This is a genomic window from Pseudomonas sp. TZ252, from assembly GCF_056110345.1.
On the sequence record NZ_CM148566.1, the window covers coordinates 3,067,798 to 3,290,912 of the forward strand.

Genomic DNA, 223,115 nt, shown 5'->3' on the forward strand with positions numbered 1-223,115 from the left:
CGAGGGCCGCTACGGCATCGAGGACACCCGCCAGGCGGTGATCGAGGCGCGCAGCCAGGGACTGGTGCCGTTCTGCATCACCATCGACAAGGAGGCGGCGGACTACCTGCCCTACCTGTTCGGCGCCGACGGCTTCGCGCTGGTCGAGCGCGCCGGGCAGTTGCCCGAGCGCCTGCTCCAGCTCTATCGGCGCCTGCGCCGCTGAGATGCCTCAGGGAGCATCGCGCGGCAACCAGAGCATCATGCCCAGGCAGAACAGCGCCAGCCCGACGCAGAACCAGGCGAAGCGCCGCTGCCGGCGACCCTGGAGCTGGCGCTGGGAAGCGCTGGGCAGCGGCATGCCGCACTGTTCGCAGGCGCTTTCCGCGCCTTCGGTTTCATGGAGGCAATACAGGCATTGGCGCATGGGCGTTCTCGCGGGCTCGACCCCGCCAGCTTGCCGGCGGACGGGCCGTGGCGCGCTTGACCGCGATCAAGCGGCGGCGCTGTTCACTCGAAGCACTCCAGGCGTTCGCGGTCGAGGATGCTGATTTCGCGGCCGTCGAGGCGGATGATGCCCTCGTCGCCGAGGCGGTGCATGATTCGCGAGAAGGTTTCCGGCTGGATCGACAGGTGACCGGCCACCAGTTGCTTGGCCACCGGGATTTCCACCCGGCAGTTCTCCCCCGGCGCGTGGGCGGCGAGGGTCAGCAGGTAGCGCACCACGCGGTGGGTGGCGTTCTTCAGGGAAAGCGTCTCGATCTCGTCGATGCGCTGGTGCAGGCGGGTGCTGAGCTTGGCCAGCAGGGCCAGGGCCAACGGGGTGTTGTCCTGCAACTGGCGCAGGTAGGCCTTGTTGGAGAAACGGAACAGCTGGCTGGGCACCACGGCCTGGGCGGTGGCCACGTAGTTCGGGGTGTCCATGAACATCATCGCCTCGGCGAAGGTGTTGCGTTCGTTGGTCACTTCGAGAATCTTCTCCTGGCCTTCCGGGGTCAGCCGGTAGATCTTCACGCAGCCGGAAATCAGGTAGTAGAAGGCGTGCGCCGGCTCGCCCTGGCGGAACACGTAGGCGCCCTTGTCGAGGTTGACCAGGTCGCTGCTGGCGAGCAGTTCCTGGAGCTGGACGGGAGAAAGCGGTTCGAACAGGTGGTGGCTTTGCAGCAACTGCTGGTGGACGCGCTGGAATTCCATGCTGGGAAGGCTCGCGATGATGAGGGGACTGGCCACTGTAGCGGGCCCGGCGCAGATCATCTTGACGCACGGCAAGCTCCCGGCGGCTGGGTGTTGCCGTCGGTCCGGCGAGCGGAACTATTACAGCGTGTAAGCCAAGGCTTACAAACGGCGGTGGTTTTGGCTGCTTTCTCCCCCTCGCGGAGATGCGTAATCTTCAAACCGTCAGGACATTGCGCAGGAAGCGCCAAAGACAATACGGAAACTCAGGGAATCCACCATGGATGGTGGCGTAGCACGGATGTCAGGATAGAGGTCTGCAAAACCCCGCCCAAAAGGCGGGGTTTTTTATTGCCCGAGGAAAACCGCGTCGCTCAGACCACGCCTTCCAGCAGCGAGCGCAGCAGCTCGACGCTGGCGTGCTGGCGTTGCGCGTCGCGGTAGACCAGGCCGACCTTCAGCGGGATGCGCGGTTCGCTGAGCGGTTTCCACAGCAGCCGCTGGTTCGAGTGCATCTGCCGTGCCTTGCCCGGTAGAACGGTGGCGAAGCGGGTCTGCGGCAGGCTGTCGAGAATCCCGCTCATGTGGTTCAGTTCCGCCTGCACCCGCGGCCGCCGGCCGATCGCGGCGAGTTGCTCCTGCCAGATCTGGCGCGCACGGAACTCCTCGCCGAGCAGCAGCATCGGCAACTCCGCGGCCTGGGCCAGGGACACCTTCCTGAATTCCTTCAACGGGTGTTCCTCGGGGATCACCAGCTGCAATTCGTCCTCGTACAGCTCGACGCTGTGCAGGCCCGGCTGGCGCGGCGGCAGGAAACCGATGCCGATGTCCAGGTTGCCGGTGAGCAGGCGCCGCTCGATGTCGATTCCCGACAGTTCGTAGATCTGCACCCGCAGATGCGGCTGCGCGGCGTGCAGGCGTTCGACCATGTACGGCACCAGGCTGGCGTTGACCGTCTGCAGCACGCCGATCGCCAGGCTGCGCGGGGTCTGCCCGCGGAATACGCGCATCGCCTCGCGGGCCCTTTCCAATCCCTCCAGCAGCGGTACCGCATGGTTGTACAGGGTGTGGGCGGCGACGGTCGGCAGCAGGCGCTTGCCGCTGCGCTGGAACAGCGAGACGTCGAGGTTCTGCTCCAACTGGCGGATCTGCTGCGAGAGGGCCGGTTGCGACAGGGCCAGGCGTTCGGCGGCGCGGCCGACGTGGCCTTCCTCGTAGAGCGCGACGAAATAGCGGAGTTGGCGAAAATCCATAAGCTGTTCTTATCGATGAAACTGGAAAATCGAAATGGAGTGGGTCCCGCGTGAGGCACTAGTCTAGCTGCATTGGCGGTACATCGGGTGGTCGCGGAGCAATGGAGCAGATAGTCGTAAACGGTGTTTTCATAGGTAAAGTCGAAGAAACCTGGGGCGGATTGGTCAGCGCGATCGACAAGCTGCCGGTCGAGCAGGAGTTCTGGCTGGGCCACGATGGCCTGCCCGGCGACGAACAGGCCGACATCCGCCACCACGGCGGCCTCGAGCGCGCTCTCCATCACTATCCCGCCGAGCACTACCGCTACTGGCGCAAGCGCCACCCGCTGAACCGCTGGCAACTGCCGGCGTTCGGCGAGAACATCTCGACCTACGGCATCACCGAAGCCGAGGTCTGCATCGGCGACCAGTTCCATTGGGGCGATGCCCTGCTGGAAGTCAGCCAGCCGCGTTCGCCCTGCTATCGCCAGGGCCAGCGCTGGAATCTTCCCGAGCTGCCCGACGAATTGCAGAGCGGCGGCCGCTGCGGCTGGTTCTATCGGGTCCTGCGCAGCGGCATGGTGACTCCCGGGGACCAGCTGAAGCTGGTCCAGCGGCATTACCCTGAACTGACCGTCGCCCGCCTGTTGCAGTGGTATTTCGGCGATCCCCTGGAGCCTCTCGGGTTGCGCCAGATGATGGCCTGCGACGCGCTATCCCAGCGTTGGCGCAAGACAGCGGCGAAACGCCTGTCCAGCGGCGTGGTGGAAGACTGGGGGCCGCGCCTGCGCGGACCGTCGGATTACCGGGAGCATGCCTCTTGAGCGACTACCTGATCACCCTGAGCCAGTCCGGCCGGCTGTTGGCCAGCATGACGGTGAGCGCCGCGCGCTTTGCCGAGGTGCGCGAGCTGATGCGCCACCGCTTCCCCGCCGGCGACGGCTTCGAACTGCGCATCGAAACGCGCCGGGAAAGCCGCCGGCTGCTGGAACAGGGGCCGCAGGGCGTGCGCTTGCTGGCGGTGGAGTACATGACCGAGGAACTGAAAGATGGCTGATGCGCTGGATAGCCTGCGCCTGATGCGCACCCAGGAACGGCCCGAACAGGTGTTCGTCCGTGGCCAGGGCTCGTGGCTGTGGGACAGCGACGGACGCGCCTTCCTCGACTTTACCCAGGGCCTGGCGGTGAACTGCCTTGGCCACAGTCCCAGCGTGCTGGTCCAGGCCCTGGCCCGGCAGGCGCGGGAGCTGGTCAGCGCCGGCCCCGGCCTGCTCAACCGGCCGGTGCTGGCATTGGCGCAGCGCCTGTGCCTGGCGACCGGCAGCGACCAGGCCTACTTCCTCACCAGCGGCGCCGAGGCCAACGAAGCGGCCATCGCCCTGGCGCGCAAGTGGGGCCGCCTGCATCGCGGCGGCGCGCAACGGATCGTCAGCACTGTCAACAGCATCCATGGACGTACCTCGGGCACCCTGACGGCTTGTGGCAAGCCGGCGCAGCATGGCCTGGAGGGATTCGCCAGGGTGCCGTTCAACGACCTCGACGCGATGGCTGCGGCCATCGACGAAGAGACGGTGGCGGTGATGCTGGAGCCGGTGCAGGGCGATGCCGGGGTGATCCCGGCGACCCTCGACTACCTGCGTGGCATCGAGCGGCTGTGCCGACAGCGTGGCGTCCTCTTGATCCTCGACGAGGTGCAGACCGGCATCGGCCGCTGCGGCGCGCTGCTGGCGGAGGAACTGTACGGGGTACGCGCCGACATCGTTACCCTCGGCAAGGGCCTCGGCGCCGGGGTGCCGCTGTCGGCGCTGCTGGCGCGTGGCAACGCCTGCTGCTTCGAACCGGGCGACCAGCTTGGCACCCACCACGGCAACGCGTTGATGACCGCTGCCGGGCTGGCGGTACTGAATACCGTGCTTGAGCCGGGTTTCCTGGAGCAGGTGCGCGAGCAGGGCACCCACCTGCGCGATGGCCTGGCCCGTGTCGCGCGTCGCTATGGGCATGGTCCGCTGCGCGGCCAGGGACTGTTCTGGGGGCTGCCGCTGATCGGCCAGCGCGCGCCGGCGGTGGTTCGCGCGGCGTTCGGCGAAGGCCTGCTGATCAACGCGCCGCAGCCGCACTGCCTGCGTTTTTCCCCGGCGCTGACGGTGAGCCGGGCCAACGTCGACGAAATGCTGCGGCGACTGGAACGGGCCCTGGCCCGGGTCGCCAACCGACACGAGGAGGTGGCCTGATGCGCGCCCTGGTATTGCAACACGTTCCCTTCGAAGGCAGCGCGCGGATCGGCGACTGGATCGGCCGCCACTGCGAGCACGAGCACGTCTGCTACCTCTACGCCGACGCCCACCTGCCTGCGCTGGACAGCTTCGACCTGCTGGTGGTGATGGGCGGGCCGATGAGCGTCCACGACGAAGCGCAATATCCCTGGCTGGTGGCGGAGAAGCGTTTGATCCGCGCGGCGCTGGATGCCGGCAAGAAGGTCCTTGGCATCTGCCTCGGCGCGCAGCTGCTGGCCCAGGCGCTGGGGGCTGCGGTACGCCCGGGACGCCAGGCGGAGATCGGCTGGTGGCCGCTGCACAGGTACAGCCAGGCGCTGGGCTCGCCGCTGGGCGAGCGCCTGCCGGAACGGCTGATGGCGTTCCACTGGCACGGCGAGACCTTCGACCTGCCAGCCGGCAGCGTGCCGCTCTATGGTTCGGCTGCCTGCGCCAACCAGGGCTTCATCTGGAACGAGCAGGCTATCGGCCTGCAATGTCACCTGGAAAGCACCGCGGAGAGCATCGAGGCGCTGCTCGATGCCTGCCCGCAGGACCTGCAACGGGAAGGGGCGGTGCAGAGCGCCGGGAGGATCCGCCAGGGTGTCGCGCATTGCCGCGAGGTGGCGCCGGTGCTGTTCCTGTTGCTCGATTACCTGGCGCATCGGCCGGCGGAGATCGCACGCCGGGCCTGATCGCCAGAAAGATTCCTCTGTCCTCGCATGCGCCTCCGGACGTCGTTTTGGTCCTGTGGGGCGCTTTTTTTATTCTAGGCTGCGTGCTTTCCCAACCAGGGCTCCAGTAGTGCCAGGTCGCGACGCAGGCTTTCGGCGAACAGGTGCAGGCGGGTGGGGTTGTCCAGCTCGCCGGGCTGGATGCCGACGAAGGTGAAGGTTTCGTCGTGCTCTCGGGCGGCGACATTGATACTGACGGTGCCGTCGTAGTGCATCCGGCACTGGCAGTCGTAGCCTTCCAGCGCCTGGTTTAGGCTGCGCTGGATCTCGCCGAGATCGGGGTGCTTGTTCTTGCTCATCGCATCGCTCATGCAAGGGGATGGGGCTTTCTTCTCGTGCAGGGCGAGTCGGGTGGATGCGTCGACGACCTCGGGACCGAGGGGCGGCGTAGCCTCCCGGCCGGCGCGGCGTCTGGGCTTCCCGCCCGGACATTGCTTCCTGTATCGCCAGGGTAGGGGTGCCTCCGCTATCGTTTCGCGATGCAAATGCACTAGCACCGCTAGTGCAATCGTCACGCGTGCGCGGTCAGGGCGGGCGGGCATCCTTGCTGCCCCCGGAAAATCGCTCCATCCAAGAGGAACAGCATGAACGACCAGGTACTGCGTACCCAGACCGACCGCCGCCAGTTGCAGCAGATCATCGCCGGTCTTACCGAAGGGGTGATCCTGATCGAGCCGGACCAGCGCATCCTCTGGGCCAACGAGGCGGCCCTGGCGATGCACGGCGTCGATTCGCTGGAAGGCCTGGGCGCCGATACCGGCGAGTATCGCGAGCGCTTTCGCCTGCGCTACCGCAACAATCATCCGCTGCAGGAGGGCCAGTACCCGGCCGAGCGCCTGGTGGCTGGCGAGTGCTTCAGCGACGTGGTGGTGGAAGTGTTTCCCGCCGCCGACGAGGACACCCGCTGGGTGCACCGCGTGCGCGGGTTGGTGCTGACCACCCCCGAGGACAAGCCCGACTGCCTGGTGCTGATCCTCCACGACGCCACCGAGTGGGCCAGCGCCGAGCAGCGCTTCGAGAAGACCTTCAATGCCAACCCGGCGCCGGCGGTGATCTGCCGGCTCAGCGACTACCGCTACGTGAAGGTCAATGTCGGTTTCCTGGAAATGACCGGCTATACCCGCGACCAGGTGATTGGCCGTTCGGTGTACGAGCTGGACGTACTCGACCAGGCCGAGCGCCGCGAACTGGCGGTGGAGCGCCTGGGCGCCGGCGAGACCATCCCGCAGATGGAGGCGAGCCTGCGGGTGGCGGAGGGCGGACGCAAGTGCGTGGTGGTCGCCGGGCAACCGATAGAGGTCGGCGAGGAGGCCTGCATGCTCTTCACCTTCACCGATCTCGAACCGCGGAAGAAGGCCGAGGAGGCCCTGCGCAAGAGCGAGGAGCGCTTCGCCAAGGCCTTCCGCATGGCACCGGTGCCGAGCCTGGTGCTGTACGGCGACGACCTGCAGGCGCTGGACATCAACCAGGCCTTCAGCGAAACCTTCGGCTACCAGGCCGAGGAACTGCTCGGCGAGTCCACCGTCGCCTGCGGGCTGTGGCAGGACGGCGGCGCCGAGCGCCTGGGCGAGCTGCTGGCGCAGAGCGGCAGCGTGCGCAACGTCCAGCTGCGCCTGCAGCACAAGGATCGCAACGGCCTGGACTGCCTGGTCTCGGCCGAGGCGGTGAGCCTCAACGAGCAGGACTGCGTGCTGGTGGCCTTGCTGGACATCAGCGACCGGCGGCGCACCGAAATGGAGCTGGTGCACGCCATCGAGACGGTGATGCAGGACGCTTCCTGGTTCAGCCGCACCCTGATCGAAAAGCTCGCCAACGTGCGCCGCGCCAACGCGCCGGGCACCGGCGCCGAACTGGCCGACCTGACTGCGCGCGAGCGCGAGGTGTTCGACCTCATCTGCCAGGGCCTGGCGGACAAGGAGATCGCCAAGGAACTGGGCCTGGCGCCGAACACCGTGCGCAACCACGTGGCGACCATCTACGCCAAGCTCGATGTCCACAGCCGTGGCGAGGCCATCGTCTGGGCACGCGAACGCGGATTCGCGCCGGAGCCGCGCAACGGCAACGGGCGCAAATAAACGAAGAGGGTACGAATGCACCAGGGCGGCTGGTGCATTCGTACCTGTCGCCCGCTCCCGTCGGCGCCGACACTGGCGCAGCACGCCCGGCATGCCCCCGCCCGTGGTCGTGCACCTTTTCTCCGCGGCGCGAGCCGCGCCGTCCGCACGTCTGTTCCCCTCGCCAGTTTCGCTCTGGCGGGGGGCTTCCCGCCTCCTTTCGAATATTTGCCCCTCTGCCTCTGCTGGTGCGCGACGGCATCCTGCCGGCCGTTTGCGAATGCTCGGGACTGGTGTCGTGAAATTTTAAGTGTTATTTTTCATGAAAAATAACCAATATAATTTCACGGAGGTCGCGATGTTCCTGCAATCCAACGAGCATGTCGGCACTTACTACGCCGCCGTCAATCCCGAACTGATCCAGCCGCGCCAGTCCCTGGAGGGCGACCTCGACTGCGAGTTGCTGGTGGTCGGCGCCGGTTTCAGCGGCTTGCACACGGCGCTGCGGCTGGTCGAAGGCGGGCGCCAGGTATGCGTCATCGAAGCCAGCCGGATCGCCTGGGCGGCCTCCGGGCGCAACGGCGGGCAGGCGCTGCCCGGCTGGTCCAGCGACCTGCCGCCGCTGGAGGCCGACCTCGGCTACGAAGGCGCACGCCGTCTCTGGGACGGCATGCTCTGGGCGGCCGGCGAGATGCGCGAGTTGCCGCAGCGACATGGCTTCGACTGCGACTACCGGGTCGGCCACCTATGGACGGCGATCCTGCCGCGCCGGGTCGGCCTGCTCTACGACTGGCAGGCCGAGGCCAACCGTCGCTGGGGCTACGAGGGGCTACGCTTCGTGGCGAAGGACGAGTTGCCCGAATGGATCGCCAGCGAGCGCTACCTTGCCGGTCTCTACGATCCCCACGCCGCACACCTGAATCCGCTCAAGCTGGCGTTCGGCCTGGCCGCCGCCATCGAGCGCGCCGGCGGGCGTATCCACGAGCGGACCCGGGCCCTGAACTATCGCGAGGAGGGCGACGGCTACCGGGTCCGTACCGAGCACGGCGAGATCCGCTGCGCGGCGCTGGTGCTGGCCTGCAACGCCTACATCGACGGGCTGGACAGCGAGCTGTCGCAACGGATGCTGCCGGTGGGCACCTATCAGGTCGCCACTGAGCCGCTCGGCGAGGAACGGGCGAAGTCGTTGCTGCCGCGCAACTGCTGCGTGACCGACAACCAGTTCGTCCTCGACTACTTCCGCCTGACCCCGGACCACCGCCTGCTGTTCGGCGGCGGCTGCACCTACCTGGGCGGCATGCCCAGCGACATCCGCGCCGCCACCCGGCCCTATCTCGAACGGGTGTTCCCGCAGTTGCGCGGGGTGGCGCTGGAATACGCCTGGGGCGGGCATATCGACTGCAGCATGCGGCGCACCCCGGACATCGGCCGGCAGGGCAACCGCTACTGGCTGCAAGGCTACTCCGGCCACGGCGTGCTGCCGAGTCTGGCGGCGGCCAGGGCGGTCAGCGACGCGCTGCTCGGCGACGACGAGACCCTGGCGCTCTACCAGCGTCTGCGCAATCCGAAGTTTCCCGGTGGCCAGCGCTTCGCCGCGCCGCTGGAAGCCCTGGGCAAAGCGTATTACCGTTTGCGCGACCTGTTCTGAGAGGGCCCGGAGCCGAGATGAGCGAAGTAGCCGACGACCTGGCGGAGATCGCCAGCCTGGTGCGCGAATTGCGCAAGCGCAAGGGCATCACCCTGCAGGCGCTGGCCGACGGCATTCGCCGTTCGGTGGGCTTCGTCTCCCAGGTCGAGCGCGGCCTGTCGCGGCCGGCGGTGGACGACCTGGTCGCCATCAGCCAGGTGCTCGGGGTGCCGGCGACCTACTTCTTCTGCTCGCCGAAGACCCAGGCCTCGCCCTGGGTGACCCGTCCGGGCGAGCGTCGGACCCTGGCCTACGCTCGTGGCGCCAGCGACAACCTGGTGTCGCCGCGTCTTGGCGGTGCCTTCTTCATGCTCGAAACCTGCCTTGAAGCGGGTGCCGACAGCGGCGAGCGCGACCTGCTGGACAGCTCGGAGCAGGGCGGCTACGTGCTCGAAGGCGAGCTGACCCTGTGGCTGGAGGACGAGGAGCTGCGCCTGCAGGCCGGCGACGGTTTCCAGATTCCCAGCCATATGCGCAGCCGCTATGCCAACCGCAGCCAGGCGCCGGTCAGGGTGCTCTGGGTATACGCCTGACGAGGCGCGTTACCCGGTCGTTTGCCGGATAGCGGCGAAGACTTCCGGCATCGGCGAGAACCGTCGCCGACCGATGAAAAAAGCCCGAGGCACAGGCCTCGGGCTTTTCGTCACCAGCGTCCGGAGGCGCCGCCGCCGCCGCTGGAGCCGCCGCCACCGCGGAAGATGCTGCCACCGCCGCTGCCGCCTCCCCCACCGCCGCCGCGACTATTGAGGATGGCGCTGAGAATGGCCATCAGCACTTCGCCGGGAAGCAGGAACAGGGCGTAGATGAACAGGGTTGGCGCCAGTACGCCGAGACTGTCGTCCGCCGCGCGGTCGACGTTCTGCCACAGGCCCATGCTCAACAGCCAGGCCAGGCCGGCGACCGCCGCGCTGCAAAGCAGGAAGCGGCCGATGCTGCGTCGCCGCATCCACTGCAACGGCAGCAGGCGTCCGAGCAGGGCCACGGCGAGCAGGACCGCCACATAGACACCGAGGTAGACCGGATTGCCCCAGAGCTGTCCGCTCAGGCCGCTCTTCTTCTTCGGCTCCGGCGGGGCGCTGTCATACACCTCACCCTCGTCGACCGGTGCCGGCAGGGCCCGCGGCGGCGTGGCCTCGGGAACCGCCGGCAAGGCGTCGACGGGAGCGCTGGCGGTAGCGCTGTCCGGGTTCTTCTCGGCATCGATCAGTTGCACCAGGCTGTCCACGCCGGCCTGGATGCCGCCATAGAAATTGCCCTGGCGGAACTGCGGCGTGATCTGCTCGCTGATGATCCGCCCGGCCTGGACGTCGGTGATGGCCCCTTCCAGGCCGTAGCCGACCTCGATGCGCAGGGTGCGGTCGTTCTTCGCCACCAGCAGCAGGACGCCGTCGTCGACCTTCTTCTGGCCCAGCTTCCATTTCTCGAAGGTACGCACCGCGTACTCCTCGATGGAATCGTCGCCGGTGGTCGGGACCAGCAGTACAGCGAGCTGCGCGCCGCTCTTGGCTTCCAGGGCGGCGAGCTGTTGCTCCAGGTGCTGGCGCTGGTCGCCGGAAAGGGTCGCGGTGAGGTCGGTGACCCGCGCCGTCAGCGCGGGTATCGGTGGCACATCGGCCCAGGCGACCAGGCTGGCGAGCAGCAGCCCGGCGCCCAGTAGCAGCCGGCGCATGGCTTACTGCGCCGGTTGCGGGTTGCCGAAATCGACTTTCGGCGCGGTGGAGATGGCCGCTTCGTTTTCCACGCTGAAGTTCGCCTTGGGCTTGTAGCCGAACAGCTTGGCGGTGATCACGCCGGGGAACTGGCGCAGCAGCACGTTGTATTCCTGTACCGACTTGACGTAGCGGCCGCGAGCGACGGCGATGCGGTTCTCGGTGCCTTCCAGTTGGGTCAGCAGGTCCTTGAACAGGCCGTCGGCCTTCAGTTGCGGGTAGTTCTCGGTGACTACCAGCAGGCGCGAAAGCGCCGAGCTCAGTTCGCCCTGGGCCTTCTGGAAGCGCTGCACGGCCTGCTCGTCGTCCAGTTGGTCGGCGTTCAGCTGCACGCTGCCGACCTTGGCCCGGGCCTCGGTGACCTGGGTCAGGACCGACGCCTCATGGGAGGCATAGCCCTTCACCGTGCTGACCAGGTTGGGCACCAGGTCGGCGCGCCGCTGGTACTGGTTGAGCACTTCCGACCAGGCGGCTTTCACCTGTTCGTCGCCGGCCTGCATGGCGTTGTAGCCGCAGCCGCTGAGCAGCAGGGCGAGGACGGGAAGGAGGGCATTTCTGAGGAATCGAGGCATGGTGGTACTCATCCGGGTTGAGAAAGCTCGATTGTAGACCAGCCAATGGCCAGCACGTTCCTTGTGCCGGCACGGATATCGGCGCTGTCAGGCGGTGCGGCGGCCGAACGCCAGCTTGGCCGCCAGGGCCAGCAGGCAGAACACGAACAGCGCCAGCGACCAGACCGCCATGGACTGGCCGAGCAGGGTCCAGACCACTTCGCCGCACAGCCCCTCGGGCTGGAAGACCTGCGGCAGCCAGGTGTCCAGCGGTATCCATTCGGGGAAGCCCATGAACATCTTGCAACTGCCCATGCCCTGGGCAGCCAGTCTCTCTTCCGCGACCAGCGACCAGGCGTGGTAGATCCCGCCCAGGCTGGCGGCGAGCATGCCCAGCGCGGCGATGCCGCCGGCGATCCGCGAACGCGGGGCGAGGCTGCCGACGATCCCGGCGAGCACCAGGCCGAGCACGTCCAGGCGAATGAAGATGCACAGCGAGCAGGGCGCGAAGCCGCGCACGTGCTGGAGGTAGAGTACGAAAGCGAGGATCAGCAGGCCGCCGATGGCGACCGCGGGCCAGAACAAGCGGTTGTCGAGGGGCTTGAGGAGAGCGCTCAAGGCAGGGATTCCTGTGTCGTTGATAAGGGAGGCCGGGCCGGCACTGTGCGGCGCTGGCCGATGGTAGTCCATCAGGATTGTCCGAAGATTAAGCCGTTTGACGTAACGATGTCTGCTGCATGTTTCTCCGCTTTCGTAGGAGCTTTCAGGGAAAAACGCCGCAACGGGGTGAGCATCTGGAGGCTCCGCCGGGATAGACTATCCTGGTCTATACCAAAAAGGACCATCATGCTAGCCACCAGCCTGGTGCTGTGCGCCGCCGTTCTCCACGCCACCTGGAACACCCTGGTCAAGTTCAGCAGCGACCGCTTGCTGGTCGTCGCCTGCATGGACGTGGTCGGCGTGCTCTGCGCCATCCTGCTGTTGCCCTTCGTCAGCCTGCCGCCGGCCGAAGTCTGGCCCTGGCTGCTCGGCGCCACCGTCCTGCAACTGCTCTACCGGGTACTGCTGATCGAGGCCTACAAGGTCGGCGACCTGGGCCTGGTCTATCCGCTGATGCGCGGGCTGTCGCCGCTGGTGGTGCTGGGCCTGACCCTGGCGTTCGGCGGCGAGCAGCTCAGCGGCCGGCAGATCCTCGGCATCCTGTTGATCCCCTTCGGCATGCTTTGCCTGCTCTGGGGCGGCGGCGGTTCGCGCCTGCCCTGGCGGACCCTGCCGGTGGTGCTGCTGATCGGCCTGTGCATCGGCGGCTACACCTGGAGCGACGGCAACGCCTTGAAGCGCTGGCCGTTGGCGCTTGACTACCTGGTCTGGCTGACGCTGCTCTCCGGCCTGCCGTTCCCGCTGATCGCCGTCGGCGCGCGAACCCGCGCCTTCGCCCGCTTCTGGGCGCTGGAGTGGAAGCTCGGCCTGACGGTCGGGGTCTGCGTGCTGGCCAGCTACGGCCTGGTGCTGTGGGCCATGCAGCTGGGGTCGATCGCCGAAGCGGCAGCGTTGCGCGAGACCAGCGTGCTGCTGGCGGTGCTGTTCGGCATGCGCTTCCTCAACGAGCCGTTCGGACTGCCACGCCTGCTGGCGTGCGGCCTGGTGCTGGCCGGAATGCTGCTGATGAAGCTCTGAAGGAGCTGTGCCTTTACAGAACGAGCGGCGCCAGCTTGAGTTGCAGTTCCACAACTACAAGGAACTGCCATGACCATAGCTTTCTGGTGCGTGCTGATCGCGATCTTCCTGCCTTACGTCTGTACCTCCATCGCCAAGTTCGGCGGGGAGGGCTACGGCGGTCGGGCCAACGCCGACCCGCGGGCGTTCCTCGGTTCGCTCGAAGGCTTTCGCCGGCGTGCCAACAACGCCCAGTTGAACGCTTTCGAAGTGACCCCGGCGTTCGCCGCGGCGGTGATCATCGCCCATCTGGTCGGCAACGCTTCGCAGGCGACCCTGGATAGCCTGGCCATTGCCTGGATCACCAGTCGCCTGCTCTACGTCATCTGCTACCTCGCCGACTGGGGGCCGTTGCGCTCGCTGGTCTGGTTCGTCGGCATGCTGCTCATCGCCGCGTTCTTCGTGGTTTCCGCCTGAGCAGCCCGCTGCGGCCTATGGCCGCAGTGCGGGCGCGCGGCTCTGGATCAATCGGCGGTGGCGGCGGATAATCCGCCGCTTCCGTGATCGACCCTGAAAAAAGAGCCTTGCCATGAAGCTGAAGTCCCTGCTCGTCGTGCTGCTGGCCGGCGTCGCCCTGAGCGGCTGTCACCGTATGGATCCCAATTCGCCCGAGGCCAAGCGCCAGGCGATCTTCAAGGAAATGCTACGGACCAGCGAGGACATGGGCGGGATGCTCCGCGGACGCCTGCCCTTCGACGCGGAGAAGTTCCGCGTCGGATCGGCGAAGTTGCACCAACTGGCCGACCAGCCCTGGCAGTACTTCCCCAGTCCCAAGGCCGGCGAGGAGGGCGAGGACACCCGCGCCAAGGACGAGGTCTGGCAGCGCCAGCAGGAGTTCAAGGCCGCCACCCAGGTCTTCATCGACGCGATGAACCGTCTTCAGGACAACACCCGCCAGGCCACGCCGACCCCGGATGGCGTGCGCAAGGACTTCGCCGCGGTGGAAGACGCCTGCGAAGCCTGCCACAAGAAATTCCGCGCGCTCTGAGGCCGGACCGGGCGTCATACGCCCTGCCTGGAAGGCGCGAGGGGTAGGGCGCATGAGCGCTGGCGCTCATCCGCCGTTGCGGCAGCGCTGGGCGGCACCTAGTGTCCCGCTGCGGCGCGGATGGCGGATAACGCCATGGGCGTCATACGCCTTGCGTGGGAGGCGCGAGGCGTAGGGCGGTACCTGGTGTCCTACTGTGCCTGGGCCTGTTCCAGGCCTTTCTTGGCCTCTTCCAGTTCGGCGCGGGCCTCGGCCAGCTTGGCCTTGCGTTTCTCGATCTTCTCCGGATCGCCCTTGCCCATGGCCTTGCGCAAATCCTTCTCGCGTTCGCTGACCTCGCGCTCGCTGTCGATCACCTTCTGCTTGTTCTCCCTCAGCAGGCCGGCTTCGGTGCAGTGTTCCTTGACCTCGGAGAGGGCCTTTTCCAAGCCGGCCACCTGGCCTTCGTTGGCGAACGAACGGGCCGTTTCCAGCTTCGCCTCGATGGCGGCCTGCTTGGCGGCGCAACCGCTGAGCGGGGCGCCTTTGATGGTGCCCGGCTGGGCGGCGGAGAGCGGCAGGGAGACGGCGAGCAGCAGCCCGGCCAGCGGCAGTGAAGGACGAATGGACATCGGTTGGCTCCTTGATCGAACGGCCGGTGCGGTTGCCGGACGACGGCTCGGCCGAGCGTCCTGGCAGGCGGATGAGGCAGGCGGCAGCCGGCGTGACAAAGGCGCAAGTGTGCCAGCAAACGGCACGGTTGTGGTTGTCCGGGAGCAAAGTACGCCGCCCCGGGGTCTCTGGAGAAGGGCCATGGTTCGGGCATTCCGGCGCAACCCGGCCTAACGTTGTCCGAAGACGCCGAGAACGGGAGAACCGCGATGCGTACGCTGATCCGCCTGGTTCGCACGCTTATCCTGCTGCTGGTCCTGGCGCTGCTCGCCGGCGCCTGGTGGTGGCTGCAGGACGAGGCCCTGCGCACCCCCGCGCTGGCCGGCCACAGCGAGGACTCGAGCCTGAAGGTCGCGGGCCTGCGCCGGCATTACCTGCTCTACGTGCCGCCGGGCGTGACCGAGGGAGCGCCGTTGCTGGTGGTGCTGCACGGCTCACGGGGCGACGGCGCGCAGATGCGCCGCATCAGCGGCTACGGCTTCGACCGGCTGGCGGCGCAAGAAGGTTTCCTGGTGGCCTACCCGGACGGCTTCGAGGGCCACTGGAACGATTGCCGCAAGGCCGCCAGCTATTCGGCGCGGCTGCGTGACGTCGATGACGTGGCTTTCCTCCGCGCGCTGGTGGCGCGGCTGGCCCAGGAATACCGCGTCGATCCGCAGCGGGTATATGTCGCCGGCTACTCCAATGGCGGCCAGATGGCTTTCCGCCTGGCCGCCGAAGCACCGGGGTTGCCGGCGGCGATCGCAACGGTGGCGGCGAGCCTGCCGACCACGGAGAACGATGCCTGTCGGCCGGTCGAGCGGCCGACCGCGGCGTTGCTGATCAACGGCACGCGCGATCCGATCAATCCCTATCTCGGCGGCAAGGTCAGCCTGTTCGGCTTCGGCGACCGGGGCGCGGTACGCTCGACCCTGGACTCGGCACGCTGGTGGGCCGGCCTGAACGGCATCGCCGCGCCGCCGGACGTGGCGCCGCTGACCCGTCCCGGCCCGGTCTGGACCGAGCGCCAGCGCTGGCAGGAAGACGGCCATCCGCCGGTGGAGCTGCTCAGCGTGCATGGCGGCGGCCACGTGCTGGCGCAGCCGGACTATCGCTTCCCGCGGATTCTCGGCAAGAGCGACCCGGAACTGGACGCGCCAGCGGAAATCTGGCGCTTCTTCAGCCAGTTGCCGCGCTGAGGCTCAGACCTCGAAGACGAATTCCGGACGGAACCCGCCTCTCTCGTGGGGATAGCCGCCCGGATTGGCCAGCACCCGTGCCCGGCCGATGCGGTAGTCGAGGGCGTCGTGGACGTGACCGTGCAGCCAGTAGTCGGCCTGCGCCACCAGTTCGTCGAGGTTGGAAGCGAAGGCTGGCGACAGTGGGTTGCCGACGAACTGCGGCGGGATCGACAGCGCACTGGGCGCGTGGTGGCTGACCACCAGCGTCGGGCCGTCGTGGGGCCGCGCCAGCTGTTCGGCGAGCCAGTCGCGCGAGGCCTGGTGCAGGGCGATGCTCTGCTCGGGGGTGAAGTCGCCACCGAACCAGTCGATGCAGCTGAAGTCCGGCATCGATTGTAGGGCCAGCTCATGGGCGGGCGCATAGCCGTCCGCGCCATAGAGCTGGAAGTCGGTCCACAGGGTGGCGCCGAGGAAGCGCGCCGGGCCGATCCGCGCTTCGTCGTTTTCCAGGAAGTGGATCTCCAGCGCCCGGGCGATATTGCGCATCGCCTGGGTCAGGTCGGTCATTTCCGAGGAGTAGAACTCATGGTTGCCGGCGACGTAGACGATCTCGCTGTCGGCGAAGGTCTCGCGGGCCCAGTGCAGGCCTTCCAGGTGGCTGTGGATATCGCCGGCCAGCACCACCACGTCGGCCTCGACCTCTGGCAGTTGGCGTCGCCCGTCGAAATGTTCGTGGTGGAGGTCGGACAGCAGGCGGATCTTCATGGCACGGCTCGGCGGTAGGCGCGGCGGACCAGCATAGCTCCGCCCACCCCGGGGTTGAAGGCCGACAACGATTGACGCAGGTCATGGCTGTGCGGGAAAACCTCGCTGGCCTCGCTAATTCCCCCATGAAGTTAAGGGACAATTAAGACTGGACGCGCAGGGTTCATTCCAGCGATTCGCGCGTTCTGTCGGGGAGTGGTGCCAATGAAACTGTTATGGGGAGTTCTCGCCGCCGCGCTGGCGGCCTGGGGCCTGACGCTGGCCGTCGATCCGCCGGCGAGCCTGGACATCTGGGTGGTGCGCAAGCAGGCGATCCTGCTTACCGGGGTAGCGTCCTTCGCCCTGATGACGTTGATCATGCTGCTGGCGGTGCGTCCGGTCTGGCTGGAGAAGCCGCTGGACGGGCTCGACCGCATGTACCGCCTGCACAAGTGGGCGGGCATCCTGGCCATCGTCCTCGGCCTGTTGCACTACCTGCTGGAGTTGGCCGGCCCCTGGCTGGCGGGTATCGTCGGCAAACCGGTGAAAGGCCCGCGGGTGGAAACCTTCCTCGATGTCTTCCGTGGCTCGGCCAAGGAGTTGGGTGAATGGTCGGCGTGGATTCTCGGCGGGATGCTGCTGATCACTCTCTGGCAGCGCTTCCCGTATCACCTCTGGCGTTATGTGCACAAGGCGTTGGCCCTGGTCTACCTGGTACTGGCCTTCCATTCCGTGGTGCTCGCCCCGGCCAGCTACTGGAGCCAGCCGGCCGGCTGGCTGGTGGCGGCCTGCGCACTGCTCGGTTCGGCCTGCGCACTGTTGTCTCTGAGCGGGCGGATCGGTCGCACGCGTCGCCATGCGGGCGTGGTCACCGCCGTCGAGCGGCACGGCGAAAGCCTGCTCGAGGTGACCTGCCGGCTGCAGGGCGACTGGTCGCACAGGGCCGGGCAGTTCGCCTTTCTCACCTGCGACCGCCTGGAGGGTGCCCATCCGTTCACCATCGCCAGCGCCGACCGCGGCTGCGGCGAGGTGCGCTTCAGCATCAAGGCGTTGGGCGACTACACCCGGCGCCTGCAGGACAACCTGGAGGTCGGCGCCAGGGTCGAGGTGGAGGGGCCATACGGCTGCTTCGACTTCCGCCGTGGCCTGGCCGGGCGGCAGGTCTGGGTCGCCGCCGGGATCGGCGTGACGCCGTTCATCGCCTGGCTGGAGTCGCTGCAGGCCGCGCCGGAAAGCGCGCCATCGGTGGAGCTGCACTATTGCGTGCGCAATTCCCAGGAAGCGCTGTTCGCCGGGCGCTTGCGCGAGCTTTGCGAACACCTGCCCAGCGTGACCCTGCACATCCGCTATAGCGACGAGCAGGGCAAGCCGCAGGCGGCGCAACTGGGCGTGCTGAAGAGCGCCGAAGGACGCTGGCCGAGCGTCTGGTTCTGCGGTCCGCAGGGGCTGGCCGACAGCCTGCGCCGCGATCTGCGCCGGCAGGGCATGCCGCTGCGGCTGTTCCACCAGGAAGCCTTCCGCATGCGCTGAGCCTGCCGGAAACGAAAAAGCCCCGCCGAAGCGGGGCTTTTTATCGCTCGGTCGCTCAGAGGCCGGCGGCGTCGCGCAGGAGAGCGGCCTTGTCGGTCTTCTCCCAGGTGAACGCGGTGAAGGTATCGCCGTCCACGGTCAGCTCGAATGGATGACGACCGAAGTGGCCGTAGGCCGCGGTCGGCTGGTACATCGGGTGGAGCAGGTCGAGCATCTTGGTGATCGCGTACGGGCGCAGGTCGAAGTGCTCGCGGACCAGTTGCACGATCTTCTCGTCGCTGACCTTGCCGGTGCCGAAGGTGTTGATCGAGATCGAGGTCGGCTGGGCCACGCCGATGGCGTAGGAAACCTGGATCTCGCAACGCTCGGCGAGGCCGGCGGCGACGATGTTCTTCGCCACGTAGCGGCCGGCGTAGGCGGCGGAGCGGTCGACCTTGGACGGGTCCTTGCCGGAGAACGCGCCGCCGCCGTGGCGGGCCATGCCGCCGTAGGAGTCGACGATGATCTTGCGTCCGGTCAGGCCGCAGTCGCCGACCGGGCCGCCGATCACGAAGTTGCCGGTCGGGTTGATGTGGAACTGGGTGTCCTTGTGCAGCAGCTCGGCCGGCAGCACCTGCTTGATGATCAGCTCCATCACGCCGTCGCGCAGGTCGTTATAGGAGACTTCCGGGTTGTGCTGGGTGGACAGCACCACCGCATCGATGCCGACCACCTTGCCGCCTTCGTAGCGGCAGGTCACCTGGGACTTGGCGTCCGGGCGCAGCCATGGCAGCAGGCCGGACTTGCGCGCCTCGGCCTGGCGCTCGACCAGGCGGTGGGAGAAACAGATCGGCGCCGGCATCAGCACGTCGGTCTCGTTGCTGGCGTAGCCGAACATCAGGCCCTGGTCGCCGGCGCCCTGGTCTTCCGGCTTGGCCCGGTCGACGCCCTGGTTGATGTCCACCGACTGCTTGCCGATGATGTTCAGCACGCCGCAGGTGGCACCATCGAAGCCGACGTCGGAGCTGTCGTAGCCGATGTCGATGATGACCTTGCGCACCAGCTCTTCCAGGTCGACCCAGGCGGAGGTGGTGACTTCACCGGCGATGATCGCCACGCCGGTCTTGACCAGGGTTTCGCATGCCACGCGAGCGTACTTGTCCTTGGCGATGATGGCGTCCAGCACCGCGTCGGAGATCTGGTCCGCGATCTTGTCCGGATGGCCTTCGGACACGGACTCGGAGGTGAAAACGGAATATTCGCTCATCAATCGGTTCCTACATTACCGGTGGGTGAGGCGGCTTTCGGATGCATCCCTGGCGAAGTGCCGGACCTGGATCTGGAAGCCATTGCGTAAACCAATGTAAAGACTCTCGCCGGGCGTGAGCCCTGCGGCGTCGGCCCACTGGGCCAGGTCCTCCTGTTCGAAACCCAACCAGAGGTCGCCGCAGGCCTCCCTGGCCCAGCCCTGGTTGTGCCGGCACAAGTCCGTCACCAGCAGGCTGCCGCCCGGATGGACCAGGCGGGCCAACTGTTTCAGCGCCTCCGCCGGCGCGGCGAAGTGGTGCAGGACCATGTTCAGCACCACGCAATCGGCCGGTTCGGCGGCGTCCTGCAGGGCATCGGCCAATTCCAGGCGGACGTTGCCCAATCCTTCTTCCTTGCAGCGCTGGCGCGCCAGTTCCAGCATCGCCGCGCTGTTGTCCAGCGCCGTGACCTGGCGGAAACGCCTGGCGAGTTCCGGCAGGAATCCGCCGTCCCCCGGGCCGACCTCCAGCGCCGTGGCGCCGGGGGCGAAGGCCAGTGCGTCGAGCAAGGCCAACACGCTCTCACGGTATTGCGGCAGTCCTGCGATCAGGTCCTGCTGGGCCTGGAACTTGTCCGCCGCGCGGGCGAAGAAGTCCTGGCTGACCGCCGCGCGCTGGGCGTGCACGGCATCGATCCGCGCCCGCACGTCGTCGGGTAGCGCCCGTTCGTCCACTTCCTCCAGCAGCGCCGCGTGCAGCGCGCCGCCGGTGCGTTCGGCCAGGGGCAGCGAACGTCGGTAGAAGATCGCGTTGCCCTCGCGGCGCGTCGCCACCAGCCCGGCCTGGGCCAGCACCTTGAGGTGGTGGCTCATGCCCGACTGGCCGATGGCGAAGATCTGCGCCAGCTCCAGCACGCCGAACGAATCGTTGGCCAGGGCGCGCAACACATTCAGTCGCAGCGAGTCGCCAGCCGCCTTGCACAGCGCGGCGAGCGGGTCGTAGTCGTCTGGTCGTATCGAAGGCACGCGAAGGCTCATGGAGGCGCAGTCTAGTACCGGGTCCGAACCCCGGCAATGCCTGTATCAAAAATTTTTGATATTGATGACGGGTGGCCGTCGCGCAATTGCAATCCGGCTGCGCCAGGCTTCTGGCAAAACCGGTCGGCAGCGACATACTGTCCCCCTGCCGATCTGTCATTGCCCCTTGGGCCTTCGGTGGGCGAAAATGGCGCCCTTTTTTTCACTCCTGGTCTTCCGACCAGCAACCCCCGTAGGAGAATTGCGATGCCCAGCCGTCGTGAGCGAGCCAATGCCATCCGTGCACTGAGCATGGATGCCGTGCAGAAAGCCAACAGCGGCCACCCGGGCGCCCCGATGGGCATGGCCGATATCGCCGAGGTCCTCTGGCGCGACTACATGCAGCACAACCCGAGCAACCCGCAGTGGGCCAACCGCGACCGCTTCGTGCTGTCCAACGGCCACGGCTCGATGCTGATCTACTCCCTGCTGCACCTCACCGGGTACGACCTCGGCATCGAGGACCTGAAGAACTTCCGCCAGCTCAACTCGCGCACCCCGGGCCACCCGGAGTACGGCTACACCGCCGGCGTCGAGACCACCACCGGTCCGCTCGGCCAGGGCATCGCCAATGCGGTGGGCATGGCGCTGGCGGAGAAGGTCCTGGCCGCCCAGTTCAACCGCGACGGCCACGCGGTGGTCGACCACTACACCTACGCCTTCCTCGGCGACGGCTGCATGATGGAAGGCATTTCCCATGAGGTCGCCTCGCTGGCCGGCACCCTGCGCCTGAACAAGCTGATCGCCTTCTACGACGACAACGGCATTTCCATCGACGGCGAGGTCCACGGCTGGTTCACCGACGACACCCCGAAGCGCTTCGAGGCCTATGGCTGGCAAGTGATCCGCAACGTCGACGGGCATGACGCCGACGAGATCAAGACCGCCATCGATACCGCGCGCAAGAGCGACCAGCCGACCCTGATCTGCTGCAAGACCGTGATCGGTTTCGGCTCGCCGAACAAGCAGGGCAAGGAAGAGTGCCACGGCGCGCCGCTGGGCGCCGACGAGATCGCCGCGACCCGCGCCGCGCTGGGCTGGGAGCACGCTCCGTTCGAGATCCCGGCGCAGATCTACGCCGAGTGGGACGCCAAGGAATCCGGCGCCGCCCAGGAAGCCGAGTGGAACAAGCGTTTCGCCGCCTACCAGGCTGCCCATCCGGAACTGGCCGCCGAATTGCTGCGCCGCCTGAAGGGCGAGCTGCCGGCCGACTTCGCCGAGAAGGCCGCGGCCTACGTCGCCGATGTTGCCAACAAGGGTGAGACCATCGCCAGCCGCAAGGCCAGCCAGAACGCGCTGAACGCCTTCGGCCCGTTGCTGCCGGAGCTGCTCGGCGGTTCCGCCGACCTGGCCGGCTCCAACCTGACCCTGTGGAAGGGCTGCAAGGGCGTCAGCGCCGACGACGCCGCCGGCAACTACGTGTTCTACGGCGTGCGCGAATTCGGCATGAGCGCGATCATGAATGGCGTCGCCCTGCACGGCGGTTTCATTCCCTACGGTGCGACCTTCCTGATCTTCATGGAATACGCGCGCAACGCCGTGCGCATGTCCGCATTGATGAAGCAGCGCGTGCTCTACGTGTTCACCCACGACTCCATCGGCCTCGGCGAGGACGGCCCGACCCACCAGCCGATCGAACAACTGGCCAGCCTGCGCCTGACCCCGAACCTGGACACCTGGCGCCCGGCCGACGCGGTCGAGTCGGCGGTGGCCTGGAAGCATGCCATCGAGCGCGCCGACGGTCCGTCCGCGCTGATCTTCTCCCGCCAGAACCTGCCGCACCAGGCGCGCGACGTCGCCCAGGTGGCCGACATCGCCCGCGGCGGCTACGTGCTGAAGGACTGCGAAGGCGAGCCGGAACTGATCCTGATCGCCACCGGTTCGGAAGTCGGCCTGGCCGTGCAGGCCTACGACAAGCTCAGCGAGCAGGGCCGCAAGGTCCGCGTGGTATCGATGCCATGCACCAGCGTCTACGAGCAGCAGGACGAGTCCTACAAGCAGTCCGTGCTGCCGGTGGAAGTCGGCGCGCGCATCGCCATCGAGGCCGCCCATGCCGACTACTGGTACAAGTACGTCGGTCTCGACGGGCGCATCATCGGCATGACCAGCTTCGGCGAGTCGGCGCCGGCCCCGGCGCTGTTCGAGCACTTCGGCTTCACCCTGGACAACGTCCTGGCGGTGGCCGAGGAGCTGCTGGAAGACTGATGCACACGCTCTACTGGCGGGACCTCGAAAGCCCCGCCAATGGCGAATGGCTGGGCCTCGCGGTCCAGGTGGAGGGCGCCCATCGGGCGCCCTCTTTCCTTCATCTGCAATCCGGCGGCCAGGCCCGCATTCGCCTGATGCGTGGCGATCAGCCGCTGCTCTGGGCCACCCAGTTGCCGTACCACGATGGCATCTGGCTGGTGAAGAGCCTGGTCGCGGCGAGCCCGGCGCAGGCCAGCGTGCCGCCCATCGACTCGCCGACCCTGGAAGCGTTGCGCGGCCTGCGCGGCGAGGCCCGCTACAAGGCCTGGAGCCGCTATTTCGTCGAGACCCTGCGTACCAGCCCGGGCAGTTGCCTGGAGGCCGGGCGCTGGTTGCTGCGCCTGTCGCTCGCCGAGCAGGTGCCCGCCTGGCAGCCACCGCAGAGCCACGATCCGCGCGAACGGGTGCTGGAACGCTGGCGCTACCGCAGCGTCGGGCGCGACGCACTGTTGCCGGACTGGCGCTTCTACAGCCTGGAGAAGGTCCTCGACGACGACTGGGTGCAGTGGCTCGACTGGTGGGGGCGCGACAACGACGCCCTGATCGCCCTGCGCCGGGTCGAGGATGACGAGGGGCGGGTCAAGTGGTGGCGCAAGAAGGCCCGCGAAGGCGAGCTGCCGCCGGTGCTGGCGCTGCGCCTGAACTGCCTGGATGCCTGCGTGATCCTCGATGGCCACTGCCGGCTGCGCGCCGGCCTGCTGGAGAACGTCGCGCCGGAGATCCTGGTGCTCTGTGCCTACGACGAGCAGCCGATGCCGGTGGATACGGCGCAGCGCGAACGGGTGCTGCAATCGCTGGCGCAGCGGGTCGACGCGCCGGTGCGCCGTGGACGCCGGCCGCTGGATAGCGAACAGCTCAACCAGGTGCTGCTGCGCCTGTTCGACGACCGTCCCTGGCCGCGAGTGCTGACCCGTGCCCGCGCGGTGCTGAAGGAAGAACAGTGGTGCGCGGAAGTGCGCGACTGGCTGGCCGCCCGCGAGCGTCTGGACGCGCTGGAGCCGATCATCCGTCGCGTCGAGTAGCGCGCCAGCGCCGCAGCCATTCCAGGCCTGCCGAGGTGTCGCCGCGCGGACGGTACTCGCAGCCGATCCAGCCCTGGTAGTCGAGCCGGTCGAGTAGCTCGAACAGGTAGGGGTAGTTCACTTCGTTGTCGTCATCCGGCTCGTGGCGGTCGGGTACCCCGGCGATCTGGACGTGGCCGATATTGCCGATGTCGCGACGCAGGGTGGTGGCCAGGTCGCCCTCGACGATCTGGCAGTGGTAGCAGTCGAACTGTACCTGCAGGTTGTCCGCGCCGACCTCGCGGCAGATGGCCTGGGCGTCGTCCTGGCGGGTGAGGAAGAAGCCCGGCATGTCGCGGTTGTTGATCGGCTCTATGAGCACCGTCAGCCCGGCGCCGGCGGCCTCGCGGGCGGCATGGGCGAGGTTGTCGAGGTAGGTCTCGCGGTGGCGGATGCGGTCGGCGCCGGCCGGCAGCAGTCCGGCCATGACATGGATGTGGCGGTTGCCGAGGACCTGGGCATAGTCGATGGCCTGGGCGATGGCGCGGCGGAATTCGGCCTCGCGCCCCGGCAGGCTGGCCAGGCCGCGCTCGCCCTTGTCCCAGTCGCCGGGTGCGGCATTGAACAGCACCTGGCGCAGGCCGTGGTCGTCCAGCCGGGCCTTCAGTTCGGCCGCAGGGTAGGCATAGGGGAACAGGTACTCCACGCCCTCGAAGCCGTCCGCCGCGGCGGCGGCGAAGCGTTCGAGGAAGTCGTGGCGGGGGTAGAGCATGCTGAGGTTGGCGGCGAAGCGGGGCATCTGGCGCTCCTGGCGGTCGGTGGATGCGGGCGAGCCTTGCACAACGGAACGCGGTCGCGCCAGCCAGGTGTCGCATGAATCGTTTCAGCGCCTGCACGCGAGCCGTCGCCGCGGCGTACGCCGCGCCGCGCGGGTCGCGGACGGTTCCCAGGCGGGCCCATCCCCCGCATAATTGGCGCCTTTCACTGGCCCCTTGCCGGAGCTATCCCTGCCGATGTCCACCCCGCCTTTTCGCGTCGCGCTCAATGGCTATGGCCGTATCGGCCGCTGCGTCCTGCGCGCGCTGCACGAGCGCCCGGAGCAACTGGGCTTCGAGATCGTCGCGCTGAACGACCTGGCCGACCAGGCCAGCGTCGAGTACCTGACCCGCTTCGACTCCACCCATGGCCGCTTTCCCGGCGAAGTGAAGGTCGACGGCGACTGCCTGCACATCAACGGCGATTGCGTGAAGGTGCTGCGCAGCCCGACTCCGGAGGCCATCGACTGGCAGGCGCTGCGGGTCGACCTGGTGCTGGAGTGCTCCGGCCAGTACACCAATCGCGCCCAGGCCGAGCGTTTCCTCCGCGCCGGCGCGCCGCGGGTGCTGTTCTCGCAGCCGATGGCGAGCGAGGCGGACATCGACGCCACCATCGTCTATGGGGTCAACCAGCAGGACCTCAGCGGCCGCGAAACGCTGGTCTCCAACGCCTCCTGCACGACCAATTGCGGGGTGCCGCTGCTCAAGCTGCTGAACGAGGCGATCGGCCTGGAATACGTGTCGATCACCACCATCCACTCGGCGATGAACGACCAGCCGGTGATCGACGCCTACCACCATGAGGACCTGCGCCGTACCCGTTCGGCGTTCCAGTCGGTGATCCCGGTGTCCACCGGTCTGGCGCGCGGCATCGAACGCCTGTTGCCGGAACTTGCCGGGCGCATCCAGGCCAAAGCCATACGCGTGCCCACGGTGAACGTCTCGGCGCTGGACATCACCCTGCAGACTTCCCGCGACACCTCCGCCGCCGAGATCAACCGGGTGCTTCGCGAGGCCGCCGAAAGCGGCCCGCTGCGCGGACTGCTGGCTTATACCGAGCTGCCGCACGCCAGTTGCGATTTCAACCACGACCCCCATTCGGCCATCGTCGATGGCAGCCAGACCCGCGTTTCCGGGCCTCGCCTGGTCAACCTGCTGGCCTGGTTCGACAACGAATGGGGATTCGCCAACCGTATGCTCGACGTCGCCGGACACTACCTGCGCGCCGCCGTGCCTGATCAACAAGTACCCAAGGACTGATTGTCATGACCGTGTTGAAGATGACTGACCTCGACCTCAAAGGTAAGCGCGTGCTGATCCGCGAGGACCTCAACGTGCCCGTGAAGGACGGCCAGGTGCAGAGCGATGCACGGATCAAGGCCGCCCTGCCGACCCTCAAGCTGGCCCTGGAGAAGGGCGCGGCGGTGATGGTCTGCTCGCACCTGGGCCGTCCGACCGAGGGCGAGTTCTCCGCCGAGAACAGCCTGAAGCCGGTGGCCGAGTACCTGTCCAAGGCCCTGGGCCGCGAAGTGCCGCTGCTGGCCGACTACCTCGACGGCGTCGAGGTCAAGGCGGGCGACCTGGTGCTGTTCGAGAACGTGCGCTTCAACAAGGGCGAGAAGAAGAACGCCGACGAGCTGGCGCAGAAGTACGCCGCGCTGTGCGACGTGTTCGTGATGGATGCCTTCGGTACCGCCCACCGCGCCGAGGGGTCGACCCACGGCGTGGCCAGGTTCGCCAAGGTCGCCGCCGCCGGCCCGCTGCTGGCCGCCGAACTGGACGCGCTGGGCAAGGCGCTGGACAACCCGGCGCGGCCGATGGCGGCGATCGTCGCCGGCTCCAAGGTTTCCACCAAGCTCGACGTGCTGAACAGCCTGGCCGGCATCTGCGACCAGCTGATCGTCGGCGGCGGCATCGCCAACACCTTCCTCGCCGCGGCCGGACACAAGGTCGGCAAGTCACTGTACGAGGCCGACCTGGTCGAGACCGCCAAGGCCATCGCCGCCAAGGTCAAGGTGCCGCTGCCGGTGGACGTGGTGGTGGCCAAGGAATTCGCCGAGAGCGCCGTGGCGACCGTCAAGGCCATCGCCGAGGTCGCCGATGACGACATGATCCTCGACATCGGCCCGCAGACCGCCGCGCAGTTCGCCGAGCTGCTGAAGACCTCGAAGACCATCCTGTGGAACGGTCCGGTCGGGGTGTTCGAGTTCGACCAGTTCGGCGAGGGCACCCGTACCCTGGCCAATGCCATCGCCGATAGCGCGGCGTTCTCCATCGCCGGCGGCGGCGATACCCTGGCGGCGATCGACAAGTACGGCATCGCCGAGCGGATCTCCTATATTTCCACCGGTGGCGGCGCGTTCCTCGAGTTCGTCGAGGGCAAGGTCCTGCCGGCCGTGGAAATCCTGGAGCAGCGCGCCAAGGGCTGACGCAGACGGGGCAAACCATTCGCCGTCCTCGGGGGTCACACCTTTGAGGACGACGAAAAAAAGGAGGTGCCCCATGCGTTCCGTAACCTTGCCACTCCTGATGTTCTGCCTGGGCCTGGCCGCCTGTAGCGGCGATGGCGGTCGACGCCCGAGCACCTGCGAGGTGATCAGTCCGCCGGACGTGATGGTGCCGACCGAGCAGAACCGCCAGCGGGTCGAGCAGCAGAGCAGCGGCGATCCGACCGCCGGACAAAAGCCGGTGGAATGCCCGTAGTGCTTTTCTGCCAGTTTCTACGGAAAGGGCTGGGGATTCGCCAGCGTACGCAGTAGCATTGCGCCTTTCCTGTGACAGGCAAGGCCAGCCGGCCGCCGCGCGGGCCGCTTGCGGCCCGGCGAGGTGCGGCGGAGCGTTCCGCACGGATGGAGGATGGACATGAACTACTCGCGTATCGCCCTGTTCGGCGGCTTCGCCGCCGCGGCGCTGCTGGCCGGCTGCTCCGCTTCCTCCGGCAAGCCGGGCGGCAAGGACTGGACCCGCTGGACCTGCGACAGCAAGGCGGTGATCGAATGGCGCTATATCGACGGCAGCAAGAACATCGTCGACCTGCGCCTGAAGGACGAGGACGACGTGGTCCACCACCTGGAGCAGGAACCTGCGGCCGTCGGCGCTTTCTATAGCGACGGACGCCTGGGCTTCCACCTGGAGAACGACGAAGGCCTGGTGTACTGGGTCGAAACCGACGACCTCATCGGTCGCGGTTGCAAGGCGCGCTGAGTCGCGCCGGCAGGGGCGCGGCGCCGCGACCGCTCCTCGCAAGGAACTTGAACCGGGCCTGCCCCTGCGGCAGGCTTCTGAATCACTGAACGACCCCGCGATTGGGAGATACGAGAACCATGGCACTCATCAGCATGCGCCAGATGCTGGATCACGCCGCCGAATTCGGCTACGGCGTGCCGGCCTTCAACGTCAACAACCTCGAGCAGATGCGCGCCATCATGGAAGCGGCCGACAAGACCGATTCGCCCGTGATCGTCCAGGCTTCCGCCGGTGCTCGCAAATACGCCGGCGCGCCCTTCCTGCGCCACCTGATCCTCGCCGCGATCGAAGAATTCCCGCACATCCCGGTGGTCATGCACCAGGATCACGGCACCAGCCCCGACGTCTGCCAGCGTTCCATCCAGCTGGGCTTCAGCTCGGTGATGATGGACGGCTCCCTGCGTGAAGACGGCAAGACCCCTGCCGACTACGACTACAACGTCCGCGTGACCCAGCAGACCGTGGCGTTCGCCCATGCCTGCGGCGTGTCCGTGGAAGGCGAGCTGGGCTGCCTGGGTTCCCTGGAAACCGGCATGGCCGGCGAGGAAGACGGCGTCGGCGCGGAAGGCGTGCTGGACCACAGCCAGTTGCTGACCGATCCGGAAGAAGCCGCCGACTTCGTGAAGAAGACCAAGGTCGACGCCCTGGCCATCGCCATCGGCACCAGCCACGGCGCCTACAAGTTCACCAAGCCGCCGACCGGGGACACCCTGTCGATCCAGCGCATCAAGGAAATCCACGCGCGCATCCCGGACACCCACCTGGTGATGCACGGCTCTTCCTCGGTACCGCAGGACTGGCTGGCGATCATCAACGAGTACGGCGGCGAGATCAAAGAGACCTACGGCGTGCCGGTCGAGGAAATCGTCGAGGGCATCAAGTACGGCGTGCGCAAGGTGAACATCGACACCGACCTGCGCCTGGCCTCCACCGGTGCCATCCGCCGCTTCCTGGCGCAGAACCCGAGCGAGTTCGACCCGCGAAAGTACTTCTCCAAGACCGTCGAGGCCATGCGCGACATCTGCATCGCTCGCTACGAAGCCTTCGGCACCGCCGGCAACGCTTCCAAGATCAAGCCGATCTCCCTGGAAGGCATGTTCCAGCGCTACGCTCGCGGCGAGCTGGATCCGAAGGTCAACTAAGCGCCTTCGTTCGAACGGGAGCCCCGCTGGTCGGGGCTCTTGCACATCCGTCCCGGGGAAATCCGATGCGCCGCTGGCTCCTGACCCTGCCGTTCCTCCTGCTGGCCGGTTGCGCTGGCCTGCACGCGCCGTCCCGCGACGTCGAGGAGGCCGCGTCGCCGAGCGTAGCGCGCGATCCCGCCGACCCGCAGGATTGCCTGGCGCGCAGCGACTGCACCACCAAGACTTCGCGCACCCTGCTGTTCGTCTTCGACTATGCAGAGGCCGGTGGCGAACTGGTGGTGCGCGACGGGCGCCAACTGGAAACCCCGCCGGCGCCGCAACGCTCCACCTGGCCGGCGTTGCGCATCCAACTGGCCGAGCCGGTCAACGGTCGCTTCGAGTTCGAGAGCCCCTGCCTGCGCAAGAGCGGCAAGGGCTGCCGCTACAGCCAGGCTACGCTGCTGAAGGTCTACCGCAGCTACCTGGTCGGCAAGCCCTGCTCGCTGCTCAGCCCTCGCGCAGTGAAACGCTGCGTCGACCCGGCGGCGACCGCCGCGCGGCGCTGAGTCAGGGCTGCAGGTCGAACAGCGCCTTGCCGTCCATGTCGAACGGCGCCGAGAAATGCTCGTGGATCACCTTCCAGCCGTCGCCGTGCTTGCGGTAGCCGGCGCTGACCCGCATCCACGAGGAGTGCGGCTGGCCGTCCGGGCCGGTGCCGCCGCAGTGGCAGAGGTAGTGGGCGAAGGCGACCTGCGGGTCGGCATGGATCTGCAGTTCGGCGATATCGAAGGTCATCGGTCCTTTGCACATCTCGGTGCAGGCCTGCCAGTGCTTCTGGTAGGCGTCGCGCCCCTTGAATTGCAATTGCAGGATGGCGTCGAAGGCGACGATGTCCTCCGCGTAGTACGAGACGATGCGCGGAACGTCGCTGGCGCGGACGGCGGCTCGCCAGTCTTCGATCAATTGGCGGATGGCGCTGACTTCGCTGCTCATGGCTGACTCCTGGTTGTGGCGGGGGACGCCGGCGTGTGCCGGGATGCTTTTACCCTGGTCGTCGGGTGGGCCTTCGGATCGACAATAGCCTCTTCCCCGAGAGGTCCACGAAGCCCCTGACCAATGGCTGCGAGCCACGCCGCGCAAGGCTTTGAACCGTTCGTCTGGAATTCGTGGGAAAACCGCTGTGCTATACCTCGGGCTTTCCCGCCCAGGAGGTCCCTCATGTCGTCCGTACACAGCGCCGCCCAGCAAGGTTTCAGCGCCGAGGCCCAGCGTTACGCCCAGGGCCGGCCCGAGTACCCGGAAGCGCTCTCCGACTGGCTGCGCGATGCCCTTGGCCTGCGTCCGCAGACCGTCGCGGTGGACCTCGGCGCCGGCACCGGCAAGTTCACCCGCCTGCTGGCCCGTACCGGCGCGCGAGTGGTCGCGGTGGAACCGGTGGATGCGATGCGCGCCCAGCTCGCCGAAGCCTTGCCGCAGGTCCAGGCGCTGGCCGGTAGCGCCCAGTCGATTCCGCTGGCCAACGGCTTCGCCGACGCCCTGGTGTGCGCACAGGCCTTCCATTGGTTCGCCACCGTGGAGGCGCTGGAGGAAATGCGCCGCGTGCTGACGGCGGAAGGCAGGCTGGGACTGGTGTGGAACGTGCGTGACGAGTCGCTGGATTGGGTCGCCGAGATCACCCGCATCATCACCCCCTACGAAGGCGATGCGCCGCGTTTCTACAAGGGCGACTGGCGTCGGCCGTTCGAGCGCGCGCCCTTCGGACCGCTGCGCTTGTCCACCTTCGCCTACGAGCATGTCGGCCCGCCGGAGCAGGTGATCGTCTCGCGCTTCCTTTCGGTGAGCTTCATCGCCGCCTTGCCGGAGACGGAAAAGAACGCCGTGGCGGCGCAATTGCGCGAGCTGGTCGCCAGCCATCCGGCGCTCAAGGGGAGGGAGCAGGTAGCGCTGCCCTATCGCACCGAGGCCTATCTGGCCGAGGCGCGCTAGGCGTACTGCCCCGCCGCATAACCCGAGGCCCAGGCCCACTGGAAGTTGAAGCCGCCGAGGTGGCCGCTGACGTCCAGTACTTCGCCGACGAAATACAGCCCCGGCGAGCGCTGCGACTCCATGGTCTTCGACGACACTTCGTCGGTGCTCACCCCGCCCAGGGTCACTTCCGCGGTGCGGTAGCCCTCGGTGCCCGAGGGCGTGACCCGCCAGGCCGAAAGCTGCCCGGCGATACCCGCCAGTTCGGTCGGGGTGTACTGCTTCATCGGCTTGGAGACGAACCAGCGGTCGGCCAGCAGTCCGGCGAGCTTCTTGGTGAACAGCTCGGCGAGCAGGGTCTTCAGCTCGCTGTTGGGACGCTCGCGCTGTTGCTGCGCCAGCCATTCGCTGGCGTCGTGGTCCGGCAGCAGGTCGATTTCCAGGGTATCGCCCGGTTGCCAGTAGGAGGAAATCTGCAACATCGCCGGGCCGCTGAGGCCGCGATGGGTGAACAGCAGGTTCTCGCGGAACACTTGGCCGTTGCAGCTCACCCGGCAATCCACGGAGGTGCCGGAAAGCTCGGCGCACAGCTCCTTCAACTGGTCGGTGATGGTGAACGGCACCAGCCCGGCGCGGGTCGGCAGCACCTCGTGGCCGAACTGGCGCGCCACCTGGTAGCCGAAACCGCTGGCGCCGAGGGTCGGGATCGACAGGCCGCCGCTGGCGATCACCAGCGACTCGCAGCGCATCTCGCCGGCGCTGGTACGCAGGCGGTAGCCGGCGTCGTCGCGGGCGATCTCTTCGATCGAGGTGTCCAGCAGGATTTCCGCTCCGGCCTCGGCGCATTCGCGCAGCAGCATCTCGAGGATGTCGCTGGACTTGTTGTCGCAGAACAGCTGGCCGAGTTTCTTCTCGTGGTACGGCACCTGGTGCTTGGCCACCAGGCCGATGAAGTCCCACTGGGTGTAGCGGGCCAGCGCCGACTTGCAGAAGTGCGGGTTGCGCGAAAGGAAGTTGGCCGGCTCGGTGTACAGGTTGGTGAAATTGCAGCGCCCGCCGCCGGACATGAGGATCTTCTTGCCGGCCTTGTTGGCGTGGTCGAGCACCCGCACGCGGCGCCCGCGTCCGGCCGCCGTCATCGCACACATCAGCCCGGCCGCCCCGGCGCCAACGATCAGCACATCTGTACTTGCCACTGTCCCACTCCGCTCATCGGAAACGGCGCGCATCTTACCCGAAGCGGCGGTCGGCCGCCGGAGCTCCCGACGCGGTACACTGGGCGTTTTCCGCGAACCGCCGGACCCGTGCATGATCCCCCTCAAGTACCTCCAGGCCTATCCCGCATTGCTGCAGGACCAGGTCCGCCAGCTGATCGCCGAGAACCGCCTGGGCGAGTACCTCGAGCGCCGCTACCCGGGGCGTCACGATGTGCAGAGCGACAAGGCGCTGTACGCCTACACCATGAACCTCAAGCAGGAACACCTGCGCAACGCGCCGGGCCTGGACAAGGTGCTCTACGACAACAAGCTCGACGTGGTCCAGCGCGCCCTCGGCCTGCACACCGCGATCTCGCGGGTGCAGGGCGGCAAGCTCAAGGCGAAGAAGGAAATCCGCGTGGCTTCCCTGTTCAAGGACGCCGCCCCGGAGTTCCTGCGGATGATCGTCGTCCACGAACTCGCCCACCTGAAGGAAAGCGAGCACAACAAGGCGTTCTACCAGCTCTGCCAGTACATGCTGCCGGACTATCACCAGCTGGAGTTCGACCTGCGGGTGTACCTGACCTGGAAGAGTCTCTAGCGGCTGTTACAAGGATGAATTCTCGATGGGAAGCGCTTCGCAACGTTCGGTGCAGGATCTTTATGAGGACGTGGGAGATCACTACCGGATCTTTATCCGGGCGCCATTCTTTCAATTGCTGAAACACAGGGACTACTGGGTTCCCCTGCTGTATTTCTTCTTCGTGTTGATCACGATGTTCTGGGACTTGTATTGCCACTCCGGACAGTACCTCTACGAAGTCAGGAGTCTGCTGCCTTTCTATCTGTTCCCCTTTCTGATCGCTGCGCTACGGATAGGCGATATCGTCGTCGATACGCGCTGTCGCAATGTGGAGAGCCTGGGAGGCTTCGAGCGCTCCGCCGAGAGCAGTCGCTACGTCCAGCTTTCCCTCTACGAACGGCAATGGTTCCGGCTGCGGTACCAGGCCTATGGCAGTAACCTCCGCTGCCTGGCGGGCGATCTGGTGGAGAACTGGCGCCTCTGGAAGGAGGTGAATTCGAAGGCCGCGAAGGATATCGACGGCGCAGTGATGCTGCGATTCTTTCTGCCTCCCCGGGACCTTGCTCGTCTGGTCACGCTGTTGGCTGCGCTCATTGCGGTCATCGCCACGCTCATCATTACCCTGGGGGCTGACAGGCAGGGCTATTTCGAGTTTGTCGACAACCTGCCCGCCTATCTGAAACTGTATTGGGGCGTCGTTTTCATCGTTGCCTTCAGCGGTCCATACATGATCTTCCTGGGGATGCAGGCGCGCCTGGTACTGCGCGCAATGATCGACGCATTGTCCATTTCCCAACCAAGCGACAAGCTGTTCTATCAATTCATCCAGCGGCTCATCTGGGCGGACGGAGTGAAACCGGCGAATCCCAGTGCCAACAGCAGGGTGCTACGGGCGGTCGACTCCATGGTCGATTTCTTCTACGAGGAGTGGAGAAGCGCCATCGGCAAGCTTGTGCTGTGGCTCGTTGCCCTGCTTGCGCTGCTTCTTTGCACGCTTTTGCATTGCCTGCTCCGAGTCTTTTGCTCGGCGAGAACGTTGGGAGAGGCGCTGATGCGGATTCTCTTGGCTGTTCTGGGGAGCGTTTGCCGGATAGTCGCGGCGATCCAGCGCTTGAATCTTGCCGTGCCCTTCCACTGGACCTTCTTCGTGCTGACGGGAACGGGAGCCTTGTTCGCAACCCTCTGCGGGCAGCCCTGACTCAGACTGTCCGGCGCAAGCGCGCCACCGTCTCCGGCAGTTCGCGCATGTGCTCGACGATGGCGATGGCGCCCAGCTCGCGCAGTACCTGGGCGTGCCCGGCGGGAATGTGCCCGGCGCCGACGAAGCCGATCACCCGCATCCCCGCGGCGAGGGCGGCGCGGGTGCCGGTGCTGCTGTCTTCCACCACCAGGCAACGCTCGGGGGCGACGCCGAGCAGGCTGGCGGCGTGCAGGTAGACGTCGGGTGCGGGCTTGGGCAGGGCGACCATATCGGCGCTGGCCAGGCGTTCGCCGATCAGTTCGCTGAGCCCGGCGCGCGCCAGCGAGCGCTCCAGGCTGTGGCGGCGGCTGTTGGAGGCCACCGCGACGGGCAGGTCCAGGGCCAGCAGCGCCTCGCGTGCGCCGGGAATGGGTTGGACCTGGGCGACCATCTCCTCGCTGCGCTGGCGCACCTCGCGGTTGAAGCTGTCGGGGATGCGCAGGCCGAAGTGCTTCTCGACGCGATCGAGGATGTCGCGGCTGGTCAGGCCGAAGGTGCCTTCCAGCAGGCGCTGCAGCTCCTCCAGCGGCGCGTAGGCGCTGAGCGCCTCGTACATCACGCGCTCGGCGATGACCTCGCTGTCGACCAGGACGCCGTCGCAGTCGGAAATCAGTGCGTCGATGGGGTGGGGCATGGGCTACCTCGCTGCGGGCGTTGGCGCAGGGCGCCGGAGTGGGAGCGAGGCATTCTAACCCCGGTCAGGGGCGGGAAGGGAAACAGGGAGAGGGAGAACGCCGGGCCGTGCGGCCCGGCGGGAAGGAATCAGGCGATGCCCTTCGGGTTCTGGCCGTACTGGTTCTGGCCGGCGTCGCTGTCCTTGGCCAGCAGGTAGATCAGGTACAGGCCGACGATCGGGATCAGCGCGATCAGCATCCACCAGCCGCTCTTGTTGATGTCGTGCAGACGCCGGGCGGTGACGCCCAGGGCCGGCAGCAGCACGGCGAGCGAGTAGAGATTGGCGATCGGCAGGAGCTTTTCACTGATCAGGCCGAGCACGACGCTCAGCGCGACGGAGATGATGATGTTCACCAGGGTGAACATCCAGTATTCCTTGCGACGGGCACGCCCGTTGAAGTCGAAGTAGTGTTCCTTCACGCATTTCAGAAACCATTCCATGTTTGCCTCCTGGGCGTACTGGTAAAGCGGGAGAGTGGGTGCCGCGACAAGTACCCCCGCGCCTCCTTGCCGGGAAAGCACAGTGTAGCCGTACTGTCAGTGAATTCGTACAGGATGTTGCGAAAATCATTCACATTGCATAGCAGCGGATCGCCGAAATGTGCGCCGGTAGCGCTTTCAGCGAGCGGGGTCGGCCTGGCGGCGGAAACGGCCGGGCGATTCGCCGAAGGCCTGGCGGAAATTGCGGGAAAACGCTGCCTCCGACTGGTAGCCGGTCTCGGCGGCGATATCCAGCAGGCTCTTCTGCGTTTGCCGCAGCAGGCCGCGAGCCTTCTCCATGCGGATGCGGGTCAGCAGGTTCCACGGCGAGGTCCCGCCGAGGGCGGAGAAGGCGCGGACGAAACTGGCCCGCGACATCGCCGCCTGCTGGGCAAGCTGTTCCAGGGTCCAGGCATGCTCCGGGCGTTCCAGCATGGCCCGCAGGGCTCGTCCCAGGCGGGCGTCGCCCAGCAGGCCGAACAGGCCGTCGCCCAGCGGTTGGCGGTCCAGGTAGGCGCGCAGGGCCAGGGCGAACAGCGCGGTGGCCAGCGCGTCGATGATCGAGCGGGCGCCGCTGCGGGTGCTCTCGGCTTCCTCGCGCATCAACCCGATCAGCGCGCGCAGGGGCTGCTGGGTCGACTCGTCCATATGCACCAGCAGGCGCTCGGGGAGCGCGCCGAACAGGCTGGCGCCGGCGTGATAGCGGTAGCTGCCGCAAAGCATGTCGAGGGCCTCGCCGGGGCCGTTCAACTGGTACAGCGGGATGCTGCCGCGGTGCTCTACGGTGGGTTCGCAGGGTTGCGCCGGGCTGTCGCTGCGCAGGAGGTGCGGGGTGCCGCGTGGCAACAGAATCAGGTCGCCGGGATGCAGGTCGAGGCGACCGCCATCGAGGAATTCGCAATAGCAGGTGCCGGCCATGACGATATGGAAGGTCGCCTCGCCGGGCACCGCTTGCGGGTGCTCCAGCGCCCAGCTGCCCTGTAGCTGGCAGCGCTGGTCGAGGCGGCCCTGCAGGTTGGCGAGCTGGATGAGCCGGTCGAGTGGGTCCATGGGATGAGCCGATCAGGTCGAAAGTAGAGACGCATGGGCAGGCGGCGCGGTCCAGACTGGTCGAGACTGGTAACCCGACGCGCCACTCCCGGCGCGAAAGCAACGGAGAATATCACCATGCTGAACAACTGGACCGAGTTCGTCCCCGCCGTGAAAAAAGCCTTCGGTGCCCTGGGCAAGCAACACCCGAAGATGCTCGCCGCCTATGGCGCGCTGGAGGAAGCCAGCGCCGAGGGCGCCCTGGATGCCAAGACCCGCGAACTGATCTCCATCGCCGTGGCCATTACCACCCGTTGCGACGGTTGCATCGGCGTGCACACCGAGGCCGCGCTGAAGGCCGGCGCCAGCGAGGCGGAAATCGCCCAGACCCTGGCTACCGCCATCTCCCTGAATGCCGGCGCCGCCTATGTCTATTCGCTGCGCGCGCTGGAAGCCTACGACCAGTTCAAAAAGTGAGGCCGTACAGGCGCTGCAGGTAGAACAGCAACCCCAGCCAGGCCACCAGGGCCAGCCAGCCCAGCCCCAGCAGGCCCTTGCGCAGCAGCGTCGAGGGCCTGCCGTGGAGCAGGTCGACCAGGCTCAGCACGCCGCCGAGCAGCAGCAGGCCGAGCAGCGCCTGGGTGTACTGGGCGAAACTCGGCGACAACGCCTCGTCGCCGTGGGCGGCATAGTTGTACAGGTTCCAGGCGCAGATCAGCGTCGCCGGCAGCAGCGCCAGCAGCGCGCCGAGCCAGCGCCCGCGGACATGCAGGAGGAAGCCCGCGAGCAGGCCGACCAGCCCGGTACCCAGCGGTAGCAGCGCCAGGCCCTGGCTGAGGTAGACCAGGTCGACGCCGTCGGTGAGCGCCATCGGGGTGATGAAACGGTAGCTGCCGCTGGCGCAGAGCAGCACCGAAAGCAGCAACAGGGCGTAGCCCGGCAGGTACGGCCAGAAGGCGGGACGCGGGGGCAGGTCGGACATGGATGTTCCTTGCGGGTTGTCCGCTCGCATGAGCGTAGGCTCAAGCGTACCGCTGCGCGTGACAGGCGGCGAGTACCGTTGCGGTTGAACCCTCCGCGAATGGCGGGAGTCAGTCATAGGGTGACGCGAAAAAACGCCGGCTCGCGCGCCGGACACCGTATCGACCCTGGACCAAGGAGTTCCGTTCATGGACCTGATCCGCATCCTCATCGCCATCCTCCTGCCGCCGCTGGGCGTGTTCCTGCAAGTCGGCTTCGGCGGCGCCTTCTGGCTGAACATCCTGCTCACCCTGCTCGGCTACATCCCGGGCATCGTCCACGCGGTGTACATCATCGCCAAGCGTTGAGGCCCCTGCTCAGGCGTAGTTCCATGGTTCCTTCGCGGTGAAGTCCCGCCACGGGTCTTCGCCGTGGAAGGGGCCGACGTAGAGCACCTCGCCGCCCCGGACGATCCATTCCATACCGTGTTCGCGGTCCCATTCGCAGTTCAGCGACAGGTGGATCACCGCTTCGTCGCCCTGTTCCGGGTCGGGCACGATCAGCTCGCCCGGCTCGATCCGTTCCAGCACCGCGCGCGCCGGCGCGACTTCCTCCGCAGACTCGCCCAGCCGCTCCAGGCGCGCGGCGCGGTAGCGCAGGCTGGCGGCACAAAGCCGCTCGACCACGGCGTCATCCAGTTCGTCGAGGGCTCGGGCGCAGCGCCAGGCGTAGGCGTCGTCGGCCTCGTTCTCGATGAACAGGCTGATGTAGCGCCGGTACAGGCGCCAATACACTTCGCCCATGTTCGCATCGTCCAGGTTGCGGATCAGTTCCATGCGTGGTCTCCCTGTTCAGCAGCGTTCGGTGAGGGCGATGCCACGGCCGTCGCCGAAGCCATCGTGTACGTGCAGCCACAGCGGGATCGGCCAGGCCCAGCCGCCGGCCTTCCACCAGCACTCGGCGAACCAGGCTTGCAGCGTATCGGCGAGCAGGTCGACGCCGCCGAAGCCGTCGGCGAAATAGGCTTCGTCGAAATCCGGGGCATGTCCCAGGCCGAGCGCCAGGTCCAGCGCCTTGCCGGGAAACAGGCGCGGGTCGCTGGCGTCCACCCGGTTGCTGGCGCCATTCAGGTACAACCACGCTTCCGCTGCGTCGCGTCCGTCCTCGCCGAGGAACAGTTGGATCTCGCCGTCGCGCAGTCCTTCCTCCAGGGGTTGCCGGAGCAGCTCGCGCAGGCGCTGGATCACGCCCGGCGCGGCGCGTTGCAGGTCGCGGCGGTAGCGCTCGCGGAATTGTTCGGGGCTGAGGCCGAAAGGAATCATGGGCGTTTCTCCGTCATTCGGGCAGGCAGGGCCCGGCTTCCAGCCAGGCCTCCAGGCTGGGTGCCAGGGGTTCGAAGCAGTCCGGCGTCATCGCGCCATGGTCGACCAGGAACAGCGCCTGCCGGTGATCGTCCAGGGCCATCACCACGGCGCGGCCGCCGCTGTCGTCGCCTATGGCCAGGTAGCCGGGGCAGTAGAGAGAGGTTTCGAAGGCCCGGTTGCGTTCCAGCAACTCGTCGGCGGCGTAGAGCAGCAGGCCCGGCTCGACGAGGCGGCCGCCGTGCTGCTCCAGAGCGGCGACGAAGGCAGCCGGCAGCGGTCGTCCGAGCCAGGCCTCTAGGGCATCCAATTCAGGCTTCATCGGGCTCGTCCAGGGCGAACAATGCATGGTGGCGGGCATGGGCCAGCAGGCGTTCGCCCAGCGCGTCGGCCAGGGCGTAGAAGCGCGTGTCCAGCGCATCCAGGGCCGCTTCGCAGTCGCGGTCGGGTTCATCGGCCCAGGTCGGCATGCGCAATTGGCGTTCGGCCTGGGAGACTGGCACCGGACCGTCGCCGAACAGCAGGGCGGCGGCTCGCTCCAGCAGGGCCAGGGCGTCCTCCGCCTCCAATTCGCGAAGACCCGCGCGCGCCGCCTGGTACTGGTCGCCGGAGGAGTTGCCGAAGTACTGGTCGAAGCCGCCGTTGTGCACTTCGCCGCTGAGCACGCTCACTGCGTAGTAGCTCCGTTCGGCCGGCGACAGCCCGGCGAATCCCTCGCGGCCATCGTAGACGCGATTCACCAGCGCGCTCCAGTACAGCGCCTGCGGACTCGCCAGGTAGCGCCGTCGCTCCGCGTGGAAGCGCTTGCCATCCTCGATGTTCTGCCGGTAGCCGCCCTTGCAGGGCATGCACAGTCCGTCGTTCCTCGCCGCCGTGGTTGGGAGGATGAGATGGCCGCAGGCGCGGCAGGGAAGGCGGTCGGTCATGAGCGGTCCTTGCTGGTGGAAGGGGCTCATTATTGCGCAGGATCGTTCAGCTTGAACGACAGTTTGGCTTGCCAGCCTGGCACGGCATTGCCCGCTGGCATGGCCGACCCTCTCTCCCTTCGGGGAGAGGGGCATGAGGACCGGCGCGGAGCGAGAAGCATCACCCCGCGCCAGCCCCCTCAGCTACGACTCACGGAAACGGCCACGCCGGCGACCCCTGGCTCATGTCCAGAAGCTTCACCGTGCTGTATTCGTTGGTCCGGTTGTTGGCATAGAAGAACGCCGGCTGCTCGGCGAAACCGTAGGCCGCCACCTGCGCCTGCGCGGCTGCCGAGGTACGGATGCCCCATAGCGCGAAGGTTGGCCGCTGGTCGCGCTGGGTCAGCCAGGACAGGCCGAGCAACAGGTTGTCGTTGCCGTCCGTGCTGCTGGCATCGCCGCTGTTTCCCGGGCGCTGGGCGTAGGTGCCGTAGCCGAGAGCGGCCTTGTTGGCGTCCCAGTCGGACTTGTCCACCTGGCGCTGGTGCAGGTAGAGCAGGGTCCAGATGTCCCAACCCTGCAGCGGATCGTTCTTCAGGTCGGCCCAGTAGTGCACCCACTGGGTATAGAAGGCCATCCGCTCGCCGTTCAGCGCGTAGGTGCCCGGGTCTTCCCACAGGCGCTTGTATACGCCTGCCAGCGGATCGGCCTCGGCGCGTCCGGCGACGATCAGGTTGTAGGCGTTGCGGTAGTTGACCCGCGTATCGTCGAGGTTCTGCCCGAACTCGCGGAGCACGCGCCAGTCCTTGTGCAACGGGAATATCTGGTTGGAGATTTCGCCCGAGCGCCCGCCGTAGACCTTCAGTCGATTCACTTGCAGGTTGTGGCCCAGCTCATGGCTTTCGCCCCAGCCACGCGGGTTCAGGCCCCAGGTCTGGTCGTAGGGGTTGCCGCTGCAACCGCCGCCGCACTGGGCGTACTGGTCGACGTTGATGTGCTGGGTGCCGGGCAGCTTGTGCAGGGTCTCGCTGTCGCAGTCCCAGCCGCGCACCGCGCATTCCTGCTGGATTGCCGGAGTCTTCGCCTGGTTGGGAATGGCGAAGCCGGCCAGGGTGTAGGCGTCGTCGATGAACACCTCGTTCAACTCACGGATGAAGCGCTGGACGTCGCCGCCATAGTCCTTGTCGATCGAGCCACGGACCTTCTCCACCTTGGCGTGGACCTCCACCGAGCCGCTGCGGATCTCCAGCCAGTCGGCCTTGTCGGCGTCCAGCGCCTGGATGAAGTCGGCAATCGCCTGGCTACTGTCCTCGCCCGGCTGAATGTCGAGGAACGGCTGGCTGGCCGCGCCGGTTACCTTGACGGTTACCGTCTGTCCCGGCGTGGCGCCGCTGTAGACCAGTTGCAACAGGCCGCCGTAGGGCGATACCAGCGCCACCGACTGGTTTGCCTGGAGCTTGATGTCCGGGCTCTTGAGGAAGCGCGGGCGGTCATACTGGCGGGTATTCCACAGCCGCGTCGAGCCGATGCGCTGGGTGTTCAGGCCGACCGCCAGGCTGGCCTGGCCAGCGTCTTCGATGCGAATGCTCAGGCGCTTGCCCGGCGCCGCCATGCGGCCGATGGCGGTGAAGCCCTGGGCCGACGGCAAGGTGAGGGTCAGGGTTTCCTCCGAGCCCGATACCGGCATCGACTGTTGGCGCTGGCCGGCGTAGCTGCCCAGTTCCTTCTGCGCCGCGCCGGCCTCGCGCACGTAGCCGACGATGGCGTCGGCGACGAAGGTTTCCTGGAAGCGCGCCGTGTCGGCGGCCTTGTCCATCGGGTAGCGGATGTTCTGCCGCACCGCGTCGGCCCACAGCAGCCAGAGCCGCAGCGAGGTGGTGCCGGGCAGGGCGAAGAGGTTCTGCGCCTTCTGGTTGTAGGCGTCGAGGGCGCCTTTCAATACATCGACGCGCTTGCTGAAGTCGCTCAGTCCCGGCACGTCGTCGCAGGTGGTGCGACCGACGTAGGAGGTGCATTTCGACCAGTCGTAGTCCGTGCGCCAGCTACCGTCGACGATCTGCTGCACCAGCGCCGGGTCCTGGCCATAGGCGCCGCCCAGCTCGACCGAACGCGTCCGGGTGCGGCTGGATGGCACCGTGTCCTTGTCCCAGTAGTTACCGCCGTAGGGGCCTTCCTGCAGGCCCAGGCCGGCGAGGATCTGCTGGCCGGTGTTGCTCTGGTTCCAGCCATTGGTGTGCACGAAGAGGATCGGCAGCCCGGCCTGTAGCCGTGCGCGCACCGTGGCGCTCAGGCTAGCGGCGCTGGCGCCGTTGCCCAGTACCAGCAATTTGCTGGTGCTGGCGCAACTGGCGTCGGTCAGCGCGTTGCAGGCGGCGTCCGCCGGTTGCAGGCCGGCGCTCTTCAGGCCGTTGAGGGCGGCGGTCTTGTCCACCCCGACCACGCTGACCTTGAAGTCCTTCGCAGTGGCCGCGCCCGGGTCGCCGTTCACCAGCCACTGCACCGCCCGCTTCAGCAGCGGCGCGTGGGCGGCATTGGCCCCGCTCAACTGGGTGAGCACGTTGGTGCCATAGGCCAGCCCGCGGCCGCCGGCCTCCAGGCTCAGGCTGGCGAGCACGCGGCCCTTGTCGCCGATGAGGAAGGGCAGGGTATTGTCCGGGTTGGCCGGCAGGACCCACATGCTGGCGGCGCCAGGATCATAGGCTTGGCTGAGGTTCTGGTAGAGACCGTCGAGCAACTGGGTGCGGGTCTGGCGGATGCGCTCGACCTGCTGCTGCAGGCGCAGGGCGACCAGGTGGCTGTCGGTCAGTTGCGAGGAATCCCCGCTGACCAGTGCCGCATCGAGGATTTCTTCCTGGGTGGCCGCCTGGGCGGACAGCGCGCCCGCCAGGCAGAAACCGGCCAGCAACGCTCGGTGGCGAGGGATGGGTGAGCGACTCATGTTCTCTCCTTGCAGTGAGGGAAATGCAGTGGTGGACAGGCTCACAACTGGCGCTATCGGCCCGTGGAGGGCGGCATATTGTTATGGGTGCGCCGGGTATCGCGTCGAACAGGGAATGGGCCTCGGACAATGCCGGAAATACGCATGGGCGATCCGCTGCATCGAACGAGTCAAGGCGAGAGGAGCATGTTGGGAAAGGCGGAAAAACTATCTGTTCTGGTTGTTTTTGAACTGCGTCTGATTATTTTGTTTTTATTTTTACCGATTGTTCGAAGCGCTCTGGAATAGGCGCTCCAGCGTTTCCTGTGACGAAACGATCCAGACTTTGGTTAGGGTCTTGGAAAATACCGAGGATGTATTTCCAGAGCTGTCGATCGAGTTGGAAGTTGCAGTTTCATGAAGGTTTAGGTACTTCGAAGTTACCGCGTTGGCGATGGAATCGATATCGTCCGGTAGTGCCTTCGGAAGTGCCTGATAAGTGCCTTCCCACGCTCAGGCGGCGAACAGAGCCGCCACGTCCATCGGATTCCGCTCCGCCAGCGCCAGTTCGCCTTCGCCGAAACTTGCGCTGCTGCCGCCGACACCCTGCGATTGATCGCGCAGTGGGGGGGCGTTTCATACCAAAGCCTGTGACCTGCAGCACGGCTCGCCGGTGCAACGGTAGAGACCTATCGGCAGGTGCTGGAAACCTGCCGCCAACACAGCTGCGAATTGCGCTTGGCACCGGCCTACGACATCGTCAACACCACGGCTTATATCCCGCAAGATGTACTGGCGCTGGATGTCGTAGGCAACAAGCCCCTCTTTGCCTCGCGACAGGGGCTGCTGGAGTTCGCCCAGGTCTGCGATGTAGCTCGGCCAACAGAAGTGATCCGCAAGCAGTTGCAAGCACGGAGCGGCTGTTGGCCCGCTCAACTGAGCTGTGCGAGCAGGCCCCGCATGTGTTCGCGGCAATCAGGCAATGTGCCGTTCCGTTTATGCAGACGTTTGGCTAGCGCACTCGGAAAGATCAGCGAGCTGACCACGCTCGAAAACGCGGTAAGGGGAGATGGCCAGCCGCTGGAAGGCACTCGGGGCGGGGCAGACCAAAAAGCTTGAAGCCGCGCAATGCGCGGCTTTGAAGGTGGTGGGCCCACACGGACTCGAACCGTGGACCAAAGGATTATGAGTTGCCTCGAAACGCTGCAGGCCCAGCAAAACCGTGAGCAGCTCAACGCAAGTAAAATAAGCTGAAGGCAGCGTCGTTACTGGGCTTGAGCGAAGTTGTGAGAAATCTGTAAAAGCTGGGCACTGTACCGACAGTGTACTGTTTTTTGTACCTCAGAAACCTCAAAGCAAGCTAATCATTATTTTCAGGATGAAGGATGCTGCCTGCATCTATAGCTCCGTAACCAGAGGTGACGCGAGTGAAGGTTGCTGAACACAAGCAGCCAAATAATATTTATATTATTCCATATTTCTTTTCTCGATTCTCGAACGCAGTGTGGCCGCCCTCCAGAATACGACATACCATCGCTTTTATTCCATCGCCATTCTTGACGTCTCCATCTTCGAGAGCGCCACAAGAGTATGATATTAGCTCGCCATCGTTATTTGCGACTAAAATTTGCTCTGCGTCTGAGTTAACTACCAAGTTTGCGTTATGAGTGACAATTATAACTTGTCGATATTTTTTTATCGATTTGAAGAGTGGGACGAGTTCTGAAACAATAAATTCATTGTCTAAGTCATCCTCGGGTTGATCGAAAACAAAGGGGCTGCCGAATGGATCCGTTGCTAATTTCAGGCAAACATAAAATGTTCCCCGCTGCCCGACTGAAAGTTTGTTTACTGGTCTACCTTTGTAGGTAAATTCCGCATTAACATAGAGGTAATTCTTAATTGATCTTGGGCTAAACAGATAGTTCATTAGCTCATATCGTCCTCCTTGGTTGAAATATTCATCCTTCCAGAAGAAATCTTCTATGCTACTTGGCTCTCCATTTAGCAAGATGATTTTTTGGCCGGTTAGCAATTTGAATAATGAATGTCTATCTGAAACATTGAAAGTTTCTTCAAGTTTTTGTCTAGTGGTCTTTTCTGCAGAGGATCTAAATTTTCCTTTATTGATGCACTGTTCTAAGCCTGAGTAAAATCTTTCGTCATCAAACAATATTTCTCCCGATATATTTATGCTTTTAAGTATGTCTTGAACGATTTTATTTTGCTCCTCACTCCACTCTGGGTTGGTCTGTTGCAGCGCACCAAAGGCTGAGTCAATAGACATCCTATTCTGCTCGACGTATATATCGTAAGTCGCTGAAAGTTCAGCGCGCTTTTTAATCAGCGTGTGGTATCGCTCAGTGCGGTCATTTATTTCAGTTAGCTTTTGCTTGGCTTGGTCTATCGAGTATTGATATTCGTTTACTTTTGAAAGTAGAGATGAGATGTCTTGGTTTATTCCTTGTTTAGCAAACTCAGCCTTTATTTCGTCGTTTGAACTCTTAAGCCTTTCGGAAGCTTGGTTCGCCGATTCAATATTTTCAGCTAGTCCGAGTAAGGCGTTTCCTGCATCTATCTGAATGATTTTAATGTTAGCGTCAGCAAGGCTATTGTAGTCGGAGATTCGCTCGTTGATTTGTTTTAGTGTGCGCTCTATGAGTGCTTTTAGTTCATTTGACGTGGTTATAAAGTTTGCTTTCGAGTTTATCTGGCTCGTGTTTTCTTGGTACCTTGCTATTAATGATTTGTTTTGGTCGCTGGTCAAGGTGCTTATTAGTTGCGTATTCCTGTCTATGATTGTTTTTTGATATTCTGGCGTATTTATAGGCTGCCCGTTTTGGTCAGTTGTAAGCCAAAAGTCTATAAAATCTCTATAGGCACCAAGATTTTCTGATAGCTCTTGAGTGGTTACACTATCAAACTCTTCCTCTCGGATGCCGAGCATTCTTTTGATTTCATGGCTAAGTGAGTTAGGGTTTTTGCTGAAATTATGAATGTCTCCTTGTGATACATGTAGGTAGGAGTAGGCGTCACTTGTTAGATCATCGAACTCTATTTCTTTTCCGAAAGCACCGCCTTGATTTAGGGTTATTGATAAATTCTCTACGGATATTTGACGAACTCTTTCAGTGCTGGCTTGGTTGGTTAGTCTCGACAGCATTGAGTCTAGGAATACGCTTTTTCCTGTGCCTCGCCCTCCGATGATGGCAACTAAATTTGGATTTAGTGGGATGCTCTGCTCTTGAAATCGGAGTTCTTCGCCTTTAAATATCTTTCCTGAGACGGATATTCTACTAAAGTACGGCTTTACGAATGTTTTTTCAGTGAAGTTGTCAGTCTGTTGTACTCTGTCACTTGGTTCAAAAACTGTCTGCTTTAACCCCTGGAAACTCGGGCTGGCTTTGACCCATGTATATTTAGTCCCCACAGATTCAATGTTGTGTGCATCCGAACAAACAAAGACCGGTTTTGCAGTTGCGCCGTCATATCTTTCTTCTCTCAGGAAGAAGTTTCTATCTCTATCTCTACCTAAGACAATTTGGCCTACCTTGTCGATTTCTTTCGCGATTGCGACTGAACGGCCCTCATTTCTCTCAGGTTGGAAACCACCGTAACCACACGGGCATATTGCTACTAAGAAATCTTGGCCAAGACGCAAGCTTCCTTCAAGGTGGTTGAGCAGTGATTTAGTGTCTACCACTACTTCGGATATTTTTACATCATGTTCTCTGAAAGATTCCTCTGAGCACCATATGCTCTTTCCGCTGTCAGTCGTATTGGTTATTACAAATTTGGAAAGCAATGCATTTATTTCTTTTGTTGTTACGTGTTCTGAAAATATAACATGGATGTTTATCCACTCTCCCTCCTTGTTGGGTTGGCTTATTCTGAATTCCAAGTTGCCAAGAACTTCGGTTTTGCAGTCTAATTGCCTCAGAGCGTTCCTAACGAGCTCAAGCTCATTTTCTTTGAAGAAAAAATAATTAGTCACACCGACTAGCGATAGCTCACTTTCCGCTATTTTTCTTGCGTAATCATCAATTGTTGAAGCTTTAAATTGATTGTTCAGGTTTGTAAGTGGGCTGTGTAAGTGAATGTCCCATTTTCCCCATACCGATCCACGCATTTTCATTATCCTTGTGTTCGCTTAAATCTTTTATTAGATAAATTTTCTTGGCTAGTCAATATTCCCGTTTATAAAGCTTGGGCAATAGGGCATAGACCACGATTTCCTGTTTCACATGCATTTCAAAGCCCCTGCATCGCCCGGCATTTGGGAAGCGCCGAGCAACCCCAGAACTGCGCCGCTTGAGGTTCTGTACATGCTCGCGGTGCGTAGCGAGGGTTGGCGCGCAGCGGCTGGCTTGCAGCGCGTGCAGCATGCCGTTCACTTCCGCCTCACTGAATACCGGCTGCCGGAATGACTGGATATAGCGAATAAAGCAGATGCCTTTGGTGACGTTGGCCGTCACTTCAGTCTTGAAGGTGCTGCCGCCGACAAAGGTGATGACCAAGTGCAGATGCTCGGGGCTGACGCCCAGGGTGGCTTCCAGAGCTTTGAGGTGCTTGTAGTTCTGCCGTAGCGGGTTCTGGAATTTGAAGATGCGTTTGTAGAGCTTCGGCGTCCACTGGGCCTGTTTCTCGCTGCCGAAGATCCAGCCGGTCATGTTCTTCGTTTCCAGCACGAAGATGCCGTAGGGCGAGAGAAATACGTGGTCGATCTGCGTGGTGCCGTCTGGCGTGTTCAGGGTAACGTTGTGCAGGCGCCGGTAGATTTGCTTGTCCAGCTGCCAGTGGGCGAACAGGCGCACCAGCAGTTCACCGATCTGCCCCTTGGCCCAGGGAGATTTGAGCAGGCCGATCAGCAGGGCCGCCGGGATAAACCAGGTCAGCATGCCCCAGGCCTGGGCGACTATCGGGCTGTAATCCATTTTCTTCCTTGAGCAGAGCTGCTTGATGGCTGGGCGAGCAGATGTGCCGAAATCCAGTTGCCTGGCACTGATTCGGATAATGGCTAATTGATTTCAATGGCTCAAGGGGGGCGCGACCATTGTCCTATGGCGCGATGACGCATCAAGGACTGATGAGCCCGGTGCAGGCGCTCAGCGTGCTATCTGGTAACGGGTGCTACGCCCTCTGCCGGGCAGTCGCTCGATGCAGCCCTTTTCCAGCAGGTCGCTCAGGTGGCGGGTCGCGGTGGCTTTGGAAACCTTGGCCACAGCTTGGTATTGAGCGGCACTGATTCCGTCCTCGAAACCCCTTTCGCCGCCATCGAGCAGGCGGTTAAGCACTTTGACTTGCTCCGCCGATAGGGTTTGGCTGCGGTGTGCCTGCCAGAAGCGCGCCTTGACCAGCACGCGGTCGATACGAGCAAGAGCCTGCTCCAGGCTGTTGAGCAACGTCGCGAGAAACCATTGCAGCCAGTTGGTGATATCCAGCGTGCTTTTCTGACTTGCTTCGAGAATGCGGTAGTAACCGGCGCGGTCGTCGAGGATGCTCGCAGACATGGCGTAGAAGCGAATGGCTTGCTGCTCACCCTGAGCCAATGCCAGATCGGTGATAGCGCGGGTGAGGCGACCGTTGCCGTCGTCGAAGGGGTGCAGGGTCACGAACCAGAAATGTGCGATGCCGGCGCGCAGAAAGGGATCGAGGCTGGCATCGCGGCGGCTGCTCTCGAACCAGGCGAGAAAGTCCGCCAGTTGCGCTTCCAGCCCCGCGCGGGGAGGGGCTTCGAAATGGACTGTCGGGCGGTCGATGCGACCGGAAACCACCTGCATGGGCTCTTCGCCACGCAGTGCACCGATGTGTAGCGGTCGAGTCAGCAGTTGCTCATCAGTGGGGAATAGCCAACGGTGCCAGGTGAACAGTCGCTGTTCGTCTAGCGGCTCTTGATGTGCGTGGGTGGCATCGAGCAGCAGTTCCGCCAGGCCTTCGGAGCGAGAGGTGGTTCGACCTTCTTCGTGCAATCCCAGTCGCCGTGCCAGTGATGAGCGCACCGAACCGACATTCAGTTGCTCTCCCTCAATGGCTGAAGAGGTGACGATGTTCTGCAGCATGGCATCCAGGCTGCTCTGCACTTCGGTGTCACTCCCCACGGCACCGAGCATTCCTAACAAACGACCCTGAGCCTGGCTACAGGAGCGCAGCAGTGGTGCAAGCGCTTCGGCTTGCCAGTTGAACTGCGGCCAGTCGGGCTGCTGCCAGATCCAGAGTGGGTCGTTCATAAGGGATATTCATGAGCCGATTAGAGAGCCTATTCGGCTCATTTTGTGAGCCGATAATGGCAACTATTCGGCTCACTGTCTAATTCTCAAGCTGGGTTGATAGCTTGATGAGCATGCCTGTTCAGGGTGACTGAGTCAGCTAAAGCGCCTGTTTCAGCACGTCAAAAACCTTGTGGACAGAGGTCGGCCGTACCCCTTGGGCATCGATAAAATTTGATGCAGGGACATGTAGCTCTCGGGCTACAAAATGGGGGCAGGTCACATGCGCTCGGAGCCGCAGTGCTGGATGTACACGCCGCGTACCATCTCGTCTTCGGTGCGGCGTGCCCAGTCTTCGGCGTCGCGCTTGGTGCGGAAGGTTTTTTCGTTGGTCGGCCAATCCGTTTTGCGGCCCACGGGAAGGGGGGACGACTGTTGCCATCAGATAAGGACTCCAAAGGCAAACTGGCTAACCAGTACTGTACCGACTTTGTACCTTTTGGCCATGGAGTCGTTTATCAGGCCACTACCCTAGAAAGCGCAAAGCCGCGCAGTGCGCGGCTTTGAAGGTGGTGGGCCCACACGGACTCGAACCGTGGACCAAAGGATTATGAGTCCTCTGCTCTAACCGACTGAGCTATAGGCCCCCAGAAGGTCGGCGGATTATACCGGCGCTTCTCGGGGAGCGCCAATCGGCTGGCGCGGTTTGAGGAATTTGCTGGCGAACAGCTCGGCGGGCAGCGGCGGGCTGAGGACGAAGCCCTGGATCTGCTCGCAGCCTTCGTGGGTGAGGAAGCTCTGCTGGCCTTCGGTTTCCACGCCTTCGGCGATCACCGTGAGCTGCATGCTGCGGCCGAGGGCGATGATGGCGCGGGTGATGGCGGCATCGTGGGGATCGTCGGGGAGGCCGCGGATGAACGACTTGTCGATCTTCAGGATGTCCAGCGGCAGGCGCTTGAGGTAGCTGAGCGAGGAGTAGCCGGTGCCGAAGTCGTCGATCGCCAGCTGTACGCCGAGGCGCTTGAGGCCGTGGAGGACGGCGAGGGCCTCCTCGGTCTGGTTCATGATGAAGCTCTCGGTGATTTCCAGTTGCAGCCGCGACGGTTCCAGGCCGGACTGCTCCAGCAGTTGCTCGAGGCGTTCGATCAGTTGCGGCTGGCCGAGCTGGGCGCCGGCGAGGTTGACCGACAGCGGGCCGAACGGCGCGTGCAGCTTTTGCCATTCGCCCATCTGCTGGCAGGCGTGTTCCAGCACCCAGTCGCCGAGGGGCAGGATCAGGCCGCAATCCTCGGCGAGGGGGATGAAGCGCTCCGGGGAAATTTCCCCGAACAGCGGATGGTACCAGCGCACCAGTGCCTCGGCGCCGACCAGCAAGCCGCTCTCCAGGCTCAGCTTGGGTTGGTAGTAGAGCTGCAACTCGTCGCGCTCGAGGGCGCGGCGCAGTTCGGTTTCCAGCGCCATGCGCTCGGTGGCCAGGTAGGTCAGTTCGCGGGTGTAGTACTCGATGCGGCTGCGGCCCCGCGACTTGGCGCGGTACATGGCGGCGTCGGCGTTCTTCACCAGGGTCGGGGCGTCGTCGCCGTCCTTGGGGAACAGGGCGATGCCGACGCTGGCGCTGACGAAGAATTCATGACCGTCGGCCTGGAACGGCGCGGTGAAGGCATTCAGCAGCTTGCGCGCGACGTGCTCGGCGTCGCTTTCCTGGTGCAGGCCGGGGAGCAGGATGATGAATTCGTCGCCTCCCAGGCGGGCCACGGTATCGACGTCGCGCAACTGGTCGCGCAGGCGTTCGGCGATGGCCTTGAGCAGCAGGTCGCCGATGGGATGGCCGAGGCTGTCGTTGATGTGCTTGAAGCGGTCCAGGTCGATGAACAGCACGGCGCCGGGACGGCTCTCTTCGCGGGCCTCGTCGAGGGCGTGATTGAGCCGGCTCTCGAACAGCAGGCGATTGGGCAGGCCGGTGAGCGGATCGTGGTGGGCCTGGTAGTCGAGCCGGGCCTGGGCGTATTTGAGGGTGGAGATATCGGCGAAGACGCCGACGAAGTGGGTGATCTCGCCCTGCGGATTGTGTACCGCGCTGATGGTCAGCCATTCGGGGTACAGCTCGCCGGTCTTGCGTCGGTTCCAGATCTCGCCCTGCCAGTGCCCGTCGCGCTCCAGCTGGTTCCACATGGCGAGGTAGAAGCTGGAGTCGTGTTGTCCGGAGGAGAGCAGGCTGGGCGAGCGTCCCAGCGCCTCCTGCTCGCTGTAGCCGGTGATCTCGCTGAAGGCGCGGTTGACCGCGGTGATGCGTTGGCGGGTATCGGTGATCATCACGCCTTCGGCGGTGCTTTCGAAGACGGTGGCGGCCTGCTGCAGCTTCTCCTGCATGAGCTGGCGCTCGGTGATATCGCGGGCGATGGTCAGCACGCAGTCCTCGCCATCGATGCTGATCCGGTGGGCGGACATCTCGCACTGGCGGATGCCACCGTTGCGGTCCCGTACAGGGGCGGTGAAGCCCTGGGTCAGGGTGTGGTGGCGTACCAGCGAGATCAGGCGCTTGCGGTCCTCGGTGTCGACCCACAGGCCGAGTTCGAGCGTGGAGCGGGAGATGACCTCGTCGCGGCGGTAGCCGGTGAGACGGGTGAAGCCTTCGTTCACGTCGATCAGCGTGCCGTCTTCGAGGCTGCTGATCAGCAGACCGTCGGGGTAGGCATGGAAGGCGTTGGCGAACTTCTCCTCGGAGATCCGCAGCAGTTCCTGGGTCTCCACCAGGTGGGTGATGTCGCGGATCACCACCACCAGCGCCGGGGTCTGGTCGAGGGCCACGTGCTGGGCGCTGAGCAGCGCGCTGAAGGTACTGCCATTGCGGCGCCGCAGGGGCACCTCGAGGTTGGTCAGGTTGCCGTGGCCGAGCTTTTCCAGGACCTGCGGGCCCAGGCCGGGGAGTGCCCAGATGCCCAGTTCGGTGGCGGTCTTGCCGATGGCGTCGTCGGCGGCGATGCCGATCTGCTGCTCGAAGGTGTTGTTCACCGCGAGGAAGCGGCCGTCGGCGCCATTGGCCAGTACCACCATGTCCGGACAGTGGTGGAACACCGAAGCGAACTTCTGTTCGGACAGGCGCATGGCCTGCTCGGTGAGCTTGGCCTCGGTGATGTCGATCATCAGACCGCGCAGGAGCAGGTCCCGGCCTTGCGCGATCGGGGTGACCAGATCGCGAATCCAGACCACCCGGCCGTCGGCGGCGAGCATCCGGTAGTCGAAGCTGTGGTCGCGTCCGGCCTGGCTTTCGCTCATGCAGTAGTGGATGGCGTACTCGGCGTCCATGGGGTGCAGGGTCCGCTGCCAGAAGCCCGGCTGCAGCCATTCGCCGAGGGGATAGCCGAGCAGGCGTTCGGCGTGGGGCGAGACGTAGGTGAAGCGGTTCTCCTCGAGGCGCATTTCCCAGGCAATGGCATTCAGGCTTTCCACCAGTCCCCGGTAGTGCTGTTCGCTGTCGCGCAGTTCGCGCTCCAATTGCCGCCGGCGACTCACCTCGCGGCGCAGGCGGCGGTTCATGGCCAGCAGTATGGCGACCGAGACCAGGATCAGCAGGACGATGGGAAGGCCGTAGGTCGCCATCTCGCGCCAGGCCGGACGTCGGTCGAGCAGGCCGCCGACCCAGGGGGCCTGGAGTCGCTCGATCTCCTCGGCGCTGAGGTCGGCGAGGACCTTGTCGACGATCCCGGCGAGGATCGGTTGTCCGCGCGGCACGGCCATCGCCAGTTGGTAGCGGTATGGCGTCTCGCCGCTGATCTCCAGGCCGTTGAGCTTGAGCTGGCGGAGGTTCCATACGCTGGAGGCGAAGTCGCCGACGAAGGCGTCGGCCTGGCCGGTGGCCAGCGCCTGCAGGGCTGCCGCTACCGAAGGCAGCGGCAGCAGGGTGAGGTCGGGATGCTGGGCGATCAGCAGTTCGTGAGGAGCATAGTGGTCGACCACCGCGACCTTGAGTCCGTAGAGCTCGTCGATGCGCTTCGGCATCGGGCCGTTCTTGCGTGCCAGGATGATGATCGGGAAATCCAGGTAGGGCCGGGTGAAGCTCAGGTACTCCTGGCGCTCCGGGGTAGCCATGATGCCGGGCAGCAGGTCTAGCCGACCGTCCTTGGCCTGCTCCAGGACCTGCGTCCAGGTCTTCGGTTCGACAGGCGTCAGGCTGACGCCCAGGCGTTCCTGCAGCAGGCCGACGTAGCCGGCGGCGAGTCCCTGGTAGCGGCCCTGTTCGTCGCGGAACTCGAATGGCGGCCAGGAGGTGTCCACGCCCAGGCGGATGCTCGGGTGCTCGGCCAGCCAGGCCCGTTCCTCGGGCGTGAGCGTGAGGGCGCCGGCCAGCCCCGGCCAGCAGCAGGCCAGACACAGGAGAAGCACGGCCTGCAGACGCTGCATGAGGCGGTCTCGCGGTGGACGGGAATATAAGCGGAAGTGTAGACGCCGGGCGGCGGGGCAAGCGGCAAAGAAAAACCCCCGGTTTTTCAGGCCGGGGGTTCGTTCGTCACTCGTCGAGGAAGGAGCGCAGGTGCTCGCTTCGCGACGGATGGCGCAGCTTGCGCAACGCCTTGGCTTCGATCTGGCGGATCCGCTCGCGGGTCACATCGAACTGCTTGCCGACTTCCTCGAGGGTGTGGTCGGTGTTCATGTCGATGCCGAAGCGCATGCGCAGCACCTTGGCTTCCCGGGCAGTGAGGCCGGCGAGGACTTCGCGGGTGGATTCCTTGAGGCTCTCGCTGGTCGCCATCTCGATCGGCGACTGCATGGTGGAGTCCTCGATGAAATCGCCCAGGTGCGAATCTTCGTCGTCACCGATTGGGGTTTCCATGGAGATCGGCTCTTTGGCGATCTTCAGTACCTTGCGGATCTTGTCCTCAGGCATGTCCATGCGCTCGCCAAGCTCTTCCGGGGTGGGCTCGCGACCCATTTCCTGGAGCATCTGGCGGGAGATGCGGTTGAGCTTGTTGATCGTCTCGATCATGTGCACCGGGATGCGGATGGTGCGTGCCTGGTCGGCGATCGAACGGGTGATCGCCTGGCGAATCCACCAGGTGGCGTAGGTGGAGAACTTGTAGCCGCGACGGTATTCGAACTTGTCCACCGCCTTCATCAGGCCGATGTTGCCTTCCTGGATCAGGTCGAGGAATTGCAGGCCGCGGTTGGTGTACTTCTTGGCGATGGAAATCACCAGGCGCAGGTTGGCCTCGACCATTTCCTTCTTCGCCCGGCGAGCCTTGGCTTCGCCGATCGACATCGCGCGGTTGATTTCCTTGATCTCGGCGACGGTCAGCTCGACCTCGCTTTCCAGGGCCGCCAGCTTCTGCTGGTTGCGCAGGATGTCGTCGCGCAGGCGCTCGATGGCCTCGGCGTACTTCGGCTTGCTCTTCAGGACGCTGTCGACCCACTTCTCGTCGGTCTCGTGGTTCGGGAACAGGCGCAGGAAGTCGGCACGCGGCATGCGCGCGTCACGCACGCAGAGCTGCATGATGGCGCGTTCCTGGGCGCGCACGCCTTCCAGGGCGGAGCGCACGCGGGCGACCAGGGCGTCGAACTGCTTGGGCACCAGCTTGATCGGCATGAACAGCTCGGCCAGGCCGGTGAGTTCGGCGGTGGCCTGCTTGCTGCCGCGACCGTGCTTCTTCAGGGCCTTCTTGGCCTTGTCGAGCTGCTCGGAGACCGCGGTGAAACGCAGGCGGGCTTCTTCCGGATCCGGACCGCCGTCGCCTTCGTCGTCGCTGTCGCTGCTGTCGTCGCTTTCTTCTTCCTCGTCGTCCTTCTCTTTCGAGTCGGCGGAATCGTCCTTCAGGTTGACCGGCTCCACCTCTTCGGCGGGCAGGCTGCCGTCATCGGGATCGATATAGCCGCTGAGGACGTCGGAGAGGCGACCGCCTTCGGCGACGATGCGATTGTAGTCGGCCAGGATGCTGTCCACCGTGCCCGGGAACTGGGCGATGGCGCTCATCACTTCGCGGATGCCTTCCTCGATGCGCTTGGCGATTTCGATCTCGCCTTCGCGGGTCAGCAGTTCCACGGTACCCATTTCACGCATGTACATGCGCACCGGGTCGGTGGTGCGACCGATGTCGCTTTCCACCGCGGCCAGGGCCGCTGCGGCTTCTTCCGCTGCGGCTTCGTCGGTATCCGCCTCGGCCAGCAACAGGGCATCCGCATCCGGGGCTGTCTCGAATACGTTGATCCCCATGTCGTTGATCATGCGGATGATGTCTTCCACCTGTTCCGGATCGGAAATATCCTCCGGCAGGTGGTCGTTGACCTCCGCGTAAGTCAGGTATCCCTGCTCACGGCCTCGGGCGATCAACTCTTTCAGACGAGATTGCTGTTGCGCTTTTCCGGACATAACACCCTATCCACTGAAGGTCTTGGCGGGCAAAAAATAAGCAGAGGATTATACCTGATGCCTGGGCTGAGGCGCCAGTTCAGCTCTGGGAAGGCGATGAAGCGGCAACACTGTAGTGCTCTCTGAGCAAGGCTTTCTCTTCATCGGTCAGTTCACTGTAGCTCTTCTGCATGACGCTGCGTAAACGCTCCTCCCGCTCGCCGAAACGCTGGCTCTCGGAGAGTTTAGTAATGGTGTCGAAGAACTGCTTTTCAAGGTTCTCCTGGACGATCAGCCACTCCTTCTCGCCCAGGGCCTGCAGCAGGCGGCCCTGGGGCGTGCCGTGCCAGCGCGCGATGAGTTGCATCGAGCTCTGCCGCGGGTTCTTCTGCAGGGCTTCCAGCAGGGACACCAGCAACTGGGCGTAGGTATCCTGCTCCCTGGCGAGGGTGCCCGCATCGTCGACCTTCAAGGCCAACTGCGGATGATGCAGCAAGGTGCGCAGGGCGTTGAGGGTGGTGGACTCCACGCTTACCGGCGTTCGTTGCGGAGCCTTGAAGTCGCCGCGGCCGCCTTTGTCCCACTTCTTCTTGCCATCCCACTTCTTGCCGTCCCAGGGCTTCTTGTCCTTGTTCCAGCTCTTGCGCGGTTGCGCCTCGCCATAGCCTGGCGCAGCGTCGAACGGCGCATGGGAGGGCTCGTTCTCGTAGTAGGCGCTGGCGGCGAAATAGTCGTCGCCGTCCAAGGTGCCGCTCGCTCCGTGATCCATGGACGACGGCGGCGGGCTGTGGTGCGCCAGTTGTCCGATGTTTTCGCCGGACAGGCCGGTGATTTCCGACAGACGTTGCCGCATCAGCAGGCGCAGGTTGTTCCCGGGAATCTTCTCCAGCAGCGGCGCGGCGAGGGTCGCCAGGTGGGCCTTGCCTTCCAGGGTGGCGGGGTCGGCCTCCAGCATCAGTTGCTGGAAGAAGTACTCCGCCAGCGGCTGGGCCTGCTGGGTGATGCGTGCGCGGAAGGCATCCTCGCCCTCGGCGCGTACCAGGCTGTCCGGGTCCTCGCCCTCGGGGAGGAACAGGAAGCGCACGCGCTTGCCGTCCTGCAGGTTCGGCAGCACCGACTCCAGGGCGCGCCAGGCCGCCTTGCGGCCGGCCTGGTCGCCGTCGAAACAGAACAGGATGCTCGGTACCAGGCGGAACAGGCGCTTGATGTGTTCCTCGCTGGTCGCCGTGCCGAGGGTCGCCACCGCGTTGTGGATGCCTTGCTGGGCCAGGGCGATGACATCCATGTAGCCCTCGACCACCATGATCTCGTCGAGGTCGCGATTCTTCTGCCGGGCCTCGTAGAGTCCGTAGAGTTCCTGGCCCTTGTGGAAGACCGGAGTCTCCGGGGAGTTCAGGTACTTCGGCTTGTCGTCGCCGAGCACCCGGCCGCCGAAGGCGATGATCCGCCCGCGGCTGTCGCGGATCGGGAACATCACGCGATCGCGGAAGCGGTCGTAGCGCTTGCCGGTGTCGCTGTTCTCCACCAGCAGGCCGGCGTCGAGCATGGCCTTGAGTTGCAGGTTGTCGCCACCCAGGTGCTTGAGCAGGTTGTCCCAGCCGGGCGGGGCGAAACCGAGGCCGAAGTCGCGGGCGATCTCGCCGGTCAGGCCGCGGCCCTTCAGGTAGTTCACCGCGGCTTTGCGCGCGGGGTGGCTTTTCAGCGCCTGCTTGTAGAACTCGGCGGCGGCGCTGAGCAGCGGGTAGAGCGGCGAGTCGGTCGGCTGGCGCGGCGTGTGCCCGCGTCCGCCGCGTTCCTCGCGCGGCACGTCCATGCCGGCGCGCTTGGCCAGTTCCTCGACCGCCTGGGGGAACTCCAGCTGGTCGTGGTCCATGACGAAGCCGAGCGCGTTGCCGCCGGCGCCGCAGCCGAAGCAGTAGTAGAACTGCTTGTCCGGGCTGACGGTGAACGAGGGAGTCTTTTCCTTGTGGAACGGGCAGCAGGCGCTGTAGTTCTTGCCGGTTTTCTTCAGTTGGATGCGTGAACTCACCACCTCGACGATGTCGGTGCGGTTCAGCAGGTCATCGATGAAGCTTTGCGGTATCAGGCCGGCCATGGTGTTCTCGAAAACGACGGCGCGTGGGCGCAGAGCGGCAGCATAGCAATTATCGCCGGGCCGATCAGGCCGGCGCGGTGTTTCAGGAGGAGAGGCGCGCCTTCAGGCGCTGGCTGACCTGTGCCATGTCGACGCGACCCTGGACCTGCGGTCGCAGCAGGTTCATCGCCTTGCCCATGTCCTGCGGACCCTGGGCGCCGCTGTCGACGATGCTGCGCTCGATCAGGGCGTCGATCTCATGGTCGTCCAGGGGCTTGGGCATGAAGTCCTGGAGCACGAGGATCTCGGCAGCCTCGACCTCGGCGAGGTCCTGGCGGCCGGCGTCGCTGAACTGGCGCTGGGCGTCGCGGCGCTGCTTGATCATCCGGTCGAGGATCAGCAGGGCTCGGGCGTCATCCACCTCGATGCGTTCGTCGACTTCGACGCGCTTGATGTCCGCGAGGGCCAGGCGCAACGTGGTCAGCCGCGGCTTGTCCTGGGCGCGCATGGCGACCTTGACGGCGTCGAGGAGGCGGGATTTGATTTCGCTCATGGCGGAAAGCCGAAAGCCCGGCCGGGGCCGGGCTGAGGCACGATCACTGACGCGTGGGCGTCGAGTGGATCAGTACAGGCGCTCGCGACGGCGCTGTTCGCGCTGTACTTTCTTCGCGTGGCGCTTCACTGCGGCAGCGGCCTTGCGCTTGCGCTCGGCAGTGGGCTTCTCGTAGAACTCGCGGCTGCGAACTTCAGCCAGTACACCTGCTTTTTCGCAGGAGCGCTTGAAACGACGCAGGGCTACGTCGAAGGGTTCGTTCTCTTTTACTTTGACGGCTGGCATCCAGGTCGTACCTTCACTGATTACCGGGGGTTGAACGTACTCCGGCAAGGTGGCGCGGATACGTCGGTTTTCAAGGGTTGCGGATATTAACGGTTCGGCCGGAGGAATGCAAAGCCTCCGATCGAAAAACACTGGTCTGGCGCAAAGCCGCCGATTATCATGCGCGGCTTCGTATTTGCCAAGCTCTAAGGCTCAAGCCCATGCGCGTGCTGGGACTGGAAACGTCCTGCGACGAAACCGGCGTCGCCCTTTACGACAGCGAACGCGGCCTGCTGGCCGACGCGCTGTTCAGTCAGATCGACCTCCATCGCGTCTACGGCGGCGTCGTGCCCGAGCTGGCCTCGCGCGACCACGTCAAGCGCATGCTGCCGCTGATCCGCCAGGTGCTCGACGAGTCCGGCTGCACGCCGGCGGATATCGACGCGATCGCCTATACCGCCGGCCCCGGCCTGGTCGGCGCCCTGCTGGTGGGGGCTTCCTGTGCCCAGGCGATGGCCTTCGCCTGGGGCGTGCCGGCGGTCGGCGTGCACCACATGGAAGGGCACCTGCTGGCGCCGATGCTGGAAGAGCAGCCACCGCAGTTCCCGTTCGTCGCCTTGCTGGTTTCCGGCGGTCACACCCAGTTGGTGCGGGTGGACGGCATCGGTCGCTACCAGTTGCTTGGCGAATCGGTGGACGATGCCGCCGGCGAAGCCTTCGACAAGACCGCCAAGCTGATCGGCCTGGGCTATCCCGGCGGTCCGGAAATCGCCCGCCTGGCGGAGCTCGGCACTCCTGGCCGCTTCGTGTTCCCGCGGCCGATGACCGATCGCCCCGGCCTGGACTTCAGCTTCAGCGGGCTCAAGACCTTTACCCTGAACACCTGGCAGCGTTGCGTCGAGGCCGGCGACGACAGCGAGCAGACCCGCTGCGACATCGCCCTGGCGTTCCAGACCGCGGTGGTCGAGACCCTGCTGATCAAGTGCCGTCGCGCCTTGAAGCAGACCGGCCTGAAGAACCTGGTGATCGCCGGCGGCGTCAGCGCCAACCAGGCGCTGCGCAGCGGCCTGGAAAAGATGCTCGGCGAAATGAAGGGGCAGGTGTTCTACGCCCGCCCGCGCTTCTGCACCGACAATGGCGCGATGATCGCCTACGCCGGCTGCCAGCGCCTGCTCGCCGGCCAGCATGACGGCCCGGCGATCAGCGTCCAGCCGCGCTGGCCGATGGAGTCGCTGCCGGCGGTCTGAGTGGCCGCCAGGTCGCAGTCAGGCAGGTGTCGATGACGCAGCTGGGCCAGACTGCATGAAGTTTTTTCCTTTTATGGATTAGAAATGCCGTTCGCGGCCGGCGAACAGATCGCGTAAGTTGGCGCGGTGCCGCCAGACGATCAGGCCGGTCAGCACGGTCATCGGCAGCAGCGCTCCGGGCTGCTGCCAGGCCAGCAACGGCAGGGTCAGCGGGGTGGCCACCAGCGAGGCGAGCGAGCTGGTGCGCGACAGCTTGAAGGTCAGCAGCCAGGCCGCCGCGGCCAGCAGTACGGCCGGCGGATAGAGGCCGAGGAGCATGCCCGCGGCGGTGGCGACACCCTTGCCGCCGCGGAAGTTGAAGTACAGCGGGTACAGGTGGCCGATCACGGCGGCGATGCCGACCCAGGCCTCCTCCATCACGCCGAGCCCCAGCCAGCGGGCGACCAGCACCGGCAGCAGGCCTTTGCCGACGTCGCCGAGCAGGGTCAGGATGGCGAGTTTCTTCCCGGCGACGCGCAGCATGTTGGTCGCGCCGGGGTTGCCGGAACCGCTGGCGCGCGGGTCCTGGGTGCCGAACCAGCGGCTGAGCAGGACGGCGAAGGAGAGGGAACCGAGCAGGTAGGCGAGGATCGCCAGTAGCCAGACCATGGATTCCACCGAGGACGAGGATGTCCTCGATTCTAACGGGGCGGCGCACGCTTGTCGTGGCATCCCTTGGAGCGGGTAGCGAAGTGGACAGAGTTTTTATCGAAGGCTTGGAGGTCGATACCGTCATCGGCGTGTACGACTGGGAGCGCGGCATCCGTCAGTGCCTGCGCCTGGACCTGACCCTGGGCTGGGACAACCGTCCGGCCGCCGCGGGCGACGATCTCGCCCTGGCGCTGGACTATGCCGCGTTGTCCGAGCGGGTGCAGGAGTTCGCCCGGGAATCGCATTTCCAGTTGGTGGAAACCTTCGCCGAGCGCCTCGCCGAGGTACTGATGGGCGAGCGCGGCATTCCCTGGCTGCGCATCCGCGTGACCAAGCCCGGCGCGGTGCCGGCGGCCCGTGGCGTTGGCGTGGAGATCGAACGCGGATGTCGCTGATCCCGGTCTACCTCGGCCTCGGCAGCAATGTCGAGCGTGAGCGCCATCTGCATGCCGGCCTCGATGCGCTGGCCGCTTTCCTTCATGACCTGCGTTGTTCGCCGGTATTCGAGAGCGAGCCGGTGGGTATCAAGAGCGGGCCGTTCTTCAACCTGGTGGTGTCTGCCCGCACCGATCTGCCGCTGGCCGAACTGAGCCTGCGACTCAAGCACATCGAGGCCGACAATGGCCGCTATGCGCCAGAGCGCAAGGGACTGCCGCTGGATATCGACGTGCTGTTCTACGGCGACCTGGTGGGCGATTTCGATGGCCTGGTGCTGCCGCGCGCCGAAGTGCTGAAGAACGCTTTCGTGCTCTGGCCCTTGTCCGAGCTGGCGCCGAACCTGGAGCATCCGGTCGCCCGCCAGCCGCTGGGCGATCTCTGGCGCGAGACGAGGATCCAGCAGAAGCTCTGGCCGGCGCCATTCGAATGGCGTGGCCAGGCGTTGACTCCCGAAGCGCTGCTTCAGGCCTTTCCGCGTTCTTCCTTGTAGGCCTTGAGTGCGGCGAGGCGCGCACGCTTCAGCGCCTCGCCCAGTTCCGCGCCCTTCAAGCCCTTTTCCACCAGCGGCTTCACGCTGACTGCCCGCGCTGCCTGCGCCGCGCCGAGCAGGTAGGCGGCCTGCGGATAGTCCCGCTGTTCCAGGCCGAGGCGGCCGCGTGCGTCCATCTCGCTGGCGGCGACGAACTCCTCGAAACGCTGCGGGCGGCGATACACGTCGAAGCTCTGCAACAGCTCCAGCAGTGTATTCGGGCGCAGCTCCAGCGCCCGATGGGCGTGGGTGTGGTACTCGCCCACCAGGCGCGCCAGTTCCTGGCACTCGCGCGGCACCCTGAAGCGCTGGTTCACCGCATCGATCAACGGCACGCCGCGAGCCTCGTGGGCGATATGGCGGGGCCAGTCCGCTTCGCTGGTGAGCCCCTTGCCCAGGTCGTGCAGGAGGCAGGCCCAGCGTACGCTGAGCGGCTGCCGGTGGCGGGCGCATTGCTGCAATACCGACAGGACATGGACGCCGGTATCGATTTCCGGATGGTGGGCCGCCGGCTGCGGTACGCCGAATAGCGCCTCGACTTCCGGGATCAGTTCGGCCAGGGCGCCGCAGTCGTGCAAGACCTGGATGAAGACCTCGGGGTTGGGTTCCATCAGGGCTCGGGAAATTTCCTTCCAACTGCGCTCCGGGGTCAGCGCCTGCAACTCGCCGGATTCCGCCAGTTGGCGCATCAGGGCGAGGGTTTCGGCGGCGACCCGGAAGCCCAGGCCGGCGTAGCGGGCGGCGAAGCGCGCTACGCGCAGGACCCGCAGGGGATCCTCGGCGAACGCCGGGGAAACGTGGCGCAGCAGGCGCGCCTCGAGGTCGGCCTGGCCGCCGTAGGGGTCTATTACCCGGCCCTGTTCGTCCTCGGCCATGGCGTTGATGGTCAGGTCACGGCGAGTCAGGTCTTCCTCCAGGGTCACCTCGGGGCTGGCATGGAAGGTGAAGCCGCCGTAGCCGCGCCCGCTCTTTCGCTCGGTGCGCGCCAGGGCGTATTCCTCGCCGCTCTGCGGATGAAGGAAGACCGGGAAGTCGGCGCCCACCGGGCGGTAGCCGCGGGCGAGCATCTCGTCGCTGCTGGCACCGACCACCACCCAGTCGATATCGGTGACCGGACGGCCGAGAAGGCGATCGCGCACGGCGCCGCCGACCTTGTAAATCTGCATGGGAATCCTCCGCGTGATAGGCGGAAGTCTACCCCAGGGTGTCCTAGCGGGCGCGTGGAAGCTGCCGGAGCAGGGCGCTGACCGCCAGTTCGAGCTGTTCCGGATTGGCCCTGGCGGGGCTGAGGCCGGTGCTTACCATACCTTCCCAGAGAACGCGCTCCTCCAGGTCGACCAGGCGCACGCGCAATGTCCCGGTTTCGTCGCGCAGACGGTGGATCGCCAGATAAGGCCCCATGCCGGAGGTGGGCGGAAGGTCGGGGCGGAATTCCAGCGGTGCGTCGCGCAGCGCCAGCCAGTAGTAGACGCGGAATTGCGGGGTGGCGCTCTCGTGGTAGCCGTGGGCCGCCAGTCCCTGGCGCAGCTCTGCGTTTATCAGCGGATAGCGGTTGCGGTAGGGAAGGGCGTCGACCGCCTGTTCCGGCGGCATCAACTGGAAACCTTGCAGGCCGGGCAGTCCGGCGCTGGCCGGATGGGTCACCCGGGCGCTGGGGATGTGGCTGGCGCAGGTGGCCAGGACGAGGCAGAGCAGGACGATGGCGAACAGGCGCATGGCGGCTCCCGTGGACGGCCGGCTTCTTGTTCTGCTGTGGGCGGCCCGACCGTGCCGGCATGCTGGCCGGCGGTCGGGGCGGACGTCAACCGATCAAATGGGCGGGATGATCAGGTCCAAACGCGGGTAGCCTTCCTCGCCCTCGCTGGCGCCCTTGGGCGGCATGTGGTGGGTCTGCACGAGCTGGTCGCCCTGTAGGGTCTCCAGGTGGATATCGAAGCCCCACAAGCGATGCAGGTGCTTGAGCACGTCGGCGGTGGAATCGCTCAGCGGCTGGCGGTCGAACTGCTGGTGGCGCAGGGTCAGCGAGCGGTCGCCGCGACGGTCGACGTTCCAGATCTGGATGTTCGGCTCGCGGTTGCCGAGGTTGTACTGCGCCGCCAGGGTCTCGCGGATGGTGCGGTAGCCGGCTTCGTCGTGGATCGCCGCGACCAGCAGGTCGTCCTTCTGGTCGTCGTCGAGAATGCTGAACAGCTTCAGGTCGCGAATCACCTTGGGCGAGAGGAACTGCAGGATGAAGCTTTCGTCCTTGAAGCTCTTCATGGCGAACTTCAGCGTGGCCAGCCAGTCGCTGCCGGCGATATCCGGGAACCAGCGGCGGTCCTCGTCGGTAGGTTCCTCGCAGATGCGGCGGATGTCGCGGTACATGGCGAAGCCCAGGGCGTAGGGGTTGATGCCGCTGTAATAGGGGCTGTCGAAGGACGGCTGGTAGACCACGCTGGTGTGGTATTGCAGGAACTCCATCATGAAGCCGTCGTTGACCAGGCCTTCGTCGTAGAGGTCGTTGAGCAGCGTGTAGTGCCAGAAGGTCGCCCAGCCTTCGTTCATCACCTGGGTCTGGCGTTGCGGGTAGAAATACTGGGCGATCTTGCGCACGATGCGGATCACCTCGCGCTGCCAGGGCTCCAGAAGCGGCGCGTTCTTCTCGATGAAGTAGAGGATGTTCTCCTGCGGCTCGCTCGGATAGCGCGCCATGGATTGTTCCTTGTCCTTGCCGCCGACGCGCGGGATGGTCCGCCAGAGGTCATTGACCTGGCGCTGGATCAGTTCCTCGCGCTCCTTCTGCCGCTGCCGCTCCTCTTCCGCGGAAATCGGGTAAGGACGCTTGTAGCGGTCGACACCGTAGTTCATCAGGGCGTGGCAGGAGTCGAGCAGGTCTTCCACCGCGTCGATCCCGTAGCGCTCCTCGCACTGCATGATGTACTGCTTGGCGAACACCAGGTAATCGATGATTGAACTGGCATCGGTCCAGGTGCGGAACAGGTAGTTGCCCTTGAAGAAACTGTTGTGCCCGTAGCAGGCGTGGGCGATCACCAGCGCCTGCATGCACTGGGTGTTTTCCTCCATCAGGTAGGCGATGCAGGGATCGGAGTTGATCACGATCTCGTAGGCCAGGCCCATCTGGCCACGCTTGTAGTTCTTTTCCGTACTGAGGAAGTGCTTGCCGTAGGACCAGTGGTTATAGCCGATCGGCATGCCCACCGAGGCGTAGGCGTCCATCATCTGCTCGGCGGTGATCACCTCGATCTGGTTCGGATAGGTATCCAGGGCATAGCGCTCGGCGATCCTGCTGATTTCCCGGTCGTACTGCTGGATCAGCTCGAAGGTCCATTCCGAGCCGGTGGCGATGGGCTGGCGCTTGCTCATGCGACGAGCCTCCTCTGGAACAGCTCGCGGAACACCGGGTAGATGTCCGATGCCGAGACGATCTGCTGCTGGGCGAAGCTGTCTTCGAAGGCTTCGCGCACGCGCTCGTACTCGAACCACAGGGCCTGGTGTTCGCGCGGGGTGATCTCGACGTAGGTGTAGTACTGGACGAACGGCATGATCTGCTTGAGGAGGATGTCCCGGCACACCGGCGAGTCGTCGTTCCAGTTGTCGCCGTCCGAGGCCTGGGCGGCGTAGATGTTCCACTCATGGGTCGGATAACGCTCGGCCATGATCTCCTGCATCATCTTCAGCGCGCTGGAGACGATGGTGCCGCCGGTCTCGCGGGAGTAGAAGAACTCCTCCTCGTCGACCTCGCGGGCGCTGGTGTGGTGGCGGATGAACACCACTTCGATCTTCTCGTAGTTCCGCTTGAGGAACAGGTAGAGCAGGATGAAGAAGCGCTTGGCGATGTCCTTGGTCGCCTGGGTCATCGAGCCGGAGACGTCCATCAGGCAGAACATCACCGCCTTGGAGGTGGGGTTGGGCTGCTTGACCAGCAGGTTGTACTTGAGATCGAAGGTATCGAGGAACGGCACCCGGTCGATGCGCGCGCGGAGCTTGGCGATTTCCAGCTCGAGTTCCTGGATATCGCCGAGGTTGTCCGGCTCTTCGCGCTTGATCCGCTCCAGTTCCTTCAGCGCCGCGCGCAGCTTGGCCCGGCTGCCGCCGGACAGCGCGATGCGCCGCGCATGGGCCGAGCGCAGGGTGCGGACGATGTTGATGCGCGACGGGTTGCCGTCGTTGCTGATGCCGGCGCGGACGGTCTTGAAGGTGTCGGTGCCGGTGATGTGGCGCTTGACCAGGTTGGGCAGCTCCAGGTCCTCGAACATGAAGTCGAGGAATTCCTCCTGGGTGATCTGGAAGACGAAGTCGTCCATGCCTTCGCCGCTGTTGCTGGCCTTGCCGCCGCCGCGGCCGCCGCCGCCGCCGGATGGGCGGGCGATGTGCTCGCCGGCGGTGAATTCCTTGTTGCCGGGGTGGACGACGGTCTGCCGCCCGCCGCGGCCATGGTGCAGCACCGGTTCGTCGATATCGCGCCCGGGAATGCTGATCTGCTCGCCGTGCTCCATGTCGGTAATGGAACGCCGGCTGACGGCCTCCTCGACGGCCTTCTTGATGTGTTCACGGTAGCGCCTCAGGAAGCGCTGGCGGTTCACCGTGCTCTTGTTCTTGCCGTTCAGACGCCGGTCGATGACGTAGCTCATGAATGCTCCTCAGGGCCTGTGGCGCCCCGCCGGAGCGGAGGCGCCGAGGTCCGAATGCGACGGCGACCGGTACGGTCGCAGCGACCGTACCGATGGCAGACTACTGCGACTTGCGAACCCGCAGGTACCATTCCGACAGCAGGCGGACCTGCTTCTCGGTGTAGCCGCGCTCGACCATGCGTTTGACGAAGTCGTTGTGCTTCTGCTGGTCCTCCTTGCTGGCCTTGGCGTTGAAGCTGATGACCGGAAGCAGGTCCTCGGTGTTGGAGAACATCTTCTTCTCGATCACTACGCGCAGCTTCTCGTAGGACAGCCAGCTCGGGTTCTTGCCGTTGTTGCCGGCGCGGGCGCGCAGCACGAAGTTGACGATCTCGTTGCGGAAGTCCTTCGGGTTGCTGATGCCGGCGGGTTTCTCGATCTTCTCCAGTTCCTCGTTGAGGGCGGCGCGGTTGAGGATCTCGCCGGTTTCCGGGTCGCGGTATTCCTGGTCCTGGATCCAGAAGTCGGCGTACAGCACATAGCGGTCGAAGATGTTCTGACCGTATTCGCTGTAGGACTCCAGGTAGGCGGTCTGGATTTCCTTGCCGATGAACTCGACGTAGCGCGGCGCCAGGTATTCCTTGATGAAGCGCAGGTAGCGCTCGCGGGTTTCCGGCTGGAACTGTTCCTGCTCGATCTGCTGTTCGAGGACGTAGAGCAGGTGCACCGGGTTGGCCGCTACCTCGTGCGGGTCGAAGTTGAATACCTTGGAGAGGATCTTGAAGGCGAAGCGGGTGGAAAGCCCGGCCATGCCTTCGTCGACCCCGGCCGAGTCGCGGTATTCCTGGATCGACTTGGCCTTGGGATCGGTATCTTTCAGGTTTTCGCCGTCATATACCCGCATCTTCGAGTAGATATTCGAGTTTTCCGGCTCTTTCAGCCTCGACAGCACGGAGAACTGCGAGAGCATCTTCAGGGTGTCCGGCGCGCAGTGGGCATGCGCCAGCGAGCTGTTGACCAGCAACTTGTCGTAGATCTTGATCTCGTCCGCCACGCGCAGGCAGTACGGCACCTTGACGATGTAGATGCGGTCGATGAAGGCCTCGTTGTTCTTGTTGTTGCGGAAACTGTGCCATTCCGATTCGTTGGAGTGAGCCAGGATGATGCCGCTGTAGGGCAGGGCGCCGAGGCCTTCGGTGCTGTTGTAGTTGCCTTCCTGGGTCGCGGTCAGCAGCGGGTGCAGGACCTTGATCGGGGCCTTGAACATCTCGACGAATTCCATCAGGCCCTGGTTGGCCCGGCAGAGGGCGCCCGAATAGCTGTAGGCGTCCGCGTCGTTCTGCGGGTATTCCTCCAGCTTGCGGATGTCGACCTTGCCGACCAGCGCGGATATGTCCTGGTTGTTCTCGTCGCCGGGTTCGGTCTTGGCGATGGCGATCTGGTTGAGGATCGAGGGGTACAGCTTGACCACGCGGAACTGGCTGATGTCGCCGCCGAACTCGTTGAGGCGCTTGGTTGCCCAGGGCGACATGATCGAGCGCAGGTAGCGCCTCGGGATGCCGTAGTCCTCCTCGAGGATGGCGCCGTCTTCGTCGGGGTTGAACAAGCCCAGCGGCGACTCGAAGACCGGTGAGCCCTTGATCGCGTAGAAGGGCACCTTCTCCATCAGTTGCTTGAGTTTTTCCGCCAGGGAGGATTTACCGCCGCCGACCGGGCCGAGCAGGTAAAGGATCTGCTTCTTCTCCTCCAGGCCCTGGGCCGCGTGGCGGAAGAACGCGACGATCTGGTCGATGCATTCCTCCATGCCGTGGAAGTCGGCGAACGCCGGGTAGCGGCGAATCACCTTGTTGGAGAAGATCCGCGACAGCCTGGAGTCCACCGAGGTGTCCAGCAATTCCGGCTCGCCGATCGCCATCAGCAGGCGCTCGGCGGCAGAGGCATAGGCTGTCTTGTCTTGCTTGCAGAGGTCGAGATATTCCTGGAGGGAATATTCCTCTTGGCGGGTCGCTTCGAAGCGTTCCTGGAAGTGACTGAAAATGCTCATGACGTCTCCTCGCTCGATGCAGTGAGCCGGCGCGGGATCGGTCGTGCGGGTGCGGGGGGGCCGCCAGCCAGGCCGGCGAGAATCCCCCAGACTCCGTCGCTGCACGGTGCTTCCCTTTCCGCCAGCGCTCCTAACGGTCACAGCCGATGGCCCGGAAGCCGGTGTGCCGGCTCTCCCCTGTTTTGGATGGCCTGAGGAAAAGAATAGTTCGTTCTGGACGGAGTAAAGGAAGAAAGGCGAGAGAAGTTACAGTTTTTTTGGCGGGGTAGCGGCGCGGCCTACTCCGCTTCGCCGCTGCTGGTATCCGCGGGATAGACGCTGCGCCATAGCTCGAAGCCGCCGTCGAGGCTGTAGACGTCGCTGAAGCCCTGCTGGATGAAATAGGCGGCGGCGCTCTGGCTGGAGTTACCGTGGTAGCAGACCACCACCAGCGGAGCGTCGAGGTCGGCGGCGGCGATGAAGTCCGCCACCGAGTGGTTGTCGATGTGCCGCGAGCCGCTGATGTGGCCGACAGCGAAGCTCTGCGGGTCGCGGATGTCGACCACCTGGGCGCCGTTTTCGCGGAGCTGGCGGGCCTGTTCGGGGGCGATGCGCTGGAAGGTGTCGCTCATGTCGGGGTACCTGTGTACAGGGCGTCCACCGGACGCCGGGGATTCATGCGGGCGTGGCGGCGGGTCTGGCCGGCGCGCGCTGTTCGGCGCAATCGCAGCTCAGGCGTTCGCCGCTGTCGACGTTCAGCAGGGTCATCCGCGCGCCCCAGACGCAGCCGGTGTCCAGGGCGAACAGGCCGGGCTCGTCGCAGTGGCCTTCGAGGGCCGCCCAGTGGCCGAAGATGATCTTCTCGCCGCGGGTCTTGCGCGAAGGGAAGCTGAACCAGGGGGCGTAGCCGGGCGGCGCGGTGTCGAGGCCTTCCTTGCTCTTCAGGTCGAGCTTGCCATCTTCGGTGCAGAAACGCATGCGGGTGAAGTAGTTGGTGATCACCCTCAGGCGGTCGATGCCATGCAGCTTCTTGTCCCACTTGGCCGGTTCGTTGCCGTACATGCCGTCGAGGAACAGCGGCAGGCGCTGGTCGTCGCGCAATGCTTGCTCCACCTCGGCTGCGCGCAGGCGGGCTTTTTCCAGGCTCCACTGCGGGGGGATGCCGGCATGCACCAGGGCGACCTTGCGTTGTTCGTCGTAGTGCAGCAGCGGCAGGCGACGCAGCCAGTCGAGCAGTGGCTCGCGGTCCGGCGCCTCGAGGATTTCCCGCAGCGTGTCGGACTTCTTCAGGCGCTCGGACTTGTGCGCCACCGCCAGCAGGTGCAGGTCGTGGTTGCCCAGGACGCTGACCACCGACTCGCGCATGGCATAGAGGAAGCGCAGCGTCTCCAGGGACTGCGGGCCGCGGTTGACCAGGTCGCCGACCAGCCACAGGCGGTCCTTGGCCGGGTCGAAGGCGACGCGCTCCAGCAGGCATTTCAGGGGATCCAGGCAACCCTGCAGGTCGCCTACCGCGTAGACCGCCATCAGTGCAGCGCTCCCGGTACGGCCAGGCGAAACACCGGGATCGCGGCGTCGAAGGCGATTCCGTCGCTGCCGAGCATCTGGTAGCTGCCGCGCATGCTGCCGACCCGGGTCGCCAGCACCGTGCCGCTGGTGTAGGTGTGTTGCGCGCCGGGGGCGATCAGCGGTTGCTCGCCGACCACGCCGGCGCCGCGAACTTCCTGGGTACGGCCGTCGCCGTCGGTGATGATCCAGTGGCGCGACAGCAGTTGGGCCGGAACCTCGCCCTGGTTCTCGATGGTCACCGTGTAGGCGAAGGCGAAACGGTTCTGCTCCGGGGCGGACTGTTCCGGAAGGTAGCGGGTGTCGACCCTGACGTTGACCTGGTGCTGGGTATCGCTCATACGGCTTGCCTGATTCCTGACGAGTGTCTCACCAGACTAACGATTGCCTGGCAGCTCGGCCAGCCGGTTGGCCAGGCGGACGAATGCGGTCAGGTCGAGTTGTTCGGGACGGAGGGTCGGATCGACCTCTGCGGCCTCGATGTCCTCGACGCTCAGGAGAGGCTTGAGGGTATTGCGCAGGGTCTTGCGGCGCTGGTTGAAGGCCTCGCGGACCACCCGCTCGAGCAGTTTCGGATCGCGTGCCGGATGGGGCGGCTCGGCGAAGGGGGTGAGACGGACGATGGCCGAGTCGACCTTGGGCGGCGGGTTGAACGCGCCGGGGCCGACGTTGAACAGGTGCTCCACCCGACAGTGATACTGGACCATGATCGAGAGCCGGCCCCAGTCTCCGCCGCCCGGCGTGGCCGCCAGGCGCTCCACCACTTCCTTCTGCAGCATGAAGTGCATGTCCTCGATCACCGGCGCGTGCTCCAGCAGATGGAAGATCAGTGGCGTGGAGATGTTGTAGGGCAGGTTGCCAACCACTCGCAGCTTCTCGCCGCTCTCCACCAGCGAGGCGAAATCGAACTTGAGGGCGTCGCCCTGGTGCAGGCTGAAGCGCGACTCGAGGCCGAATTTCAGCTTCAACAGGGGGATCAGGTCCTGGTCGAGCTCGATCACGTCCAGGCGTGCGCCGCTGCCCAGCAGTCCCTCGGTCAGGGCACCCTGGCCCGGGCCGATCTCCAGCAGGCGCTGACCCTCGCGGGCATGGATGGCACGGAGGATGCGGTGAATCACCCCGGCATCGTGCAGGAAGTTCTGGCCGAAGCGCTTGCGCGCGCGGTGTTGGTAAAGCTCGGACATTGGAAACGGTTCCAGGCTGCGGGCCCCAGGCCAAGGCGGGAGGCGCGGATGCGAAAGGGGGCCATTTTAACAGCGAAGCGTCGGGCCGGCAGGGCTAAACGATGGCCGACCGCCGTCAGCAGCGGCTGGCCGCCATCTGGTAGGCGGTTTCCAGGGCGACCTGCAGGCTGCCGCTATCGATGCGGCCGCTGCCGGCCAGGTCGAGCGCGGTACCGTGGTCGACAGAGGTGCGGATGATCGGCAGGCCGAGGGTCACGTTCACGGCGGCACCGAAGCCCTTGTACTTGAGCACGGGGAGACCCTGGTCGTGGTACATCGCCAGCACCGCGTCGCAATGCTCCAGGTGCTTGGGAGTGAACAGGGTGTCGGCCGGCAGCGGGCCGACCAGGTCGAGGCCTTCGCCACGCAGGCGCTCGAGGCAGGGTTCGATCACCTCGATCTCTTCCCGGCCCAGGTGACCGCCTTCGCCGGCGTGCGGGTTGAGTCCGCAGACCAGGATGCGCGGATGGGCGATGCCGAACTTGTCGCGCAGGTCGGCGTGGAGGATGCGCGCGACCCGGGATAGGCGCTCGTCGCTAATGGCGTCGGCGACCTCGCGCAGCGGCAGGTGGGTGGTCGCCAGGGCCACGCGCAGGCCACGAGTGGCCAGCATCATCACCACCTGGGCGGTGTGGGTGAGGTCGGCGAGGAATTCGGTATGGCCGGAAAAGGGGATGCCGGCTTCGTTGATCACGCCCTTGTGCACCGGTGCGGTGATCATCCCGGCGAAGTGCCCGTCGAGGCAGCCCTGAGCGGCGCGGGTCAGGGTTTCCAGGACGTAGGCGGCGTTGGCGCGGTCCAATTGCCCGGGGCGGACCGGGGCGGCCAGGGGCGTATCCCATATGTACAGTTGGCCGGCCTTGGCCGGTCGCTCTGGCCAGGCGGCCGGGGAAACGTCCTTAAGGTCGATCGCCAGGCCCAGTTGGCCGGCGCGCTCTTGCAGGAGCGTGCGGCTGGCGATGGCGATCAGGGGGTGGGGCTGGGCGGAGCGGGCGAGCAGCAGGCACAGATCGGGTCCGATACCTGCCGGCTCGCCTGGAGTGAGCGCGAAGCGCAGGCTCACTGCTTGATTTCCACGTAGGCCTCGTCGCGGATCTGCCGCAGCCAGGCTTGCAGTTCCTCGTCGTACTTGCGGTTGCGCAGTACGCTTACTGCCTGCTGCTCGCGGAACTTCTCGCTGCTGTCGGTGGCGCGACGGCCGAGGACCTGCAGGATGTGCCAGCCGAACTGCGAGCGGAACGGCTTGGACAGCTCGCCCTGCGGGGTATCGTTCATCACCTGGCGGAACTCGGGCACCAGGGCTTCTGGGTCGATCCAGTTCAGGTCGCCGCCGTTGAGGGCGGAACCCGGATCTTCGGAGAAGCTCTTCGCCAGTTCGCCGAAGTCTTCCCCGGACTGGATGCGCTCGTACAGCTTCTGCGCCAGCTTCTCGGTCTCCGCTTCGCTGCGGATTTCGCTGGGCTTGAGCAGGATATGGCGGACATGCACTTCGTCACGGACCATCTTGCTGCCGCCGCGCTTCTCTTCCAGCTTGAGGATGATGAAGCCGCCGGGGGTGCGGACAGGCTCGGTGACGTCGCCGACGGCCAGGGAGCCGATCATGCTGTCGAACGGCTGCGGCAGCTGGGCGGCCTTGCGCCAGCCGATCTCGCCGCCTTCCAGGGCGTTGTCGCCGGCCGAGCGGGAAATCGCCAGTTGGCCGAAGTCGGCGCCCTGCTTGAGCTGCTGGTAGAGCTCCTGGGCCTGCCTTGCGGCGGCCTGGATCACGTCCGAGGACGCGGCTTCCGGCACCGGGATCAGGATATTGGCCAGGCGGTACTCTTCGGAAAGCTGGATCTTGCCCATGTCCGAGGCAAGGAAGTTCTTCACCTCCTGCTCGCTGACCTGGATGCGCTCGGCGACCCGGCGCTGGCGCACACGGCTGATCACCATCTCGCGACGGACCTGCTCGCGTGCGTCGGCGTAGGACAGGCCGTCGCGGGTGAGGGCGGCCTGGAACTGCTCCAGGCTCATGCCGTTGCGCTGGGCGATGGTGCCCATCGCCTGGTTCAGCTCCTCGTCGGAGATACGGATGCCGGAGCGGTCGCCGATCTGCTGCTGGATGTTCTCGATGATCAGGCGTTCCAGCACCTGCTGGGTCAGCACGTGCTCGGGCGGCAGCGGCGCACCGCGCTTGAGCAGCGTCTGGTGCACTTCACGCAGGCGCTGGTCGAGCTGGCTCTGCATGATCACATCGTTGTCGACGATGGCGACGACCCGGTCCAGTGGTACCACTTCGGCATGCGCGAAGGAGCAAAGGAGTGCTGCGCCCAATGCAAGGGGGCGCAGCCGGTTACATAGCTTGATCTTCACGTTGACGATAACCTTGGATGCCTTTGTCGAGGAACATTTCAGCCTTGTTGCCCACGATGCCGCCGAGCCCCTTCAGGACGATCTGCAGGAAGATACCGCGGTCGGCCTTCTCGGTCTGGACGAGGAACGCGTCGTCGTCCACGTCCAGCCAGTAACGGTTTATCAGGCGCAGTTTCCAGCAGCAGCTGTCGTATTCGAAGCCGCCGAAGGCCTCGAGGGTGCGGTTCTTGTTGTAGTCGTACTGCCAGCGGGCGAGTACCGACCACTGCGGCACCAGCGGCCAGATGACCGAGAAATCATGCTGCTTGATTATGTCGTCTTCGCGGCCGTATTCGAATCGACCTGTCGAGGTGTTGAAGCGGCGGGCATCCGCGCGATATCGGTAGCCAGCATTGACGACCTTGTTGGGATTCACCTCGGGCTGATAATGGAAGATGGCGCTGCCGGACTCGGTCTTGCTGGTATTCGGGTTCCAGTTGAAGTCCGAAGTAACATTCCAGTCACGATTAAAGCGATACAGGCCGGCCAAGGCATACGGAGAACGCCAGCTGTCATAGTCGGGGTCCTTGAGGCCGGGATTGAGCTGCAGGTCCTTCTCGGTCAAACCTGGCAGTTGCACGCGACGATCACGGAAATAATAAATCTGTCCCGCACTCACTACGGCCCGTTCAAAGCCATTAGGCTCAATGAAACGAGAAGTTACGCCCAAGGAAAGCTGGTTGGCGTCGCCTATCCGGTCACGTCCAGAGAAACGATTTTCGCGCCACAGTGAGTCATAGCTGAAGGATGGCTCGCTGGTGTCGAAGACCGGAATCTTCTCCTGGTCTTTATAAGGTACGTACAGGTACATCGCTCGAGGTTCCAAGGTCTGGCGGAACTGTGTACCTGCAAAGCTAGTGTCTCTATCGAAATACAGGCCGCTATCCACCTTGACTAATGGGAGGGTGCGGTCTTGGCTGCTGTCGAAGGTTTCCTTATAGGTGCCTAGGGTTCTCTTCCCCTCGCTATCCAAGTCCAAGTCATACTTGGTGTACAGGAGCTTCAACGTTGGGGTCAGATAACCCCAGCTGCGGTTCATGGGGAGGCTCATGCCTGGTTCGAGATGCGCCCGATCTCCATTGGCACGAGCTAACCCTTGCAAGTAAGCGTCCGGACGTTTGCCCTGAATGCTGCCATCGTCATTGAGATAGGTGTTTTCGTCCAAGTCACGGTCGAAGCGTACAAATTCAGTACTGTAATTGAACTTCAATCCGCCCGGCTCATATGGCAAGAAACCATCGAAGGTTACCTGGGGAAGTCTGTTGTAGGGCGTGACATCGGTAGTGGTCGCCAACTGGTACTTCTGCAGGTTCAATCGACCAGTGAATGTGTCGCCGCGATAGGTTAGGCTGCCTTTCTGGTTGACATAGGTAGTGCTGCCTACCTGCAAGTCGGAACTCAGATCCTGGAAATAGTAAGGGTCGCTAATCCGCGTGTAGTCGACCTCGGCCAGCCAGCGCGAATCGAGGCCGGTGGTGTTCTTGAGGCCGTACAGCCAGCGGTCCTTGCTGTAGTCCGGGAAGTTCTCGCGGTGGTCGTCCTTGTCGTTCAGGTAGGCGGCCGTCACCATCCCTTCGCTGCTGTGGGTCAGGTAGCGGAACTCGCCTTCCAGCATCATGCCGCGCTTGGCCATGTAGCGCGGGTACAACGTGGCGTCGTAGTTCGGCGCCAGGTTGAAGTAGTACGGGGTGACCAGGGTGAAGCCGGTGTCGCTGGTGCTGCTGAAGCTCGGCGGCAGGAAGCCGGACTGGCGGCGGTCGTCGATCGGGAAATAGATGTACGGGGTGTAGAACACCGGGAAATCTTTGACCCGCAGGGTCGCGTTGGTCGCGGTGCCGAAGCCGGTGGCCGGGTTCAGCTTGACGTTGTTGCCCTTCAGGGTCCAGGCGTTGCTGCTCGGTTCGCAGCGGGTGTAGGTGCCATCCTTGAGCATGATGATGGCGTTCTCGCTGCGCTTGGCGTAGAGCGCGCTGCCGCGGGCATGGGCCTTGTGGATCACGTACTCGGCGTTGTCGACCTGGGCCTCGCCGTTGTCCAGCTGGACCTGGGCGTGGTCGCCGACCACCAGCATGCCCTTGTCGCGCAGCTTGACGTTGCCGACCAGTTCGCCGCGGTTTTCCAGCTGGTGCAGGTTGGCCTCGTCGCCTTCCACCTGCATGCTGCCCTGGCGCAGGACCACGTCACCGGCGAGGGTGGCGATCTGTTTTTCCTGCTCGTAGCGCGAAGCCTTGGCGGATACGTAGGTCGGGCTCTCGTCGCTGGGCGCGCCGTCATCCATGCCCGGACGCACCGGCTCGATGTAGGAGCCGCCGCAATAGGGGCCGATTTCCGCCAACTGGGCGGCGGTCAGTTTTTCCCGAGGAATCCAGTCGAGGTGCGAGTAGTCCGCACTGCGGGATTTCAGCGCGCGACCGCCGGACTCGGTGACCAGGCGCTGGGTCGGCTCTGCCTCGACGGTTTCGCCTCCGCTGCCGGACACGCTGCTGCCCGCCGCGGCGGTGCTGACCGAGGTCGCGGTATGCGCCGGGCGCGGTGGCAGGTTGGCATTGGCGTTCTGCAGCGGGGAGCAATCCCAGCCGCCGGTGGCCGATACCTTGCAGTCGAACTGATCGGCGGCCTGTACAGTCAATGCTGCGACCGGCTGCAGAGCCAGCAGGCTGCCGGTGACCAGCAGGGGAAACTTTCTTCGAAACACGAGGGATTTCACTGCCATCTTGTTAATCCGGGCTTCCTGCGCGCCATCGGCCCGGTGGGCCGCACGCCTCTCGATGGGCTGAAAAAGATGCTGGATAATAAAGCATGACCTGCGCAACGGCTAGGGCCGTGGAGAACCCCGTAAATGTCTGATGATGCCCGTTTCCAGCAGCTGAATCGCTGGTTGGACTCTTGTTTGCCCGAGTTGTTCGTTGCCGAAGGTTGGGGGGAAGTGCCCCCCGCCGAACTGATCCCGGCCAGTAGCGACGCCAGCTTCCGTCGTTATTTCCGCTGGCAGGGAGGGGACCGCAGCCTGGTGGTGATGGACGCGCCGCCGCCCCAGGAAGACTGCCGACCGTTCGTCAAGGTCGCCGGACTGCTCGCCGGAGCCGGCGTGCATGTGCCGAGGATTCTCGCCCAGGATCTGGAGAACGGTTTCCTGCTGCTCAGTGACCTGGGCCGGCAGACCTACCTCGACGTGCTTCATCCCGGGAATGCCGACGAGCTGTTCGAACCGGCCCTGGATGCGCTGATCGCCTTCCAGAAGGTCGATGTCGCCGGTGTCCTGCCTGCCTACGACGAAGCGGTGCTGCGCCGCGAGCTGCAGCTGTTCCCCGACTGGTACCTGGCCCGCCACCTCGGCGTGGAGCTGGAGGGCGAGACGCTGGCCCGCTGGCAGCGGATCTGCGACCTGCTGGTACGCAGCGCGCTGGAGCAACCGCGGGTGTTCGTCCATCGCGACTATATGCCGCGCAATCTGATGCTCAGCGAGCCCAACCCGGGCGTCCTCGACTTCCAGGACGCCCTGCACGGCCCGGTCACCTACGATGTCACCTGCCTGTACAAGGACGCCTTCGTCAGTTGGCCGGAGCCGCGCGTGCATGCCGCGCTGAACCGTTACTGGAAGAAGGCGACCTGGGCCGGCATCCCGCTGCCGCCAAGCTTCGAGGACTTCCTCCGTGCCAGCGACCTGATGGGCGTGCAGCGCCACCTGAAGGTGATTGGCATCTTCGCCCGTATCTGTCACCGCGACGGCAAGCCGCGCTACCTGGGTGACGTGCCGCGCTTCTTCCGTTATCTGGAAACCGCCGTGGCGCGCCGTCCCGAGCTGGCCGAACTGGGCGAGCTGCTGGCCTCGCTGCCGCAGGGAGCCGAGGCATGAAGGCGATGATCCTCGCCGCCGGGCGTGGCGAGCGCATGCGGCCGACCACCCTGCACACGCCCAAGCCGCTGATCGAGGCCGCCGGCGTGCCATTGATCGAGCGTCAGTTGCTGGCGCTGCGCCAGGCCGGAGTCGACGACTGGGTGATCAACCATGCCTGGCTTGGCGAGCAGATCGAGGCCTATCTCGGCGACGGTTCGCGCCTGGGCGGGCGGATCGCCTATTCCCCCGAGGGAGAACCGCTGGAAACCGGCGGCGGAATCTTCCGCGCCCTGCCGTTGCTCGGCGAGCAGCCGTTCCTGTTGCTCAACGGCGATGTCTGGAGCGACTTCGACTACTCTCGGCTGCATCTTGCCGACGGCGACCTGGCGCATCTGGTGCTGGTCGACAACCCGGCGCACCATCCCGCCGGCGATTTCCACCTGGATGCCGGCGGACGGGTGGGCGAGACCCGCGAAGCGGGCGGCAACCTGACCTACAGCGGGATCGCCGTACTGCATCCCGCGCTGTTCGAGGGCTGCCATCCGGGCGCCTTCAAGCTGGCGCCGCTATTGCGCAAGGCCATCGCCGCGGGGCGGGTCAGCGGCGAACACCATCGTGGGCAGTGGGTCGACGTCGGTACCCACGAGCGCCTGGCGGAAGTCGAGCGATTGCTGGCGGAGCACGCCTGAGATGCTCTGGCCCGCTACGCTGATCGGAGCCGGAGCCGGCTGGGCCCTGGCCAGCATCCCCGGCGCCCTGCTCGGCGGCCTGCTGGGGCAACTGCTGGACCGCAGGTTGCGCCTGGAGTCCTGGCGCGGCCTGCTGGCGCGCTTGCGCGGGCGGGCGGTGAACGATGAGGACGACCTGCTGTTCCAGTTGCTCGGCTATCTGGCCAAGAGCGGCGGGCGGGTGGAGGAGATGCATATCCGCCAGGCGCGCGAGGAGATGGCGTTGCGCAAGCTCGATAGGCGAGCCCAGCGGCGTGCCATCGCGTCCTTCGGCAAGGGCAAGGCCGGCATCGCCCATCTGCAGGCGGAGGTCGCGCGTCTGAAGGGCGAACGTGCGGAGGCAGTATTGCTCGCCTGCTGGCGGATGGCCTGGGCTGGCGGCGTGCTCAGCCAGTCGGCGCGACAACTGGTGTTGCAATGGGGGCGCTGGCTGGGTTGGTCGGCGGAGCGAACGGAACGCTTGTCGGCGCGGGTCATGCCGAAGCGGACGCGAGCTGTCGCCCGGGATAGCTACCGTGAGGCCCTGCTGCTGCTCGGCGTGGAGGCCGGAAGCGAGCCGGCGCTGATCAAACGCGCCTATCGCAAGCTGATCAGCCAGCACCATCCGGACAAACTGGCGGGAGCCGGCGCCAGCGTCGAGCGCGTGCGTGCGGCTACCGAGAAAACCCGTGAATTGCAGGCGGCCTACGCCCTGGTCCGAGAGCGTGAGGGGTTCCGCTGATCACTCCGCAGGTTTCTGCGCATCGGCCTGCAGGTGAAGACTGAGCCAGCCGCGGATTCGTCGGTACAGTTGCTCCTGCTCCGCCTTGGGGTCGGCCGGTAGCGCCTGCATCGCGATTTGTACGTAGGCTGGGTGTTTCTGCCGCTTGCCGGCCTGCATGCGCAGCCTGGCCGCCTCGCGGTCGGCGCGGGCGTCGCGGTAATAGAAGTCGCCGGTCGCCAGTTTCAGCTTCGGCACCATATCTTCCAGCGCCGGGCGAAAATCGCGCGGTACCTCCGCGGCAACCAGCAGCAGGTTGTGGATTTCCGCAGGCTCCTTCTCCGCCAGGTAGCGTGCCGCCCAATAGGCGCCCGTGCCATGACCGAGCAGGACGACGCTTTTCGGTTCGTGCTGCAGGGCCAGGTCGATGCTCGCCTGCAGGCGCGCCATGACCCGTTCGGCGTGCGCCTTGCGCTGCTCGACCGGATCGATGGCTGGGGGAGGGGCCTGGTCCTCGCTCTGCGCCGGTTCGCCGCTGCCGGCTTCGGCGGTGCTTTCCGGCGCCGGCGCGTTGCCGCTTTCGCCTTTCACGTCAGGCTTGCTTGCGCTGTCCGCGGCGCTGGCGTCCTTGTCGGCGCTGGCGCTGGCGGCGGATTCCGCAGGGCGGGTAACCGGCGCGGTGCTCTGCGGGTCGGGCAGGGCCAGGCTCAGGGTCTGCCAGCCGGCATCCGGCAGTTTGCGCCTTAGCGGGCCGATGGCTTGCGGCCAGTCCGGACTTTCGCCATCACCGGGAACCAGGATCACCACACCTTCGGCCTCGGCGGTGTTGGCCGGCAACCAGAGGGTGAGGAAGCTTTCGTCGCCGGCCTTGAGGATCTGCTGGCCGTCCTCCGGCAACTGGCGCTCCAGCCCCTTGGCCTCGTCCTGGCTGCGCTCGCTGACCGCCGGGCGTTCCACGGGGGCCGGCGGCTGGTCCTTGGCGGCCTCCTCTTCGGCTTGAACGAAAGCCGGCGGCAGGAAAGCGGCGGCCAATAGCAGCGGCAGCAGGGCGGAGGGCTTCGGCAGTAGAGAGAAGGCCGGCATTGGAAATTCCCGATAGACAATCCAGAAGGCAGCCTAAACCCAGAGCACTTCTTTGTCAGGCCGAGCCTTCGCATGGTTCGCCGGTCGCGCTCGCGGTAAGGTATGCCCGCTTTTCCTTCCGTTGCGGTGTATTCCGTGGAGTGTCGCCGGCATGTTGCGTCGTTGCTGTCTGCTCTTCTTCTGTCTGCTGTTGAGCCTGCCCGTGCGAGCGGAGGAGTCGGTCGCCTTGCCGCTGACGGCGGAGCTACGGACCTGGCTGGCGGAGCATCGGGAATTGCGCGTCGGGGTGGTCACCGAAGCGCCCTATGCCCAGTACGACCGCCGCCTGCAACAGTATTCCGGGGCCAACGTGGAGTTGATGGGCTGGCTGGCCACGGCAATGCAGGTGACCTTGCGGTGGCAGGGCTATCCCGACCAGGCGGCGCTCGACGATGCCCTGCGCGCTGGGCGCGTGGATATCGCTCCCGGCCTCAGCCAGACCCCAGCCGGGCTGCGCTTGTGGCTGTTCTCCGATCCCTACCTGCGGGTTTCCCGGCTGGTGGTGGGGAAGCGCGATGGCAGCGGCAGCGTCGAATTGGAGCAACTGGAGCGCGATACCCGGGTTGCCGTGCGGGCCGGCAGTTCGGTAGCCGACTACCTCAGCAGCACCTATAGCGGCCTGCAATGGGTGTCGGCCGATTCCGAACGCGAGGTGCTGCGCGCCGTGCTCGCCGGACAGGCACGCTACGCGGTGATCGACGAAGCGCAACTCAGCCGCCTGACCCGCGAGCCGGAGTTCGCCGAGCTAGCGGTGGTTGGCGACATCGGCTATCCGCAACTGCTACGGGTGGCGACCCGCCGTGATTGGCCGGAACTGGCGATGGTGGTCGACCAGGCGTTGCGTTCGCTGCCGCGCAAGTCCCTGGACCAGTTGCACGAGCGCTGGTTGCAACCCAAGTATCCGCGCCTCGGCGAGTCGCCGGGGTTCTGGCAGAACCTGTCGATTCTCCTCGGCCTGCTGCTGGCCGGCGCGCTGGCGGCGGTGTTCCTCCAGCGGCGCCAGCAGCAGGCGCTGGAAGCCCGGCTGTACGGCGCCCGCCGCGACCTGGAGCTGCGCCAGGCGGCCGAGGAGGCGCTGCGCCTGACCCAGTTCTCCATCGACAACAGCACCCTGGGCATCCTCTGGGTCAACTGGGACAGCCGCGTACGCTACGCCAACCGCGCCGCCGAACAGATGCTCGGCCATGCCGACGGTCAACTCGTGGATCGTCCGCTGGCCGACTTCGAGCCCGGCCTGGACATGGACCGCTGGTTGAACCTGTGGCGTCGTGCGCGCAACAGCGAGGAAGGCCCGCTCAGCTTCGAGACCCGTTGCCTGCGCGCCGACGGCAGTTGGCTGCCGGCCGACGTCTCGCTTAGCTTCCTGCGCTTCGGCACGTCCGAGTACCTGGTGGTGTTCCTCAGCGACGTCACCGAGCGCCGCCGTGCCCGCGAGGCATTGCAGGAAAGCGAGGCGCGGATGAAGGGCATCGCCTCCAACGTGCCGGGCATGGTCTTCCGCCTGGAACGGCCGCGGGCCGGCGCGTTTTCCGACTTCGCCTATATCAGCGAGGGCAGCGAGGCGCTGGTCGGCTACAGCGCCCGCGAACTGATCGAAAGCGGCCGCGGCATTCGTGGCCTGGTCCATCCCGACGACCGCGAGCGCTACTGGTCGAGCCAGATGGCTGCCCTCGACGAGAATCGCGACTGGCATTGGCAGGGCCGCATCCTCACTCGCCAGGGCGAATTGCGCTGGGCCGACATCAAGGCTTCGGCGCGCTGTTTCGAGGATGGTCGTGCGGTCTGGGACGGGGTGGTCTGGGACATCACCGCGAACAAGCAGATCGAACTCGAACTCGGCGAGTCGCGCGCCCAGCTCCGCGAGCTGTCGGCGCACCTGGAGTCGGTGCGGGAGGAGGAGAAGGCGCGTATCGCCCGCGAGGTCCATGATGAGCTGGGCCAGGTGCTGACGGTGCTGAAGCTGGAAACCTCGATGTGCGAGCTGGCCTATGCCGATGCCCAGGAGGGCCTGCGCGAACGCCTGGGCAATATGAAAAAGCTGATCGCCCAGTTGTTCCAGCTGGTGCGCGACGTGGCTACCGCACTGCGCCCGCCGATCCTCGACGCCGGAATCGGCTCGGCGGTGGAGTGGCAGGCGCGGCGCTTCGAGGCGCGCACGCAGATTCCCTGCCTGGTGGAGGTGCCGGAGAACTCGCCGCAGTTGGTCGACGCCAAGGCTATCGGCCTGTTCCGCATCCTCCAGGAGGCGTTGACCAATGTCATGCGGCATGCCGAGGCGCATACTGTGCAACTGCGTCTGCTGCGCGAGGGCGACGAGCTGTGCCTGAGCGTCAGCGACGACGGTCGCGGGTTCGATGTTGCCACGGTGGGGCGTGGCAGTTCCTTCGGCCTGGTCGGCATGCGCGAGCGGGTGCTGATGATGGGCGGTACGCTGGACATCGACAGTGCCCCCGGCGAGGGCACCACGCTCAGCGTGAGGATTCCGCTGGGCGTCGCGGGCCCGTGACAAGAACAACCGCCGGCAAGGCGGAACAGCGTGAGGCAGCAAAGAGTGGTGATCCGAGTCCTGGTCGCTGAAGACCACACGATCGTCAGGGAAGGCATCAAGCAACTGATTGGCATGGCCAAGGACCTGCAGGTGGTCGGCGAGGCCACCAATGGCGAGCAGTTGCTGGAAACCCTGCGCGGAACGCCTTGCGAGGTGGTCCTGCTGGATATCTCCATGCCCGGCGTCAATGGCCTCGAGGCGATTCCGCGGATTCGCGCGCTGAACGAGCCGCCGGCGATCCTGGTGCTGTCGATGCACGACGAGGCGCAGATGGCCGCCCGCGCCCTGAAGATAGGTGCTGCCGGCTATGCCACCAAGGACAGCGATCCGGCATTGCTGCTCACCGCGATCCGCAGGGTCGCCGGCGGCGGACGCTACATCGACCCGGACCTTGCCGATCGGATGGTCTTCGAGGTCGGCCTGACCGATTCGCGTCCGCCCCATGCGCTGCTCTCCGAGCGCGAGTTCTCGGTGTTCGAGCGGCTGGTGCAGGGCGCCAACGTCAACGAGATCGCCCAGCAACTGGCGGTCAGCAACAAGACCATCAGTACCCACAAGGCACGCCTGATGCAGAAGCTCAACGCGCATTCGGTAGCCGACCTGGTGCGCTACGCGATGGAGCACCGCCTGCTCTGACAGGGGCGTTCGCCCAGGTTTTGCTCGCGGCTTGTGCGCCAGGTCCGGTTTTCGCGATCTGCTGTCTACCTGGCTTCCGCGCGGCAGGGAATGATGCTTGCCGGCCAACACGATAAGGAGAAGAAACGATGTTGCCAGCCATGAGGACGGGCCTGTTGTGCGCCCTTCTCGGAGTTACCGCGCCCGCCTGGGCGGAATACGTGACCGTGATTTCCTTCGGCGGCGCCAACAAGGAAGCCCAGGAAACCGCGTTCTACAAACCCTTCAAGAGCGCCACCGGCAATCGCGTGGTGCATGGCTCCTACAATGGCGACCTGGCCAAGCTCAAGCGCATGGTGGAGATCAGCCACGTCTCCTGGGACGTGGTGGAAGTCGAGGCGCCGGAGCTGGCGCGCGGTTGCGAGGAAGGTCTGTTCGAGAAGCTGGACATGGCGAAGGTCGGCGATCCCGCGGATTTCGTTCCCGGCGCGGTGCAGCCCTGCGGAGTCGGCATCTTCGTCTGGACCACGCTGCTTGCCTACAACCCCGGCAAGGTTGCGGGCAGCCCGCAGGGCTGGGCGGATTTCTGGGACGTGAAGAAGTTTCCCGGCAAGCGCGGCCTGCGCTGGGGCGCCAAGTACAGCCTGGAGTTCGCCCTGATGGCCGATGGCGTGGCGCCGAAGGACGTCTACCAGACGCTGGCGACGCCCGCCGGCGTCGAGCGGGCATTCCGCAAGCTCGACGAGCTGAAGCCCTATATCCATTGGTGGAAGTCCGGGCAGGACCCTGTGCGCGACCTGGCCGATGGCACGGTGGTGATGAGTTCGGCCTACAACGGGCGGATCGCCGCGGCGCAGGCCGAGAAGCAGCGCCTGGCAATGGTCTGGAGCGGCGGCGTCTACGATTTCGACTTCTGGGCGCTGCCGGTCGGGGTTTGGAAGAAGCAGTTGGCCGAGGAGTTCATCCGTTTCGCCAGCCAGCCGGAGCAGCAGAAGGCTTTCGCCGAGAACATCGCCTACGGCCCGGCCAACCGCAAGGCGGTAGGCCTGCTCGATCCGCAAGTGGCTGCCAACCTGCCGACCGCGCCGCAGAACATGCAGAACGCGGTGGGTATGAACGTGGCCTTCTGGGCGGAGCACGGCGAGGCCCTGGAGCAGCGTTTCCAGAACTGGGCCAAGCGCTGAGGAGGCCGTTGCGCGCCAGCCGGAGAGCGCTGGCGCGCAAACCTTTGCTCTTCTCGAAAGCTCCTTCCCAGAGCGGTCTGGCCCATTCCGGGGGGCATCTTTTTTGTAGGGCGATTCCTACAAAGAGCTTTCCTTTCCCCTGATAGAAAACTCTCTTGCCGGCCGATTTGCGTCCTGCGCCGGGTTCTCTAGGCTGTTCGCACAGCATCCATAAAACGAACAAAGGTGCGGTTATGGCCGAGACTCAAGGCGGCGATGTGCTGGTCAGCTTCCGTGGCGTGCAGAAAAGCTACGACGGCGAGACCCTCATCGTGAAGGATCTCAACCTGGACATTCGCAAGGGCGAATTCCTCACCCTGCTCGGCCCCTCCGGGTCCGGCAAGACCACCAGCCTGATGATGCTGGCCGGTTTCGAAACCCCCACCGCCGGCGAAATCCTCCTGGCCGGTCGCTCGATCAACAATGTCCCTCCGCACAAGCGCGACATCGGCATGGTGTTCCAGAACTATGCGCTGTTCCCGCACATGACCGTGGCCGAGAACCTGGCCTTTCCCCTCAGCGTCCGTGGCATGAGCAAGACCGACGTGAAGGAAAGGGTCAAGCGCGCGTTGTCGATGGTCCAGCTCGACGCCTTCGCCGGGCGTTATCCGGCGCAGCTTTCCGGTGGCCAGCAGCAGCGCGTGGCGCTGGCCCGCGCGCTGGTCTTCGAGCCGCAACTGGTGCTGATGGACGAGCCCCTGGGAGCGCTGGACAAGCAACTTCGCGAGCACATGCAGATGGAAATCAAGCATCTGCACCAGCGCCTCGGCGTCACCGTAGTCTACGTCACCCACGACCAGGGCGAGGCGCTGACCATGTCCGACCGGGTGGCGGTGTTCCACCAGGGCGAAATCCAGCAGATCGAGCCGCCGCGCAATCTCTACGAGCAGCCGCGCAACACCTTCGTGGCCAACTTCATCGGCGAGAACAACCGTCTATCCGGGCAGCTTCTCAGTTGCGACGGCGAGCGCTGCGTGGTCGGGCTGCCGCGCGGCGAGAAGGTCGAGGCGCTGGCGGTCAACGTCGGCCAGCCGGGCGAGCCGGTGACCTTGTCGATCCGCCCCGAGCGGGTGCGCCTGAACGGTGCCAGCGAGTCTTGCGTCAACCGTTTCTCCGGCCGCGTGGCCGAGTTCGTCTACCTGGGCGACCACGTGCGTGTGCGCCTGGAGGTTTGCGGCCGCGACGACTTCTTCGTCAAGCAGCCGATCGCCGAGCTGGACCCGACGCTGAGCGTCGGTGATGTGGTTCCGCTGGGCTGGCAGGTCGAGCATGTGAGGGCGCTCGACCCTCTGCCGGCGGCGTGAGCGCCGGCAGTCCCGAACCGTACCGAAGCAACCCTGCACTGTGGAGAGAACAATAATGTCGAAATCCCTGAAAGCGGCCAGCCTGAAGTTCGCCACCCTGGCGGCCGGCCTGGCCTGCGCGGCCCAGGCCATGGCGGTGGACCTGACCGTGGTGTCCTTCGGCGGGGCCAACAAGAGCGCCCAGATCAAGGCGTTCTACGAGCCCTACCAGAAAGCCACCGGCAACAGGATCGTCGCCGGCGAATACAACGGCGAGATGGCCAAGGTCAAGGCCATGGTCGATACCAACAGCGTGTCCTGGGACCTGGTGGAAGTGGAGTCGCCGGAGCTGTCGCGCGGCTGCGACGAAGGCCTGTTCGAGGAACTCGATCCGGCGCAGTTCGGCAAGACCGAGGACTTCGTGCCCGGCGCCATCCAACCGTGCGGCGTGGGTTTCTTCGTCTGGTCCACGGTGCTCGCCTACAACGCCGACAAGCTGAAAAGCGCGCCGACCAGTTGGGCGGACTTCTGGGACATCAAGAAATTCCCCGGCAAGCGCGGCCTGCGCAAGGGCGCCAAGTACACCCTCGAATTCGCCCTGATGGCCGATGGCGTGGCGCCGAAGGACGTCTACGGCGTGCTCGCCACCAAGGAAGGCCAGGATCGTGCCTTCAAGAAGCTCGACGAGATCAAGTCGAGCATCCAGTGGTGGGAGGCGGGCGCCCAGCCGCCGCAGTACCTGGCTTCCGGCGATGTGGTGATGAGTTCTGCCTACAACGGTCGGATCGCCGCGGTGCAGAAGGAAAGCAACCTGAAGGTGGTATGGAACGGCGGCATCTACGATTTCGACGCCTGGGCCATCCCGAAGGGGGCGAAGAAACGGGAAGAGACCCTGAAGTTCATCGCCTTCTCGGTGCAGCCCCAGCAGCAGAAGACTTACTCGGAAAACATCGCCTACGGTCCGGCCAACAAGCAGGCGGTGCCGCTGCTGGACAAGGCCCTGCTGAAGGACATGCCGACCACTCCGGAAAACATCCAGAACCAGGTGGCAATGGACGTGACCTTCTGGGCCGACTACGGCGAACAACTGGAACAGCGCTTCAACGCCTGGGCGGCCAGGTAATCCTCGCCTGACCCTCCAGTGAGGGCCGGAGGGGCCGCCGCGCGGCGGCTCCTCCTACCGTTCCACACTTTCCAGGGTCGTTCCCGACGGCCCGCTTTTTTTCCGGAGTTCGCTATGGCCACAGCTGTGCCCATGTCCCAGGCCACCGGCAGCACCCTCAAGCAACGCCTGGCGCGCGCCGAGCGGATGAACCGCCTGAAGTCCCAGGCGCTGATCCTGCCCCTGCTGGCCTTCCTGGTCCTGACCTTCCTGGTGCCGATCGCCGCGCTGCTCTACAAGAGCGTGTCCAACCCGGAAGTGGTTCGCTCGTTGCCGCTGACGGTAGAGGCCATCTCCGCCTGGGACGGCAAGTCGCTGCCGGCCGACGCCGTCTACAAGGCGCTCAGCCAGGATCTCGCCGAGGCTCGTCGCAACCAGACCATCGGAGATCTCTCCAAGCGCCTGAACATGGAACTGGCCGGTTATCGCAGCCTGATGGCGAAGACCGCGCGCAAGCTGCCGTTCAAGGAGGAGCCCGCTTCCTACAAGGACGCCATGGAGCAGCTCGACGAGCGCTGGGGCGACCCCGCCTACTGGCAGGTGATCCGCCGCAACGCCAGCAGCTATACGCCCTATTACCTGCTCGCAGCCCTCGACCACCGGATCGACGATCTCGGCGAAGTGGCGCGCGCCACCCCGGACCAGGCCATCTACCTGGACATCTTCGCCCGCACCTTCTGGATGGGTGCGGTGATCACCGTCATCTGCCTGCTGCTGGCCTACCCGCTGGCCTACCTGCTGGCCAACCTGCCGACGCGCAAGAGCAACCTGCTGATGATCCTGGTCCTGCTGCCGTTCTGGACCTCGATCCTGGTACGTGTCGCTGCTTGGATCGTCCTGCTGCAATCGGGTGGCCTGATCAACGGCGCGCTGCTCAAGCTTGGCCTGATCGACCAGCCGCTGCAACTGGTGTTCAACCGCACCGGCGTATACATCGCGATGGTGCACATCATGCTGCCGTTCATGATCCTGCCGATCTACAGCGTGATGAAAGGCATTTCGCCGAGCTACATGCGCGCCGCGATTTCCCTCGGCTGCCACCCGTTCGCCAGCTTCTGGCGGGTGTATTTCCCACAGACCGTCGCGGGCGTCGGCGCCGGTTGCCTGCTGGTGTTCATCCTGTCCATCGGCTACTACATCACCCCGGCGCTGCTGGGCAGCCCGAACGACCAGATGGTCAGCTACTTCGTCGCCTTCTATACCAACAGCACCATCAACTGGGGCATGGCCACCGCCCTCGGCGGCCTGCTCCTGCTCGCTACCCTGGTGCTCTACGTCGTCTACAGCTGGCTGGTGGGCGCCAGCCGCCTGCGCCTGGGATAGAGGGCCTTCCGAGAAGGCCAACCGATTCCCCTCTGCCTTCGGAAAAAAGGTTGCCCGGAGGGCGGGGAGAGGGGGATCCGCACGAAACACATTGGAGAGCGAGTCATGCTGAGTCCCTACATGTCCCCGGTCGAGCGCCTGTGGTTCTACTCCCTGCGCATCCTCTGCGGCCTGGTACTGCTGTTCCTGGTACTGCCGGTGCTGGTCATCGTGCCGCTGTCGTTCAACTCCGGCACCTTCCTGGTCTACCCGCTGCAAGGGTTCTCCCTGCGCTGGTACGCCGACTTCTTCCAGTCCGCCGAGTGGATGCGCTCGTTGACCAACAGCATGATCGTCGCTCCGGCGGCGACCCTGCTGGCAATGGTCTTCGGCACTCTGGCAGCGATCGGCCTGACCCGCGGCGAGTTCCGCGGCAAGGCACTGGTGATGAGCCTGATGATTTCGCCGATGGTGGTGCCGGTGGTGATCATCGGCGTGGCCAGCTACCTGTTCTTTGCTCCGCTGGGGCTCGGCAACAGCTACCTGTCGCTGATCGTGGTGCATGCGGTGCTCGGCGTGCCGTTCGTGATCATCACCGTCTCCGCGACCCTGCAGGGGTTCAACTACAATCTGGTGCGCGCCGCCGCCAGCCTCGGCGCGCCGCCGCTGACCACCTTCTTCCGGGTGACCCTGCCGCTGATCGCTCCGGGAGTGATTTCCGGCGCGCTGTTCGCCTTCGCCACCTCGTTCGACGAAGTGGTAGTGACCCTCTTCCTCGCCGGTCCCGAGCAGGCCACCCTGCCGCGGCAGATGTTCAGCGGCATTCGCGAGAACCTGAGCCCCACCATTGCCGCCGCGGCGACCTTGCTGATCGGTTTCTCCGTACTGCTGTTGCTGACCCTGGAATGGCTGCGCGGGCGCAGCGAGAAGATGCGTACCGCACAACCCGGCGGCTGAGGCGCAGGGCGCGCCCGGCTTGGTCCGGGCGTCGGCTGCTGCGGCGAAAAGTCGTCATTTTCACCGCCAAAAACCGATAACGGCTACAATGCGCGCCTTCCGTGATCCCCTTTGAGGTGCGCCATGCAACCCTTCGCCATCGCTCCGTCGATCCTTTCCGCCGATTTCGCCCGCCTGGGCGAGGACGTGGACAAGGTGCTCGCCGCCGGTGCCGACATCGTTCACTTCGACGTGATGGACAACCACTACGTGCCGAACCTGACCATCGGCCCGATGGTCTGCTCGGCGCTGCGCAAGTACGGCGTGAGCGCGCCGATCGACGTGCACCTGATGGTATCCCCGGTGGATCGCATCATCGGCGACTTCATCGAAGCTGGCGCCACCTACATCACCTTCCATCCGGAAGCTTCCCAGCACATCGACCGTTCCCTGCAACTGATCCGCGACGGCGGTTGCAAGGCGGGCCTGGTGTTTAACCCGGCCACTCCGCTGGAGGTGCTGAAGTACGTGATGGACAAGGTCGACATGGTCCTGCTGATGAGCGTCAACCCCGGCTTCGGCGGGCAGAAATTCATCCCCGGTACCCTCGACAAGTTGCGCGAGGCACGCGCCCTGATCGATGCCTCCGGTCGCGAGATCCGCCTGGAGATCGATGGCGGCGTCAACGTCAAGAACATCCGTGAGATCGCCGCGGCGGGCGCCGATACCTTCGTCGCCGGCTCGGCCATCTTCAACGCCCCGGACTACGCCGAGGTCATCCGCGCCATGCATGCCGAACTGGCCCAGGCGCACCAGTAATGAGCGCTGCGGAGCCGTTCTTCGCCACGCGCCTGCCGCGTCTGGTGATGTTCGACCTGGATGGCACGCTGGTCGATTCCGTTCCCGACCTCACCGCCGCGGTCGACAGCATGCTCGCCAGCCTCGGGCGGCCGCCGGCGGGCATCGAGAAGGTCCGCCAGTGGATCGGTAACGGCGCACGCGTCCTGGTGCGTCGCGCCCTGGCCGGAAGCATCGAGCACGACGGCATCGGTGAGGAGGAAACCGAAGCCGCGCTGGCGTTGTTCATGGAGGCCTATGCCGACAGTCATGCGCTCACCGAGGTCTACCCCGGCGTCGTCGACACCCTCAAGTGGCTCAAGCGCAACGGCGTGGAAATGGCGCTGATCACCAACAAGCCTGAGCGCTTCGTCGCTCCGCTGCTGGATGAGATGAAGCTGGGTCGCTATTTTCGCTGGATCATCGGCGGCGACACCCTGCCGCAGCAGAAGCCCGACCCGGCGGCGCTGCTGTTCGTGATGAAGATGGCCGGCATCGAGCCCGAAGATGCGTTGTTCGTCGGTGACTCGCGCAACGACGTGCTCGCCGCCAAAGCTGCCGGCGTGCGCTGCGCGGCGCTGACCTATGGCTACAACCACGGCCGGCCGATCGCCGAGGAAGCGCCCACCCTGGTCATCGACAACCTGCGCGACCTGCTGCCTTGCGCCGACCAGGCCGCTGAGATAGTGTTGCCGGACGACTCCCTTTCCCCCTCCGACCAGCGAGATCAAGCCGTGGCGGTCAGCAAACTCTGGATGAAGGTCATCAAGGCCCTGGCGCGTTGGCGCTGGCGCGCCTGACATCATCCTCCGCCGGATAGCCGGCGCGCGTTTGCACCCTGTTGACCGTTCTCTCCTCCGATGAGGCTGATCATGAATCGCGAAGAATTCCTGCGGCTGGCCGCCGATGGCTACAACCGCATCCCGCTGTCCTTCGAGACCCTTGCCGACTTCGACACGCCGCTGTCGATCTACCTGAAGCTGGCCGACGCGCCGAACTCCTACCTGCTGGAGTCGGTGCAGGGCGGCGAGAAATGGGGGCGCTATTCGATCATCGGCCTGCCGTGCCGCACGGTGCTGCGGGTCTACGACCATCAAGTGCGGATCAGCATCGATGGCATGGAAACCGAGCGCTTCGATTGCGCCGACCCGCTGGCTTTCGTCGAGGAGTTCAAGGCGCGCTACCAGGTGCCCACCGTGCCCGGCTTGCCACGTTTCGATGGAGGCCTGGTCGGCTACTTCGGTTACGACTGCGTGCGCTACGTGGAAAAACGCCTGGCCACCTGTCCGAACCCGGACCCGCTGGGCAACCCGGATATCCTGTTGATGGTGTCCGATGCCGTAGTGGTATTCGACAACCTGGCCGGGAAGATCCACGCCATCGTCCTCGCCGATCCCTCCGAGGAAAATGCCTACGAGCGCGGCCAGGCACGTCTGGAGGAGCTGCTGGAGCGTCTACGCCAGCCGGTCACCCCGCGTCGCGGCCTCGACCTCGAGGCGGCCCAGGGTCGTGAGCCGGCGTTTCGTGCCAGCTTCACCCGCGAGGACTATGAAAACGCGGTAGGAAGGATCAAGGACTACATCCTGGCCGGCGACTGCATGCAGGTGGTGCCGTCGCAGCGCATGTCCATCGAATTCAAGGCGGCGCCCATCGACCTGTACCGCGCGCTGCGCTGTTTCAATCCGACGCCCTACATGTACTTCTTCAACTTCGGCGACTTCCATGTCGTGGGCAGCTCGCCGGAGGTGCTGGTACGGGTCGAGGATGGCCTGGTGACGGTGCGCCCGATCGCCGGTACCCGTCCGCGCGGGATCAACGAAGAGGCCGACCTGGCGCTGGAGCAGGATCTGCTGTCGGACGCCAAGGAGATCGCCGAGCACCTGATGCTGATCGACCTGGGGCGCAACGACGTGGGGCGGGTGTCCGACATCGGCGCGGTGAAGGTCACCGAAAAAATGGTGATCGAACGTTACTCCAACGTCATGCACATCGTGTCCAACGTCACCGGGCAATTGCGCGAGGGGCTCAGCGCGATGGACGCGCTGCGGGCGATCCTGCCGGCGGGTACGCTGTCCGGCGCGCCGAAGATCCGCGCCATGGAGATCATCGACGAGCTGGAGCCGGTCAAGCGTGGAGTCTACGGCGGCGCGGTCGGCTACCTGGCATGGAACGGCAACATGGACACCGCCATTGCCATCCGCACCGCGGTGATCAAGAACGGTGAACTCCACGTGCAGGCCGGCGGCGGTATCGTTGCCGACTCGGTGCCGGCGCTGGAGTGGGAAGAAACCATCAACAAGCGCCGGGCGATGTTCCGCGCCGTGGCGCTGGCCGAGCAGAGCGTCGAGTAAGACGGCGCGAGGCGGAAGAAAAGAAGGCGGATGGCGTTTGCGCCATCCGCCTTTTTTATGCCCGGCTGGACCCTCGCATTGGCTTCGCCCTACGCGGAACCGCTTTCGTAGGGCGAATATCGCGACGCGATATCCGCCAGGCGGAGCATGGTGTCGCTCCCTACGATGCTGGCAACGGCGGGCCGCTCAGGATGCGATGCTGTCAGCGCCCGGCTGTGCTCGACGGGCGCTTCCGGCTTGGTTCGCGCGCTGGTCGACGTAGGCGGCGAGGTGATCGAGGGCCACGAACTGCATGGCCTTGTGGCTATCGTCGAGGGTCGTCACCGGCAGGGCGATCCGCCCGCATGCCAGGGCCTTGCTGAAGTTTTCCTTGTTCAGGTTGCGAAACCAGCGTTCGCGAACCTGCTCCAGCGGCACCAGGACATCGCCGAAGATGCGGTAGACCAATTCCACGGTTTCCTGGCGTGGAATCGGAGTGCTAGGGGCGATGGATGGCTGCATGGTATTCCCTCCTGCGGCTACACGTCGTTGAGGGGAATATAGCTCAGGTTGTTTTTTTGTTCAATAGCTGAAGTTGTAGAGCGGGCGAGCGCCAGGCGCTCACCGCACCAGGGACGGGCCGCGCCGGTGGCGTACGGTGGACCACCAGAAGACCCAACCGATCATGCTGATCTGGCGGCTGCGCATGTCCTCCGGCGAGTACTCCTCGTCCGGATATTCCTCGCGGTTGAAGCTGCGCAGGCGAATGCCGCCGCCGGGCAGGCGGTAGACGAACTTCACCCGCAGCATGCCGTCATGTTCGAGGGCGTAGATCTCGCCATCGGTGATATGGGTGGTGGCGGTGTCCACGCCGATGGTGGAGCCATCCATGATCAGCGGTTCCATGCTGTTGCCGGTGAGTTGGGCGCAGATCGCCGCCGACGGATCGACGCCTGAGGCACGCAGCGTGGCATAGGAAAAACGCAGCTTGCGCCCCTCTATCTCGCGTACCGCAGTGCGTCCGGCGCCGGCGGACATCTCCACTTCCTTGTACAGCGGCAGTTCCACTTCGTCTTCGTCCAGCGGTGTGTCGCTGTCCCACGGATGCAGCGGTTCCAGCACCAATGGGCTGCCATCGGCCACGGACACGGCACTGCGCGCGGCTGGAGCGCCTTCGCCGGTCTGCAGCCAGACCGGCGAGACGCCCAGGGCCGCCGCGATCTCGATCAGCTTGCGGGTGCTCTGGGCCTTGCCCGAGGTCAGCTTGTGAATGGTGTTCTGCGAAACCCCTGCCGCTTCGGCGAGGGTTTCCTGCTTCAGGTTGCGCATCGCCATGGCCTGCTTGAGGCGAGCGGCGAAGCTGTCGGGCGGGATCTGGGTGCTCTTGTCCATGCTCGGCAATCTACAGACCGATGGATTTTCTGTAAAGAGCCTAGGTGTTGACGATAAATAGCTTTGGTTGTAATTTCTCTTCCGTCAGAAAGCGGAAGGAGTGAGTTCCACAACTTCCCACCCGCCTTTCAGAGATTTCACATGGGTGCAGGGACGCACCCGGTTGTCGGCGACCGACGATGCAGGTGCCGACTGCTTGGGTGCCGGGGCCATGGGAAAGCGCTCCGGCACCTGGAGGGCCGGAGCGCCGTCCATGCAGACGCTCCGTCCCGCTCATTCATTCTGTCGCCGACCTGCTTCAGGTACGGCGGCGTCGTACAGGGAGTCATTGCCATGTCGCGAGATACGCACTCGCCATTTCCGCGCAGAGGAACGCAGGTCGCCGAACCGGCGCCGCGCATCTGTCATGTTCCATCCATTCGGCCGTCGGGCGTCGGGCACGCCAGGGAGGCTTTCCATGGCTGACCTTGCCGATCACGCCAACGAACTGGTCCTGGCTCGCCTCGACGGCCTCCTGGCGGCGCGCCCGGCGCTGGCCATCCGCGAGTCCGCGGAAGACTGCGAGGACTGCGGCGAGCCCATTCCCCAGGCGCGCCGCCGGGCGGCACCGGGCTGCAGTCGCTGCATCGACTGCCAGGACCGCCACGAGCGCCGTTGAACCGACCTCATGCCGAGCCCTCGCGGGCAGTGAAAGGAGACACGACCGTGATCAAAGCCATCGATGAAATGCTCAAGCTCTGGGCCGAGGAAATGCACGCGCCAGGCAGCAACGGAGGCGGCTACGCCGGCGGCAACCTGATCGCCATGCTGATCGCCAGCAAGGGCGAGGTGGTCCGCGGCCACCGTGGCAGCCGGGTGATCCTCGACCGTGTGGCGGAGGTCGATCGCCTGGTAAATCGCCTACCCGAGGAACTGAAGAACGTGGTGGTGGAGCACTATCTCAATCGCGACAGCTTCCCCGAGCAGAAGTACCGCCACTGCGGTTGCAGCCGCAACACCTTCTATCTGCGCCTGCATGTGGCGCACCAGGGTATCCAGGACGGCCTGCTGCGGCGGGCGGCCTGAGTTCCTGGACCGGATACCGTGTCCCCCCTGGAATTTTCCAACCGGCCTTCGGGCCGGTTTTTTTATGCCTGTCGCCCATGGAGGCGGCGAGTCCCATGCACAGCAGCGGACCCTGCACGGTAGAGGCGGATTCGGGCTGGCGTAGCCATCCTTTTCGTCAGTCGATGCCGGGCTTTCCATATCGGAAGTGGGTATTCGCTTGCCCGGATGCCTGGCGAAGGTTCCCAGGGCGGTATATCACCCTCATATCGTGGTGCGTCTCCCTCCTATTGCAGTGGATTGTCGAGAAGGCATTGCCGGGCTGGGAATCGGGCGGTAAAAAGTAGTCATTCTTGTAAAGGTGCGTCCCCAGGGAGGCACTCGTGAAGCACCGGAACCCGGCCCTGGCGCCGGGTTTTTTATTGCCCGGGAAAACGTTCGTGCGGACGTGCCCGGCGCTGCCTGCCAAGGAGGGACCCATGGGCAACGAACCGCAGACACTGACGGAAATGCCGCTCTGGGTACTGATCCTGCTCGCCGCGCTGGGCGGCGTCAGCGGCGAGATGTGGCGTGCCGACAAGGCCGGTCTCGGCGGCTGGGCCTTGTTGCGGCGCCTGGCGCTGCGCTCCGGCGCGTCGATCGTCTGCGGCGTGGCGGTGATGCTGCTGGCGTTGGCTTGCGGCGCCGCGCTGCTGTTCGCCGCGGCGCTGGGCAGCCTGACCGCCGCGGCCGGCGCGGAGATCGCAGTCGGTCTCTACGAACGCTGGGCCGCCCGGCGCCTGGGGGTTTGCGAGCTGCCCGAGGAACAGTCGGACGACCGTGGCCCGCATTGAAACTGATCGAAGGAGTCAACCATGCCTGAACAGGCTGTTACGCTCGAGGCTCTGTACGCGGCCATCGAGCAGGTACTGCGTGAGCGTCTGCCGGAGGCGCAGTTGATCGGCTTCTGGCCAGGCGTGCCGGAAAATACCCCGGCGGTTTCCCTGGAGATAGCCGAGCTGCTGCCCGAGCGCGATCCCGGTACCGGCGAGAGTGCCCTGCTGTGCCGCCTGCAGGCGCGGATAATGGTGCCACCTGGTGCCGATCGCCAGGCGGTATCCATTGCTTGCGGAATCGTTCGGACATTGCGCGAGCAGACCTGGAACCTGTCTCTGGAACCGGCGCGCTTCGTACGCTCGGCCGTCGACGGCAGTCGCGAGGAGCTGAAGAGCCTGCGTGTCTGGCTGGTCGAGTGGACGCAGTCGCTGCGTCTCGGAGACCCGGAGTGGGCCTGGGAGGACCAGCCGCCGGGCAGCCTGATGCTGGGCTTCGACCCGCAGACCGGCCCCGGCCATGAGCCGGACTACTTCGCTCCGGAGGCGTTGGCATGAGCTATGTCAGTGCGGAGCATGACCGCATGCTCGCCGCGATGATCCTGCCCTGCGTGGTGGTCGCCGTGGACCTGGCAGCGGCGCGGGTACGGGTGCGCTCCGGCGACTGGACCAGCGGCTGGCTGCGTTGGCACTCCCTGGCAGCCGGCAAGGTTCGCCACTGGCGTGCGCCGAGCATAGGCGAACAGGGGGTACTGCTCAGTCCGTCGGGCGGAGTGTCAATGGGTACCTTTATTCCCGGTCTGTACGGCGATGCGGGCACGGCGCCGGACAACAGCGCCAGCAGTGAGACCTGGCGTTTCGACGACGGCGCCTCGTTGAGTTACGACTGGGCTGCGCATCGCTACCGCGTCGAGCTGCCCAGCGGCACCGTGGAAGTGAGGGTCGGCGCCAGCGAGGTGCGGGTCAGCGACGGGGCGGTCAGTCTCAAGGCGCCGAAGATCAGCCTGGAAGGACCGGTGGAGATCGCCGGGACACTGACGGTCAGCGGAGACATCCTCGGCGGCGGCTCGATCATCGACACCGCCGGCAACAGCAACCACCACACCCATTGAACATACGACGGTGCTGCCGAAGGGCGGTCCGTCGAACATTCAACCGGCCCGCGCGAGCGGGCCTTTTCGTTTGCGGAGTTCGCCATGGGCAACACTCACAGCCATTCGGAGCCAGGCGCGGCCTGTCTCTGCCGGAGCGGGAGGACGGGGCGATGATCGGGATGGATCGCCGTAGCGGGCTGCCCCTGTCCGGCCTGGCTCATCTTAAACAGTCCGTCGAGGACATCCTGACCACCCCGTTGGGCAGCAGGCGCATGCGCCCCGAGTACGGCAGCAAGCTGCGGCGGATGGTCGACATGCCGGTGAGCGAAGGCTGGAAAAGCGCCGTGCAGGCCGAGGTAGCCCGTTCCCTGGGGCGCTGGGAACCGCGCATCGCATTGTCTGCCGTGCGAGTCGTCGCGGTCGTCGATGGCCGCGTGGATCTGCTCCTGAGCGGCGTGTTCGAGGGCGAGAACATCAATATGGAGGTCTCGGCGTGATCATCGATCTTTCCCAGTTGCCGGAGCCAGAGGTTATCGAAAACCTCGATTTCGAGACGATTTACCAAGAGCTGTTGGGCGACTTCCGTGAAGCCATGGCTGGAGAATGGACAGCGGAGGTGGAGTCGGATCCGGTTCTCAAGCTTCTGCAACTGGCGGCCTATCGAGAACTGCTGCTGCGGGCGCGGATCAACGATGCGGCGCGGGCGGTGATGCTGGCATACGCCAGCGGTGCCGATCTCGACCAGATCGGTGCCGGCTTCAATGTGCAGCGTTTGCTGATCAGGCCCGCTCAGCCCGAGGCGGTACCGCCGGTGGAGGCGCAATACGAGAGCGACAAGTCGCTGCGCAATCGCATCCAGCTCGCGTTCGAGCAGCTGTCCGTCGCAGGACCGCGGAACGCCTATATAGCCCATGCGCTGGGCGCGGATGGAAGGGTGGCGGATGCCTCTGCGACCAGTCCGGCGCCCTGCGAAGTGCTGATCAGCGTGCTCGGGGTGGAAGGCAACGGGCAGGCACCGGAAGCGGTGTTGCAGGCAGTGCGCCTGGCGCTGAACGCGGAGGACGTGCGTCCTGTTGCGGATCGGGTAACGGTGCGCTCGGCAGGAATCGTTCCCTATCAGGTCAAGGCGCAGCTCTACCTGTTTCCCGGCCCCGAGGCCGAGCTGATCCGTGCCGCCGCCGAGGCTTCGCTGCGCGACTACATTTCCGCCCAGCGCCGCCTGGGCCGCGACATCCGGCGTTCGGCCCTGTTCGCCACCCTGCATGTCGAAGGCGTGCAGCGCGTCGAACTGCAGGAGCCTGCGGCCGACGTGGTCCTGGATGAAACCCAGGCGGCCTATTGCACGGGGTACGCGATCACCTTGGGAGGCGTCGATGAGTAGCCGACTGCTGCCGCCAAACAGGAGTTCTCTGGAACGCTCTCTGGGTGATGTATTGCCTGCCGAACTGCCGGTGCCGCTTCGTGAGCTTAACGATCCGGCACGCTGTGAGGCGGCCTTGCTGCCCTACCTGGCCTGGACGCGCTCGGTGGACCGCTGGGACCCGGACTGGAGCGACGAGGCCAAGCGCAATGCGGTAGCGACGTCCTTCGTCCTGCACCAGCGCAAAGGCACGCTGACCGCGTTGCGCCAAGTGGTCGAGCCGATCGGTGCGCTGAGCGAGGTCACCGAATGGTGGCAGCGAAGCCCGACCGGCGTGCCGGGGACCTTCGAGATCACCGTGGACGTCAGCGACCGTGGCATCGACGAAGGCACCGTACTGGAGCTGGAGCGCTTGCTCGATGACGTCCGCCCGGTGAGCCGACACCTGACCCGCCTGGACCTGCGCATCACCCCGGTAATCCGGTCCCGTCACGGACTGGCCGTGACCGACGGCGACACCCTGGAAATCTTCCCCTGGAAACAGTGACATGACGACCAATACTCCGAAATACGGTGGCCTGCTCACCGACATAGGTGCCGCTGCGCTGGCTGCGGCCAGTGCAGCAGGCAAGAAATGGCAGCCGACTCATATGCTGATCGGCGATGCCGGCGGTGCGCCGGGCGACACGCCGGATCCATTGCCTTCGGCGGCGCAGAAGAGCCTGATCAACCAACGCCATCGGACTCAGCTGAATCGGCTGTTCGTTTCCGACAAGAACGCCAATACCTTGGTTGCCGAGGTGGTGCTGCCAGTTGAGGTAGGTGGCTTCTGGATCCGCGAGATCGGCCTGCAGGATGCCGACGGCAAGTTCGTCGCGGTATCCAACTGCCCGCCCAGCTACAAGGCTGCAATGGAAAGTGGCAGTGCGCGGACCCAGACCATTCGGGTGAACATCGCGCTCTCCGGCCTGGAGAATGTCCAGCTGCTGATCGACAACGGCATCATCTACGCCACTCAGGACTGGGTGAAGGAAAAGGTCGCTGCCGATTTCAAGGGCCGCAAGATTCTGGCTGGCAATGGCCTGGTCGGTGGGGGCGATCTTTCTGTCGACCGCAGCATTGGCCTAGCGCCTTCCGGCGTGACGGCGGGCAGCTATCGCTCGGTCACGGTGAACGCCAACGGGGTGGTCACCCAGGGCAGCAATCCGAGCACCCTGGCCGGCTATGCGATCGGAGATGCCTATACCAAGGCCGATACCGACGGAAAACTGGCGCAGAAAGCGAACAAGGCCACCACCCTGGCCGGCTATGGCATCACCGATGCGCTGCGAGTCGATGGCAACGCCGTGTCATCCAGCAGGCTGGCCGCACCGCGTAGCCTGGCAGCCAGTGGCGATGCCTCCTGGTCGGTGACCTTCGACGGCAGTGCCAATGTTTCTGCGCCGCTGAGTCTTTCCGCTACCGGTGTGGCAGCGGGCAGCTATCCGAAGGTGACCGTGGATACGAAGGGAAGGGTGACTGCTGGAATGGCGCTGGCGGCGACGGACATTCCCGGGCTGGATGCTTCGAAGTTGGTCAGCGGGGTGCTGGCCGAGCAGCGTTTGCCGGTATTCGCGCGCGGGTTGGCTACTGCTGTCTCGACCACTAGCGATCCGAACACCGCGACCGTGCCGTTGATGCTGACCAATCATGCGAACGGACCTGTTGCCGGACGGTACTTCTACATCCAGTCGATGTTCTATCCGGATCAGAACGGCAATGCTTCGCAGATTGCAACGAGCTACAACGCTACATCCGAGATGTATGTACGGGTGTCCTACGCGGCCAACCCTAGCGCCCGGGACTGGCTGCCCTGGAAGCGCTGCGACATAGGTGGTTCGTTCAGCAAGGAGGCGGACGGGGCCTTGGGCGGTGCGGTCAATCTCAACTCGCTGATCACGTCGGGATGGTGGTACCAGACGGCCAATGCACAGGCCGAAAGTGGGGCGAACTACCCGGTCCCCCGGGCCGGCTTGCTTCAAGTGCATAATGCAGGCACCAATTTCATCTACCAGACATACCAGGTTTATGACGGTGAAGGGTTCTATTTTCGTTGCCGCTACACCAACACCTGGTATCCATGGCGGCGTGTATGGCATGGAGCGGACTTCAATCCGAACGACTATCTGCTGAAAAGTGGCTTTACGTGGGCCGCCCTGCCAGGAAAGCCAGCGACCTTTCCGCCTACTGGCCACAACCACGACGCCGCCCAGATCACGTCGGGCATCCTGCCTCTGGCGCGCGGCGGTCTTGGTTCGAATACGGCAGCGGGGGCGCGCAACAATATCGGGGCTGGGGTTCCCGCGACGGCGAACCGATCGCTGAATGGCTGGTGGAAGGATAACGATACAGGACTCATCGTGCAGTGGATGACAGTGAGTGTCGGCGATCATCCGGGTGGAATCGTCAACCGCTCGCTGACCTTTCCGATCGCGTTTCCCACTACCTGCCTGCACGTGGTGCCGAGCGTCAAGGAACTGGGGCGGCCGGCGACGTCGGCATCGACCGTCACCCTCGCAGATGTCAGCGTCAGCACCACGGGGTGTGTGATCGTCGCTACCGAGTATCACGGTGCGGTCCAGAACTATGCGATCAGGCTTGTGGCCATTGGCTGTTGAGGTGACCCATGATTTTTTTCCATGCCGCCACTGGCGGTTTCTATTCGAAGGATGTCCACGGCGACCGCATGCCCATCGACGCGCGGATGTATCCCCTCGAGGAAGCTGAATACCTGGCGCTGTTGGTAGCCCAGAGCGAGGGCAAGCAGATCGTCGCCGACGCCGCCGGCCGTCCGTTCTGTATCGACCCGCCGGCCCCGGCAGAAGAGGTCCTGGCCCACCGTGAGCGCATCTGGCGCGATCGCCAGTTGACGCTTACTGATGGCCCCATCGCCCGTCACCGGGATGAGCTCGACCTGGGCAAGATTACGACCCTGAACCAGGCGCAACTGCTCGAACTCACGCTGTACCGCGCCAGCCTTCGAGACTGGCCGGCATCCGCGGCGTTTCCTGATTTAGGCGCAAGACCCGAGCCGCCGCTGTGGCTCGAACCGCTCATCACCCCCTGAACCCCGCCTCGTGCGGGGTTTTTCATTAATGGAGATCTACCTATGAGTTTCTTCCACGGCGTTACGGTAACCAACGTCGATATCGGTGCGCGCACCATCGCGCTGCCGGCCAGCTCCGTCATTGGCCTCTGCGATGTGTTCACGCCGGGGGCGCAGGCAAGCGCCAAGCCCAACGTTCCGGTGCTGCTCACCAGCAAGAAGGACGCCGCCGCGGCGTTCGGCATCGGCTCGTCTATCTACCTGGCCTGCGAGGCCATCTATAACCGTGCCCAGGCCGTGATCGTGGCGGTGGGCGTGGAAGCCGCGGAGACTCCCGAGGCCCAGGCCAGCGCCGTCATAGGTGGTGTCAGCGCCGCCGGCGAGCGCACCGGACTTCAGGCTCTGCTAGACGGCAAGAGCCGCTTCAATGCTCAGCCGCGTCTACTAGTTGCGCCGGGTCATTCGGCCCAGCAAGCGGTGGCCACCGCCATGGACGGGCTGGCCGAGAAACTGCGGGCCATCGCCATTCTCGATGGTCCCAATAGCACCGACGAGGCGGCCGTCGCCTACGCCAAGAACTTCGGCAGCAAGCGCCTGTTCATGGTCGACCCGGGCGTGCAGGTTTGGGACAGCGCCACCAATGCCGCACGCAAGGCCCCGGCTTCGGCCTACGCCGCCGGCCTGTTCGCCTGGACCGACGCCGAGTACGGCTTCTGGTCCTCGCCGTCGAACAAGGAGATCAAGGGCATCACCGGCACCAGCCGTCCGGTGGAGTTCCTCGACGGTGATGAGACCTGTCGCGCCAACCTGCTCAACAACGCCAATATCGCCACGATCATTCGCGACGATGGCTATCGCCTGTGGGGCAATCGCACCTTGTCCAGCGACAGCAAGTGGGCTTTCGTCACCCGCGTTCGGACCATGGACCTGGTGATGGATGCGATCCTCGCCGGGCACAAGTGGGCGGTGGACCGCGGCATCACCAAGACCTACGTGAAGGATGTCACCGAGGGCCTGCGCGCCTTCATGCGCGATCTGAAGAACCAGGGCGCGGTGATCAACTTCGAGGTCTATGCCGACCCGGACCTGAACAGCGCCAGCCAGCTGGCCCAGGGCAAGGTGTACTGGAACATCCGCTTCACCGATGTGCCGCCTGCCGAGAACCCCAATTTCCGTGTCGAGGTGACCGATCAGTGGCTCACCGAAGTTCTGGATGTCGCCTAAGGAGCGCCCGTGATGATTCCGCAAACCCTGACCAATACCAACCTGTTCATCGACGGCGTGAGCTTCGCCGGTGACGTGCCATCCCTGACCCTGCCCAAGCTGGCTGTGAAGACCGAGCAATACCGTGCCGGCGGCATGGATGCGCCGGTATCCATCGACATGGGCCTGGAGGCGATGGAGGCCAAGTTCTCCACCAACGGTGCCCGCCGAGAAGCACTGAATTTCTTCGGCCTGGCCGACCAGAGCGCTTTCAATGGCGTGTTCCGCGGCTCCTTCAAGGGCCAGAAGGGCGCCAGCGTGCCAGTGGTGGCTACCCTGCGCGGCCTGCTCAAGGAGGTCGACCCGGGCGACTGGAAGGCCGGCGAGAAAGCCGAGTTCAAGTACGCCGTTGCGGTCAGCTACTACAAGCTGGAAGTCGATGGCCGCGAGGTCTACGAGATCGATCCGGTCAACGGTGTCCGCGCGATCAACGGTGTCGACCAGTTGGCCGGCATGCGCAACGACCTCGGCCTGTAAGAGGAGCTCCGGACATGACCCAAGAGAATCGACTGCCGGGCTGGCTGACGCTGGATGCTGACGCCGCCCTCGTTCGTCTCTCGCGTCCGGCACAGTGCAACGGGGTCAGCGTCGACACGCTGACCCTGCGTGCACCCACCGTGCGTGATATCCGCCTGGCCGGCAAGGTGGCCGGCGACGATGCCGAGGAGCGCGAACTGCAACTGTTCGCCTCGCTGGCGCAGGTCAGCCGCCAGGACCTGGAGGGGCTGAAGCTGAGCGACTACCAGCGGCTGCAAGGAGCCTACTTTCGCCTGGTGCAAGACGACACGGACGACACCTTCGCGTATGCGTCAACTGGCGAGGCGCCTGGCCATTGAGCTGGGCTTCCAGGCCAGCGAACTGGAGCGCATGACCCTGGGCGACCTGCTCTGGTGGCTCGCCGAGGGCGAGGAGTGAGCGACGGCGTCGTCCGCCAGGCGAGCGGCGCCCGCGCTACTTCAGTAGGTCCGCGGAGGCGGACATCGATAACAGACGAGACGAACCGTCATGAGTAAAGACATGGACCTGGTGGTCTCCATCGGCGGCATCGCCGACCCCTCCTTGGGCAAGGCATTCGAGACCGTCAAGGCACGGCTCGACAGTCTCCAGGAACGTTCCCGCCAGGCGTCCAGCCTGAGAGATGTGCTGGGAGACGCCATACGCCTGGAGCGAGAACTCGCCGATATGCGCAAGGTCGGGGACCGCGGCGTTGCTGAGCATGCCCGGCAGCTTGGCGAACGCCAGGAGCAACTGAAGCGACTCGGCATCGAGGCCAGGGCCGCGGGCGATGCCTACGCTCGACTGGGCGAGATGCAGCGTGGCCTGGATATGCAGGTCCGCGGCCTGCAACGGCTGGAGCAGGCCAGCCAGGCAATGCCATTGGCTAGCGCATTTTCCGGACTGGTCGTGGAAGCCAGCAAGACGGCTGCCGGTTATCAAGCGCGGTTGCGCGACCTGGCGATCCGCAACGGCCTGGACGTCGGCCGGGAGCCAGCCTTGGCATCCCTGATCCAGGACAGTGCCAGCCAGAGCGGCCTGGGACGCACGGCGACGCTGGACATGCTGGAGCACTTGAACGCCACCGGCATGGGGTTCGCCGCCGCGCAAATGAATCTGGGACTGGCGGGCCGCTTCGGCTTTGGCCAAGGGATTGCTTCAGCCGAGGCTGCGGGGCTGGTTCGAGCGTTGCAACTGGCCCAGGGTTCGGACTCGCCAGAGCAATTGTCCGCCTCCCTCGACCGCCTGGTCGTCCTGGGTAAAGGCAGAGTCGGCAGTGAGGCCCTGGCGCGTCGCCTGCCTGCCTTGTTGTCAGCGCTGGGCAATGCGGGAGAGGCCACGGCCGGCGATGTCGGTGCACTGGGGGCCTTGCTGGAGATTCAGGCAAAGAACACCACGCCAGACAAAGCGGACGTGCGGATGAAGGCCTGGCTGGAGTTCGTCGGCAGCGGCAGCTTGAAACGCGCTTATGGCCAGGACTACGACCGGGACCTGGAAGCGCTGCGCAAGGACGGAGCGAGTCTGCTGGAGGCCAACCTGGAGCTGGCTGCGCGCTATCGGGATAAGGGCGGCAAGCTCAGCGCCGGTGAGGCGTCGCCGGCGCTTGAAGCCTATCGAGCGTCGCGCGGCGAGTTCCAGGGCTTGCTCGAATCCCAGCAGTCTTCCGTAGGCTCTTCGGAGCGCGATGCGCAGCGTCGCAAGGGGATGTCCCAGGAGCTGTGGAAGGCTTCCAGCGACAGTTGGGAGAGGGCGCAGACCGCTTTGGGCAGCGCCCTGAATCCATATCTGGACAACCTGGCCAAGGGGAGCGCGGTACTCGGCGAGTCGACTGCGGAACTGCTCGAAGCCTATCCGCGGACGACGGCCGGTCTTACCGCCGCCGCAGGTGCGGTGTTATCCGGGTATCTCGCCTACAAGGGAGGGCGCGGCGCTATCGACGTGTTGCGTGGCGGTCGGCTCGGTCGGCGAGGGAGCGCTGCCGTCGGCGACCTGATCGAACGGGGTGCAGGCCGGGTATCGGGTGGTAGCGAAATACAGCGCGTGTTCGTTACCAACTGGCCGGTGCCGGGAGGCGACTCTACGCTGGAGTCCGCGAGGAGGCCAGCACAACGAAAGCGCGGTCAAACACCACGCAGGAAGAGAGGCAAGGGCGGTGGGCTGAAGGCCCGCTCCCTTCCATCCCTTGGCTTCTCGGCTGGAGGAGGCTTGGGGGCGATGGCAGGAAAGCTGCCGCGCCTGTCGCGTTTGCCCATACGCAACGCGCCGCTGCAAGTGGCCTCGTCGTTGATCGATGTTGCTGAGGTCTACTCCAGCGACCTGTCGGAGAGCGAAAAGACCATCGCCTATGGCGAGGCCGGTGGCTCCCTGGCTGGTTCCCTGGCTGGCGCCGCTCTGGGAGCGAGCATCGGCTCGGTGGTGCCGGTGGTCGGTACGCTGATCGGTGGATTGGTTGGCGGCGCTATCGGCGCCTGGGGCGGTAGCGAACTGGGGGGGCGTCTGGGACGCAGTCTGGCTGGCGATCCGCCGGCGGCCTCGGACAACAAGCCGGCGGTGCCCGTACCACAGGCCGAACCCGTCGCGGCTGTGCCCAACTGGACCTTCGCGCCGCAGATAAACCTGACGGTGCAAGGCAACGTACACGAGCCGCAGCGTCTGGCCGACGAGTTGCTGCCCTACCTGCAACGCATGCTTGTCGACTTCGCCGACGAGCGGCAGCGGCGCAGCCTCTACGATCCGGCGATGGTCTAAGGAGTCCCCATGGCATATCTGGAACAATTGCAGGCCGGCCTGAGGTACCTGGGTCGCGCCGGCGAGTCCGGACGCAAGAGTCTGGACAAGGTGGTCGCTCCGGTGAACGGCGCGATCAGCGAGATCCGCGGCGCAGCCGCGGAGCTGGAGAACCTGCCCGGCGTATCGCCGGAAATGGCTGCCCGGCTGCAGCGTGCCATGCGCGGCATCGGCCAGGCGCAGGGCAAGGTGAACCGCGTGGTCTCCACCTATGACCGGGCGAGCCGGGCGTTGCTTGGTATCGACGAACGCCTGGATGCGCTGAAGGTCCAGGTGAACAGTGCCGCGCAGGCGGTCGGCAAGGTCGCTGGCGACATCAGTCCGACGCTGGCGGGGGTGCTGCCGTCGTGGCTGCTGGCACCCTCGGCGACGCCCCCGAGCGAGGCCGCAGCGCCCTTGCCGCACCTGCTGGTACTGCAGCCGCTGACCGCCAATGCCCAACCGTTCTACTTCAACCTGAATACTGCCGCCTTCGACGCCCTGCAGCGCAACAGTGCCTACAACTGGAGCGGGCAGGTGCGCCTGGGTCGGCGGCCGGCGCTGCAGAGCGTCGGCATGGGCGAGGAGAGCATCCTGCTCAAGGGTGCGGTATTCCCGCTGCGTCGACAGGTAGGTAACCAGGAAAAGGTCGTCGGTCTGGAGCAGCTCGAAGCGCTGCGCCGGTTGGCGGAGCGGCGTGAGCCGCTGATCCTGAGCAGCGGCTACGGCGAGGTGCAGATGGGCCTCTGGTGTCTGGTGCGGATCAGCGAGAACCAGAGCGCCCTGCTGGGCAACGGCGCTCCCCGCAAACAAACCTTCGACCTGGAGTTCAAGCGCTATGGCGACGACCTGCCGAACCGCTGACGGCGACATGCTGGACAGCCTCTGCTACCACGTCTATGGCCATCTGTTGGGCTGCGTCGAGGCGACCCTCGACGCCAATCCCGGGCTGGCCGATGAGCAGCAGCCATTCCGCGCCGGCTTGCTGATCAGTTTCCCTGACATGCCGGTGGTCAATGTCGAACAGGTGCGCCTGTGGGATTGATCGACCGCTCACCCGCAACCCCGCCTTGGCGGGGTTTTTCTTTTCTGGAGAAACCAGGTGCAACCGAGTTTCCGTATCGTTGCCGACGGCACCGACGTCACCCAGCGGCTGAATGACCGCCTGCTCAAGCTGACCCTGCTGGACAAGCCGGGCATGGAGTCCGACAGCCTGACCTTGAGGCTCGACGATCGCGATGGACAGGTGGCCTTACCCAGGCGCGGTGCGGTGCTGGAGGTTCATCTCGGCTATGCCGGCGAGCCACTGATGCGCATGGGACGCTTTACCGTGGACACCTTGCAGTGGGCTGGTCCGCCGGACTGCCTGACCGTCACTGCCAAGGCCGGCGACATGCGCGGCAGTGGCAAGACGATACGCAGCGGCGGTTGGGAGGGCACTACCCTGGCTCAGGTCTGCCGCGATGTTGGCGCACGCAACGGCTGGCGCGTGGAGTGTCCGTTGCAGGTGGCGATCGCCCGGGTCGACCAGGTCAATGAGTCCGACTACCACTTCGTCACCCGTCTGGCGCGCCAGTACGACTGCACCGCCAAGCTGGCCGAGGGCATGCTCATGGTGCTGCCGCGACAGAGCGGGCAGAGCGCCACGGGGCGTCGGATCGAACCTTTGGTGTTGGGACGTGCTGACGTCGGTAGCTTCGACGTTACCTTCGACGACCGCAGCCTGATGAGAACGGTGAAGACCCGCTACCAATTGCCCGGCAGCGGCGAGGTCAAGAGCGTCGAGTTGAAGAACCCGAAGGCACCGGCTACGGCTATGGGCGAGCATGTCGACCGGCACCTCTATACCAGCCGTGGAGAGGCCGAGCAGGCGGCGAAGGCTCGCCTGGCGAGCTTCAGCCGCTCCAGCGCCAGTGTGCGCCTGGAACTGCCAGGGCGTGGCGACCTGTTCGCCGAGCGCAGCCTGCTGCTCCAAGGCTTCAAGGCGGGAATCGACGGCGAGTTCCTGATCGACTCGGTGGAGCACACCTACAGCTCCAGCGGATGGACCACTGTCGTGCAATGCAACGGCGGCCGAGGCGGCAAGGGGTGACGCCTGAAACCCATCGGAGTGCAGGAGGATCGATGAAACTGACCGAGCAGCAATTGCTGCGCATTTTTCCCAACGCCCGCCTCGTCGCGGGCGTTTTCGTTGTGGCGTTGCAACGGGCCATGGACGAGAGGGAGATCGACACACCGGCGCGGCGTGCCGCGTTTCTCGCCCAGGTCGGCCACGAAAGCAGCCAGTTGACCCGGCTGGTGGAGAACCTCAATTACAGCGCCCAAGGCTTGGCGGCGACCTGGCCGGGTCGCTATCTCGGCCCCGACGGGCAGCCCAACGCGTTGGCCTTGCGGCTGGCGCGCAATCCGCAGGCGATTGCCGACAACACCTACGCCACGCGCAACGGCAATGGCGACGAAGCGTCCGGCGATGGCTGGCGCTTCCGCGGGCGTGGCTTGCTACAGATCACCGGGCGTGCCAACTACCGGTTGGTCGGCGAGGCCCTCGGCGAGCCGCTGGAAGCCGAGCCCTGGCGCCTGGAGCAGCCCGTGCCGGCGGCCCGCAGCGCCGCCTGGTGGTGGGCCGGTCACGGGCTCAACGAGTTGGCCGACCGCGGCGAGTTCGCTGCCATCACCCGCCGCATCAACGGCGGCCTGAATGGCCAGGCGGAGCGCCTGGCGTTGTGGCAGCGGGCCAGGACGGTGCTGTCATGAGCCGGCTCGCTCTGCTCCTGCCGGCCGTGTTGCTGGTCCTGCTGGCCGGCGCCTTGCTCGGCGGCGGCCTGGTTGCCCGCCACTATCGTCCGCAACTGGAGGAGGCCCTGGGCCAACTCACTGCCAGCCGCGTCGCCAGCGGCCAGCTCGAGGCTTTGCTCGATGAGCAGCAGCGCGCGCTGGCGGCGGTGCGGGCGAGCGCCGAGAGGCGCGCGAAGGACGTCGAGCAGGCACTCGGCGAGGCCAGGGCACAGGCCGCGGAGCAGTATGCCGCGGCCGTGCGTCTGCTCCAGGAACCCGACATTGGCACGGACTGCCAGGCGGCAGGTGCGGCGATCGACCGGGAGCTGGGACTATGACTCGTCTCCTGCTGGGGCTTTGTCTGCTTTTCGCGGGCTGCGCAGCCTCACCGACGACACCTCGCCCCGTGCGCGTCGAGGTTCCCCTGGCAGTGCCCTGCCGTGTACCTGACGTGCGCCCGCCGAGCTGGGCCGGCGCCACGCTGAAGGCCGGCGATTCGCTGCAGGCCAAGGTTCGCGCATTGCTCGCCGAGCGCCGCCAGCGGCAGGGCTACGAACTCGAATTGCAGGCGGCATTGCGTGCCTGCCGCTAAACCTTTCGGCCGATCCTCTCGGATCGGCCTTCCTTCCGACATCCCGCTGTTGCACCCATCCTCCCCACTGGGCTATGTTCCCCAACATGGCTCCGTGAGACCGCTATCGTGATCCACCTCAGCAGCATCATCACCTCCCTCATCAAGGCATTCGCCCGTTGGCGCTGGCGCGCCTGACTTCTTTTTCGCCGGCCTGGCCGGTCACGTCTCCCTGCGTCCCCCGTTTTCCACAGGCATAATGCCGACGATCCACTCCCCCTTCCTCCGCGAGCGCGCCGGGAACCGGGTGTGGCGAAAGCCGGGTGATGCGATTCGCATAAGAATGAAATCAAGAGGTTACAGCCAGCATGCTGCTGATGATCGATAACTACGACTCCTTCACCTACAACCTGGTGCAGTACTTCGGCGAGCTCAAGGCCGAGGTCAAGGTGGTGCGCAACGACGAACTGAGCGTGGAACAGATCGAGGCCCTGGCGCCCGAGCGCATCGTCCTTTCCCCCGGTCCCTGCACCCCCAACGAGGCCGGCGTCTCGCTGGCCGTTATCGAGCGCTTCGCCGGCAAGCTGCCATTGCTCGGTGTCTGTCTTGGCCACCAGAGCATCGGCCAGGCCTTCGGCGGCGAAGTGGTGCGGGCGCGGCAGGTGATGCACGGCAAGACCAGCCCGATCCACCACAAGGACCTCGGCGTATTCGCCGGCCTGGCCAATCCCCTGACGGTGACGCGCTACCACTCGCTGGTGGTGAAGCGAGAGAGCCTGCCGGAGTGCCTGGAGATCACCGCCTGGACCCAACATGCCGACGGATCGCTCGACGAGATCATGGGTGTACGCCACAAGACCCTGAATGTCGAGGGCGTGCAGTTCCATCCCGAGTCCATCCTCACCGAGCAGGGCCACGAGTTGCTGGCCAACTTCCTCCGCCAGCAGGGCGGCGTGCGTGGGGAGGGCAACTGAGATGGATATCAAGGGAGCCCTCAATCGCATCGTCAACCAGCTCGACCTGACCACCGAGGAAATGCAGGCGGTCATGCGCCAGATCATGACCGGGCAGTGCACCGACGCGCAGATCGGCGCCTTCCTGATGGGCATGCGGATGAAGAGCGAAACCATCGACGAGATCGTCGGCGCGGTGGCGGTGATGCGCGAACTGGCCGACGGTGTGCAGTTGCCTACGCTGAAGCATGTGGTCGACGTGGTCGGCACCGGCGGCGATGGCGCGAACATCTTCAACGTATCCTCGGCGGCGTCCTTCGTGGTCGCCGCCGCTGGCGGCAAGGTCGCCAAGCACGGTAACCGCGCGGTCTCCGGCAAGAGCGGCAGCGCCGACTTGCTGGAAGCCGCCGGCATCTACCTGGAACTGACCTCCGAACAGGTGGCGCGTTGCATCGACACCGTCGGCGTCGGGTTCATGTTCGCCCAGGTCCACCACAAGGCGATGAAGTACGCCGCCGGTCCGCGCCGCGAGCTGGGCTTGCGGACTCTGTTCAACATGCTTGGCCCACTGACCAACCCGGCGGGAGTCAGGCACCAGGTGGTCGGGGTGTTCACCCAGGAACTGTGCAAGCCGCTGGCTGAAGTGCTCAAGCGTCTCGGCAGCGAGCATGTGCTGGTGGTGCATTCGCGCGACGGGCTGGACGAGTTCAGTCTGGCCGCGGCGACCCACATTGCCGAGTTGAAGGACGGCGAGGTACGCGAGTACGAAGTGCGTCCCGAGGACTTCGGGATCAAGAGCCAGACCCTGATGGGGCTGGAGGTCGACAGTCCGCAGGCCTCGCTGGAACTGATCCGCGACGCTTTGGGGCGGCGCAAGACCGAGGCTGGGCAGAAGGCCGCCGAGCTGATCGTGATGAATGCCGGCCCGGCACTGTACGCTGCCGATCTGGCGACCAGCCTGCACGAGGGCATTCAACTGGCCCACGATGCCCTGCACACCGGGCTGGCACGGGAGAAGATGGACGAACTGGTGGCCTTCACCGCCGTTTACAGAGAGGAGAACGCACAGTGAGTGTGCCGACGGTTCTGCAGAAGATCCTCGCCCGCAAGGCCGAGGAGGTCGCCGAGCGCCGTGCGCGCGTCAACCTGGCCGAGGTCGAGCGGCTGGCGCGTAGCGCCGATGCGCCGCGCGGCTTCGCCAATGCCCTGCTGGAGCGGGCCAAGCGCAAGGAGCCGGCAGTGATCGCCGAGATCAAGAAGGCATCGCCGAGCAAGGGCGTGCTGCGCGAACACTTCGTCCCGGCGGAGATAGCCCGCAGCTACGAGGCGGGTGGCGCGGCGTGCCTGTCGGTGCTCACCGACGTGGACTTCTTCCAGGGCGCCGATGCCTATCTGAAGGAAGCGCGGGCCGCCTGTGCGCTGCCGGTGATCCGCAAGGACTTCATGATCGATCCGTACCAGATCGTCGAGGCGCGGGCGATCGGTGCCGACTGCATCCTGCTGATCGTCTCGGCGCTGGACGACGTGCTGATGGCCGAACTGGCGGCGACTGCCAAGTCGGTCGGTCTCGACGTACTGGTCGAAGTGCATGACGGCACCGAGCTGGAACGTGCACTGAAGACCCTGGACACGCCGTTGGTGGGCATCAACAACCGCAACCTGCACACCTTCGAGGTGAGCCTGGAAACCACCCTCGACCTGTTGCCGGAAATTCCCCGCGACCGCCTGGTGGTCACCGAGAGCGGTATTCTCAACCGGGCCGACGTGGAGCTGATGGAAGTCAGCGAGGTCTATGCCTTCCTGGTTGGCGAGGCGTTCATGCGGGCCGACGATCCTGGCCTGGAGTTGAAGCGCCTGTTCTTCCAGGAGCGTGGCGGCGTGGTGCTGGGCGCCGATCCTGACTGATCCGCGCTGTCGAATCCCATGAAAAAGGCCGGTTGCGACCGGCCTTTTTCATGGGTGCTGTTCAGCGGGTGCCGAAGACCACCATGGTCTTTCCTTTCACATGCACCAGGCCCTGCTCCTCCAGGCTCTTCAGCACGCGTCCGACCATTTCCCGCGAGCAGCCGACGATCCGGCCGATCTCCTGGCGGGTGATCTTGATCTGCATGCCGTCCGGGTGGGTCATGGCGTCCGGTTGCTGGCACAGGTCCAGCAAGGTGCGGGCGACGCGTCCGGTGACGTCGAGGAAGGCCAGGTCGCCCACCTTGCGGGTGGTCTTGCGCAGGCGGTCGGCCATCTGGCTGCCGAGGGTGTAGAGGATCTCCGAGTCCTGCTGCGACAGTTCGCGGAACTTCGCATAGCTGATCTCGGCGACTTCGCATTCCACCTTGGCGCGAACCCAGGCGCTGCGTTCCTGTTCGCTGCCTTCCTTTTCGAACAATCCCAGCTCGCCGAAGAAATCACCGCTGTTGAGGTAGCCGATGATCATTTCGCGGCCGTCGTCGTCCTCGATGAGGATGGTGACCGAACCCTTGATGATGAAGAACAGCGTTTCGCAGCGATCGCCGGCATAGATGATGGTGCTCTTTGCGGTGTAGCGGCGGCGGTGACAGTGTGCGAGCAGCTTGTCTAGGTGTTTGAGTTTGGGTGTGTGGGTAATAGCTACCATGCCCGAGTCCCGAAAGAATAAAGAATATGCCTGACGTACAAGGCGATGTTTTTTTGAGTTCTTATGGAGAGACCTGCCAGGGCCCGGGAGCTCAGCGGAGAGCTCCCCCCAACCGGGCAGATCAGGAAGTGTGCCAGTAAACCGCGTCCAGCTTAACAGACGGGCCATGAAGGTCGATGTGATTTTGCGACGCAGCTATCAGGACTGTGATCCCGTACTGTCCTTGGGCCCTGTGCTAAGCTGGCGCCCTTTGCCGGCGGGAGTCTGAACGATGAAAGCGCGTATCCAGTGGGCGGGCGAGGCGATGTTCCTCGGCGAGTCCGGTAGCGGCCACGTGGTGGTCATGGACGGTCCGCCGGACCATGGCGGACGCAACCTCGGGGTGCGCCCTATGGAGATGGTCCTGATCGGCCTCGGCGGCTGCACCAACTTCGATGTGGTCAGCATCCTGAAGAAGGCGCGCCAGCCGGTGGAGAGCTGCGAAGCCTTCCTCGAGGCCGAAAGGGCCGACGAGGAGCCCAAGGTGTTCACGAAGATCCACGTGCACTTCGTGGTCAAGGGCCGCGGTCTCAAGGAGGCCCAGGTCAAGCGCGCGGTGGAGCTGTCGGCGGAGAAATACTGCTCGGCGTCGATCATGCTCGGTCGCGGCGGGGTGGAGATCACCCACGACTACGAGATCGTCGAACTCGGCTGAGACGACATCCGGTCATCATAAAAGGGGCGCAAACTCTGGCGGAGGCTTGATTGGCTCTGCATAATGCGCCCCTTTTTTCGTGCCGCGCGATTCCGTCGGGCGGCCGTTCAGTTCGGAAGATTCTTCCGCTCTGATAGACGTTTCCCGAGCCATCCCGGTCGGGTGACCAATGGCGCCAGCCGGCGCCCGTGCAACTCAACAAACCACAATCGCCATCGCGAAGAGGTGTTAACCGTCCTACGCAGGTGCGTCGTTCGCATCTGACGGGCATGCCCCAACCCTGCGGCAGAGCCGCAAGCAACCGAGAGAGTTCCCCACGGTGAAAAGCAAACTCAAGCTCCACGGGTTCAACAACCTGACGAAGACCTTGAGCTTCAACATCTACGACATCTGCTACGCCGAGACGCCCGAAGACCTCCAGGCCTACGTGCAGTACATCGACGAAGAGTATGACGCGGAGCGTCTGACGCAGATTCTTACCGATGTTGTCGACATCATCGGCGCCAATATCCTGAACATCGCGCGTCAGGACTACGACCCCCAGGGCGCCAGCGTGACCATCCTGATCTCCGAGCAGCCGGTCACTCCGACCGACAGCCAGATCGAAGAGTCCCCGGGCCCGCTGCCGGACACCATTCTGGCGCACCTGGACAAGAGCCACATCACCGTGCATACCTACCCGGAAATCCATCCGGTGGACGGCATCGCGACCTTCCGCGTGGACATCGACGTTTCCACCTGCGGAGTGATCTCCCCGCTGAAGGCCCTGAACTACCTGATCCACCAGTTCGACTCGGACATCGTCACGGTCGACTATCGGGTCCGCGGCTTCACCCGCGACATCGAGGGGCGCAAGCATTTCATCGACCACGAGATCAACTCGATCCAGAACTATCTCTCCGACGACACGCGCGAGGCCTACCAGATGACCGACGTGAACGTGTACCAGGAGAACCTGTTCCACACCAAGATGCTGCTCAAGGACTTCGAACTGGAGAACTACCTGTTCGGCGACGCTACCCGGACGCTCTCGGCGGAACAGCGTGAGCAGGTCACGGAACGGCTCAAGCACGAAATGCTGGAGATCTTCTACGCGCGCAACATGCCGCGCTGATCGCACACGAGAAAGAAAAAGCCCGCTTCGAGCGGGCTTTTTCATGCGTGCGATTCAGATGCGGTAGGTGCTCTTGGTCATCACCTTCGCCAGCAGGCTCATGCCCAGCTTCACCGGTGCCGGGAAGCGCAGGCCGCCGGCGGCCAGGGCGTTGCTCGAATGCTGTTCCTCGTCGATACGCATCTGCTCGAGGATGGCACGGGATTTCCGATCCTCCTGGGGAATCTGCGCCAGGTGTTCGTCCAGATGCTTGCACACCTGGTCTTCGGTGGCGGCGACGAAGCCCAGGCTGACCCGGTCGCTGACCAGCCCGGCGGCGGCACCGACGCCGAAGGACAGGCCGTAGAAGATCGGATTGAGGACGCTGGGACGGCTGCCCAACTGGCGGATGCGTTGCTCGCACCAGGCCAGGTGGTCGATCTCCTCCTCGGCGGCTTCCTCCATCGCCTCGCGGACCTCGGGCAGCTTGGCGGTCAGCGACTGGCCCTGGTACAGCGCCTGGGCGCAGACCTCGCCGGTGTGGTTGATGCGCATCAGGCCGGCGATATGGCGGGTGTCTTCCTCGCTCAGTTCGCCATCGGGTTCCACGATGGCCGGCGACGGTCGCGCCGGCTGGCCGCTGAACGGCAGCAGGGTGCGCAGGGCGGAGTCGGCCTGCAGCAGGAAACGGTCGATGGGCGAATAGTGGCGGTCGGCGGACATGGCGCACCTCCGGAAACGAAAGATCGCACCAGTTTACCGGAAGTGCGCTGATAGCAGGATGTTGCGGACGGGCTGCGATGTCGCAGCGCCAGCAGGGACTCAGCCCGGCGGCCAGTGCATCTGGCGTTGACCCAGCACGTGCATGTGGATGTGGTGCACGGTCTGCCCGCCAAGGTCGTTGCAGTTCATCACCACACGGAAGCCTTCCTCGCAGCCCTGCTCCCGGGCCAGGCGCTGGGCGGTGAAGAGGATATGGCCTGCCAGCGGCCGGTCTGCCTCGGTCAGGTGCTCGAGGGTGGGAATGTGCCTTTTCGGGATGACCAGGAGGTGCACCGGCGCCTGCGGGCCGATATCGTGAAACGCGACAACTTCCTCGTCTTCGTAGAACTTGCGCGCGGGAACTTCCCCCGCCACGATCTTGCAGAACAGACAGTCCATGGGCGATTCCTCCGGCCTCGGGTGCTTTCCCGAGTGTAGCGGTGCCCGTCGCGACCGCCCAAGCGTGAAGGAGCCGCAGTGAAGAACGACATACACGACCTCGGCCTGGTCCTGGATTCCCGGGTCAAGCTGATCCTGATCGAGTCCTGGGACGAGCCGAAGGTGATGGAAACCCTCACCGGCCTGGCGGTCAGGCGCGGCCTTGGCCTGTATGCCTGGTCGGTGACCGAGGGCGTGCAGCGCCTGGGCTTCGGCGGCGAGCCGCTGGGCGGGGAGGAGAGCCGCGACCCGGTCGCGGCGTTGCGCTTGATCAAGCACGATCAGCAGGCGAATCTCTACGTGCTCTGCGACCTGCATCCTTTCCTTGGCGACAGCCCGACCCTGGTGCGCCTGCTCAAGGAAATCGCCATGGCCGAAGGCAATCATCGACCGACCGTGGTGCTGGTGTCCCATGCGCTGAAGCTGCCGGCCGAAGTGCAGCGCTTCGCCGCGCGGTTCTCGCTGTCCCTGCCCAGCGAGGACGAACTGCTCGGCATCGTCCGCGAGGAAGCGACGCGCTGGAGCGAGCGCAACCGTGGTGCCCGCGTGCGCACCGACAACCGCACCCTGCAGCAGGTGGTGAAGAACCTGCGCGGACTCAGCCATGCCGAGGCGCGACTGCTGGCGCGCAACGTGATCTGCAACGATGGGGCGATCACCCAGGAGGACCTGCCCGAGCTGAACCGCACCAAGTTCCAGCTACTCGACCTGGAGGGCGTGCTGAGCTTCGAGTACGACACCGCGCGCTTCGCCGAGGTCGGCGGGCTTGCCGCGCTCAAGCGCTGGCTCGGCGAGCGTCAGTCGGCGTTCCTCGCCGGCACGCCTGGCGACCAGCCGAAGGGCATGATGCTGGTCGGCGTACAGGGCGCCGGCAAGAGCCTGGCGGCCAAGGCGGTGGCCGGCCTCTGGGGCTTGCCGTTGCTGCGTCTGGATTTCGCCTGTCTCTACAACAAGTACTTCGGCGAAACCGAGCGCAACCTGCGCGAGGCGCTGCGCCTGGCCGAACAGATGGCGCCCTGCGTGCTGTGGATGGATGAAGTGGAGAAGGGCATTTCTGGTGGCGACCAGGACAACGGCGTCAGTCAGCGCGTGCTGGGTACCCTGCTGACCTGGATGGCCGAGCGCGAGGCGCCGGTCTTCATGGTCGCCACCGCGAACGCTATCGACCGCCTGCCGCCCGAACTGATCCGCAAGGGACGCTTCGACGAATTGTTCTTCGTCGACCTGCCGACGCCGGAGGTTCGCGCCGAGATCTTCCGCATCCACCTGCAACGCCGCGAGCTGGAGCCGGCACAGTTCGACCTCCATCTGCTGGCGGCTGCCAGCGAGGGTTTCAGCGGGGCGGAGATCGAGCAGGCGGTGGTGGCGGCACTGTACGCCGGGCAGGCGCGACAGCAGGCGGTGGATCAGGATCTGTTGCTCAGGGAACTGGCGCGAACCTCGCCGCTGTCGGTGCTGATGGCGGAAAAGCTCGCCGCGCTGCGGACCTGGGCCAAGGGGCGGGCGGTACCGGCAGACTGAGCCAACGGCGAACCTTGCCGCCCTGCGAGGAGAGGCCGGTCAACCCCGTGGGGCGGAGGGTACCGCCGAGGCGTTGATCCGCGCGGCGAGTCGGCGCACCAGCCAGCGTGGCGCCAGGCGTGGGCTCAGCGCCAGCAGGCGATTGCGCCAACCGGGGACGATCAGGGCGCGGTTCTTGTCCAGCCCGCGCAGGGCCAGCAGCGCGACTTCCTCCGGGGTCATCATCAGCTTGCTCCGGTCGAGCCTGCCGAGCCGCATCCCGGCTTCCCGGAAGAATGCCGTGCGGGTTGGCCCAGGGCACAGCACCGAGACCTTGACGCCGCGCTCTTTCAGTTCTTCCCGCAAGCCTTCCGAGAAGTGCAGGACGTAGGCCTTGCTGGCGTAGTAGTTGCTCATCCAGGCGCCGGGCTGGAAGGCGGCCACCGAGGCGATATTGAGTATCTGGCCCCCGCCCTGTGCCGCCATGCGGGCGCCGAGGGAGTGGCAAAGGCGGGCCAGGGCCAGGATGTTGAGTTCGATCAGCTCCTGTTCCCGCGCCCATTCCTGGTCGATGAAGGGGCCGGAGGTACCGATCCCGGCATTGTTAACCAGCAGGTCGATCTGTCGTTCGCCCTGTTCCAGTTCGTGCAACAACCCTGACAGTTGCAGCGGCTCGGAAAGATCGCAGGTGCGGAACAGCACTTCCACGCCGAAACGCTGCGCCAGCTCATAGGCGATGCTCTCCAGCGCGTCGCGCTGGCGCGCCACCAGGATCAGGGCGCGACCGCGCCGGGCCAGGGCTTCGGCTAGGGCCAGGCCGATACCGCTGGAAGCGCCGGTGATCAGGGCATAACGGGGCATTCGAGACTTCTCCGAAACGGACGGGGAATTGGACCCCGCCCGTCGCGAGGGGTTGCGTGGCTACTGTTGGTCGTCGTCTTCCATGGCCTCTGCCGCCGCCGTGGCGGCTTCATCGGCTTCGGCCGCCGCTGCGGCGGCCTGCTCGTCGGTGGTGTACGGGTCGGCTGGAGCGCTGGCGCCGCCGTCATAGTTCGCTCGCTCCAGGTAACCCTGGTAGGACGGCAGGGCGATGGCGGCGATGATACCGACTATCGGCAGCAGGATGATCAGACTGGCCAGGACTTTCACCCCGGTGCTGTTCGCCGGCGGCGGCGGACCGTAGCGGTTGGCGCCGGTGCTGCCGGGCAGGACCAGCATCAGGATGCCGAACACGCTGCCGACGAAGGGGACGAAGTTGAGCAGCCAGAGCCAGCCCGACCAGCCGAGGTCATGCAGGCGCTGCACGCCGATCATCACGGCGATGACGATGAAGGCGATCGAGGCCAGGGCGGTGACGGCCACGCCGACGGTTTCGCCGAGCAGGAAGCCCAGGCCCATGATGACCAGGAAGCACAGCGTCATCGCCATCGACCAGCCGAGATAGCGCAGGCGTCCGATCCGGCCGTTGGTGGTGAACACGTTCAGCTCGCCGAACTCGGGGAGGGCGTCGCCGACCTGGGCGCTGGGCGGTGTGTAGGGAGACGCGCCCGCAGCCGCGGTGGTCGCAGGCGCGGCGTTTTCGCCGAGCTGCGCCTGGCGTGCCAGGTACTTCTCGATGATGACGCCGCAGGCCGAACATTCCGCTCCGCTGGGCTGTTCATGGCCGCATTTCGGGCAGGTCATGGGAGGCAGGTCTTGCGCCGGGGTTTCCTCCGCGACCTGGGGGTTGTGATCGGGCGTTTCCACCAGGCTCAGGCTGGCCGCCAGGTCGACTTCCTTGTAGGCATTGGCGCCGGCCTGGCGCAAGGCGGTCAGGTAACGCTCCGCCTCGGCCTCTGGAAGTTCGCGTTTCAGCACCACCGGGCGACCGCCGAAGAGGGCGTCGATCTTGCCCGGTTCGCTCTTGAACAGGCGGGCGAGATTGTCCTTCACGGTTTCGAGCGATGCGTCGGGCATCAGCTCGCCGGAGAAGACGATCTTGAAGCGTTGGTCGGTCATGCAGGCATCCTTGTCAGCTGGGGTGAGAGAAATGCAGCCGACAGCCTAATCGGCGGCCTTGGCGCCCACAAGCGCGAGATGAGAACTCCCGCACAAGCCGGGGCGCCGTGACCCGGCGGTTTCAGCGCGGCCAGCGGTTGGCCAGGCGATCCATGTTCCGCAGGGCGGCGCGATATTCCCGGTCGAGGCGGGCGACCAACTCGTCGACGCCGGGCAAGTCGTCTATGTTGCCCGCGCCCTGGCCGGCGGACCACACGGTCTTCCAGGCCTTGGCCTCGTCGTTCACCGGCTTGAGTTTCTCGCCGTAGTTCATGTCTGCCTTGTCGGTCAGGCGCTTCAGATCGTAACCGGCGGCCTCCAGGCTTTGCCGCATGAAGCTGGCCGGTACGCCGGACACCGCCGGGGTGTGCACGATGTCGGCGGCGCGTGCCTCCAGGATCATCTGCTTGTAGGCGTCGGAGGCATTGCTCTCGCGGGTGGCGATGAAGCGAGTGCCGAGATAGGCCAGGTCGGCGCCGAGCATCTGTGCGGCGAGAATCTCGTGGCCGTGGTTGATGCAGCCGGCCAACAGCAGGGTCTTGTCGAAGAACTGGCGGATTTCCGCGACCAGCGCGAAAGGGCTCCAGGTCCCGGCGTGCCCGCCCGCGCCGGCCGCTACCGCGATCAGGCCGTCAACCCCGGCCTCGGCGGCTTTTTCGGCGTGGCGGCGGGTGGTGACGTCGTGGAACACCAGGCCGCCGTAGCTATGCACAGCGTCTACCACTTCGCGCACTGCGCCGAGGCTGGTGATGACGATCGGTACGCGGTGCTCGACGCAGATCCGCAGGTCGGCCTGCAACCGCGGATTGGTGTTGTGGACGATCAGGTTCACCGCATAGGGCGCGGGATTGTCCAGCGCCTGCAGGCCGGCCCCGATTTCCTCCAGCCATCCCTCGAAGCCGCTGCTCTCGCGCTGGTTGAGCGCCGGGAAGCTGCCGACGATGCCGCTGCGGCAGCAGGCCAGCACTAACTGCGGGTTGGATACCAGGAACATCGGCGCGGCCACCATCGGCAGTCGCAGGCGTTGGTCGAGCAGGGCGGGCAAGGACATGGACAGGACTCCTGGGTCAGAAAGGTTTGAGCACCACCAGTAGGACGATCAGCAGCAGGAACAGTACAGGCACTTCGTTGAACCAGCGGTAGAACACATGGCTGCGCCCCGGCTCGCCGCGGGCGAAGCGCTTGAGCATGGCGCCGCAGGCGTGGTGGTAGCCGATCAGCAGGACCACCAGGGTCAGCTTGGCGTGCAGCCAGCCTTGGCTCAGCCAGCCGGGGGTGAGATAGAGCATCCAGAGGCCAAGGACCAGGGTGGCGAGCATCGAGGGCATCATGATCCCTCGGTAGAGCTTGCGCTCCATGACGCAGAAGCGTTCCCGGCTGGTCTGGTCCTCGCTCATGGCGTGGTAGACGAAAAGGCGCGGCAGGTAGAACAGGCCGGCGAACCAGCAGACCACGGCGATGATATGGAAGGCTTTGAGCCACAGGTACATCAGGACATCCTCTTGATCACGGTGCCCCGATAGTAGAGGGATGGCTGGAACGCGTCACCCTGGCGGCTTGCCGCTGTCTGATTTGCCGGCAGATATGGCCGCATAACAGGTAGGAACATTCGGATAGGGCCTCGCAGCAATTTCTGCCCGACGACCCCGGGGGCTAGACTGCCGACCGAAGGGCCGAACCGGTCGCAAAGCCGGACGCCCAGCGCTGTTCATGCCGGCGCTCGGCTCTTATCATTGGCCTCTTTTGGCTAGCTTGCCTCAGCGCGCGGAGTGATGGACAGATGATCAAGGTCGGCATCGTTGGCGGTACGGGTTATACGGGCGTGGAACTGCTGCGCCTGCTGGCGCAGCATCCGCAGGCCCGGGTGGAAGTGATCACTTCACGTTCCGAGGCGGGGGTGAAGGTCGCCGACATGTACCCGAACCTGCGAGGTCATTATGATGACCTGCAGTTCAGCGTGCCGGACGCGCAGCGCCTCGGCGCCTGCGACGTGGTGTTCTTCGCCACGCCGCACGGCGTGGCGCACGCGCTGGCTGGCGAACTGCTGGACGCGGGGACCCGGGTCATCGATCTGTCCGCTGACTTCCGCCTGGCGGACGCCGAGGAGTGGGCGCGCTGGTACGGACAGCCGCATGGCGCTCCGGCGCTGCTCGACGAGGCTGTCTACGGCCTGCCGGAAGTGAACCGCGAGAAGATCCGCCAAGCCCGCCTGATCGCCGTGCCGGGTTGCTACCCGACCGCGACCCAGCTGGGCCTGATCCCGCTGCTGGAGGCCGGCCTGGCCGACGCCTCGCGGCTGATCGCCGATTGCAAGTCCGGGGTCAGCGGCGCCGGTCGGGGCGCCAAGGTTGGCTCGCTGTTCTGCGAGGCGGGCGAAAGCATGATGGCCTACGCGGTCAAAGGGCATCGGCATCTCCCGGAAATCAGCCAGGGCCTGCGTCGGGCCTCCGGCGGCGAGGTCGGGTTGACGTTCGTACCGCACCTGACGCCAATGATCCGCGGTATCCATGCAACCCTTTATGCCCATGTCGCGGATCGCTCGGTCGACCTCCAGGCGTTGTTCGAGAAGCGCTACGCCGACGAACCCTTCGTCGACGTGATGCCGGCCGGCAGCCATCCGGAGACCCGCAGCGTGCGTGGCGCCAATGTCTGCCGAATCGCCGTGCATCGCCCCCAGGGCGGCGACCTGGTGGTGGTGCTGTCGGTGATCGACAACCTGGTCAAGGGCGCCTCGGGTCAGGCGCTCCAGAACATGAACATCCTGTTCGGGCTGGACGAGCGCCTGGGCCTCTCGCATGCGGCCCTGCTCCCCTGATGTCCGGCTGGGAACTCCAGTTCCGTGATCCACGGCGGGCCTGGCTGGTCCGCCTCGGGGTGGGTGCGCTGCTGCTGGCGGTTCCGCTGGCGTTTCTCGGCGGTCGCTGGTCGACCGGGGCGGACGCCGCTCGCAGCGAGGCCGATGCGCAACGCCAGGAAACCCTGATCGGCGAGCAGAAGGCCGAGCTGGAGCGCCTGCGTACCGAAATCGAGGTGTTGCGCAGCGGAGAACGTCTCAGCCAGCAGGCCACCGAACAGAGCCGGCAGACCATCAAGCTGCTTGAGGACCAGGTGTTCAAGCAGCAACAGGACATCGCGTTCTACAAGGGGGTCGTCGCGCCGGCCAGCAAGGCGGATGCGCTGGAAATCCGTGCCTTTGAGGTGCAGGGCACGGACGACCCGCAGCGCTTCCGCTATAAGGTGATGCTCAGCCGCCTGGGCAGGGACGACCGCAAGCTGGATGGGCGGCTGAAAGTCCGCATCAGCGGCAAGCTGGCGCGCAAGGACGCTACCTACGACCTCGAACAGCTCTCGCCGGAACTGGGCAAGACAGGGCTGTCGATTTCCCTCCGGCATTTCCAGTCGATCCCAGAAGGGGGGCGTTTCGCCGAGCTGGAGCTGCCGAAGAACTTCATCCCGAAGCTGATCGACGTACGTGCGGAGCTGAATGGCCAGTCCAAACCGCTACAGCGCCGTTTCGATTGGCCGAAGCAGTGAGTGAGCATTATGTGGAGCAAGAACAAAGGCCGGGCCGACGTCCAGCGTTTCACCGGGCAGACTAGCCTGATCGCCAGCGGCGCCGAACTGGTCGGTGACATGAACCTCAAGGGCGCGGTGCAGATCGACGGCACCGTCCGCGGAGCGTTGCAGGCGCACGAAGGGCTGGTGCGGGTCAGCGCCGGCGGTCGAGTCGATGGCGAAATCCGGGCCCCCCATGTGATCATCGACGGTCAGGTGGATGGCGACATCCATGCCATCGAACGCCTGGAGCTGGGGGCCCAGGCCCGGGTGAAGGGCAATCTTCACTATGGGCTGATCGAAACCGCCATGGGGGCCCAGATCGAGGGCCGCCTGTGCCCGATGACCGAGGCCAGTCCGCGCCCGCTGGAACTGCCTGCCAGCGTGGAAACTGTGGATTAGTTGACCATTTTTCTGGGACAAGAGGATAATGGGCGTAATGTTGTAACGCACGGCCTCAAGCCGGGAGATTCGGAAACATGAGCATCGAGACCTTCACCCCTACGCCCCTGCTCTTTACCCCAGGCGCAGCCAACAAGGTGAAGACGTTGATTGACGAAGAGGGCAATCCTCGCCTGAAACTGCGTGTATTCGTCACCGGCGGCGGTTGCTCGGGCTTCCAGTATGGCTTCACCTTCGACGAAGATATCGCCGATGACGATACCGTGATCGAGCGCGATGGCGTGGGCCTGGTGGTGGACCCGATGAGCTTCCAGTACCTGGCGGGCTCGGAAGTCGACTACCAGGAAGGCCTGGAAGGTTCGAGGTTCGTCATCAAGAACCCGAACGCCGCCACGACTTGCGGTTGCGGACAGTCGTTCTCGATCTGACGTCGATGGGGTCGCTACGAAAACGCCGCGCATATAAGCGCGGCGTTTTCGTTTCAGGCGGGATACAGCGCGCCCAGAGTCCTGGGACCGAGCGCACCGGTCACATCAGGGCAGTTGCCGGGCAGGCGCTCGAGAAACCGATGGGCTAGCCAGGCGAATGCCATGCCCTCCATCCAGGCAGGGGGAATGCCGTATTCGTCGGTACTGGCCACCCGAGCTTCGGGCATCAGCATGGCCAGGCGCTTCATCAGCGCCGTATTGAAGGCGCCGCCGCCGCATACCAGCACCTCTTCGCAGTCCGGCTGGGCGTCCAGCAGCGATTCGCTGATGCTGCGCGCGCTCAGCTCCAGCAGGGTTGCCTGGATATCCGCTGCCGGCAAGGCAGGGTGACGAGCCAGGTGCTCCTGCAGCCAGGGCAGGTTGAAGCGCTCGCGCCCGGTGCTCTTGGGGCCACGCGCGGCGAAGAATTCATCCGCCAGCAGGCTTGCCAGCAGTGCGTGGTTCATCTGGCCGCTGGCGGCCCACGCACCGTCCCGGTCGAAATGTTCGCCGCGCTGGTGATGAATCCAGGCGTCCATCAGCACGTTGCCCGGGCCGCAGTCGAAGCCGCGTACCGGCTTTCCGGGACTGAGCAGCGAAACGTTGCTGAAGCCACCGATGTTCAGGACCGCCCTGGAGGCGTCATCATCGCCAAACAGCGCCTGATGGAAGGCCGGTACCAGCGGGGCGCCCTGGCCGCCGGCTGCGACGTCGCGGCGGCGGAAGTCGGCGACGACATCGATGCCGGTCAGCTCCGCCAGCAGGGCGGGGTTGCCGATCTGCACCGTGAAGTGGCGAGCGGGTTCATGCCGGATGGTTTGACCGTGACTGCCGATGGCACGGACTTCGTCGGGGCTCATCTGCTGCTGGAGCAGCAGTTCGCGCACGCCCTGTGCTGCAAGGGCGACCCAGCGTTGCTCGACTTCGGCGGCGCGGGCGATTTCATCGGGACCGGGGACGCACAGGGCGAGGATGTCTTCGCGCAGCCCGGCCGGCATGGGTAGGTAATGGGAAGCGAGCAAGGTGGTGCGATCACCTTGCTCGATCAGGACGATGTCCATGCCGTCCAGGCTGGTTCCGGACATCAACCCCAGGTAGCGCGGCACGATCAGCGCTGCTTGTTCAGGGCCAGGAGGGTTTTCTTCTCCTGATCCATGCGCGCGATCATCGGCTGGGTCTGCGCCATGAAGCGCTTGCGATCTGCGCCACCGAGCGGGTCCGCCATGGGCAGCTTGGCACTCAGCGGATCGACGTGACGGCCATTGATCTGGAACTCGTAGTGCAGGTGCGGGCCGGTGGCCAGGCCCGTCATGCCTACGTAACCGATGATCTGGCCCTGCTTCACGCTGGTACCGGCGCGGATACCCTTGGCGAAGCGGCTCATGTGTCCGTAGATGGTCCGATAGCGCTGGCCGTGCTGGATCACCACGGCGTTGCCGTAGCCCCCCTTGCGTCCGGCTTCGAGGATCTTGCCGTCTCCGGTGGCCTTGATCGGTGTGCCGATGGGGGCAGCGTAGTCGACGCCCTTGTGCGCGCGGATCTTGTTCAGGATCGGGTGGCGGCGGCCCAGGGAGAAGCGCGAGCTGATGCGGGCGAAATCCACCGGCGTACGGATGAATGCCTTGCGCATGCTGGAGCCGTCGGCGCGGTAGTAGCTGGTATTGCCCTGCTTGTTGGTGTAACGCACGGCGGTGTAGGTCTTGCCGCGGTTGACGAAGCGGGCGGCGAGGATATTGCCGGTCGCCACTTGCTTGCCGTTGACCTTGTGCTGTTCGTAGATCACGTCGAACTCGTCGCCCTCACGCAGATCGAGGGCGAAGTCGATGTCGTAGCCGAAGATATTCGACAGCGACGTGATCAGGTTATAGGGCAGGCCGGCGTTACGACCGGCAACGAACAGCGAGCTGGTGATGCGGCCATGGGCATAGGCGGTATGCAGGTCTATCTGGGCCTTCTCGCGTTTGAAGGAGTAGCCCTTGTCGGTCTTGTCCAGGCCGATGGTCTCGAGTTCGCTCTGCTTGACTCGCAGCGCCTGCAGCTCTCCTTTGGGGTCGAGCTTGAGCTTGACCTCCTGGCCGACCTTCAGATGGGTGAAGCGCTTGGCATCCTTGCTGCTGGTCAGCATGTCGTGCATGGCCGAGGTGGAAAGGCCTGCCTTGGTGAATACGGTCGACAGCGTATCGCCACTGGCGACGGTGATGGTCTTCCACTCGGGATCGACGGGCTTGGTGTCGGCATCGGCTACAGATGCGCCCGGCTTGTCCGAGTCTTGCTCGGCGGTGTTGTCGTCGGAGGCGCCTTCTACCTGAGCGAAAGGCGTGCCTTCGTCGCTGGAATTGGTGACCGATTGCGGCAGGAGGTCGTCTTTCTCCTGAAGGAGGCGATCGGTGTTGCTTTCAAGCTCCAGATTGAGCGTGGTCCTCTTGGCCTCGACTTCGCTCGAGGGGAACACCAGTAGTGCCAAACTGAGGAGCGCTGCAACACCGCTGGCGGCCAACAAGTGGCTTTTCGGGTAATACGGCGGCGCTTTCTGATCGGATTGCGTCATGGCGTGATTGGTGTTTTTGGATTGTGAATAAATAACTGCCTAAAATATAACCAAAATCTCCTTGAATCAAGCCAAAAGTCGCGTCTGGCCTGGCTCCGTCCCCCTGACGGTCGGCAAAATTTGTTTTTAGTCTGCGATCTTGTATGGTTGGTTCCCTTTCGATTTTGGCAATTGGGCAGAACCTGTAAATGAAGTCGGTTGAAGAGCAACTGGCGCTGATCCAGCGCGGTGCAGACGAGATCCTGGTAGAGGCGGAACTGGTGGCCAAGCTGAAGCGTGGCCAGCCCTTGCGGATCAAGGCCGGCTTCGACCCGACCGCTCCCGATCTGCATCTTGGCCATACCGTGCTTATTAATAAGCTGCGCCAGTTCCAGGACCTGGGGCATCAGGTGATCTTCCTCATCGGCGACTTCACTGGGATGATTGGTGACCCCAGTGGGAAAAGTGTTACCCGTCCTCCCCTGACGCGCGAGCAGGTTCTGGAGAATGCGGAGACGTACAAGTCCCAGGTCTTCAAGATCCTCGACCCGGCCAAGACCGAAGTAGCCTTCAATTCCACCTGGATGGACCAATTGACCCCGGCTGACTTCATTCGTCTTGCCTCTCAGTACACCGTTGCGCGGATGCTGGAGCGTGATGACTTTAGCAAGCGCTATGCCAGCAATCAGCCCATCGCTATCCATGAGTTCCTCTATCCGCTGGTCCAGGGCTATGACTCCGTCGCGCTGAAGGCGGACGTCGAGTTGGGTGGCACCGACCAGAAGTTCAACCTGCTGATGGGGCGCGAGCTGCAGCGTGCCTATGGCCAGGAGGCCCAGGTGATCCTGACCATGCCGTTGCTGGAAGGGCTGGATGGCGTGAAGAAGATGTCCAAGTCGCTGGGCAACTATATTGGTATCCAGGAAGCGCCGGGTGTCATGTACAGCAAGCTGGTCTCCATTCCTGACACGCTGATGTGGCGTTACTTCGAACTGCTCAGCTTCCGTTCCTTGGATGAGATCGATAGCTTCCGCAAGGACGTCGAGGCGGGCGCCAACCCGCGTGACATCAAGATCAAGCTGGCCGAGGAGATCGTCGCCCGCTTCCATGGCGAGGAGGCGGCGGCGAGCGCACACAAGTCGGCCGGCAATCGCCTGAAGGATGGCGAGCTGCCGGAAGACCTGCCGGAGATCGAGCTGTCGTCCCCCGAGGATATGCCCGTTGCCTCTGTTCTCAATAAGGCGGGGTTGGTGAAGAATGCGGCTGCGGCTCGCGATCTCCTGGGTGCCGGCAGCGTCAAGGTGGATGGGCAGGTCGTCGACCGCACCTTCATGCTGGCGCTGGGTGAGACCCGTGTGTTCCAGGCAGGGAAGAAGGCTTTCGCGCGCATCACGCTGAAGGCTGAATAATTCTTTCAAATAAGTGTTGACGCCAGTTTCTATCTCCCTATAATGCGCACCACTCCCGGCGACGACGAAGAGTAAATGCTTGTAAATCAAGGATTTATGGATTCTCTCCCAGGGGTGGTGAAGCGCTTAGGCAGGTTGTTCGCCGCAGCGGTTCGGTCCCGAAAGGGGCTCGAAACGAAGCTTCGCCGAGGTGCTTGACAGCGAATTTGAACGCTGTAGAATGCGCCTCCCGCTGATCGGAAGATGGTTTGAAGGTCGGCGCAAGCGGTTGAGTAGAAAAGAAAATTTTCGAAAATAACGCTTGACGGAACGAGAGGTTGCTGTAGAATGCGCGGCCTCGGTTGAGACGAAAGCCTTGACCAACTGCTCTTTAACAAGTCGAATCAAGCAATTCGTGTGGGTGCTTGTGATGTAAGACTGGTGATCGCAAGATTATCAGCAACGCAAGTAACACTCGTGAATTCGAGAGTTTTATCTCTTTTTAAGAGAATGCGATTGCTGAGCCAAGTTTAGGGTTTTCTCAAAACCCAAGCAGTATTGAACTGAAGAGTTTGATCATGGCTCAGATTGAACGCTGGCGGCAGGCCTAACACATGCAAGTCGAGCGGATGAAGGGAGCTTGCTCCTGGATTCAGCGGCGGACGGGTGAGTAATGCCTAGGAATCTGCCTGGTAGTGGGGGATAACGTCCGGAAACGGGCGCTAATACCGCATACGTCCTGAGGGAGAAAGTGGGGGATCTTCGGACCTCACGCTATCAGATGAGCCTAGGTCGGATTAGCTAGTTGGTGGGGTAAAGGCCTACCAAGGCGACGATCCGTAACTGGTCTGAGAGGATGATCAGTCACACTGGAACTGAGACACGGTCCAGACTCCTACGGGAGGCAGCAGTGGGGAATATTGGACAATGGGCGAAAGCCTGATCCAGCCATGCCGCGTGTGTGAAGAAGGTCTTCGGATTGTAAAGCACTTTAAGTTGGGAGGAAGGGCAGTAAGTTAATACCTTGCTGTTTTGACGTTACCAACAGAATAAGCACCGGCTAACTTCGTGCCAGCAGCCGCGGTAATACGAAGGGTGCAAGCGTTAATCGGAATTACTGGGCGTAAAGCGCGCGTAGGTGGTTCAGCAAGTTGGATGTGAAATCCCCGGGCTCAACCTGGGAACTGCATCCAAAACTACTGAGCTAGAGTACGGTAGAGGGTGGTGGAATTTCCTGTGTAGCGGTGAAATGCGTAGATATAGGAAGGAACACCAGTGGCGAAGGCGACCACCTGGACTGATACTGACACTGAGGTGCGAAAGCGTGGGGAGCAAACAGGATTAGATACCCTGGTAGTCCACGCCGTAAACGATGTCGACTAGCCGTTGGGATCCTTGAGATCTTAGTGGCGCAGCTAACGCGATAAGTCGACCGCCTGGGGAGTACGGCCGCAAGGTTAAAACTCAAATGAATTGACGGGGGCCCGCACAAGCGGTGGAGCATGTGGTTTAATTCGAAGCAACGCGAAGAACCTTACCTGGCCTTGACATGCTGAGAACTTTCCAGAGATGGATTGGTGCCTTCGGGAACTCAGACACAGGTGCTGCATGGCTGTCGTCAGCTCGTGTCGTGAGATGTTGGGTTAAGTCCCGTAACGAGCGCAACCCTTGTCCTTAGTTACCAGCACCTCGGGTGGGCACTCTAAGGAGACTGCCGGTGACAAACCGGAGGAAGGTGGGGATGACGTCAAGTCATCATGGCCCTTACGGCCAGGGCTACACACGTGCTACAATGGTCGGTACAAAGGGTTGCCAAGCCGCGAGGTGGAGCTAATCCCATAAAACCGATCGTAGTCCGGATCGCAGTCTGCAACTCGACTGCGTGAAGTCGGAATCGCTAGTAATCGTGAATCAGAATGTCACGGTGAATACGTTCCCGGGCCTTGTACACACCGCCCGTCACACCATGGGAGTGGGTTGCTCCAGAAGTAGCTAGTCTAACCGCAAGGGGGACGGTTACCACGGAGTGATTCATGACTGGGGTGAAGTCGTAACAAGGTAGCCGTAGGGGAACCTGCGGCTGGATCACCTCCTTAATCGAAGATCTCAGCTTCTTCATAAGCTCCCACACGAATTGCTTGATTCACTGGTTAGACGATTGGGTCTGTAGCTCAGTTGGTTAGAGCGCACCCCTGATAAGGGTGAGGTCGGCAGTTCGAATCTGCCCAGACCCACCAATTGTTGGTGTGCTGCGTGATCCGATACGGGGCCATAGCTCAGCTGGGAGAGCGCCTGCTTTGCACGCAGGAGGTCAGGAGTTCGATCCTCCTTGGCTCCACCATCTAAAACAATCGTCGAAAGCTCAGAAATGAATGTTCGTGAATGAACATTGATTTCTGGTCTTTGCACCAGAACTGTTCTTTAAAAATTCGGGTATGTGATAGAAGTAAGACTGAATGATCTCTTTCACTGGTGATCATTCAAGTCAAGGTAAAATTTGCGAGTTCAAGCGCGAATTTTCGGCGAATGTCGTCTTCACAGTATAACCAGATTGCTTGGGGTTATATGGTCAAGTGAAGAAGCGCATACGGTGGATGCCTTGGCAGTCAGAGGCGATGAAAGACGTGGTAGCCTGCGAAAAGCTTCGGGGAGTCGGCAAACAGACTTTGATCCGGAGATCTCTGAATGGGGGAACCCACCTAGGATAACCTAGGTATCTTGTACTGAATCCATAGGTGCAAGAGGCGAACCAGGGGAACTGAAACATCTAAGTACCCTGAGGAAAAGAAATCAACCGAGATTCCCTTAGTAGTGGCGAGCGAACGGGGATTAGCCCTTAAGCTTCATTGATTTTAGCGGAACGCTCTGGAAAGTGCGGCCATAGTGGGTGATAGCCCCGTACGCGAAAGGATCTTTGAAGTGAAATCGAGTAGGACGGAGCACGAGAAACTTTGTCTGAACATGGGGGGACCATCCTCCAAGGCTAAATACTACTGACTGACCGATAGTGAACCAGTACCGTGAGGGAAAGGCGAAAAGAACCCCGGAGAGGGGAGTGAAATAGAACCTGAAACCGTATGCGTACAAGCAGTGGGAGCCTACTTGTTAGGTGACTGCGTACCTTTTGTATAATGGGTCAGCGACTTATATTCAGTGGCAAGCTTAACCGTATAGGGTAGGCGTAGCGAAAGCGAGTCTTAATAGGGCGTTTAGTCGCTGGGTATAGACCCGAAACCGGGCGATCTATCCATGAGCAGGTTGAAGGTTAGGTAACACTGACTGGAGGACCGAACCCACTCCCGTTGAAAAGGTAGGGGATGACTTGTGGATCGGAGTGAAAGGCTAATCAAGCTCGGAGATAGCTGGTTCTCCTCGAAAGCTATTTAGGTAGCGCCTCATGTATCACTCTGGGGGGTAGAGCACTGTTTCGGCTAGGGGGTCATCCCGACTTACCAAACCGATGCAAACTCCGAATACCCAGAAGTGCCGAGCATGGGAGACACACGGCGGGTGCTAACGTCCGTCGTGAAAAGGGAAACAACCCAGACCGCCAGCTAAGGTCCCAAAGTTGTGGTTAAGTGGTAAACGATGTGGGAAGGCTTAGACAGCTAGGAGGTTGGCTTAGAAGCAGCCATCCTTTAAAGAAAGCGTAATAGCTCACTAGTCGAGTCGGCCTGCGCGGAAGATGTAACGGGGCTCAAACCACACACCGAAGCTGCGGGTGTCACGTAAGTGACGCGGTAGAGGAGCGTTCTGTAAGCCTGTGAAGGTGAGTTGAGAAGCTTGCTGGAGGTATCAGAAGTGCGAATGCTGACATGAGTAACGACAATGGGTGTGAAAAACACCCACGCCGAAAGACCAAGGGTTCCTGCGCAACGTTAATCGACGCAGGGTTAGTCGGTTCCTAAGGCGAGGCTGAAAAGCGTAGTCGATGGGAAACAGGTTAATATTCCTGTACTTCTGGTTACTGCGATGGAGGGACGGAGAAGGCTAGGCCAGCTTGGCGTTGGTTGTCCAAGTTTAAGGTGGTAGGCTGAAATCTTAGGTAAATCCGGGGTTTCAAGGCCGAGAGCTGATGACGAGTCGTCTTTTAGATGACGAAGTGGTTGATGCCATGCTTCCAAGAAAAGCTTCTAAGCTTCAGGTAACCAGGAACCGTACCCCAAACCGACACAGGTGGTCGGGTAGAGAATACCAAGGCGCTTGAGAGAACTCGGGTGAAGGAACTAGGCAAAATGGCACCGTAACTTCGGGAGAAGGTGCGCCGGCTAGGGTGAAGGATTTACTCCGTAAGCTCTGGCTGGTCGAAGATACCAGGCCGCTGCGACTGTTTATTAAAAACACAGCACTCTGCAAACACGAAAGTGGACGTATAGGGTGTGACGCCTGCCCGGTGCCGGAAGGTTAATTGATGGGGTTAGCGCAAGCGAAGCTCTTGATCGAAGCCCCGGTAAACGGCGGCCGTAACTATAACGGTCCTAAGGTAGCGAAATTCCTTGTCGGGTAAGTTCCGACCTGCACGAATGGCGTAACGATGGCGGCGCTGTCTCCACCCGAGACTCAGTGAAATTGAAATCGCTGTGAAGATGCAGTGTATCCGCGGCTAGACGGAAAGACCCCGTGAACCTTTACTGTAGCTTTGCACTGGACTTTGAGCCTGCTTGTGTAGGATAGGTGGGAGGCTTTGAAGCGTGGACGCCAGTTCGCGTGGAGCCATCCTTGAAATACCACCCTGGCATGCTTGAGGTTCTAACTCTGGTCCGTGATCCGGATCGAGGACAGTGTATGGTGGGCAGTTTGACTGGGGCGGTCTCCTCCTAAAGAGTAACGGAGGAGTACGAAGGTGCGCTCAGACCGGTCGGAAATCGGTCGCAGAGTATAAAGGCAAAAGCGCGCTTGACTGCGAGACAGACACGTCGAGCAGGTACGAAAGTAGGTCTTAGTGATCCGGTGGTTCTGTATGGAAGGGCCATCGCTCAACGGATAAAAGGTACTCCGGGGATAACAGGCTGATACCGCCCAAGAGTTCATATCGACGGCGGTGTTTGGCACCTCGATGTCGGCTCATCACATCCTGGGGCTGAAGCCGGTCCCAAGGGTATGGCTGTTCGCCATTTAAAGTGGTACGCGAGCTGGGTTTAGAACGTCGTGAGACAGTTCGGTCCCTATCTGCCGTGGACGTTTGAGATTTGAGAGGGGCTGCTCCTAGTACGAGAGGACCGGAGTGGACGAACCTCTGGTGTTCCGGTTGTCACGCCAGTGGCATTGCCGGGTAGCTATGTTCGGAAAAGATAACCGCTGAAAGCATCTAAGCGGGAAACTTGCCTCAAGATGAGATCTCACTGGGAACTTGATTCCCCTGAAGGGCCGTCGAAGACTACGACGTTGATAGGCTGGGTGTGTAAGCGTTGTGAGGCGTTGAGCTAACCAGTACTAATTGCCCGTGAGGCTTGACCATATAACACCCAAACAATCTGATGATTGTGTGTTGTAAGGTGAAGTCGACGAACCGAAAGTTCGCATGAACCGCAAAACACCTTGAAATCACATACCTGAATCCGGATAGACGTAAGCCCAAGCGAACGGATATCCAACCGAATTGCTTGACGATCATAGAGCGTTGGAACCACCTGATCCCTTCCCGAACTCAGAAGTGAAACGACGCATCGCCGATGGTAGTGTGGGGTCTCCCCATGTGAGAGTAGGTCATCGTCAAGCTCCTATCCCAAAACCCCTGGTCAGCGATGACCAGGGGTTTTGCTTTTGCGCGCGGAAAAGTCTGCGAAAATCCGGGGAAAAGGCAGCTATACGGCAGGGCTTTTCGTAGGCAAAGCGCAAGTGCCTCTATATGATGCGTGCCTGGCTAGTGTGGGGCGTCTATGCAGACCTTGCTGAAACTACTTCAAGACGGGCGATTCCACTCCGGTGAGGAGTTGGGGGCAGTACTGGGCATCAGTCGCAGTGCAGTCTGGAAACGCTTGCAGCACCTGGAGGCTGAACATGGCCTGCAGTTCCACAAGGTGCGTGGCCGGGGTTACCGTCTGGCGAGTCCCCTCAGTCTCCTGGATCCGCGGAAGATCGACAGCCTCTGGCCTGTCGAGATCATGCCCACCGTCGATTCGACCAATAGCGAGGCCATGCGCAGGCTCGCGGCTGGAGCCTCGACGCCTTTCGTTATCGTCGCCGAGCAGCAGACTGCCGGGCGTGGACGTCGCGGCCGAGCCTGGGTCAGTCCCTATGGAGAGAACCTCTATTATTCTCTGGCCATTACTGTCAGGGGGGGCGCTCGGGAGCTCGAAGGGTTGAGCCTGGTTGTCGGTCTCGCGGTGCTCCGGGCCCTGGAGTCTTTGGGCGTCCGGGACGCCGGGTTGAAGTGGCCGAACGACCTTCTGCAGGGAGGCAAGAAGATCGCCGGAATTCTCCTGGAGCTGAGTGGCGACCCCGCGGATCTGTGTCATGTCGTTATCGGCATAGGGATCAACGTCAACATGAAGACCGCCACTGATATCGGCCAGCCTTGGACCTCCCTGCGCGAAGCGCTGGGGGAGCTGGTGGATCGTTCGCGGCTGCTTTCTGCTCTCAATCGGCAGTTGGCCGATTATCTCGATAGGCATTCGCGCGAAGGCTTTGCTGCAAGTCGCGAGGAGTGGGAGTCCTGCAATCTCTGGCAGGGTGCCCAGGTCATTCTCTCGACTGCTCTGAGTTCCATCGAGGGTCGTGTGCTGGGTGTCGATAGCCGAGGAGCGCTGCGTCTCGAGGTGGATGGCGTGGAGCAGGGGTTCAGTGGAGGGGAGCTTAGTTTGAGGTTGCGTCAATGATTCTTGAGCTCGACTGTGGAAACTCGCTGATCAAGTGGCGGGTCATCGAGGGGGCGGCGCGGTCGATCGCCGGTGGCCTTGCGGAGTCCGATGATGCCCTGGTCGAACAGTTAACGTCGCAGCAAGCGCTGCCAGTGCGAGCCTGTCGCCTGGTGAGCGTTCGCAGCGAGCAGGAAACCTCGCAACTGGTCGCACGGTTGGAGCAGCTGTTCCCGGTTTCGGCGCTGGTTGCATCATCCGGCAAGCAGTTGGCGGGTGTGCGCAACGGCTATCTCGATTACCAGCGCCTGGGGCTCGACCGCTGGCTGGCCCTCGTCGCGGCTCATCATCTGGCTAAGAAGGCCTGCCTGGTCATCGATCTGGGGACCGCGGTCACCTCTGACCTGGTCGCGGCGGATGGAGTGCATCTGGGGGGCTACATATGCCCGGGCATGACCCTGATGAGAAGCCAGTTGCGCACCCATACCCGACGTATCCGCTACGACGATGCAGAGGCCCGTCGGGCGCTTGCCAGTCTCCAGCCAGGGCAGGCCACGGCCGAGGCGGTTGAGCGGGGTTGTCTGCTCATGCTCAGGGGGTTCGTTCGTGAGCAGTACGCCATGGCGTGCGAGCTGCTCGGTCCGGATTGTGAAATATTCCTGACGGGTGGGGATGCCGAACTGGTTCGCGACGAACTGGCTGGCGCCCGGATCATGCCGGACCTGGTTTTCGTAGGGCTGGCACTGGCTTGCCCGATTGAGTGAGAGGATCTATGCGCTGGTTCTTCCTGTTTCTCCTGGCCCTGAACGTCTTCTACTACGTCTGGCACCAGCAGCAATCCCCGCTACGGGCCAAGGAAATCGCACCGCTGGAACTCTATAAGGATGGGCAGAAGAACATTCTGCTGCTGGCCGAGAGCAACCTTGCTTCCAGGGCGCGCTCGGGGTCGCAGGTGCCGGCGCCGAGTGTGCCTCCGGCTGCCGAAGAGTCGATCGCATCCGAGTCGGCCTGTCTCTATCTTGGCGGAGGCGGTGAGGAGGTGGATGCCCGAAGGTTGCAGCAGCGCCTGCTGGGCCTGGATATCGAGGCGGAGGTCGAGGCCCGTGGGGAGATGAGCGTCGATTACTGGGTCTATCTTCCTCCGCTAGCCTCGCGGGAGGCTGCGCTTCGTCAGTTGAAGGAGCTTCAGGCGCGCAATATCGACAGCTACCTGATTGGCGAGGGAGTGCTGGCCAATGGCATTTCTTTGGGGATGTTTTCCGCGCGGGATTCGGCTGAAAGTGCGCAGGTGCGTCTCAAGACGGCAGGTTACGAGGCGGAGCTGAAGGAGTTGCCCCGCGGGCAGCGTGATTTCTGGGTAAGGGTGGCTCCCGGCAGCCGGCGCCTGGTGGATGAGCAACTGCTCCAGGAGCTGGCTCGGGACTTCAAGGGATTGCAGCATCAAATAATGTCGTGCAAAGGTGTTGCATCCCCCTGATGGTTTGCATAGAATGGCGCCCGCTTCGCAGGGGGAAGGCTGAAAGACTCCTACCATGAAGTTGCTGTTGAAACCTAAGTTCAGGTTTTTTAAGAGAAAACTCTTGACAGCAAGGTGGCAGACGTAGAGAATGCCGCCCACCAGTTTGGAGGGATTCCCGAGTGGCCAAAGGGATCAGACTGTAAATCTGACGTCATAGACTTCGAAGGTTCGAATCCTTCTCCCTCCACCAGTTTAAAAGCGTGAGCTTCGGGCTCCGCGGGTATAGTTCAGTGGTAGAACCTCAGCCTTCCAAGCTGATGATGCGGGTTCGATTCCCGCTACCCGCTCCAGTCAAGTTGCTTGTGTTTCGCTCATGTAGCTCAGTTGGTAGAGCACACCCTTGGTAAGGGTGAGGTCAGCGGTTCAAATCCGCTCATGAGCTCCATTTATCCAGGGGCAGATATGAAAATATCTGCCCTTGTTCTAATGGTAGCGTGATCCGCTCAATTCCTTGAAGGGGATGGTCTCCATGGCTAAAGAAAAATTTGAACGGAACAAGCCGCACGTCAACGTCGGCACCATCGGTCACGTTGACCATGGCAAGACCACTCTGACCGCTGCACTGACCAAGGTCTGCTCCGACACCTGGGGTGGTTCCGCTCGTGCTTTCGATCAGATCGACAACGCGCCGGAAGAAAAGGCCCGCGGTATCACCATCAACACCTCGCACGTTGAATACGATTCCGCTGTTCGTCACTACGCCCACGTTGACTGCCCCGGTCACGCCGACTACGTGAAGAACATGATCACCGGTGCTGCCCAGATGGACGGCGCGATCCTGGTTTGCTCGGCTGCCGACGGCCCCATGCCGCAGACCCGCGAGCACATCCTGCTGTCCCGCCAGGTAGGCGTTCCCTACATCGTCGTGTTCCTGAACAAGGCCGACATGGTCGACGACGCCGAGCTGCTGGAACTGGTCGAGATGGAAGTTCGCGATCTGCTGAACACCTACGACTTCCCGGGCGACGACACTCCGATCATCATCGGTTCCGCGCTGATGGCGCTGGAAGGCAAGGATGACAACGGCATCGGCGTAAGCGCCGTGCAGAAGCTGGTAGAGACCCTGGACTCCTACATTCCGGAGCCGGTTCGTGCCATCGACCAGCCGTTCCTGATGCCGATCGAAGACGTGTTCTCGATCTCCGGCCGCGGTACCGTGGTAACCGGTCGTGTAGAGCGCGGCATCATCAAGGTCCAGGAAGAAGTGGAAATCGTCGGCATCAAGGCGACCACCAAGACCACCTGCACCGGCGTTGAAATGTTCCGCAAGCTGCTCGACGAAGGTCGTGCTGGTGAGAACGTTGGTATCCTGCTGCGCGGCACCAAGCGTGAAGACGTAGAGCGTGGCCAGGTTCTGGCCAAGCCGGGCACCATCAAGCCGCACACCAAGTTCGAGTGCGAAGTGTACGTGCTGTCCAAGGAAGAAGGTGGTCGTCACACCCCGTTCTTCAAGGGCTACCGTCCGCAGTTCTACTTCCGTACCACTGACGTGACCGGTAACTGCGAGCTGCCGGAAGGCGTAGAGATGGTAATGCCGGGCGACAACATCAAGATGGTTGTCACCCTGATCGCTCCGATCGCCATGGAAGATGGCCTGCGCTTCGCGATCCGCGAAGGCGGCCGTACCGTTGGCGCCGGCGTGGTTGCCAAGATCATCGAATAATATCGGTTGATCTTCCCCTCTCAGGCCGGCATAATGGTCGGCCTGATTTTGCTTCAGGCCAGTAGCTCAATTGGCAGAGCGGCGGTCTCCAAAACCGCAGGTTGGGGGTTCGATTCCCTCCTGGCCTGCCAGATTTCCCAAGTAAATCTGGCTTTTCTTCACGAGATTCCTAACAGATGAATGCCAAGGCAGAAGCCAAAGAATCACGTTTTGATCTCTTGAAATGGCTCTTGGTTGCCGTTCTGGTTGTGGTTGCCGTTGTGGGCAATCAGTACTTTTCGGCTCAACCAATCCTGTATCGCGTTCTCGGTATTCTCGTTCTGGCGGTGATCGCTGCCTTCCTGGCTCTGCAAACGGCCAAGGGGCAGGCCTTCTTTAGTCTTGCTAAGGAAGCGCGCGTCGAGATTCGCAAGGTCGTATGGCCGAGTCGTCAAGAAACAACTCAGACCACGCTGATCGTGGTCGCGGTAGTGCTGGTAATGGCGCTGCTGCTGTGGGGGCTCGATTCCCTGCTGGGTTGGTTGGTTTCCATGATTGTAGGTTAAGGGTGCGCCGTGGCTAAGCGTTGGTACGTTGTGCATGCATACTCGGGCTACGAGAAGCATGTCATGCGCTCGCTGATCGAGCGTGTCAAGCTTGCTGGCATGGAAGAAGAGTTCGGCGAGATTCTGGTTCCCACCGAAGAAGTGGTGGAGATGCGGAACGGCCAGAAGCGCAAGAGCGAGCGCAAATTCTTCCCTGGCTATGTGCTGGTTCAGATGGAAATGAACGAAGGTACCTGGCACCTGGTGAAGGATACCCCGCGTGTCATGGGCTTCATCGGCGGAACTGCCGACAAGCCGGCTCCGATCACCGATCGTGAGGCTGATGCAATCCTGCGTCGCGTGGCGGATAGCGGCGACAAGCCCAAGCCGAAGACCCTGTTCGAGCCGGGCGAGACCGTTCGTGTCATCGATGGTCCTTTCGCCGACTTCAATGGTGTCGTCGAAGAAGTTAACTACGAGAAGAGCCGGATCCAAGTGGCCGTGCTCATCTTTGGCCGCTCTACCCCGGTGGAGCTGGAGTTCAGTCAGGTCGAAAAGGTCTAGCTGAAAACGCATCCCTCACCCCGCAGTCCAAGGCTGCGGGGTTTTGTCGTCACTGGGATAAACGCGAAAGCAACCGGGGAGCCTTCAGGCGCTTGTACCCGAATTTGGAGTAGCAAATGGCTAAGAAAATCCAGGCTTATATCAAGCTGCAAGTAAAGGCCGGTCAGGCCAACCCGTCGCCGCCGGTCGGCCCTGCCCTGGGTCAGCACGGCGTGAACATCATGGAATTCTGCAAGGCGTTCAACGCCAAGACCCAAGGCCAAGAGCCGGGCCTGCCGACTCCTGTGATCATCACCGTTTACAGTGACCGTAGCTTCACCTTCGAAACCAAGAGCACCCCGGCTGCCGTCCTGCTGAAAAAAGCAGCTGGCATCACCAGCGGCTCCGCTCGTCCGAACTCCCAGAAAGTCGGCACCGTTACCCGTGCCCAGCTGGAAGAGATCGCCAAGACCAAGCAGGCTGACCTGACCGCTGCTGATCTGGACGCTGCTGTACGTACCATCGCTGGCTCCGCGCGCAGCATGGGCCTGAACGTGGAGGGTGTGTAATGGCTAAGCTGACCAAGCGCCAGAAGGCGATTGCCGAGAAAGTAGTTGCCGGCAAGCAGTACAGCTTCGAAGAGGCCGCCAAGCTGCTGGCCGAGCTGTCCACCATCAAGTTCAAGGAGTCCGTGGACGTTGCCGTGAACCTTGGCGTCGATCCGCGTAAATCCGACCAGGTCGTTCGTGGCGCCACCGTCCTGCCGAACGGCACCGGCAAGAGCGTCCGCGTTGCCGTCTTCACCCAGGGTCCGGCTGCCGAAGCCGCTCTGGCTGCCGGCGCCGACAAGGTGGGCATGGACGAACTGGCTGCCGAAATGAAAGGCGGCGACCTGAACTACGACGTCGTCATCGCTTCCCCGGATGCCATGCGTGTCGTCGGCCAGCTGGGCCAGATCCTCGGCCCGCGTGGTCTGATGCCGAACCCGAAAGTCGGCACCGTGACTCCGGACGTCGCTACCGCCGTGAAGAATGCCAAGGCTGGTCAGGTACGTTTCCGTACCGACAAGAACGGCATCATCCACAGCTCCGTCGGTAAGGTCGATTTCGAGCCGGCCAAGCTGCAGCAGAACGTTGAAGCGCTGCTGGCTGACCTGAAGCGCCTGAAGCCGTCCTCGTCGAAAGGCGTGTACGTCAAGCGCGTGACCCTGAGCACCACCATGGGTCCGGGCCTGCAGATCGACCTGGCTTCCCTGGAAGCCTAAGTGAAATCGTGCAGCGGGTTCTGCCCGCTGCACAGGTATTGGGGTCCCTGCCTGGCGGGGGCTATCCAAGACCGTAGGTGGCGCAAGCCTTAAACCACAAGCCTACGCAGATGGTGCTCCCGATTCGGTTACCGAATCAGACACCAAAACGACGTCCGGCCCCGGCTGGACGAAACGGTAACATCCAGGAGTAAACCCGTGGCAATTAAACTCGAAGACAAGAAGGCCATCGTCGCTGAAGTCAACGAGGCTGCCAAAGCTGCCCTGTCCGCTGTCGTGGCCGATGCCCGTGGCGTGACCGTAGGCGCCATGACCGGACTCCGTAAAGAGGCCCGCGAAGCTGGTGTGTACGTGAAAGTCGTACGTAACACCCTGCTCAAGCGCGCCGTTGAAGGCACCCAGTTCGACGTGCTCAACGACGTGTTCAAAGGCCCGACCCTGATCGCTTTCTCCAACGAACATCCGGGCGCTGCCGCTCGTATCTTCCGTGAGTTCGCCAAGGGTCAGGACAAGTTCGAGATCAAGGCGGCTGCCTTCGAGGGTCAGTTCCTCGCAGCCAATCAGATCGACGTACTGGCAAGCCTGCCGACCTACGACGAAGCCGTATCGCAGCTGATGAGCGTGATTCAGGGCGCTACCAGCAAGCTGGCTCGTACTCTGGCGGCCATTCGCGACCAGAAAGAAGCTGCTGCCGCCTAAGTCGGCTCGCAAGCGCTTTCAATCTTATTTGTTTAATACGATGGCCGCAGGCCGTCCCCCAATACAGGAATTAGAGTCATGGCTCTGACCAACGAAGACATCATCAACGCCGTATCCGAAATGTCCGTCATGCAAGTGGTCGAACTGATCAAGGCGATGGAAGAGAAGTTCGGCGTTACCGCTGCTGCCGCTACCGTTGCCGCTGCTGGCCCGGCTGCTGCCGCTGCCGAAGAGCAGACCGAGTTCACCATCGTCCTGGCCGAAGCTGGCGACAAGAAAGTGAACGTGATCAAGGTCGTTCGCGAACTGACCGGTCTGGGTCTGAAAGAAGCCAAGGCCGTCGTAGACGGCGCTCCGGGCGTGGTGAAGGAAGGCGCTTCGAAAGAAGAAGCCGAAGCCGCCAAGAAAGCCCTGGAAGAAGCAGGCGCCAAAGTCGAGCTCAAGTAAGCGACGACCTTGCGTCTACAGCCCGAGCGTCAAGCGAAAGGCTGATGGCTGGTGGCTTTTGCCACCGGCCTTTTTCCGTTCTGGGTGGACTCGCCTCGGGCGTTCCACCCAAGACGTGAAAGTGCCCCGAGTGGGCAATGCAGGCCAAGGGGTCTGCAAGATTTTCCGGCTGCTCCCGTCGGAGACGCCAAACAAGCAGGTGACCAAGCTGGGGAACGCTGATGGCTTACTCATACACTGAGAAAAAACGTATCCGCAAGGACTTTAGCAAGTTGCCGGACGTCATGGATGTGCCGTATTTGCTGGCCATCCAGCTGGATTCCTATCGCGAATTCCTGCAGGCTGGCGCAACCAAGGAGCAGTTCCGCGATATCGGTCTGCACGCGGCCTTCAAGTCCGTTTTCCCGATTATCAGCTATTCCGGCAATGCTGCCCTGGAATACGTCGGCTACCGTCTGGGTGAGCCGGCATTCGATGTCAAGGAGTGCGTGCTGCGCGGCGTGACCTTCGCCGTACCGCTGCGCGTGAAAGTTCGCCTGATCATCTTCGACCGCGAATCGTCGAACAAGGCGATCAAGGACATCAAGGAACAAGAAGTCTACATGGGGGAAATCCCCCTGATGACCGAGAACGGTACCTTCATCATCAACGGTACCGAGCGTGTCATCGTCTCCCAGCTGCACCGTTCCCCGGGCGTGTTCTTCGACCACGACCGTGGCAAGACCCACAGCTCCGGCAAGCTGCTGTACTCCGCGCGGATCATTCCTTACCGCGGTTCCTGGCTGGACTTCGAGTTCGATCCGAAGGACTGTGTGTTCGTCCGTATCGACCGTCGCCGCAAGCTGCCGGCATCGGTACTGCTGCGCGCGCTCGGCTACAGCACCGAAGAGATCCTCAACGCCTTCTACGCGACCAACGTCTTCCACATCAAGGGCGAAACCCTGAACCTGGAGCTGGTCCCGCAGCGCCTGCGCGGTGAAGTCGCGAGCATCGACATCAAGGATGGCAGCGGCAAGGTGATCGTGGAGCAGGGGCGTCGTATCACTGCCCGCCACATCAACCAGCTGGAAAAGGCTGGCGTGAGCCAGCTGGAAGTGCCGTTCGACTACCTGATCGGCCGTACCATCGCCAAGGCGATCGTGCATCCGGCTACCGGCGAGATCATCGCCGAGTGCAACACCGAGCTGACCCTCGACCTCCTGGCCAAGGTGGCCAAGGCCCAGGTCGTGCGCATCGAGACCCTGTACACCAACGACATCGACTGCGGTCCGTTCATCTCCGACACCCTGAAGATCGACAACACCAGCAACCAGCTGGAAGCCCTGGTCGAGATCTACCGGATGATGCGTCCGGGCGAGCCGCCGACCAAGGAAGCTGCCGAGACCCTGTTCGGCAACCTGTTCTTCAGCGCCGAGCGTTACGACCTGTCGGCCGTAGGCCGGATGAAGTTCAACCGCCGTATCGGTCGTACCGAGATCGAAGGTCCGGGCGTCCTGAGCAAGGAAGACATCATCGATGTGCTCAAGACCCTCGTCGACATCCGTAACGGCAAGGGCATCGTCGATGACATCGACCACCTGGGCAACCGTCGCGTCCGTTGCGTCGGCGAAATGGCCGAGAACCAGTTCCGCGTGGGCCTGGTGCGTGTCGAGCGCGCGGTCAAGGAACGCCTGTCCATGGCCGAAAGCGAAGGCCTGATGCCGCAGGACCTGATCAACGCCAAGCCGGTGGCTGCCGCGATCAAGGAGTTCTTCGGTTCGAGCCAGCTGTCGCAGTTCATGGACCAGAACAACCCGCTTTCCGAGATCACCCACAAGCGCCGCGTCTCCGCGCTCGGCCCGGGCGGTCTGACCCGTGAGCGTGCGGGCTTCGAGGTTCGTGACGTACACCCGACCCACTACGGCCGCGTGTGCCCGATCGAAACCCCTGAAGGTCCGAACATCGGTCTGATCAACTCCCTGGCGACCTACGCCCGCACCAACAAGTACGGCTTCCTCGAGAGCCCGTACCGCGTGGTCAAGGACAGCCTGGTAACCGACGAGATCGTGTTCCTGTCGGCGATCGAAGAAGCCGACCACGTCATCGCCCAGGCTTCGGCGACCCTCAACGAGAAGGGTCAACTGGTGGACGAGCTGGTGGCCGTGCGTCACCTGAACGAATTCACCGTGAAGGCGCCGGAAGACGTGACCCTGATGGACGTGTCGCCGAAGCAGGTCGTTTCCGTCGCTGCCTCGCTGATTCCGTTCCTCGAGCACGATGACGCCAACCGCGCACTCATGGGCTCGAACATGCAGCGTCAGGCCGTGCCGACCCTGCGTGCCGACAAGCCGCTGGTGGGTACCGGCATGGAGCGCAACGTGGCGCGCGACTCCGGCGTCTGCGTCGTGGCTCGCCGTGGCGGTGTGATCGACTCGGTCGATGCCAGCCGTGTCGTGGTTCGCGTGGCGGATGACGAAGTCGAGACCGGCGAAGCGGGTGTCGACATCTACAACCTGACCAAGTACACCCGTTCCAACCAGAACACCTGCATCAACCAGCGTCCGCTGGTGAGCAAGGGTGACGTGGTCGCGCGCGGCGACATCCTGGCCGACGGTCCGTCCACCGACATGGGCGAACTGGCCCTGGGCCAGAACATGCGCGTAGCGTTCATGCCCTGGAACGGCTTCAACTTCGAAGACTCCATCTGCCTGTCCGAGCGCGTGGTCCAGGAAGATCGTTTCACCACGATCCACATCCAGGAACTGACCTGCGTCGCTCGTGACACCAAGCTCGGCCCAGAGGAAATCACCGCGGACATCCCGAACGTGGGCGAGGCCGCGCTGAACAAGCTGGACGAAGCCGGTATCGTCTACGTCGGCGCCGAAGTGCAGGCCGGCGACATCCTGGTCGGCAAGGTCACTCCGAAAGGCGAGACCCAGTTGACTCCGGAAGAGAAGCTGCTGCGCGCGATCTTCGGTGAGAAGGCGTCCGACGTGAAGGACACCTCCCTGCGTGTGCCGACCGGCACCAAGGGTACCGTCATCGACGTTCAGGTCTTCACCCGCGACGGCGTCGAGCGCGATTCCCGCGCGCTGTCCATCGAGAAGATGCAACTCGACCAGATCCGCAAGGACCTGAACGAAGAGTTCCGCATCGTCGAAGGCGCGACCTTCGAGCGTCTGCGTGCCGCCCTGGTCGGTGCCAAGGCTGAAGGTGGCCCGGCGCTGAAGAAGGGCACGGAGATCACCGACGACTACCTCGACGGTCTCGAGCGCGGCCAGTGGTTCAAGCTGCGCATGGCCGACGACGCCCTGAACGAACAGCTGGAGAAGGCCCAGGCCTACATCAGCGATCGTCGCCAGCTCCTGGACGACAAGTTCGAGGACAAGAAGCGCAAGCTGCAGCAGGGCGACGACCTGGCTCCGGGCGTGCTGAAGATCGTCAAGGTCTACCTGGCGATCAAGCGTCGCATCCAGCCGGGCGACAAGATGGCCGGCCGTCACGGTAACAAGGGTGTGGTCTCGGTGATCATGCCGGTGGAAGACATGCCGCACGATGCCAACGGCACCCCGGTCGACATCGTCCTCAACCCGCTGGGCGTACCGTCGCGTATGAACGTCGGTCAGATCCTCGAAACCCACCTGGGCCTCGCGGCCAAGGGGCTGGGCGAGAAGATCAACCGCATGCTCGAAGAGCAGCGCAAGGTCGCCGAACTGCGTAAGTTCCTGCACGAGATCTACAACGAGATCGGCGGTCGCGAGGAAAACCTCGACGAGCTGGGCGACAACGAGATCCTCGCGCTGGCCAAGAACCTGCGCGGTGGCGTACCGATGGCGACCCCGGTGTTCGATGGCGCCAAGGAACGCGAGATCAAGGCCATGCTGAAGCTGGCCGACCTGCCGGAAAGCGGCCAGATGCGTCTGTTCGACGGCCGTACCGGCAACCAGTTCGAGCGTCCGACCACCGTCGGCTACATGTACATGCTCAAGCTGAACCACCTGGTGGACGACAAGATGCACGCCCGTTCCACCGGCTCGTACAGCCTGGTTACCCAGCAGCCGCTGGGTGGTAAGGCACAGTTCGGTGGTCAGCGCTTCGGTGAGATGGAGGTGTGGGCGCTGGAAGCCTATGGCGCGGCGTACACCCTGCAGGAAATGCTGACGGTCAAGTCGGACGACGTGAACGGCCGGACCAAGATGTACAAGAACATCGTGGACGGCGATCACCGCATGGAGGCCGGCATGCCCGAGTCCTTCAACGTTCTGATCAAAGAGATCCGTTCGCTCGGCATCGACATCGAACTGGAAACCGAATAACACGTGACGCTAGACGGTGCGGCTGGTCAAGGCCGGTCGCACCGGGTCCGTGAGGAGGAAAGGCCTTGAAAGACTTGCTTAATCTGTTGAAAAACCAGGGTCAAATCGAAGAGTTCGATGCCATCCGTATTGGCCTGGCTTCGCCCGAGATGATTCGTTCCTGGTCTTTCGGCGAAGTTAAAAAGCCGGAAACCATCAACTACCGTACCTTCAAGCCGGAGCGCGACGGCCTGTTCTGCGCCAAGATCTTCGGCCCGGTGAAGGACTACGAGTGCCTGTGCGGCAAGTACAAGCGCCTCAAGCACCGCGGTGTGATCTGCGAGAAGTGCGGCGTGGAAGTCGCCCTGGCCAAGGTGCGCCGCGAGCGCATGGGCCACATCGAGCTGGCTTCGCCGGTTGCCCACATCTGGTTCCTGAAGTCGCTGCCGTCCCGTATCGGCCTGCTGCTGGACATGACCCTGCGCGATATCGAGCGCGTGCTCTATTTCGAGAGCTACGTGGTGATCGATCCGGGCATGACCACCCTGGAAAAGGGCCAGCTGCTGAACGACGAGCAATACTTCGAGGCCCTCGAAGAGTTCGGTGACGATTTCGATGCTCGCATGGGCGCCGAAGCCGTTCACGAACTGCTCAACGCCATCGATCTGGAGCACGAGATCGGCCGCCTGCGCGAAGAGATTCCGCAGACCAACTCGGAAACCAAGATCAAGAAGCTGTCCAAGCGCCTGAAGCTGATGGAAGCCTTCCAGGGCTCCGGCAACAAGCCTGAGTGGATGGTCCTGACCGTCCTGCCGGTGCTGCCGCCGGACCTGCGTCCGCTGGTTCCGCTGGATGGCGGTCGCTTCGCGACTTCCGACCTGAACGACCTGTATCGTCGGGTGATCAACCGTAACAACCGTCTGAAGCGCCTGCTCGACCTGGCCGCTCCGGACATCATCGTGCGCAACGAAAAGCGCATGCTGCAGGAAGCCGTCGACGCCCTGCTCGACAACGGCCGTCGCGGTCGCGCCATCACCGGCTCGAACAAGCGTCCGCTGAAGTCGCTGGCCGACATGATCAAGGGCAAGCAAGGTCGCTTCCGTCAGAACCTGCTCGGCAAGCGCGTGGACTACTCCGGTCGTTCCGTGATCACCGTGGGCCCGACCCTGCGCCTGCACCAGTGCGGTCTGCCGAAGAAGATGGCCCTGGAGCTGTTCAAGCCGTTCATCTTCGGCAAGCTGGAAGGTCGTGGTATGGCCACCACCATCAAGGCCGCCAAGAAAATGGTCGAGCGCGAGCTGCCCGAGGTCTGGGACGTTCTCGCCGAAGTCATCCGCGAGCATCCGGTTCTCCTGAACCGTGCGCCGACCCTGCACCGTCTGGGCATCCAGGCGTTCGAGCCGGTCCTCATCGAAGGCAAGGCGATCCAGCTGCACCCGCTGGTCTGCGCCGCGTACAACGCCGACTTCGACGGTGACCAGATGGCCGTCCACGTTCCGCTGACCCTCGAGGCCCAGCTGGAAGCGCGCGCGCTGATGATGTCCACCAACAACATCCTGTCGCCCGCCAACGGCGAGCCGATCATCGTTCCGTCGCAGGACGTGGTAATGGGTCTGTACTACATGACCCGTGAAGCGATCAACGCGAAGGGCGAGGGCATGGCCTTCGCCGACCTGCAGGAAGTCGACCGCGCCTACCGCAGCGGCCAGGCGTCCCTGCACGCTCGCGTGAAAGTGCGCATCAACGAAAAGATCAAGGGTGAAGACGGCCAACTGACCGCCAATACCCGTATCGTCGACACCACCGTCGGCCGCGCGCTGCTGTTCCAGGTCGTTCCGGCCGGCCTGCCGTTCGACGTGGTCAACCAGTCGATGAAGAAGAAGGCGATCTCCAAGCTGATCAACCACTGCTATCGCGTGGTGGGTCTGAAGGACACCGTCATCTTCGCCGACCAGCTGATGTACACCGGTTTCGCCTACTCGACCATTTCCGGCGTGTCCATCGGCGTCAACGACTTCGTCATCCCGGACGAGAAGGCGCGGATCATCAACGCCGCCACCGACGAAGTGAAGGAGATCGAGAGCCAGTACGCCTCCGGCCTGGTAACCCAGGGCGAGAAGTACAACAAGGTGATCGACCTGTGGTCGAAGGCCAACGACGAAGTGTCCAAGGCGATGATGGCCAACCTCTCGAAAGAGAAGGTCGTCGATCGCGAGGGCAAGGAAGTCGACCAGGAGTCCTTCAACTCCATGTACATGATGGCTGACTCGGGTGCGCGGGGCTCCGCGGCCCAGATCCGTCAGCTGGCAGGTATGCGTGGCCTGATGGCCAAGCCGGACGGCTCGATCATCGAGACCCCGATCACCGCGAACTTCCGTGAAGGCCTGAACGTACTCCAGTACTTCATCTCCACCCACGGTGCTCGTAAGGGTCTGGCGGATACCGCGCTGAAGACCGCGAACTCCGGTTACCTGACCCGTCGTCTGGTCGACGTGGCCCAGGATCTGGTAGTGACCGAGATCGATTGCGGTACCGAGCACGGCCTGCTGATGTCGCCGCACATCGAAGGCGGCGACGTGGTCGAACCGCTCGGCGAGCGCGTGCTCGGCCGTGTGATCGCGCGCGACGTGTTCAAGCCGGGCAGCGACGAGGTCATCGTGCCGGCCGGCACCCTGATCGACGAGAAGTGGGTGGACTTCCTCGAAGTGATGAGCGTCGACGAAGTGGTGGTGCGTTCCCCGATCACCTGCGAAACCCGTCATGGCATCTGCGCCATGTGCTACGGCCGCGACCTGGCCCGTGGCCATCGCGTCAACATCGGCGAGGCGGTCGGTGTCATCGCTGCCCAGTCCATCGGTGAGCCGGGCACCCAGCTGACCATGCGTACCTTCCACATCGGTGGTGCGGCCAGCCGGACCTCCGCGGCCGACAACGTCCAGGTGAAGAACGGCGGCACCATCCGCCTGCACAACCTGAAGCATGTGGTTCGTGCCGACGGCGCGCTGGTCGCGGTTTCCCGTTCCGGCGAACTGGCGGTTGCCGACGACTTCGGTCGCGAGCGCGAGCGCTACAAGCTGCCGTACGGTGCGGTGATCTCGGTCAAGGAAGGTGACAAGGTCGACCCGGGCGCTATCGTCGCCAAGTGGGACCCGCACACCCACCCGATCGTCACCGAGGTGGACGGTACCGTGGCCTTCGTGGGCATGGAAGAGGGCATCACCGTCAAGCGTCAGACCGACGAACTGACCGGCCTGACCAACATCGAAGTGATGGATCCGAAGGACCGTCCGGCTGCCGGCAAGGACATCCGTCCGGCCGTGAAGCTGATTGATGCCGCGGGCAAGGACCTGCTGCTGCCGGGTACCGACGTACCGGCGCAGTACTTCCTGCCGGCCAACGCCCTGGTCAACCTGACCGACGGCGCCAAGGTGAGCATCGGTGACGTTGTCGCGCGTATCCCGCAGGAAACCTCGAAGACCCGTGACATCACCGGTGGTCTGCCGCGCGTTGCCGACCTGTTCGAGGCTCGTCGTCCGAAAGAGCCTTCGATCCTGGCGGAAATCAGCGGCACCATCTCCTTCGGCAAGGAGACCAAGGGCAAGCGCCGCCTGGTCATCACGCCGAACGATGGCAGCGATCCGTACGAGGAGCTGATTCCGAAGTGGCGTCACCTGAACGTGTTCGAAGGCGAACAGGTGAACCGCGGCGAAGTCATCTCCGACGGTCCGAGCAACCCGCACGACATCCTGCGCCTCCTGGGCGTGAGCTCGCTGGCGAAGTACATCGTCAACGAGATTCAGGACGTCTACCGTCTGCAGGGCGTGAAGATCAACGACAAGCACATCGAGACCATCCTGCGTCAGATGCTGCGCAAGGTCGAAGTCAGCGAGTCCGGCGACTCCAGCTTCATCAAAGGCGACCAGGTGGAACTCACCCAGGTGCTGGAAGAGAACGAACAGCTCGGTACCGAGGACAAGTTCCCGGCCAAGTACGAGCGGGTTCTGCTGGGTATCACCAAGGCCTCCCTGTCGACCGAGTCGTTCATTTCCGCGGCCTCGTTCCAGGAGACCACCCGCGTCCTCACCGAGGCGGCGGTCACCGGCAAGCGCGACTTCCTGCGTGGTCTGAAAGAGAACGTGGTCGTGGGTCGCCTGATCCCGGCCGGTACCGGTCTGGCTTACCACAGCGAGCGCAAGCGTCAGCGCGACCTCGGCAAGCCGCAGCGTGTGAGTGCCAGCGAGGCGGAAGCCGCACTGACCGAAGCGCTGAACTCGAGCGGTAACTAAGCATCAACGACAAGCCCCGGCTATCCCGATAGCCGGGGCTTTGTCTTGACGGTGTACAAGAACCTCTTTACTATTTTGTACCCCGAAAATTGGCAGGGCGCATGCTCTGTCATTTCGTTTGTGTGTCGTAAGACAATCAGTGGAGCTATAGATGGCAACTATCAACCAGCTGGTGCGTAAGCCGCGCAAGCGCATGGTCGACAAGAGCGACGTGCCTGCGCTGCAGAACTGCCCGCAACGTCGTGGCGTATGCACCCGCGTATACACCACCACGCCGAAAAAGCCGAACTCGGCACTGCGTAAGGTATGCCGTGTACGTCTGACCAACGGTTTCGAGGTTTCCTCGTACATCGGTGGTGAAGGTCACAACCTGCAAGAGCACAGCGTAGTGCTGATCCGTGGCGGTCGTGTAAAGGACCTTCCGGGTGTGCGTTACCACACCGTGCGCGGTTCGCTGGACACCTCGGGTGTCAAAGACCGTAAGCAGGGTCGTTCGAAGTACGGCGCCAAGCGTCCGAAGTAATAGCGTTTTTATATTTATCTGAGTCGATAAGAGTAAGGTCGGGCGTAACTTGACTGTTATGGTCCCGGGCTAACCTGAAGACCGTTTGAGGGCTTATCAATGCCAAGACGTCGTGTAGCGGCCAAGCGTGAAGTGCTGGCTGATCCGAAATACGGAAGCCAGATCCTGGCCAAGTTCATGAACCACGTGATGGAAAGCGGCAAGAAAGCCGTTGCCGAGCGTATCGTTTACGGTGCGCTGGACAAGGTGAAGGAACGCGGCAAGGCCGATCCCCTGGAAACCTTCGAAAAAGCTCTCGATGCCATCGCTCCGCTGGTCGAAGTGAAGTCCCGCCGCGTAGGTGGTGCGACTTACCAGGTTCCGGTCGAAGTCCGTCCGTCCCGTCGTAATGCCCTGGCCATGCGTTGGCTGGTGGACTTCGCCCGCAAGCGTGGCGAGAAGTCCATGGCTCTGCGCCTGGCTGGCGAGCTGCTGGATGCCGCTGAAGGCAAGGGCGCAGCAGTCAAGAAGCGTGAAGACGTGCACCGTATGGCAGAGGCCAACAAGGCCTTCTCGCACTACCGGTTCTAATCGCGCTGCCCAACCCCCGAGGACCTTATTGTGGCCCGTACTACACCCATCAACCGCTACCGTAATATCGGTATCTGTGCCCACGTTGACGCGGGCAAGACCACCACCACGGAGCGGGTTCTGTTCTATACCGGCGTCAACCACAAGCTGGGCGAAGTGCATGACGGCGCTGCGACCACCGACTGGATGGTGCAGGAGCAGGAGCGCGGTATCACCATTACCTCCGCTGCCGTTACCACCTTCTGGAAGGGCTCGCGCGGTCAGTACGACAACTATCGCGTAAACGTCATCGACACCCCCGGCCACGTAGACTTCACCATCGAGGTGGAGCGTTCCCTGCGTGTACTGGACGGCGCTGTCGTGGTGTTCTGTGGCACCTCCGGCGTAGAGCCGCAGTCGGAAACCGTATGGCGTCAGGCCAACAAGTACGGCGTACCGCGCATCGTCTACGTCAACAAGATGGACCGCCAGGGCGCGAACTTCCTGCGCGTCGTCGAGCAGATCAAGAAGCGCCTGGGTCATACCCCGGTTCCGGTCCAGCTCGCCATCGGCGCTGAAGAGAACTTCGTCGGTCAGGTCGACCTGATCAAGATGAAGGCCATCTACTGGAACGATGACGACAAGGGCATGACCTACCGCGAGGAAGAAATTCCTGCGGAGCTCAAGGACCTGGCCGAAGAGTGGCGTTCCAGCATGGTCGAGGCTGCGGCCGAAGCCAACGAAGAGCTGATGAACAAGTACCTCGAAGAGGGTGAGCTCTCCGAAGCCGAGATCAAGGAAGGCCTGCGTCTGCGCACCCTGGCGTGCGAGATCGTTCCGGCCGTCTGCGGTTCCTCGTTCAAGAACAAGGGCGTTCCGCTGGTTCTCGATGCCGTCATCGACTACCTCCCGGCTCCGACCGAGATCCCTGCGATCAAGGGCGTCAGCCCGGACGACGAGACCGTCGAAGACGAGCGTCATGCCGACGACAACGAACCGTTCTCGTCCCTGGCGTTCAAGATCGCTACCGACCCGTTCGTCGGTACCCTGACCTTCGCCCGCGTTTACTCCGGCGTCCTGAGTTCCGGCGACTCCGTCCTGAACTCGGTGAAAGGCAAGAAAGAGCGCGTCGGTCGGATGGTGCAGATGCACGCCAACCAGCGTGAAGAGATCAAGGAAGTGCGCGCAGGCGACATCGCTGCCCTGATCGGCATGAAGGACGTCACCACCGGTGACACCCTGTGCTCGATCGAGAAGCCGATCATCCTCGAGCGCATGGACTTCCCCGAGCCGGTAATCTCGGTCGCTGTAGAGCCGAAGACCAAGGCTGACCAGGAGAAGATGGGTATCGCCCTCGGCAAGCTGGCCCAGGAAGACCCGTCGTTCCGTGTCAAGACCGACGAAGAGTCCGGTCAGACCATCATCTCCGGTATGGGCGAGCTGCACCTGGACATCATCGTCGACCGCATGAAGCGCGAGTTCGGCGTCGAGGCCAACATCGGCAAGCCGCAGGTTGCCTACCGTGAGACCATCACCAAGGACAACGTGGAGATCGAAGGCAAGTTCGTTCGCCAGTCCGGTGGTCGCGGTCAGTTCGGTCATTGCTGGATCCGTTTCTCGGCCGCGGACGTGGACGAGAAGGGCAACATCACCGAAGGCCTGGTGTTCGAGAACGAAGTCGTGGGCGGTGTGGTTCCGAAGGAATACATCCCGGCGATCCAGAAGGGTATCGAAGAGCAGATGAAGAACGGCGTCGTTGCCGGCTATCCGCTCATCGGCCTGAAGGCTACCGTTTTCGATGGTTCCTACCATGACGTCGACTCCAACGAGATGGCGTTCAAGATCGCTGCTTCCATGGCGACCAAGCAGCTGGCCCAGAAGGGCGGCGGCAAGGTGCTCGAGCCGATCATGAAGGTAGAGGTGGTGACTCCTGAGGACTACATGGGTGACGTGATGGGCGACCTGAACCGTCGTCGTGGTCTGATTCAGGGGATGGAGGACACGGTTTCCGGTAAGGTTATTCGTGCCGAGGTTCCGCTGGGTGAGATGTTCGGTTATGCGACCGACGTGCGTTCCATGTCCCAGGGTCGCGCGAGCTACTCCATGGAATTCTCCAAATACGCCGAAGCTCCGTCGAACATCGTCGAAGCGCTGGTTAAAAAACAAGGTTGATTCAGCCCTTTAAGTAAGAGGTTTACTGTCGTGGCTAAGGAAAAATTCGAACGTAACAAACCGCACGTCAACGTCGGCACCATCGGTCACGTTGACCATGGCAAGACCACTCTGACCGCTGCACTGACCAAGGTCTGCTCCGACACCTGGGGTGGTTCCGCTCGTGCTTTCGATCAGATCGACAACGCGCCGGAAGAAAAGGCCCGCGGTATCACCATCAACACCTCGCACGTTGAATACGATTCCGCTGTTCGTCACTACGCCCACGTTGACTGCCCCGGTCACGCCGACTACGTGAAGAACATGATCACCGGTGCTGCCCAGATGGACGGCGCGATCCTGGTTTGCTCGGCTGCCGACGGCCCCATGCCGCAGACCCGCGAGCACATCCTGCTGTCCCGCCAGGTAGGCGTTCCCTACATCGTCGTGTTCCTGAACAAGGCCGACATGGTCGACGACGCCGAGCTGCTGGAACTGGTCGAGATGGAAGTTCGCGATCTGCTGAACACCTACGACTTCCCGGGCGACGACACTCCGATCATCATCGGTTCCGCGCTGATGGCGCTGGAAGGCAAGGATGACAACGGCATCGGCGTAAGCGCCGTGCAGAAGCTGGTAGAGACCCTGGACTCCTACATTCCGGAGCCGGTTCGTGCCATCGACCAGCCGTTCCTGATGCCGATCGAAGACGTGTTCTCGATCTCCGGCCGCGGTACCGTGGTAACCGGTCGTGTAGAGCGCGGCATCATCAAGGTCCAGGAAGAAGTGGAAATCGTCGGCATCAAGGCGACCACCAAGACCACCTGCACCGGCGTTGAAATGTTCCGCAAGCTGCTCGACGAAGGTCGTGCTGGTGAGAACGTTGGTATCCTGCTGCGCGGCACCAAGCGTGAAGACGTAGAGCGTGGCCAGGTTCTGGCCAAGCCGGGCACCATCAAGCCGCACACCAAGTTCGAGTGCGAAGTGTACGTGCTGTCCAAGGAAGAAGGTGGTCGTCACACCCCGTTCTTCAAGGGCTACCGTCCGCAGTTCTACTTCCGTACCACTGACGTGACCGGTAACTGCGAGCTGCCGGAAGGCGTAGAGATGGTAATGCCGGGCGACAACATCAAGATGGTTGTCACCCTGATCGCTCCGATCGCCATGGAAGATGGCCTGCGCTTCGCGATCCGCGAAGGCGGCCGTACCGTTGGCGCCGGCGTGGTTGCCAAGATCATCGAGTAATCGCTGATCCTGTCATCAGAAAAGGGGCCCTCCGGGGCCCCTTTTTTCGTTCGTTGGTTAAATATTGACACCCTGTGGGGGCATCCGTACAATTGCGCCTCCTTTTAACGGGCGTAGTCCGTCCGTTGGGAATGGTAAATTGGAGTCTGAGGTCAAATGCAAAACCAACAAATCCGGATTCGGTTGAAGGCTTTTGACCATCGCCTGATCGATCAATCAACCCAGGAAATCGTGGAAACCGCGAAACGTACTGGTGCTCAGGTGCGTGGTCCAATCCCTCTGCCGACCCGCAAGGAACGTTTCACCGTGCTGATCTCTCCGCACGTCAACAAAGATGCGCGTGATCAGTACGAAATTCGTACACATAAGCGTGTACTGGACATCGTCCAGCCGACGGATAAAACCGTCGATGCGCTGATGAAGCTCGATCTTGCTGCAGGCGTTGAAGTACAGATCAGCCTCGGCTAATGCCTTCGGCATTGGTCGTGTAACGCTCTGAAATGGGCGGCCATAGCGGGTGAAAGCCCCGTACACTCAAGAGGTTTACAACATGACAATTGGTGTTGTCGGTCGTAAATGCGGCATGACCCGCATTTTCACCGAGGAAGGTGTCTCTATTCCGGTTACGGTCATCGAGGTCGAGCCGAATCGCGTCACCCAGTTCAAGACTGAAGAAACCGATGGCTACCGTGCAGTGCAAGTCACCGCCGGCGAGCGTCGTGCTTCTCGCGTTACCAAAGCGCAAGCTGGTCACTTTGCCAAGGCGAATGTCGCCGCCGGTCGCGGCGTGTGGGAATTCCGTCTGGGTGAAGAGCAGTATGCCGCTGGTGACCAGATCACTGTCGATCTGTTCCAGGCAGGCCAGATGGTAGACGTTACCGGCGAGTCCAAGGGTAAGGGCTTCGCGGGCACCATCAAGCGCTGGAACTTCCGTGGTCAGGATAACACCCACGGTAACTCCGTTTCCCACCGCGTCCCGGGTTCCATCGGCCAGTGCCAGACTCCTGGTCGAGTGTTCAAGGGCAAGAAAATGTCCGGTCATCTGGGTGCGGAGCGGGTAACCGTTCAATCCCTGGAGATCGTGCGCGTCGATGCTGAACGCAATCTGCTGCTGGTCAAGGGTGCCGTTCCCGGCGCTACCGGCGGTGATGTGATCGTGCGTCCGGCAGCCAAGGCTCGCGGTTAAGGGGGAAGCTGAGATGCAATTGAATGTGAACGGCGCTCAGGCTATCGAAGTCTCCGAGCGTACCTTTGGTGGCGAATTCAACGAGACCCTGGTGCACCAGGCAGTCGTGGCCTACATGGCTGGCGGCCGTCAGGGCAGCAAGGCGCAGAAGACTCGCTCCGAAGTCTCTGGTGGTGGCAAGAAGCCGTGGCGTCAGAAGGGCACCGGTCGTGCTCGCGCTGGCACCATCCGTAGCCCCATCTGGCGTGGGGGCGGCACCACTTTCGCCGCTAAACCGCGTAGCCACGAACAGAAGCTGAACAAGAAGATGTACCGCGCAGCACTGCGCTCCATCCTTGCCGAGCTCGTTCGTCTGGACCGTCTGGTCGTCGTTGCCGACTTCGCTGTCGATGCACCGAAAACCAAGGGCCTGGTTGCCAAGCTGGACACCCTGGGTCTGAAAGACGTGCTGATCGTGACCGATGGTGTCGACGAGAACCTGTACCTCGCTGCGCGCAACCTGGCGCACGTCGATGTACGTGATGTCCAAGGTTCCGACCCCGTCAGCCTGATCGCCTACGACAAGGTGCTGGTCACCGTGTCCGCCGTGAAGAAGTTCGAGGAGCTGCTGGGATGAACCAGGAACGCGTATTCAAAGTGCTGCTTGGTCCGCACATCTCCGAGAAAGCCACGGGTCTCGCGGACGGCAAGAGCCAATTCGTTTTCAAGGTTGCCACCGATGCAACCAAGCTGGAAATCAAGAAGGCCGTAGAAAGCCTGTTCAGCGTGAAGGTACAGCGCGTCACTACCCTGAACGTCAAGGGTAAGACCAAGCGCACCGCTCGCGGTCTGGGCAAGCGTAACGACTGGAAAAAAGCGTACATCGCTCTCCAGCCGGGCCAAGATCTCGATTTCGCCACCAGCGCTGAGTAAAGGGGTGCATCATGGCAATCGTTAAGTGCAAACCGACTTCCGCTGGTCGTCGCTTTGTCGTCAAGGTGGTGAATCAGGAGCTGCACAAAGGCGCTCCCTACGCACCGCTGCTGGAAAAGAAATCCAAGTCTGGCGGCCGTAACAACAACGGTCGTATCACCACCCGTCATATCGGTGGTGGTCACAAGCAGCACTACCGTCTGGTCGACTTCCGTCGCAACAAGGATGGCATCCCTGCCATCGTTGAGCGCGTCGAATACGATCCGAACCGCACTGCACACATCGCTCTGCTGAAGTATGCAGACGGCGAGCGTCGCTACATCATCGCCCCCAAGGGCGTTGCTGCAGGTGACCAGCTGATCTCCGGTATCGGTGCGCCGATCAAGGCAGGCAACAGCATGCCTCTGCGCAACATCCCGGTGGGTAGCACTGTTCATGGTATCGAGCTGAAGCCGGGTAAAGGCGCTCAGATCGCTCGCTCCGCTGGCGCTTCCGCCCAGCTGGTCGCGCGTGAAGGTGCGTACGTAACCCTGCGTCTGCGCTCCGGTGAAATGCGTAAAGTCCTGGCTGAGTGCCGTGCGACCCTGGGCGAAGTCTCGAACTCCGAGCACAGCCTGCGTTCGCTGGGTAAAGCCGGTGCTACGCGCTGGCGTGGTGTTCGCCCGACCGTTCGCGGCGTGGCGATGAACCCGGTCGACCACCCGCATGGTGGTGGTGAAGGCCGTACCTCTGCTGGTCGTCATCCGGTATCGCCGTGGGGTCTTCAGACCAAGGGTAAGAAGACTCGCTCGAACAAGCGTACCGATAACATGATCGTCCGCCGCCGCAAGTAAATAGAGGGATACCACAGTGCCACGTTCACTGAAAAAAGGTCCGTTTATCGATCTTCACCTGTTGAAGAAGGTCGAAGTCGCGGTGGAAAAGAACGACCGCAAGCCGATCAAGACCTGGTCGCGTCGTTCGATGATTCTGCCGCATATGGTTGGTCTGACCATCGCCGTGCACAACGGCCGTCAACACGTACCGGTTCTCGTCAACGAGGACATGGTCGGCCACAAACTGGGCGAGTTCGCCGCTACCCGCACCTACCGCGGGCATGCTGCGGACAAGAAAGCCAAGCGTTAAGGGGTAAGGAAGATGGAAGTAGCCGCTAAGCTGTCGGGCGCTCGTATCTCCGCCCAGAAAGCCCGCTTGGTCGCCGACCAGATCCGCGGGAAGAAGGTGGGCGAAGCGCTCAACCTCCTGGCTTTCAGCAGTAAGAAAGCCGCCGAGATCATGAAGAAAGTGCTGGAGTCGGCCGTTGCCAACGCTGAGCACAACGAAGGCGCCGATGTGGATGACCTGAAGGTCTCCACCGTCTTCGTCAACGAAGGTCGTTCGCTCAAGCGCATCATGCCGCGTGCCAAAGGCCGTGCTGATCGCATCGTGAAGCGGTCTTGCCATATCACGGTCAAGGTTGCGGACAAGTAACGGAGTCGACAGATGGGTCAGAAAGTACATCCCAATGGCATTCGCCTGGGTATCGTCAAGGAGCACACCTCCGTTTGGTACGCAGACCGCAAGAACTATGCGGATTACCTGTTTGCCGACCTGAAGGTGCGTGAGTACCTCCAAGACAAACTAAAAAGCGCGTCCGTAAGCCGTATCGATATTCATCGTCCGGCTCAAACCGCACGCATCACCATCCACACCGCTCGTCCCGGCATCGTGATCGGCAAGAAAGGTGAAGATGTTGAGAAACTGCGCCAGGACCTGACCAAGCAAATGGGTGTGCCCGTGCACATCAACATCGAGGAAATCCGCAAGCCGGAACTCGATGCCATGCTGGTTGCGCAGAGCGTAGCCCAGCAGCTGGAGCGTCGCGTAATGTTCCGTCGCGCCATGAAGCGCGCCGTACAGAACGCCATGCGCATTGGTGCCAAGGGCATCAAGATTCAGGTCAGCGGTCGTCTGGGTGGGGCTGAAATCGCCCGTACCGAATGGTATCGCGAAGGTCGTGTGCCCCTGCACACCCTGCGCGCCGATATCGACTATGCCACCTACGAAGCGCACACCACTTACGGTGTGATCGGTGTCAAGGTTTGGATCTTCAAGGGCGAGGTCATCGGTGGCCGCCAGGAAGAGCTGAAGCCGGTAGCACCCGCTCCTCGTAAAAAAGCTGCTAGGTAAGGAGTACGCAAATGCTGCAACCCAAGCGTACGAAGTTCCGCAAACAAATGACCGGCCACAACCGTGGTCTGGCTCATCGTGGTAGTAAGGTCAGCTTCGGTGAGTACGCACTGAAGGCCACTAGCCGTGGCCGCCTTACTGCTCGTCAGATCGAGTCCGCGCGTCGTGCGCTGACCCGTCACGTGAAGCGTGGCGGCAAGATCTGGATCCGCGTATTCCCTGACAAGCCTGTCACCAAGAAGCCCCTCGAAGTTCGTATGGGTAAAGGTAAGGGTGGGGTCGAGTACTGGGTAGCCCAGATCCAGCCGGGCAAGGTCCTGTACGAGATCGAGGGTGTTTCCGAAGAGCTGGCGCGTGAGGCTTTCGCCCTGGCTGCTGCAAAGCTGCCCCTCGCCACCTCCTTTGTTAAGCGGACGGTGATGTGATGAAAGCGAATGAACTTCGTGAAAAATCCGTTGAGCAGCTGAACGAGCAACTGCTCGGCCTGCTGCGCGACCAGTTCAATCTGCGCATGCAGAAAGCAACTGGCCAGTTGGGGCAGTCTCACCTGCTCTCGCAGGTTAAGCGCGACATCGCTCGCGTTAAAACTGTGCTCAATCAGCAAGCAGGTAAGTGATCATGGCTGAAGCTCAGAAAACCGTCCGTACGCTGACCGGCCGCGTCGTCAGCGACAAAATGGACAAGACCGTCACCGTACTGATCGAGCGTCGCGTCAAGCACCCGATTTACGGCAAATACGTCAAGCGTTCGACCAAACTGCACGCACACGACGAATCCAATCAGTGCCGCATTGGTGACCTGGTCACCATTCGCGAAACCCGTCCGCTGGCCAAGACCAAGGCCTGGACCCTGGTTGATATCGTTGAACGCGCGGTGGAAGTCTAAGGACTAGGGGTCGGAGAAATTATATGATTCAGACTCAATCCATGCTCGATGTCGCTGACAACAGCGGCGCGCGTCGTGTGATGTGCATCAAGGTGCTCGGCGGTTCCCACCGCCGTTACGCCGGCATCGGCGACATCATCAAGGTCACCGTCAAGGAAGCGATTCCGCGCGGCAAAGTGAAGAAGGGCCAGGTCATGACTGCCGTGGTCGTTCGCACCAAGCACGGCGTACGTCGTACCGACGGTTCCATCATCCGCTTCGACGGCAACGCCGCCGTCCTGCTGAACAACAAGCAGGAGCCGATCGGCACCCGTATCTTTGGGCCAGTGACTCGTGAACTCCGTACCGAGAAGTTCATGAAGATCGTCTCGCTCGCCCCCGAAGTGCTGTAAGGAGTAGCCGTCATGCAAAAGATTCGTCGTGACGACGAAGTAATCGTCATTGCCGGCAAGGACAAGGGCAAGCGTGGCAAGGTGCTGAAGGTTCTCGCTGACGACCGTCTGGTCGTCGGCGGGGTGAACCTGATCAAGCGCCACACCAAGCCCAATCCGATGCTCGGCCAACAGGGCGGTATCGTCGAGAAGGAGGCGCCTCTGCACGTCTCCAACGTCGCCATCTTCAATACTGAAACCAGCAAGGCTGACCGCGTTGGCTTCAAGGTAGAAGACGGTAAGAAAATTCGTGTCTTCAAGTCGACCCAGAAACCGGTTCAGGCTTGAGGCTGCTAGGTAGATCACCATGGCACGATTGAAAGAAATTTATCGGAAGGAAATCGCGCCCAAGCTGAAAGAAGAGCTTCAGCTGGCGAACGTGATGGAAGTTCCGCGCGTTACCAAAATCACCCTGAACATGGGTCTTGGCGAGGCGGTCGGTGACAAGAAGATCATCGAGAACGCCGTAGCCGATCTGGAAAAGATCACTGGTCAGAAGCCGGTCGTGACTTACGCTCGTAAGTCCATCGCAGGCTTCAAGATCCGTGAAGGCTGGCCGATCGGCGTCAAGGTCACCCTGCGTAGCGACCGGATGTACGAGTTCCTGGATCGTCTGCTGTCCATCTCCCTGCCGCGCGTGCGTGACTTCCGCGGCCTGAATGCCAAGTCCTTCGATGGTCGCGGCAACTACAGCATGGGCGTGAAAGAGCAGATCATCTTCCCGGAAATCGATTACGACAAGATCGATGCGCTGCGTGGCCTGGACATCACCCTGACCACCACCGCTCGTACGGATGACGAAGGTCGCGCCCTGCTGCGTGCTTTCAAATTCCCGTTCCGTAACTGATTGGAGTAGGAACATGGCTAAAGAGAGCATGAAGAACCGCGAGCTGAAGCGTCAGCTGACGGTAGCCAAGTACGCCAAGAAGCGTGCCGAGCTGAAAGCGATCATCGCTAATCCGAACTCCTCTGCGGAAGAGCGTTGGAATGCCCAGGTCGCCCTGCAGAAGCAACCGCGTGACGCCAGCGCCAGCCGCCTGCGTAACCGTTGCCGCCTGACCGGTCGTCCGCACGGCTTCTACCGCAAGTTCGGCCTGAGCCGTAACAAGCTGCGCGAAGCCGCCATGCGCGGCGACGTACCGGGTCTGGTGAAAGCCAGCTGGTAATCGCAGCGAACGGTGTCGCCAGTCGGCACCGTTGATCGCGACATCGAATCAAGCCCCTCATGGGGCTTGATTCGTTTTGGCGTGATCTCTAGAATACCCGGCTCCCCTGAGCCTGGGTTTGTTTCGCCTGGCGTTTATGGGCGAATTGAAGTTGAAGGCTTATTCTTTTGTATCAGGAGCGTTAAGCCCATGAGTATGCAGGACCCGTTAGCAGACATGCTAACTCGCATCCGTAATGCCCAGATGGCTGAAAAGACCGTCGTAAGCATGCCGTCCTCGAAACTGAAAGCGGCGGTAGCCAAAGTCCTGAAGGACGAAGGCTATATTGCGGATTTCCAGATCAGCTCGGAAGTAAAACCCCAGCTGTCCATCGAACTGAAGTACTTCGAAGGCAAGCCTGTCATCGAAGAGGTCAAGCGCATCAGCCGTCCTGGCCTGCGTCAGTACAAATCCGTTGAGCAACTGCCGAAAGTTCGTGGCGGCCTCGGTGTGTCGATCGTCTCCACCAACAAAGGTGTGATGACCGATCGTGCTGCCCGTGCTGCTGGTGTTGGCGGCGAAGTGCTCTGCACTGTGTTCTAAGGGGAATCAGCATGTCTCGCGTTGCTAAGAACCCCGTCAAGCTGCCTGCCGGCGTTGAAATCAAACTGGCTGGTCAGCAACTGTCCATCAAGGGCGCCAAAGGTGCTCTGGAGCTCAAGGTCCATCCTTCGGTCGAAGTGATCCAGGACAGCGGTGAGCTGCGTTTTGCTGCGCGTAACGGCGACCAGCAGACTCGCGCCATGGCTGGTACCACCCGTGCTCTGGTGAACAACATGGTAGTCGGCGTCAGCCAGGGCTTCGAGCGCAAGCTCCAGCTGGTCGGCGTTGGTTACAAAGCGCAGGCCAAGGGCCAAGTGCTGTCCCTGTCCCTCGGCTTCTCCCATCCGGTTGATTACGAACTGCCGGCCGGCATCGTCGCTGAGACCCCCAGCCAGACCGATATCTTGATCAAGGGTATCGACAAGCAGCTGGTCGGTCAGGTTGCTGCCGAAATTCGCGACTTCCGTCCGCCGGAGCCTTACAAAGGCAAGGGCGTGCGTTACGCCGACGAAGTCGTCCGTCGTAAAGAAGCCAAGAAGAAGTAGGGCATAGCAAATGAGCGTCAAGAAAGAAACCCGTCTGCGTCGCGCTCGCAAGGCACGCCTGAAGATGCGCGAGCTGGAAACCGTACGCCTCTGCGTGTACCGCTCTTCCCAGCACATTTACGCCCAGGTCATTGCGGCCGACGGCGGCAAGGTCCTGGCCAGCGCCTCGACCCTGGACAAAGACCTGCGCGAAGGTGCCACCGGCAACATCGATGCAGCCAAGAAAGTTGGTCAACTGGTCGCCGAGCGCGCCAAAGCGGCCGGCGTCACCCAGGTGGCGTTCGATCGTTCTGGCTTCAAGTACCACGGCCGTGTGAAAGCGCTGGCTGATGCCGCTCGTGAAGGCGGACTGGAGTTCTAAGTTATGGCAAACAACGAGCAAAAGCGCGACGAAGGCTACATCGAGAAGCTGGTTCAGGTTAACCGCGTCGCCAAAACCGTAAAAGGTGGCCGTATCTTCGCTTTCACCGCACTGACCGTGGTGGGTGATGGCAAGGGTCGCGTTGGTTTCGGTCGTGGCAAGGCGCGTGAAGTGCCGGCCGCCATCCAGAAAGCAATGGAAGCCGCTCGCCGCAACATGATCCAAGTCGATCTGAACGGCACCACCCTGCAGTATCCGACCAAGTCCGCCCATGGCGCCTCCAAGGTGTACATGCAGCCGGCTTCGGAAGGTACCGGCATCATCGCCGGCGGCGCCATGCGTGCCGTTCTGGAAGTGGCTGGTGTGCAGAACGTCCTGGCCAAGTGCTATGGCTCCACCAATCCGGTGAACGTGGTTTATGCCACCTTCAAGGGCCTGAAGAACATGCAGGCTCCGGAAGCAGTAGCGGCCAAGCGTGGCAAGAGCGTCGAGGAGATTCTCTAACCATGGCAACTGTCAAAGTCACTCTGGTCAAGAGCCTGAACGGCCGTCTGGCCAACCACAAGGCTTGCGTCAAGGGTCTCGGCCTGCGTCGCATCAATCATACCGTCGAAGTTCAGGACACTCCTGAGAACCGCGGCATGATCAACAAGGCCTACTACCTGCTGCGTGTGGAGGGTTAATCCATGCAACTGAACGATCTGCGTTCCGCGCCGGGTGCCCGTCGCGAAAAGCACCGTCCGGGCCGTGGCATCGGTAGCGGTCTGGGCAAGACCGGTGGCCGTGGTCACAAAGGTCTGACCTCCCGCTCCGGTGGTAAGGTCGCTCCGGGCTTCGAGGGTGGTCAACAGCCTCTGCACCGTCGCCTGCCGAAGTTCGGCTTCGTTTCCCTGAAGGCCATGGATCGTGCTGAAGTACGCACCTCCGAGCTGGCCAAGGTCGAAGGCGACGTCGTCAGCCTGCAGACCCTGAAGGATGCCAACCTGATCAACCAGCACGTACAGCGCGTCAAAGTCATGCTGTCCGGCGAAGTTGGTCGTGCGGTCACCCTGAAAGGTATCGCCGCCACCAAGGGTGCGCGTGCGGCTATCGAAGCAGCTGGCGGTAAATTCGAGGACTAAATGGCTAAGCAAGGTGCTCTCTCTGCGCTAAGCAACGGCGGTCTGTCCGAGCTCTGGGCACGTCTGCGTTTCCTGTTCCTGGCGATCATCGTCTATCGGATCGGCGCGCACATCCCAGTTCCGGGCATCAACCCCGATCGCTTGGCGGCACTGTTCCGGCAGAACGAGGGGACCATTCTTAGCCTCTTCAACATGTTTTCCGGCGGCGCGCTGGAGCGCATGAGTATCTTTGCACTGGGGATCATGCCGTACATCTCGGCATCGATCATCATGCAGCTCATGACCGCTATCAGCCCGCAGCTGGAGCAGTTGAAGAAAGAGGGTGAGTCTGGGCGTCGCAAGATCAGCCAGTACACCCGCTACGGTACTGTAGTCCTGGCACTGGTCCAGGCCATCGGCATGTCCGTTGGCCTGGGCAGCCAGGGCGTAGCCTTCTCCAACGACTTCGGCTTCTACTTCGTGGCTGTCACCACCTTCGTGGCTGGTGCCATGTTCATGATGTGGCTGGGCGAGCAGATCACCGAGCGCGGTGTCGGCAACGGCATCTCGATGTTGATCTTCGCTGGTATCGTTGCAGGCCTGCCGCGCGCCATCGGTCAGTCTTTCGAGTCTGCCCGTCAAGGTGACATCAACATCTTCGCCCTGATCGGCGTCGGCCTGCTGGCCGTGGCGATCATCGCGTTCGTGGTGTTCATCGAGCGTGGCCAGCGTCGCATCGCGGTGCATTACGCCAAGCGCCAGCAAGGCCGCAAGGTGTTTGCAGCGCAGACCAGCCATCTGCCGTTGAAGGTGAACATGGCGGGTGTGATTCCCGCGATTTTCGCCAGCAGTATCCTGCTGTTCCCGGCGTCCCTGGGCTCCTGGTTCGGTCAGTCGGAAGGCTTGGGTTGGTTGCAGGACGTCGCGCAAGCGATCGCTCCGGGGCAGCCGCTGAACATCTTGCTGTTCACTGCAGGGATCGTTTTCTTCTGCTTCTTCTATACAGCGCTGATGTTCAACCCGAAGGACGTGGCGGAGAACCTCAAGAAGTCCGGTGCATTTATTCCGGGCATCCGTCCGGGCGAACAGTCCGCTCGCTACATCGATGGCGTGCTGACCCGTTTGACCATGTTCGGTGCTCTGTACATGACGGCTGTCTGCCTGCTGCCCCAGTTCCTGGTGGTTGCGGCGCACGTGCCGTTCTATCTTGGCGGGACCTCGCTGTTGATCGTGGTCGTGGTTGTCATGGACTTTATGGCCCAGGTGCAATCTCACCTCGTTTCTCACCAGTATGAATCCCTGATGAAGAAAGCCAACCTGAAGGGCTACGGCAGCGGCATGCTGCGCTGATAGACCCGTAAGGTTCGAGGAGTTGGTGATGAAAGTTCGTGCATCGGTCAAGAAGCTGTGCCGTAACTGCAAAATCATCCGTCGCGATGGCATCGTGCGGGTGATCTGCAGCGCGGAACCGCGTCACAAGCAGCGCCAAGGCTGATTGTGATCCACGCGTGATAACCCGGCAGCTAGTGTGCTGCCGGGTTGATTATTTGCTATTACAGCGCTAATATCCGCGCCCTTTCTTGGCTTCCTGGGCGCAGGGTAGCTGTCAATTGGAGTTTTTCTGAATGGCCCGTATTGCAGGCGTCAACATTCCGGATAACAAGCACACTGTTATCTCGCTGACCTACATCTATGGTGTTGGTCGCACTACTGCTCAGAGCATCTGCGCAGCCACCGGCGTAAACCCGGCTGCCAAGATCAAGGACCTGAGCGACGAGCAGATCGATCAGCTGCGTAACGAAGTCGCGAAGATCACCACCGAAGGTGACCTGCGTCGCGAAATCAACATGAACATCAAGCGTCTGATGGACCTCGGTTGCTACCGCGGTCTGCGTCATCGTCGCGGTCTGCCGGTTCGCGGTCAGCGTACCAAGACCAACGCGCGTACCCGCAAGGGCCCGCGTAAGCCGATCCGCAAGTAATCGCGTAGGAATCTAGTCATGGCAAAACCTGCTGCTCGTCCCCGTAAGAAAGTCAAAAAGACAGTGGTCGATGGGATCGCCCACATCCACGCGTCTTTCAACAACACCATCGTGACCATCACCGACCGTCAGGGCAACGCACTGTCCTGGGCGACCTCCGGTGGTTCCGGTTTCCGCGGCTCGCGTAAGAGCACCCCGTTCGCTGCCCAGGTAGCGGCCGAGCGTGCCGGCCAGGCTGCCCTGGAATACGGTCTGAAGAACCTGGACGTCAACGTCAAGGGCCCGGGCCCGGGCCGCGAGTCCGCCGTTCGCGCTCTGAATGCTTGCGGCTACAAGATCGCCAGCATCACCGACGTAACCCCGATCCCGCATAACGGCTGCCGTCCGCCGAAAAAGCGTCGCGTGTAATAGGAGACAGTGAGAAATGGCTCGTTACATTGGTCCCAAGTGCAAACTGTCTCGCCGTGAAGGCACCGACCTGTTCCTGAAGAGCGGCGCCCGCGCCCTCGACTCGAAGTGCAAGGCTGAAAACGTTCCTGGCCAGCATGGCCAGCGTCGTGGCCGTCTGTCCGACTACGGTCTGCAGCTGCGTGAAAAGCAGAAAGTACGTCGCATCTACGGCGTGCTGGAGCGTCAGTTCCGCGGTTACTACCAGGAAGCTTCCCGTCGCAAGGGTTCTACCGGTGAGAACCTGCTGCAACTGCTCGAGTGCCGCCTGGACAACGTCGTATACCGCATGGGCTTCGGTTCCACTCGTTCGGAATCCCGCCAGCTGGTATCCCACAAGGCCATCACCGTCAACGGTCAGACCGTCAACATCCCTTCCTACCAAGTGAAGGCCGGTGACGTCGTAGCTGTTCGCGAAAAATCGAAGAACCAGCTGCGTATCGCTCAGGCTCTGGAACTCTGTGGCCAGCGCGGTCGCGTCGAGTGGGTCGAAGTCGACCTCGACAAGAAGGCTGGTACCTTCAAGAGTGCTCCGGCTCGCAGCGACCTGTCCGCTGATATCAACGAAAACCTGATTGTCGAGCTCTACTCCAAGTAAGGGCTAGAAAATAGGTGCATCCATGCAGAGTTCGGTAAATGAGTTCCTGACCCCCCGCCATATCGATGTGCAGGTGGTCAGTCAAACCCGCGCCAAGATCACGCTCGAGCCTCTCGAGCGTGGTTTTGGTCACACCCTGGGCAACGCGCTGCGTCGCATCCTGTTGTCCTCCATGCCTGGCTGCGCAGTGGTCGAGGCCGAGATCGACGGCGTACTCCACGAGTACTCGGCGATCGAAGGTGTGCAGGAAGATGTAATCGAGATCCTGCTGAACCTGAAAGGTCTGGCCATCAAGCTGCACGGTCGTGATGAAGTGACGCTGACCCTGGCTAAGAAGGGCTCGGGTGTTGTGACTGCTGCCGATATTCAGCTGGATCACGATGTTGAGATCATCAACGGTGACCACGTTATCGCCAACCTGGCAGACAACGGCGCGCTGAACATGAAGCTGAAGGTAGCTCGTGGCCGTGGCTACGAGCCTGCCGACGCACGTCAGAGCGATGAAGACGAAAGCCGCAGCATCGGCCGTCTGCAGCTCGACGCATCGTTCAGCCCGGTCCGTCGTGTCTCCTACGTGGTGGAAAACGCCCGTGTCGAGCAGCGCACCAACCTGGACAAACTGGTCCTGGACCTGGAAACCAACGGCACCCTGGATCCCGAAGAGGCTATCCGTCGCGCCGCTACCATCCTGCAACAGCAGCTGGCAGCGTTCGTGGACCTCAAGGGCGACAGCGAACCCGTCGTTGAAGAGCAGGAAGACGAGATCGATCCGATCCTCCTGCGCCCGGTCGATGACCTGGAACTGACCGTACGTTCGGCCAACTGCCTGAAGGCGGAAAACATCTACTACATCGGTGACCTGATCCAGCGCACCGAAGTGGAGCTGTTGAAAACGCCGAACCTGGGCAAGAAGTCCCTGACCGAAATCAAGGACGTTCTGGCTTCCCGTGGTCTGTCCCTCGGTATGCGCCTCGATAACTGGCCGCCGGCAAGTCTTAAGAAAGACGACAAGGCCACTGCCTGATCGTCGTAACTACCGAACGTAAAGTTTGGAAAGGAATTGAACCATGCGCCATCGTAAAAGTGGTCGTCACCTGAGCCGCACCAGCGCGCACCGCAAGGCTATGTTCCAGAACATGGCGGTGTCGCTGTTCGAACACGAACTGATCAAAACCACCCTGCCCAAGGCCAAGGAACTGCGTCGCGTTGCCGAGCCGCTGATCACCCTGGCCAAGGAAGACAGCGTCGCCAACCGTCGCCTGGCTTTCGACCGTACCCGTTCGAAAGCTGCCGTTGGCAAGCTGTTCAACGACCTGGGCAAGCGCTACGCCAACCGTCCGGGCGGCTACCTGCGCATCCTGAAGTGCGGTTTCCGCGCTGGCGACAACGCCCCCATGGCGTACGTCGAGCTGGTTGATCGTCCTGTCGGCGGTGAAGTCGTAGAAGCTGCCGAATAAGGCATCTGCTGCACAAGAAACCGGGCCCAGGCCCGGTTTTTTTATTACCTGCCTTAAAGTTTTTATCTATCGGCTCGCTGTCTTTAATAAATTGGATTGTGGGAGGGCTGTCATTCATCCTTAACCTGCTTTTACGAAAAGCTACGTTCGGATAAGCGAGATCAATGCAAAGGGCGCTTGGTTCAGCCGACAGGTTGTCCTCCGCCAATCCCTGGTCCACGCTGATGATTTCCGTGTAGCCGCTTCGCTTCATAGCACGTTAGCCGTTGAGGAGAGAGTAAATGGAAGAGAAGACCCGCCTGACCACTGCCGCTGGCGCACCGGTGGTCGATAACCAGAACGTGCAGACCGCCGGTCCGCGTGGCCCGATGTTGCTGCAGGACGTGTGGTTCCTCGAGAAGCTCGCCCACTTCGATCGCGAAGTGATCCCCGAGCGACGCATGCATGCGAAAGGCTCCGCGGCCTACGGCACCTTCACCGTCACCCATGACATCACCCCCTACACCCGGGCGAAGATCTTCTCCCAGGTCGGCAAGAAGACCGATATGTTCCTGCGCTTCTCCACCGTCGCCGGTGAGCGTGGCGCGGCGGATGCCGAGCGAGACATCCGCGGCTTCTCCATGCGTTTCTACACCGAGCAGGGCAACTGGGACCTGGTCGGCAACAACACCCCGGTGTTCTATCTGCGCGACCCGCTCAAGTTCCCCGATCTCAACCACGTGGTGAAGCGTGACCCGCGCACCAACCTGCGCAATGCGACCTTCAAGTGGGACTTTTTCTCTCACCTCCCCGAGTCGCTGCATCAGTTGACCATCGACTTCAGCGACCGCGGTCTGCCGAAGAGCTATCGGCACATCCATGGTTTCGGCAGCCATACCTTCAGCTTCATCAATGCGAACAACGAGCGCTTCTGGGTCAAGTTCCACTTCAAGACCCAACAGGGCATCGAGAACCTGACCAACGCCGAGGCTGCCGAAGTGATCGCCCAGGACCGCGAGAGTTCGCAGCGCGACTTGTACGAGAGCATCGAGAAAGGCGACTTCCCGCGCTGGAAGATGTACGTGCAGATCATGCCCGAGAAGGAAGCGGCCACCTATCGCTACAACCCGTTCGACCTGACCAAGGTCTGGCCCCACGGTGACTACCCGTTGATCGAAGTGGGCTTCTTCGAGCTGAACCGTAACCCGGACAACTACTTCGCCGAGGTCGAGCAGGCCGCTTTCACGCCGGCCAACGTGGTGCCCGGTATCGGTTTCTCGCCGGACAAGATGCTCCAGGGCCGTCTGTTCTCCTACGGCGACGCCCATCGCTATCGCCTGGGCGTCAACCACCACCAGATCCCGGTGAACGCCGCGCGTTGCCCGCACCAGGTCTACCACCGCGATGGCGGCATGCGGGTGGACGGCAACAACGCCCATCAGCGCGTCACCTACGAGCCGAACAGCTTCAACCAGTGGCAGGAGCAGCCTGACTTCTCCGAGCCGCCGCTGAGCCTGGAGGGCGCGGCGGACCACTGGAACCACCGGGTGGACGACGACTACTACAGCCAGCCCGCCGCGCTGTTCCATCTGTTCACCGACGAGCAGAAGCAGCGGCTGTTCGCCAACATCGCCGAAGACATCCGCGATGTACCGGAACAGATCCAGCGTCGCCAGATCGGCCTGTTCCTCAAGGTCGATCCGGCCTACGGCAAAGGCGTCGCCGACGCCCTCGGCCTGAAGCTGGACTGATGGCCTGATGAGGCCCCCGGCCCCCTTCCTAGGAAGGGGGCTTTTTTATCTGCATTGGCTTGACCCGGATCAGGCGGAGCCGGGAGCATATGCGGCTAGATTCCTAGTTTTCTCCAGGGAGAGCCCCCCGATGCAAGGCCATCCGGAAGTCATCGATTACCTCAACACGCTGCTGACCGGCGAGCTGGCCGCGCGCGACCAGTACTTCATCCACTCGCGCATGTACGAGGACTGGGGCTTCAGCAAGCTCTACGAGCGCCTCAACCACGAGATGGAGGAGGAGACCCAGCACGCCGACGCCCTGCTGCGCCGTATCCTCCTGCTCGAAGGTACGCCGCGCATGCGTCCCGACGATATCCACCCGGGCACCACGGTGCCGGAGATGCTCGAGGCCGACCTCAAGCTCGAGCGCCATGTCCGCGCCGCGCTGGCCAAGGGCATCGCCCTCTGCGAGCAGCATAAGGACTTCGTCAGCCGCGACATCCTCAAGGCCCAGTTGGCCGACACCGAGGAAGACCACGCCTACTGGTTGGAGCAACAGCTTGGCCTGATCGCCAGGATGGGCCTGGAGAACTACCTGCAGTCGCAGATCTGACCCTACCCGCGGATACGAAAAAGCCCCTGCGCCTCACGGCCGCAGGGGCTTTTTCATGAGCGCCCGGCAATCAGGCGCGATCGCGTTCCAGCAACGGCTTGAGGAAGTGGCCGGTGTGCGACTGGGACATCTCGGCCACCTGCTCTGGCGTGCCGTTGGCGATGATCTGGCCACCCTTGGAGCCGCCCTCGGGGCCGAGGTCGACCAGCCAGTCGGCGGTCTTGATCACGTCCAGGTTGTGCTCGATCACCACCACGGTGTTGCCGTGGTCGCGCAGGCGGTGGAGCACGTCGAGCAGTTGCTGGATGTCGGCGAAATGCAGGCCGGTGGTCGGTTCGTCGAGGATGTACAGGGTCTTGCCGGTATCGCGCTTGGACAGCTCGCGGGACAGCTTGACCCGCTGCGCCTCGCCGCCCGAGAGGGTGGTCGCGCTCTGGCCCAGCTTGATGTAGGACAGGCCGACGTCCATCAGCGTCTGCAGCTTGCGCGCCAGGGCGGGGACGGCGTCGAAGAACTCGCGGGCTTCCTCGATGGTCATCTCCAGCACCTCGTGGATGCTCTTGCCCTTGTAGCGGATCTCCAGGGTCTCGCGGTTGTAGCGCTTGCCCTTGCAGACATCGCAGGGAACGTAGATATCCGGCAGGAAGTGCATCTCCACCTTGATCACGCCGTCGCCCTGGCAGGCCTCGCAACGGCCGCCCTTGACGTTGAACGAGAAGCGGCCGGGACCGTAGCCGCGCGAGCGGGCCTCCGGCACGCCGGAAAACAGTTCGCGGATCGGCGTGAACAGGCCGGTATAGGTCGCCGGGTTGGAGCGCGGGGTACGACCGATCGGGCTCTGGTCGATGTCGACCACCTTGTCCAGGTGCTGCAGGCCGTCGAACGAGTCGTACGGCGCCACTTCCAGGGTAGTCGCGCCGTTCAGCGCGGTGGCGGTGATCGGGAACAGGGTGTTGTTGATCAGCGTCGACTTGCCGGAGCCCGAGACCCCGGTGATGCAGGTGAACAGGCCGACCGGGATTTCCAGGTTGACGTTCTGCAGGTTGTTGCCGCGGGCGCCTTTCAGCTTCAGCAGCTTCTTCTTGTCGCGCGGGGTGCGCTTGGCCGGAACCGCGATTTTCTTGCGCCCGGAAAGGTACTTGCCGGTCAGCGAGTCGGGGTGGTTCATCACCTGGTCGGGCGTACCTTCCGCCACTACCTGGCCGCCGTGCACGCCGGCGCCCGGACCGATGTCGACGACGTAGTCGGCGAGTCGGATCGCGTCCTCGTCGTGCTCGACCACGATCACCGTGTTGCCGAGGTTGCGCAGGTGGGTGAGGGTGCCGAGCAGGCGCTCGTTGTCGCGTTGGTGCAGGCCGATCGAGGGTTCGTCGAGGATGTACATCACTCCCACCAGGCCGGCGCCGATCTGGCTGGCCAGGCGGATGCGCTGGGCTTCGCCGCCGGACAGGGTGTCGGCGCTGCGGTCGAGGGTCAGGTAGTCGAGGCCGACGTTGACCAGGAATTGCAGGCGGTCGCGGATTTCCTTGAGGATCTTCGCCGCGATCTCGCCACGGCGGCCGGTCAGGCTCAGTCCGGCGGCATACTCGCAGGCTTCGCCGACCGGCATCGCGGTGATCGCCGGCAGCGTCCGGTCGCCGACCCACACATGCCGCGCCTCGCGGCGCAGGCGGGTACCGTGGCAATCCGGGCAGGGCTGGGTGCTGAGGAACTTGGCCAGCTCCTCGCGGACCGTGGCCGACTCGGTCTCGCGGTAGCGCCGCTCAAGGTTCGGCAGGATGCCTTCGAAGGGGTGCGAACGCTTGACGATGTCGCCGCGGTCGTTGAGATAGCGGAAGTCGACGTTTTCCCGGCCGGAGCCGTAGAGCACCACCTTCTGGTGTTCGGCGCCGAGTTCGTCGAAGGGTTCTTCCAGGCTGAAGCCGTAATGCTGGGCCAGCGAACCGAGCATCTGGAAGTAATAGACGTTGCGCCGGTCCCAGCCGCGGATCGCGCCCTCGGCCAGGGTCAACTCGCCGTTGACCACCCGGCGCGCGTCGAAGAATTGCTTCACGCCGAGGCCGTCGCAGGTCGGACAGGCGCCGGCCGGGTTGTTGAAGGAGAACAGCTTGGGTTCCAGCTCGCTGATAGAGTGGCCGCAGACCGGGCAGGCGAAGCGCGCCGAGAAGATGATCTCCTCGACATCCTCGTCCTCGTCCATCGGTGCTACCAGGGCGATACCGTCGGCCAGGGACAGGGCGGTCTCGAACGACTCGGCCAGGCGTTGCTGGAGGTCCGCGCGAACCTTGAAGCGGTCCACCACCACATCGATGCTGTGCTTCTTCTGCTTATCCAGCTTCGGCACTTCGTCGAGTTCGTAGAGCTTGCCGTCGACCCGGGCGCGGACGAAGCCCTGCGCGCGCATCTCGTCGAACACCGCCAGGTGCTCGCCCTTGCGCTCGCGGATCACCGGCGCCAGCAGCATCAGCTTGCTGCCTTCCGGCAGGGCCAGGACCTGGTCGACCATCTGGCTGACGGTCTGCGCCTCCAGCGGGATGTCGTGGTCCGGGCAGCGCGGGGTACCGACGCGGGCATAAAGCAGGCGCAGGTAGTCGTAGATCTCGGTGATCGTACCCACGGTGGAGCGTGGGTTGTGGGAAGTGGACTTCTGTTCGATGGAAATCGCCGGCGACAGCCCTTCGATGGTGTCCACGTCCGGCTTCTCCATCATCGACAGGAACTGCCGGGCGTAGGCCGAGAGGGATTCCACGTAGCGCCGCTGGCCTTCCGCATAGAGCGTGTCGAAAGCCAGGGAAGACTTGCCGGAACCGGAAAGACCGGTGATCACGATCAGTTTGTCGCGTGGCAGTGTGAGGTCGACGTTCTTCAGGTTGTGGGTACGCGCCCCACGAATCAGGATCTTATCCACAGCGGCCTCGCATGGCGGGCGAAAACCGCTGATTATACGGCTGGCCGCTAGCGCGCGGCAAAGTGGCGCGCCTGTGCCGCGAGGGGGCGGACTGGTAGAATGCGCGGCATTTTTCCGGCGCGGGCATTGCCCCGGCCGCCCAGGAGCGGGCGGCGGCGCCATCGGCAGGGGCATGAGGCCTTGCCCTGCAGCGGTTTCTTCCATGAGGGTGTTATGCACGACTCACATACTGAGCGGATGAGCGGTACCGAAACGCGAGCGGCCGTCGGGCTGTCACTGGTATTCGCCTTCCGCATGCTCGGCATGTTCATGGTCCTGCCGGTGCTGGCCACCTACGGCCAGGACCTGGCCGGCGCGACCCCGGCGCTGATCGGCCTGGCCATCGGCGCCTATGGCCTGACCCAGGCGATCCTGCAGATTCCCTTCGGGACCATTTCCGACCGCATCGGCCGGCGCCCGGTGATCGTCGTCGGGCTGCTGATCTTCGCCGCCGGCGCGGCCCTCGCGGCCAATGCCGACTCCATCTGGGGGGTGATCGCCGGCCGCGTCCTGCAGGGCGCCGGGGCGATCTCGGCGGCGGTGATGGCGCTGCTCTCCGACCTCACCCGCGAGCAGCACCGGACCAAGGCGATGGCGATGATCGGCATGAGCATCGGCGTCTCCTTCGCCGTGGCCATGGTGCTCGGCCCGGTGCTGACCCATCTGTTCGGCCTGCATGGGCTGTTCTGGTTCACCGCCGGGATGGCGCTGGTCGGCCTGCTGCTGATCCTGTTCTTCGTCCCGCAGCCGGACCACATGACCCAGCACCGCGAATCCAGCGTGGCGCGCCAGGCCCTGCTGCCGACCCTGAAGCACGGCGACCTGCTGCGCCTGGACGCCGGCATCCTGATCCTCCACGCCATCCTCATGGCCAGCTTCGTCGCCTTGCCGCTGGCACTGGTGCACGAGGGGGGCCTGCCCAAGGAGCAGCACTGGTGGGTCTACCTGACCGCGCTGCTGGTCGGTTTCTTCGGCATGGTGCCGTTCATCATCTACGCCGAGAAGAAGCGTCGCATGAAGCGCGTGCTGACCGGCGCGGTGGCGACCCTGCTGGCCTGCGAACTGTTCTTCCTGGTCTTCGGTCACAGCCTGGCCATGCTGGTGGTCGGCACGGTGGTGTTCTTCACTGCCTTCAACCTGCTCGAAGCCTCGCTGCCGTCGCTGGTCAGCAAGGTCTCGCCGGCCGGCGGCAAGGGCACGGCGATGGGGGTGTATTCCACCAGCCAGTTCCTCGGCGCGGCGCTGGGCGGCATCCTCGGCGGCTGGATGTTCCAGCACGGCGGGCTGAGCATGGTGTTCATCGGATGCGCGGTGCTCGCTGCCCTCTGGCTGGCGATTGCTGTTACCATGCGCGAACCGCCTTATGTGACCAGCATTCGCCTGCCGCTCGCGCCCGCCGCGCTGCAGGACGCGGTGCTGGTCCAGCGATTCAGGGCGTTGCCCGGTGTGGCAGACGCCGTGGTGGTGGCCGAGGAGGCCGCCGCCTATGTCAAAGTGGATACCCAACAAGTGGATCGCACCGCCCTCGAGCGCCTGGCCCAGGCCGCGCCGGGCGGATGCTGAACCTTAGGAGAACGTCATGGCCCGTGGGGTTAACAAAGTCATTCTAGTTGGTAACGTCGGTGGTGACCCGGAAACCCGCTACATGCCCAACGGCAATGCGGTGACCAACATCACCCTCGCCACCAGCGAGAGCTGGAAGGACAAGCAGACCGGCCAGCAACAGGAGCGCACCGAATGGCACCGCGTGGTGTTCTTCGGCCGCCTGGCGGAGATCGCCGGCGAGTACCTGCGCAAGGGTTCCCAGGTCTACGTCGAAGGCAGCCTGCGCACCCGCAAGTGGCAGGGCCAGGATGGTCAGGATCGCTACACCACCGAGATCGTGGTCGACATCAACGGCAACATGCAGTTGCTCGGCGGCCGCCCCTCCGGCGACGATTCGCAGCGCGCCCCGCGCGAGCCCATGCAGCGCCCGCAGCAGGCCCCGCAGCAGCAGTCGCGTCCGGCCCCGCAGCAGCAACCGGCGCCGCAACCGGCCCAGGACTACGACAGCTTCGACGACGACATTCCGTTCTAAGCGACGCCCTTGCGGCGCGGCCCGTCCGCGCCACGGGCAGACCTTCGAAGACCCCCTGCCGCCCTCGGGCCGCAGGGGGTCTTCGTTTTCAGGCGACGCCGCGCTGCAAGGGCACTTCGTCCAGGCCGCCTATGGCGGATAGAGCTTCCCGCATGGCACTGAGCTTAAGGCAGGTTTCGCGATACTCGTGGGCCGGTTCCGAATCGCCTACCAGACCGCAGCCGGCGAACAGGTAGCCCCGGCCCGGCGTGAGCAGGGCCGAGCGCAGCGCCACCAGGAAATCGCCGTTGCCTTCGCCGTCGAGCCAGCCCAGCGGCGCGGCGTACCAGCCGCGGTCCATCCCTTCGTGCTGGCGGATGTAGTCCAGCGCCGCGCTGCGTGGGTAGCCGCCCACCGCGGGGGTCGGATGCAGCGCCTGCAGCAGCCGCAGGATGCCGCCTGCGTCAGCGAGGCGGGCGCGGATCGGCGTGTTCAGGTGCTGGACTCGCGCCAGTCGTTTCAGGCCGGGCGCATCGGGGATTTCCAGTACCTCGCTGAAGGGTTCCAGGGCCGTACGGATCGCCTCCACCACCAACTGGTGTTCGTGCCTGTCCTTGGCGCTGTCCAGCAGGGCCTGTCCGAGCCGCGCATCTTCCTGGGCATCGCCGCCGCGGGCGATGGTCCCGGCCAGGGCATGGGTGAGTGCCTCGCCGGCGCGAATGCGGACCAGGCGTTCCGGGGAGGCGCCGAGGAAGCAGGCGTTGCCGCGGCGACAGGCGAACAGCTGGGCGTCGGCATGTTGCAGACGCAGGTGTTCGATGACCTGCCACGGCTCGATGTCGCCGAGAGGCCGGGCCTGGGTGCGGGCCAGCACGACCTTGCCGAAGCGTCCCTGGCGGACACTGCTTACCGCGTCGCTCACCTTGGCTTCCCATTGCCTGCGCTCCTGCGCCGAAGCGTCGCCCTGCGCGCCAGCGGTCGGCCCCGAGGGCCGGCGTCTGGCCGGCTGCCTCAGGCGCAGTAGCGCCGAGCAGTGGTAGGCGGCCAGGGCCAGGGCATCTTCGCCGGGCTTGGCCAGGTGTTGGCAGAGTACCCGGTAGCGTTCGCCCTCGCGCAGCACGGTGATGCCGGCGAGCATCAGGCTGGCATCGGCGAAGGCTTGCCAGTGTTCCTCGCGCGGGCCGCGCGGATCGAAGCGGAATCCGCCGCACAGGCGCGGCGCCAGCGGGCCCTCGACCACGGCGTCGGCGCAGAGCAATTGCCAGTTTTCCTCGATCCGGGCGAAGCGCTGTTCGCCGTGGCCTTGCAGCTCCAGGGCGCTGCCCCAGGCGAAGAACGCCAGCTCGGGCTGTTCCCAGTACAGGCAGGGCGTTTGCCGGTCGTCCCAGGCACCGAATACCTGCAGCGGGTCCAATGGGTCGATCTCGAACGATGCCGCCACCAGCACCGGACGATCGAGCGCCTGCGCCTGGCCGATGGCGCGCTCGAAGGTGCCGCGCAAGGCGTGCAGGCACTGGCTCAGGGGCGCCAGCCGGCTCATGCGGCACCCCGTGTCTGGCGCCAGTACTTGATCTGCTCGGCGATGTACCAGTGGATGATCTGCGCGAACAGTCCCTCGACGAAGGGCGCGTCGAGTCCGTTTTCCTCGGCCCAGCGGGCGCGCTCGGGGAGCATCGCGGCGACCCGCTCGGGCGCCGGAATCGCCGCCTCGCTGGCCTTGAAGCGCGACGCCGCCTTGACGTAGTCCATGCGGCGGCCGAGGGCCTGGACGATATCCAGGTCGATCCGGTCGATGGCCTCGCGGATGTCCGCCAGGCCGGTGCAGTCTTCGGGAGTTTTCATCATGCAACCTCTCGGGAAAGGGCGTCGGGATGTGCGAGGCGGCGCAGCAGGTGCTCGATCACCGCGTCGCGCCCCTCGCTCAGGTAGAAGTGGCCGCCAGGAAAGCGCCGCAGCCTGGCGGGAGTCCGGCTGGCGTCGCTCCAGGCCTGCGCCTCGGCGGCGCTGACTTCCTCGTCGTGCTCGCCGAGGAGGACGTCGAGGGCGCAGGCCAGGGCGATGGGCTGCGCCCGTCGGTAGGTCTCGATCGCCTGGTAGTCGGCGCGCAGGATCGGCAGGAACAGCGCGCGCAGGTCGGCGTCCTCGAGTAGCTCGCTGGCGCCACCCTGGCGGCGGACGTCCTCCAGCAGCGCCGCCTCGTCGCCGCGGTGCAACGCGCCGCCGCGTTGCCGGTGCGGTGCCGGATGGGCGGAGACGAACAGGTGGCGCAGCGGCGCGCCGGCGCTTTCCAGGCGCAGGGCGGTTTCGTAGGCCAGCGCCGCGCCGAGACTGTGGCCGAACAGCGCCAGGGGCGCGTCGGCGAAATCGCGCAGGGCGAGGGCGGCGCCGTCGGCGAGGTCCTCCAGGCGGGTGGCCGGCGCCTCGTTGAAGCGGTCCTCGCGACCCGGGTACTGCAGGGCAAGCAGGTCGATGTCTGGCGGCAGGCGTTCGCTCCAGCTACGGAAGAAGCTGGCGCTGCCGCCTGCATGGGGGAAGCAGGCCAGGCGCAGGTGCGGCATCGGCGTCAGGCGGAACGGCCGGACCCAGGCGGCGCTCATGCGCGGGCCTCCAGCTCGCGGCGCAGGCGCTCGCGCAGGTCCTTCTTGCTGATCTTGCCGATGCCGGTCTGGGGGAAGGCCGGGACCAGCTCGATGCGGTCCGGCACCTTGAACGCGGCCAGCCCGCAGGCGTGCAGGTATTGCTTCAGCTTCAGCGCCGAGGGCGCCGGCTGGCGCGGGATGACGAAGGCGCAGGTGCGCTCGCCGAGCAGGCTGTCGGGCATCGCCACGACGGTGGCGTCGTGCACCTGCGGATGGGCTATCAGCAGGTTCTCCACCTCTTCCGCGGCGATCTTCTCGCCGCCGCGGTTGATCTGGTCCTTGTCGCGGCCCTCCACCACCAGGTAGCCGTCCTTGTCGCGGCTGACCCGGTCGCCGGTGCGGTAGAAGCCGTCCGCGCTGAAGGCCTTGGCGTTGTGTTCGGGCAGGCGGTAGTAGCCGCGGATGGTGTAGGGACCGCGCACGGTCAGTTCGCCCACCTCGCCGGGGCCGACCTCGCGGCCCTCGGCGTCGACCACCCGCACTTCGTCGTCCGGCGACAGCGGCCGACCCTGGGTATGCAGCACGCGTTCGGGCGGATCGTCCAGGCGGGTGTAGCAGATCAGCCCCTCGGCCATTCCCAGCACCTGTTGCAACTGGCAGCCGAGCACCGGTTCGACGCGTTGCGCGGCACTGCTGCCGAGCCTGGAGCCGCCGACCTGGAGCAGACGCAGGCTGGATAGATCGGCGCGGCGGCTTTCCTGGGCATCCAGCCAGAGCATCGCCAGCGGCGGTACCAGGGCGGTGTGGGTGACCCGTTCACGGGCGATCAGGGCGAAGCAATGCTCGGGATCGGCGCGCTGGCTGACCACCACGCGGCCGCCGGCCAGCAGCGTGCCGATCACTCCGGGGCAGCAGAGAGTGAAGTTGTGCGCCATCGGCAAGCCGGTGAGGTACACCGTGTGCTCGTCGAAGCCGCAGACCTCGGCGCTGGCGCGGACGTTGTAGAGATACTCGCGATGACGCCGGGGAATCAGCTTCGGCGTGCCGGTGGTGCCGCCGGACAACTGGAAGCAGGCGATATCCTCGGCGCGGGCGGCGCAGTCTTCCAGCGCGTCGGCCTGGTACAGCGGTGCCAGCGCTTGCAGCGGCGCCTCGGCCTCGCCGTGGATCAGCGCCATCTGGCAGGCGCCGCTGGCGAGCAGCTCACGGGCCATCGGCCGTGGGTCGAAGCCGTCGATCCGTTCGGCGCCGATGTAGGCCTTGGCCTCGGCGAAGCGACAGAAACCGCTGATCTCATGCTGGCGATGGGCGGGGAGGGCGAGCACCGGGCGTACGCCGAGCTGGAACAGGGCGAAGCAGGTCTCGACGAAGGCGATGCCGTTGGGCAGGTGCAGCACTACCGTGTCGCCATGTGCGAGGCCGGCCTGGCGCAGTCCGGCTGCCAGGCGGCGGCAGCGCTGGAGCAGGTCGGCATAGCTGAGCCGCTGGTCGTCGTCGCAGAGCGCGATCCGCCGCGGATGGCGCGCGGCGCTGGCGGCCAGGGCTTCGGCGAAGTTCTGGTCCTGCCAGTGGCCGGCGTCGAGATAGCGGCGGACGAAGGCGGCGGGCCAGTCGGGGGCGTCGTCGACGGCCGATGGGGTGACGGGCGAGGAAGTCATGCGATCTCCGTGGATGCGGTCGATTGCCATTGCTGGGAAATGAGATTTATTATCATTGGCGGGCGGCAGGGACCGCGCAAGCCCGCGCCTTTCGATTGCGGGGCTTTTTCATTCGCTGCAGGGGCGGAGTGCAGGGCGCTTTGTCCATCTCCGCTAAAAAGTCCCCCTGCCCCCACGTATCCAGGAAGGCGTCGCCGCGTCGGCAGCGCCCGGGCTACAGGAAAACCTGATGACCATCACCATCATTGCTCCGCCACAGGCCGATGCCGCCGCGCCGGCACCGGGCAACCGGCCCGGCGTCGCGCACATCGATCCGAACATGAAGCTGGTGACCGGAACCTTCTGTTCGGCCAGCGAGGACTGGTTCGAGGAACCGCTGGAGCGCGGCCTGCGCCTGATCCTCGTGCAGAGCGGCCAGTTGCGCTGCCGGATTCCCGGCCAGCCCGAGCACCTCATCGAGGGGCCGAGCCTGTGCACCATCGCCAACGATGGCGACTTCACCTCGGCGCAGATCTACGGCACCGACAAGCCGTTGCGCTACACCATCGTCCAGCTCGGCGTCGAAGCCCTGGACAGCCGCCTCGGCTGGCTGCCCGAGCAACTGATACGCCGCCCCGGCGGCGATCCGCGAATCATGAGCTGCCCGGCGCCGCGGGCGATGCAGGCGTTGGCCTCGCAGATCGCCACCTGCCAGATGCTCGGTCCGACCCGCGATCTCTACCTCGGCGGCAAGGCCCTGGAGTTGGCCGCGCTCAGCGCACAGTTCCTTTCCGGCGAGGGGCGCCCCGTCGAGGAGCCGCGCATCACCTGCTCGGAGGTCGAGCGCATCCACGCCGCCCGCGACCTGCTGGTCGGCGCCTTGCAGGAGCCGCCGTCGCTGGACACGCTGGCCAGCCGCGTGGGCATGAACCCGCGCAAGCTGACCGCCGGCTTTCGCAAGGTGTTCGGCGCCAGCGTATTCGGCTACCTGCAGGAATACCGCCTGCGCGAGGCGCACCGGATGCTCTGCGACGAAGAGGCGAACGTCTCCACGGTGGCCTACCGGGTGGGCTACAGCCCGGCGCATTTCTCCATCGCTTTCCGCAAGCGCTACGGCATCTCCCCCAGCGAGATCCGCTGAGTCTCCGCGACGACCCCCGACCCGGCCACGGGAGGGGTGTCGCCGCTGCGGGATGACGCTGCATCTAACGAAACAGTCCGGCTGTCTAAAGCATTGCCGGCCAGGCCTCTCAAGCAAGTGAGATAAGGTCGCATTTGATAATCGTTGCCAGGAACTGGCAACCGACCTCAGATGCTTGCCCTAGGGAGCCCCCATGGATCTGCCCCCCGATTCCCGTACCGCCCTGCGCGACTGGCTGACCGAGCAGCTCGCCGACCTGCTCGGTGAACCGCTTGCCGACGTGCGCGCCCTGGCGGACGACGACGACCTGCTGGGCTGCGGCCTCGACTCGATCCGCCTGATGTACCTGCAGGAACGCCTGCGCGCGCGTGGCTCGACGCTGGACTTCGCCCAGTTGGCGCAGCGCCCCTGCCTGGGGGCCTGGCTCGACCTGCTGGCCTGCGCGGACCGGCTGTCCGCCCCGGCAACGGTCGCGCTGCCGACGGCGCAGGATCGCGATCAGCCGTTCGAGCTGTCTTCCGTGCAGCAGGCCTACTGGCTGGGACGTGGCGCCGGCGAGGTGCTGGGCAACGTCAGCTGCCATGCCTTCCTGGAATTCCGCACGCGGGATGTCGACCCGCAGCGCCTGGCCGCGGCGGCGGAGTGCGTGCGTCAACGCCACCCGATGTTGCGGGCGCGCTTCCTCGACGGTCGCCAGCAGATCCTTCCGACGCCGCCGCTGTCCTGCTTCGACCTGCAGGACTGGCGCACCTTGCAGGTGGACGAGGCCGAGCGCGACTGGCAGGCGCTGCGCGACTGGCGCGCCCATGAATGCCTGGCGGTGGAGCGCGGCCAGGTGTTCCTGCTCGGGCTGGTGCGCATGCCGGGCGGCGAGGATCGCCTCTGGCTGAGTCTCGACCTGCTTGCCGCCGATGTCGAAAGCCTGCGCCTGCTGCTGGCCGAACTGGGCGTCGCCTACCTGGCGCCGGAGCGCCTGGCGGAGCCGCCGGCGCTGCATTTCGCCGACTACCTGGCGCGCCGTGCGGCGCAACGCGCCGAGGCCGCGGCGCGGGCCCGCGACTACTGGCTGGAACGCCTGCCGCGCTTGCCGGACGCGCCGGCCCTGCCGTTGGCCTGCGCGCCGGAAAGCATCCGCCAGCCGCGCACCCGGCGCCTGGCATTCCAGCTTTCCGCCGGCGAGAGCCGGCGCCTGGAGCGTCTTGCCGCGCAGCATGGCGTGACCTTGTCCAGCGTGTTCGGCTGCACCTTCGCGCTGGTCCTGGCGCGCTGGAGCGAAAGCGCGGAATTTCTCCTCAACGTGCCGTTGTTCGATCGGCATGCCGACGACCCGCGTATCGGCGAAGTGATCGCCGACTTCACCACCCTCTTGCTGCTGGAGTGCCGGATGCAGGCCGGGGTGTCCTTCGCCGAGGCGGTGAAGAGCTTCCAGCGCAACCTCCACGGAGCCATCGACCACGCCGCATTCCCCGCCCTGGAGGTGCTCCGCGAGGCGCGCCGGCGGGGCCAGCCGCGCTCGGCGCCGGTGGTGTTCGCCAGCAACCTGGGCGAGGAGGGCTTCGTCCCGGCGGCCTTCCGCGACGCTTTCGGCGATCTCCACGACATGCTCTCGCAGACCCCGCAGGTCTGGCTCGACCACCAGCTCTACCGGGTGGGCGACGGTATCCTGCTGGCCTGGGACAGCGTCGTCGGCCTGTTCCCCGAAGGTCTGCCGGAAACCATGTTCGAAGCCTACGTGGGGCTGCTCCAGCGTCTCTGCGACAGCGCCTGGGAGCAGCCCGCCGATCTGCCGTTGCCCTGGGCGCAGCAGGCGCGTCGGGCCCTGCTCAACGGCCAGCCGGCATGCGCCACGGCGCGCACCCTGCATCGCGACTTCTTCCTTCGCGCCGCCGAGGCGCCGGATGCCGACGCGCTGCTCTATCGCGACCAACGTGTCACCCGCGGCGAACTGGCCGAGCGTGCGCTGCGCATCGCCGGCGGCCTGCGCGAAGCCGGGGTGCGCCCTGGCGACGCGGTCGAGGTCAGCCTGCCGCGCGGACCGCAGCAGGTCGCGGCGGTATTCGGCGTGCTCGCCGCAGGCGCCTGCTACGTGCCGCTGGACATCGACCAGCCGCCCGCACGGCGGCGCCTGATCGAAGAGGCCGCCGGGGTATGCCTGGCGATCACCGAGGAGGACGATCCGCAGGCCTTGCCGCCGCGCCTGGATGTCCAGCGCCTGCTGCGCGGCCCGGCGCTGGCCGCCCCCGTGCCGCTGGCGCCGCAGGCGAGTGCCTATGTGATCTACACCTCGGGCTCCACCGGGGTGCCCAAGGGCGTCGAGGTCAGCCACGCGGCGGCGATCAATACCATCGACGCGCTGCTCGACCTGCTGCGGGTGAACGCATCGGATCGCTTGCTGGCGGTCTCCGCGCTGGACTTCGATCTGTCGGTCTTCGACCTGTTCGGCGGCCTCGGCGCCGGTGCCAGCCTGGTCCTGCCGGCCCAGGAACAGGCGCGCGATGCCGCTGCCTGGGCGGAGGCTATCCAGCGGCATGCGGTGAGCCTGTGGAACTCGGCGCCGGCCTTGCTGGAGATGGCCCTCAGCCTGCCGGCGAGCCAGGCCGACTATCGCAGTCTGCGGGCGGTGCTGCTGTCCGGCGACTGGGTGGCTCTGGACCTGCCCGGCCGCCTGCGCCCACGTTGTGCCGAAGGCTGCCGCCTGCATGTGCTGGGTGGCGCTACCGAAGCGGGCATCTGGTCGAACCTGCAGAGCGTCGATACGGTGCCGCCGCACTGGCGTTCGATTCCCTACGGCCGGCCATTGCCGGGACAGGCCTACCGGGTGGTCGACACCCACGGGCGCGACGTGCCGGACCTGGTGGTCGGTGAGCTGTGGATCGGCGGCGCCAGCCTGGCCCGCAGCTATCGCAACGATCCCGAACTCAGCGCCCGGCGCTTCGTCCACGATGCCCAGGGCCGCTGGTATCGCACCGGCGATCGCGGTCGCTACTGGGGCGACGGTACCCTGGAATTCCTCGGTCGGGTCGACCAGCAGGTGAAAGTGCGCGGCCAGCGCATCGAGTTGGGCGAGGTGGAGGCCGCGCTGTGCGCCCAGGCTGGCGTGGAGAGCGCCTGCGCGGCGGTGCTCGGCGGTGGCGTGGCGAGCCTCGGCGCGGTGCTGGTACCGCGCCTGGCGCCACGGGCCGAAGGCTCCATGGAACTACCGGCCGCACAGCCCTTCGCCGGCCTGGCAGAGGCCGAGGCGGTACTCACCCGGGAAATCCTCGGCGCGCTGCTGGAGGCGCCGCTGGAGCTAGACGACGGTTTGCGCCGGCGCTGGCTGGACTGGCTAGCGGACTCCGCCGCCAGCGCGCTGCCGTCGCTCGACGAGGCGTTGCGCCGGCTCGGCTGGCAGGCCGCGGGGCTGACCGCGATGGGCAACGCTCTGCGCGGCCTGCTCGCCGGCGAACAGGCGCCGGCCGCGCTGCTCCTCGATCCCTGGCTGGCGCCGCAGGCGGTGGCCGCGCGCCTGCCGGACGGCCGCGAGGCCCTGGCGCGCCTGCTCGAAGCGCTGCCGACGCCGGCTGCCGGCGAACGCCTGCGGGTGGCGGTGCTGGATACCCGCGCCGGGCTCTGGCTCGACCAGGGCATGGCCTCGCTGTTGCGCCCGGGGCTGGAACTGACCCTCTTCGAACGCAGCCGCGTCCTCCTCGACGCCGCCGCCACCCGCTTGCCGGAACGGATCGTGGTGCAGGCGCTGGACGACGGCCTGCTACCTGCCGAGCACCTCGGTCGCTACGACCGGGTGATCAGCTTCGCCGCGCTGCACGCCTACGAGGCCAGCCGCGAAGGCCTGGCGCTGGCGGCGGCGCTGCTGCGCCCGCAGGGCCGCCTGTTGCTGGTGGACCTGCTATGCGAGTCGCCACTGGCGCTGCTCGGTGCGGCCTTGCTCGACGACCGGCCGCTGCGCCTGGCGGAGTTGCCGAGCCTGTTGGCCGATCTCGCCGCTGCGGGACTGGCGCCGCGTTGCCTGTGGCGCAGCGAACGGCTCGCCCTGGTCGAGGCGCTGGCGCCGGGACTCGGGCTCGACGCCGCCGCGCTCCAGGCCGGCCTGGAGCAACGCCTGCCCCAGGCGATGCGGCCCGAACGCCTGTGGTGCCTGCCAAGCCTGCCGTTGAACGGCAATGGCAAGGTCGATCGTCGCCGCCTGGCCGAGAGCATGACCCGCGCACTCGGCGAGTGTCGTCACGAGCCCTCGGCGGAGGAGCCGCTGGAAGCCCATGAGCAAGCGCTGGCCGAGTGCTGGGAAGCGGTTCTCAAACGCCCGGTGCGTCGTCGCGAGGCGAGCTTCTTCAGCCTCGGCGGCGACAGCCTGCTGGCGACCCGCCTGCTGGCCGGCATACGTGAGCGTTTCGGCGTACGCCTGGGCATGGCCGACTTCTATCGCCAGCCGACCCTGGCCGGTCTTGCCCGCCACTTGCAGGCGCAGACCGTCGAAATCGAGGAAACCCAACTGGAAGAGGGCGTGCTATGAGCCTCGGCGAACTGCTGGAAACCTGCCGCAGCCGGCGCATCGAACTCTGGAGCGAGGCGGGCCGCCTGCGCTATCGCGCCCCCCAGGGCGCCCTCGACGCCGGCCTCGCCGAGCGCCTGCGGGCCGAGCGCGAGGCCCTGCTGGAACACCTGGAAGGCGGCCCTGGCTGGCGCGCCGAACCCGACCTGGCCCACCAGCGCTTCCCATTGACCCCGGTGCAGGCCGCCTACGTGCTGGGCCGCCAGGCGGCCTTCGACTACGGCGGTAACGCCTGCCAGCTGTACGCCGAGTACGACTGGCCGGTCGACACCGACCCGGCGCGCCTGGAGGCGGCCTGGAACGCCATGGTCGAGCGCCACCCGATGCTGCGCGCGGTGATCGAGGACAACGCCTGGCAGCGCGTGCTGCCCGAGGTGCCCTGGCAGCGGCTGACCGTGCATGCCTGCGCGGGGCTCGACGAGGCCGCTTTCCAGGCGCACCTGGAGCGGGTCCGCGAACGCCTCGACCACGCCTGCGCGGCGCTCGACCAGTGGCCGGTCCTGCGCCCCGAGCTGAGTATCGGCCAGGATGCCTGCGTGCTGCACTGCTCGGTGGATTTCACCCTGGTCGACTACGCCAGCCTGCAATTGCTGCTTGGCGAATGGCGCCGCCGCTATCTCGATCCGCAATGGACGGCGGAACCGCTGGAGGCGACCTTCCGCGACTATGTCGGCGTCGAGCAGCGCCGACGCCAGTCGCCGGCCTGGCAGCGCGACCGCGACTGGTGGCTGGCGCGCCTCGACGCGCTGCCGGGGCGTCCCGACCTGCCGCTGCGGGCGCAGCCGGACACCCGGTCCACGCGCTTCCGGCACTTCCACGCGCGCCTCGACGAGGCCGCCTGGCAGGCGCTCGGCGCGCGCGCCGGCGAACACGGCCTGAGCGCTGCCGGCGTGGCCCTGGCAGCCTTCGCCGAGACCATCGGTCGCTGGAGCCAGGCACCGGCGTTCTGTCTCAACCTGACGGTACTCAACCGGCCGCCGCTGCATCCGCAGCTGGCGCAGGTGCTCGGTGACTTCACCGCGCTCAGCCTGCTGGCGGTGGACAGCCGCCACGGCGACAGTTTCGTCGAGCGTGCCCGCCGCATCGGCGAGCAGATGTTCGACGACCTCGACCACCCGACCTTCAGCGGCGTCGACCTGCTGCGCGAACTGGCGCGCCGGCGCGGTCGCGGCGCCGACCTGATGCCGGTGGTGTTCACCAGTGGCATCGGCAGCGTGCAGCGCCTGCTCGGCGATGGCGAGGCGCCGCGCGCGCCACGCTACATGATCAGCCAGACCCCGCAGGTCTGGCTGGACTGCCAGGTCACCGACCAGTTCGGCGGCCTGGAGATCGGCTGGGACATACGCCTCGGGTTGTTCCCCGAGGGCCAGGCGGAAGCCATGTTCGACGACTTCGTCGGGCTGCTCCGGCGCCTGGCGCAGAGCCCGCGCGCCTGGACCGACGGTGATGCCACGGAACCCGTCGAGGCGCCGCCGCAGGCGTTGCCCGGTAGTGCCCGGAGCATCGCCGCCGGTTTCGCCGAGCGTGCCCTGCTGTCCCCCGACGCCACGGTGATCCACGATGCCGCCGGCAGCTACAGCTATCGCCAGGTTGCCCAGCACGCCAGCGCCCTGCGCCGCGTCCTGGAAGCGCACGGCGCGGGCCGTGGCCGGCGGGTCGCGGTGATGCTGCCGAAAAGCGCCGCGCAATTGGTCGCGGTGATCGGCATCCTCCAGGCCGGTGCCGCCTATGTGCCGGTGGACATCCGCCAGCCGCCGCTGCGGCGCCAGGCGATCCTCGCCAGCGCCGAAGTGGTCGCGCTGGTCTGCCTGGAAAGCGATGTCCCGGACGTCGGCTGCGCCTGCGTGGCCATCGACCGGCTGGCCGCCGACAGCGCCTGGCCGCCACCGCACGCGGCGGAGGTGGCGGCGGACGACCTCGCCTACGTGATCTACACCTCCGGCTCCACCGGCACGCCCAAGGGCGTGATGCTCAGCCATGCAGCGGTGAGCAACACGCTGCTCGACATCAACCAGCGCTACGGCGTCGACGCCAACGACCGCGTCCTCGGCCTCGCCGAGCTGAGCTTCGACCTCTCGGTCTACGACTTCTTCGGCGCCACCGCGGCGGGGGCCCAGGTGGTCCTGCCGGACCCGGCGCGCGGCAGCGATCCTTCGCATTGGGCGGAACTGCTGGAACGCCACGCCATCACCCTGTGGAACTCGGTGCCGGCCCAGGGCCAGATGCTCATCGATTACCTGGAGAGCGAGCCGCAACGCCACCTGCCGGGACCGCGCTGCGTGCTCTGGTCCGGTGACTGGATTCCGGTCAGCCTGCCGACCCGCTGGTGGCGGCGCTGGCCGGACAGCGCGCTGTTCAGCCTGGGCGGCGCCACCGAGGCGGCGATCTGGTCGATCGAGCAGCCGATCCGCCCGCAGCACACCGAGCTGGCCAGCATCCCTTATGGCCGTGCCCTGCGTGGGCAGAGCGTGGAAGTCCTGGATGCCCGCGGGCGGCGCTGCCCGCCGGGCGTGCGCGGCGAGATCCATATCGGCGGGGTGGGCCTGGCGCTCGGCTACGCCGGCGATCCGCAGCGCACCGCCGAACGCTTCGTCCGTCATCCCGATGGCCGTCGCCTGTATCGCACCGGCGACCTCGGCCGCTACCTGGCCGACGGTAGCATCGAGTTCCTCGGTCGCGAGGACGACCAGGTGAAGATTCGCGGCCACCGCATCGAACTGGCCGAGCTGGACGCCGCGCTGTGCGCCCATCCGCAGGTCAACCTGGCGGCCACCGTGGTGCTCGGCGAGACCCACGAGCGCAGCCTGGCCAGCTTCGTCACCCTGCATGCGCTGGCGGAGGCTGGCGAGGATCCGCGTACGGCGCTCGACGCGGTGCGCCAGCGGGCGGCCCAGGCCTTGCGCCGCGACTGGGGCAGCGAGGAGGGCATCGCCGCGGCGGTGGCCGCACTCGACCGTGCCTGCCTCGCCTCGTTGGCCGCCTGGCTGGCCGGCAGCGGTCTGTTCGCCAGTGCGACGCCGCTGGACTTCGCCACCCTGTGCCAGCGCCTGGGTATCGCCGAGGCGCGCCAGCGCCTGCTGCGCCACTGGTTGCGCCAACTGGAGGAGGGCGGCTACCTGCGCGCCGAGGGCGAGGGCTGGCTGGGCTGCGCCGAGCGTCCCGCGCAGAGTCCGGAGGACGCCTGGACGGCGTTCGCCGGCTGCGCGCCGGCGGCGCTCTGGCCGGCCGAGCTGGTCGCCTACCTGCGTGACAGCGCGCAATCCCTCGGCGAGCAACTGGCCGGGCGGATCAGCCCGGCGGCGCTGATGTTCCCGCAGGGCTCGGCGCGCATCGCCGAGGCCATGTACAGCCAGGGCCTGCATGCCCAGGCGCTGCACGAGGCCATGGCCGAGGCCATCGCCGCCATCGTCGAGCGCCAGCCGCAACGGCGCTGGCGCCTGCTGGAGCTTGGCGCCGGCACCGCCGCCGCCAGCCGTGCGGTGATCGCCCGGTTGGCGCCGCTGGTGCAGCGAGGGGCGGAGGTGGACTACCTGTTCACCGACGTTTCCAGCTACTTCCTCGCCGCCGCCCGCGAGCGCTTCGCCGACCAGCCGTGGGTACGCTTCGGCCGCTTCGACATGAACGGCGATCTTCTCGACCAGGGCGTGGCGCCGCACTCGGTGGATATCCTGCTCAGCTCCGGGGCCTTGAACAACGCGCTGGACACCCCGGCGCTGCTGGCCGGCCTGCGCGAGTTGCTGAGCGCCGACGCCTGGCTGGTGATCCAGGAACTGACGCGCGAGCACAACGAGATCAGCGTCAGCCAGAGCCTGATGATGGAAAACCCGTGCGACCTCCGCGACGAGCGCCGCCAACTGTTCGTCCACACCGGGCAATGGCTGGAGTGGCTGGCGGCACAGGGTGGCGACCTGGCTTGTGGGGTGGTGCCGCCGGGCAGCGCTCTCGACCTGCTTGGCTACGATGTCCTGCTGGCTCGCTGCAAGACCGACCGCGCCCGCCTGGAGCCGGCCGAGCTGCTGGCCTTCGTCGAAGCGCGGGTGCCGCGCTACATGCTCCCGGCGCAGTTGCGCGTGCTCGAACGCCTGCCGGTCACCGGCAACGGCAAGATCGACCGCAAGGCCCTGACCGGCTTTGCCCGCCAGCCCCAGGCGGACCTTCGGCATGGCGTCGCGCAGGCACCGGCCGACGAACTGGAGAATGCGCTGCTGGCACTCTGGCGGGAGGTGCTGGACAACCCGTCGCTGGGCGTCGAGCAAGACTTCTTCGGGGCTGGCGGCGACTCGCTGTTGATCGCCCAGTTGATCGCCCGTTTGCGCGAACGACTGGAAAGCGCCCGCCGGCATCCGTTCGATCGCCTGCTACGCTGGGCGCTCAGCCAGCCGACGCCGCGCGGCCTGGCCGAACGCCTGCGCAGCGCGCCGGAAGAGGGCCGTGGGCCAGCCCTGGCCGCGGCGCGCGGCGTCGCCCCGGCGCCGGCCGGCATGTCGCGCGCACCGCTCGCCGAGGGCGCGGTGGCGCTCGACCCGCTGGTGCGCCTGGTGCCCGGCGAGGGCGTGCCGAGGGTGCTGGTCCACGAAGGCCTCGGCACGCTGCTGCCGTACCGCCCGCTGCTTCGCGCCCTGGGTGAGGGGCGGCCGTTGCTGGGCCTGGCCGTGCATGACAGCGACGCCTACCTGGCGATCCCCGCCGAGCATCTCAACGCCTGCCTCGGCCGCCGCTACGCTGAGGCGCTCCATGGCGCCGGGCTGCGTGAGGTTGACCTGCTCGGCTACTGCTCCGGCGGGCTGGTCGCCCTGGAGACCGCCAAGTCCCTGGTCCAGCGCGGGGTGCGCGTGCGCCAGCTGGATATCGTCTCCAGCTACCGGATTCCCTACCGGGTGGACGACGAGCGCCTACTGTTGTTCAGCTTCGCCGCGACCCTCGGCCTGGATACCGCGGCGCTCGGCTTCCCCGCGCCGGAACGTCTCGGCCTGGCGGTGCAGGCGGCGCTCGCGCAGACACCGGAGCGCCTGGGCGCCGAGGCGTTGGCGGGGCTACCGGGCCTGGCCGATCTCGTCGCCCTGCGCGGCCGCGTGCTACAGGCGGCCAGCGGTAGCGCCGACGCCGTCAGCGTCGAACGCGACACCCTCTACCGACTGTTCTGTCACTCGGTGCGTGCCAGCCAGGCCGCGGCGCCGGAGCCCTACGTCGGCGCGCTGCGGCTGTTCGTGCCGGACGCCGGCAACCCATTGGTGCCGCGCTACACCGAGGCCCTGGAGACCCAATGGCGGGCCGCCGCGCTCGGCGCGTGCGGCATCCACGAGGTGCCCGGCGGGCACTTCGACTGCCTGGGCGAAGCCCTGGCGCAATCCTTGTCGAAACCCATGCCAGAGGAGGCGAGCCGATGAGCGACGTCCGTTCCGTGGTGGTCGCCGGTTCCCGGTTCGGCCAGTTCTATGCCGCCGGCGTCGCCGCCGATCCGCGCTTCGTCCTGCGCGGCATCCTTGGCCAGGGCAGCCGGCGTTCGCGGGCGTTGGCCGAGCGCCTCGGGGTGGAGACCTGGTGCGAGGTCGAGGCGTTGCCGGACGATGTCCGCCTGGCCTGCGTCGCGGTCGGCGGCGCGGCACGCGGCGAGCAGGGCCCGGCGCTGGCCGAGGCGCTGATGGCGCGTGGCATCGACGTGCTGATCGAGCATCCGTTGCTGCCGCGCGAATGGCAGGACCTGCTGCGCAGCGCCGAGCGCCTGGGCCGGCGCTGCCTGCTCAACACCTTCTATCCGCAGTTGCCGGCGGTGGCGCGTTTCATCGAGCTGGGCCGCCAGTTGCATCGCCGGCGCGGCATCCGCCACCTGGACGCGGCCTGCGGGGTGCAGGTCGGTTTCGCCACCCTGGACATCCTCGCCGCGTTGCTGGAGGGCGTTGGCCCCTGGTCGCTGGAGTCGCCCTCGAACGACCTGTCGGCGATGCGCGGGCTGTCCCTGGTGTTGGCGGAAGTGCCGTTGAGCCTGCTCGTGCTCAACGAACTGGCGGCCGCCGACGACGGGCGCATGACCTTGTTGCAGCGCGTCAGCCTGACCACCGATCGCGGCACGCTGAGCCTGCTCAGCCCCCATGGCCCGTTGTTGTGGACGCCTGCGGTGGCGGTACCGGCAGAGGATGACGACGGCCTGTTCGCGCTGTTCGACGAGATAGCCGGCGAACCGCTGCCCAGCGCCCAGCTCTGGTATGCCGAACCGTGCAGCTGGGCCCAGGTGCACCAGCGCCTGTGGCCGGCGGCGGCGGCCGAGGCGCTGGCGCTGCTCGCCGACGGCGACGAGGTGCGTCGGCGCAACCAACGCAGCCTGGAGGTCGCCGCCCTGTGGCAGCGGATCGGCGAGTGCCTTGGCTTCCCTGAGGCGCCGCCGGCGTCGCTGGCGCCGGCGAGCCTGGAACAGGTGCTGGAGCAAGCCTCGTGACCCCGGTGCTGTGGCGCCTGCTGCGCACCTATCGCTGGCGGCTGGCGGCGGCCATGGGGTTGCAGGCCCTGGCCGGGCTCTGCTCGCTGTTGCCCTGGATGCTTCTCGCCTGGCTCGCCGAGCCGCTGGCGCGCGGCCAGGCGCAGCCGGCCCTGCTGGCCCTGGTGCTGCTGGCGGTGCTGGCCTGGCTGGGCTGCCAGGCGCTGGCCGCGCACCTGGCCCACCGGGTCGACGCGGACCTCTGCAACGACCTGCGCCTGCGCCTGCTGGCGCACCTGCAACGGCTGCCGCTGGACTGGTTCGGTCGCCAGGGCCCGGACGGCGTGGCGCGCCTCGTGGAGCAGGACGTGCGGGCCCTGCACCAACTGATCGCGCACGCTCCCAACGATCTCAGCAACCTGTTGGTGGTGCCGCTCGTCGCGTTGCTCTGGCTGGCCTGGCTGCACCCCTGGCTGCTGCTGTTCTGCCTGCTGCCGCTGGTGCTGGCCGCCGCCGGCTTCCTGCTGCTGCGCTCGGCGCGCTACCGCGACCTGGTGCTGCGGCGCAATGCCGCGCTGGAAAGGCTCTCGGCGGACTATGGCGAATTCGCCCACAACCTGCTGCTGGCCCGACAGTACCCCGGGGCCGGCATACAACAGGGCGCCGAGTCGTCGGCGGCGGCCTTCGGCGAAGCGTTCGGCGCCTGGGTGAAGCGGGTCGGCCACCTCGCCGCGCTGGTCTACGTGCAGTTGTCGACGCCCTGGCTGCTGGCCTGGGTCCTGCTCGGCGCGCTGGCCCTGGATGCCCTCGGCGTGCCGCTGGCGCTCGGCCAGGCCTGTGCCTTCCTGCTCCTGCTGCGGGCCCTGGCCGCCCCGGTACAGGCGCTCGGCCACGGCGGCGACGCGCTGCTGGGCGCGCGCGCCGCCGCCGAGCGCCTGCAGCAGGTGTTCGACCAGGCGCCGCTGGCCGAGGGCCGCTCGACCCGCGAGCCGGTCGATGGCGCGGTGGCGCTGCACGGCCTGGGCCATGCCTATGAAGGCGTGGAGGTCCTGGCCGATATCGATCTGGAGCTGGAGGATGGCAGCCTGGTGGCCCTGGTCGGTCCCTCGGGCTCCGGCAAGAGCACCCTGCTGCACCTGCTGGCGCGCTACATGGACGCGCAGCGCGGCGAACTGGAGATTGGCGGCCTGGCACTGAAGGACATGCCCGATGCCGTGCGCCACCGGCATATCGCGCTGGTCGGCCAGCAGGCGGCGGCGCTGGAGATATCCCTGGCCGACAACATCGCCCTGTTCCGCCCCGATGCCGATCTCCAGGAGATTCGCCAGGCGGCCCGTGACGCCTGCCTCGACGAGCGCATCATGGCCCTGCCGCGTGGCTACGACAGCGTGCCGGGACGCGACCTGCAACTGTCCGGCGGCGAACTGCAACGACTGGCCCTGGCCCGTGCGCTGCTATCGCCGGCGCGCCTGTTGCTGCTCGACGAGCCAACCTCGGCGCTGGATCCGCAGACCGCCCGGCAGGTCCTGCGCAACCTGCGCGAGCGTGGCGGCGGCCGGACCCGGGTGATCGTCGCCCATCGTCTGGCCGAAGTCAGCGATGCCGACCTGATCCTGGTGCTGGTCGCTGGCCGTCTGGTCGAGCGCGGCGAGCACGCGGCGCTGTTGGCGGCGGACGGCGCCTATGCGCGCTTGTGGCGTGAACAGAACGGCGCGGAGGTGGCGGCATGACCCTGTTCGAACGAATGCGTGCGCTGCCCGAAGACTGCCGTGCCGCGTTGCGCCGGGCGAGCGCCTGGGCGGTCCTGGCGGCGCTGCTGGACGCCGCTTGCGGCGTATTGCTGGTGCCGCTGGTCGAGGCCTGGTTCGCCGAAGGCGCGTTGCCCTGGCGCTGGGTCGCCGCGTTGCTCGGGTTGAGCCTGGCGCAGGCGCTGTTGCAGTACCTGGCCCTGCGTCGCGGTTTCGCCGCCGGCGGCTCGCTGGCGGCTGGACTGGTGCGCAGCCTGGTGGCGCGCTTGCCGCGCCTGGCGCTGCCGGCGCTGCGCCGGGTCGCGCCGGCCGAAGGCCTGCTGCGCGGTCCGGTGATGCAGGCGATGGGCATTCCGGCGCACCTGCTGGGGCCGCTGATCGCCGCATTGGTGACGCCGCTCGGGGTGATCCTCGGGCTGTTCCTGATCGACCCGTCCATCGCCCTCGGCCTGCTCGTTGCCGGTGCCGTCCTCGCTGCGCTGTTGCGCTGGAGCGGGCGGCGCAATCTGGCGGCGGAGGATGCCCGGCTGGCCGCCGAGCGCGACGCTGCACGGCAGTTGCAGGCGTTCGCCGAACGCCAGCCGCTGCTGCGCGCGGCGCAGCGCGAAAGCGTCGCCCGCCAGGGGCTGGAAGAGGCCTTGCGCAGTCTCCACCGCAGCACCCTGGATCTGTTGCGGCGCAGCCTGCCCAGCGGCCTCGGCTTCGCCCTGGCGGTGCAGGCGGCGTTCGCCTTCGCCCTGCTCGGCGGCGCCTGGGCGGTGGAGCGGCAATGGCTGGACGGCGCGCGGCTGGTGGCCGTGCTGGTGCTGCTGGTGCGCTTCATCGAGCCGCTGGCCCAGCTCACCCATCTCGACCAGGCGTTGCGCGGCGCCTGGCAGGCGCTGGATACCCTGCTGCGGGTTTTCGCCCTGGCTCCGCTGCGCAGCCCCGAGCCGGGCGAGCGGCCGCACGACGCCAGCCTGGCGGCCGAGGCCGTGGAATTGCGTCTGGAAGATGGCCGCGCCTTGCTCGAGGACATTTCCCTGAGGCTGGAGCCGGGTTCGCTGAACGTCCTCGTCGGACCCTCCGGGGCCGGCAAGAGCAGCCTGCTGGCGCTGCTCGGGCGACTCTACGACGCCGACGCCGGGTGTGTCCTGCTGGGTGGCGTGGATATCCGCCGGTTGAGCGAAACGACCCTCGCCGCCAGTCGCAACCTGGTGTTCCAGGACAACCGCCTGTTCCGCGGCAGCGTTGCCTGGAACCTGCGCATGGCGCGAGCGGACGCCGATCTCGAAGCGCTGCGCGAGGCGGCGCGGGCGGTTGGCCTGCTGGAAGAGATCGAGGCCTGGCCGCAGGGCTGGGACAGCGATGTCGGCCCCGGCGGCGCGCTGCTGTCCGGCGGCCAGCGGCAACGCCTGTGCCTGGCTCGCGGGCTGCTCTCGGCAGCGCCGTTGCTGCTGCTCGACGAGCCCACCGCCAGCCTCGATGCAGCCAGCGAGGCGCAGGTGCTGCGCAGCCTGCTCGGGTTGCGCGGCCGGCGCACCCTGCTGGTAGTGACCCACCGCCCGGCGCTGGCGCGTCAGGCCGACCAGGTACTGCTGCTGGAGAAGGGGCGGCTGCGCCTGAGTGGACGTCACGCCGATCTGCTCGTCCGGGACGACTGGTATGCCGGCTTCGTCGGGCTGGCGGGCGAGGAAAGTTCCGCGACGGCCGTGGATCGATAGAGAAAGACCGGCAATCGAAAAAGCCCCGGAGATGATTTCTTCATAATGATAAGCATTATCAAATCGTATATCCCCCGAGGCTGTTCGAACGATGAAAACGGAGACGAAGGTGATCAAGGGACGCCAGGGCATCGCCCGCAATCGGCACACCCCGTTGTGCCTGGGCCTGCTGCTGGCGCTGAGTCCGCTGGCCGCGGCCGTGGCCGACGCGCGCAAGGACGGCGAGACGGAACTGCCGGACATGGTGATCAGCGGAGAAAGCACGTCCGCCACCCAGCCGCCGGGGGTGACTACCCTGGGCAAGGTGCCGCTCAAGCCGCGCGAGCTGCCGCAGTCCGCCAGTGTCATCGACCATGAGCGCCTCGAACAGCAGAACCTGTTCAGCCTCGACGAAGCCATGCAGCAGGCCACCGGGGTCACCGTGCAGCCGTTCCAGCTGCTGACCACCGCCTACTACGTGCGCGGCTTCAAGGTCGACTCCTTCGAGCTGGACGGGTTGCCGGCACTGCTCGGCAATACCGCCAGTTCGCCGCAGGACATGGCGATCTACGAGCGGGTCGAGATCCTCCGCGGCTCCAACGGACTGCTGCATGGCACCGGCAACCCGGCGGCCACCGTCAACCTGGTGCGCAAGCGGCCGCAGCGCGAGTTCGCCGCCAGCACCACCCTCAGCGCCGGGCGCTGGGACCGCTACCGCGCCGAGGTCGACGTCGGCGGCCCGCTGAGCGCCAGCGGCAACGTGCGCGGCCGAGCGGTGGCCGCCTACGAGGACCGCGACTACTTCTACGACGTGGCCGACCAGGGTACCCGCCTGCTCTACGGGGTGACCGAGTTCGACCTGAGCCCCGACACCCTGCTCACCGTCGGTGCGCAATACCAGCACATCGACTCGATCACCAACATGGCCGGGGTACCGATGGCCAAGGATGGGTCCAATCTCGGACTGTCCCGCGACACCTACCTCGATGTCGACTGGGACCGCTTCAAGTGGGACACCTACCGCGCCTTCGGCTCCCTCGAACAGCAACTGGGCGGCGGCTGGAAAGGCAAGGTCAGCGCCGAATACCAGGAAGCCGATTCGCGCCTGCGTTACGCCGGCTCCTTCGGCGCCATCGACCCGCAGACCGGCGACGGTGGCCAGCTGATGGGCGCCGCCTACAAGTTCAAGAGCATCCAGCGCAGCCTCGACGCCAACCTCAATGGGCCGGTGCGACTGTTCGGCCTGACCCACGAACTGCTCGGTGGGGTCACCTACGCCCAGGGCGAGACCCGCCAGGACACCGCACGCTTCCTCAACCTGCCGAACACCCCGGTCAATGTCTACCGCTGGGACCCGCACGGCGTGCCGCGCCCGCAGATCGGCCAGTACACTTCGCCGGGCACCACCACCACCACCCAGAAAGGCCTCTATGCCCTGGGCCGGATCAAGCTCGCCGAGCCGCTGACCCTGGTGGTCGGCGGCCGCGAAAGCTGGTGGGACCAGGACACCCCGGCCACCCGCTTCAAGCCCGGTCGCCAGTTCACGCCCTACGGCGGGCTGATCTGGGACTTCGCCAGGGACTGGTCGTGGTATGTCAGCTACGCCGAGGTCTACCAGCCGCAGGCGGATCGCCAGACCTGGAACAGCGAGCCGCTGAGCCCGGTGGAAGGCAAGACCTACGAAACCGGGATCAAGGGCGAACTGGCCGACGGCCGCCTGAACCTGTCGCTGGCGGCGTTCCGCATCGACCTGGAGAACAATCCGCAGGAAGACCCGGACCATCCGGGGCCGCCCAACAATCCGTTCTACATCAGCGGCGGCAAGGTGCGCAGCCAGGGCTTCGAGCTGGAAGGCACCGGCTACCTGACGCCCTACTGGAGTCTCTCGGCCGGCTACACCTACACCAGCACCGAGTACCTCAAGGACAGCCAGAACGACTCGGGGACGCGCTACTCCACCTTCACCCCGAGGCACCTGCTGCGCCTGTGGAGCAACTACGACCTGCCCTGGCAGGACCGGCGCTGGAGCGTCGGCGGCGGACTCCAGGCGCAGAGCGACTACAGCGTCGACTACCGCGGCGTGAGCATGCGCCAGGGCGGCTACGCACTGGTCAACATGCGCCTGGGCTACAAGATCGACGAGCACTGGACGGCGGCGGTCAACGTCAACAACCTGTTCGACCGGACCTACTACCAGAGCCTGTCCAACCCCAACTGGAACAACCGCTACGGCGAACCGCGCAGCTTCAACGTCAGCCTGCGGGGCGCGTTCTGATGCCGCGCCAGTCGGGCTTCGGCTGGGCCTGGCGGGTTCCGCTGGCGCTCGCCGGCAGCCTGGCGGCGGCGACCGCCAGCGGCTATCTGTTGACTCGCGGGCTGCCCCTGGACGACCCGCTCGAGCGTCTCTACGCCGGGCTCTTCGGCGCGCTCGGGGTGGGCTTGTTGCTGCTTGTCGGCGGGTTGCTGGCGCGTGGTCCGGGCAACTTCGCCTGGCGCCTGGGCGGTAGCCTGCTGGTACTGGGCCTGGCGTTGTGGCTGCTGGCGGGGCGCGGTTGAAGTGGCGGCGCGTCCTCTCCTGCTCTCGCTGCACGGTGGCGCCGGCGCGCTGTTCGGCGTGCTGCTGTTCGTGGTGCTGTTCAGTGGCGCCTGGAGTCTTGGCCACGACGACCTGCGCGAGTGGCTGCGGGCCCCGGCGCAGGCGGGAGGAGAAGCCCTTGCGCTGGAGCGCCTGCTCGAACGGGCGGGCGAGGAAGGCGTCGACATCCGCGATGCGACCCTGCTGCTGCCCGCTCCCGGCCATGCCGCCTTCAGCGTCTGCGATGCGCGCCTGGACTGCCGGCTGGACCTCGACCCGGCCAGCGGCCGGGTGCTGCCACCGATGCCGGCGCTGGACCTCCTGCTGAACCTGCACAAGAGCCTGTTCGTCGGCTTCCCCGGGCGGGTGCTGGTCAGCCTGTTCGGCGTATCGCTGTTGCTGCTGTGCCTGGCCGGCGTGCTGCTGCACAGCCGCCGCTGGCGCGACCTGCGGCGTTGGCGGCGGGATCGCGGGCTGCGCCTGGCGCTGTTCGACCTGCATGGCCTGATCGGCATCTGGGGACTGCCCTGGCTGCTGTTGTTCGGTTTCACCGGCGCGCTCAGCGGGCTGGGCGCTCTCGGGACCCTGCTGCTGGCGCCGGTGGCCTACCCGCAGGAACCGAACCGGGTGTTCGTCGAGTTGATGGGACCGCCGCCGCCCGCCGCCGAGGGGCGGCCATTGGCGTCCCGCATCGATCTCGACCGCCTGCTTGCCGGCGATGCCGTGCGGGCGCCCGGCTTCGTCGCCCAGCGCTTGAGCCTCAGCCATGCCGGGGATGTCGCCGGCAGCGTGGAGATCGCCGGTATCCAGCGTGGCCTGCCGAGTACCGCGAACTTCGAGCGGCACCGCTATCGGCTGGCCGACGGCGCCCTGCTCGGCGAGCGCAGCTCGGCGCAGCGCGGGTTCTGGCTGCGCGCCTTCATCGCCGTGCAGCCGTTGCATTTCGCCCAGTACCAGTGGCTCGGGCCGGGCTGGTCCGCCGCGTTGCGCGGCCTGCACCTGGCGATGGGCCTCGGCGCCTGCCTGCTCTGCGCCAGCGGCCTGTACCTGTGGCTGCAACGACGCGCCTCGGCGCCGGACGCCCGCGTACGGCTCTTGCAGCGCCTGAGCCAGGGTTTCTGTGCCGGCCTGGTGGCGGCGGCCGCGTTGCTCCTGCTGGGGCTGCAACTCGCGCCCTCGGAGCTACTCGCCGGACCCTGGCCGGGGCGGCTGTTCCTTGTCCTGTGGGCCGCCGCTGGCCTGGCGGCGTTGCTGCTGCCGGGCGACTGGCCGCTGGCGCGCGGATTGCTCGGCGTCGCCGGGCTGGCCTGCCTGGCGGCCGCCGTCGCGCACCTGGCGCCCTGGCTCATGCGCGGCCGGCTGCCGGCCCTGGGCCCCGACCTCACCCTGATCCTCTGCGGCGCGCTGCTCATCCGGCACGCCTGGATGCAGGCGCGCGCCGCCACGCCACCCGCCCACCCCCGTGTCACCGGAGACCACCATGCTTGAGCTGTACCGCCACCGCCGCCTGGTCATCACCCTGGCGTTGCTCTACCTGTCCCAGGGCATTCCCATCGGCCTGGCCATGGACGCCCTGCCCACCCTCCTGCGCCAGGATGGCGCGCCATTGCAGGCGCTGGCCTTCCTGCCCCTGGTGGGGCTGCCCTGGGTGGTCAAGTTCCTCTGGGCACCCTGGGTCGACAATCACTGGTCGCGCCGTCTCGGCCGGCGGCGTAGCTGGATCCTGCCGATGCAATGCATGGTCCTCGCCTGCCTGCTCGGCCTGGCGACGCTCGGCCTCGGCGTGGCCAGTGCCGGTTGGGCGGTCGGCCTGCTGGCGCTGGCTTCGCTGGCCAGCGCGACCCAGGACATCGCCACCGACGGCATGGCGGCGGAGCACTTCAGCGGCGAGCTGCTGGCCAAGGTCAACGCGGTACAGATCGCCGGGGTGATGATCGGCTTCTTCGGCGGCGGCGCCGGCAGCCTGATCCTCGCCGGGCATTTCGGCCAGCGCACGGCGTTCCTGGTCATGGCCTGCGTGCCGCTGGCAAGCCTGTGCTGCGTGCTCGCCCTGGGGCGCGGCGACCCCCACGAACTCCCCCCGGCACCGGCCGCCAAGGCCAGCCTGCTGCGCTTCCTGCGTCGGCCGCTGGCGCCTTCGCTGCTGGCGCTGGCGCTGCTGTCGGCGATGACCGCGGTATCCGGCTTCGGCCTGTCCAAGCTGTACCTCAGCGATGCCGGCTGGGCCTTGCAGGACATCGGCCGGCTGGGCATGAGCGGTGGCCTGGTCACGGTATTCCTCGGCTGCGGCGGCGGCGCCTGGCTGGTCAGGCGGATCGGCCTGTGGCGCGGTTTCGCCCTTGGCGTGGTGCTCGCCGGTTGTTCGGCGCTGCTCTGGTATCTGCAGGCCGGTCGCTGGTTGGCACTGAGCGAAGGATTGGCGTGGACCTGCGTGCTGATCGGCTCGCTGGCTACCGGCATCACCTCGGTGGCGATCCTCACCGCGGCGATGCGCTTCGCCGGCCAGGGCGGCCAGGCCGGCACCGATGTCACCGCGGTGCAGAGCACCCGAGACCTCGGCGAGATGCTGGCGTCTTCGTTCCTGGTCAGCCTCACCGCGCAGATCGGCTATGCCGGCGGTTTCCTCACCGGCAGCGCCCTGGCGGTGCTGGCCCTGTTGCTCGCCCTGCGCCTGCAGGCCGGCGAGGGGCGCGGGGAGTGGAAGGGGCGGGCGGAAGAGGCCTGAAGCGCTGCCGATAGGCGCGCAGCGCCCGGCACCCGCACGGATGCCTCCTCTCCCGCGGACGGGAGGGGCGGGAGAGAGCAGGCGCGGTGGCCTGCCCGGTGTTGCTAGCGTGGCCGTTCCACCTGGTTGCGGTAGCTGCCGGTGATCGCTTCCAGCGCCGCGCTCTTCTCGGTCTTCGGTCGCGAAGCGGCGGCCCATTCCTCTTTTTCCCGTTCTCGGTTGGCCAGGATGATCTTGTTGGCGGTCGGCCGCCGCGCTTCTTCGTATTCGCGCAGGGCTGCGGCCACGTCGGCGTTGCGCGCCAGCGCGGCGGCCAGCTCGATGCCGTCGAGGATTGCTTGCGAAGCGCCGTTGGCGCCCATCGGATACATCAGGTGGGCGGCGTCGCCGAGCAGGGTGATGCGTCCCCGGCCCCAGTGCGGCAGCGGATCGCGGTCTACCATCGGGTACTGCAGGATCAACTGGTTGCGGGTCAGCAGGTCGCGGATGTCGAACCAGCCCAGGTCCCAGTCGGCGAAGAACGGCAGCACGTCCTCCAGGCGCCCGTCGCGGTTCCAGTCGGCCTCGTTGTCGAGCTGGCCGACGGCGGCGCTTGGCACCATGCACACCCAGTTCACCAGCGACTTGCCTTCGGCCGCGTGACGCGCCGAGATCGGATAGGCGACCAGGCGCGACCAGTGCTCGTCGTTGGCGACGATCATGGTCTTGCCGTCGAGGAAGCGGTCGAACTCGGTGACGCCGCGCCACATGGTGATCCCACCGTGGGACAGCGGCCCCTGGTCGGGATGCAGGTGCGCGCGGACCGCCGAATGGATGCCGTCGGCGCCGACCAGCACATCGGCACCGAGCGCCTGGGGCTTGCCGTGTCCGTCGCGGGCGCCGATCAGCACGCGGCCGTCGCGCTCCTCGATACGCTCCACGCCGAGACCGGTGCGTACCGCCTGTTGGCCGAGGCGCTCGCGCACCGCGGCGAGCAGGATCATCTGCAGTTCGCCGCGATGGATCGAGTACTGCGGATAGGCGTTGCCGGCTTCCACCCCGCGCGGCTCGGACCATACCGTGGCGCCGCTCTGGTCGATGTAGCGCAGCTCGTGGGTGGGGATGGCGGTGGCCGCCAGCGCCGGGCCGAGGCCCAGTTCGGCAAGGGCCTCGACCGCCGCCGGCTGGATATTGATGCCGACGCCAAGGGGGCGTATCTCGCTGCTGCTTTCCAGCAGCGTGACCTTGCCGATGCCGGCCTGGTGCAGGGCCAGGGCGCAACTGAGGCCGCCGATGCCGGCGCCGGCGATGAGGATATCGATGGGTTCGCTCATGGGTGCTTCCTTTTCTCGAGTGTTCGAATCGATGGGGGTTCGGCTGGGATGGATGACCGTTTACCGCGATGAAACGTCGGCGCAGCGGCGGATAACGCCGGTGGCGTTATTCGCCCTACGGCCCGACTCCGGGGCCGTGGGACGCATATCCGCCGTGAAACGCCGGCGCAGCGGTGTCGTCACGGTTGCAGGTAGCGGTGCTTCCAGCCTCCTTCGTCGCGGTCGTAGCGCAGGCGCTCGTGCAGCCGCTCGGTGCCGTTGCCCCAGAACTCCACCGACTCCAGGCACAGTTCGAACAGGCAGTAGCCCGGCGGGCGCGGCAGCGGGCCGTCGGTTTCCGCCAGGCGCCTGGCTTCGGCGCGCAGGGCGTGGATGTCGGCGAGGGTTTCGCTCTGCCGCGAGGCGATCGACATCGGGTGGGTCTGGTACGGGCGGCTCAGCCACTGGGCGTCGGCGCGCTCGTCGGGCAGGCGTTCGGCGCGGCCGTTGAGGATGATCTGCTGGCTGCTCTCGCGCCAGTACAGCACCCCCGAGGCCCAGGGGTTCTGCGCCAGCTCGCGGCCCTTCTGGCTATCGGCGTGGGTGGCGAACACCACCCCGCGCTCGCCCAGCTCGGCGATCACCACGATCCGCGTCGACGGCCGGCCCTGCCCGTCGACCGTGGCCAGGGCCAGTGCCCGCGGCTCGCGCACGCCATAGCGGCGGGCGCGTTCCAGCCAGTTGCGCAGCACCTCCATGGGGTTCGCCGGCGGCGCCTCGAACTCCGGGAAAGGGGCTTCGATGGTCCCGGTGAGGGACTCGGAAATGTTCGCGTTGACGCCCATCACGGCGTTCCTCCGTTCTGCCCGTTCACAGGTAGGCCCGGCCTTCGGCGAAGGCCGCGCCGTTGCCCGACACTTCCACCGCCGAGACCCGCTCGCCGGCGCCCTCGGCGCGGGCGTACATGCGCGACGGCCGGCCGATCTCGACGCCCTGGAGGATCTCGATCTGCTGCCCGTAGGGAATCTGCCGGTGGCGCGCCAGGTGGATCGCCAGCGGCCCGGCGGCGGAACCGGTGGCGGCGTCCTCGACCACGCCGTAGGCCGGCGAGAACATGCGGCTGCGCCAGTGCCGCCCGGCGCCGGCGAAGCAGTTCACCGCCAGGTCCGGGAAGTCGCACAGCGCGCGGTGGTCGGGGTGCAGCGCGGACAGCGCGGCGACGCTCTCCAGGCCGACGAACACGTGGCGCGGGCCGTTGCGGTAGACCTCGATGGGAAAGGTCGAGCCCTTCAGGCCGAGGGCGGCGAGCAGCTCGGCCGGGCGGCTGAAGTGCTCCCAGGTGGGGATCGGCTGCTGCATGCTGCAGGCCACCACCTTGCCGTCCTGGCGCTCCAGGGCGAAGGGCACGGTGCCCATCCTGGTCTCCAGGAACAGCCTGTCCTTGTCGGTCTCGGCGCCCAGGGCGATGGCGGTGCCCAGCAGCGGGTGGCCGGCGAACGGCAGTTCGTTGACCGGGGTGAAGATGCGGATGCGCGCGTCGCCGTCCTGTTGCGGGCGGAGCACGAAGGTGCTCTCCGACAGGTTCATCTCCCGCGCCATGCGCTGCATGCGCTCGCCGCTGAGGTCGTCGCAGTCGAAGAACACCGCCACCGGGTTGCCTTGCAGCGGTTCGCTGGCGAAGGCGTCTATCACGACATATCTGTGCATGGGCTCTCCTGGCTCAGGGCCGCCGCTCGACCAGCGCGTGACGCAGCAGGTCGGCGATGATGCGCGGACCCTCGCGGGTCAGCACCGATTCGGGGTGGAATTGCATGGAGGCGAAGCGCGGCCCGCGCAGGGCATGGACCTCGCCGGTCTCGCGGTCGCGGCTGATCTCGATCGGGCCGACCTCGGGAATCTCGATGCGGTCCTGCAGGGCGCGCGCGGCGAAGGTGTTGTAGAAGCCGACGCGCTCGGCGGCGCCGAACAGGTCGATCTGTTTCTGCACGCCCTGGTTGGGCTCCTGCCGGCGTTGCAGGTCCAGGCCCAGGCACAGGCTCAGCACCTGGTGGCTCAGGCACACGGCGAGGAACGGCCGGCGCTCGCTGAGCAGCGAACGGATGGCCAGGTGCAGGTGGCCGATCTTCGGCTGGCCGATCTCGGTGGGGTTGCCCGGGCCGGGGCCCATGATCACCAGGTCGTAGCCGTCGAACGAGTACGGCTCCTGGAAGCCGCGCACGGTCACCGTCAGGCCCAGCGACTTGAGCTGCTTGGCGATCATCGAGGTGAAGGTGTCCTCGGCATCGACGATCAGCACCTCGCGTCCGGACAGGTCGGCCTGCAACTGCTGGCGCTCGCTGGCGCCGCGCAGCCAGAAGTCGGCGATCGGCGCGTTGCGGCTGGCCAGCGCCGCCACCACGTGCGGGTGCGAGCCCAGGCGCTGCGGCGCCTGGCTCTTCAGCGCGGCGATCAGCCCAGAAGCCTTGGCCCGGCTTTCCGCCGCCTCGCCCAGGGGATCGGAGTGACGCACGATGGTCGAGCCGACGCCGATGCGCAGGCGGCCGTCGCCCTCGATCTCGGCGGTGCGGATCAGGATCGCCGAGTCCAGCGTGCGCCCGCCCTGGCCGTCACCGCCGATCAGCGCCGCCACCCCGCTGTAGTAGCCGCGACCCTGCGGCTCGTAGCGGCGGATCACCCGGCAGGCGCTTTCCAGCGGGCTGCCGGTGACGGTCGGGGCGAACAGCGTCTCGCGCAGCACCTCGCGCACGTCGCGGCTGGTCTGGCCCTCGATGAAGTACTCGGTGTGCGCCAGGTGCGCCATCTCCTTGAGGTAGGGACCGAGCACCCGGCCGCCGTCCTCGCAGATCCGCGCCATCATCTTCAGCTCCTCGTCCACCACCATGTACAGCTCGTCGGCTTCCTTGCGGTTGTCGAGGAATTCCATGACCTCGGCCAGGTTCGGCCCGGCCGGCGGGTAGCGGTAGGTGCCGCTGATCGGGTTCATCACCGCCAGGCCGTCGCGCACGCTGATGTGTCGCTCGGGCGAGGCGCCGACCAGGGTGCGTTCGCCGGTGTGGACGATGAAGGTCCAGTAGGCGCCCTTCTCGCGCAGCAGCAACTGGCGGAAGAAGCTCAGCGCGCTGGCCGTGGCGTAGCCGTCGATGCGCGCCTGGAAGCGCCGCTTGATCACGAAGTTGGCACCTTCGCCGCGACCGATCTCGTCGGCGATGACCCGCCCGACCACTTCGGCGTAGGCCTCGTCGTCGAGGTCGAAACCTTCCTCGCTCAGTTCCAGCGCCTGGTTCGGCAGCAGCGCCAGGGCCTGCTCCAGCGGCAGCAGTTCCTGCTCCAGGACCTTCAGCGCCAGCAGCGGCGTGCCGTCGTCGAGCGCCTCGAAGCCGCGCTCGGCGATCTGCCGGTAGGGAATCAGCGCCAGCAGGTCATGGCGCGGCAGGCCCGGGCCGGGCTCGTCCAGCGGCAGGTCGGCCAGGCCGTGCAGTTCGAGCGCCTCGCCGCGGATCACGTCGAGCAGGCCCGGGCCATTGCTTTCCGGGCGGTAGAGCAAGGCGAACGGCGCCGGCCGTTCGAGCAGGCGCTGCAACAGCGATGTGGGCAGGGCGTTCATTCCAGCACCTCGTCGGTGGTGACCACCATCGCGCAGCGGCTGGCGGCGTATTCCAGGGCCATGCGGTGGTGCGCCTCGCTGAAGTCGGCGATGGCGTCGGCCACCAGGAACGGCTGGATGTCGTTGGAGTAGGCGTCGACCGTGGAGATCAGCACCCCGACGTGGGCGTATACGCCGCACAGCACCAACTGGTCGCGGCCGGCGGCGCGCATCCGCTGGAGCAGGTCGGAGTGGAAGAAGGCGCTGTAGCGCCACTTGGTCAGCAGCCAGTCGTCCGGCCCCGGCGCCAGCTCCTCGACCACCTCGCGGTCGGCCGGACTGGCGCGCATGCCCGGCCCCCAGAAGTCCTTGAGCAGGCCGCGCTGCTCCTCGGTCATGCTGCCCGGCTGGGCGGTGTAGGCGATCTGCACGCCCTGCTCGACGCACCAGCGGCGCAGCCGCGCGGCGTTGGCCACCAGCCCGGCGCGCAGGCTCTCGGGCAGCGGGCGCAGGAAGTAGCGCTGCATGTCGTGCACCAGCAGCACCGCGCGCCGCGGCTCCAGGCTCCAGCGCGCCAGGTTGGCCGGCAACTGCTGGGCAGTCGGCAAGGGATAGGCGGTGATTTCGGGAATGCCGCTCATGCCACGGTCTCCAGGGGGAAGGTTGCGCTCGGGATCGCTTCTGCGCCGGACCAGGCCATCACCGCGCTGAGTGCCTGCCAGGGGTTCAGCCGCGGATCGCAGAGGCTGGTGTAGTGCCGGCTGACCTGGTGCAGGCCGCTGGAATCGGCGACGCACTCGGTGACGTCGTCCGGGGTGGTCTCCAGGTGCAGCCCGGCGGCCACGCCGCCGGAGCCGGACACCGCCAGGCGGAACGCCGCCACCTCCTCGGCGATGCTGCGCACCAGGCGGGTCTTGTTGCCGCAGGGCGCGACGATGGTGTTGCCGTGCATCGGGTCGCTCAGCCAGATCACCGGGTGCCCGGCCGCGCGCACCGCCTCCACCAGCGGCGGCAGGCGCTCGCCGACCTTCTGCGCGCCCATCCGCGCGATCAGCGTCAGGCGCCCCGGCTCGCGGCGCGGGTCGAGGCGCTCGCAGAGCGCCAGCAACTGGTCGCGGCCGATCTCCGGGCCGACCTTGCAGGCCACCGGGTTGAGCACCTCGGCCAGCAGCGCCACATGGGCGCCGTCGACCTGGCGGGTGCGCTCGCCGATCCACGGCCAGTGGGTCGAACCGAGGTAGACCCGGCGCTGCTCGTCCTCGCGCAGCATCGACAGCTCGTAGTCGAGCAGCAGCATCTCGTGGCTGGTCCAGACCGGCGAGGCATTCGCCTCCTGCACGGACGCGGCGTCCCAGCCCAGGTGGCGCATGATGTTGCGCGCCGCCGCATAGCCCTTGAGGATCCGCTGCGGATCGGCCCGGCGCTGCTCGGCATGGGCCTCGCGGCCGTTGACCATGTCGCCGCGATAGACCGGCAGGGTCTGCTCGCCGACCTGCTCGTGCGGCTTGGAACGCGGCTTGGCGTACTGCCCGGCGATGCGCCCGACGCGGATCACCGGCCGCCGGCCGGCCAGGCGCAGGGCGCCGGCCAGCAGTTCCAGCACGGCGGCCTTGCGCGCCACGTTCTCGGCATGGTGGTCGTCCATGTCCTCGGCGCAGTCGCCGCACTGCACCACCAGCGCCTCGCCGCGGGCGACCCGCGCCAGGGTCGCGCGCAGGGCCAGGATGTCGCCGGCGCGGATCAGCGCCGGACTGCCGCGCAGGTACGCCTGCACGTCGCGCAGGCGCGACGGATCGCCCCATTCGGGTTGCTGCAGCGCTTCGCAGCGCCGTACGCGTTGCAATAGATCGTCCATGGTGGGTCCCCCTTCGGCAGGAGATATCGTTTCGATCAAGTGGGAATGCCTTCGCGTTTTATTTCCGGGACCGGAATGCTCAAGGCGCGCAATTGCTGGAAGACGTTCATGAATTCGCGGTTGCGCTTGATCTTGCCGTCTTCAAGTTCGAAGGAATGCAGGAAGTGGTTTTCGTAATAACCTTCGGGATATCCGGGGAAAAGAATCTTGCCGTGACCGTCGCATTCGACCCAGAAATGATTGGGGTCGTCGGTTCCGAATATATTTATGTTGTACCACTCCCAATCGGGAAAGCACTTCAATGACCAGACGGCATGTTCCGCAAGTTTGTCTTTGCCACGAATGACGATGGGCGAGCCGGTATCGGTGGTCCATAAACCGCCACAGCCGTCCTCGACGAAAAGTTCATGGCGGCGCAGGCGATCCTGGCCTTTGGTATTCATGTACTTCTCGACGGTGGCGCGATTCTTTTCGCGAAGTTCGTTGGCATCGGTGAAACCGATTGGATTTGTCGTATCAGGCATCGTCAATGCTCCTTGGCGGTAGATGTCATTCAAGTGGGAATACCGTCACGTTTTATTTGCGGAACGGCTATTCCCAATGCACGCAGTTTCTGTATCGGGTTCATGAACTCGCGATTACGTTTTATCCGGCCGTTCTCGAGTTCGAAGGAATGGATGTAGTGGTTCTCGCAATAGCCCTGCGGATACCCCGGGACCAGCGCCTTGCCGCGCCCGTCGCACTCGACCCAGAAGTGGTTCGGATCCTCGGTCTCGAAGATCCGCACGTTGTGCCACTCCCAGTCGGGGAAGCAGCGCTCGAGCCACTCGGCGAGCCGCCTGAGGCTCTCATGGCCCCGGAAAACCAGGGGTTCGCCGCTTTCCGTGGTCCAGTTGCCGGCGCAGCCGTCCTCGACGAACAGGCTGTGCTGCTGTAACCGTTCGGCCCCCTTCATTGCCATGTAGCGCTCCACCGTGGCGCGATTCAGGCGCCGCAGACGCTCGATGTCGAGGGGTGTTTCCCTGTACCGCTGACCGTTCATGCGCCGCCTCCGAGAGGGCTCTCCAGGTATGCCGGAGAAACTTTTCCCTCGCGGCATCGGTTATTCGCTGGCGCGCAGGAGTTCGTCGCTCGGTAAGGGAGCGATATTCGCTGGGCGCATTGTTTATACGTAGGGTGAAATTTCGCGTTACATATGTTCGCCTGTCGTTTCCAATTTTCGAAAGGCAATAGGAGTTTCATCCCGGGTTTCTTTTGGAAACCTGTCGGTAATGGATTCGCAATGCTTTCGTTAAGGTGCGACAGACGAGGTCGCGAAGACTTTCAGCGTCATTCCGTGAAGTGTTTCAAATAGCCAGCATCCCTGGTCGCTGATGTGGATTGCATAAAACACAGAACGCTCGTACCGGCTCAACTACAAGATCTGGTAGGTGCCAGACAGGGTATGCGGGATTGCTAAGCTGATGCTTCCTGCAATGCCGGAGGTTGTAGCCAAGTTGTAATTTTATTCTTTCGGTACGCAGGAAAAGGCTCTGGAACAGGCAGTTGGAAAGTTCCAGGGTTGTTTCCGCAACGAGATCCAGGGAGCGCTGATCCGGGGGATGAGCGCATTTTTTCTCAAAGTTCCGAATGAACCGGGGTGTTCTGCGGTATTTCTCGCCGAGCGGGCAAGAAGTGCGAAATAGAGCGCTTGGGTACTTCTCGGGTTACGGAAATGTGTAACGAGAGAGAATAAAAGATGAATAATTCGAATCTTGCTGCTGCGCGTAATTTGATACAAGTTGTTACCGGGGAATGGAAGTCCCGTTGCGTCTACGTCGCTACGCGCCTCGGGCTGGCCGATCTGATCGAGAGCGGGATCGACAGCGACGAGACGCTGGCCGCCGCGGTCGCTTCCGATGCCGAGCGCATCCATCGACTGATGCGCCTGCTGGTGGCCTTCGAGATCTTCCAGGGCGATACCCGCGACGGCTACGCCAATACCCCCACCAGCCACCTGCTGAGGGATGTCGAGGGCTCCTTCCGCGACATGGTGCTGTTCTACGGCGAGGAGTTCCACGCCGCCTGGACGCCCGCCTGCGAGGCGCTGCTCAGCGGTACCCCAGGCTTCGAGCTGGCGTTCGGCGAAGACTTCTACAGCTACCTGAAGCGCTGCCCGGATGCCGGCCGGCGCTTCCTGCTGGCGATGAAGGCGAGCAACCTGGCCTTCCACGAGATCCCCAGGCTCCTGGATTTCCGCGGGCGTAGCTTCGTCGACGTCGGTGGCGGTTCCGGCGAATTGACCAAGGCCATCCTGCAGGCCGAGCCCAGCGCCCGGGGCGTGATGCTCGACCGCGAGGGTTCCCTCGGCGTGGCCCGCGACAACCTTTCCAGCCTGTTGGCAGGGGAGCGCGTCAGCCTGGTGGGCGGCGACATGCTGCAAGAGGTGCCGTCCAACGGCGATATCTACCTGCTGTCGCGGATCATCGGCGATCTGGACGAAGCCGCCAGCCTGCGGTTGCTCGGCAATTGCCGCGAGGCGATGGCCGGCGACGGCCGGGTGGTGGTGATCGAGCGGACCATCTCGGCCAGCGAGCCGTCGCCGATGTCGGTGCTCTGGGACGTGCACCTGTTCATGGCCTGCGCTGGCCGTCACCGCACCACCGAGGAGGTGGTCGACCTGCTCGGGCGCGGCGGCTTCGCGGTGGAGCGGATCGTCGACCTGCCGATGGAAACCCGCATGATCGTCGCTGCCAGGGCCTGAATCGGAACTTTCAACGGTTGGCCCCGGCGGTTTCGCCGGCGGCCAGTTGGCCGGCGCCCGGCGCCAGGTCGCCGCTGCCCCAGCCGAGCGCCTTGTAGAGCGCGATGACGTTGACGAACGAGGCGGTCTCCGCCTGCGCCAGTTCCTCGCGGATCTGGTACAGCGCGCGCTGGTTCTCCAGCACCGCCAGGTAGCTGCCGGCGCCGGCGCGGTAGCGTTCGTTGGCGATCTCCAGGGCGTTCGCGCCATGGGTCGCGGACTGGAACAGGGCGACCAGCCGACGCTGGTGTTCGGCCAGTTGGTTGAGCGCGTTGCCGACGTCCTCCTGGGCCAGCAGCAGGGAGCGCTGGTAGCGCGCCAGCGCGGCGTCGGACTGCGCCTCGACGGCGCGCAGGCGGGCCCGCACGTTGCCCAGGCGGAACGCCGGCCAACTGACGCTGGGCGCCAGTTCGAAGGCGCGCGAGGCGCTGCCGAGGTCGCCGCTGCGCAGGGCGAAGAAACCGATGAAGCCGCCCAGGTCGAGGCGCGGATAGAGTTCGGCGGTGGCCGCGCCGACGTCTTCGGTGCTCGCTGCCAGTTGCCGCTCGGCGCTGACTACGTCGGGGCGCTGGAGGATCAGGCGGTCGACGTCGCCCAGCGGCAGGTTCTTCGCCAATGGCGCGGCGGCGCCGCCGTCGAGGATCGGCGCGCCGCTGCCGGGTGCCTCGCCGCGCAGCACGTCGAGGCGATAGCGGGCGCTCTCCAGCGCGGTCGTCAGTGGCGGAATCGCCGCTTCGCTGCGCAGCAGGTTGGCCTGGGCGTTCTCCACGTCCTCCGGCAGGCCGCTGCCCAGTTGCAGGCTGCTGCGGGTCAGCTCCAGGGTGTCGCGCCAACTGCGCACCTGGGCGCGCGCCACGTCCAGCCGGCGCTGGTAGCCCTGGATCTCGAAGTAGGCGCGGGCGGTGTCGGCGGCGATGCTCAGGCGTACCAGCCGGAGGTCGGCGTCGGCCGCTTCGGCGCGGGCCAAGGCGGCGTCGGAAAGTCGGCCGAGGCGGCCGAACAGGTCGATTTCCCACTGCGCGTCGAAGCCGGCGCGGTAGCTCTCCGCCAGGCGCCGGCGCGGCTCGCCGTCGTAGTCCAGCTGTTGTTCGATGCTGCGGCTGTAGCCGGCCTGGCTGGTGACCTGCGGCAACTGGTCGAGCCAGCGGTCGTCGAACAGCGCGCGGGCGCTGCGCAGGTTGGCGCGGGCCTCGCGGATGTCGTGGTTGCGCGCCAGCGCCTGGTCGACCAGGCGCACCAGTTGCGGATCGTCGAAGAAACTCCACCAGGGCGCTTCCCGCCGCTCGCCGGAGAACTCGCCGAGGTGCTCGCTGGCGACGCGTGGCGGCGGCGACTGCGGACGCTGGTAGTCGGGGCCGACGCTGCAGGCGGCCAGGCCGGTGCCGACCGCCAGGGCCAGCGCCAGGCGCGAAAGGTTCGGGTAGGAGCGCTTCATGCCTTGTTCACCAGCAGATCGGCCTCGGCCAGTTGCCGGCTGCGCGGGCTCTTGTCGACTTCCGCGTGGTTGCGCGCCAGCAGGGTATAGACGGTGGGCAGCACGAACAGGGTGAAGAGGGTGCCGACCAGCATCCCGGAGACGATCACCACGCCCAGGCCGAAGCGGCTGGCGGCGCCGGCGCCGCTGGCGAAGAGCAGCGGCACCAGGCCGAAGACCATTGCCGCGGTGGTCATCAGCACCGGCCGCAGGCGGATCTGCGCGGCGCGCAGGATCGCCGCGCGGCGGTCGAGGCGCTCGTGGAGTTGCAGTTCGTTGGCGAACTCGACCATGAGGATGCCGTGCTTGCTGATCAGGCCGATCAGGGTGACCAGGCCGATCTGCGTATAGATGTTCATCGTCGCGTAGCCCAGCGCCAGCGGCAGCAGCGCGCCGCAGATCGACAGCGGCACGGTGATCAGGATGATCAGCGGGTCGGCCAGGCTCTCGTACTGCGCGGCGAGCACCAGGTAGATCACCACCAGGGCGGCGAGGAAGGCGAACACCAGGGTGTTGCCTTCCTGGGTGTATTGCCGCGAGTCGGATTGCCAGTCGTGGCTGAAGCCGGCCGGCAGGCCGCGCGCCACGTCGTCGAGGAAGGCCACCGCCTGGCCCATGGAGACGCCGGGCGCGGGGATCGCCTGGAGGGTCGCGGCGTTCTGCTGGTCGAACTGGATCAGCTTGTTCGGTTCGACCTGAAGCGCCACCCGGACCACCGTCGACAGCGGCACCAGGTTGCCGTCCTGGGTGCGCACGAACTGTCGTGCCAGCGCTTGCGGAGTGAAACGCTGGTCGCGCAGGCTCTGTGGGATCACGTCGTAGGAGCGGCCCTCCATGCCGAAGCGGTTGACGTAGTTCTCGCCCACCAGCACCGCCAGCGACTCGCCGACGTCCTGCATGCGGATGCCCAGGCTGTTGGCCTTGGCGCGGTCGATGCGGACCTGGACCACCGGGTTGTTGTAGTCGAGGTCGCTGTCGACCACCACGAACAGCCCGCTCTGTCGGGCCTTCTGCTTGATCTCTTCCATGGTCCGGTAGAGCACCGGGTAGTCCTGCGGGCTGCGCAGCACCATCTGCACCGGCAGGCCGCCGGTGGAGCCGGGCAGGGCGGCCAACTGGAAGGCGAAGATGCTGCTGCCCTCGACATCGCCGACCTTGCCTTGCAGCTCGGACTGGATCGCCGAGGCGTCGCGCTCGCGTTTTTCCCAGGCCGCCAGGTTGATCCCGCCGAAGCTCGCCGCCGGTCCGTCGGTGCCGTTGATGATCCAGGTGCTGACGGTTTCCGGGATGCTGGTGTAGACCTGGTCGAGCTTGCGCGCGAACAGTTCGACATAGTCGAGGTTGGCGTGCTGCGGCGCCTTGATCGCGGTGAGCACCGCGGCCTGGTCCTCGGTCGGCGCCAGTTCGCGCTTGGGCATCGAATACAGCAGCGGCAGGCTGATGCACACCAGCAATGCCAGGCCGCCGGTCAGCCAGCGGTGGCCCAGGGAGAACTCCAGGACCTGCCCGTAGCGCCGCGTCAGGCCGCCGAAGAACCACTCGGCGGCGCGGCCCATGCGCCCCTCGTTCTGGTGCGCCTGGAGCAGCAGCGAACTCATCACCGGCGACAGGGTCAGCGCCACCACCCCGGACACGATCACCGCGCCCGCCAGGGTCAGGGCGAACTCGCGGAACAGCGCGCCGGTGAGGCCGCCCATCAGGCCGATGGGGGTGTACACGGCGGCCAGGGTGATGGTCATGGCGATCACCGGGCCGGCCACTTCGCGGGCGCCGATCAGCGCCGCCGCCACCGGCGACTTGCCTTCCTCGATGTGGCGGTGGACGTTCTCCACCACCACGATGGCGTCGTCCACCACCAGCCCGATGGCCAGCACCATCGCCAGCAGGGTCAGCAGGTTGACGCTGAAGCCGAAGGCCAGCATCAGCGCGGCGGCGCCGAGCATCGACAGGGGAATGGTCGCCACCGGGATCAGCACGCTGCGCAGCGAGCCGAGGCAGAGGTAGATCACCAGCACCACGATCAGCAGCGCTTCCACCAGGGTCCGCACCACCTCGTCGATGGAGGCCTGGATGAAGCGCGAAGTCTCGTAGGCGAGGTCGACGCGGACATCCGGCGGCAGGGTCTTCTGGATCTCCGGCAGCAGCTTGCGGATGCCGTCGACGATCACCAGCGGGTTGCCGGTGGGCGTCGGGAACAACCCCAGGTGCACCGCCGGGTCGCCGTCCATCAGTGCGCTGGTCTCGGTGGCCGCGGCGCCCAGTTCGACGGTACCGACGTCGCGCAGGCGCACCAGGCCGTTGCCATCGTTGCGGATGACCATCTCGCGGAAGTCGTCGACGTTGGTCAGGTCGGTGTTGACCCGCACGTTGGACAGCACGTACTGCCCCTTCACCATCCCCGGCGCCGCCTGGTAGTTGTTGCGGCGGATCGCCTCGGCCACGTCGGAGGCGGTCAGGCCGCGCCCGGCGAGGCGGTCGGCGTCGAGCCAGAGGCGCATGGCCAGGCGCTGGCCGCCAAAGGTCTGGACCTTGGCCACGCCGTCGATGGAAGAGAACATCGGCTCGACCACCCGCGACAGGTAGTCGGTCAACGCCGGGATCGGCAGGGTCTTGCTGGAAAAGCCGACGTAGGCTACCGCGGTGGTCTCGCCGGAAGAGCGTTCGATCACCGAGTCGTAGGCACGCTCGGGCAGCTTGTAGCGCACCGAGTTGACCTTGGCCATGGTCTCGGTCATCGCCTGGGTCGAATCGCGGTTGAGCAGCATGCGGATGGTCACCACGCTACGCCCCTGCACCGAGGTCGAGGAAAGGTAGTCGATGCCCTCCACCGACGACACCGCCTGGGCGATCGGCTGGGTGACGAAGCCTTGCATGAGATCGGCGGAGGCGCCGGGGTACTCGGTGGTGACGGTGATGGTCGAGCTTTCCAGCAGCGGGTACTGGCGGATCGGCAGCTTGCCCAGGGAGAACAGGCCGAGCAGCAGGATCAGCGTGCTGACCACCAGCGCCAGCACCGGCCGGCGGACGAACAGGTCGGTAAAGGTCATCGCGGGGTTCCTTCAGCGGCCTGCGACCGGCACGGGGGGCGCGGCGCTGCTCAGGGTGTCTTCCTTGACCGGTTCCACGGCCATCCCGTCGCTCAGGTTGATCTGTCCGGAAGTCACTACCCGGTCGCCCTCGGCGAGGCCCTGGAGGATTTCCACGCGACCGTCCCAGCGCTCGCCGATCCGCACCGAGACGCGCTTGGCGCTGAGCGGCCGGTCGCCGTCCTGGTGGGCGACGAACACGGTGTCGCCGTAGGCGGTGTAGGTGACTGCGGTTTCCGGCACGCTCAGCGACGGCGCGTCGGCTTTGCGCGAGACCCGGATGCTGGCGAACATGCCGGCGGCGAGCAGGCCTTCGGGGTTGTCCAGCAAGGCCTGGACCTGCACCGTGCGCGACTTGCCGATCAGCGGGTCGATGGCGCTGATGCGCGCCGGGAAGCTGCGCCCCGGATAGGCGTCGACCAGGACCTCGAGGGGCTGGCCGAGCTTCAGCTCGGGACTGGTGCTTTCGTCCAGGGAGAAATTGCTTTTCAGGGTCCGCGCATCCACCAGGCTGGCCACCGGCTCGGCGACGCCGAGGTACTGGCCGAGGTGCACGCGGCGGATGCCGAGCTGGCCGGAGAAGGGCGCGCGGATCGCCTTCTGGTCGATCAGCGCCTGGGTCTGGCGCACCGCGCCGAGCGCCATGTCGCGGGCGGCGACGGCGTTGTCCAGCTGTTCCTGCGAGGCGACGTTGCGCTCTACCAGCTTGCGCGCACGGGCATGGAGGATCTCGGCATTGCGCAACTGCGCCTTGAGACGGATCAGCTCGGCCTGTTCCACCGCGTCGTTGAGTTGCACCAGCAACTGCCCTTGCTGCACCTGCTGGCCCGATTCGAAGGCGATGCGGGTGATCCGTCCTGCCGCTTCGGCGGCCACCTGGACCTGGCGACCGGCCTCCAGCTCGCCGACGCCATCGAAGACGCGCGGCACCACCCGCCGCTCCACCGAGGCGAGGGCGACCTTCACCGGCGGGTAGCCGGCGAAACCGCCGGCGTCTTTCTTCGCCGAGCCGGTGGCGTAGACGGCGATGCCGATAACCGCCGCGCAGATGAGCGCGGCACTGGCGATCAGGACGGGTTTCTGCATGATCGCCTCAGGCCTTCTGGTAGGTGGCGGCCACGGAGACGTCCTGGCGCAGCCGCTGACGTTGCGCGCTGGCGATGGCCGTGGCGATCAGGCCGCCGATCACCGCGATGTGTTCGAGGGCGAAGAACATCGCCAGCTTGGCTTCGACGCCGGTCTTGCTCCAGAAGGTGTGGACGATGAGGATGGTCAGCAGCAGGAACACCGCCAGCGCCCCGGCGCCGAGCCATAGCTTGCGGTCCAGCAGGACCAGCGCGGAGCCGGCCAGCAGGGTCACGGCGGTGGCGATGTTGAACAGCCAGGCCGGCTCCAGGCCGGCGGCGCGCATTTCCTCCAGGCTGGCCTGATAGTCGAACAGCTTCGCCAGTCCCGAGGCGACGAACATCAGGGCCAGGCAGATCCGGGCGGTCAGCCAGAGCCAGTTGCTTTCGAGCGAGTTATCGATGAAGCGCTGCATGGGTCGTTCCTTGTGCTGGTCGCCATCCGGCGCCGCGAAGCGGCCGTGGAGGCGGTTCGTGGTCCTGGGGAAACGGGGCGGTATGACCGCAGCGGGGACTATAAAACCTCAAGTTAAGTTGAGGTCAAGGGCGTCTGTGATTAGCGCTATAGGCCTTGCTGGGCGTGGGTTTAAGGTGGATTCGTTGGTGTCGCGGGACGGTGGGATGAGGGGCTGACGATTGGTCGCGGGGACTATTGGGGGAGGGGCTGGGTGTAGCTTGCGGGCAACCCGTCGCGACGGTTCCCCCTGGAGCGAGACGCCTTCGCGGCATCACTGTCGCTCGACCCGCTGCGCGACGATTCGACCTCCTGCCGGGGCGAGTTAGCTACCCCATCGTCTGGAGGGCAAGCATGGCAAACCTCTACGTGGCGGATCCTGGTTCCGTAGGGCGAATAACCGCTTGCGGTTATCCGCCGGTTCTCCGGGACAGCGGCGGATAACGCCCCTGGCGTTATTCGCCCTACAGGACTTGCCGTATGTGGGCGGAAGCTCCATGCCTGTGGGCCTTGGAGCCAGGGCGGGCTTCGGGTCTGGCTCCGTAGTGCGGATGACCGCTTAGCGCCGATCCGCCGGCCCAGCGGCGTATCGGCGGATGGCCGAGCGCAAGGTCACGGCACCGCCACGAAGCGCAGATCGCTCGGCGACCCCACCTCGACGCTTTGCAGCGTCTTGCCCACCTGGCCGCTCTGCGGATCGCGGGCGAACACCCGCAACTGGTCGCTGTTCTGGTTGGCCACGAGGACGAAGCGCCCGCCGGGCGAGAAGGCGAATTCGCGCGGCTCGGTGCCTTCCACCGAGCGCCGTTCGACGAAACGCAACTGGCCGCTGGCCGGGTCGACGGCGAAGGTCACCAGTTGGTTGTCGTCGCCGCGATTGAGCACGCCGAGGAAGCGGCCGTCGGCGGACAGGTGCAGGGCGCCGGCGCCGACTTTGCCCTGGAAGCCGGCAGGCGCCAGGTCGTGGGTCTGCAACTGACGCAGGCGGCCATTGCCCTCATGGGCGAACACCATCACCTGGCCGCTCAGTTCCAGGGTCAGGTAGGCGAAACGCCCGTCGGCGCTGAAGATCAGATGGCGCGGGCCGCTGCCGGGCGGGGTCGGGACGAATGCCGGATCGGCCGCCTGCAGCGGACGTTCGGCCTGTTCCGGGGCGTAGCGGTAGACGAATACCTTGTCGGCGCCGAGGTCGGGGGCGAACAGGTACTGGCCGTCGGGCGAGGACACCACCGAGTGCACATGACCGGAAACCTGGCGCGGATGCACCTTGCTGGCCTGGTGCGACTCCACCTGCACCACCGGCGCCAGCGAGCCGTCCGCGCGCACCGGCAGTACCGCCACCGAACCTTCCGGCTGTACCGAGTAGTTGGCGACGAACAGGTAGCGACCGTCGTGGCTGAGGCTGCTGTAGGTCGGATGATCGCCGAGGGTCTGGACCTGGCTGATCTGTTGCAGGCGGCCGCTGATCGGATCGAAACGGTAGGACGTGGCGCGACCGACGGTATCGCCCTTGCCGCCCCGTCCGTTCTCGTTGACCACGAACAGAGTGCGTTGGTCCGGGGCGAAGGTCAGGTACGAGGGGTTGCTGGTATGGGCCACGCGCAGCGGGCCTTTCACCGAGCCGTCGGCGCCGTCGAAGCGGTATACCTGGATGCCTTCGCTGGAGCCTTCGGTATAGGTCCCCACCAGCAGGTTGTAGAGGCTGGCGGCCTGGGCCTGGGGCGCCACGCCGGTGAGCGGCGCGAGGGCCAGCAGGCAGAGGGCCAGCAGGCAGAGGGTGGGCAGTCTTCTCATGGGCAACTCCTTGGCTCGCTATTGTTCTGATGGCTCGGGGTTGGACCGGAGCCAGGCCGTTGGGTTCGCCCTGGCCGCTCAGTCGCCGGCCTGGCCCAGCACGCCGCGCCAGCGTTCGAAGGCGGCGGTCGCGTAGCCTTCGCGCCAGACCAGCCAGGTGTCTACTTCGGCAAGGGGCAGGCTGCGCAGCGGCGGCGTGCCGAGCAGTTGCAGCACCGAGCGCGGCAGCACGCCGACACAGGCGCCGGCGGCGACGCAGGCGAGGATCGCATGGTAGGAGCCGACTTCCTGCACCGTCAGCGGCGTGCCCAGGCTGTCCTCGGCCAGTTGCCGGTAGGTGCAGCCACGGGCGAAGCCGGCCAGGGTGCGCAGGCGCACCTCGGCGACGTCGTGGACCGGCGGGTGTTCGGCCGGCAGGATCATCAGCAGTTCCTCGCGGAACAGCGGCTCGCCGCGCAGGCCGCTGCCATCGAGTTCGCCGGCCCAGCCCGGGCCGGCGGCCACCAGCGCGCAGTCCAGGCGCCGCGCCCGCACCCCATCGAACAACGCGCGACTGGTGCCGGTGGAGACTTCCAGGGCGACCCGCGGACAGGCCTTGTGATAGCTCGCCAGCAGCGCCGGCAGGCGGCTGGCCGCGGTGCTTTCCATGCTGCCCAGGCGCAGGCGCCCGCCGGGCTCGGCGGGATGCATCGACTGACGCGCCTCGTCGGCGAGAGCCAGCAACTGCTCGGCGTAGGCGAGGAATTCGCTGCCGCGTTCGGTCAGGCTCATGCGCTTGCCGTCGCGCAGGAACAGTTCGACGCCCAGGTCCTCCTCGAGCTGGCGGATCCGCGTGGTGACGTTCGACTGCGCTCGCTGCAACTGCTGAGCGGCGCGGGTGACGCTGGCCTCGTGGGCGACCGCGCGGAAGATTTCGAGGGAGGAAAGGTCCATCGATCTATCTCTTTATGAGAATGAATTGTTAAAAATATTCTTTTATGAAGATATATTGGTCAAGCGTCGGCCGACGCGGTGTCGTCCGACCGGGAGAGGGAATCGCCATGACTGACCGCTTCACGCGCCTGCTCGGCATCCAGCAGCCGATCATCCAGGCACCCATGCTCGGCGTCTCCACGCCGGCGCTGGCCGCCGCCGTATCCAACGCCGGCGGGCTCGGTTCGATCGCCATCACCGGTAGCGCCGCCGAGAAGGGCCGGGCGCTGATCCGCGAGGTGCGCGGGCTGACCGACAAGCCGTTCAACGTCAACCTGTTCTGCCACCGCCCGGGGCAGGCCGACCCGGCCCGCGAGCGCGCCTGGCTGGACTACCTGAAGCCGCTGTTCGCCGAGTTCGGCGCCGAGCCGCCGGCGCGCCTGAACAACATCTACCTGAGCTTCCTCGAAGACCCGACTCTGCTGCCGATGCTGCTGGAAGAGCGGCCGGCGGCGGTCAGCTTCCATTTCGGCGCGCCGCCCCGCGACCAGGTTCGCGCGTTGCAGGCGGCGGGCATCCGCGTACTGGTCAGTGCCACCACGCCGGAGGAAGCGGCTCTGGTGGAGGCCGCCGGCGCCGATGCGGTGGTCGCCCAGGGCATCGAGGCCGGTGGCCATCGCGGGGTGTTCGAGCCGGAGCGCGGCGACGCCGCCATCGGCACCCTGGCGCTGGTCCGCCTGCTGGCGGCGCGCGGTTCGCTACCGGTGGTGGCTGCCGGCGGGATCATGGACGGACGGGGCATCCGCGCCGCCCTGGAGCTGGGCGCGAGCGCCGTGCAGATGGGCACCGCCTTCGTCCTCTGTCCGGAGTCCTCGGCCAACGCCGCCTACCGCGAGGCGCTGAAGGGGCCGCGCGCGGCGCGCACCGCGCTGACCGTGACCATGTCCGGGCGCAGCGCCCGCGGCCTGCCCAACCGGATGTTCTTCGATGCCGCCGCGCCTGGAGTGCCGCCCTTGCCGGACTATCCGTTCGTCTACGACGCGACCAAAGCGTTGCAGACCGCCGCTCTGGCTCGCGGCAACCATGATTTCGCCGCCCAGTGGGCCGGCCAGGGCGCGGCGCTGGCGCGGGAGCTGCCGGCCGCCGAACTGCTGCGCACGCTGGTCGAGGAACTGCGCGGCTGAGGGAGGCCGTTCGCTGCGCGCGACGATGACTGTCTCTGTTCAGTTACCCCTGTGTTGTGCTTTTCTGCCTCCAGCACTGGAACGACAGGTGGAACATGGGACAGGACAAGTTGAAGGTCGCCGTTCTCTTCGGCGGCAGCAGTGAGGAACGGGACGTCTCCATCGCCAGCGGCGCGCAGGTGATCCAGGCGTTGCGCAGCGCCGGCCACCAGGTGCTGGCGGTGGATACCGCCAGCGGCCTGCTCGGCGCGGAGGAAGAGCGCCACCTGCTGGCGAGCAAGGTCAAGGAGGTCCCGCCGGACTCCGACTCGCTGGCGATCATCCGCAGCGGCAAGCAGAGCCTGCTGAGCGCCGGCGAACTGGCTGGGGTCGACGTGTTCTTCCTCGCCCTGCACGGCGGCACCGGCGAGGACGGCACCCTGCAGGCGCTGCTGGATGCCGGTGGTTTCGCCTATACCGGCAGCGGCCACCTGGCCAGCGCCATGGCGATGGACAAGGACGTGGCCAAGCGCCTGTTCCTCGCCGCCGGGGTGGAGACCGCCAGTTGGCTGATGGCGCCGGCCTCGGAAGAGGCGGTGCGCGAGCAACTGGGCTTCCCCCTGGTGGTCAAGCCGAACAGCCAGGGCTCCACCGTGGGGCTGTCCATCGTGCATTCCCAGGCCGAATTGCAGCCGGCCATCGAGCTGGCCGGGCGCTATGGCGACGAGGTGATGCTGGAGCGCTTCGTCGCCGGCCGCGAGGTCACCGTCGGGGTGCTCGACGACCAGGCGCTGCCGGTGGGCGAGATTCTCCTCGGCGGCCAGGAGGTCTTCGACTACGAGCACAAGTACCAGGCCGGCGCGGTGCGCGAGGTGTTTCCCGCCGACCTGCCGCCGGCGATCGCCGCCGAGGCCCAGCGTCTGGCGCTGAAGGTACACCGGGCGCTGAAGCTGAGCGGCTACAGCCGCACCGACTTCCGCCTCGACGAACAGGGCCGGCTCTGGTGCCTGGAGGTCAATACCCTGCCGGGCATGACCGCCACCAGCCTGCTGCCGCAGGCCGCGGCGGCGGCCGGGATCGGTTTCGCCGAACTCTGCGAGCGGATCTGCCGGCTCGGCATCGAGCGCTGCAAGGGCGCGCGCAAGGCGCGTTCCTGATTCCCGCGGCCCGCCGCCGGGGCGGGCCGCGCCTTTCGCTCAGGCCTCGAGGTTCTCGACCCGCTCGAGGGTGTCGTAGAGGCTGTAGCGCTCCTGTTCGTCGCGTCGCACCCGGCCCATGGCGACGCACGGATCATGGGTGAAGACCAGTCGGCCGTTGCGGGCGATGAGGCTGTCCAGCAGGCGTTCCTTTTCCTCGATCAGGCCTTCCGGGAAGCGGTCGTAGCCCATGGTCAGCGGTAGGTGTACCCAGGGTGCGCCGGGGATCAGGTCGCCGCTGAATACCACCGGGCCGTCGGGCATGGCGATCTCCGGGAGCATCTGGCCCGGGGTATGGCCTTCGCTGAAATGGAAACGCCAGCCCTCGCCTAGATGCGCCGAGCGCTCGCCGTCGTCGAGCAGCTCCAGGCGTCCGCTGGCCTGCAGCAGGTCGAGCAGTTCCGGCACGAACGAGGCTCGGTCGCGCGGGTGCGGCTGGCGCGCGCGCTGCCAGTGGCGGCGGCCGCTGACGAAATGCGCGTTGGGGAACAGCAGGCGCGCCGGCTGGCCTTCTTCCCAGGCGGCGAGCAGGCCGCCGGCGTGGTCGAAGTGCAGGTGGGTGAGCAGCACCACGTCGATGTCGGCGTCGTCCAGGCCGACCGCGGCGAGGCTGTCGAGCAGTACGTGGCGCTCTTCCTGGACGCCGTAGCGCTGGCGCAGGGCGGGCGGGAAGAACGCGCCGATGCCGGTCTCCACCAGTACGTTGCGCTCGCCGTCGCGCACCAGCAGGGCACGGCAGCCGAGGTCGATGCGGTTCTCCGCATCGGGCTGCATCCAGCGTGACCAGAGCGCGCGCGGGGCATTGCCGAACATGGCGCCGCCGTCGAGTTTCTGGCTGTTGCCGAGGAGGGTGGTGAGGGTTCGCATGGATATGTCCTTGTTCCTGGTCTAGCGAATAACCGGCGGTTGCGTCGTTTTTCAAGAATGCCTGGCCGGCTTCCCGGGCGTCGTAGGGCGAATAACCGCTTCGCGGTTATCCGCCGTTATCGCGGGCTGTCGGCGGACAGCGCGTTGCATGCTGTCCCGGAAAAAACACGCGGCCCACGGGCCGCGCGACGGAAGCTTCAGAACTGTTCCGCCTCCAGGCCGTACAGGCTTTCGCTGCCGGCTTCGACGGCGGCGGCGAGGGAGTGCACGCGGGGCAGGATGCGGGCGAAGTAGAAGCGCGCGGTGGCCAGCTTGCCGTCGTGGAACGCCGGGTCGACCTCGCGCTGGCGCAGCGCGGCGGCGGCCATGCGCGCCCAGAGGTAGGCGTAGGCGGTATAGCCGAACAGATGCAGGTATTCCACCGAGGCTGCGCCGATCTCGCGCGGGTCGTTGCCGGCGCGGGCGACGATGCCCTGGGTGAGGTTGTCCAGCAGGTCCAGGGCGGTCAGCAGCGGGGTGACGAACTCCGCCAGTTCGGCGTTGGCGCCGGCGGCGAAGGCTCGCACCTCGCGGCTGAAGATGGAGAGGAACAGCCCGCCGTTGGCGACCACCTTGCGGCCCATCAGGTCGAGCGCCTGGATGCCGTTGGTGCCTTCGTAGATCTGCGCGATGCGTACGTCGCGCACCAGTTGCTCCTGGCCCCATTCGCGGATGTAGCCGTGGCCGCCGAACACCTGCTGGCCGAGCACGCAGCTCTCCAGGCCGGTATCGGTGAAGAAGGCCTTGGCCACCGGGGTCAACAGGGCCACCAGGGCTTCGGCCTGGCTGCGTTCTTCCTGGTCCTCGGCGTACTTGGCCAGGTCGAGCTGCTGCCCGACATAGGTGGAAAAGGCGCGGCCGCCCTCGGTCAGCGCCTTCATGGTGAGCAGCATGCGGCGCACGTCGGGGTGCACGATGATCGGGTCGGCGGCCTTGTCCCTGGCCACCGGGCCGGTCGGCGCGCGGCTTTGCAGGCGCTCGCGGGCGTAGGCGACGGCGCTCTGGTAGGACATCTCGGCGCAGCCGATGCCCTGGATGCCGATGGACAGGCGCTCGTAGTTCATCATGGTGAACATCGCCGCCAGGCCCTTGTTGACTTCGCCGACCAGCCAGCCGCTGGCGCCGTCGAAGTTCATCACGCAGGTGGCCGAGGCCTTGATCCCCATCTTGTGCTCGATGGAGCCGCAGTGCACCGCGTTGCGTGCGCCGAGCGCGCCGTCGTCGCCGACCAGGAACTTCGGCACCAGGAACAGCGAGATGCCGCGCGAACCGGCCGGCGCGTCGGGCAGCTTGGCCAGCACCAGGTGGATGATGTTCTCGGTGAGGTCCTGCTCGCCGCCGGTGATGAAGATCTTCGTCCCGCTGATCCTGTATGAACCGTCGGCCTGCGGCTCGGCCTTGGTGCGGATGATGCCCAGGTCGGTGCCGGCGTGCGGTTCGGTCAGGCACATGGAGCCGGCCCAGGTGCCGGCGTACATGTTCGGCAGGTACCTGTTCTTCAGCTCCTCGCTGCCGTGTGCATCGAGGGCCAGGCAGGCGCCGGCGGAAAGGGTCGAGTAGAGGCTGAAGCTGGCGTTGGCCGCGTACATCATCTCCTCGAACTGCACTGCCAGCATCTTCGGCATGCCCATGCCGCCATGGGCCGGATTGCCGGTGAGGCCGACCCAACCGCCCTCGGCGTAGGTCGCGTAGGCCTCGCGGAAGCCGGCCGGGGTGCGCACGGCGCCGTCCTGCCACTGCGCGCCTTCTTCGTCGCCACTGCGGTTGAGCGGCGCGAGCAGGCCGCCGGTGACCTTGGCCGCTTCCTCGAGGATGGCGTCGGCGGTGTCGGCGTCGATCCGCTCGGCCAGTCGCGGCAGGCGCTGCCACAGGGCGGGGGCGTCGAACACGTCGTTGAGCAGGAAGCGCATGTCGCGCAGCGGGGCGTTGTATTCAGGCATTGCACACCTCGTCGGTGAACGGCCGGCGGGACGGCCGCAGGTACAGGGTTGCCCGTGCGCATCCTGCCTACGGCCGCCGTGGCACGGCCGCTGCACGGGCAATTCGGCTGGCGGCGCTCAGAGGGCGGCGGCCCACTCGCGCAGCACGTATTTCTGGATCTTGCCGGTGGAGGTCTTCGGCAGTTCCGAGAACACCACGGTACGCGGAATCTTGAACGCGGCCAGGTGTTCGCGACAGAACGCGACGATCTCGCTCTCGGCGAGCCCCTGATGATCGCTCTTCAGGGTAATGAACGCACAGGGCGTTTCCCCCCACTTTTCGTCGGGCCGCGCCACCACCGCCGCCTCCAGCACCGCCGGGTGGCGGTAGAGCACGCCCTCCAGTTCGATGGTGGAGATGTTTTCGCCGCCGGAGATGATGATGTCCTTGAGCCGGTCGCGGATCTCGATGTAGCCGTCCGGATGGCAGACCGCCAGGTCGCCGGTATGGAACCAGCCGCCGGCGAAGGCTTCCTCGGTGGCGCTGGGATTCTTCAGGTAGCCCTTCATCACGGTATTGCCGCGCATGAATATCTCGCCGATGGACTGGCCGTCGCGCGGCACCGGCTCAAGGGTCTTCGGGTCGGCCACCATCACCCCTTCGAGGGTCGGGTAGCGCACGCCCTGGCGCGACTTGATCGCGGCGCGTCGCTCCAGCGGCAGGTCGTCCCACTCGCCGTGCCAGGCGCAGACCGTGACCGGGCCGTAGACCTCGGTGAGGCCGTAGACATGGGTGACGCGGATGCCCATCTCTTCCACCGCGCCG

General features: G+C 64.9%; 212 protein-coding genes, 8 tRNA genes, 3 rRNA genes and 3 pseudogenes (2 of these 226 only partly in view). 145 read left to right on the plus strand and 81 right to left on the minus strand.

All coding sequences use genetic code 11. From position 1 onward, the window contains the following. Positions 1-205: the end of a nitric oxide reductase activation protein NorD gene (locus tag ACYAF3_RS14110; RefSeq protein WP_116349910.1), read on the plus strand. The gene continues 1,634 nt to the left of window position 1, outside the view; 205 of the gene's 1,839 nt are visible here — the last part of the coding sequence; the start codon falls outside the window, past its left edge; its stop codon occupies positions 203-205. A 6-nt stretch (positions 206-211) separates the two neighbouring features. Here ACYAF3_RS14110 and ACYAF3_RS14115 read toward each other — a convergent pair whose 3' ends face one another. The 3 genes from ACYAF3_RS14115 to ACYAF3_RS14125 all read right to left on the minus strand — a co-directional run bounded on the left by ACYAF3_RS14115 (position 212) and on the right by ACYAF3_RS14125 (position 2,405). Further along, positions 212-406 (minus strand): hypothetical protein, encoded by a 195-nt coding sequence (locus ACYAF3_RS14115; RefSeq protein WP_003101553.1) that lies wholly within the window; start codon positions 404-406, stop codon positions 212-214. A gap of 83 nt (positions 407-489) precedes the next feature. Beyond that, positions 490-1,173: a transcriptional regulator Dnr gene (gene dnr / locus ACYAF3_RS14120; protein WP_003084891.1), complete on the minus strand. Its 684-nt coding sequence runs from the start codon at positions 1,171-1,173 to the stop codon at positions 490-492. A gap of 353 nt (positions 1,174-1,526) precedes the next feature. Continuing rightward, positions 1,527-2,405 carry a LysR family transcriptional regulator gene (locus tag ACYAF3_RS14125; protein ID WP_003084893.1) on the minus strand — a complete coding sequence of 293 codons (879 nt, stop codon included), beginning with the start codon at positions 2,403-2,405 and terminating at the stop codon, positions 1,527-1,529. A gap of 101 nt (positions 2,406-2,506) precedes the next feature. Here ACYAF3_RS14125 and ACYAF3_RS14130 point away from each other — a divergent pair, with 101 nt between their 5' ends. From ACYAF3_RS14130 to ACYAF3_RS14145, 4 genes are read left to right on the plus strand one after another with little or no spacing between them, the layout of a single operon-like run. Beyond that, complete coding sequence (locus tag ACYAF3_RS14130) at positions 2,507-3,208, plus strand: MOSC domain-containing protein (RefSeq protein WP_003160865.1); 702 nt, start codon at positions 2,507-2,509, stop codon at positions 3,206-3,208. After that, positions 3,205-3,441 carry a hypothetical protein gene (locus ACYAF3_RS14135; RefSeq protein ID WP_034077079.1) on the plus strand — a complete coding sequence of 79 codons (237 nt, stop codon included), beginning with the start codon at positions 3,205-3,207 and terminating at the stop codon, positions 3,439-3,441. Before ACYAF3_RS14130 ends, ACYAF3_RS14135 begins: the two co-directional genes overlap by 4 nt. After that, positions 3,434-4,615: an aspartate aminotransferase family protein gene (locus ACYAF3_RS14140; RefSeq protein ID WP_003101564.1), complete on the plus strand. Its 1,182-nt coding sequence runs from the start codon at positions 3,434-3,436 to the stop codon at positions 4,613-4,615. Before ACYAF3_RS14135 ends, ACYAF3_RS14140 begins: the two co-directional genes overlap by 8 nt. Further along, positions 4,615-5,331 carry a type 1 glutamine amidotransferase gene (locus ACYAF3_RS14145; protein ID WP_003084901.1) on the plus strand — a complete coding sequence of 239 codons (717 nt, stop codon included), beginning with the start codon at positions 4,615-4,617 and terminating at the stop codon, positions 5,329-5,331. The genes ACYAF3_RS14140 and ACYAF3_RS14145 overlap by 1 nt, the downstream gene beginning before the upstream one ends. Before the next feature lie 74 nt (positions 5,332-5,405). On the opposite strand, the gene ACYAF3_RS14150 is transcribed toward ACYAF3_RS14145, so the two are convergent. Then, positions 5,406-5,669, minus strand: coding sequence for a hypothetical protein (locus tag ACYAF3_RS14150; protein WP_003084903.1), 264 nt, complete (start codon positions 5,667-5,669; stop codon positions 5,406-5,408). A 285-nt stretch (positions 5,670-5,954) separates the two neighbouring features. Between ACYAF3_RS14150 and ACYAF3_RS14155 the strand changes: the two genes are divergently transcribed. From ACYAF3_RS14155 to ACYAF3_RS14165, 3 genes are all read left to right on the plus strand, one after another. Continuing rightward, positions 5,955-7,445, plus strand: coding sequence for a helix-turn-helix transcriptional regulator (locus tag ACYAF3_RS14155; RefSeq protein WP_003101568.1), 1,491 nt, complete (start codon positions 5,955-5,957; stop codon positions 7,443-7,445). 337 nt (positions 7,446-7,782) lie between these two features. Continuing rightward, a complete protein-coding gene (locus ACYAF3_RS14160) occupies positions 7,783-9,072 on the plus strand; it encodes an NAD(P)/FAD-dependent oxidoreductase (protein WP_031756023.1) in 1,290 nt (429 codons plus the stop codon). Between the two features lie 17 nt (positions 9,073-9,089). Then, a complete protein-coding gene (locus ACYAF3_RS14165) occupies positions 9,090-9,644 on the plus strand; it encodes a helix-turn-helix domain-containing protein (protein WP_003084911.1) in 555 nt (184 codons plus the stop codon). A 110-nt stretch (positions 9,645-9,754) separates the two neighbouring features. Here the strand turns inward: ACYAF3_RS14165 and ACYAF3_RS14170 are convergent, their stop codons facing one another. From ACYAF3_RS14170 to ACYAF3_RS14180, 3 genes are all read right to left on the minus strand, one after another. After that, the gene (locus tag ACYAF3_RS14170; RefSeq protein ID WP_003121802.1) at positions 9,755-10,780 is read right to left on the minus strand and encodes a TPM domain-containing protein; all 1,026 of its coding nucleotides are present in this window, start codon (positions 10,778-10,780) and stop codon (positions 9,755-9,757) included. Positions 10,781-10,783: 3 nt separating this feature from the next. Further along, entirely contained in the window at positions 10,784-11,392 is a 609-nt protein-coding gene (locus ACYAF3_RS14175; protein ID WP_003084923.1) for a LemA family protein, read from the minus strand. Positions 11,393-11,479: 87 nt separating this feature from the next. Continuing rightward, positions 11,480-11,989, minus strand: coding sequence for a disulfide bond formation protein B (locus tag ACYAF3_RS14180; protein ID WP_003084926.1), 510 nt, complete (start codon positions 11,987-11,989; stop codon positions 11,480-11,482). Positions 11,990-12,217: 228 nt separating this feature from the next. On the opposite strand from ACYAF3_RS14180, the gene ACYAF3_RS14185 reads away from it, so the two are divergent. From ACYAF3_RS14185 to ACYAF3_RS14195, 3 genes are all read left to right on the plus strand, one after another. Then, complete coding sequence (locus tag ACYAF3_RS14185) at positions 12,218-13,048, plus strand: DMT family transporter (protein WP_023518308.1); 831 nt, start codon at positions 12,218-12,220, stop codon at positions 13,046-13,048. 69 nt (positions 13,049-13,117) lie between these two features. Then, positions 13,118-13,504, plus strand: a complete 387-nt coding sequence (locus tag ACYAF3_RS14190) for an MAPEG family protein (RefSeq protein WP_003101585.1) — start codon at positions 13,118-13,120, stop codon at positions 13,502-13,504. Positions 13,505-13,616: 112 nt separating this feature from the next. Then, the gene (locus ACYAF3_RS14195; protein ID WP_009875756.1) at positions 13,617-14,075 is read left to right on the plus strand and encodes a c-type cytochrome; all 459 of its coding nucleotides are present in this window, start codon (positions 13,617-13,619) and stop codon (positions 14,073-14,075) included. A gap of 191 nt (positions 14,076-14,266) precedes the next feature. Here the strand turns inward: ACYAF3_RS14195 and ACYAF3_RS14200 are convergent, their stop codons facing one another. Beyond that, complete coding sequence (locus ACYAF3_RS14200; RefSeq protein WP_015649728.1) at positions 14,267-14,686, minus strand: DUF1090 domain-containing protein; 420 nt, start codon at positions 14,684-14,686, stop codon at positions 14,267-14,269. A gap of 249 nt (positions 14,687-14,935) precedes the next feature. Between ACYAF3_RS14200 and ACYAF3_RS14205 the strand changes: the two genes are divergently transcribed. Next, the gene (locus ACYAF3_RS14205; RefSeq protein WP_003129152.1) at positions 14,936-15,904 is read left to right on the plus strand and encodes a CE1 family esterase; all 969 of its coding nucleotides are present in this window, start codon (positions 14,936-14,938) and stop codon (positions 15,902-15,904) included. Positions 15,905-15,907: 3 nt separating this feature from the next. On the opposite strand, the gene ACYAF3_RS14210 is transcribed toward ACYAF3_RS14205, so the two are convergent. Next, positions 15,908-16,651: a metallophosphoesterase gene (locus ACYAF3_RS14210; RefSeq protein WP_003101593.1), complete on the minus strand. Its 744-nt coding sequence runs from the start codon at positions 16,649-16,651 to the stop codon at positions 15,908-15,910. Between the two features lie 204 nt (positions 16,652-16,855). On the opposite strand from ACYAF3_RS14210, the gene ACYAF3_RS14215 reads away from it, so the two are divergent. Continuing rightward, entirely contained in the window at positions 16,856-18,160 is a 1,305-nt protein-coding gene (locus ACYAF3_RS14215) for a ferredoxin reductase family protein (RefSeq protein ID WP_025270843.1), read from the plus strand. Between the two features lie 55 nt (positions 18,161-18,215). Here ACYAF3_RS14215 and metK read toward each other — a convergent pair whose 3' ends face one another. Both metK and ACYAF3_RS14225 read right to left on the minus strand, forming a co-directional pair. Beyond that, the gene (gene metK, locus ACYAF3_RS14220; protein ID WP_003084948.1) at positions 18,216-19,406 is read right to left on the minus strand and encodes a methionine adenosyltransferase; all 1,191 of its coding nucleotides are present in this window, start codon (positions 19,404-19,406) and stop codon (positions 18,216-18,218) included. Positions 19,407-19,421: 15 nt separating this feature from the next. Continuing rightward, the gene (locus tag ACYAF3_RS14225) at positions 19,422-20,423 is read right to left on the minus strand and encodes an ArsR/SmtB family transcription factor (protein ID WP_003113231.1); all 1,002 of its coding nucleotides are present in this window, start codon (positions 20,421-20,423) and stop codon (positions 19,422-19,424) included. Positions 20,424-20,669: 246 nt separating this feature from the next. On the opposite strand from ACYAF3_RS14225, the gene tkt reads away from it, so the two are divergent. Together tkt and ACYAF3_RS14235 are read left to right on the plus strand one after the other, a co-directional pair. Further along, positions 20,670-22,667, plus strand: a complete 1,998-nt coding sequence (tkt, locus tag ACYAF3_RS14230; protein WP_003101598.1) for a transketolase — start codon at positions 20,670-20,672, stop codon at positions 22,665-22,667. Beyond that, positions 22,667-23,731 (plus strand): hypothetical protein, encoded by a 1,065-nt coding sequence (locus ACYAF3_RS14235; protein ID WP_003101600.1) that lies wholly within the window; start codon positions 22,667-22,669, stop codon positions 23,729-23,731. Before tkt ends, ACYAF3_RS14235 begins: the two co-directional genes overlap by 1 nt. Here ACYAF3_RS14235 and otnI read toward each other — a convergent pair. Continuing rightward, positions 23,712-24,509, minus strand: a complete 798-nt coding sequence (gene otnI / locus ACYAF3_RS14240) for a 2-oxo-tetronate isomerase (protein ID WP_003101602.1) — start codon at positions 24,507-24,509, stop codon at positions 23,712-23,714. The genes ACYAF3_RS14235 and otnI overlap by 20 nt on opposite strands. 214 nt (positions 24,510-24,723) lie before the next feature. Between otnI and epd the strand changes: the two genes are divergently transcribed. From epd to ACYAF3_RS14270, 6 genes are all read left to right on the plus strand, one after another. Further along, positions 24,724-25,785, plus strand: coding sequence for an erythrose-4-phosphate dehydrogenase (gene epd / locus ACYAF3_RS14245; protein WP_003084958.1), 1,062 nt, complete (start codon positions 24,724-24,726; stop codon positions 25,783-25,785). A 5-nt stretch (positions 25,786-25,790) separates the two neighbouring features. Continuing rightward, complete coding sequence (locus tag ACYAF3_RS14250) at positions 25,791-26,954, plus strand: phosphoglycerate kinase (protein ID WP_003101603.1); 1,164 nt, start codon at positions 25,791-25,793, stop codon at positions 26,952-26,954. Positions 26,955-27,027: 73 nt separating this feature from the next. Beyond that, positions 27,028-27,228: a hypothetical protein gene (locus ACYAF3_RS14255; RefSeq protein WP_003084961.1), complete on the plus strand. Its 201-nt coding sequence runs from the start codon at positions 27,028-27,030 to the stop codon at positions 27,226-27,228. A 159-nt stretch (positions 27,229-27,387) separates the two neighbouring features. Continuing rightward, positions 27,388-27,729: an MliC family protein gene (locus tag ACYAF3_RS14260; RefSeq protein ID WP_003113229.1), complete on the plus strand. Its 342-nt coding sequence runs from the start codon at positions 27,388-27,390 to the stop codon at positions 27,727-27,729. A gap of 119 nt (positions 27,730-27,848) precedes the next feature. After that, on the plus strand, positions 27,849-28,913 hold the full coding sequence (gene fba, locus ACYAF3_RS14265) for a class II fructose-bisphosphate aldolase (protein ID WP_003084964.1): 1,065 nt from the start codon (positions 27,849-27,851) through the stop codon (positions 28,911-28,913). A gap of 65 nt (positions 28,914-28,978) precedes the next feature. Continuing rightward, positions 28,979-29,461 (plus strand): hypothetical protein, encoded by a 483-nt coding sequence (locus ACYAF3_RS14270; RefSeq protein ID WP_003101605.1) that lies wholly within the window; start codon positions 28,979-28,981, stop codon positions 29,459-29,461. 1 nt (position 29,462) lies between these two features. Here the strand turns inward: ACYAF3_RS14270 and ACYAF3_RS14275 are convergent, their stop codons facing one another. Then, the gene (locus ACYAF3_RS14275; RefSeq protein WP_003101606.1) at positions 29,463-29,888 is read right to left on the minus strand and encodes a YybH family protein; all 426 of its coding nucleotides are present in this window, start codon (positions 29,886-29,888) and stop codon (positions 29,463-29,465) included. A gap of 225 nt (positions 29,889-30,113) precedes the next feature. Here ACYAF3_RS14275 and ACYAF3_RS14280 point away from each other — a divergent pair, with 225 nt between their 5' ends. Further along, positions 30,114-30,881, plus strand: a complete 768-nt coding sequence (locus ACYAF3_RS14280) for a class I SAM-dependent methyltransferase (protein ID WP_003101607.1) — start codon at positions 30,114-30,116, stop codon at positions 30,879-30,881. Here the strand turns inward: ACYAF3_RS14280 and ACYAF3_RS14285 are convergent. Further along, entirely contained in the window at positions 30,878-32,056 is a 1,179-nt protein-coding gene (locus ACYAF3_RS14285; RefSeq protein WP_003084970.1) for a BaiN/RdsA family NAD(P)/FAD-dependent oxidoreductase, read from the minus strand. The genes ACYAF3_RS14280 and ACYAF3_RS14285 overlap by 4 nt on opposite strands. A gap of 112 nt (positions 32,057-32,168) precedes the next feature. On the opposite strand from ACYAF3_RS14285, the gene ACYAF3_RS14290 reads away from it, so the two are divergent. Together ACYAF3_RS14290 and ACYAF3_RS14295 are read left to right on the plus strand one after the other, a co-directional pair. Further along, complete coding sequence (locus ACYAF3_RS14290) at positions 32,169-32,657, plus strand: M48 metallopeptidase family protein (protein ID WP_003101609.1); 489 nt, start codon at positions 32,169-32,171, stop codon at positions 32,655-32,657. Between the two features lie 25 nt (positions 32,658-32,682). Next, positions 32,683-33,837, plus strand: coding sequence for a hypothetical protein (locus ACYAF3_RS14295; RefSeq protein WP_003121810.1), 1,155 nt, complete (start codon positions 32,683-32,685; stop codon positions 33,835-33,837). A 1-nt stretch (position 33,838) separates the two neighbouring features. On the opposite strand, the gene ACYAF3_RS14300 is transcribed toward ACYAF3_RS14295, so the two are convergent. From ACYAF3_RS14300 to ACYAF3_RS14310, 3 genes are all read right to left on the minus strand, one after another. Beyond that, entirely contained in the window at positions 33,839-34,513 is a 675-nt protein-coding gene (locus tag ACYAF3_RS14300; RefSeq protein ID WP_016252915.1) for an HAD family hydrolase, read from the minus strand. Positions 34,514-34,641: 128 nt separating this feature from the next. Beyond that, a complete protein-coding gene (locus ACYAF3_RS14305; RefSeq protein WP_003084974.1) occupies positions 34,642-34,995 on the minus strand; it encodes a DUF805 domain-containing protein in 354 nt (117 codons plus the stop codon). Between the two features lie 177 nt (positions 34,996-35,172). Next, positions 35,173-36,084, minus strand: a complete 912-nt coding sequence (locus ACYAF3_RS14310; protein WP_003117946.1) for an AraC family transcriptional regulator — start codon at positions 36,082-36,084, stop codon at positions 35,173-35,175. 117 nt (positions 36,085-36,201) lie between these two features. On the opposite strand from ACYAF3_RS14310, the gene ACYAF3_RS14315 reads away from it, so the two are divergent. Next, positions 36,202-36,540: a carboxymuconolactone decarboxylase family protein gene (locus ACYAF3_RS14315; RefSeq protein ID WP_003084980.1), complete on the plus strand. Its 339-nt coding sequence runs from the start codon at positions 36,202-36,204 to the stop codon at positions 36,538-36,540. On the opposite strand, the gene ACYAF3_RS14320 is transcribed toward ACYAF3_RS14315, so the two are convergent. Further along, positions 36,530-37,045, minus strand: coding sequence for a hypothetical protein (locus ACYAF3_RS14320; protein WP_023089504.1), 516 nt, complete (start codon positions 37,043-37,045; stop codon positions 36,530-36,532). The two genes, ACYAF3_RS14315 and ACYAF3_RS14320, sit on opposite strands and share 11 nt — an antisense overlap. Before the next feature lie 187 nt (positions 37,046-37,232). On the opposite strand from ACYAF3_RS14320, the gene ACYAF3_RS14325 reads away from it, so the two are divergent. Continuing rightward, positions 37,233-37,391, plus strand: coding sequence for a YqaE/Pmp3 family membrane protein (locus ACYAF3_RS14325; protein WP_003084988.1), 159 nt, complete (start codon positions 37,233-37,235; stop codon positions 37,389-37,391). A 9-nt stretch (positions 37,392-37,400) separates the two neighbouring features. On the opposite strand, the gene ACYAF3_RS14330 is transcribed toward ACYAF3_RS14325, so the two are convergent. The 5 genes from ACYAF3_RS14330 to impA all read right to left on the minus strand — a co-directional run bounded on the left by ACYAF3_RS14330 (position 37,401) and on the right by impA (position 42,272). Further along, positions 37,401-37,859, minus strand: coding sequence for a DUF6985 domain-containing protein (locus ACYAF3_RS14330; protein ID WP_023089503.1), 459 nt, complete (start codon positions 37,857-37,859; stop codon positions 37,401-37,403). A gap of 15 nt (positions 37,860-37,874) precedes the next feature. Then, positions 37,875-38,345 (minus strand): hypothetical protein, encoded by a 471-nt coding sequence (locus tag ACYAF3_RS14335; protein WP_003099612.1) that lies wholly within the window; start codon positions 38,343-38,345, stop codon positions 37,875-37,877. A 13-nt stretch (positions 38,346-38,358) separates the two neighbouring features. Continuing rightward, the gene (locus ACYAF3_RS14340) at positions 38,359-38,706 is read right to left on the minus strand and encodes an SMI1/KNR4 family protein (RefSeq protein ID WP_003113222.1); all 348 of its coding nucleotides are present in this window, start codon (positions 38,704-38,706) and stop codon (positions 38,359-38,361) included. Next, positions 38,696-39,310, minus strand: coding sequence for a DMP19 family protein (locus ACYAF3_RS14345; protein ID WP_003118887.1), 615 nt, complete (start codon positions 39,308-39,310; stop codon positions 38,696-38,698). Before ACYAF3_RS14345 ends, ACYAF3_RS14340 begins: the two co-directional genes overlap by 11 nt. A gap of 190 nt (positions 39,311-39,500) precedes the next feature. Next, positions 39,501-42,272: an ImpA family metalloprotease gene (gene impA, locus ACYAF3_RS14350; protein WP_033938804.1), complete on the minus strand. Its 2,772-nt coding sequence runs from the start codon at positions 42,270-42,272 to the stop codon at positions 39,501-39,503. 99 nt (positions 42,273-42,371) lie between these two features. Here impA and ACYAF3_RS14355 point away from each other — a divergent pair, with 99 nt between their 5' ends. After that, positions 42,372-42,515: a hypothetical protein gene (locus tag ACYAF3_RS14355; protein WP_153274318.1), complete on the plus strand. Its 144-nt coding sequence runs from the start codon at positions 42,372-42,374 to the stop codon at positions 42,513-42,515. A 420-nt stretch (positions 42,516-42,935) separates the two neighbouring features. Continuing rightward, positions 42,936-43,222, plus strand: a pseudogene (locus ACYAF3_RS14360) (type II toxin-antitoxin system HipA family toxin); the annotation flags it as partial. Positions 43,223-43,351: 129 nt separating this feature from the next. On the opposite strand, the gene ACYAF3_RS14365 reads toward ACYAF3_RS14360, so the two are convergent. The 11 genes and pseudogenes from ACYAF3_RS14365 to rpsU all read right to left on the minus strand — a co-directional run bounded on the left by ACYAF3_RS14365 (position 43,352) and on the right by rpsU (position 57,664). After that, positions 43,352-43,419, minus strand: a tRNA-OTHER gene (locus ACYAF3_RS14365). 249 nt (positions 43,420-43,668) lie between these two features. Beyond that, positions 43,669-46,335, minus strand: a complete 2,667-nt coding sequence (locus ACYAF3_RS14370) for a TrlF family AAA-like ATPase (protein ID WP_073658340.1) — start codon at positions 46,333-46,335, stop codon at positions 43,669-43,671. A gap of 122 nt (positions 46,336-46,457) precedes the next feature. After that, positions 46,458-47,140 (minus strand): annotated as a pseudogene (locus ACYAF3_RS14375) (nuclease-related domain-containing protein). A gap of 171 nt (positions 47,141-47,311) precedes the next feature. Beyond that, on the minus strand, positions 47,312-48,433 hold the full coding sequence (locus tag ACYAF3_RS14380; RefSeq protein WP_031685238.1) for a Fic family protein: 1,122 nt from the start codon (positions 48,431-48,433) through the stop codon (positions 47,312-47,314). A gap of 261 nt (positions 48,434-48,694) precedes the next feature. Further along, positions 48,695-48,829, minus strand: a pseudogene (locus tag ACYAF3_RS14385) (integrase); the annotation flags it as partial. A 153-nt stretch (positions 48,830-48,982) separates the two neighbouring features. Next, positions 48,983-49,059: transfer RNA gene (locus ACYAF3_RS14390), tRNA-Ile, on the minus strand. Between the two features lie 16 nt (positions 49,060-49,075). Further along, positions 49,076-52,813, minus strand: a complete 3,738-nt coding sequence (locus tag ACYAF3_RS14395; RefSeq protein WP_059303223.1) for a bifunctional diguanylate cyclase/phosphodiesterase — start codon at positions 52,811-52,813, stop codon at positions 49,076-49,078. 106 nt (positions 52,814-52,919) lie between these two features. Continuing rightward, entirely contained in the window at positions 52,920-54,773 is a 1,854-nt protein-coding gene (gene rpoD, locus ACYAF3_RS14400; protein ID WP_003085035.1) for an RNA polymerase sigma factor RpoD, read from the minus strand. Positions 54,774-54,852: 79 nt separating this feature from the next. Beyond that, the gene (dnaG, locus tag ACYAF3_RS14405) at positions 54,853-56,847 is read right to left on the minus strand and encodes a DNA primase (RefSeq protein ID WP_003160849.1); all 1,995 of its coding nucleotides are present in this window, start codon (positions 56,845-56,847) and stop codon (positions 54,853-54,855) included. A gap of 82 nt (positions 56,848-56,929) precedes the next feature. Then, positions 56,930-57,379, minus strand: coding sequence for a GatB/YqeY domain-containing protein (locus ACYAF3_RS14410; RefSeq protein WP_003085042.1), 450 nt, complete (start codon positions 57,377-57,379; stop codon positions 56,930-56,932). Positions 57,380-57,448: 69 nt separating this feature from the next. Next, on the minus strand, positions 57,449-57,664 hold the full coding sequence (gene rpsU / locus ACYAF3_RS14415; RefSeq protein ID WP_003085057.1) for a 30S ribosomal protein S21: 216 nt from the start codon (positions 57,662-57,664) through the stop codon (positions 57,449-57,451). A 200-nt stretch (positions 57,665-57,864) separates the two neighbouring features. Here rpsU and tsaD point away from each other — a divergent pair, with 200 nt between their 5' ends. Further along, positions 57,865-58,890 carry a tRNA (adenosine(37)-N6)-threonylcarbamoyltransferase complex transferase subunit TsaD gene (gene tsaD / locus ACYAF3_RS14420; RefSeq protein WP_009875776.1) on the plus strand — a complete coding sequence of 342 codons (1,026 nt, stop codon included), beginning with the start codon at positions 57,865-57,867 and terminating at the stop codon, positions 58,888-58,890. A 78-nt stretch (positions 58,891-58,968) separates the two neighbouring features. On the opposite strand, the gene plsY is transcribed toward tsaD, so the two are convergent. Beyond that, positions 58,969-59,538 carry a glycerol-3-phosphate 1-O-acyltransferase PlsY gene (plsY, locus tag ACYAF3_RS14425; RefSeq protein ID WP_003085061.1) on the minus strand — a complete coding sequence of 190 codons (570 nt, stop codon included), beginning with the start codon at positions 59,536-59,538 and terminating at the stop codon, positions 58,969-58,971. Positions 59,539-59,621: 83 nt separating this feature from the next. Between plsY and folB the strand changes: the two genes are divergently transcribed. After that, positions 59,622-59,975, plus strand: coding sequence for a dihydroneopterin aldolase (gene folB / locus ACYAF3_RS14430; RefSeq protein WP_003099587.1), 354 nt, complete (start codon positions 59,622-59,624; stop codon positions 59,973-59,975). Further along, complete coding sequence (gene folK / locus ACYAF3_RS14435) at positions 59,966-60,508, plus strand: 2-amino-4-hydroxy-6-hydroxymethyldihydropteridine diphosphokinase (RefSeq protein WP_003099585.1); 543 nt, start codon at positions 59,966-59,968, stop codon at positions 60,506-60,508. The genes folB and folK overlap by 10 nt, the downstream gene beginning before the upstream one ends. Here the strand turns inward: folK and ACYAF3_RS14440 are convergent. From ACYAF3_RS14440 to lptD, 12 genes are all read right to left on the minus strand, one after another. Beyond that, complete coding sequence (locus ACYAF3_RS14440; RefSeq protein WP_003113214.1) at positions 60,481-61,713, minus strand: multifunctional CCA addition/repair protein; 1,233 nt, start codon at positions 61,711-61,713, stop codon at positions 60,481-60,483. The two genes, folK and ACYAF3_RS14440, sit on opposite strands and share 28 nt — an antisense overlap. A gap of 43 nt (positions 61,714-61,756) precedes the next feature. After that, the gene (locus ACYAF3_RS14445; protein WP_023088786.1) at positions 61,757-62,263 is read right to left on the minus strand and encodes a DUF4136 domain-containing protein; all 507 of its coding nucleotides are present in this window, start codon (positions 62,261-62,263) and stop codon (positions 61,757-61,759) included. 93 nt (positions 62,264-62,356) lie between these two features. Continuing rightward, complete coding sequence (locus tag ACYAF3_RS14450; RefSeq protein ID WP_003099581.1) at positions 62,357-63,910, minus strand: SpoVR family protein; 1,554 nt, start codon at positions 63,908-63,910, stop codon at positions 62,357-62,359. Further along, positions 63,907-65,178 (minus strand): YeaH/YhbH family protein, encoded by a 1,272-nt coding sequence (locus ACYAF3_RS14455; RefSeq protein WP_003099579.1) that lies wholly within the window; start codon positions 65,176-65,178, stop codon positions 63,907-63,909. The genes ACYAF3_RS14450 and ACYAF3_RS14455 overlap by 4 nt, the downstream gene beginning before the upstream one ends. 100 nt (positions 65,179-65,278) lie before the next feature. Beyond that, a complete protein-coding gene (locus ACYAF3_RS14460; protein WP_003085078.1) occupies positions 65,279-67,201 on the minus strand; it encodes a PrkA family serine protein kinase in 1,923 nt (640 codons plus the stop codon). Between the two features lie 278 nt (positions 67,202-67,479). Further along, a complete protein-coding gene (gene glpE / locus ACYAF3_RS14465) occupies positions 67,480-67,812 on the minus strand; it encodes a thiosulfate sulfurtransferase GlpE (RefSeq protein WP_003099577.1) in 333 nt (110 codons plus the stop codon). A gap of 43 nt (positions 67,813-67,855) precedes the next feature. Continuing rightward, positions 67,856-68,707, minus strand: a complete 852-nt coding sequence (locus ACYAF3_RS14470; protein ID WP_003113213.1) for a symmetrical bis(5'-nucleosyl)-tetraphosphatase — start codon at positions 68,705-68,707, stop codon at positions 67,856-67,858. Then, a complete protein-coding gene (apaG, locus tag ACYAF3_RS14475) occupies positions 68,707-69,087 on the minus strand; it encodes a Co2+/Mg2+ efflux protein ApaG (RefSeq protein WP_003085085.1) in 381 nt (126 codons plus the stop codon). The genes ACYAF3_RS14470 and apaG overlap by 1 nt, the downstream gene beginning before the upstream one ends. 36 nt (positions 69,088-69,123) lie before the next feature. Continuing rightward, positions 69,124-69,930, minus strand: coding sequence for a 16S rRNA (adenine(1518)-N(6)/adenine(1519)-N(6))-dimethyltransferase RsmA (gene rsmA / locus ACYAF3_RS14480; RefSeq protein WP_023114717.1), 807 nt, complete (start codon positions 69,928-69,930; stop codon positions 69,124-69,126). Between the two features lie 115 nt (positions 69,931-70,045). After that, positions 70,046-71,032: a 4-hydroxythreonine-4-phosphate dehydrogenase PdxA gene (gene pdxA, locus ACYAF3_RS14485; protein WP_033936327.1), complete on the minus strand. Its 987-nt coding sequence runs from the start codon at positions 71,030-71,032 to the stop codon at positions 70,046-70,048. Then, on the minus strand, positions 71,029-72,321 hold the full coding sequence (locus ACYAF3_RS14490) for a peptidylprolyl isomerase (protein WP_003109024.1): 1,293 nt from the start codon (positions 72,319-72,321) through the stop codon (positions 71,029-71,031). Before ACYAF3_RS14490 ends, pdxA begins: the two co-directional genes overlap by 4 nt. Next, positions 72,302-75,073, minus strand: a complete 2,772-nt coding sequence (lptD, locus tag ACYAF3_RS14495; RefSeq protein ID WP_031685245.1) for an LPS-assembly protein LptD — start codon at positions 75,071-75,073, stop codon at positions 72,302-72,304. The genes ACYAF3_RS14490 and lptD overlap by 20 nt, the downstream gene beginning before the upstream one ends. A 126-nt stretch (positions 75,074-75,199) precedes the next feature. On the opposite strand from lptD, the gene ACYAF3_RS14500 reads away from it, so the two are divergent. Genes ACYAF3_RS14500 through ACYAF3_RS14510 form a run of 3 tightly spaced genes read left to right on the plus strand, consistent with a single transcriptional unit; the run spans position 75,200 to position 77,647 of the window. Beyond that, positions 75,200-76,216, plus strand: a complete 1,017-nt coding sequence (locus ACYAF3_RS14500) for an aminoglycoside phosphotransferase family protein (protein WP_010793494.1) — start codon at positions 75,200-75,202, stop codon at positions 76,214-76,216. Then, positions 76,213-76,887: an N-acetylmuramate alpha-1-phosphate uridylyltransferase MurU gene (gene murU / locus ACYAF3_RS14505; RefSeq protein ID WP_033936328.1), complete on the plus strand. Its 675-nt coding sequence runs from the start codon at positions 76,213-76,215 to the stop codon at positions 76,885-76,887. Before ACYAF3_RS14500 ends, murU begins: the two co-directional genes overlap by 4 nt. Position 76,888: 1 nt before the next feature. Further along, positions 76,889-77,647: a DnaJ domain-containing protein gene (locus tag ACYAF3_RS14510; protein ID WP_003099547.1), complete on the plus strand. Its 759-nt coding sequence runs from the start codon at positions 76,889-76,891 to the stop codon at positions 77,645-77,647. Here ACYAF3_RS14510 and ACYAF3_RS14515 read toward each other — a convergent pair whose 3' ends face one another. Next, the gene (locus ACYAF3_RS14515) at positions 77,648-78,709 is read right to left on the minus strand and encodes an alpha/beta hydrolase family protein (protein WP_003137371.1); all 1,062 of its coding nucleotides are present in this window, start codon (positions 78,707-78,709) and stop codon (positions 77,648-77,650) included. A gap of 151 nt (positions 78,710-78,860) precedes the next feature. Between ACYAF3_RS14515 and ACYAF3_RS14520 the strand changes: the two genes are divergently transcribed. The 10 genes from ACYAF3_RS14520 to trpE all read left to right on the plus strand — a co-directional run bounded on the left by ACYAF3_RS14520 (position 78,861) and on the right by trpE (position 91,005). After that, positions 78,861-81,254 carry a PAS domain-containing sensor histidine kinase gene (locus tag ACYAF3_RS14520; RefSeq protein WP_023098434.1) on the plus strand — a complete coding sequence of 798 codons (2,394 nt, stop codon included), beginning with the start codon at positions 78,861-78,863 and terminating at the stop codon, positions 81,252-81,254. A 45-nt stretch (positions 81,255-81,299) separates the two neighbouring features. Beyond that, positions 81,300-81,932: a response regulator gene (locus tag ACYAF3_RS14525; RefSeq protein ID WP_003085103.1), complete on the plus strand. Its 633-nt coding sequence runs from the start codon at positions 81,300-81,302 to the stop codon at positions 81,930-81,932. Between the two features lie 128 nt (positions 81,933-82,060). After that, positions 82,061-83,095 (plus strand): polyamine ABC transporter substrate-binding protein, encoded by a 1,035-nt coding sequence (locus ACYAF3_RS14530; RefSeq protein WP_003085106.1) that lies wholly within the window; start codon positions 82,061-82,063, stop codon positions 83,093-83,095. Positions 83,096-83,328: 233 nt separating this feature from the next. Continuing rightward, positions 83,329-84,438, plus strand: coding sequence for an ABC transporter ATP-binding protein (locus ACYAF3_RS14535; RefSeq protein ID WP_003085109.1), 1,110 nt, complete (start codon positions 83,329-83,331; stop codon positions 84,436-84,438). A gap of 55 nt (positions 84,439-84,493) precedes the next feature. Next, a complete protein-coding gene (locus ACYAF3_RS14540) occupies positions 84,494-85,540 on the plus strand; it encodes an ABC transporter substrate-binding protein (protein ID WP_003099539.1) in 1,047 nt (348 codons plus the stop codon). Positions 85,541-85,654: 114 nt separating this feature from the next. After that, positions 85,655-86,902 carry an ABC transporter permease gene (locus ACYAF3_RS14545; protein WP_014604087.1) on the plus strand — a complete coding sequence of 416 codons (1,248 nt, stop codon included), beginning with the start codon at positions 85,655-85,657 and terminating at the stop codon, positions 86,900-86,902. A gap of 105 nt (positions 86,903-87,007) precedes the next feature. Then, complete coding sequence (locus tag ACYAF3_RS14550; RefSeq protein WP_003099535.1) at positions 87,008-87,838, plus strand: ABC transporter permease; 831 nt, start codon at positions 87,008-87,010, stop codon at positions 87,836-87,838. Between the two features lie 123 nt (positions 87,839-87,961). Continuing rightward, complete coding sequence (rpe, locus tag ACYAF3_RS14555; RefSeq protein WP_003085122.1) at positions 87,962-88,636, plus strand: ribulose-phosphate 3-epimerase; 675 nt, start codon at positions 87,962-87,964, stop codon at positions 88,634-88,636. Beyond that, the gene (locus ACYAF3_RS14560) at positions 88,636-89,454 is read left to right on the plus strand and encodes a phosphoglycolate phosphatase (protein ID WP_003099532.1); all 819 of its coding nucleotides are present in this window, start codon (positions 88,636-88,638) and stop codon (positions 89,452-89,454) included. Before rpe ends, ACYAF3_RS14560 begins: the two co-directional genes overlap by 1 nt. A 72-nt stretch (positions 89,455-89,526) precedes the next feature. Next, positions 89,527-91,005 (plus strand): anthranilate synthase component I, encoded by a 1,479-nt coding sequence (trpE, locus tag ACYAF3_RS14565; RefSeq protein WP_088003315.1) that lies wholly within the window; start codon positions 89,527-89,529, stop codon positions 91,003-91,005. A gap of 186 nt (positions 91,006-91,191) precedes the next feature. Here the strand turns inward: trpE and prtN are convergent, their stop codons facing one another. Both prtN and prtR read right to left on the minus strand, forming a co-directional pair. Continuing rightward, positions 91,192-91,506, minus strand: a complete 315-nt coding sequence (gene prtN / locus ACYAF3_RS14570; RefSeq protein ID WP_003113203.1) for a pyocin genes transcriptional regulator PrtN — start codon at positions 91,504-91,506, stop codon at positions 91,192-91,194. Between the two features lie 99 nt (positions 91,507-91,605). Beyond that, complete coding sequence (gene prtR, locus ACYAF3_RS14575) at positions 91,606-92,376, minus strand: transcriptional regulator PrtR (RefSeq protein ID WP_003113202.1); 771 nt, start codon at positions 92,374-92,376, stop codon at positions 91,606-91,608. A gap of 457 nt (positions 92,377-92,833) precedes the next feature. On the opposite strand from prtR, the gene ACYAF3_RS14580 reads away from it, so the two are divergent. The 23 genes from ACYAF3_RS14580 (at position 92,834) to trpC (ending at position 110,499) form a co-directional block, all read left to right on the plus strand. Further along, complete coding sequence (locus ACYAF3_RS14580; RefSeq protein ID WP_003085132.1) at positions 92,834-93,034, plus strand: TraR/DksA C4-type zinc finger protein; 201 nt, start codon at positions 92,834-92,836, stop codon at positions 93,032-93,034. A 47-nt stretch (positions 93,035-93,081) separates the two neighbouring features. Further along, positions 93,082-93,441 (plus strand): PA0613 family protein, encoded by a 360-nt coding sequence (locus tag ACYAF3_RS14585; RefSeq protein WP_003459419.1) that lies wholly within the window; start codon positions 93,082-93,084, stop codon positions 93,439-93,441. 458 nt (positions 93,442-93,899) lie between these two features. Then, positions 93,900-94,253, plus strand: a complete 354-nt coding sequence (locus tag ACYAF3_RS14590; RefSeq protein WP_003101619.1) for a phage holin family protein — start codon at positions 93,900-93,902, stop codon at positions 94,251-94,253. A gap of 21 nt (positions 94,254-94,274) precedes the next feature. Continuing rightward, complete coding sequence (locus ACYAF3_RS14595) at positions 94,275-94,790, plus strand: hypothetical protein (RefSeq protein ID WP_003101620.1); 516 nt, start codon at positions 94,275-94,277, stop codon at positions 94,788-94,790. Continuing rightward, a complete protein-coding gene (locus ACYAF3_RS14600) occupies positions 94,787-95,344 on the plus strand; it encodes a phage baseplate assembly protein V (RefSeq protein ID WP_003085141.1) in 558 nt (185 codons plus the stop codon). Before ACYAF3_RS14595 ends, ACYAF3_RS14600 begins: the two co-directional genes overlap by 4 nt. Before the next feature lie 152 nt (positions 95,345-95,496). Then, positions 95,497-95,823 (plus strand): GPW/gp25 family protein, encoded by a 327-nt coding sequence (locus tag ACYAF3_RS14605; RefSeq protein ID WP_003085143.1) that lies wholly within the window; start codon positions 95,497-95,499, stop codon positions 95,821-95,823. Next, the gene (locus ACYAF3_RS14610) at positions 95,820-96,707 is read left to right on the plus strand and encodes a baseplate assembly protein (RefSeq protein WP_003085151.1); all 888 of its coding nucleotides are present in this window, start codon (positions 95,820-95,822) and stop codon (positions 96,705-96,707) included. The genes ACYAF3_RS14605 and ACYAF3_RS14610 overlap by 4 nt, the downstream gene beginning before the upstream one ends. Then, positions 96,700-97,233 (plus strand): phage tail protein I, encoded by a 534-nt coding sequence (locus tag ACYAF3_RS14615; protein WP_003137385.1) that lies wholly within the window; start codon positions 96,700-96,702, stop codon positions 97,231-97,233. The genes ACYAF3_RS14610 and ACYAF3_RS14615 overlap by 8 nt, the downstream gene beginning before the upstream one ends. Position 97,234: 1 nt before the next feature. After that, a complete protein-coding gene (locus ACYAF3_RS14620) occupies positions 97,235-99,343 on the plus strand; it encodes a phage tail-collar fiber domain-containing protein (RefSeq protein WP_023088788.1) in 2,109 nt (702 codons plus the stop codon). Positions 99,344-99,351: 8 nt separating this feature from the next. Continuing rightward, positions 99,352-99,792, plus strand: a complete 441-nt coding sequence (locus tag ACYAF3_RS14625) for a tail fiber assembly protein (RefSeq protein ID WP_003085172.1) — start codon at positions 99,352-99,354, stop codon at positions 99,790-99,792. Between the two features lie 42 nt (positions 99,793-99,834). After that, on the plus strand, positions 99,835-100,995 hold the full coding sequence (locus ACYAF3_RS14630; RefSeq protein WP_003109051.1) for a phage tail sheath subtilisin-like domain-containing protein: 1,161 nt from the start codon (positions 99,835-99,837) through the stop codon (positions 100,993-100,995). Positions 100,996-101,007: 12 nt separating this feature from the next. Beyond that, positions 101,008-101,511, plus strand: coding sequence for a phage major tail tube protein (locus ACYAF3_RS14635; RefSeq protein WP_003085175.1), 504 nt, complete (start codon positions 101,008-101,010; stop codon positions 101,509-101,511). A 14-nt stretch (positions 101,512-101,525) separates the two neighbouring features. Continuing rightward, positions 101,526-101,870: a phage tail assembly protein gene (locus ACYAF3_RS14640; RefSeq protein WP_003085178.1), complete on the plus strand. Its 345-nt coding sequence runs from the start codon at positions 101,526-101,528 to the stop codon at positions 101,868-101,870. A 169-nt stretch (positions 101,871-102,039) separates the two neighbouring features. Further along, complete coding sequence (locus ACYAF3_RS14645) at positions 102,040-104,277, plus strand: hypothetical protein (RefSeq protein WP_003101633.1); 2,238 nt, start codon at positions 102,040-102,042, stop codon at positions 104,275-104,277. 9 nt (positions 104,278-104,286) lie between these two features. After that, positions 104,287-105,159 (plus strand): phage tail protein, encoded by an 873-nt coding sequence (locus tag ACYAF3_RS14650; protein ID WP_003085182.1) that lies wholly within the window; start codon positions 104,287-104,289, stop codon positions 105,157-105,159. Next, entirely contained in the window at positions 105,134-105,340 is a 207-nt protein-coding gene (locus ACYAF3_RS14655; protein WP_003101635.1) for a tail protein X, read from the plus strand. Before ACYAF3_RS14650 ends, ACYAF3_RS14655 begins: the two co-directional genes overlap by 26 nt. A gap of 57 nt (positions 105,341-105,397) precedes the next feature. Next, positions 105,398-106,387 (plus strand): phage late control D family protein, encoded by a 990-nt coding sequence (locus ACYAF3_RS14660; RefSeq protein WP_003121851.1) that lies wholly within the window; start codon positions 105,398-105,400, stop codon positions 106,385-106,387. Between the two features lie 32 nt (positions 106,388-106,419). Continuing rightward, positions 106,420-107,049: a glycoside hydrolase family 19 protein gene (locus ACYAF3_RS14665; protein WP_073658338.1), complete on the plus strand. Its 630-nt coding sequence runs from the start codon at positions 106,420-106,422 to the stop codon at positions 107,047-107,049. Beyond that, a complete protein-coding gene (locus ACYAF3_RS14670; RefSeq protein WP_003101639.1) occupies positions 107,046-107,408 on the plus strand; it encodes a hypothetical protein in 363 nt (120 codons plus the stop codon). Before ACYAF3_RS14665 ends, ACYAF3_RS14670 begins: the two co-directional genes overlap by 4 nt. Beyond that, positions 107,405-107,662 carry a hypothetical protein gene (locus ACYAF3_RS14675; RefSeq protein ID WP_003118919.1) on the plus strand — a complete coding sequence of 86 codons (258 nt, stop codon included), beginning with the start codon at positions 107,405-107,407 and terminating at the stop codon, positions 107,660-107,662. Before ACYAF3_RS14670 ends, ACYAF3_RS14675 begins: the two co-directional genes overlap by 4 nt. Before the next feature lie 347 nt (positions 107,663-108,009). Continuing rightward, a complete protein-coding gene (locus ACYAF3_RS14680) occupies positions 108,010-108,615 on the plus strand; it encodes an aminodeoxychorismate/anthranilate synthase component II (RefSeq protein WP_003101640.1) in 606 nt (201 codons plus the stop codon). Between the two features lies 1 nt (position 108,616). Further along, entirely contained in the window at positions 108,617-109,666 is a 1,050-nt protein-coding gene (trpD, locus tag ACYAF3_RS14685; RefSeq protein ID WP_003085203.1) for an anthranilate phosphoribosyltransferase, read from the plus strand. Beyond that, positions 109,663-110,499 (plus strand): indole-3-glycerol phosphate synthase TrpC, encoded by an 837-nt coding sequence (trpC, locus tag ACYAF3_RS14690; protein WP_003085205.1) that lies wholly within the window; start codon positions 109,663-109,665, stop codon positions 110,497-110,499. Before trpD ends, trpC begins: the two co-directional genes overlap by 4 nt. Positions 110,500-110,560: 61 nt before the next feature. Here trpC and crp read toward each other — a convergent pair whose 3' ends face one another. Beyond that, a complete protein-coding gene (crp, locus tag ACYAF3_RS14695) occupies positions 110,561-111,205 on the minus strand; it encodes a cAMP-activated global transcriptional regulator CRP (protein ID WP_003085214.1) in 645 nt (214 codons plus the stop codon). A 271-nt stretch (positions 111,206-111,476) separates the two neighbouring features. Here crp and ACYAF3_RS14700 point away from each other — a divergent pair, with 271 nt between their 5' ends. Both ACYAF3_RS14700 and speD read left to right on the plus strand, forming a co-directional pair. Then, positions 111,477-111,899 carry an OsmC family protein gene (locus ACYAF3_RS14700; RefSeq protein WP_003085219.1) on the plus strand — a complete coding sequence of 141 codons (423 nt, stop codon included), beginning with the start codon at positions 111,477-111,479 and terminating at the stop codon, positions 111,897-111,899. A 319-nt stretch (positions 111,900-112,218) separates the two neighbouring features. After that, positions 112,219-113,013 (plus strand): adenosylmethionine decarboxylase, encoded by a 795-nt coding sequence (speD, locus tag ACYAF3_RS14705; protein WP_003101641.1) that lies wholly within the window; start codon positions 112,219-112,221, stop codon positions 113,011-113,013. Between the two features lie 54 nt (positions 113,014-113,067). On the opposite strand, the gene coq7 is transcribed toward speD, so the two are convergent. Continuing rightward, entirely contained in the window at positions 113,068-113,715 is a 648-nt protein-coding gene (coq7, locus tag ACYAF3_RS14710; protein WP_003085224.1) for a 2-polyprenyl-3-methyl-6-methoxy-1,4-benzoquinone monooxygenase, read from the minus strand. A 99-nt stretch (positions 113,716-113,814) separates the two neighbouring features. After that, the gene (locus ACYAF3_RS14715) at positions 113,815-114,153 is read right to left on the minus strand and encodes a histidine triad nucleotide-binding protein (RefSeq protein ID WP_105579194.1); all 339 of its coding nucleotides are present in this window, start codon (positions 114,151-114,153) and stop codon (positions 113,815-113,817) included. A gap of 78 nt (positions 114,154-114,231) precedes the next feature. Between ACYAF3_RS14715 and ACYAF3_RS14720 the strand changes: the two genes are divergently transcribed. Beyond that, a complete protein-coding gene (locus ACYAF3_RS14720) occupies positions 114,232-115,713 on the plus strand; it encodes an AAA family ATPase (protein ID WP_003117981.1) in 1,482 nt (493 codons plus the stop codon). A 39-nt stretch (positions 115,714-115,752) separates the two neighbouring features. On the opposite strand, the gene ACYAF3_RS14725 is transcribed toward ACYAF3_RS14720, so the two are convergent. From ACYAF3_RS14725 to hemJ, 4 genes are all read right to left on the minus strand, one after another. Beyond that, a complete protein-coding gene (locus tag ACYAF3_RS14725) occupies positions 115,753-116,553 on the minus strand; it encodes an SDR family NAD(P)-dependent oxidoreductase (protein ID WP_003113172.1) in 801 nt (266 codons plus the stop codon). A gap of 60 nt (positions 116,554-116,613) precedes the next feature. Beyond that, positions 116,614-117,690 (minus strand): DUF805 domain-containing protein, encoded by a 1,077-nt coding sequence (locus tag ACYAF3_RS14730; protein WP_003117982.1) that lies wholly within the window; start codon positions 117,688-117,690, stop codon positions 116,614-116,616. 121 nt (positions 117,691-117,811) lie between these two features. After that, the gene (locus ACYAF3_RS14735; protein WP_003117983.1) at positions 117,812-118,780 is read right to left on the minus strand and encodes an NAD(P)H-dependent flavin oxidoreductase; all 969 of its coding nucleotides are present in this window, start codon (positions 118,778-118,780) and stop codon (positions 117,812-117,814) included. Between the two features lie 16 nt (positions 118,781-118,796). After that, positions 118,797-119,219 (minus strand): protoporphyrinogen oxidase HemJ, encoded by a 423-nt coding sequence (gene hemJ / locus ACYAF3_RS14740; protein WP_003085245.1) that lies wholly within the window; start codon positions 119,217-119,219, stop codon positions 118,797-118,799. A 290-nt stretch (positions 119,220-119,509) separates the two neighbouring features. Here hemJ and argC point away from each other — a divergent pair, with 290 nt between their 5' ends. The 4 genes from argC (at position 119,510) to erpA (ending at position 122,114) form a co-directional block, all read left to right on the plus strand. Further along, a complete protein-coding gene (gene argC, locus ACYAF3_RS14745; protein ID WP_003085247.1) occupies positions 119,510-120,544 on the plus strand; it encodes an N-acetyl-gamma-glutamyl-phosphate reductase in 1,035 nt (344 codons plus the stop codon). Beyond that, the gene (locus ACYAF3_RS14750; protein WP_003085249.1) at positions 120,544-121,263 is read left to right on the plus strand and encodes a DUF6776 family protein; all 720 of its coding nucleotides are present in this window, start codon (positions 120,544-120,546) and stop codon (positions 121,261-121,263) included. Before argC ends, ACYAF3_RS14750 begins: the two co-directional genes overlap by 1 nt. Next, complete coding sequence (locus ACYAF3_RS14755) at positions 121,264-121,686, plus strand: bactofilin family protein (RefSeq protein ID WP_003120826.1); 423 nt, start codon at positions 121,264-121,266, stop codon at positions 121,684-121,686. A gap of 77 nt (positions 121,687-121,763) precedes the next feature. Continuing rightward, a complete protein-coding gene (gene erpA, locus ACYAF3_RS14760; RefSeq protein ID WP_003085254.1) occupies positions 121,764-122,114 on the plus strand; it encodes an iron-sulfur cluster insertion protein ErpA in 351 nt (116 codons plus the stop codon). Between the two features lie 53 nt (positions 122,115-122,167). On the opposite strand, the gene ACYAF3_RS14765 is transcribed toward erpA, so the two are convergent. Both ACYAF3_RS14765 and ACYAF3_RS14770 read right to left on the minus strand, forming a co-directional pair. Then, the gene (locus ACYAF3_RS14765) at positions 122,168-123,259 is read right to left on the minus strand and encodes an anhydro-N-acetylmuramic acid kinase (RefSeq protein ID WP_016252941.1); all 1,092 of its coding nucleotides are present in this window, start codon (positions 123,257-123,259) and stop codon (positions 122,168-122,170) included. A 2-nt stretch (positions 123,260-123,261) separates the two neighbouring features. Further along, positions 123,262-124,701, minus strand: coding sequence for a peptidoglycan DD-metalloendopeptidase family protein (locus ACYAF3_RS14770; RefSeq protein WP_025986835.1), 1,440 nt, complete (start codon positions 124,699-124,701; stop codon positions 123,262-123,264). 188 nt (positions 124,702-124,889) lie between these two features. On the opposite strand from ACYAF3_RS14770, the gene tyrS reads away from it, so the two are divergent. From tyrS to bfr, 56 genes are all read left to right on the plus strand, one after another. Continuing rightward, positions 124,890-126,089, plus strand: coding sequence for a tyrosine--tRNA ligase (gene tyrS, locus ACYAF3_RS14775; RefSeq protein WP_003101660.1), 1,200 nt, complete (start codon positions 124,890-124,892; stop codon positions 126,087-126,089). A gap of 539 nt (positions 126,090-126,628) precedes the next feature. Continuing rightward, a 16S ribosomal RNA gene (locus ACYAF3_RS14780) occupies positions 126,629-128,164 on the plus strand. 64 nt (positions 128,165-128,228) lie between these two features. Then, positions 128,229-128,305: transfer RNA gene (locus tag ACYAF3_RS14785), tRNA-Ile, on the plus strand. Between the two features lie 28 nt (positions 128,306-128,333). Next, a tRNA-Ala gene (locus ACYAF3_RS14790) sits at positions 128,334-128,409 on the plus strand. A 226-nt stretch (positions 128,410-128,635) separates the two neighbouring features. Continuing rightward, a 23S ribosomal RNA gene (locus tag ACYAF3_RS14795) occupies positions 128,636-131,526 on the plus strand. A 144-nt stretch (positions 131,527-131,670) separates the two neighbouring features. After that, positions 131,671-131,786, plus strand: a 5S ribosomal RNA gene (gene rrf / locus ACYAF3_RS14800). Together the 16S, 23S and 5S rRNA genes with 2 tRNA genes alongside form the textbook arrangement of a ribosomal RNA operon. 161 nt (positions 131,787-131,947) lie before the next feature. Continuing rightward, positions 131,948-132,886 carry a bifunctional biotin--[acetyl-CoA-carboxylase] ligase/biotin operon repressor BirA gene (gene birA, locus ACYAF3_RS14805; protein WP_003117986.1) on the plus strand — a complete coding sequence of 313 codons (939 nt, stop codon included), beginning with the start codon at positions 131,948-131,950 and terminating at the stop codon, positions 132,884-132,886. Beyond that, positions 132,883-133,629, plus strand: a complete 747-nt coding sequence (locus ACYAF3_RS14810) for a pantothenate kinase (RefSeq protein ID WP_010793479.1) — start codon at positions 132,883-132,885, stop codon at positions 133,627-133,629. The genes birA and ACYAF3_RS14810 overlap by 4 nt, the downstream gene beginning before the upstream one ends. Before the next feature lie 8 nt (positions 133,630-133,637). Further along, complete coding sequence (locus tag ACYAF3_RS14815) at positions 133,638-134,342, plus strand: SPOR domain-containing protein (protein WP_003121858.1); 705 nt, start codon at positions 133,638-133,640, stop codon at positions 134,340-134,342. 147 nt (positions 134,343-134,489) lie between these two features. Then, positions 134,490-134,574 (plus strand) — tRNA-Tyr (locus ACYAF3_RS14820). A gap of 26 nt (positions 134,575-134,600) precedes the next feature. Further along, positions 134,601-134,674: transfer RNA gene (locus tag ACYAF3_RS14825), tRNA-Gly, on the plus strand. A 19-nt stretch (positions 134,675-134,693) separates the two neighbouring features. After that, a tRNA-Thr gene (locus tag ACYAF3_RS14830) sits at positions 134,694-134,769 on the plus strand. A gap of 84 nt (positions 134,770-134,853) precedes the next feature. Next, positions 134,854-136,047: an elongation factor Tu gene (gene tuf / locus ACYAF3_RS14835; protein ID WP_003115146.1), complete on the plus strand. Its 1,194-nt coding sequence runs from the start codon at positions 134,854-134,856 to the stop codon at positions 136,045-136,047. A 55-nt stretch (positions 136,048-136,102) separates the two neighbouring features. Continuing rightward, positions 136,103-136,178: transfer RNA gene (locus tag ACYAF3_RS14840), tRNA-Trp, on the plus strand. A 45-nt stretch (positions 136,179-136,223) separates the two neighbouring features. Beyond that, the gene (gene secE / locus ACYAF3_RS14845; protein WP_003108030.1) at positions 136,224-136,592 is read left to right on the plus strand and encodes a preprotein translocase subunit SecE; all 369 of its coding nucleotides are present in this window, start codon (positions 136,224-136,226) and stop codon (positions 136,590-136,592) included. Positions 136,593-136,601: 9 nt separating this feature from the next. Beyond that, positions 136,602-137,135 (plus strand): transcription termination/antitermination protein NusG, encoded by a 534-nt coding sequence (gene nusG, locus ACYAF3_RS14850; protein WP_003108028.1) that lies wholly within the window; start codon positions 136,602-136,604, stop codon positions 137,133-137,135. 116 nt (positions 137,136-137,251) lie between these two features. Beyond that, a complete protein-coding gene (rplK, locus tag ACYAF3_RS14855; RefSeq protein WP_003093751.1) occupies positions 137,252-137,683 on the plus strand; it encodes a 50S ribosomal protein L11 in 432 nt (143 codons plus the stop codon). Beyond that, entirely contained in the window at positions 137,683-138,378 is a 696-nt protein-coding gene (gene rplA, locus ACYAF3_RS14860) for a 50S ribosomal protein L1 (RefSeq protein ID WP_003093749.1), read from the plus strand. Before rplK ends, rplA begins: the two co-directional genes overlap by 1 nt. A gap of 198 nt (positions 138,379-138,576) precedes the next feature. After that, complete coding sequence (gene rplJ, locus ACYAF3_RS14865) at positions 138,577-139,077, plus strand: 50S ribosomal protein L10 (protein WP_003093748.1); 501 nt, start codon at positions 138,577-138,579, stop codon at positions 139,075-139,077. 78 nt (positions 139,078-139,155) lie between these two features. Further along, the gene (rplL, locus tag ACYAF3_RS14870) at positions 139,156-139,524 is read left to right on the plus strand and encodes a 50S ribosomal protein L7/L12 (RefSeq protein ID WP_003093747.1); all 369 of its coding nucleotides are present in this window, start codon (positions 139,156-139,158) and stop codon (positions 139,522-139,524) included. A 221-nt stretch (positions 139,525-139,745) separates the two neighbouring features. Further along, positions 139,746-143,819 carry a DNA-directed RNA polymerase subunit beta gene (gene rpoB, locus ACYAF3_RS14875; protein WP_003093746.1) on the plus strand — a complete coding sequence of 1,358 codons (4,074 nt, stop codon included), beginning with the start codon at positions 139,746-139,748 and terminating at the stop codon, positions 143,817-143,819. Positions 143,820-143,884: 65 nt separating this feature from the next. Then, positions 143,885-148,084, plus strand: a complete 4,200-nt coding sequence (gene rpoC, locus ACYAF3_RS14880) for a DNA-directed RNA polymerase subunit beta' (protein ID WP_003093745.1) — start codon at positions 143,885-143,887, stop codon at positions 148,082-148,084. Between the two features lie 151 nt (positions 148,085-148,235). Beyond that, positions 148,236-148,607 (plus strand): 30S ribosomal protein S12, encoded by a 372-nt coding sequence (rpsL, locus tag ACYAF3_RS14885; protein WP_003093744.1) that lies wholly within the window; start codon positions 148,236-148,238, stop codon positions 148,605-148,607. Positions 148,608-148,706: 99 nt separating this feature from the next. Then, a complete protein-coding gene (gene rpsG, locus ACYAF3_RS14890; protein ID WP_003093742.1) occupies positions 148,707-149,177 on the plus strand; it encodes a 30S ribosomal protein S7 in 471 nt (156 codons plus the stop codon). A 30-nt stretch (positions 149,178-149,207) separates the two neighbouring features. After that, on the plus strand, positions 149,208-151,328 hold the full coding sequence (fusA, locus tag ACYAF3_RS14895) for an elongation factor G (RefSeq protein ID WP_003093741.1): 2,121 nt from the start codon (positions 149,208-149,210) through the stop codon (positions 151,326-151,328). A gap of 30 nt (positions 151,329-151,358) precedes the next feature. After that, the gene (tuf, locus tag ACYAF3_RS14900) at positions 151,359-152,552 is read left to right on the plus strand and encodes an elongation factor Tu (protein ID WP_003115146.1); all 1,194 of its coding nucleotides are present in this window, start codon (positions 151,359-151,361) and stop codon (positions 152,550-152,552) included. 156 nt (positions 152,553-152,708) lie between these two features. After that, positions 152,709-153,020 carry a 30S ribosomal protein S10 gene (rpsJ, locus tag ACYAF3_RS14905; RefSeq protein ID WP_003103876.1) on the plus strand — a complete coding sequence of 104 codons (312 nt, stop codon included), beginning with the start codon at positions 152,709-152,711 and terminating at the stop codon, positions 153,018-153,020. An 82-nt stretch (positions 153,021-153,102) separates the two neighbouring features. Further along, complete coding sequence (gene rplC, locus ACYAF3_RS14910) at positions 153,103-153,738, plus strand: 50S ribosomal protein L3 (protein ID WP_003103877.1); 636 nt, start codon at positions 153,103-153,105, stop codon at positions 153,736-153,738. A 13-nt stretch (positions 153,739-153,751) separates the two neighbouring features. Then, positions 153,752-154,354, plus strand: coding sequence for a 50S ribosomal protein L4 (rplD, locus tag ACYAF3_RS14915; protein ID WP_003093737.1), 603 nt, complete (start codon positions 153,752-153,754; stop codon positions 154,352-154,354). Next, positions 154,351-154,650: a 50S ribosomal protein L23 gene (rplW, locus tag ACYAF3_RS14920; RefSeq protein ID WP_003093736.1), complete on the plus strand. Its 300-nt coding sequence runs from the start codon at positions 154,351-154,353 to the stop codon at positions 154,648-154,650. Before rplD ends, rplW begins: the two co-directional genes overlap by 4 nt. Positions 154,651-154,661: 11 nt before the next feature. After that, positions 154,662-155,483, plus strand: coding sequence for a 50S ribosomal protein L2 (gene rplB, locus ACYAF3_RS14925; protein WP_003103878.1), 822 nt, complete (start codon positions 154,662-154,664; stop codon positions 155,481-155,483). A 16-nt stretch (positions 155,484-155,499) separates the two neighbouring features. After that, positions 155,500-155,775, plus strand: coding sequence for a 30S ribosomal protein S19 (gene rpsS, locus ACYAF3_RS14930; RefSeq protein ID WP_003093734.1), 276 nt, complete (start codon positions 155,500-155,502; stop codon positions 155,773-155,775). 12 nt (positions 155,776-155,787) lie between these two features. After that, positions 155,788-156,120 (plus strand): 50S ribosomal protein L22, encoded by a 333-nt coding sequence (gene rplV, locus ACYAF3_RS14935; protein WP_003103908.1) that lies wholly within the window; start codon positions 155,788-155,790, stop codon positions 156,118-156,120. Positions 156,121-156,132: 12 nt separating this feature from the next. Beyond that, entirely contained in the window at positions 156,133-156,819 is a 687-nt protein-coding gene (gene rpsC / locus ACYAF3_RS14940) for a 30S ribosomal protein S3 (RefSeq protein ID WP_003093727.1), read from the plus strand. A gap of 11 nt (positions 156,820-156,830) precedes the next feature. Beyond that, positions 156,831-157,244: a 50S ribosomal protein L16 gene (gene rplP / locus ACYAF3_RS14945; protein ID WP_003093723.1), complete on the plus strand. Its 414-nt coding sequence runs from the start codon at positions 156,831-156,833 to the stop codon at positions 157,242-157,244. Further along, positions 157,244-157,435, plus strand: coding sequence for a 50S ribosomal protein L29 (gene rpmC / locus ACYAF3_RS14950; RefSeq protein WP_003093720.1), 192 nt, complete (start codon positions 157,244-157,246; stop codon positions 157,433-157,435). The genes rplP and rpmC overlap by 1 nt, the downstream gene beginning before the upstream one ends. Positions 157,436-157,437: 2 nt before the next feature. Continuing rightward, positions 157,438-157,704, plus strand: coding sequence for a 30S ribosomal protein S17 (rpsQ, locus tag ACYAF3_RS14955; RefSeq protein WP_003093717.1), 267 nt, complete (start codon positions 157,438-157,440; stop codon positions 157,702-157,704). 23 nt (positions 157,705-157,727) lie between these two features. Beyond that, positions 157,728-158,096 (plus strand): 50S ribosomal protein L14, encoded by a 369-nt coding sequence (gene rplN, locus ACYAF3_RS14960; RefSeq protein ID WP_003093714.1) that lies wholly within the window; start codon positions 157,728-157,730, stop codon positions 158,094-158,096. Between the two features lie 12 nt (positions 158,097-158,108). Then, complete coding sequence (rplX, locus tag ACYAF3_RS14965; RefSeq protein WP_003093711.1) at positions 158,109-158,423, plus strand: 50S ribosomal protein L24; 315 nt, start codon at positions 158,109-158,111, stop codon at positions 158,421-158,423. Between the two features lie 19 nt (positions 158,424-158,442). Then, positions 158,443-158,982 carry a 50S ribosomal protein L5 gene (gene rplE, locus ACYAF3_RS14970; protein ID WP_003093703.1) on the plus strand — a complete coding sequence of 180 codons (540 nt, stop codon included), beginning with the start codon at positions 158,443-158,445 and terminating at the stop codon, positions 158,980-158,982. A 13-nt stretch (positions 158,983-158,995) separates the two neighbouring features. Beyond that, positions 158,996-159,301: a 30S ribosomal protein S14 gene (rpsN, locus tag ACYAF3_RS14975; RefSeq protein ID WP_003093701.1), complete on the plus strand. Its 306-nt coding sequence runs from the start codon at positions 158,996-158,998 to the stop codon at positions 159,299-159,301. 189 nt (positions 159,302-159,490) lie between these two features. Continuing rightward, complete coding sequence (rpsH, locus tag ACYAF3_RS14980; RefSeq protein WP_003093700.1) at positions 159,491-159,883, plus strand: 30S ribosomal protein S8; 393 nt, start codon at positions 159,491-159,493, stop codon at positions 159,881-159,883. 11 nt (positions 159,884-159,894) lie between these two features. Continuing rightward, entirely contained in the window at positions 159,895-160,428 is a 534-nt protein-coding gene (rplF, locus tag ACYAF3_RS14985; RefSeq protein ID WP_003093699.1) for a 50S ribosomal protein L6, read from the plus strand. Between the two features lie 10 nt (positions 160,429-160,438). Beyond that, on the plus strand, positions 160,439-160,789 hold the full coding sequence (rplR, locus tag ACYAF3_RS14990) for a 50S ribosomal protein L18 (protein ID WP_003093698.1): 351 nt from the start codon (positions 160,439-160,441) through the stop codon (positions 160,787-160,789). Positions 160,790-160,792: 3 nt separating this feature from the next. Then, positions 160,793-161,293, plus strand: coding sequence for a 30S ribosomal protein S5 (gene rpsE / locus ACYAF3_RS14995; protein ID WP_003093697.1), 501 nt, complete (start codon positions 160,793-160,795; stop codon positions 161,291-161,293). Positions 161,294-161,295: 2 nt separating this feature from the next. Continuing rightward, a complete protein-coding gene (gene rpmD / locus ACYAF3_RS15000) occupies positions 161,296-161,472 on the plus strand; it encodes a 50S ribosomal protein L30 (RefSeq protein ID WP_003093696.1) in 177 nt (58 codons plus the stop codon). Between the two features lie 3 nt (positions 161,473-161,475). Continuing rightward, positions 161,476-161,910, plus strand: a complete 435-nt coding sequence (gene rplO / locus ACYAF3_RS15005) for a 50S ribosomal protein L15 (RefSeq protein ID WP_003093695.1) — start codon at positions 161,476-161,478, stop codon at positions 161,908-161,910. Next, positions 161,911-163,239 (plus strand): preprotein translocase subunit SecY, encoded by a 1,329-nt coding sequence (gene secY / locus ACYAF3_RS15010; RefSeq protein ID WP_003093694.1) that lies wholly within the window; start codon positions 161,911-161,913, stop codon positions 163,237-163,239. Positions 163,240-163,267: 28 nt separating this feature from the next. Continuing rightward, positions 163,268-163,384 carry a 50S ribosomal protein L36 gene (rpmJ, locus tag ACYAF3_RS15015; protein ID WP_003093693.1) on the plus strand — a complete coding sequence of 39 codons (117 nt, stop codon included), beginning with the start codon at positions 163,268-163,270 and terminating at the stop codon, positions 163,382-163,384. A 130-nt stretch (positions 163,385-163,514) separates the two neighbouring features. Continuing rightward, positions 163,515-163,871 carry a 30S ribosomal protein S13 gene (gene rpsM / locus ACYAF3_RS15020; protein ID WP_003093692.1) on the plus strand — a complete coding sequence of 119 codons (357 nt, stop codon included), beginning with the start codon at positions 163,515-163,517 and terminating at the stop codon, positions 163,869-163,871. An 18-nt stretch (positions 163,872-163,889) separates the two neighbouring features. Beyond that, entirely contained in the window at positions 163,890-164,279 is a 390-nt protein-coding gene (gene rpsK, locus ACYAF3_RS15025; RefSeq protein WP_003093689.1) for a 30S ribosomal protein S11, read from the plus strand. A gap of 16 nt (positions 164,280-164,295) precedes the next feature. Continuing rightward, positions 164,296-164,916, plus strand: a complete 621-nt coding sequence (rpsD, locus tag ACYAF3_RS15030; protein ID WP_003093678.1) for a 30S ribosomal protein S4 — start codon at positions 164,296-164,298, stop codon at positions 164,914-164,916. Between the two features lie 22 nt (positions 164,917-164,938). Further along, positions 164,939-165,940, plus strand: coding sequence for a DNA-directed RNA polymerase subunit alpha (locus ACYAF3_RS15035; RefSeq protein ID WP_003093675.1), 1,002 nt, complete (start codon positions 164,939-164,941; stop codon positions 165,938-165,940). A 43-nt stretch (positions 165,941-165,983) separates the two neighbouring features. Continuing rightward, positions 165,984-166,373, plus strand: coding sequence for a 50S ribosomal protein L17 (gene rplQ / locus ACYAF3_RS15040; RefSeq protein ID WP_003093672.1), 390 nt, complete (start codon positions 165,984-165,986; stop codon positions 166,371-166,373). A gap of 281 nt (positions 166,374-166,654) precedes the next feature. Continuing rightward, entirely contained in the window at positions 166,655-168,103 is a 1,449-nt protein-coding gene (gene katA / locus ACYAF3_RS15045; RefSeq protein ID WP_003103909.1) for a catalase KatA, read from the plus strand. Positions 168,104-168,233: 130 nt separating this feature from the next. Beyond that, a complete protein-coding gene (gene bfr, locus ACYAF3_RS15050) occupies positions 168,234-168,698 on the plus strand; it encodes a bacterioferritin (protein ID WP_003093668.1) in 465 nt (154 codons plus the stop codon). Positions 168,699-168,768: 70 nt separating this feature from the next. Here bfr and uvrA read toward each other — a convergent pair whose 3' ends face one another. Next, a complete protein-coding gene (gene uvrA / locus ACYAF3_RS15055) occupies positions 168,769-171,606 on the minus strand; it encodes an excinuclease ABC subunit UvrA (protein WP_003118151.1) in 2,838 nt (945 codons plus the stop codon). A gap of 213 nt (positions 171,607-171,819) precedes the next feature. Here uvrA and ACYAF3_RS15060 point away from each other — a divergent pair, with 213 nt between their 5' ends. Both ACYAF3_RS15060 and ssb read left to right on the plus strand, forming a co-directional pair. Next, entirely contained in the window at positions 171,820-173,208 is a 1,389-nt protein-coding gene (locus tag ACYAF3_RS15060; protein ID WP_003103910.1) for an MFS transporter, read from the plus strand. A gap of 16 nt (positions 173,209-173,224) precedes the next feature. Then, positions 173,225-173,722, plus strand: coding sequence for a single-stranded DNA-binding protein (gene ssb, locus ACYAF3_RS15065; protein ID WP_003114685.1), 498 nt, complete (start codon positions 173,225-173,227; stop codon positions 173,720-173,722). An 88-nt stretch (positions 173,723-173,810) separates the two neighbouring features. On the opposite strand, the gene pchA is transcribed toward ssb, so the two are convergent. Genes pchA through pchD form a run of 4 tightly spaced genes read right to left on the minus strand, consistent with a single transcriptional unit; the run spans position 173,811 to position 177,938 of the window. Further along, complete coding sequence (gene pchA, locus ACYAF3_RS15070; RefSeq protein ID WP_003118152.1) at positions 173,811-175,241, minus strand: isochorismate synthase PchA; 1,431 nt, start codon at positions 175,239-175,241, stop codon at positions 173,811-173,813. After that, a complete protein-coding gene (gene pchB, locus ACYAF3_RS15075; RefSeq protein ID WP_003106950.1) occupies positions 175,238-175,543 on the minus strand; it encodes an isochorismate lyase PchB in 306 nt (101 codons plus the stop codon). Before pchB ends, pchA begins: the two co-directional genes overlap by 4 nt. Beyond that, entirely contained in the window at positions 175,543-176,298 is a 756-nt protein-coding gene (gene pchC, locus ACYAF3_RS15080; RefSeq protein ID WP_003118153.1) for a pyochelin biosynthesis editing thioesterase PchC, read from the minus strand. Before pchC ends, pchB begins: the two co-directional genes overlap by 1 nt. Further along, complete coding sequence (gene pchD / locus ACYAF3_RS15085; RefSeq protein ID WP_015649689.1) at positions 176,295-177,938, minus strand: pyochelin biosynthesis salicyl-AMP ligase PchD; 1,644 nt, start codon at positions 177,936-177,938, stop codon at positions 176,295-176,297. Before pchD ends, pchC begins: the two co-directional genes overlap by 4 nt. A gap of 229 nt (positions 177,939-178,167) precedes the next feature. Between pchD and pchR the strand changes: the two genes are divergently transcribed. The 10 genes from pchR to ACYAF3_RS15135 all read left to right on the plus strand — a co-directional run bounded on the left by pchR (position 178,168) and on the right by ACYAF3_RS15135 (position 198,749). Continuing rightward, a complete protein-coding gene (pchR, locus tag ACYAF3_RS15090; protein ID WP_003106955.1) occupies positions 178,168-179,058 on the plus strand; it encodes a pyochelin biosynthesis transcriptional regulator PchR in 891 nt (296 codons plus the stop codon). A gap of 193 nt (positions 179,059-179,251) precedes the next feature. Then, entirely contained in the window at positions 179,252-183,568 is a 4,317-nt protein-coding gene (gene pchE / locus ACYAF3_RS15095; RefSeq protein ID WP_128669721.1) for a pyochelin non-ribosomal peptide synthetase PchE, read from the plus strand. Further along, entirely contained in the window at positions 183,565-188,994 is a 5,430-nt protein-coding gene (gene pchF / locus ACYAF3_RS15100) for a pyochelin non-ribosomal peptide synthetase PchF (protein ID WP_128669719.1), read from the plus strand. The genes pchE and pchF overlap by 4 nt, the downstream gene beginning before the upstream one ends. Beyond that, positions 188,991-190,040 (plus strand): pyochelin biosynthesis thiazoline reductase PchG, encoded by a 1,050-nt coding sequence (pchG, locus tag ACYAF3_RS15105; protein WP_023088845.1) that lies wholly within the window; start codon positions 188,991-188,993, stop codon positions 190,038-190,040. Before pchF ends, pchG begins: the two co-directional genes overlap by 4 nt. Then, positions 190,037-191,749, plus strand: a complete 1,713-nt coding sequence (gene pchH, locus ACYAF3_RS15110; protein WP_023109613.1) for an ABC transporter ATP-binding protein PchH — start codon at positions 190,037-190,039, stop codon at positions 191,747-191,749. The genes pchG and pchH overlap by 4 nt, the downstream gene beginning before the upstream one ends. Then, complete coding sequence (pchI, locus tag ACYAF3_RS15115) at positions 191,746-193,470, plus strand: ABC transporter ATP-binding protein PchI (RefSeq protein WP_073658465.1); 1,725 nt, start codon at positions 191,746-191,748, stop codon at positions 193,468-193,470. The genes pchH and pchI overlap by 4 nt, the downstream gene beginning before the upstream one ends. A gap of 91 nt (positions 193,471-193,561) precedes the next feature. Next, positions 193,562-195,724 carry a Fe(3+)-pyochelin receptor FptA gene (fptA, locus tag ACYAF3_RS15120; protein ID WP_474725752.1) on the plus strand — a complete coding sequence of 721 codons (2,163 nt, stop codon included), beginning with the start codon at positions 193,562-193,564 and terminating at the stop codon, positions 195,722-195,724. Beyond that, entirely contained in the window at positions 195,724-196,005 is a 282-nt protein-coding gene (locus tag ACYAF3_RS15125) for a protein FptB (protein ID WP_003107348.1), read from the plus strand. Before fptA ends, ACYAF3_RS15125 begins: the two co-directional genes overlap by 1 nt. Before the next feature lies 1 nt (position 196,006). After that, positions 196,007-197,512: a PepSY-associated TM helix domain-containing protein gene (locus ACYAF3_RS15130; protein ID WP_073658464.1), complete on the plus strand. Its 1,506-nt coding sequence runs from the start codon at positions 196,007-196,009 to the stop codon at positions 197,510-197,512. Further along, positions 197,505-198,749 carry an MFS transporter gene (locus tag ACYAF3_RS15135; RefSeq protein ID WP_003115085.1) on the plus strand — a complete coding sequence of 415 codons (1,245 nt, stop codon included), beginning with the start codon at positions 197,505-197,507 and terminating at the stop codon, positions 198,747-198,749. Before ACYAF3_RS15130 ends, ACYAF3_RS15135 begins: the two co-directional genes overlap by 8 nt. A gap of 104 nt (positions 198,750-198,853) precedes the next feature. On the opposite strand, the gene phzM (ACYAF3_RS15140) is transcribed toward ACYAF3_RS15135, so the two are convergent. From phzM (ACYAF3_RS15140) to phzA, 8 genes are all read right to left on the minus strand, one after another. Further along, the gene (gene phzM, locus ACYAF3_RS15140) at positions 198,854-200,062 is read right to left on the minus strand and encodes a pyocyanin biosynthetic protein PhzM (RefSeq protein ID WP_003142876.1); all 1,209 of its coding nucleotides are present in this window, start codon (positions 200,060-200,062) and stop codon (positions 198,854-198,856) included. A gap of 179 nt (positions 200,063-200,241) precedes the next feature. Further along, positions 200,242-200,886, minus strand: a complete 645-nt coding sequence (gene phzG / locus ACYAF3_RS15145; protein WP_003112073.1) for a phenazine biosynthesis FMN-dependent oxidase PhzG — start codon at positions 200,884-200,886, stop codon at positions 200,242-200,244. A gap of 25 nt (positions 200,887-200,911) precedes the next feature. Further along, on the minus strand, positions 200,912-201,748 hold the full coding sequence (phzF, locus tag ACYAF3_RS15150) for a phenazine biosynthesis protein PhzF (RefSeq protein ID WP_003093628.1): 837 nt from the start codon (positions 201,746-201,748) through the stop codon (positions 200,912-200,914). A gap of 13 nt (positions 201,749-201,761) precedes the next feature. Continuing rightward, positions 201,762-203,645 (minus strand): phenazine biosynthesis protein PhzE, encoded by a 1,884-nt coding sequence (phzE, locus tag ACYAF3_RS15155; protein WP_003118954.1) that lies wholly within the window; start codon positions 203,643-203,645, stop codon positions 201,762-201,764. After that, complete coding sequence (gene phzD, locus ACYAF3_RS15160; RefSeq protein WP_003093625.1) at positions 203,642-204,265, minus strand: phenazine biosynthesis protein PhzD; 624 nt, start codon at positions 204,263-204,265, stop codon at positions 203,642-203,644. Before phzD ends, phzE begins: the two co-directional genes overlap by 4 nt. Further along, positions 204,262-205,479, minus strand: coding sequence for a phenazine biosynthesis protein PhzC (gene phzC / locus ACYAF3_RS15165; protein WP_023128567.1), 1,218 nt, complete (start codon positions 205,477-205,479; stop codon positions 204,262-204,264). The genes phzD and phzC overlap by 4 nt, the downstream gene beginning before the upstream one ends. A 35-nt stretch (positions 205,480-205,514) precedes the next feature. Continuing rightward, on the minus strand, positions 205,515-206,003 hold the full coding sequence (gene phzB, locus ACYAF3_RS15170) for a phenazine biosynthesis protein PhzB (RefSeq protein ID WP_003123955.1): 489 nt from the start codon (positions 206,001-206,003) through the stop codon (positions 205,515-205,517). Positions 206,004-206,032: 29 nt separating this feature from the next. Beyond that, positions 206,033-206,521, minus strand: a complete 489-nt coding sequence (phzA, locus tag ACYAF3_RS15175; RefSeq protein WP_128669627.1) for a phenazine biosynthesis protein PhzA — start codon at positions 206,519-206,521, stop codon at positions 206,033-206,035. A 696-nt stretch (positions 206,522-207,217) separates the two neighbouring features. Here phzA and phzM (ACYAF3_RS15180) point away from each other — a divergent pair. After that, positions 207,218-208,222, plus strand: coding sequence for a phenazine-1-carboxylate N-methyltransferase PhzM (phzM, locus tag ACYAF3_RS15180; protein ID WP_128669625.1), 1,005 nt, complete (start codon positions 207,218-207,220; stop codon positions 208,220-208,222). 10 nt (positions 208,223-208,232) lie between these two features. Here phzM (ACYAF3_RS15180) and opmD read toward each other — a convergent pair whose 3' ends face one another. From opmD to nmoR, 6 genes are all read right to left on the minus strand, one after another. Further along, on the minus strand, positions 208,233-209,696 hold the full coding sequence (gene opmD, locus ACYAF3_RS15185) for a multidrug efflux transporter outer membrane subunit OpmD (RefSeq protein ID WP_003104727.1): 1,464 nt from the start codon (positions 209,694-209,696) through the stop codon (positions 208,233-208,235). Beyond that, positions 209,693-212,782, minus strand: coding sequence for a multidrug efflux RND transporter permease MexI (gene mexI / locus ACYAF3_RS15190; RefSeq protein ID WP_003118165.1), 3,090 nt, complete (start codon positions 212,780-212,782; stop codon positions 209,693-209,695). Before mexI ends, opmD begins: the two co-directional genes overlap by 4 nt. 12 nt (positions 212,783-212,794) lie before the next feature. Then, positions 212,795-213,907 carry a multidrug efflux RND transporter periplasmic adaptor MexH gene (gene mexH / locus ACYAF3_RS15195; RefSeq protein ID WP_003104731.1) on the minus strand — a complete coding sequence of 371 codons (1,113 nt, stop codon included), beginning with the start codon at positions 213,905-213,907 and terminating at the stop codon, positions 212,795-212,797. Between the two features lie 7 nt (positions 213,908-213,914). Continuing rightward, on the minus strand, positions 213,915-214,361 hold the full coding sequence (gene mexG / locus ACYAF3_RS15200) for a multidrug efflux RND transporter inhibitory subunit MexG (protein WP_003093607.1): 447 nt from the start codon (positions 214,359-214,361) through the stop codon (positions 213,915-213,917). 650 nt (positions 214,362-215,011) lie between these two features. Further along, positions 215,012-216,193, minus strand: a complete 1,182-nt coding sequence (gene ppgL / locus ACYAF3_RS15205; RefSeq protein WP_034015398.1) for a gluconolactonase PpgL — start codon at positions 216,191-216,193, stop codon at positions 215,012-215,014. Positions 216,194-216,271: 78 nt separating this feature from the next. After that, a complete protein-coding gene (gene nmoR / locus ACYAF3_RS15210; RefSeq protein WP_003104733.1) occupies positions 216,272-217,126 on the minus strand; it encodes a LysR family transcriptional regulator NmoR in 855 nt (284 codons plus the stop codon). 107 nt (positions 217,127-217,233) lie between these two features. On the opposite strand from nmoR, the gene nmoA reads away from it, so the two are divergent. Further along, positions 217,234-218,289, plus strand: coding sequence for a nitronate monooxygenase (nmoA, locus tag ACYAF3_RS15215; RefSeq protein ID WP_003111998.1), 1,056 nt, complete (start codon positions 217,234-217,236; stop codon positions 218,287-218,289). A gap of 95 nt (positions 218,290-218,384) precedes the next feature. Then, complete coding sequence (locus tag ACYAF3_RS15220; RefSeq protein WP_003118978.1) at positions 218,385-219,425, plus strand: D-alanine--D-alanine ligase; 1,041 nt, start codon at positions 218,385-218,387, stop codon at positions 219,423-219,425. A 39-nt stretch (positions 219,426-219,464) separates the two neighbouring features. Here ACYAF3_RS15220 and ACYAF3_RS15225 read toward each other — a convergent pair whose 3' ends face one another. The 3 genes from ACYAF3_RS15225 to ACYAF3_RS15235 form a co-directional block, all read right to left on the minus strand. After that, positions 219,465-220,331, minus strand: coding sequence for an MBL fold metallo-hydrolase (locus ACYAF3_RS15225; protein WP_003093600.1), 867 nt, complete (start codon positions 220,329-220,331; stop codon positions 219,465-219,467). Between the two features lie 197 nt (positions 220,332-220,528). Further along, positions 220,529-222,310 (minus strand): acyl-CoA dehydrogenase C-terminal domain-containing protein, encoded by a 1,782-nt coding sequence (locus tag ACYAF3_RS15230; protein WP_003159276.1) that lies wholly within the window; start codon positions 222,308-222,310, stop codon positions 220,529-220,531. A gap of 117 nt (positions 222,311-222,427) precedes the next feature. Then, on the minus strand, positions 222,428-223,115 hold the 3' portion of the coding sequence (locus ACYAF3_RS15235) for an acyl-CoA synthetase (RefSeq protein WP_003093598.1). The gene runs 935 nt beyond the window's last position; only the last 688 of its 1,623 coding nucleotides appear in the window; its start codon lies off the right edge, out of view — the gene reads right to left on this strand; the stop codon is at positions 222,428-222,430.

What these genes read in the sequence shown, in the direction of transcription:
- pchI (WP_073658465.1), top strand. Translation starts at nt 191,746, where the DNA reads ATGACCCTGTTCGAACGAATGCGTGCGCTGCCCGAAGACTGCCGTGCC.
- rplC (WP_003103877.1), top strand. Translation starts at nt 153,103, where the DNA reads ATGACAATTGGTGTTGTCGGTCGTAAATGCGGCATGACCCGCATTTTC.
- ACYAF3_RS14460 (WP_003085078.1), bottom strand. Translation starts at nt 67,201, where the DNA reads ATGAGCATTTTCAGTCACTTCCAGGAACGCTTCGAAGCGACCCGCCAA.
- ACYAF3_RS14680 (WP_003101640.1), top strand. Translation starts at nt 108,010, where the DNA reads ATGCTGCTGATGATCGATAACTACGACTCCTTCACCTACAACCTGGTG.
- crp (WP_003085214.1), bottom strand. Translation starts at nt 111,205, where the DNA reads ATGGTAGCTATTACCCACACACCCAAACTCAAACACCTAGACAAGCTG.
- ACYAF3_RS14655 (WP_003101635.1), top strand. Translation starts at nt 105,134, where the DNA reads ATGGCGACGACCTGCCGAACCGCTGACGGCGACATGCTGGACAGCCTC.
- ACYAF3_RS14215 (WP_025270843.1), top strand. Translation starts at nt 16,856, where the DNA reads ATGAAACTGTTATGGGGAGTTCTCGCCGCCGCGCTGGCGGCCTGGGGC.
- pchC (WP_003118153.1), bottom strand. Translation starts at nt 176,298, where the DNA reads ATGAGCGCCGCCTGGGTCCGGCCGTTCCGCCTGACGCCGATGCCGCAC.
- ACYAF3_RS14225 (WP_003113231.1), bottom strand. Translation starts at nt 20,423, where the DNA reads ATGAGCCTTCGCGTGCCTTCGATACGACCAGACGACTACGACCCGCTC.
- ACYAF3_RS14205 (WP_003129152.1), top strand. Translation starts at nt 14,936, where the DNA reads ATGCGTACGCTGATCCGCCTGGTTCGCACGCTTATCCTGCTGCTGGTC.
- pchD (WP_015649689.1), bottom strand. Translation starts at nt 177,938, where the DNA reads ATGACTTCCTCGCCCGTCACCCCATCGGCCGTCGACGACGCCCCCGAC.
- ACYAF3_RS14280 (WP_003101607.1), top strand. Translation starts at nt 30,114, where the DNA reads ATGTCGTCCGTACACAGCGCCGCCCAGCAAGGTTTCAGCGCCGAGGCC.
- tkt (WP_003101598.1), top strand. Translation starts at nt 20,670, where the DNA reads ATGCCCAGCCGTCGTGAGCGAGCCAATGCCATCCGTGCACTGAGCATG.
- rpsC (WP_003093727.1), top strand. Translation starts at nt 156,133, where the DNA reads ATGGGTCAGAAAGTACATCCCAATGGCATTCGCCTGGGTATCGTCAAG.
- ACYAF3_RS14535 (WP_003085109.1), top strand. Translation starts at nt 83,329, where the DNA reads ATGGCCGAGACTCAAGGCGGCGATGTGCTGGTCAGCTTCCGTGGCGTG.
- rpoD (WP_003085035.1), bottom strand. Translation starts at nt 54,773, where the DNA reads ATGTCCGGAAAAGCGCAACAGCAATCTCGTCTGAAAGAGTTGATCGCC.
- ACYAF3_RS14250 (WP_003101603.1), top strand. Translation starts at nt 25,791, where the DNA reads ATGACCGTGTTGAAGATGACTGACCTCGACCTCAAAGGTAAGCGCGTG.
- ACYAF3_RS14450 (WP_003099581.1), bottom strand. Translation starts at nt 63,910, where the DNA reads ATGAGCAAGCGCCAGCCCATCGCCACCGGCTCGGAATGGACCTTCGAG.
- ACYAF3_RS14615 (WP_003137385.1), top strand. Translation starts at nt 96,700, where the DNA reads ATGAGTAGCCGACTGCTGCCGCCAAACAGGAGTTCTCTGGAACGCTCT.
- mexH (WP_003104731.1), bottom strand. Translation starts at nt 213,907, where the DNA reads ATGCAGAAACCCGTCCTGATCGCCAGTGCCGCGCTCATCTGCGCGGCG.
- ACYAF3_RS14340 (WP_003113222.1), bottom strand. Translation starts at nt 38,706, where the DNA reads ATGAAGCCTGAATTGGATGCCCTAGAGGCCTGGCTCGGACGACCGCTG.
- ACYAF3_RS14500 (WP_010793494.1), top strand. Translation starts at nt 75,200, where the DNA reads ATGTCTGATGATGCCCGTTTCCAGCAGCTGAATCGCTGGTTGGACTCT.
- phzM (WP_003142876.1), bottom strand. Translation starts at nt 200,062, where the DNA reads ATGAGCGAACCCATCGATATCCTCATCGCCGGCGCCGGCATCGGCGGC.
- ACYAF3_RS14275 (WP_003101606.1), bottom strand. Translation starts at nt 29,888, where the DNA reads ATGAGCAGCGAAGTCAGCGCCATCCGCCAATTGATCGAAGACTGGCGA.
- ACYAF3_RS14815 (WP_003121858.1), top strand. Translation starts at nt 133,638, where the DNA reads ATGCGCTGGTTCTTCCTGTTTCTCCTGGCCCTGAACGTCTTCTACTAC.
- ACYAF3_RS14290 (WP_003101609.1), top strand. Translation starts at nt 32,169, where the DNA reads ATGATCCCCCTCAAGTACCTCCAGGCCTATCCCGCATTGCTGCAGGAC.
- rplN (WP_003093714.1), top strand. Translation starts at nt 157,728, where the DNA reads ATGATTCAGACTCAATCCATGCTCGATGTCGCTGACAACAGCGGCGCG.
- rpsE (WP_003093697.1), top strand. Translation starts at nt 160,793, where the DNA reads ATGGCAAACAACGAGCAAAAGCGCGACGAAGGCTACATCGAGAAGCTG.
- rpsG (WP_003093742.1), top strand. Translation starts at nt 148,707, where the DNA reads ATGCCAAGACGTCGTGTAGCGGCCAAGCGTGAAGTGCTGGCTGATCCG.
- ACYAF3_RS14605 (WP_003085143.1), top strand. Translation starts at nt 95,497, where the DNA reads ATGATCGGGATGGATCGCCGTAGCGGGCTGCCCCTGTCCGGCCTGGCT.
- rplW (WP_003093736.1), top strand. Translation starts at nt 154,351, where the DNA reads ATGAACCAGGAACGCGTATTCAAAGTGCTGCTTGGTCCGCACATCTCC.
- ACYAF3_RS14325 (WP_003084988.1), top strand. Translation starts at nt 37,233, where the DNA reads ATGGACCTGATCCGCATCCTCATCGCCATCCTCCTGCCGCCGCTGGGC.
- phzC (WP_023128567.1), bottom strand. Translation starts at nt 205,479, where the DNA reads ATGGACGATCTATTGCAACGCGTACGGCGCTGCGAAGCGCTGCAGCAA.
- phzG (WP_003112073.1), bottom strand. Translation starts at nt 200,886, where the DNA reads ATGGGCGTCAACGCGAACATTTCCGAGTCCCTCACCGGGACCATCGAA.
- ACYAF3_RS14515 (WP_003137371.1), bottom strand. Translation starts at nt 78,709, where the DNA reads ATGCCGGCCTTCTCTCTACTGCCGAAGCCCTCCGCCCTGCTGCCGCTG.
- ACYAF3_RS14320 (WP_023089504.1), bottom strand. Translation starts at nt 37,045, where the DNA reads ATGTCCGACCTGCCCCCGCGTCCCGCCTTCTGGCCGTACCTGCCGGGC.
- ACYAF3_RS14750 (WP_003085249.1), top strand. Translation starts at nt 120,544, where the DNA reads ATGTCCGGCTGGGAACTCCAGTTCCGTGATCCACGGCGGGCCTGGCTG.
- hemJ (WP_003085245.1), bottom strand. Translation starts at nt 119,219, where the DNA reads ATGTACCTGTGGCTCAAAGCCTTCCATATCATCGCCGTGGTCTGCTGG.
- bfr (WP_003093668.1), top strand. Translation starts at nt 168,234, where the DNA reads ATGCAAGGCCATCCGGAAGTCATCGATTACCTCAACACGCTGCTGACC.
- ACYAF3_RS14650 (WP_003085182.1), top strand. Translation starts at nt 104,287, where the DNA reads ATGGCATATCTGGAACAATTGCAGGCCGGCCTGAGGTACCTGGGTCGC.
- erpA (WP_003085254.1), top strand. Translation starts at nt 121,764, where the DNA reads ATGAGCATCGAGACCTTCACCCCTACGCCCCTGCTCTTTACCCCAGGC.
- ACYAF3_RS14700 (WP_003085219.1), top strand. Translation starts at nt 111,477, where the DNA reads ATGAAAGCGCGTATCCAGTGGGCGGGCGAGGCGATGTTCCTCGGCGAG.
- ACYAF3_RS15125 (WP_003107348.1), top strand. Translation starts at nt 195,724, where the DNA reads ATGCCGCGCCAGTCGGGCTTCGGCTGGGCCTGGCGGGTTCCGCTGGCG.
- murU (WP_033936328.1), top strand. Translation starts at nt 76,213, where the DNA reads ATGAAGGCGATGATCCTCGCCGCCGGGCGTGGCGAGCGCATGCGGCCG.
- ACYAF3_RS14255 (WP_003084961.1), top strand. Translation starts at nt 27,028, where the DNA reads ATGCGTTCCGTAACCTTGCCACTCCTGATGTTCTGCCTGGGCCTGGCC.
- trpE (WP_088003315.1), top strand. Translation starts at nt 89,527, where the DNA reads ATGAATCGCGAAGAATTCCTGCGGCTGGCCGCCGATGGCTACAACCGC.
- phzA (WP_128669627.1), bottom strand. Translation starts at nt 206,521, where the DNA reads ATGAACGGTCAGCGGTACAGGGAAACACCCCTCGACATCGAGCGTCTG.
- ACYAF3_RS14195 (WP_009875756.1), top strand. Translation starts at nt 13,617, where the DNA reads ATGAAGCTGAAGTCCCTGCTCGTCGTGCTGCTGGCCGGCGTCGCCCTG.
- dnr (WP_003084891.1), bottom strand. Translation starts at nt 1,173, where the DNA reads ATGGAATTCCAGCGCGTCCACCAGCAGTTGCTGCAAAGCCACCACCTG.
- ACYAF3_RS14295 (WP_003121810.1), top strand. Translation starts at nt 32,683, where the DNA reads ATGGGAAGCGCTTCGCAACGTTCGGTGCAGGATCTTTATGAGGACGTG.
- rpsH (WP_003093700.1), top strand. Translation starts at nt 159,491, where the DNA reads ATGAGTATGCAGGACCCGTTAGCAGACATGCTAACTCGCATCCGTAAT.
- ACYAF3_RS15060 (WP_003103910.1), top strand. Translation starts at nt 171,820, where the DNA reads ATGCACGACTCACATACTGAGCGGATGAGCGGTACCGAAACGCGAGCG.
- ACYAF3_RS14810 (WP_010793479.1), top strand. Translation starts at nt 132,883, where the DNA reads ATGATTCTTGAGCTCGACTGTGGAAACTCGCTGATCAAGTGGCGGGTC.
- rpsK (WP_003093689.1), top strand. Translation starts at nt 163,890, where the DNA reads ATGGCAAAACCTGCTGCTCGTCCCCGTAAGAAAGTCAAAAAGACAGTG.
- ACYAF3_RS14395 (WP_059303223.1), bottom strand. Translation starts at nt 52,813, where the DNA reads ATGCAGCGTCTGCAGGCCGTGCTTCTCCTGTGTCTGGCCTGCTGCTGG.
- dnaG (WP_003160849.1), bottom strand. Translation starts at nt 56,847, where the DNA reads ATGGCCGGCCTGATACCGCAAAGCTTCATCGATGACCTGCTGAACCGC.
- ACYAF3_RS14335 (WP_003099612.1), bottom strand. Translation starts at nt 38,345, where the DNA reads ATGATTCCTTTCGGCCTCAGCCCCGAACAATTCCGCGAGCGCTACCGC.
- ssb (WP_003114685.1), top strand. Translation starts at nt 173,225, where the DNA reads ATGGCCCGTGGGGTTAACAAAGTCATTCTAGTTGGTAACGTCGGTGGT.
- ACYAF3_RS14165 (WP_003084911.1), top strand. Translation starts at nt 9,090, where the DNA reads ATGAGCGAAGTAGCCGACGACCTGGCGGAGATCGCCAGCCTGGTGCGC.
- rplX (WP_003093711.1), top strand. Translation starts at nt 158,109, where the DNA reads ATGCAAAAGATTCGTCGTGACGACGAAGTAATCGTCATTGCCGGCAAG.
- rpsN (WP_003093701.1), top strand. Translation starts at nt 158,996, where the DNA reads ATGGCTAAAGAGAGCATGAAGAACCGCGAGCTGAAGCGTCAGCTGACG.
- ACYAF3_RS14130 (WP_003160865.1), top strand. Translation starts at nt 2,507, where the DNA reads ATGGAGCAGATAGTCGTAAACGGTGTTTTCATAGGTAAAGTCGAAGAA.
- ACYAF3_RS14380 (WP_031685238.1), bottom strand. Translation starts at nt 48,433, where the DNA reads ATGAACGACCCACTCTGGATCTGGCAGCAGCCCGACTGGCCGCAGTTC.
- ACYAF3_RS14665 (WP_073658338.1), top strand. Translation starts at nt 106,420, where the DNA reads ATGAAACTGACCGAGCAGCAATTGCTGCGCATTTTTCCCAACGCCCGC.
- ACYAF3_RS15230 (WP_003159276.1), bottom strand. Translation starts at nt 222,310, where the DNA reads ATGCCTGAATACAACGCCCCGCTGCGCGACATGCGCTTCCTGCTCAAC.
- ACYAF3_RS14635 (WP_003085175.1), top strand. Translation starts at nt 101,008, where the DNA reads ATGATTCCGCAAACCCTGACCAATACCAACCTGTTCATCGACGGCGTG.
- ACYAF3_RS15225 (WP_003093600.1), bottom strand. Translation starts at nt 220,331, where the DNA reads ATGCGAACCCTCACCACCCTCCTCGGCAACAGCCAGAAACTCGACGGC.
- otnI (WP_003101602.1), bottom strand. Translation starts at nt 24,509, where the DNA reads ATGCCCCGCTTCGCCGCCAACCTCAGCATGCTCTACCCCCGCCACGAC.
- mexI (WP_003118165.1), bottom strand. Translation starts at nt 212,782, where the DNA reads ATGACCTTTACCGACCTGTTCGTCCGCCGGCCGGTGCTGGCGCTGGTG.
- ACYAF3_RS14305 (WP_003084974.1), bottom strand. Translation starts at nt 34,995, where the DNA reads ATGGAATGGTTTCTGAAATGCGTGAAGGAACACTACTTCGACTTCAAC.
- rpsM (WP_003093692.1), top strand. Translation starts at nt 163,515, where the DNA reads ATGGCCCGTATTGCAGGCGTCAACATTCCGGATAACAAGCACACTGTT.
- ACYAF3_RS14190 (WP_003101585.1), top strand. Translation starts at nt 13,118, where the DNA reads ATGACCATAGCTTTCTGGTGCGTGCTGATCGCGATCTTCCTGCCTTAC.
- argC (WP_003085247.1), top strand. Translation starts at nt 119,510, where the DNA reads ATGATCAAGGTCGGCATCGTTGGCGGTACGGGTTATACGGGCGTGGAA.
- phzM (WP_128669625.1), top strand. Translation starts at nt 207,218, where the DNA reads ATGAATAATTCGAATCTTGCTGCTGCGCGTAATTTGATACAAGTTGTT.
- rpmJ (WP_003093693.1), top strand. Translation starts at nt 163,268, where the DNA reads ATGAAAGTTCGTGCATCGGTCAAGAAGCTGTGCCGTAACTGCAAAATC.
- apaG (WP_003085085.1), bottom strand. Translation starts at nt 69,087, where the DNA reads ATGAGCGATACCCAGCACCAGGTCAACGTCAGGGTCGACACCCGCTAC.
- ACYAF3_RS14260 (WP_003113229.1), top strand. Translation starts at nt 27,388, where the DNA reads ATGAACTACTCGCGTATCGCCCTGTTCGGCGGCTTCGCCGCCGCGGCG.
- rpsL (WP_003093744.1), top strand. Translation starts at nt 148,236, where the DNA reads ATGGCAACTATCAACCAGCTGGTGCGTAAGCCGCGCAAGCGCATGGTC.
- ACYAF3_RS14670 (WP_003101639.1), top strand. Translation starts at nt 107,046, where the DNA reads ATGAGCCGGCTCGCTCTGCTCCTGCCGGCCGTGTTGCTGGTCCTGCTG.
- rsmA (WP_023114717.1), bottom strand. Translation starts at nt 69,930, where the DNA reads ATGTCCGAGCTTTACCAACACCGCGCGCGCAAGCGCTTCGGCCAGAAC.
- phzB (WP_003123955.1), bottom strand. Translation starts at nt 206,003, where the DNA reads ATGCCTGATACGACAAATCCAATCGGTTTCACCGATGCCAACGAACTT.
- nmoR (WP_003104733.1), bottom strand. Translation starts at nt 217,126, where the DNA reads ATGGACCTTTCCTCCCTCGAAATCTTCCGCGCGGTCGCCCACGAGGCC.
- fptA (WP_474725752.1), top strand. Translation starts at nt 193,562, where the DNA reads ATGAAAACGGAGACGAAGGTGATCAAGGGACGCCAGGGCATCGCCCGC.
- ACYAF3_RS14470 (WP_003113213.1), bottom strand. Translation starts at nt 68,707, where the DNA reads ATGGCGGTCTACGCGGTAGGCGACCTGCAGGGTTGCCTGGATCCCCTG.
- ACYAF3_RS14445 (WP_023088786.1), bottom strand. Translation starts at nt 62,263, where the DNA reads ATGCGCCTGTTCGCCATCGTCCTGCTCTGCCTCGTCCTGGCCACCTGC.
- ACYAF3_RS14620 (WP_023088788.1), top strand. Translation starts at nt 97,235, where the DNA reads ATGACGACCAATACTCCGAAATACGGTGGCCTGCTCACCGACATAGGT.
- rpsQ (WP_003093717.1), top strand. Translation starts at nt 157,438, where the DNA reads ATGGCTGAAGCTCAGAAAACCGTCCGTACGCTGACCGGCCGCGTCGTC.
- ACYAF3_RS14530 (WP_003085106.1), top strand. Translation starts at nt 82,061, where the DNA reads ATGTTGCCAGCCATGAGGACGGGCCTGTTGTGCGCCCTTCTCGGAGTT.
- rplD (WP_003093737.1), top strand. Translation starts at nt 153,752, where the DNA reads ATGCAATTGAATGTGAACGGCGCTCAGGCTATCGAAGTCTCCGAGCGT.
- secE (WP_003108030.1), top strand. Translation starts at nt 136,224, where the DNA reads ATGAATGCCAAGGCAGAAGCCAAAGAATCACGTTTTGATCTCTTGAAA.
- rpsU (WP_003085057.1), bottom strand. Translation starts at nt 57,664, where the DNA reads ATGCCAGCCGTCAAAGTAAAAGAGAACGAACCCTTCGACGTAGCCCTG.
- ACYAF3_RS14370 (WP_073658340.1), bottom strand. Translation starts at nt 46,335, where the DNA reads ATGCGTGGATCGGTATGGGGAAAATGGGACATTCACTTACACAGCCCA.
- rpmD (WP_003093696.1), top strand. Translation starts at nt 161,296, where the DNA reads ATGGCAACTGTCAAAGTCACTCTGGTCAAGAGCCTGAACGGCCGTCTG.
- ACYAF3_RS14550 (WP_003099535.1), top strand. Translation starts at nt 87,008, where the DNA reads ATGCTGAGTCCCTACATGTCCCCGGTCGAGCGCCTGTGGTTCTACTCC.
- ACYAF3_RS14310 (WP_003117946.1), bottom strand. Translation starts at nt 36,084, where the DNA reads ATGGACCCACTCGACCGGCTCATCCAGCTCGCCAACCTGCAGGGCCGC.
- ACYAF3_RS14185 (WP_023518308.1), top strand. Translation starts at nt 12,218, where the DNA reads ATGCTAGCCACCAGCCTGGTGCTGTGCGCCGCCGTTCTCCACGCCACC.
- ACYAF3_RS14580 (WP_003085132.1), top strand. Translation starts at nt 92,834, where the DNA reads ATGGCTGACCTTGCCGATCACGCCAACGAACTGGTCCTGGCTCGCCTC.
- ACYAF3_RS14675 (WP_003118919.1), top strand. Translation starts at nt 107,405, where the DNA reads ATGACTCGTCTCCTGCTGGGGCTTTGTCTGCTTTTCGCGGGCTGCGCA.
- folK (WP_003099585.1), top strand. Translation starts at nt 59,966, where the DNA reads ATGTCGCTGATCCCGGTCTACCTCGGCCTCGGCAGCAATGTCGAGCGT.
- ACYAF3_RS14730 (WP_003117982.1), bottom strand. Translation starts at nt 117,690, where the DNA reads ATGACCGACCAACGCTTCAAGATCGTCTTCTCCGGCGAGCTGATGCCC.
- ACYAF3_RS14625 (WP_003085172.1), top strand. Translation starts at nt 99,352, where the DNA reads ATGATTTTTTTCCATGCCGCCACTGGCGGTTTCTATTCGAAGGATGTC.
- ACYAF3_RS14210 (WP_003101593.1), bottom strand. Translation starts at nt 16,651, where the DNA reads ATGAAGATCCGCCTGCTGTCCGACCTCCACCACGAACATTTCGACGGG.
- ACYAF3_RS14715 (WP_105579194.1), bottom strand. Translation starts at nt 114,153, where the DNA reads ATGGACTGTCTGTTCTGCAAGATCGTGGCGGGGGAAGTTCCCGCGCGC.
- glpE (WP_003099577.1), bottom strand. Translation starts at nt 67,812, where the DNA reads ATGAGCGACACCTTCCAGCGCATCGCCCCCGAACAGGCCCGCCAGCTC.
- pchE (WP_128669721.1), top strand. Translation starts at nt 179,252, where the DNA reads ATGGATCTGCCCCCCGATTCCCGTACCGCCCTGCGCGACTGGCTGACC.
- ACYAF3_RS15135 (WP_003115085.1), top strand. Translation starts at nt 197,505, where the DNA reads ATGCTTGAGCTGTACCGCCACCGCCGCCTGGTCATCACCCTGGCGTTG.
- tuf (WP_003115146.1), top strand. Translation starts at nt 134,854, where the DNA reads ATGGCTAAAGAAAAATTTGAACGGAACAAGCCGCACGTCAACGTCGGC.
- ACYAF3_RS14160 (WP_031756023.1), top strand. Translation starts at nt 7,783, where the DNA reads ATGTTCCTGCAATCCAACGAGCATGTCGGCACTTACTACGCCGCCGTC.
- trpD (WP_003085203.1), top strand. Translation starts at nt 108,617, where the DNA reads ATGGATATCAAGGGAGCCCTCAATCGCATCGTCAACCAGCTCGACCTG.
- ACYAF3_RS14140 (WP_003101564.1), top strand. Translation starts at nt 3,434, where the DNA reads ATGGCTGATGCGCTGGATAGCCTGCGCCTGATGCGCACCCAGGAACGG.
- ppgL (WP_034015398.1), bottom strand. Translation starts at nt 216,193, where the DNA reads ATGAGAAGACTGCCCACCCTCTGCCTGCTGGCCCTCTGCCTGCTGGCC.
- ACYAF3_RS14545 (WP_014604087.1), top strand. Translation starts at nt 85,655, where the DNA reads ATGGCCACAGCTGTGCCCATGTCCCAGGCCACCGGCAGCACCCTCAAG.
- ACYAF3_RS14645 (WP_003101633.1), top strand. Translation starts at nt 102,040, where the DNA reads ATGAGTAAAGACATGGACCTGGTGGTCTCCATCGGCGGCATCGCCGAC.
- tsaD (WP_009875776.1), top strand. Translation starts at nt 57,865, where the DNA reads ATGCGCGTGCTGGGACTGGAAACGTCCTGCGACGAAACCGGCGTCGCC.
- opmD (WP_003104727.1), bottom strand. Translation starts at nt 209,696, where the DNA reads ATGAAGCGCTCCTACCCGAACCTTTCGCGCCTGGCGCTGGCCCTGGCG.
- ACYAF3_RS14355 (WP_153274318.1), top strand. Translation starts at nt 42,372, where the DNA reads ATGGGCGATCCGCTGCATCGAACGAGTCAAGGCGAGAGGAGCATGTTG.
- mexG (WP_003093607.1), bottom strand. Translation starts at nt 214,361, where the DNA reads ATGCAGCGCTTCATCGATAACTCGCTCGAAAGCAACTGGCTCTGGCTG.
- rpoB (WP_003093746.1), top strand. Translation starts at nt 139,746, where the DNA reads ATGGCTTACTCATACACTGAGAAAAAACGTATCCGCAAGGACTTTAGC.
- phzD (WP_003093625.1), bottom strand. Translation starts at nt 204,265, where the DNA reads ATGAGCGGCATTCCCGAAATCACCGCCTATCCCTTGCCGACTGCCCAG.
- ACYAF3_RS14175 (WP_003084923.1), bottom strand. Translation starts at nt 11,392, where the DNA reads ATGCCTCGATTCCTCAGAAATGCCCTCCTTCCCGTCCTCGCCCTGCTG.
- ACYAF3_RS14345 (WP_003118887.1), bottom strand. Translation starts at nt 39,310, where the DNA reads ATGACCGACCGCCTTCCCTGCCGCGCCTGCGGCCATCTCATCCTCCCA.
- ACYAF3_RS14595 (WP_003101620.1), top strand. Translation starts at nt 94,275, where the DNA reads ATGCCTGAACAGGCTGTTACGCTCGAGGCTCTGTACGCGGCCATCGAG.
- pchR (WP_003106955.1), top strand. Translation starts at nt 178,168, where the DNA reads ATGACCATCACCATCATTGCTCCGCCACAGGCCGATGCCGCCGCGCCG.
- pchF (WP_128669719.1), top strand. Translation starts at nt 183,565, where the DNA reads ATGAGCCTCGGCGAACTGCTGGAAACCTGCCGCAGCCGGCGCATCGAA.
- ACYAF3_RS14540 (WP_003099539.1), top strand. Translation starts at nt 84,494, where the DNA reads ATGTCGAAATCCCTGAAAGCGGCCAGCCTGAAGTTCGCCACCCTGGCG.
- ACYAF3_RS14150 (WP_003084903.1), bottom strand. Translation starts at nt 5,669, where the DNA reads ATGAGCAAGAACAAGCACCCCGATCTCGGCGAGATCCAGCGCAGCCTA.
- plsY (WP_003085061.1), bottom strand. Translation starts at nt 59,538, where the DNA reads ATGGTCTGGCTACTGGCGATCCTCGCCTACCTGCTCGGTTCCCTCTCC.
- epd (WP_003084958.1), top strand. Translation starts at nt 24,724, where the DNA reads ATGTCCACCCCGCCTTTTCGCGTCGCGCTCAATGGCTATGGCCGTATC.
- ACYAF3_RS14510 (WP_003099547.1), top strand. Translation starts at nt 76,889, where the DNA reads ATGCTCTGGCCCGCTACGCTGATCGGAGCCGGAGCCGGCTGGGCCCTG.
- rpsJ (WP_003103876.1), top strand. Translation starts at nt 152,709, where the DNA reads ATGCAAAACCAACAAATCCGGATTCGGTTGAAGGCTTTTGACCATCGC.
- rplR (WP_003093698.1), top strand. Translation starts at nt 160,439, where the DNA reads ATGAGCGTCAAGAAAGAAACCCGTCTGCGTCGCGCTCGCAAGGCACGC.
- birA (WP_003117986.1), top strand. Translation starts at nt 131,948, where the DNA reads ATGCAGACCTTGCTGAAACTACTTCAAGACGGGCGATTCCACTCCGGT.
- rpmC (WP_003093720.1), top strand. Translation starts at nt 157,244, where the DNA reads ATGAAAGCGAATGAACTTCGTGAAAAATCCGTTGAGCAGCTGAACGAG.
- secY (WP_003093694.1), top strand. Translation starts at nt 161,911, where the DNA reads ATGGCTAAGCAAGGTGCTCTCTCTGCGCTAAGCAACGGCGGTCTGTCC.
- rplP (WP_003093723.1), top strand. Translation starts at nt 156,831, where the DNA reads ATGCTGCAACCCAAGCGTACGAAGTTCCGCAAACAAATGACCGGCCAC.
- ACYAF3_RS14440 (WP_003113214.1), bottom strand. Translation starts at nt 61,713, where the DNA reads ATGCAGATTTACAAGGTCGGCGGCGCCGTGCGCGATCGCCTTCTCGGC.
- fba (WP_003084964.1), top strand. Translation starts at nt 27,849, where the DNA reads ATGGCACTCATCAGCATGCGCCAGATGCTGGATCACGCCGCCGAATTC.
- ACYAF3_RS14155 (WP_003101568.1), top strand. Translation starts at nt 5,955, where the DNA reads ATGAACGACCAGGTACTGCGTACCCAGACCGACCGCCGCCAGTTGCAG.
- tyrS (WP_003101660.1), top strand. Translation starts at nt 124,890, where the DNA reads ATGAAGTCGGTTGAAGAGCAACTGGCGCTGATCCAGCGCGGTGCAGAC.
- rplF (WP_003093699.1), top strand. Translation starts at nt 159,895, where the DNA reads ATGTCTCGCGTTGCTAAGAACCCCGTCAAGCTGCCTGCCGGCGTTGAA.
- rplB (WP_003103878.1), top strand. Translation starts at nt 154,662, where the DNA reads ATGGCAATCGTTAAGTGCAAACCGACTTCCGCTGGTCGTCGCTTTGTC.
- prtN (WP_003113203.1), bottom strand. Translation starts at nt 91,506, where the DNA reads ATGCAGCCATCCATCGCCCCTAGCACTCCGATTCCACGCCAGGAAACC.
- ACYAF3_RS14315 (WP_003084980.1), top strand. Translation starts at nt 36,202, where the DNA reads ATGCTGAACAACTGGACCGAGTTCGTCCCCGCCGTGAAAAAAGCCTTC.
- rpsD (WP_003093678.1), top strand. Translation starts at nt 164,296, where the DNA reads ATGGCTCGTTACATTGGTCCCAAGTGCAAACTGTCTCGCCGTGAAGGC.
- ACYAF3_RS14115 (WP_003101553.1), bottom strand. Translation starts at nt 406, where the DNA reads ATGCGCCAATGCCTGTATTGCCTCCATGAAACCGAAGGCGCGGAAAGC.
- rplE (WP_003093703.1), top strand. Translation starts at nt 158,443, where the DNA reads ATGGCACGATTGAAAGAAATTTATCGGAAGGAAATCGCGCCCAAGCTG.
- ACYAF3_RS14300 (WP_016252915.1), bottom strand. Translation starts at nt 34,513, where the DNA reads ATGCCCCACCCCATCGACGCACTGATTTCCGACTGCGACGGCGTCCTG.
- ACYAF3_RS14145 (WP_003084901.1), top strand. Translation starts at nt 4,615, where the DNA reads ATGCGCGCCCTGGTATTGCAACACGTTCCCTTCGAAGGCAGCGCGCGG.
- ACYAF3_RS14520 (WP_023098434.1), top strand. Translation starts at nt 78,861, where the DNA reads ATGTTGCGTCGTTGCTGTCTGCTCTTCTTCTGTCTGCTGTTGAGCCTG.
- phzE (WP_003118954.1), bottom strand. Translation starts at nt 203,645, where the DNA reads ATGAACGCCCTGCCCACATCGCTGTTGCAGCGCCTGCTCGAACGGCCG.
- ACYAF3_RS14560 (WP_003099532.1), top strand. Translation starts at nt 88,636, where the DNA reads ATGAGCGCTGCGGAGCCGTTCTTCGCCACGCGCCTGCCGCGTCTGGTG.
- ACYAF3_RS14630 (WP_003109051.1), top strand. Translation starts at nt 99,835, where the DNA reads ATGAGTTTCTTCCACGGCGTTACGGTAACCAACGTCGATATCGGTGCG.
- ACYAF3_RS14770 (WP_025986835.1), bottom strand. Translation starts at nt 124,701, where the DNA reads ATGACGCAATCCGATCAGAAAGCGCCGCCGTATTACCCGAAAAGCCAC.
- rplQ (WP_003093672.1), top strand. Translation starts at nt 165,984, where the DNA reads ATGCGCCATCGTAAAAGTGGTCGTCACCTGAGCCGCACCAGCGCGCAC.
- rplO (WP_003093695.1), top strand. Translation starts at nt 161,476, where the DNA reads ATGCAACTGAACGATCTGCGTTCCGCGCCGGGTGCCCGTCGCGAAAAG.
- ACYAF3_RS14640 (WP_003085178.1), top strand. Translation starts at nt 101,526, where the DNA reads ATGACCCAAGAGAATCGACTGCCGGGCTGGCTGACGCTGGATGCTGAC.
- ACYAF3_RS14330 (WP_023089503.1), bottom strand. Translation starts at nt 37,859, where the DNA reads ATGGAACTGATCCGCAACCTGGACGATGCGAACATGGGCGAAGTGTAT.
- katA (WP_003103909.1), top strand. Translation starts at nt 166,655, where the DNA reads ATGGAAGAGAAGACCCGCCTGACCACTGCCGCTGGCGCACCGGTGGTC.
- lptD (WP_031685245.1), bottom strand. Translation starts at nt 75,073, where the DNA reads ATGGCAGTGAAATCCCTCGTGTTTCGAAGAAAGTTTCCCCTGCTGGTC.
- pchB (WP_003106950.1), bottom strand. Translation starts at nt 175,543, where the DNA reads ATGAAAACTCCCGAAGACTGCACCGGCCTGGCGGACATCCGCGAGGCC.
- rplK (WP_003093751.1), top strand. Translation starts at nt 137,252, where the DNA reads ATGGCTAAGAAAATCCAGGCTTATATCAAGCTGCAAGTAAAGGCCGGT.
- ACYAF3_RS14455 (WP_003099579.1), bottom strand. Translation starts at nt 65,178, where the DNA reads ATGAGCTACGTCATCGACCGGCGTCTGAACGGCAAGAACAAGAGCACG.
- ACYAF3_RS15035 (WP_003093675.1), top strand. Translation starts at nt 164,939, where the DNA reads ATGCAGAGTTCGGTAAATGAGTTCCTGACCCCCCGCCATATCGATGTG.
- ACYAF3_RS14725 (WP_003113172.1), bottom strand. Translation starts at nt 116,553, where the DNA reads ATGCCCCGTTATGCCCTGATCACCGGCGCTTCCAGCGGTATCGGCCTG.
- coq7 (WP_003085224.1), bottom strand. Translation starts at nt 113,715, where the DNA reads ATGTCCGCCGACCGCCACTATTCGCCCATCGACCGTTTCCTGCTGCAG.
- ACYAF3_RS14590 (WP_003101619.1), top strand. Translation starts at nt 93,900, where the DNA reads ATGGGCAACGAACCGCAGACACTGACGGAAATGCCGCTCTGGGTACTG.
- rplV (WP_003103908.1), top strand. Translation starts at nt 155,788, where the DNA reads ATGGAAGTAGCCGCTAAGCTGTCGGGCGCTCGTATCTCCGCCCAGAAA.
- pchG (WP_023088845.1), top strand. Translation starts at nt 188,991, where the DNA reads ATGAGCGACGTCCGTTCCGTGGTGGTCGCCGGTTCCCGGTTCGGCCAG.
- ACYAF3_RS14410 (WP_003085042.1), bottom strand. Translation starts at nt 57,379, where the DNA reads ATGAGCGAAATCAAATCCCGCCTCCTCGACGCCGTCAAGGTCGCCATG.
- ACYAF3_RS14270 (WP_003101605.1), top strand. Translation starts at nt 28,979, where the DNA reads ATGCGCCGCTGGCTCCTGACCCTGCCGTTCCTCCTGCTGGCCGGTTGC.
- nmoA (WP_003111998.1), top strand. Translation starts at nt 217,234, where the DNA reads ATGACTGACCGCTTCACGCGCCTGCTCGGCATCCAGCAGCCGATCATC.
- phzF (WP_003093628.1), bottom strand. Translation starts at nt 201,748, where the DNA reads ATGCACAGATATGTCGTGATAGACGCCTTCGCCAGCGAACCGCTGCAA.
- ACYAF3_RS14200 (WP_015649728.1), bottom strand. Translation starts at nt 14,686, where the DNA reads ATGTCCATTCGTCCTTCACTGCCGCTGGCCGGGCTGCTGCTCGCCGTC.
- ACYAF3_RS14735 (WP_003117983.1), bottom strand. Translation starts at nt 118,780, where the DNA reads ATGTCCTTGCCCGCCCTGCTCGACCAACGCCTGCGACTGCCGATGGTG.
- ACYAF3_RS14170 (WP_003121802.1), bottom strand. Translation starts at nt 10,780, where the DNA reads ATGCGCCGGCTGCTACTGGGCGCCGGGCTGCTGCTCGCCAGCCTGGTC.
- rpe (WP_003085122.1), top strand. Translation starts at nt 87,962, where the DNA reads ATGCAACCCTTCGCCATCGCTCCGTCGATCCTTTCCGCCGATTTCGCC.
- prtR (WP_003113202.1), bottom strand. Translation starts at nt 92,376, where the DNA reads ATGGACAAGAGCACCCAGATCCCGCCCGACAGCTTCGCCGCTCGCCTC.
- rplL (WP_003093747.1), top strand. Translation starts at nt 139,156, where the DNA reads ATGGCTCTGACCAACGAAGACATCATCAACGCCGTATCCGAAATGTCC.
- ACYAF3_RS14600 (WP_003085141.1), top strand. Translation starts at nt 94,787, where the DNA reads ATGAGCTATGTCAGTGCGGAGCATGACCGCATGCTCGCCGCGATGATC.
- metK (WP_003084948.1), bottom strand. Translation starts at nt 19,406, where the DNA reads ATGAGCGAATATTCCGTTTTCACCTCCGAGTCCGTGTCCGAAGGCCAT.
- ACYAF3_RS14125 (WP_003084893.1), bottom strand. Translation starts at nt 2,405, where the DNA reads ATGGATTTTCGCCAACTCCGCTATTTCGTCGCGCTCTACGAGGAAGGC.
- pchA (WP_003118152.1), bottom strand. Translation starts at nt 175,241, where the DNA reads ATGAGCCGGCTGGCGCCCCTGAGCCAGTGCCTGCACGCCTTGCGCGGC.
- ACYAF3_RS15220 (WP_003118978.1), top strand. Translation starts at nt 218,385, where the DNA reads ATGGGACAGGACAAGTTGAAGGTCGCCGTTCTCTTCGGCGGCAGCAGT.
- rplA (WP_003093749.1), top strand. Translation starts at nt 137,683, where the DNA reads ATGGCTAAGCTGACCAAGCGCCAGAAGGCGATTGCCGAGAAAGTAGTT.
- ACYAF3_RS14235 (WP_003101600.1), top strand. Translation starts at nt 22,667, where the DNA reads ATGCACACGCTCTACTGGCGGGACCTCGAAAGCCCCGCCAATGGCGAA.